Raw genomic sequence first — 230,686 nt, forward strand, 5'->3', positions numbered from 1 at the left:
ATGCCGCGTAAGCCCGCAATCAAAGGCTCCGACAAGCAGGTTTCGCTATTTCAGACGCCCGAGCCTCCCGATCTGCTGCGCAAGGCGGTCCAGGCAATTCATATCGCTCCGAAGTCCGGAAAGATCGGTCTCCAGCAGCGCAAGATGTTCAGCTCGCTGATCAAGAACGCCCTTCGTCAGGAAGCGTTCGAACCCGGCCGGACGAGCTTCTCGATCTCGATCGCGGCGCTCTCGCACGAGAGCGGGTTGAACAGCAACAACACGAAGTACGTGAAGGACACGGTCAACTCGTTGATCAGTACCGTCGTCAACTGGGACTACCTTGCCGCGGACCGCTCGACGGTGTGGAAGGCGTCGGGCCTGCTCGCCGGCGCGGAGCTCGAGCAATCGGTGCTGAAGTACAGCTTCTCCGACCAGATTCGCAGCGAGCTGCTCAATCCGGAAATCTACGCGCTCATCGATATGCGGATCGCGCGCGAGTTTCGGCGCTCGCACTCGCTCGCGCTGTGGGAGAACACGGTGCGCTACGAAGGGATCGGCATCACGGCGAAGATTCCGCTGCCGAAATTCCGCGACCTCATTCTCGGTCAGGACAAGGCATCGCAGTCGTACAAGGAGTACAAGCTCTTCAAGAGCAAGGTCCTGGTGCCGTGCATTCAGGAGGTGAACGAAGTTTCCGACCATACGCTCGAGCTGATCGAACACAAGTCGGGTCGCAGCGTGGAGGCCGTGCAGTTCAAGGTGACGCGCAAGCAGAGCGCGGATACGGTCGAAGAAGGCGATGTCAAGAACGAAGCGCTCGTCGACGAGGTCGCGAAGTTCGGCATCCCGCGTTCGGAAGCGCGCCGGTTGATCACGCAGTACGGCGTGCAGCGCATCAAGGCGGCAATCGCCTACACGCTCAATCGGACTACGAAGAAGAACGCGGCACCGATCGACAACGTGGCCGCGTATTTCCGCAAGGCGCTGACGCACGGCTATACGCTGGCTGACGGGCAGGGGACCGAAACGGCCGCCCCGGCGAAGGAATCCGCGCAGAGCAAGCAGGAACAGATTCGCGACAAATACCTGGCCGCGAAGGTCGACGAAGCGGGGGCGTATTTCCGCGAACTGGAGATCGACGACCAGACCAAGCTGATCGAGCGCTACAACGAGACGGTGGCCGGTTCGAAGGATCTCACGCTATCGCCGAAGAAGAAGGCGAGCAAGCTGGCGCAAACCAGTTTCTTCCGGTGGCTGGCGCTCGACACCTGGGGCGAACCGACCTCGGACGACTTGCTGGAATTCCTGCTGAAAAGCAGCCTCGCGACCAACTGATTGTTCGAGGCCTCGCGCCCGGCGTGCGTCGTGCGCCGGACTGCGTCGGCTACGCGGAGCCGTGCAGGTGCGAGGCCCCTGCCTGCGTCGCTTACTTTTGCGCCGCTACCGCCAGTTCGGCGACATATGCGTCGATCACGGTCTTGAGCCGGTCGGCGAGCGATTCCTGATGGGACGCATCGACGCCCTTCAGTTGCAGATCCAGGCGCCCGTCCGGATAGGTCTTCAGCTGACCGATCGCGCGCGATTCGAGCGCGAAATCGTGACGAACGCTGTAGCGCGTGCGCCCCGTCTTCTTGTTGCCGTCGCTTTGCGCGCGCAGGAAATTCTCGAGGTCGCGTACCGACTTTTTCCGGTCGATCACAGCCGTGAGCAGACGGTCGGCTGCCGGCTCGCCCAGGCGCTCGAAGATCAGCTTGAGGAAGTACGCCGCCTGCAGGCCCACCACGTCGTTCGCGCTGGCCATCCGTTCGAGCAGCGTGTTCGGTAGCGCGTTCAGCGACAGAGTCTTGCTGATCGATGCCTTGTCCTTGCCGATCTTCTCCGCGAGCGTGTTCTGGTCGGGGAAGACCTTTTCGTCGAGAAGCCGCTTCCACGCGACCGCGTCGTCGAAGATCGTCTGGCGTTCGTGGTCGTGGTTGGCGCGATACGCGATCGTATAGAGCTGCTCGGGCGTGTGGTCCGTGCGGAACGTCGCGTTGATCGTCTCGTCGCCGTTGATGCTCGTCGCACGCAAGCGGCGTTGCCCGTCGATCACGACGAGCTTGCCGGGAAATTCCGGGAGCCGTGTGACCTTGATCGGCTCGATCTGCCCTTCCCGCTTCAGCGTCAGCGCGAGCTCGTGCAGGCTCGACTCCGAATAGAACACACGCGGGTTGAACGGGTTCGGGATGCAGTCCTTCACCGCGACCCTCTGCGGCGCGCCGAGATCGTGCGCGTCTGCAGGCGTGGTGGCAGTCGGGGCCGCAGGAGTTGCGGCTTCCGCGGCGGGATTCGATGCAGGTGTCGGTTCTGGCAGGCGCGTTTCGAGCGCCGCGTTTTCCTGCGCGAGTCCGCGCAGCAGGCCGGCAGCGAGATGCAGGTTGCCGGTCGGCTTCTTGTCTTTCGATGTTTCCTTAGCCATGTGCGGCTCCCGTAGCGCGCGTCGACGCGATGTATTGGGCCATTTCGGTGACCAGTCTCTCGATTTCCGCGCGGGCTTCCTTCAGCCCCTTCAGGTATCGGTTGTGGTGATGGATCGTGGTGCCGAGGGCGAACGTCTGACGGTAAACCTCGCGCTGCGCGATCTGGCTGTCCAGCAGATGCTCCCCTATTTCTTCTGCCCTTAGAATTTTTAAAATTTCTTCACGCATTTTAGTTTTTCCATTGACGCTATTCAGCATCAGCGCGGAAGACAAATTCGGGTTTCGAACCGCACGCATCGATTCGATCATGCGAATCATCGCGACAGTGCTGTACAGGTCGGCTGGCGACGGCGACAGCGGCACGAGGCAGAAATCCGCCACTTCGAGCACGGATGCGATGCGCGGATCTTCGAGGTTGCCCGGGCAGTCGACGACGATTACATCGAAATTCGCATCCTGCTTCTTGATCTCGCCGCCGATCCCGCGCCCGGCGGGGGCCAGCGACAGCACCGTCATCGGGAGCGTATTTTCGCCGCTCGTCACCCACCGGACCGATGTGCCTTGAGGGTCGGCATCTATCAAGGCGACCTTGTTGCCGCCGGCCTCGAAGGCTGCCGCGATATTGACGGAGATGGTCGTCTTTCCAGTACCACCTTTCTGATTGCTCACGGCGATCTTGAAAGCCATTAAATTCCTCCAAGGAGTTTTGCGTAATATATGCAGTTATTGCGGAAAAGTCCAGAAAAGTGGTAGATAAAAAGATGAGTTTTACGGAGGGATGTGGTTGTTACGTGACAAGCCGGTCGAATGGCTAGGAAATTCTTGGGGGTTTGAAATGGGATGAAAAATAAAAAGTGATGAAAATGTCGTTCGAGATGGAACAACGCTAAGAGGCTCTAATGAAAATACTTGGGCTTTAGCGTCGAGTGGGCGAGGAATCGGAATAGTTCGTAGGCGCTCGGTTTCGTTCTCGGGCGGCAAGTGCTGATGCTGTTTTGCTAACGACTTGCGAGCCTAAACTGCGCCGGAATCCGGTAGTTGTCACGTGACAAGTCGATTCGGCGGACCGGGGTATTCAAATATGGACCACCGCGCGGCACGCGGATTCGACGTGCCGGAACGATTCCGGGAAATCCATTTTTCTCATTGATGCTATCTCTGCTCGCACATGGCTGTCGGTGCTGGTGCTGGTGCTGGTGCTGGTGCTGGTGCTCGTGCTCGTGCTCGTGCGACTGCGACTGCGACTGCGACTGCGACTGCGACTGCGACTGCGACTGCGACGGGGGTGTTACGTGACAACCCTCGCCACTGGCGATTGAGGGACGGACGTCTTCTGCCCGAGCGCGGCCACGGTAGGGATCGCTACCGTGAAGGAATCTGGGGAGAGACACGAAGCGATGTTGGTCGGATGTGCCCGGTCGCTGGTCCGCGTTCGATGTTTGTCACGTGACAACCGGTGCGGTTCGATCCGGAATGACCAGCGTGACAGCGGTGTGGCGCACATGCGGTCTTGAAAGAAACCGCGCTATGCGAGCTGGGGCGTACGCGTCGTATTCCGTTCCACTAGCCGGGGTGACTGGCGCCTTCCGCTGGTACCCTTCAACGGGGTGAGCTCTCGGGGTGCATGCCTGCCTGGATTCTAGTGTCAATGATACGACCCTAATAAATTGGTCGGTTCAGCGTACACGGAGCAAACGACCCCGGGCAGGGGAGGCGCAGATATTCCGAGCTTGTTGTATCAGCGAGTGATCTGATGGAGGCCCGACATCGGCATCCTGTCACGTGGCCCGCGTGACGATTCGTCTTTTGAAGGTAAATTCATATGTCCGGCGACACGAGGCGACGTGGATCCGCAGGGCCGTGAAACATTTCTAGAAAACGTGGTGTCTCCGTAAACCCTTGTCTGGCAATGGGTTGCGCCACTTTCTTCATGTTGTTTCACGCAAAATGCGCGTGATCGGCCGGCAAAATGGGGGCGCATGAATTCCGCACGGGAGATTGGCTGCGAGCAAGGATCGTTGGTGCGAAATCGTATCGTACGATACGTGTTTTGTCGTGAAAAATACGCATCGCAGACAAATGCAACCCGATCGACATACCGGCGACCCGATGCAGCGCGCCGAACAGTCGGGGGAAGAATTCAGTCGAGGCAGTTTCCTCTCAATCGCCGGTTGTCACGTGACAACGAGGGTGCAGGATCGCGAACTGACGGGATGTGGGGAGAAGCCAAAGCTCGGGGCTGGCTATGTTGACTCTACAGTGCGTCCCAAGGCGGGTCGAGCGACATTTGATTCCGTAGACAAGCCGAGGTGATCGGCGTGTCTATCGTGGCGCGGCGGGCGAATCCGGAATGTAGAGGATCTGCATCAGGGAGGCGAAGCGCGTCGGCATCGTCGGCCGACCGAATAGATCTCGGCCGACGCCGAACGTCCGCTTTTCCCGCCGACCGATCATCGTCATCGATACTCAATTGAAGAGTCGACCGCCAAGCCCCCGCCGTAACAAAAACCGCCGCAACGCTCCCTGCCAGGCCAGAAGCGCCGCGGCCAGCAAACCTACTTCGTCGTCTGCGATGCGCATAGCTGCCACCGGCGCGGCTTCGCCGCCGGTGCCTTTTCTGCGTCATCGACGGTTCGCCACCACCGTTCCCCGCGATGCGGCTCAGTCAGATCGAGTCGCTCGCCCATCCTGGGCGTTGACAGCTCGACGCCTCGCACCATTGCCAACGCCGTGACGCGCTCGAACGGTTCCTGCCAACGATGCATCGCGAGATCGAACGTGCCGTTGTGAATCGGTATCAGCGTGCGTCCGCGCAGGTCGATGTGCGCCTGCACGGTTTCTTCCGGCTGCATATGCACGTAGGGCCATTGCGGGTCGTATGCGCCGGTCTCGATCAGCGTCACATCGAAGGGCCCAAGACGTTCGCCGATTGTCCGGAAACCGTCGAAGTAACCTGTGTCGCCGCTGAAGAACACGCGCAGATCGTCGGCGACGATGACCCAGGACGCCCACAGCGTGCTGTTGCCGTCAAACAGGCTGCGCCCGGAGAAGTGCTGCGCCGGTGTTGCAGTCAGTGTCAGGCCGGCGACGTCGACGCTTTGCCACCAGTCGAGCTGGCGCACCTTCTTCGCGTCGATACCCCACTCGATCAGGCGGTCGCCCACACCCAGCGTCGTGACGAACACGCCAGTCGTGGCCGCAAGCGCGAGCACCGTGTCACGATCGAGGTGATCGTAGTGATCGTGCGACAGGATCACGCCGCGCAACGGCGGGAGATCGTCGAGCGCAATCGGCGGCGCATGGAAGCGCTTGGGGCCGACGCGTCGAAACGGCGATGCACGTTCGGCAAATACCGGATCGGTCAGCCAGAACTCACCGCGCAGCTTCAACAGCAGCGTCGAATGCCCGAGCCGATACAGGCTGCGGTCAGGGGCCGCGTCGAGTTGCTCGCGAGTCAGTGAATCGATCGGCAGGGCACCGGTCGGAACCGTGTTGCGTGGTTTGTTGAGCAGCATGTTCCATGCAATGCCGAGCGTCTTGTCGAAGCCCTCGACCGGTCGCGGCGCGACGTTACTAAAGCGTTCGCCATTGTGCTGCGGCGACTCGCCGGACAGTGTGCGGCCACGCCTGGCGGCGGCGAAACCCAGTACGCGATGAAGAAAAACGAGAGGCGAAGCCATGTCGATCCGTCAGGAAATAAAAGTACACTGAGCAGTGTAGTTTATCCCTGGGAAAAGTAAACTCAGCGGTGTAAAATTTTTGCATGGATACGAGCACTTCCCCCCAGCGCATGACCGACCGAAAGCGCGCGGCAATTCTCGCCGCGGCGATCGAGGAATTTCGCGCGGCGGGCTACGACGCGACCAGCATGGATCGCATCGCCGCGCGCGCGGACGTGTCGAAGCGCACCGTCTACAACCACTTCCCCGGCAAGGAAGCATTGTTCGCAGCGATCCTGCACCAGCTGTGGGACGCGACGCTGACCGCCGGCGCGCCGGCCTATTGCGCCGACGTGCCGCTGCGGGATCAGTTGCTCGCACTGCTGGAGCGCAAATTGCGGTTATTGAACGACGAAGCGTTTCTCGCGCTCGCTCGCGTCGCGATCGGCGCGGCCATCCACTCGCCGGAACGCGCGCGCGACATGGTCGAACGCATGGGCGAGCGCGAAGAGGACGTGACGGTATGGATTCGTGCGGCCGCGGCGGCCGGCCGGTTGGCGGCGACCGATCCCGTATTCGCCGCACATCAGCTGCACGGGCTCGTGAAAGCGTTCGCGTTCTGGCCGCAGGTGACGATGGGCCAGCCGCCGCTGGGCGCGCAGGAACAGCAGGCGGTCGCGGAAACGGCCGCCGACATGTTTCTTGCGTACTACGCGTGTCCAGATCACGATGGGGAGTGCGGTGCAGGGCAGGGCTGAACGTGTGTCATGCGACGCGTGAAGCGCAACAGGCGCGTCGATTTACTCGATGCGCGGTCCATCCGCCGCCTGGAAGAAATCGCCACGCAACGACGGGCGAGTGCAGGATCGGGCATACCCGTTGAGGTTGCCCGCTTGAGCTGCTTGAGCCGATTGCCGATTGAGCCTTTTGCGCCGTATGAGCCGTATGAGGCGTATGAGCCGCACCGACGCGTATGGCCGCCGCATATGAACCCCAACCCGAGCGAACACCGATGAAGACGCTGTTGATCGTCTATCACACGATGACCGGCGGCACGCAGCAGATGGCCGAAGCGGCCGCGGGTGCCGCGCGCGAGCAACCCGGTATCGACGTGAGGTTGCAGCGTGCGGATGCGACGAGCGCGGACGATGTGCTCGCCGCCGATGCCTATTTGTTCGCGACGCCGGAAAATCTCGCCGCGATGTCCGGGCTGATGAAGGATTTCTTCGATCGCTGCTACTACGCGGCGCTCGATCGCGTGAACGGCCGCCCGTATGCGGCGATGATCTGCGCGGGCAGTGACGGACAGAACGCGCTGCGCCAGATCGACAGGATCGCGACCGGATGGCGGCTCAGGAATGTGGCGCCGGGCCTGATCATCTGCACCCATGCGCAGACACCGGAGCGGATCCTCGCGCCGAAGACGATCGGCGCCGAGGATCTCGCGCGCTGCGCGGAGATTGGCGCAGGTCTTGCTGCGGGCCTCGCGCTCGGCGTGTTCTGATCATCGGCGATCAACCGGGTCGAAGCGGTGCCGCAGCCGCACGCAAGGACCGCAGCGCGACGCCTGCCGTGGTATCTCCAATCGCATCGAGTTCAAGCGAAGTGCGCTGTTCGCGCGACGCGGCGGCTGCGACTCGCATCGCCGTTCGCCGCAGCGGCACTATCGAATATCGATGTCCTAGTCACTTTGGGTCGACACGGTCGGCTGATGGTATTCAGGCCAGAGGCTCTTCACGAGATCACGCGAAGCGCCATACGCATAGCAGCTGTCGATCTTGAGCGGCTTTCCGTTGTCGTCGCGGTAATTCAGCGACGACGGCCGCACGCCGACCATCGTCTGATAGGCTGCGGTGGCGACCGGTCCCAGAATTTCCTTCAGATGCGTGCACGTATCGCAGGACGGCAGGCGCTTGCGGACCTCGCTGTTCCAGCCAGCGCCGATGCGCAGTCCGACGAGCGCCTGCAACGTATCGCCGCCGCCCGGACACTGCGCATAAGGATGCGACCGGATGAACGTGGATACCGCGCGCACGATCATGTCGACATCGAACACCAGCGTCACGCCGAGGTCGTGAATCGGGGCCAGCGCAGCGACCGTGCGCGTGCCACCGGGCGGGGTGAAATCGCGCGTCTTGCGGTCCGCGAGACAGGCCGTGACTTCGAACAGGCCGTCGCTGCGGCGATAGCCGCGCATGTCGATCTGCCGATGGTGAATCTCTTCGCGCGTAATGCCGTCGTGCGGGAGGTCATGTCGGGGATTCATGTAACCGCTCCGTTTCGTACAACCGGGTCTCTTTGCATTCGACAACGATGTCGTTGGCTGATCGGTGCGTCGCGAAACCACCACAGGCCGCAGACGATGTCGATCCGGTCATACTACGCATTTTCGGGTGCTCCCGTACGATCGATGATCGATGCGTACGCAACTAATTGAATACCTGCAGTGATCGACGCGAACGCCGCCACGCCGCGCGGATCGCACGCGAAAGCCAGGTCTTCGAACCACGTGAATTCGCCGGCGACGGCGTATTTGGACGTCCGTGCCATCTTTCGGCATTCCGTAGTGTGGAATGATCGACTAAAACCGAAAGTACCGAAAACGGCACTACGTAACGCGTGTCTCGCTACCGGTCGAAAACGCCGCGATAATGCGCAACGTGGCCGCGTGGATGCATTGCGCACCCTTCGGATCCGTCAAATGCGAACCGGTGAATCAGCCGACAGCCGCGCGTACCGGTATACTTCCACTCCTGCCTTTTGTCCGGCATCGTGGCCGGGTGCCTGAAAACAGCGGTTGTGGCGATGCGGCCCCGCAATGTTCCGCATCGGTGGCAGACAAGCCGCACGCAATGCGGCAAAACGCCGATGTGCGGAATGGCAGCACGAACCACACCTTATATTCCTGGTGGATTGAATTTATGGGTTTTGAACAACTTGCCGAATTGCGGGCGCAGCTCGCAGCCAAGGCCAAGCAGGAGCGCAACGCGAAGCGACCGGCTGTGCAACCGGACGCCGGCGCGAAGCCGAAGTCCGGCGACCGGCCCGCTCGTGGGGCCAAATCGGGTGCCGCGGCCAAAGCGCCGTCCGGTGCCAAGCCCGCTTCGGCGAAGCCGTCGACCCCGGTCGATCCGGTCATCGTCGCGATCGGCAAATTGCAGCGCCGATTCCCGCGCGCGTTCCCGAAGAATCCGGCACCGAAGGTGCCGCTGAAGGTCGGCATCTGGGACGATCTCGCCCGCGAGGCGCAGGCCGTCGGCCTGACTGAAGCTGAACTGCGCGAGGCGATGTCCACGTGGTGCCGCGGCAATCGTTACTGGTCGTGCCTCGTCGAAGACGCGGTGCGGGTCGATCTGCAAGGTAACGAAGCCGGGCGCGTGACGCACGACGACGCGGCGCGTGCGCGCCGGCTGAAGTCCCGTCGTCCGGGCAACAAGGGCAGCGCGCAAGCGGCAAAGGGCGCACCGCAGCAGCCGAAGGCGGAAGTGCAGGCCGCCGCCGCGCCGCAGCCGGCGACCGACGAAGCATCGGCCAACGCAGCACCGGCCAATGCAGCACCGGCCAATGCAGCACCGGCCAATGCAGCACCGCAGGCCGAGCAGCAAACGGCCGCGAGCGAGTAACGCGCCATGCGTCGCCGCGCGATCGCGCGGTGACGGCACGCCTGCACCGCGCGTGCAGCGCATCATCTGACAGACCGGCCTGTCCCCGCTCGGGGCAGGTCCGGACTGCCTCCGCTGGCGACACCGCCAGTCAGCTAGCCATCCACCCGTCAGCATCGAATAGCCCATCGAACCCGCGATGAAAGCGCGTCGGCGAACGCAGCTTGCGCAATGCATCACTCGTGTTGAATGAGCATGGCGACCGGATATCGAAACAAGGACGATGTGCATCACGAATCCGCTTACGTCGTGCCGAAATAGTTCGCTTTCCTAAAGTAATCGCAACGCGCATGAAGTGCCCGATTCGCACTCACGCCCGTATGTCTCGCATCAGCAGTTACCGGCGCGCAATGCAATCGTAGTCGCGTGACGGACGCGCGATGTCCGGACGCGCGACCACTGCAGCGGCCGTCAGCCAATCCGTTGGCGAACCGCGACACAAACGCCGATAATCTCAGCAACCGGGAACGGCGGGCCGATACACATTGCCGACCACGCATGACGCACAGATGCCTGAAAAGCCGACGCAAGCTGCCCCGCAATCCCCGAAATTGAGCGGCACCGGCAAACCGTCCGCGCTGCGGCATCATATGAAGCCTGCCAACGCCCAACACCTTGCGCCCAACACCTTACGCAAAGGCCGCCTCATGAACCCGAGACACTCCGCGATTCTCGTCGCACTCATCGCCGCCGCGCTGTTCGGCGCCGCGACGCCGCTCGCCAAGGCACTGCTCGGCGCGATGTCGCCGTTCATGGTCGCTGGCCTGTTCTATCTCGGCAGCGGCATCGGTCTCGCCATCGGGATCCTGCTTCGCGGATTGCGCAGCCGCCGCGCGCCGGTCGGGAATGCCGCGCCGCTGCAACGCGCGGACCTGCCATGGCTTGCCGGCGCGATCGCGGCCGGCGGCGTCGCGGGCCCGGCGCTGCTAATGCTCGGGTTGGCGAGCACGCCGGCCGCGACGAGTGCGCTGCTGCTCAATCTCGAAGGTGTACTGACGGCCGTCATCGCGTGGGTCGTGTTTCGCGAGAACGTGGATCTCCAGGTGTTTCTCGGCATGGTCGCAATCGTCGCCGGCGGCACGCTGCTGTCGTGGGTGCCGGGGCGCGCGGGCGTGCCGGTCGGTGCGCTGCTGATCGCCGCCGCCTGCCTGTGCTGGGCGATCGACAACAACCTGACCCGCAAGGTCGCCGCGAACGATGCAATGGTCATCGCGTGCGTGAAAGGCCTGGTCGCCGGGCCCGTGAATATCGGCATCGCGCTCGCGGCCGGCGCGGCGCTGCCCGCCGTTCCGGCCACGGCCGCCGCGATGCTGACCGGGCTCGGCGGCTACGGGATCAGTCTCGTGTTGTTCGTCGTCGCGCTGCGTCATCTCGGCAGTGCGCGCACGGGCGCGTATTTTTCCGTGGCGCCGCTGTTCGGCGTCGTGCTGTCGCTGCTGATCTGGCCGGCACTCCCGTCCGTCACGTTCTGGATCGCGGCCGCGTTGATGGCGCTCGGCATCTGGCTGCATGTGCGCGAACGGCACGAACACGAACATGCGCACGAGCGGCTCGAGCATACGCACCGGCATCGGCATGACGAACATCATCAGCACACGCACGACTTTCCGTACGATGGCGATGAACCGCATACGCATCCGCACGCGCATCTGCCGATCACGCACAGTCACGCGCATTTCCCGGACATTCACCATCGCCATCGACACTGACCGCGCGGCCCACGGACAAAGACGCGCGACGCGCGCAACGTGTTTCGCAAGGTAACCGTTTATGGGGCGTCGTTTCGCGTCCGCCGCGCCGCTTCGACACCCAACGATTCAGTCGTCCGTCTGAATCAGCCGAATCAATGAACCGTCCAGGTCGATCAGCGCGCCGCGGGTACCGCCCCATGGCTCGCGTTTCGGCCGATGCGCACGCGGCCAGCCGGTCGTCTGCTCCGGAATGCCGGCCGCGAGCACTTCATCGAAGAACGCGCCGACGTCGGCGAGCCGGAAACAGCAGCTGAACCAACTGGTGGCCGGATCGAGGCCGGGATGCGGAAAGAACTCCAGCAGCAGGTCGCCGCGCCTCAGGATCATCCAGGTGTCGTCGCGCCACGTTTCGACGAAGCCGAGATTCGCGTAGAACTGCGATGTGGCTTCGAAATCGCGCGACGGCAAATTGGGAGTGGCCAAGTCGATCAAGGTTGTTCCTTCGGTTGGCATTGAGATCGAACGAACGCGCGGGACAGCGTGCGGATGGCTGTCGCGCATGATCGGCCAAGCGCTGCGTATCGGCAACCCACGCGGGGCGTCGTCGTGACGCAGTTGCGGCGAACGATGGGGCATCATCGCAATCGGTCAGACGATCGGCGATCACTCGACCCCGACGATCACGCTCGACGCCTTGAAGATCGCCGACGCAGCCTTGCCGCGCGCGAGGCCGAGACGATCGACGCTGTCGTTGGTGACGATCGCGACGATTTCCGCGCCACCCGCCGCCTGGATCACGACTTCCGAATTGACCGCGCCCTTCGCGATCGACGACACAGTGCCCGCGATGCAGTTGCGCGCCGACACCTTGCTGCTGTCGACGTCGACCATCACGATCACCGACGATGCCTTGACGAGCGCGAACGCTTTCGTGCCGGCCGCGAGACCGAGCGAAGCGACGCTGCCGTGCGTGATCACGGCGACGATGTCGAGGCCGTCCTGGGTGCGCAGCGTGATTTCGTCGTTGACGGCACCGGGCTTGACGGCGCTGATCTGGCCGGCGAACTGATTACGGGCACTGCTTCGCATGATGACTCTCCGGAACATGGGCCGCCCGGCGGGCGGCGGGCGAATGATGGAAACCGCGGACGAGTTTACCGGCAATGCCGGTAACGCGCGCCGTCGGCATCGAGATACCGGACATGCGAGACCACGCACAGTGATGCGGGACGGCACGCGTGTCACGCACGCCGTCCCGCACTGCGCGCGCTTACCTGGCTGGGGCCGACGCAGCAGCCGGCGCACCGGCCGCCGACGTTTGCTGCGACACAGCCGGCGCCGCGTCGCCTTCCCATCCGCCACCGAGCGCGAGGAACAGCTTCACCTGGTCGGCGGCGACTTGCCCTTCGGCCGCGGCGACCTGCGCGCGCACGCTCGTCAGCGTGCGCGTTGCATCGAGATCGGAGATGAACGATTCGCGGCCGGCCACAAAGAGCCGGTGCGTCTCGTCAGCGGAATTGCGCGCCGATTCGTAGGCCGTGCGCAACGCATCGGTGCGCTGCACGTCGGCCGCGTAGGTCGCGAGACTCGACTGCGTTTCGCGCAGCGCGTTCAGCACGACGCCGTCGAAGTGCGCGAGTGCGCCGCCGGTCGCGGCTTCGGCTTCGCGCACGCGTGCGCGCTGGCCGTTGACCGGGAACGACCAGCTGATCAGTGGTCCGAACGACCAGCGGTTCGTGGTGGACGAGAACAGGTCGGCGGCGACGCCGACCGAGCCGGCCGACGCGCCGATGCTGATCGACGGATACAGCGCGGCGGTCGCGACGCCGATCCGTGCGGTCGCGGCGGCGAGCTGGCGCTCGGCTTCGCGAACGTCGGGGCGGCGTCGCAGCAGCGCGGCGCCGTCGCCGATCGGAATCGGCCGGCGCAGCTTCGGCAGGCGCTCGCATTCGGCGACCGCCTTCGGCAGGTCGGCCGGCGAGCGCGCGAGCAGCGCGGCGAGCTGGTATTGCGCGATCTTGCGGCGACCTTCGAAACGCGGGATGTCGGCGGACAGCGTGCGTACCTGCGTGACGCCGCGCGTCACGTCGCTCTGGTTGCCGCGCCCCGCATCGCGCAGCCGCTGCGACAGCTTTACGCGCTGCTGCTGCAGCGCGAGCGACTGCTTCGCGATCGCGAGCTCGTCGCCGGCGGAGCACGATTCGACGTACGCACGCACGACGTCCGCGACGACCGTGATGCGCGCGAGGTCGGCGGCCGCCTGCACGGCTTCGCTATCCGCGCGCGCGGCCTCGACGCCGCGCCGCAGCTTGCCGAACAGATCGAGTTCATACGACACGCTGATGCCGACCGTGCCTTCGTTGACGACCGGCAGCTTGTTTTCGAGCAGATACTGCTCGGCCGATTCCTGTGCGCGCTGCACGGCTGCTTCCGCGCTGCCGGAGAAGCCGCCCTGTTCGTTCGCGACTTCCAGCGCCGCACGCGAACGCGCGAGGTTGGCCGCGGCGACGCGCAGGTCGGTGTTCGATTTCAGCGCGCTGCGCACGAGCGCGTCGAGCACGGGATCGTCGTACAGCTGCCACCAGTTGCCGGGCACGGCGTTGCGCGAGACGAGCGCGCCGTTCGCGTCGTCGAGCGCATGGTTCGCGAGCGGCGCATTCACGTACGCCTGTTGCGGCAGCGTGTAATCGGGGCCGACGGACTTGCACGCGCCGAGTGCGAGCGCGAGCGGCGCGAGTGCCGCCGCGAGGCGCAGGCCGTGCCGCTTCATTGCGATGCTCCCGTCGCGCTGACGGCCGCGGGCGATGAAGTGGGCGACACGGCTGCCCCGGAAGCGCCGGCAGCCGGCTTCGCCTTGTCGTCGCGGCGCGTGTCGGTGCGCACCGCGACGGTCGCGGTGCGGCCGGCGATCATCCGGAAGTCGTCGGGCACCTCGTCGAGCACGACGCGCACCGGCACGCGCTGCGCGAGCCGCACCCAGCTGAATGCAGGGTTCACGTTCGGCAGCAGGTTCGCGCCCTGCGTGCGGTCGCGATCCTCGATCGCGGCGACGATGCTCTGCACGTGGCCGCGCAGCGGATGCGGCTCGCCCATCACGACGATGTCGACCGGCTGGCCGATGTGGATGCCGCGCAGCTTGGTTTCCTCGAAGTAGCCGTCGACGCGGAACGAATTGCGGTCGACGACCGACAGCACCGCGCGGCCGGCCGGCACGTATTCGCCGACGCGCGGCGCACGGTCGTTCAGGTAGCCGTCGACGGGGCTCACGATCGTCGTGCGCTGCAGGTTCAGCTTCGCGGTATCGAGCGACACCTGCGCATCGGCGACGGCGGCTTCGCCCTGCTCGACGCGCGTGCGGCTTTCCTCGACTTGTTCGCTGGCGACGAGATTGCCGAGCTGCAGGTTGCGCGCGTATTCGCGCTTCGCCTGGGCGAGCGTCGCGCGGCGCTGCGCGAGCGTCGCTTCGGCCAGCCGTTCCGCGAGCGCGTAGCGCGCCTGGTCGATCACGAACAGCACCTGGCCGCGCGTGACCTCCTGGTTGTCGGCGACCTGCACCGTGGTGATGAGCCCCGACACGTCGGGCGCGACCTGGATTACGTCGGCGCGCACGTGCCCGTCGCGTGTCCACGGCGAGAACATGTAGTAGTTGATGATCCGCCACAGCACGAGGCCGGCCACGACGACGACGATCAGGGTGAGCAGGATCTGCCCTGCCGAGAGCCAGGTTTTTTTCACGGTTAGCTAGCCACGAGATGGTGAGACACGATGACGACGGCGGCAAACACGAACACGTAGATGCCGAGGTCGAAGATCGAACGGTGCCAGACGAGGCGGTAAAAGCCGACGCGCTCGAGCAGCGCGCGCACGACGATGTTGATCAGGTAGGCGATCAGCATCAGCACGAGCGGAGCCGGCACGAATACGCCGAAGATGTCGATTTCGCCGATCATGGTCGCGGTCGGAAAGACAGGTTGGAAAGCGGGATCATGCGCGTGCTCCGTCCGGCGCCGCTTGCGGCGGCTGCGCGGCCGCGGCCGGGTACAGCGACAGCCGCAGGCCGACGAGCGCATGCAGCGTATCGCGCAACCGGCGGCGCGTCGCGGACGCGGCCGGCGCGGCGGGGGCCGCTGGGGCCGCGGGCGTCGTGCCGTCGTCCGCCGCTGCCGCCGGCGCGCCCGGCAGGTTGCGACCGGCCACGCGCTGCAACGCATCGTCGATCGACGCGAGCAGCGCCGGCGGCGCGGGCTGGCGCGCGTTCGCGGCCGCGCAGCGCGTGTAGTGATCGGTGACGCCGGCCAGCACGCGGTCGATCGCGTCCGGCACGTCGCCCGACAGCTTGCGACGCGAGCGGCGCAGGTCGAGCGCGTTCAGCGCGATGCGCAGGTCGCGGAAGCTCTCGATCGACGGATGACGGTGGTCGTCGGACGCGCCGAGGCGCGGCAGCAGTTGCGTGACGCGATCGAGCATGCGCGACGCATGGTTGCGCTGGTCGTCGAGCGGCTGCGTCGACGCGGAGCGCGCGACGTCCTCCCAGCCCGAGCGCAGCAGTCGCCGCACCGCGAGTTCCGCGCCGAACGGCCGCGTCGCCCGCGTCCAGACGTACGCGAACAGCAGCCCGGCGACGCCCGCGAGATTGCTGTTCAGGAACACGAAGAAGTCGGCTTCGTATGCGCTCTGGATGCTGATGAAGGTCGCGGTGTTCACCGCGACGAGCATCGTCACCATGTTGAACTGCGGGCGCGGCAGCAGCGTGCCGATCAGGATGAACGGACCGGCGAACATCAGCACGAGCATCGCGAAGTCGTGCACGTGCGGCAGCACGGCGAACAGGTACAGGCCCGCGAACACGACGCTCGCGGTGGTGGCCAGGAAGAACTTGAACACCAGCGGCGCGGGCTCGTCGAGCGCCGCGAAGAAGCTGCAGGCGACGGCGACCAGCGTGACGGCGCCGGCGCCGTCGTGCCAGCCGGACTGGATCCACAGCCAGCACGCGAACACGATCGCGCCGGCCACGGTCAGCGTCGAGAACAGCATCATCCCGCGGTCGAAGAAGCGCTCGGTGCCGCCGAGCCGCCAGTGCCGGTAACGCGGCTGCCAGACGCCCGACTCGTTCGCGATCAGCGCCCGCAGCGAGCGGCAGTCCTGCCAGATGTCGATGACCTGGCGCAACCGCCATAGCGCGTTCGACAGCAGCGCGCCGTCCCAGCTCGTCAGCGCGCTGTCGGGCGGCTGCAGCGCCGCGACGCGCGCGCGCAGGTCGTCCGCGACCGGGTCGTCGGCCATCGCGCCGTCGGTGCCGTCCTTCAAGGCCGGCAGCGGCGCGTCGAACCACTTCGCGGCGTCAGCGAGCAGCGCGTCGAGCGCGGGAGGGCGCACGTGCAGGTCGCGCATCAGCGCGATCAGCGGATCGGCGAGCGACGACATCAGCGGCAGGAACAGTTGCATCCGGCCCGCGAGCGCCTGCGTGCGGGCGAGCACGCGCGGGTGCGCATGGTCGTAGCTCAGCTGGCTCAGCAGGAATTCGAGGCCGGTGATGGTCGCGGCGAGGCGCTGCCGGCACGCGGACAGCGCCTTGCCGGCGAGGTGTCCGGACAGCGTCTCGCGGCCGTAGAACGCGGCGTCCTTGAACCACGCGTCGGTGCGCTCGATCAGCGTGGGCGCAAGCCGGTTCGGGAACACGGCGCTGCCGACCACGCTCGCGCACACGATGCCGAGCACGATTTCCTCGGTGCGCGCGATCGCGACGTCGAAGACCGTCGACGGATCGGTCACGGTGGGCAGCGCGACCAGCGGCATCGTGTAGCCGGCGAGCATGAACACGTAGCTGCGCGCGGTGCGGTCGGAGATCGCGAGGTAGAGCAGCGTGCCGCACCACGTCGCGACGATGACGCTGAACAGGAGCGGCGTCTCGACGAACGGCGGCACGAACAGGATCGCGGCGGCCGCGCCGAGCGCGGTGCCGAGCGCGCGATACAGCGCCTTCGAGCGCGTCGCGCCGACGAACGGGTTCGACACGATGTAGACGCTCGCCATCGCCCAGTACGGACGCGGCAACTGGAAATACAGGCCGAGATACAGCGCCAGCATCGACGCGGCGAACGTCTTGCCCGAGAATAGCCAGTCGCGAAGGCTCGGATAAGTCATGAAGCGGAATCGGCGGGATGGGACGGACGTGACGCCGGGTGCTGCGCATCGGCCGCGCCGAATGCGTTCAGGACGCGCAGCGTCGCTTCGAGATCGGCGCGCGTGACGCCCTTGAGCACCTGCGCGCGCAGCACGCGAAGGTCTTCTTCCATCTTCGCGGTGACCGCGCGGCCGGCGGCCGTCAGCGAAATCGTCTTCGCGCGGCGGTCGTGCGGATCCTCGTCGCGGCGTGCGAGGCCGGCCGCGCAAAGCTGGTCGAGCAGGCGCACAAGCGACGGCCCCTCGATGCCGACGTGCTCGGCGAGCGTGCCCTGGCGCACGCCTTCGCCGAGGCGGCCGGCGATAAGCAGCGGCGTCGCGCAGGCTTCGGACACGTTGTACGCGGTCAGCACGGCGTCGCTCGTGCGGCGCCACTTGCGCGCGGTGAGCACCAGCAGGCTGCTGACGGCGAGGCGAAGATCGTGCAGATTGGTCATGCGCGAGATGATAGTGGCAAAAACATTCGATAGCAAACTATCGGTTTTGTCACCGCGGTGTCATCGCCGCGCGCCGCGGCGCCAGCCTGGAACGGGTAATTCAGGCAGCGGAACCGGGGCTGCTTGGGCTGTAAACCTTTGAATTCGCGGTGGATCGAATCAGACCATGCCGGGCCGACTGCGGCAATCGAGATCGCCGCTGGGGGGCGCACGATTCGTGCGCCGTGTCGGCGCGTTGTAAGCACTACGCGGACGCGCCACCTGGACAGCCGCACCCCGGTCCCGTCGAATGAATGTAGCGCATCATGCGTTCCGGACCGTCCGGCTTGCACACGCGATTGCACTAGGACAATAATTTTCGGGTGTCTTTCTGAGCGACCATGCGAAAGCAACGACGGAGACATCGAGATGGGACGGACCGAGGTATCGGCGCGCTGGCACGACGCGATCGGCGCGGTGCACGGCATCGAGTCGAAATACAAGCGGCTCGTGAAGGCGATCGCCACCGACATCGAAAGCGGCGCGCTCGCACCGGGCGCGCGGCTCGCGCCGCAGCGCGACGTGGCGTCGAGCCTCGGCGTCAGCGTGCAGACCGTCACCAATGCCTACAAGGAACTCGAAAGGCAGGGCCTGATCCGCTGCGAAGTCGGGCGCGGCAGCTTCGTGGCCGCCCGCGTGACCGAATCGATGTCGAACTACATCCTCGATACGGCCGAGCGCGAGCTGGTCGACTTCTCGATCGCGCGCATCGTGCATACGCCGGAGCACGATGCCGCGTGGCGGAGCGTCTGCGCGGCGATGGCCGACACCGACGACCAGCCATGGATCCGCTCGTTCCGGCCGATCGCGGGCCTCGACGCGCATCGCGAGGCTGGCGCCGCGTGGCTCGGTTCGCTGAACCTGCCGGTCCATCCCGAATCGCTGCTGATCACGAACGGCGCGGCGCACGGGATCTTTCTCGCGCTCGCGTCGATCGTCGGGCCGGGCGACACCGTGCTGTGCGAGAGCCTGACCGACCACGGCGTGATCGGCTCGGCGAACGTGCTCGGGTTTACGCTGAAAGGGCTCGAGATGGACGAACATGGGATCCGTCCCGAACATTTCGAGGAAATGTGCGACGGCGAGCGCATCAGTGCGCTCGTCTGCACGCCGACCCTCAATAACCCGACGGTCTCGATGATGTCCGATTCGCGCCGCAGGTCGATTGCGCGCATCGCATCACGCTACGGCGTGTACGTGATCGAGGACGACGTGTACGGCCCGCTCCCCGCGAAGACGGCGACGCCCATCGCGAGCCTGATCCCGGAGCTCGGCTTCTACTGCACGAGCATGACGAAATCCGTGCTGACCGGGCTGCGCACCGGTTATCTCGCGATGCCGAGGCGGCTCGCGCTGCGCGTGGAGAGCGTGCTGCGCGTGAGCAGCTGGATGGCGACGTCGCCGATCGCGGAGATCGCGACGCGCTGGATCGCCGACGGCACCGCGCGCAGGCTCGTGGAGTTGCAGCGCCAGCGGCTCGCGGCGCGTCAGGAGATGGTGAAGGCCGCGCTTGGCCCCTACGTGCTGGGTGCGCATCCGAATGCATTGTCAGCGTGGCTGCGCGTGCCGGACTACTGGCAGGCCGACCGGCTCGTGCGCGAATTGCGTACCCGCAAGATCGCGGTGACGTCGCCCGACCCGTTCCTCGTCGGCGGCACGGAGCGGCCGAACGCGGTGCGCGTGTGCATCGGCGCGGAGACGACGGATGCCGCATGCAACGCCGCGCTCCAGACCATCGCGGGCGTGTTCGAGCAGTATCCGCACGTGCACGATTTTCACTGAAGCGCGGCAGGCGTCGTGCCAGCGACGCACAATGTACCAGGACATTCGAAAGCGCAATTTGGAACATTAGACTGGATCGCACCACATCAATGAGGCGCGCGTTCCATGTCCTTCCTGTCGCTGTCCGACGTCTACCGCGCGCGCCGACGCATCGCCGGGCATGCGTACGTCACGCCGCTCGTCACGTCCGCCGCGCTGTCCGCGCGGGCCGGCACCCCCGTCCATCTGAAACTCGAAACGCTGCAGCCGACCGGCAGCTTCAAGCTGCGCGGCGCGGCCAACGCGCTTGCTGAACTCGCGTCGCAGGGTGTGACGCGTGTCGTCACCGCATCGACCGGCAATCACGGACGTGCGGTTGCGCATGCGGCGCATGCGTTCGGGATCGAGGCCGCGGTCTGCATGTCGTCGCTCGTGCCGGCCAACAAGGTGGACGCGGTCGCCGCGCTCGGCGCGCGGGTCGTGATCGCGGGCGACAGCCAGGACGACGCGCAGGCCGACGCGCGGCGTCTGGTGCGGGACGAAGGCTATGCGTACGTGCCGCCGTTCGACGATCCGCGAATCATCGCCGGGCAGGCGACGATCGCCGTCGAGATTCTCGAAGCGTTGCCTGATGCGGCAACGCTCGTCGTGCCGCTGTCCGGCGGCGGGCTGTTCAGCGGCATCGCGTTCGCCGCGAAGGCAATCCGGCCGGCGATCGAGGTGATCGGCGTGTCGATGACGCGCGGCGCCGCGATGCACGCGAGCCTCGCGGCCGGGCGCCCGGTCGATGTCGACGAACAGCCGACGCTCGCCGATTCGCTCGGCGGCGGCATCGGTCTCGACAACCGTTACACGTTCGACATGACGCGCGCGCTGGCCGACGGCGTTGTGCTGCTCGACGAGCCGGCGATCGCGCGCGGCATCGCGCATGCGTACCGCGAAGAGCGTCTCGTCGTGGAAGGCGCTGGCGCGGTCGGCATCGCCGCGTTGCTGGACGAACGGATCGCGCGCCGCGATCGCGGCGGCCCGATCGTCGTGATCATCAGCGGCGCGAACATCGACATGGCCGTGCATCGCCGGCTCGTTTCGGAGAACTGACATGACCCATCCCGTCACGCTGCTCGGGCAGGCGCAATTGCGCGCGCTGGTTCCGCTCGATCTGGCCGCGATCGACCAAGTCGAGGCCGCGTTCGCGTCGCTCGCCACCGATGCGGTCGCGATGCCGCCGATCCTCAATCTCGCGCTGCCGGCACGGCACGGCGAAGTCGACGTGAAGACCGCCTACCTGCCGCGCTTCGACAGCTTCGCGATCAAGGTCAGCCCCGGCTTCTTCGACAACCCGTCGCTCGGGCTGCCGAGCCTGAACGGGCTGATGCTCGTGCTGTCCGCGCGCACCGGCCTGACCGAGGCCGTGCTGCTCGACAACGGCTACCTGACGGCCGTGCGCACCGCGGCGGCCGGTGCGGTGGCCGCGCGCCGGCTCGCGCGTGCCGATGCGCGCCGCGCAGCGATAGTCGGCGCGGGCGAACAGGCGCGGCTGCAACTCGACGCGCTGATGCTCGTGCGCGACATCACGCACGTGACGGTCTGGGCGCGCGACGCCGGGCGTGCCGCACGGTTCGCGGCCGACGTGCGCGCCGCGCACGGGATCGATGCGATCGTCGCGCGATCGGTGCATGCGGCGCTCGCCGACGCGGATATCGCGGTGACGACGACGCCGAGTCGCGAGCCGCTCGTGCACGCGGAGGATCTGCATCCGGGGCTGCACGTGACCGCGATGGGTTCCGACGCCGACTACAAGACCGAGCTCGCGCCGTCGGTGTTCGGCGCGGCGCGCTACTTCTGCGACCGGTTGCAGCAGACCCGCGTGGCCGGCGAACTCGCGCACGCGATTGCGGCCGGTGCGATCGCGGCCGACGCGGTGTTTCCCGAACTCGGCGAAGTGATCGTCGGGCAGCGCGACGGCCGCACGCATCGCGACGACATCACGATCTGCGACCTGACCGGCACCGGCGCGCAGGACACCGCCATCGCCGTGCTCGCGCTGCAGCGCGCCCGGGCGGCGGAGGTGGGCACGATTTTCCACAACGACCTCACGACCTGAGAGGAGACAGATGTCCGCAGTCATCGAAACCCACCAAGCCGTGCCACGCCTCGCGTTCGAGCGCAGCGAATACGCCGCGCGCATCGCGAAGACGCGCACGGCGATGCAGCGGGCCGGCATCGACCTGTTGATCGTCACCGACCCGACCAACATGGGCTGGCTCACCGGCTATGACGGCTGGTCGTTCTACGTACACCAGTGCGTGCTGCTGCCGATGGACGGCGAGCCCGTCTGGTACGGCCGCGGCCAGGACGCGAACGGCGCGAAGCGCACCGTGTTCATGGCGCACGAGAACATCGTCGGCTACCCGGATCACTATGTGCAGTCGACGGCCCGTCACCCGATGGACTACCTGTCGACCGACGTGATTGCCGCACGCGGCTGGAGCACGCTGCGCATCGGCGTCGAGCTCGACAACTATTACTTCAGCGCGGCGGCGTACGCGTCGCTGCAGAAGCATCTGCCGGCCGCGCGCTGGGTCGACGCGACGGCGCTCGTGAACTGGCAGCGCGCGGTGAAGTCGCCGCGCGAGATCGAGTACATGCGCGTTGCCGCACGGATCGTCGAGCGCATGCATGCGCACATCGTCGACACGATCGAGCCCGGCATGAAGAAGAGCGATCTCGTCGCGCAGATCTATGCGACCGGGATCGGCGGCGCGGACGGCTTCGGCGGCGACTATCCGGCGATCGTCCCGCTGCTGCCGACCGGCGCCGATGCGGCCGCGCCGCACCTGACGTGGGACGACACGACGTTCGCGCGCGGCGCGGGCACGTTCTTCGAGATCGCGGGCTGCTACCGCCGCTATCACTGCCCGCTGTCGCGCACCGTCTATCTCGGCAAGCCGCCCGCGCACTTCATCGAAGGCGAGCGCGCGGTGGTCGAAGGGATCGAAGCCGGGCTCGCGGCCGCGAAGCCCGGCAACGTGTGCGAGGACATCGCGAACGCGTTCTTCGCGGTGCTGCGCCGCGCGGGCATCGAGAAGGACAGCCGCTGCGGCTACCCGATCGGCGCGAGCTATCCGCCGGACTGGGGCGAGCGCACGATGAGCCTGCGCCCGGGCGACCGCACGGTGCTCGAACCCGGCATGACGTTCCATTTCATGCCGGGGCTGTGGCTCGACGACTGGGGTCTGGAGATCACTGAAAGCATCCTGATCACCGACACCGGCGTCGAGACGTTCTGCAACACGCCGCGCAAGCTGTTCGTGAAGGAGTAGGGCGATGCGGGCTTCTCCGATCACGCCGACCGTCGACTTCGACGCGGACGGCGAACAACATGGCTTTCTGAAGCTGCCTTACTCGCGCGACGATTCCGCGTGGGGGGCGATCATGATTCCGGTGACCGTCGTGAAGCGCGGCGACGGGCCGACGGTGTTGCTGACCGGCGGCAATCACGGCGACGAATACGAAGGGCCGGTCGCGCTGTCGAAGCTCGCCGGTTCGCTGAAGGCGGCCGACGTGACCGGCCGCGTGATCGTCGTGCCGTTCATGAACTACCCGGCATTCCGCGCCGGTTGCCGTACGTCGCCGATCGATTCGGGCAACCTGAACCGCAGTTTTCCGGGGCGCCCGGACGGCACCGTCACCGAGAAGATCGCCGATTACTTCCAGCGTCATCTGTTGCCGCTCGCGACGCACGTGCTCGACATCCATGCGGGCGGCCGCACGCTCGACTTCGTGCCGTTCGCGGCGATCCACGTGCTGGACGATCGCGACCAGCAGGCACGCTGCGATCGGGCGATGCGCGCATTCGGCGCGCCGTACTCGATGCGCATGCTGGAGCTCGACAGCGTGGGACTCTTCGACAGCGCAGCCGAGGCGGCCGGCAAGGTGTTCGTGTCGACCGAGCTCGGCGGCGGCGGATCGTCGACGGCGGCGAGCGTCGCGATCGCCGAGCGCGGCGTACGCGGGTTTCTCGCGCATGCGGGCGTGATCGCGAACGGCGACGGCGCACGCACCGCACCGCGCACGACCACGCTGCTCGACATGCCGGACGGCTCGTGCTTCACGACCAGCGAGCATCGCGGGCTGCTCGAGATGTGCCGCGACCTCGGCAGCGAGGTCGACGCGGGCGACGTGCTCGCACGCGTACACGACATCGACCGCACGGGCGTCGCGCCGGTCGAATACGTCGCGCGCCGGCGCGGCCTGCTCGCGGCCCGGCACTTCCCGGGCATCGTGCAGGCCGGCGACACGATCGCGGTGGTCGCCGACATCGTCGAGCGCAACATTCCGGTGGCCGCATAGGAGTGTGCACGGCGTGATCAAGCTCGACCGATACGACCTGGCGATCCTGCGCATCCTCGAACGCGACGGACGCATCACGAAGTCGAAGCTCGCGGAGGCCGTGAACCTGTCGATCTCGCCGGCGTGGGAGCGCGTGCGCAAGCTCGAGGAAAGCGGCGTGATCCGCGGCTATCGCGCGGACGTCGACTGGATCGGTACGTTTTCGGGCAGTCGCATCGTCGTCGAGGTGACGCTGTCGCGGCATACCGCGCCCGACATGCGGCGCTTCGAGGATCGCGTGAGCGCGGCGCCCGAGGTCGCGCAGTGTTTCGCGACGGGCGGCGGCGTCGACTATGTGCTGCACGTGGTCGCGCGCGACATCGATCACTACCAGCGCTTCATCGATGCGTTGCTGATGGACGACCTCGGCATCGAACGCTACTTCACGTACATCGTGACGAAGGTCGTGAAGTGCGAATCCGGCGGCGCGCCGGACTGGCACTGAAACTTCGCGCGAACGCGCGGCAATACGGAAAAAACCGCAAGAACCGGGCGCCGAAACCGAAATTTCCGCACCCGGCGGCACGACAGAATGAAGCTCGTGCCCACCCAAACGAGGAGACGCAGCATGCTGCCCGGACACCCCGTTCTGTTCAAGTCGACGTGCTATGTCGACGGTCGCTGGATCCACAGCGACAGTGCCGCGACGGTTGCCGTCGTGAACCCCGCCGACCAGGCCGTGATCGGCCATGTGCCGATGCTCGAGCGCGCGCAGATCGTCGCCGCCGTCGACGCCGCGCAGCGTGCGTTCGACACCTGGCGCTGGACGCCGCAGGCGGTGCGCAGCGCGGCGCTGCTGCGCTGGCATGCGCTGATCCTGCGGCATCTCGACGATCTCGCCGCGCTGCTGTCGCTAGAACAGGGCAAGCCGCTCGCCGAGTCGCGCGGCGAGATCCGCTATGCGGCGAGCTTCGTCGAATGGTTCGCGAACGAGGCGAAACGTGTCGCGGGCCGCACGATACCGACGCATATCGACGGCGCGCATCTCGGCACGGTGATGGAGCCGGTCGGTGTCGCGGCGCTGATTACGCCGTGGAATTTTCCGGCCGCGATGATCACGCGCAAGGCTGCCGCCGCAATCGCGGCCGGCTGCGCGGTGGTGGTGAAGCCCGCGCACGAGACGCCGTTTTCGGCGCTCGCGCTCGCGCAGCTCGCCGACGAGGCCGGCTTTCCGGCCGGCGTGTTCAACGTCGTGCTCGGCGAACCGCAGATGGCGATGGAAACGCTCGTCGGCGATGCGCGCGTGCGTGCGGTGAGCTTCACCGGATCGACGCGCGTCGGGCGGCTCGTGACCGAAACCGCCGCGAAGGCCGGCATTCGCAAGATCGCGCTCGAACTGGGCGGCAACGCGCCGTTCATCGTGACCGAGGATGCGGATCTCGACCAGGCGGTGCGGATCGCCATCGGCGCGAAGTTCCAGACTTCCGGTCAGGACTGCTGCGCGGCGAACCGGATCTTCGTCGCAAAGCCGCTCTACGAAGCATTCGTCAGCCGCTATGCGAACGCGGTGCGGGAACTGAAGACCGGCCCCGCGTTCGAGCCGGGCGTCGACGTCGGCCCGCTGATGCACCAGGCCGCGTTCGATGCGACGGCGGCGCGCGTCGACGACGCACGTGTACGCGGGGCGCGCATCGTCGCGGGCGGCCGGCCGCATGCGCTCGGCGGCTGGTTCTACGAACCGACCGTGATCGCGGATGCCGCACCAGGGATGCGCGTGGTCGACGAGGAGAACTTCGCGCCGATTTCGGCGGTGTGCGCGTTCGACACGCTCGACGAGGTGATCGAAAAAGCCAACGACACCGAGTACGGCCTCGCCGCCTACGTGTGCGCGACGCGCATCGACACGATCTTCCAGCTCGTGCGGCGGCTCGATTTCGCGATGGTGTCGGTCAACGGCGTGAAATTCACCGGTGCGCCGATCCCGTTTGGCGGGATGAAGGCGTCGGGCCTCGGGCGCGAAGGCGGCGCCGAAGGCTTTGAACCGTTCACCGAAACCAAGTACTTCTGCCTCGGCAATCTCGGCCTGCCCGTCGCGGCGACGGCCTGACTCATTCAAAGGAACCCATCATGAAACAATCGATCGACGCACTGCTGCGCGAGGACCGCGCCCACTTCATGCACCCGTCGACGCACGCGTACGACCACGAGACCGGCGCGCTGCCCGGCAAGATCGTGCGCGGCGCCGAAGGCATCCGCATCGAGGATCACCAGGGCAAGCGCTATATCGACGCGCTCGCCGGCCTCTACTGCGTGAACATCGGCTACGGCCGCACCGAGGTCGCCGAGGCGATGTACGAACAGGCGAAGCAGCTCGCGTACTACCACACGTATGTCGGCCACTCGTCGGACGCGATCATCGAGCTGTCGTCGCGCATCATCGACTGGGCGCCGGCCGGGATGAAGAAGGTCTACTACGGGATGTCGGGATCCGACGCGAACGAGACGCAGGTCAAGATCGTCTGGTACTACAACAACGTGCTCGGCCGTCCGAACAAGAAGAAGATCATCTCGCGCGAGCGCGGCTATCACGGCTCGGGCATCGTGACGGGCAGCCTCACGGGCCTGCCGAGTTTCCACCAGCATTTCGACCTGCCGATCGATCGCGTGAAGCATACGGTGTGTCCGCACTGGTATCGCAAGGCGCCCGTCGGCATGAGCGAAGCGCAGTTCGTCGCGTACTGCGTCGACGAGCTCGAGAAGCTGATCGCGCGCGAAGGCGCCGACACGATCGCGGCGTTCATCGCGGAACCGGTGATGGGCACGGGCGGCATCATCGAGCCGCCGCGCGGCTACTGGCCGGCGATCCAGGCCGTGCTGCGCAAGCACGACATCCTGCTGATCTCGGATGAAGTCGTCTGCGGATTCGGGCGCCTCGGCTCGAAGATGGGCGCGCAGCACTTCGGGATCGAGCCCGACCTGATCACTGTCGCGAAGGGGCTGACGAGCGCGTATGCGCCGCTGTCGGGCGTGATCGTGGGCGAGAAGGTGTGGGACGTGATCGCGCGCGGCTCGCAGGAGCACGGGCCGATGGGGCACGGCTGGACGTACTCGGGGCACCCGGTATGCGCGGCCGCGGCACTCGCGAACCTCGAGATTCTCGAGCGCGAGAACCTGGTCGGCAACGCCGCCGACGTGGGTGCGTATTTCGGCGCGAAGCTGCGCGATGTGTTCGGCGCGCATCCGCTCGTCGGCGAGGTGCGCAGCGTCGGGATGCTGGCCGCGCTCGAATTCATGGCCGACAAGGACGCGCGCACCCCGTTCGATCCGGCGCTGAAGATCGGCGCGCAGGTGTCGGCCGCGGCGCTGCAGCGCGGCGTGATCGCGCGCGCGATGCCGCATGGGGACATTCTCGGGTTTGCGCCGCCGCTCGTGATGACGCGCGAGGAAGCGGACGAGATCGTCGGTATCGCGAAGGACGCCGTGGACGAGGTCGCGGAGCGGAATATTTCGACCGTCGCGTGAGGGTCTTGCGGTCCTGATGTGCACGTGAGTGCGCGAGAAGACGCCGTCGCACGGAAGTGCGGCGGCGTCTTTCTATCGACCGGTGCCGATTCGGGAAACGTCGTCCGTCGTCAGCCTCGCGTCGCTCAGTAGTCCCACGTTACCGGAACGAAGCGGAAACCGTCGCCGTTCTTTGCGACATGCCCGATCGACGGAAACGCCACATGCGCCGCGGCCAGCATCGCGCCGGTTTCGGCGGCTTCGTTGAACAGCGCGATACGCACGTCGACCGCCCCTTCGGGATCGTGTTCGAAGCCGTTTTGCCAGTCGGGATTGTCGAAGTTGACTTCGAAGACGGCGTCGCCGACGAACGTCAGCTTTTCACCCTTCGACGCGATGTCCACCACGCAGTGTCCCGGCGTATGCCCGCCCGTCACGCGCGCCGACACGCCCGGCGCGACTTCCACGGTGCGGTCGAACTGCACGATGTTTTCGCCGTAGAGTTCGACGAACTTGGCCGCCGCCTTGCGCAGCGCGGGCGGAACGGTTTCCGGCATCACCGTCTTGCTGAAATCCGGATTCTTCCAGAACGCGACTTCGGCGGCCGCTACGTGAATGCGCACGTCCGGGCTCAGCCGGGCCTTGACGCCGTCGGTGTTCAGCCCGCCGACGTGATCCATGTGCATGTGCGTGATCACGATATCGGTGATCGCAGCGAGGTCGATGCCGGCCGATTCGAGGCGCATAACCGAGCGCCCGGCGCGCGTGAAGTATTCGAAACCGTCGCCCACGCCCGAGTCGATCAGGATCAGGCGCTCGCCGCTGCGCACGAGCGCGATATTCAGCGCCCAGTCGAACATGTCGCGTTGCAGGAAGCGGCCGTCGAACCATTCGTTACGGTCCGCTTCGCTCACGTTGGTCGACATGGTGGAGGTCGGCAGCGGCAGAACGCCGTCGCTGATCAGCACGACATCGACGTCGCCGATGCGCACCGCGTAGCGGGAAGAGACGAGTTCGCCCGCATCTTCGTTGCCGAGGCGGGCGGTAACCGGCTGTACATTGCGGATGGATTTGTTCATGGTCGATCGTCCTGTTGATCATGTGGGGTAAGCCGCACTGCGCAGCGCGGTTCGCGAGCACGACCGTGCAGGTCGCGTCCTTCGCTTCGCTCGCATGTCGATCGAGCGTGTGAGCGATTGTAGGAAAGGGCGGTGGATGCCAGTAGCACCGCGCATGCGCACATGATGTTGTCCGGGCGACAACAATCGGGCGCCCGTCGGGGCGCCGAGCAGACCGACAGCGCTACCCTGCCAACCTCGTGATCGCGGCCTGGCTGCCCGCTTGCTCCCGAAGACGGAACTTCTGGATCTTGCCGGTGGCGGTCTTGGGCAACTCGCCGAAAATCACACGACGCGGGCATTTGAAATGCGCCAGTCGCTCGCGGCAGAACAGGATCACATCCTGCTCGGTGATGGGGGAGGCACCCGGTTTCAGTTCGATGAACGCACAAGGCGTTTCGCCCCATTTGTCATCCGGCTGAGCGACCACGGCCGCGTTGAGCACGCCGGACATGCGATAAATGACCTCCTCCACTTCCACGGACGAAATGTTTTCTCCACCCGAGATGATGACGTCCTTCGAGCGGTCGGTGATCTGGATATAGCCGTCGGGATGCATGACCGCAAGATCGCCGGTATGAAACCAGCCGCCTGCGAACGCTTTTTCCGTTGCGTCGGCATTCTTGAAGTACCCCATCATGACCGTATTCCCGCGGACCAGCACTTCGCCGCAAGACGTGCTATCGGCGGGGACGGGTTCGAGCGTCGCGAGATCGGCGACCGACATGTTCTCGAACGCTGCCGCGCGTACGCCTTGTCGCGCTTTCATTTTCCCTTGCTGGTCCGGCGGCAACGTATCCCACTCGTCGTGCCATGCACAGCTGATCGGCGTGCCGGCGATTTCGGTAATGCCATAGACGTGGTCGACGTCGAAACCCATCGCGCCGACGGCCTCGAGCACCGCTGCCGGCGCCGGCGAGCCGGCGGTCAGGACCCGCACACGACGAGGCAACGGCTGCAGCTCCGACGGCGGCACGCTCGCAATACCGGCGAGGACAATGGGTGCCGCACAAAAATGATCGACGCCGTGCTTGGCGATGGCAGAGAGAATATTCGCGGCATTCACCTTGCGCAAACAGACATGCGTGCCCGCCGCTGCCGTAATCGCCCACGTGAAGCACCAGCCGTTCGCGTGGAACATGGGAAGCGTCCACAGGTAGATCGGCGCACGCGGGAGCGGCCAGTTCGTCATTTGCAACAGGCTCATTACATAGGTGCCACGATGGCTCGGCACGACGCCTTTCGGATCCCCCGTGGTGCCCGACGTGTAGTTCAACGCGATTGGTGTCCACTCGTCGGCCGGGCGGCGGCCTGCAAATTCCGGATCGCCGCTCGCCAGCAGCGACTCATAATCGGTTTCGCCGATGGCCGGGCCGTCGGGTGCCTCGTGGTCGTTGATGTCGATCACGCGCGGCGGGTTGGGAACCGACTGCAACGCTTTCTTGACCAGAGGCGCCAGTTCGCGATCCACGAGCAGCAGCTTGCATTCGCCGTGGCGCAGGATGAATGCGATGCCGTCGGCATCGAGGCGGCAATTGATCGCATTGAGAACGGCGCCCGACAGCGGAACGCCGAAGTGGGCCTCGAGCATGGCCGGGGTGTTCGGCGCGATGATCGACACCGTGTCGCCCGGCTCGATCCCCAACCGAACGAGCGCCGACGCGAAGCGATAGCAACGCTCGCGCGTTTTCGCCCATGTTTGCCGGAAGTCGCCATGAATGATCGCGGTTCGATTCGGAAAGACGTCGGCGGTTCGATCGAGAAAGGTCAGGGGCGTCAATGGAACGTGGTTTGCCGCGTTCTTCTTAAGACCTCGAGAATAGGCCGTTGCACTCATGACGTTGTCTCCATTCATTCATTATAAAAAGTGGTGAAATCGCGTACCGGACTGCGCTCCGTGACCAGCGTGTTCTCGATGCAGCCGTGATCCGCATAACCGAGGCTCATGCCGCACACCAACATCTGGTTGTCGGGGATGGACAGTTCGTTGGCGATGACGCGGTGGAACTTGTTGAAAGCCGCCTGCGGGCAAGTGTCGAGGCCGCGCGCCCGGGCGGCGATCATCACGCTTTGCAGGAACATCCCCGTGTCGAGCAGACTGCCTTCACGCATGACCCGGTCAACCGTGAAGAACAGGCCCACCGGTGCGTCGAAGAAGCTGTAGTTGCGACCGTGCTGGACATGCATGCGCTCCTTGTCACCCTTCTCGATGCCCAGCAAGCCATACAGGTTCCAGCCAACCGCGCGCCGGCGATCCACATACGGTGCGATCCATTCGCGCGGGTAGTAGTCGTAGGGCTCGTCCAGGTCGGAGCTGCGGTCGGGATCGTCATTGATCTCGTTGATCGCGGCAGACAGGCGGGACTTCGTCGCGCCTGTCACGACATGCACATGCCACGGCTGGATGTTGACGCCGGTTGCGCTGAAGCGAGCCACGTCGAGGATGGCCTCGATGTGCTCGCGAGGAACCGGCGTGGACAGGAAAGCACGGACGCTGCGCCGCGTGACGAGCGCCCAATCGACGGCGCGGGTCACGTCGGCGAACGAGTCCAGCGGAGGAGGAGAGAGACGGTCCATTTCGATACCGACATTGAAAGGTGCTTTGCACTTAGCCATACGGTGTTTGCTGAGGTAGAGCTCATACGAGCCGTGTTGTTCGCAAGGATGTCGGCGATCGAGTTGCGATGGCAGAAGCGTCAGGGGCCCGCGCTACCCTGAACCGCAACAACTGGCGCACTGTTCGAGCGATGCGAGTCGGCACGTGTCTGGTTGATCAGCGTCACCGCCGCCGCGCCGATGAGCCCAGCCAGGCCGATTGCCATGAAATTCTGTTCGAGCGGCAGCTTCAAGGACACGAGCCAACCAATGAGCACCGGCGCCACGATCGCACCGATCCGGCCCACGCCGGAAGCAAAGCCGACACCCGTAGACCGGATCGCATGGGGATAGAAGTCACCGGCATAAGCGTATGCAAGCAATTGCGTACCGAGCGTCGATGCGCCGACCACGAATACGACGACAAACAACGATACGGTCGACTTCGTGTAGCCCATCAGTGACAGCGCAACCGCGCCGACGATGTAAAACGCAATCAGCACCCGCTTGATGTTGACCTTGTCGCTGAGCCAGCCGCCGAAGATCGCACCGGCGATGGCGCCGACGTTGAAGACAATCACGAAGTTCAAGGCCGAGCCCAGGCTATATCCGGCCATGGCCATCAGCTTGGTCAACCACGAACTGAGTGCGTAGACCATGAAGAGACCCGTCATGAACGCGACCCAGATCATCGAGGTACTGAAGCCGCGCCCGTCCTGGAAGAGGCGTCGCACCGACGCGTCGTGGGCTTTGTCTGACGAACCGCCCGCAAACTGTTCATGACCGCTCGACGGATAGTCGGGCACCAACCGCTTCAGCACCGCGCGCAGGTTGTCGTGCCGGCCGCGTTTGATCAGGAAGACCATCGAATGCGGCATCGTCTTGATGATGAACGGGATCAGCAGGACAGGCAGGCCCGCGGCGAAAAAGACCGATTGCCAGCCGTAGCTGCCGATAAGCTGCTTTGCGGTCAGCGCCACCAGAATTCCGCCAATCGAATAGCCCGCGAACACCAGCGTGACCAATCGGGTACGCAACGCATTGGGCGAAAACTCCGCCATCTGCGCGGTGACGATCGGCAACACGCCGCCAATGCCCAGACCGGCGATGAAGCGCGTGACGCTGAAACCGACGGGGTCGCTCGTCAGCCCGGCGGCCGCGGTGAACAGACTGAACAGCGCCACGCAAACGCACATCATCGTTGGTCGTCCGAAACGATCCGCCAGCGTGCCGAGGAAAATGGCCCCGAGCATGACGCCGAACAGCGTCGAGCCGGCCATGATGCCGGCGCTGGTCGCGTCGATGCGCATGTCCTTCATGATCGACGGCAGCGCCGCGCCGACGACGGCAAGATCGTAGCCGTCGAGTATCAGCATGAGGACACACCAGAACAGCACAAGGGCATGAAAGCCATTGAATCTGGCCCGACCGGCGAGTGAGTACACGTCTATCTGGTTCATGTCGTCTCCTTGGATTTAATGTCGTGCTGGGAATGCGCGCGGGTTGCAACCAGTGTCAGACGGGCGCGATCGGCAGTCCATGTCCGTGAACCTCAACCTGAATGAGGTCACCGGACACCGATGTTTGCGGCGTTACGGCACTGGCGGCAGCCAGTTGGAGAAAGCGCGTCTCGTGACGATGGATTGCCGCGGTCCCCCAGACAAACCGTGCCCCGTGCGACGGTCCGCATCGCACGGGGCTATTCGTCTATTCGTTTGAGTACCCGCGTAACGCGGGTAGTGATTTGCATCGGGCTGAAACGTGCGAACCCGCTTGCGTCAGCGCGGACAATTCCGGGCGGAAGCCAACCGTCCGGTACAGCCGATTGCCGTGCACGACGAGCCGGACTAATTCGAGCACGAGAAGCTCGTCGCCAGATTCTGGTCGCCCCCGATGTATTTCGGCCACTGCGGGTATTCGCACAGCGGCCGGGTGCGTCCGGCTGTTGCCGGAGTCAGGTCGGTGATGGTCAGATCCTTGGGCGCGATTCCTTTCGTCACCCAGTTGTCCAATGCTGTCAGACCGTCATATGAACCATTGAATTGTCCGCCGAAGCTGTGGGCCGCACCCGGAACCAGGTAGAACTTCAGAAATTGACCCAGTGGCCCTTGCCCGAATCGGGATACCAGCCTGTTGTAGTAATCGATCGACAATTGCGCGGGGATGAACTGGTCTGACTGTCCGTGCTGGAGAATGATCTTCCCGCCGCGGCTCTGGAATTGACTCAAGTCGGTGCCGGTGCTGTCCATGAGCGCGCTGACTGCCTGGACGCGCGAGGTCAGTGAGCCCGGGTTCGCAGGATTGAAATTCAGAATGCTCGAGGCGGCGTCGCGAGCGACCGCGAACCGGAGCATGTCATTTGGAAACGCGTAAAAAAATGCGGTCCTGCCGACCACCCCTGGCTCGACCGTCGCATCGGCGGCGGAACTGCCCCACGCCAGCGGAGTCGACCAAAAGTCCGCTCCGGAGAACGCGTTATATCCCGGAAAGGTGTGAATTCCGTTTGCCAGATCGAAGCTGAAGTCGAGCGGTGTGCCGGCGGTGGTCATCGTATTGATTTGCGCGTCCGACAAGCAACTGTCGCCAGTGTCGCCGCCGCCCGAGCAGCGAATCGCCGCTGGATCGAACACGCACGCAGCAGGGTTGCTGATAATGCCGTCGGTCACGCCGTCCAGCGCGTCGCATTGCTTCATGACCGCTGCGAGCACGACCTTGCCTTTCGCGGGCGTGACGTATCCGCCGGGCGCCAGCAGAGATCGCGAGATCCTGCCCATCTGCAGCCAGAGTCCCGTGATTCCCGACGCGGGAAAGGTCGAAATGATGCCGTCATAGTCGTGCGGGAATCGTTGCGCCGCGATCAAGCCTTGTCGTCCGCCGCTCGAGCCGCCAATGAAATAACTGTGCACGAAGTCCGAGCCATATCGTGCCTTTGCGAGGTAGGCTGCGAAATCATGCGTCTTCTTGATGTGGTCGCCTGCGTAGTTGGCGAGTGCCTCGTCGTTTGCCGCAAACGAGCCGTCCAGCGCGTTTCCCTCATGCCCGCTGTCGCTCCCCATCGTTACGTAACCTCTGCGCAGCGGCGTGCTGACGCCCGCGGGCTCTGCCCCCGCCAGGAACCCGTCGGCGGGCGAACCCTCGGTATCGGCAATGGTGCCGTCAAATCCGCCGCCGCCAAAGTGGACCGCTTTTCCGTTGAAGTTGGTCGGAAGATCCACCTCCGCCCGAATATCGGGCGCATTGAAATCGACCGGATGAATGGTGCCGAGAACTTTGCAGTACTCACCATTGCGGTTACCGGAAGCGGTATCGGCGACGAGCGTCGCGGACACGACAGTAGCACCGGTTGTGGGCAACCCGATCGAGCTGGCAGGAACGGTCGTGCCAGCCAACGCACTGCACTTCGCGGCTGCCGTCACGGCCGCGGCGTTTGCCGGTGCCGCGTCATCGCCGCCGCAGCCGGATACGGTAACGGCTGATGCTGCGAATAGCGCACTCAAAATAGCCGAGCTTCGGCGGGTGCTGAACCGGGTTCTCATTCTCGTCTCCATATATTTTTTGCTGCCGCAATGCGCTGCTCGTCGAGGGCAATTCTTCTCTTCTCGCCGCTGATTTGGCAGCGGTTGAAAGGAAAACTGCGGCCCGCGTAAGCGAGTGCTTGTCTTGCGGCGTTTATCAAGTGCGGGGCTTTCGCGGAGCCAAATCCGGTTACGCCGCGCAATCGGGCGCGAGGCTTGTTCTGGTTTGCCGAACGCGGTTGCAGTGTCAGCCTGGTCGGGACACCAATCCATGCCCGCCGACCTCAGTTTGCGTGAGGTCTGTGGACACGCCGGGTTTTCACGGTGCTACGTGCGTTGGCTGCCCATCACCACGAGAGTTCGAGGGAACATGAGCGGAATGCGGCATCGGCGCTGCCCGCCCGCGCGCGATTCATCGGGTGCACGGTTTGGCCTGCGTTGCCTCGGCAGCCATGCTTTTGCACGATGTTCGTTTGGGAACGAGGCTCGGGCCTTTCGGCCGCCGGACGTACGATCAGGCGTTCGTCTTGCCGTGGCGGTACATTCCCGGGCTGGCGCCGGTCCACTTCCTGAAGGCCCTGTGAAAAGCACTGGCTTCCTGAAATCCGGTTCGTGCCGCGACTTCGGCGACCGTCAGAGAGGTGTTGGAGAACAACTCGATCGCGATGTCACGACGCAATTCGTCTTTCAATTGCCGGTAGTTCGTGCCTTCGGCCAGCAGGCGGCGTTGCAGCGTGGCCGCGGATAGATTCAGCAACCGCGAGAGCGCGTCGAGGTCCGGCCAGTCGTCGGGGGCCTGGTTTCTGAGTCGACGCCTGACCTGGGCCGTCGTGCTCGATTCATTGCGATACTTGACCAGGATATTGGCCGGTGCATTCTCGAGGAATGCACGCAGGCTCGCCTCCGTGCCGGACAGTTTGAGATCGAGGAAACTGCGATCGAACCGGATCAGGGTCTCCTCCGCGGAGAACGTCACGTCCTCGCAGAAGCGCATCCGGTAGTCGCTGTCATCGCTTGGCGCCGACGCGCGAAACCTCATCTCGATCAGCGGAATCCGTCTGCGTGCGAGCCAGCATGCAAAACCGTGCACGAGGATGAACCACGTGCCGTAGGCGAAGAGCCGGCGTGTGCGCCCATCGTCATGCAGGACGATCACCGCATGCTCGCCTTCGCAGCGCAGCTCCCCGTGAATGTCGTCGAGCACGGCGCGCAGGAACTTCAGCATGCGGCGCAGCGCGTGTTCCAGATTGTCCGAATGCAGCACCGCGTGACACATCAGCGCGTAACTGCCCCGGCGCAGCGGGTGACTGTCGAGACCGAAGAACTCGTCGTCCATCAAGTCGGCCAGCGCCGCCCACAGGCGCGAAAAGGCCAACGCCGGCACACGGGCTCTCGGCACATCCAACAGTTCTGCCGCGATTCCAGCGTGCTGGAGGACGGCCGACACATCGAGATTCCGCTGTGTCGCCACGAGAATGGCCTCACGTACCAGGCTGATCGAGGTTGTGCCCTTGTCTTGAGCATCGTTCATGGTCAGGCTCATCCACGGAAAGTGCAGTGATGTTAATCGCTGCCGGGCGCAAGCGAAACCTGCTGCCCGTGATGGCCGTGCGCGCGGTGCCGATGGGCGGTGCCGGACTCGAGTGACCGTATCCGTGGATCAGCCGAAACGACCTCACGCCGCGCGGCAAGCGGATGTACCGCTGAAATGCGCATCGCCCGCCGTCCGTTGCCGGAAGGCGGGCGATGCGAAGGATGCCGTTTATGGGAAGCCGGAGCCGAAGCCGATCAGTCGCGTATCAGCCCGGTCGCCCCGGCACCGTGTCCCCGCGCAGCGAACACCCGCGCGTCTCGATCACGCCCGCCAGCGCAACCAGCCCGACCGCACAGGCCGCCATCATGTAGTACGCGGGAATCATCGTATTGCCGGTCTTGCCGATCAGCCAGTCGTTGACGATCGGCGCGGTGCCGCCGAACAGCGACGTCGACACGTTGTATGCGATCGCCATGCCCGCATACCGCACATGGGTCGGGAACATCGCCGGGAACATCGCGGAAATGGTCGCGAGCTGCGGCACGTACAGCAGGCCGAGCACCGCGAAGCCGATGAATGCGCCGAGCACGCCGTGCGTCATCAGCGTGAACATCGGCACGGCCGCGACGAACAGCCCGACGAGCGAGATCCACCACATCGCCTTGCGGCCGACGCGATCCGACAGCCAGCCGGCGAACGGCAGCAGCACCATCATCGCGAGCATGCCGATCAGCGGAATCAGCAGCGACATGTTCTCGCTGACGCCGAGCTCCTTGTGCATGTAGGTCGGCATGTACGCGAGCAGCACGTAGTTGACGACGTTCAGCGCGACGACGAGCCCGCCGAGCAGCAGCAACGGCCGCGCATAGCGGACCAGCAGCTGACCGACCGGCAGCGCGGTGGCGGCGGTGCTCTGCTCGCGCCGCTGCGCCTGCTCCTCGAGTTCGCGGAACACCGGCGTTTCCTCGAGGCGCGAACGGAGGTAGAAGCCGATCAGCCCGAGCGGGGCCGCGACGAGGAACGGCAGGCGCCAGCCCCATGCGTGCATCGACGAGTCGCCGAGCAGCAGCGCGAAGCCGAGCATCAGCAGCGCGCCGAGCGAGAATCCGGCAATCGTCGCGAATTCGAGGAAGCTGCCGCACAGGCCGCGTCGCGAATCCGGTGCGTATTCGGCGATGAAGGTCGCCGCGCCGCCGTATTCGCCGCCGGTCGAGAAGCCCTGCACCATGCGCAGCACGATGAGTGCCGCCGGCGCGAGCCAGCCGGCCGTCGCGTAGGTCGGCAGCACGCCGACCAGAAGGGTTGCACCTGACATCGTCAGCACGGTCAGCGCGAGCACCCGCTTGCGGCCGAGGCGGTCGCCGAGCGGGCCCCAGAACAGGCCGCCGAGCGGGCGGATCAGGAACGAGATGGCGAAGGTGCCGAGCGCGAACAACGTCGCACTGGCCGTGTTGCCGGGAAACAGCGCGGCGGAGATGTAGGCGAGCCCGTACGCGTAAATGCCGTAATCGAACCATTCGGTCGCGTTGCCGAGGGCGGCGGCCGCGATCGCGACCCGCGGCAGGCAGTGCGGCTCGTCGCCGCGGGAAGCCGTCTCGTCCGGGACGGACGCGGCGGGGGAAACGGAAGTCCACGATGGCACGTATCGCATGAGGGATCCTCGTTATCAGCATGCGCCCGGGCGGGCGCCGACGAGGATCAAAGTAATCCCGCCAATTAGCGAGGCCGGATGTCATAGGACGATATTGGGGATCGGGGTTTTCCCCCGTGCCGTGGACGAGGATGCGGCGATGCGGCGGCGCGGTGGCCCGGCAGACCGGCCCGGCAGGCCGGCGCATCGCCCGAATCGGCGCCTAGCGAATATGTGGCAGCAACGCGCGCAACCAGCACGCGACCGCCACCGCACCGCCATCCGGCGTGCCGATCGCGCGTTCGCCGAGATAGCTCGCCCGCCCCGCGCGCGGCGTCATGCCGGCCGTTTGCCGCGCACCGTGTTCCGCGGCTTCCACTGCGGCCGCCCATGCGCTCGCGGGGTCGCGATCGTGGTCGAGTGCGCGGTCGAACGCAGCGACGGCCGGCACCAGTGCGTCGAGCATCGTCCGGTCGCCGGCGCGGGCGCCGCCCAGTTCGCCGATCGCATCCACCGCGCCGCGGAACGCCGCGGCCCAGTCGCGCGCCGACGGCTCGGCGATGGCGTCGGCATCGTCGGTGGCGGCGAGGCGGCGCGACGCGCGCACCAGCGCGGTCGCATAAAACGGTCCCGAACTCCCCGCGATCGCACGGCGCAACGCGGCGCCCAGCGCCGCGAGCGTACCGGCCGGCGTGCCGAACGCGGCTTCCGGCAACGCGAGGATCGCCTGCGCGGCGCGATGCATGCTTGCGCCGAGATCGCCGTCGCCCGCGGCCGTATCGAGTTCCGTCAGTGTCGCTTCGTTGTCGATCAACGCCTGCGCGACCGCATGCAGCGCCGGCTGCAGCCGCGCGGCCCACGCGCGACCGGCCGCGTCGAGCGGCGGCAGCGGCTCGTCGTGCGCGGCCGCCGCGGCCACATGAATCTGCGCATTGACCGCGCCGCCGCCGGGCCACGCGCGCGCCTGCGTCGGCGCGTCGAGCAGCGCGGCGCGTTCGTCGTTCAAGCGCAGCAGCGAGATCGAGCAGCCGGGCATGTTCAGCGCGGACAGGAACGTGCCGGCCCACGCGCGCGCGACCGTGATGCCGCGCCGGCTCAGGTTGTCGTACGCGGCGCGCAGCACGATCGCCAGCTCCATGTCGGGCGTCGCGCCGAGACCGTTGACGAACAGCGCGACGCGTTCGCCGCGATCGAGCACGAGATCGGCGACGATGCTCGACAGCAGCGTGTCGACGAGCGCGTCGGCCGGCAGCGGCACGGTGCGTTCGACGCCTTTCTCGCCGTGGATGCCGAGGCCGAGCTCGATCTCGTGATCGGCGAGACTGAACCCCGATTTCCCGGCGCCGGGGATCGTGCAGCCGCCACCGCGTACTCCGGCTGATGCAGAGCGAGGGCTTGCGCGCCGAGGTTGGCTATGGCAGCAAACCACGCTATCGCGGTGGTCCGGTCGGCGTTGTGGCCAACGTCCTGAATCGAGACCTCGCGCCCGATGCGCCGAACAGGGCCTGGGTAACGGATATCACTTATATCCGGACCTACGAGGGTTGGCTGTATCTGGCGGCAGTCATGGATCTGTATTCCCGGCAAATCGTTGGTTGGGTCACACGCGCCACCATGACCAGTGACCTGATTTTGCAGGCGCAGCTGGCTGCCGTTTGGAAGCGCAAACCTGAACCGGGCGTCATGATTCATTCGGATCAAGGCGGCCAGTTCACCGGCGATGACTGGCAATCGTTTCTGAAGTCTCACCACATGGTGCCAAGCATGAGCCGTCGTGGTAACTGCCACGATAATGCCGTGGCGGAAAGCTTCTTCAGTGCGCTGAAAAAGGAACGAATCAAACGGAGAATCTATCCGACGCGAGCGATGGCGACCACGGACGTGTTCGATTACATTGAAATGTTCTACAACCCCGTTCGTCGACATGGTTTCGCTGACGACCTGTCATCCGTTGAGTTTGAACGGCGCTATGTGCTAAACGGCTCGTGAGTGTCTATGAAACTCTGGCCGGTCCACGTACGCATTGCATGGGCTGTCATGCGAAGCGGCGCGGAGTTTAACCTGCACTATCACACCTGACGCATACCAGACGGATCGCTACCCTCGCCGTTCAGTGCCACCCGGTCCGAAGCCGGCCGGCGGCCTGGATATTTCTTGCGTCGCCGCTTTGGCGGCGGCAGCAAAGGTTCAATCAATGCCTGCAGTTCGCCCTCAATGATCGGCGTGCTCCCAAAGCCCCCTCGTCAGATGGTCCTCACCAGCTATATGCGATAGACCTTTCAGACACAGAAGTCGTCAAGGACACGAAGATTACGTCGACCATTCAATTTTGTTTCCTCGAGTTTATACACGACTTCTTGGACGGCAAGATTTCAGGGGAAGCTCAGTGGGAGAGGCTCGAATGGCCGGGCTCACATGATCGCGCTGATTTGCCACGGTACGAATTCGTTTTGTCCATAACCGTGCCGCTCACTGCGGGAACGGGTTCCCGAGGCGACATCTAGCAGCATGTCGAAAAGCACTTGACCCAGTTGCTCAATCGTCGCGCGTCCTTCCAGCACTTCTCCGCAGTTCAAGTCAATATCGTCGAACTGCCGTTGCCAAAGTGCTGTGTTCGTCGCAAGTTTGACCGACGGGGCGGGCGCGCAGCCGTATGCTGAACCACGACCCGTCGTGAAACAGATTAGATTCGCACCGCCGGCTACCTGGCCGGTAGCCGACACCGGGTCGTAGCCAGGCGTGTCCATAAAAACAAGTCCGCACGCTGTGATTGGCTGGGCATATTCGTACACTGCGACCAAATTGGTAGACCCGGCTTTCGCAATACCTCCCAGCGATTTTTCAAGGACGGTTGTCAAGCCACCTGCCTTGTTGCCCGCAGACGGATTGTTATTGATTTGCGCCCCTTGCCGCTGCGCATAGGCCTCCCACCACTTGATGCGATCAATCAGCTTCTGACCGACCTCGGGCGTTTCGGCGCGGCGCGTTAGTAAGTGCTCCGCGCCATAGATTTCGGGCGTCTCCGAGAGAATCGCGGTGCCGCCGTGCTGCACCAGCAAATCAACGGCTGCGCCCAGCACTGGATTGGCGGTGATGCCTGAGTACCCGTCCGAGCCTCCGCATTGAAGGCCGACGGTAAGATGACTTGCGCTGACCGGTTCCCGCCTCACGTTGTTTGCTTCGGGCAACATGCGGCGAACAAGTTCAATACCCTTTGCAATCGTCAGTGTGGTCCCACCGCTGTCCTGAATCGTGAACGTTCGCAAGCGGTCGTCTTCCCGGAGTCCCTGCGTCTCGAGAAGTCGCGGAATTTGATTTGTTTCACAGCCGAGACCGATGACCAGCACGCTTGCGAAGTTTGGGTGGCAGGCATAGCCGCCAAGCGTGCGCTGCAAGATCGCCAGACCATCGCCTTCAGAGTCGATCGCGCAACCCGAACCGTGTGTGAGCGCCACGACGCCATCGACGTTCGGGAACGCGGCCAATTCATCTGGATGAATGTCGCGGCGAAAATGATCGGCAATGGCTCGCGCAACCGTAGCCGAGCAATTTACCGAGGTGAGGATCCCGATGTAGTTGCGTGTGGCAACTCGGCCGTCTGCGCGAACAATGCCCTGGAATGTCGCGGGCCCGTTCGAGCGCACGGTCTGACGCGCGGCCTGACCGAACGCGTAGTCACGCGCAAAGTCGCCCATGGCGAGGTTGTGGGTGTGTACATGCTGCCCTGCGCGAATCGGCCGACTCGCAAAGCCGATTACCTGGCCGTAGCGGTGCACCGCCTCACCCTGACCGATGTCACGTGTCGCCACTTTGTGCCCGGGCGGAATCAGTCCCGAGACCGTCACTGCTTCCTTGTCGAGCACGGTGCCGGACACAAGCTGTTCGAGCGCGATAACGACATCGTCGGCAGGATTGAGTCTTATGACACGAGCCGACATTGACGCGGTGGTTCGGACGGACGTGTCGGCGAGATTCAACGACATGGCACTACTCCTATGTTTCTCAGGGTGAACGCCGGCCGCGCGTGGCCATATGGGATTCGCGCGGCGGGGCGTCAAGCGGTGATCGGATGACGCTTAACCGATTAGCCAGCGCTCCAAGGCGTTTTGCAGCGCGTGTACTCAAGTTGATAGAGGGTCGTTTCCGGTGCTGTCGCGCTCGCTTCGGGCAACGCCGCAAGTCCTGAAGCAAGACGGTCCGCCGCTGAACGGACACGATCTGCCCGGGACCCTTCGACTAACACGATCCATGTCGGTACCTGGGTGCCTTCCGAACGCGCCTTCTTCTCCGCCGTCTCCACCTTGCTGATCGCTTCGTCGGCAAGGCACAGGTGCACGCCCGTGATCCCCGGCAGATCCACGAGGGGCGGCAGCACGCGCTGACGCAGACCCTTCACGACGTCGGCACGTGCGTCCGCAGGCACGTCGAAGCGCACAGTCATGAGATAGGCGCCTTGTCCAACGCCGTCCGAATAGGCGACGTGACAGATTGAGCGCGCGACGCTCCGGAAAGAGGCGACAACCTGCTTGGTCCAAGGCGTCGGCGTATTCAGCCGAGAAAGGTAGTCTTGCGCGCCAAGTACCTCGACTGTATCGGCTTCGTACAGATTGAAGTACTCGGGGCCTGCATCCAGCGCTATGAAGCGCCGACCGCGCCTGAACCCGGGAATGCCGGCGCGTTCGGGCATGTGCTCGCGGTTGTGCCACTCGTAAAATTCATCCTTCGCTTCCGGCAGCAGGTCATGCCAGATTGCGACTACGCCCGTTCCAGCAAGGCTCATATCTGCTCCTTTCCAAATCGAATAGTCTTAAAGTGCCAACGGATAGTCGCCGCGGCCCCATGCCGCGCCAAGCGTGTCCGAGTACTGCACGACCTTTTGTGTCTGCGCGCCGAGTCCGCTGCCGCCGAGCGTCATCGTGTCGCCTGCTTTCAGGAAGACAGGCGGCTTCTGACCGAGGCCTACGCCAGGAGGCGTGCCCGTAATAATCACGTCGCCCGCCATTAAAGGCATGAAGCGGCTGAGATACGCCACGATGTGCGCGACGTTGAAAATCATCGTGCGTGTGTTGCCCGTCTGACGGCGCGTACCGTTCACGTCCAGCCAAAGGTCGAGCACCTGCGGATCGGGAACTTCGTCGCGCGTCAGCAGCCACGGACCAAGCGGAGCGAACGAGAATCCACTTTTGCCTTTGGTCCACTGGCCTTCGCGTTCGAGCTGATACGCACGTTCCGAAACATCATTTGCAAGACAGTAACCCGCCACATGGTCCAGCGCGTCGGCTTCGTCGATCTGCCAGGCGGGCTTGCCGATCACCACGCCGAGTTCCACCTCCCAATCGAGCTTTTGCGCGTCTGTAGGCAAGACGACCGGGTCGTTCGGGCCGCTGATGGAACCCGTATGCTTGTTGAACACCACCGGTTCCCGCGGGATCGGCGTGTCGGTTTCAGCGGCATGATCGGAATAGTTCAGGCCAATGCATACGAGATTACGGACATTGCCGATGCAGGCGCCGAGACGCGTGCCCGCTTCAACGACGGGCAGACGGTCGAGATCGAGTTCGCTCAGCTTGGAAAGGGCGGCTGGCGTGATGGTCGTTCCATCAATGTCGTTCACGACGCCGGTCAGATCGCGGATCGCGCCGCTCGAATCGATAATGCCGGGGTGCTCATGGCCAGGCTGGCCGAAACGGACGAGACGCATGTAGTACTCCTATCAAGACAAAAATGTAATCGGCAATGTGCCGAGCTTGCCGAAGCCGATACGCAAGTCGCGATCGACCGGCAACTCCAGAACGCCCGCGTAAGACCCGGTGATCACAGCTTGGCCCGCGCACAGTCCGAGGCCGCGGACGCGAAGGAAATTGGCGAGCCACACAATCGGTGCGAGCAAGCCCCGATCGGGGTGGCGTCCCTTGAACGTGACTGGTTCTTCCCCGACGCGAGTCAGGCTAAGATCGAATTCCAAAGGGAGATCAGCCGGCGTGGCTCCGTCGCGTAAACAAACGCGGGGGCCAATGACAAGTCCGGCATTGAAGAGGCCGTCCGCCAGCAGCTCGGGGAACGTCAGTGCTTCGGGATGGGCATAGCGACTGCCTAGCAATTCGAGCGCGAGATGCGCGTATCCAAGCGCATCGAGCACTTCAGCTTCGCTATAGGCTTCGCGCCGTGGTGGCAAGTCGCGATTCAACAGGCAGGCCAGTTCCGGCTCCGCCCTTACAGGGACACGCGAAGACCCACTCAAGCGACAGACATCGCCTCGATGAATATCGGCGTCGTAGATCGGCGCAGCGATGACTTTGCCCGGCGGCGGGAGCGCGCATTTCCATGCACCGATCTGCCGGCCTAGCTGATGGCTGACCGCTTGCTGGATTGCGAAACCGTCGTCCGGATTCGCAGGCAGCAGTTCAACGGGTAGCCGTTCGAGGAGCGCGCCATTTTGGCGCGCTGTCACAAGAAGGCGTGCTGCCTGCTCACGCGGACTGGCGATAGCCTCGGCGGCGCGTATTGCGGCTGTCATGTTCAAGCCGCCTCACTTGCATGAGCCCCAACGCTCTGACGCGGCCATACCGCGCCCAGCTTCGAAGCCGCTTCTTTCAATAGTGCGTAGAAGTCGTCATAACGCTCGGGCCGAACTCGCATCACGGGTCCGGCGATGCTCATCGTGCCGACCACCGTGCCGTCGGCCAGCGACCGCACCGGCACAGCCACAGCGGCAACGCCGGGTTCGGCCTCTTCTACGACAAGCCCGTAGCCACGCTGTCTGGTCAGCTCCAATTCGGCTATCAACTGTTCGATGCTGGTGATTGCTTTAGGCCCGTATGCGCTGACGTCAGCTTTTCCGAGTCCACCACGCAATGCACATTCGACCGCCCGGTCGTTTGACATCGACGCCAGCCACACTTTCCCGTTCGCCGTTGCATGCAAGGTAATAGGGCTATCCATGGACGGCGAATACATAAGGCCCGGTGCCGCGCCTTGGGAGGACGCCAGCCACGCGAGCGTCCCCTCACTTGCGACGGTTAGCCGAACCAGCTCGCGGCAGTGCGCCGCCACGTCATCGAGGATCGGCTGCACCAGGCCAGGCAAGCCAAGTCCATGCAAGTACCGCTGACCCAACAACGAAAGCTTCAGGGTCAGGCGGTATTGAGAAGTGTTTTCGTCCTGTTCAGCCCAGCCCTGCTCGCACAACTGCGCGAGCACACGGTGGGCAGGGCCTTTTTCCAGCTCGAGTTCAGCGGCGATGTCGGACATACGCATCCAGCGCGCCTCACGTGCGAGCAACTCGATCGCTTGGAGCGACCGGTCAACTGCTCCCTTGACAACTCTCATAATTTGAGTAACATCCTTCCTATTGGAACGGTGTTACAACAATAGACGAGCGGCACCGGAAAGTCAATTACCATGGAGACAGGCATGAACGCAGAAGCACCGGCGAAGCCCCACGGCAAGCGCCAGTCGAAGATCGCAGCAGCCAGTGGTTGGATCGGCTCGGCGCTCGAGTATTACGACTTTTTCATCTACGCGACCGCAGCGTCATTGTTGTTCCCCCAAATCTTTTTCCCGTCCGACAATCCAACGGTAGGCATCGTCGCGTCGCTGGCCACCTTCGGCGTCGGCTACGTGGCCCGTCCGATAGGGGCGATGGTGCTCGGGCACGTCGGCGACCGCCACGGCCGCAAGACAGTGCTGATCTTCTGCATGCTCCTGATGGGCGTCGCAACGATGTGTGTGGGCCTCCTGCCCACCTACAAGCAGATCGGCATCTGGGCGCCGGTGCTGCTCGTCATCCTGCGGCTCGTTCAGGGATTCGCGGTCGCGGGAGAGATGTCCGGCGCCAGCTCGATGATTCTCGAACATGCGCCGTTCGGACGGCGTGGATACTTTGCGAGCTTTACCCTCCAAGGCGTGCAGGCAGGGCAACTGCTCGCGGCAGGTGTCTTCTTGCCGCTCGCCCACTTCATGCCGAAGGATCAGTTCGTGTCCTGGGGTTGGCGTATTCCGTTCCTGCTGAGCATCGTCGTGATCATCGCGGGTTACATCATTCGCCGCCAAGTCGACGAGACCCCTGCCTTTTCTGCAGAACAGGCGCACGGAGAAATTCCTTCCTCTCCGGTCATCGAAGTCCTGCGCGAGAGCTGGAGCGACGTCTTGCGCGTGGTCGGCATGGCACTTGCCGCGGTCACCGCGCTCCTGGCGAGTGTGTTCGGCGCGACCTATGCAGTCCAGCCGGCGTACGGTATTGGTTTTCCTGCCGCCGTTTTTCTGTGGGTGCCGGTCCTCGGCAACCTTTGCTCCGTCATACTGATCCCGCTCGTCGGCAACCTTTCGGACAAGATCGGTCGCCGGCCCCCCGTCATCGTCGGAGTTGTCAGCTCCGGGATTTTCGCTTTCGGCTACCTGTACGCGATCAGCATCCACAGTATCTGGCTTTCACTGGTCTTCTCGTTGCTCATGTGGGGCGTCGCTTACCAGGGGTTCAACGGCGTGTTCCCGAGTCTCTTTCCAGAACTGTTCCGCACGCGCGTGCGTGTGACCGGCATGGCGATCGGACAAAACGTAGGGACGACTTTGTGTGCGTTGCTGCCGTCGCTTTTCGTCGCAGTCGCGCCCCCAGGGTCCACCAACATTCCGTTGAAGATCGGCTTTCTCACTTTTGGAATTTGTCTGGTTGCCGCGTTTGCCGCGTTCACCACTCGGGAAACGTACCGTATCCGCCTTGACGATCTTGGCGACCGCAACGCGACTCCTGTACCCAAAGCGGAATATGAACGCCTGCGCAATGAAGCGATGGCCGGCACCATGAAGGATGCCGATGCACGGGAGCTTGCTAATGAACTCCGACCTTAGCCCCCTGCGTCGTAGTACTCCGCGTGAGCGCCGTGTGGCGCCAGTCACGCTGGGGCGATGTGCTCATCAACTAGCCGCCTCAGCGATTTGAAGCACATGAAGCAATGGAGGAAATAGGCACATGCATAACAAAGGCACGCCGCGTTACGACGGCCCGCGACAACTCGCGCAGTCCCTAAGTGCGTTTGCGCGGACCAGCGCGTCGGACACACCCTGGAACAAGGACGGGCTGCGCGCAGACTCTGAATATCGCGACCTTGGGCTCGCCACTGCAACCAACGGTCGCATCGGAGCGAAGCATATTCGCGCGCTTAAGCCGTTCACGGAGCCCACCGGCTGGCACTGGCATGACATGACCGGACACTACCTGTATGTGCTGCGCGGATCGGTCACATTCCGATTCGCCGGGGTCGAGGGAGACGTCACGCTCAGTGCCGGTGACGGTCTGTCTCAGCCCGCCGGCGTTCCGCACAACGTGATGTGGCGCTCGGACGACCTCGAAGTAATCGAGATCAACGAGCCGGCCGTCTTCGGCACGTGGGATCTCGCTGAGCCGCCGGAACCGTGGAAGTAACGGACGTCGGTCTCGACGTAATGGTCGTTGGCCGCCAATGAGCTCATCTGCTTGCCGGGTACGCTGTGTTTTTGGTACCGCAGGCAGAACATGGCAAGCATACGGACTTCGGCGCTGTGCGCCGTCGCGGACATGCTGGAATTGACTTCGTTTTCACACTTGACGTAAGGCCGCAATGCAATCACATATCTCGGGCACAACGCGACTCTATGGACTAGTAGGCGACCCACTGAGCGCGGCGAAGTCGCCACAACTGCTGAACCGGCTGTTTATCGAGCAGTGCGCCGACGCGGCTTGCGTTCCTTTCTGGGTCAAGGCAGACAACCTGCCGGCCTTCGTCACCGGTGCACGTGCGATGAGCAATCTGTCTGGTCTGCTGGTCACGATGCCTCACAAGCAACGGATGCTCGCGCATGTCGACGAGCTGGATTCGACTGCGCGCCAGGTCGGCGCGGTGAACGTCATCCGCTGCGAAGCAGATGGACGCTGGGTCGGCGCAATATCTGATGGCGTCGGCTGCGTTCTTGGGATGCAGTGGGAAGGCAACCATCCGGCGAATAAGTCAGTGCTTCTTGTCGGCGCCGGGGGGGCAGGAAGAGCTATCGCATTTGCAATCGCATCCGCAGGCGCTAGCAGACTGATCATATCGGATGTCGATGAGGACCGGTCCGACGAACTGGCGGCATCTGTTGCTGCTGAAACGGGCTGCAATACACGCCCGGGGCCACCCGATCCGCACGGGTTTGAGGTCGTAATTAACGCCACGCCGCTTGGCATGAAAGCGAACGATCCGATGCCCGTTGATCCGGAGCGGCTCGCGCCCGGCGCCATCGTCGTCGACATTGTGAATGCGGTGGAGCCGACGCCGCTTCGTCGGGCGGCGCACGCGCGCGGGTGCCGTACTCAGGACGGCGGTCCGATGCATCAAGGGCAGGCGCTGTACGCACTGCGCTTTCTTGGATTCGACTACCGCCCTGATGGCCGCCCAGCGCCGGGAGACGGCATGCGATGAGCGCTGAGTACGGCGACAGCGCGCGACCGCCGTGCTACACATTGCCGAAAGCGTCACCAGCAATGTTCATCGTCAGCTGGTTGTTGGGTCGAACAGAGTCGGAACCATTTCAAAGGAGAATATATATGCGAGTAGCCTTGCTGGAGGCCAGCCATTGGCATATCCCGCTCTACCTTGATGCGCTTGAAGCGCCAGGAATCAAGGTCGTTGCCGTGTCGGATGCGGAACATGTGAAAGGCGAAGCGATCGCCACCCGATTCGGGAGCAAGTTGTACTCGTCGTCCTATGAGTTGCTGGAGCGCGAGCAGGTCGATTTCGCTTTTGTATTCGGTCGGCATTCTGAAATGCCGGCGCTCGCTGAGGCGGTGATCGCGCGGAACATTCCGTTCGCACTGGAAAAGCCGTGCGGCGTGAATATGGCGCAAGTTACCCGACTTCGCACACTGACCGAGAAAGCCAATCTTTATTGCGCGGTGCCGTTGATCTTCCGAATGAGCGAATTGCTTCGCTCGCTCGAAGACGCCGAGGGGCGCATTCCATCGGACTTCAACTACATGTCGTTCCGCTTCATTGTGGGCCCGCCCAGTCGCTATGAAGCCGCAGGTTCCGGCTGGGCACTCGATCCCCTGTATTCCGGCGGTGGATGCACGATCAATGTGGCTACTCACTTCATCGACCTGTTCCGATTGCTCACCGGCAAAGAAATCGCCCGTGTCTCCGCCGTCATGAATTCAAGAACGCATCGAGGTGCCGTTGAGGACTACTCTATTTTGACCATGCAGACCGACGACGGCGTGATCGGCTCAATAGAGACTGGATACAGTTTTCCCAGCACCGCCGACGAGCAGCGCGAATTCTCCTTTACTCTTGCTTCGGACCGCATGTACGCGAAATCTGGCTTGGACCGAATTGAGATCCGAGACAGGGCAAATCTATCTATCGGCACGCGAAGCCGTCGCCTCCAGCTTGAGACTGACGTCTACTACCCGTTATTTGTCAAGCGAGTGCTCGCTGAAAGCCAGACTGGCGCAAAGCCGATTGCATCGTTGCGCGATGCGGAGCTGATGATGCAAGTCATGGACGCGGCATACGCCTCGGCTCGACAGGGGGGAGTACCCCTTGATCTGGAAGCCGCTTCCTAGTCAGAAAGCTGCAATGCAAAAAGGACGAGACAGCCGAGCTCCACGCGCCGATGGACCGTTTCCGATCGGCACACCATGGGGAGCTGATCCTGCAATCAATCTATCGAATTAAGTAGGGAAATCTGCAGTTCGAGTTGTTCGATTTCAGTTGGACGTGTCGCTTTTCGGTGTTGCATTAGTACTCCAAATGTAAAGCGAAGAGCCAGTAGACGAATTCGATTTCTTGCAACCGCGAAGACGCGACGCTCCATATGAGCGCACCTATCTTCCACGGCTTCTAGCTCAGAGTTTTATCCCAGTTTCGACTACGGTCGCCAGAACTTTCAATGCACATTGGATTCTTCCATGACCTCATATTCCAGCCATCTTCCTGACGATCTCGACGATGCCCTGCTCGTTGGCCGCGTGTGGCGTCAAACGAAAAACGGCGCGGGCCCGTGCGTCGTTGCCGTTAGCGGCGGGGAAGTATTCGATATCTCCCGCATCGCACCGACCGTGTCCGACCTTTTCGAACGCGAGGATCTGGTCGAATGCGTCCGGCAGGGTTCCAGCGAACCTCTGGGTCATGTCGGCAATCTGATCGAAGCCACAGTCGACGCACAGCGAAAAGCGGATCAACCCTACCTCCTGGCTCCCTGCGATCTGCAAGCCATCAAAGCCTGTGGCGTGACGTTTGCCGTGAGCCTTCTTGAACGCGTCATTGAAGAGCAGGCAGGCGGCGACCCTGCGAAGGCTGAGGAAGTGCGCGCTGCGATCACGCGCCTGATCGGCACCGATCTTTCGAAGATCAGGCCAGGCTCCGAAGCTGCCGTGACGCTGAAGGAAGAACTGCAGCGACGCGGTGCATGGTCGCAGTACATGGAAGTCGGGATCGGCCCCGACGCCGAGGTATTTTCGAAGTCGCAGCCCATGTCTTCGGTTGGACTCGGCGCCGATATCGGCTTGCTGGCAGCTTCGAAGTGGAATAACCCCGAGCCGGAGATCGTCCTGGCAGTCAACAGCAAAGGCGAGGTGGTGGGCGCCACACTGGGTAACGACGTCAATCTGCGCGACATCGAGGGCCGGTCCGCGCTGCTGCTAGGCAAATGCAAGGACAACAACGGCTCATGCGCGATCGGTCCGTTTATCCGCCTGTTCGACGAACGGTTCACGCTGGACACGATTCGAGAAACGAGTGTTTCGCTGCGCGTCGAAGGTACCGACGACGGCTTCCTGCTCGAGGGCATCAGCCATATGCGGGAGATCAGCCGTGACCCTCTTGACCTGGTGAATCAGACCTGGGGCAAGCATCATCAGTATCCCGATGGTTTCATGTTGTTCCTCGGCACGATGTTCTCTCCGGTCGAGGATCGCGATGCGCCGGGTGGCGGCTTCACGCATCACCTCGGGGACCGCGTCACGATCAGCGCTCCTTCGCTTGGCGCTCTCGTCAACACCGTGCGGCTGTCGACCGAAATCGCTCCATGGACATTCGGCGTGCGTGCGCTGTACGCCAACCTCGCCAAGCGCTCGCTGCTGAACCCGGGCTGATCAAACACGTACTTACTCATTGACGGATTTACGATGACGCAATTCAAGAACTTCATTGGCGGCGAATGGGTCGATGGCAACGACTCCGCTCCTAATGTGAACCCTTCGGACACGAGCGACGTGATCGGCCATTTCGCACGGGCCAGCGCAGATCAGACACAGAAAGCAATCGCGTCTGCGCGCTCGGCCTTTCGCACGTGGTCGCTCAGCACCCCGCAACAGCGCTTTGACTTGCTCGACCAGGTGGGCAGCATCATCCTTGCGCGCAAAAACGAGCTCGGCAAGCTGCTGGCACGCGAAGAAGGGAAAACGCTCGCCGAAGCAGTCGGCGAAGTGGGGCGCGCCGGACAGATTTTCAAATTCTTCGCGGGCGAGGCATTGCGGGTCGGCGGCGAGATTGTGCCGTCCGTTCGCCCGGGACTAACCGTAGAAGTCACACGCGAACCGCTGGGCGTCATCGGCCTGATTACGCCGTGGAACTTCCCGATCGCTATTCCCGCGTGGAAGATCGCGCCGGCGCTCGCTTATGGAAACTGCGTGGTCATCAAGCCGGCGGAACTCGTGCCGGGCAGCGTATGGGAGCTCGTCAAGATCATCGCCGAAGCCGGCGCCCCGGCCGGAGTCATCAATCTGGTCATGGGTAAGGGTTCGATCGTCGGCGAAACACTCGTCAAGTCAGCCGACGTGGATGCCATCAGCTTCACCGGCTCGGTTGGGACCGGCCAAGCGATCGCCGCGAAATGCGTCGCCAACGGAAAGAAATTCCAGCTCGAAATGGGTGGCAAGAACCCAATGGTCGTGCTCGACGATGCCGATCTGGAGGTCGCGGTCGAGGCATGCATCAACGGCGCCTTCTTCTCCACCGGCCAGCGTTGTACCGCATCTAGCCGCCTGATCGTGACAAGCGGCATCTACGACCGTTTTGTCGGGGCCATGCAGGCACGCATGCGCAGTCTCAAGATTGGAAACGCGCTGGATGCGTCGACGCAGATCGGTCCCGTTGTCGATGCCAAACAGCTGGAACAGGACGAACGTTATATCGAACTCGCACGCGCCGAAGGCGGTTCGGTGTTTGGTGGCGGACGAGTTACCTCGGTAACCGAAGGATTTTTCCTGGCACCGGCTCTGGTGACCAACACGACCTCGGCAATGACGATTAACAGGGAGGAAGTGTTCGGTCCCGTCGCTTCCGTCATCCGAGTCGCGGACTACAACGAAGCGCTTGCCGTAGCCAACGACTCGCCATTCGGCCTTTCCGCCGGCATCTGCACCACGTCGCTGGCACATGCGAGCCACTTCAAGCGCCACGTGCAGGCCGGCATGGTGATGGTCAACACCGCGACGGCCGGGGTCGATTATCACGTTCCATTCGGTGGTCGCAAAGGTTCGAGCCATGGTCCGCGGGAACAGGGAACCTATGCGCGCGAGTTTTATACGACCGTGAAAACCACATACGTCGCGTCTGGGAACGTTTGAGCGAGCAATGAAATGGCGAGAACCGGCAGTAACGAATGAAGCACTCGAGTTCTCGCTGCATTTAACACGGAACCTGCCCAGACTCGCGACGCAACGCGTGCCCACCCCAGTGCTCATCCGACACTCCGATCGCTGCTCATGACCGCATCGCGTCGGCGCGACATCGTTCGGTTCGCTGACCGCCGCTCGCCGTGGCGGCTTCGCGTGTGCCGCCTCGCTTGCGTCGGTCGACGACGCAGGAGGGATCGTGTCGGGCTCGACGAGAGCACTACCCGCATCGCGAAAGCGCGGCACTGCGGGTCGCCGCGCGCTTCCTCTTACTTGGTCGCCGCGATCACCTTCGCGCGAATCAGCCGCGCACGCAGCACATTGCGGCTGATGCCGAGCAGTCGCGCGGCCTGGATCTGGTTGCGGTGGCTGAAGTCGAACGCCACGCGCATCACGGTGTCCTCGATACGCTCGAACAGGTTCTCGTGCGCGTCGTCGAACAGCGCGCACAGCGCCAGTTCGAGCGCTTCCTGAGCAGGCGCATGGCTCGCCGCTTCCCGCGCGCCCGTGGCTGGTGCGCACGCCGACGACAGGTTCAGGTCGGTGTCCTGCAACGCATCGTGGCGGCTCACCAGCACCGCATGATGCATCACGTTCTCCAGTTCGCGGATATTGCCGGGCCACGGATGCGCTTCGAGCCGGCGCGCCGCGCGCGGATCGATGCTGCGCGGCCCGTGGCCGAGGCGGGCTCGGTATGTGTCGAGGAAGTGGCGCGCAAGCGGCAGGATGTCGCCGGGACGTTCGCGCAACGTCGGTACGTCGAGTCGCACGACGTTGAGCCGGTAGAACAGGTCGCCGCGAAACCGTCCGGCCGCCACCGCCTGCTCCAGGTCGACGTTGGTCGCGGCCACCACGCGCACGTCGATCGGTATGCTCGTGCGAGAGCCGAGCCGCACGACCTCGCGCTCCTGCAGCACGCGCAGCAGCTTGACCTGCATCGACAGCGGCAGGTCGCCGATCTCGTCGAGAAACAGCGTGCCGCCGTTCGCGGCTTCGAACCAGCCGGGCTTCGCGCCGACCGCGCCCGTGAATGCGCCTTTCTCGTGACCGAACAGTTCGCTGTCGACGAGCGTGTCGGATAGCGCGCCGCAGTTCACCGCGACGAACGGCCCGTTGCCGCGAGGGCTGACGTCGTGCACGCGGCGTGCGATCAGTTCCTTGCCGGTGCCGGTCTCGCCGGCGATCAGCACGTTCGCGTCGCTCGGCGCGACGCGCCGCACGCGTTCGAGCAGCGCGAGCGAACGCGGATCGACGAACACGTGCGCACGGGCGCGATCCGCCGCGTGATGTGCCGGGCCGGTGAGAACGGGCGCGCCGCGCGAGCGCGTGCGCGATTCGTCCGGCCGAGCGGTGACGATACGAAGATTGACCGGACGCGGCGTGGCAAACAGGGAGGTCATGGCGATGAAGGCGTGAGTCGTTCGAACGGGCGAACCCGCGCCGACGGGCGCCGCGGTCCGGTTGCTGCGTGGTCAGCAGAGTGTTCCGTGTTTTGCGCCGCGCGGGAAGCATCGATTTCTGATAACGAAAGCAGCATTGCTGCGCAGGATGCAACGACGCGCGAGCGCGCTGCCGCGACAGCGGATTCGACGTCATCGTGTTCGATGCGACGGTGCGTGACCGTCGCGATCGGACCAGTGCCGCACGCAAAACTGCTGATTGAGCAGCAGCGCGTCAGCAACGCTGTTTCCGCCGGTTCATCTCGCTGTGGAATATCGATGTGAGGCGTTTCCTGGAACGCTTGCCACGGCCGCCCAATTGGCCGCGGAACCCATACCCGGCGGGCGATCGAAGAAAGTTTCGTGACGCAGATGATCGGACGATCGCGTAGCCGTCGACAATGGCACGCTCCTTGCGACCCTGGCACCGTATCGGCGCGACCACGCGCAGCTCGACAACGGGAACGCATGGCATGAGCAACACCCTCAACGTAGTCGCCCTGTCGGGCGGGCTGCAACGGCCGTCACGCACGCTGGCCCTGACGAACGCGATCGTTGCCGCGCTCGGCGACGCGTTGCCGATCGACACGCGGCTGATCGAACTCGGCGAGATCGGCAACCGGCTGGCCGGCGCGCTGACGCGCGCGCAGGTGCCACCCGATCTCGACGCACTGATCCGCGCGATCGAGACGGCCGATGCGCTCATCGTCGCGAGCCCCGTGTATCGCGCGTCGTACACCGGCCTCTTCAAGCACCTGTTCGACCTCGTGCATCACGAATCGCTGATCGATGTGCCGGTGCTGCTCGCGGCGACCGGCGGCAGCGAGCGCCACGCGCTGGTGATCGATCACCAGCTGCGGCCGCTGTTCAGCTTCTTCCAGGCGCGCACGCTGCCGATCGGCGTGTACGCGGCCGAAAGCGATTTCGACGGCTACGAGATCGCGAACCCCGCGCTGCGCGCCCGTATCGCGCTCGCAGTGGACCGTGCGGTGCCGCAACTGCGGCCGCGCGCACTGGCCGCCGTGGCTGCGTAAGCCGTTTTCCCCTTCCATCAGGACCTTTCATGAGCATTCACGAACCCTCGGCAGACGGCGTCAAATTCGCGTACTGGGTGCCGAACGTCAGCGGCGGCCTCGTCGTCAGCACGATCGAGCAGCGTACCGACTGGAGTCTCGAATACAACCAGAAGCTCGCGCGCACGGCCGAGGCGGCCGGCTTCGACTACGCGCTGAGCCAGATCCGCTTCACGGCCGGCTACGGCGCCGAATACCAGCACGAATCGGTCTCGTTCAGCCAGGCGCTGCTGCATGCGACGACGAAGCTCAAGGTGCTCGCCGCGATCCTGCCGGGGCCGTGGCATCCGGCCGTGGTCGCGAAACAGCTCGCGACGATCGACCACATCTCGAACGGACGCATCGCGATCAACGTCGTCAGCGGCTGGTTCAAGGGTGAATTCACCGCGATCGGCGAGCCGTGGCTCGAGCATGACGAACGCTATCGGCGCTCGAAGGAGTTCATCCAGGCGCTGAAGGGCATCTGGACGCAGGACAACTTCACGTTCAAGGGCGACTTCTACCGCTTCAACGACTACACGCTGAGCCCGAAACCCGTGCAGAAGCCGCATCCGGAAATTTTCCAGGGCGGCAGCTCGCGCGCGGCGCGCGACAATGCGGCGAGCGTGTCGGACTGGTACTTCACGAACGGCAATACGCCGGAGAACCTGAAGGCGCAGATCGACGACATTCGCGCAAAGGCAGCCGCGAACAACCATCGCGTGCGGATCGGCGTCAATGCGTTCGTGATCGCGCGCGACACCGAGGAAGAGGCGCGGGCCGTGCTCGACGACATCGTCCGGCACGCGCACGTCGAGGCCGTGCACGCGTTCGGCGATGCGGTGAAACAGGCCGGCAGCGCATCGCCGGAAGGCGAGGGCAACTGGGCGAAGTCGACGTTCGAGGATCTCGTGCAGTACAACGACGGCTTCCGCACGAACCTGATCGGCACGCCGCGGCAGATCGCCGAGCGGATCGTCGCGCTGAAGGCGATCGGCGTCGATCTCGTGCTCGCCGGGTTCCTGCATTTCATCGAGGAAGTCGAGTACTTCGGTCAGCGCGTGCTGCCGCTCGTGCGCGAACTCGAGGCGCGGCGGCAGGCGGTGGCCGCGTGATGCGCGCGGATGTGCGGCAGAGGGTTGCGATCGCCCGAGACTGCCCGATCGAGTGAATGCGATGGCCGGCGATGCGTGTCGCGGCCATTGATGAGCGCTGCCGCACGAAGGGCGGCGCGTGCGGGCCGGCGCTTCACCCGGTCCGCGACCCGCCCAGCGCGTTACGCGACATCCGCCATTCTCGACGCGTCGACGAGCATCTGCACGCCGAGACCGCCGAGGATAAGGCCCATCGCCCAGCGCTGCGCAAGCAGCAGCGCCGGACGCCCGCGCAGGAACGTCGCGATGCTGCTCGAGCAGATCGCGACCAGCCCGTTCGCGGAAGCGAACACCGCGATCAACAACGAACCGAGAAACAGCGACTGGCCGAACACGCTGCCCTGCCGGTAGTCGATGAACTGCGGCAGCAGCGACACGAACAGCATCGCGAGTTTCGGATTCAGCACGCTGGTGGTCGCGCCCATCGCGAGCAGTCGCAGCGGCTGCTCGTTCGGCAGCGTCCGCACCTCGAACGGCGAGCGGCCGCCGGGCCGCACGGCCTGCCATGCGAGGTAGAGCAGATAGGCGGCGCCCACCACGCCGAGCATGGTGCCCGCATAGGGCACGCTCATGAACAGCGTCGTGATGCCGAACGCCGCGCCGAACATGTAGAACAGGTAGCCGATCATCACGCCGGCGAGCGAAATGAGCCCGGCCGCACGCCCCTGTGCGATCGAGCGCGACATCACGTAGACCATGTTCGGCCCCGGCGTGACCGCGAGCATGCCGCCGATGACGAGAAACCCGTAGAGCGATCCGGACGTATGCATGTTGTTCGCTTCCTGCATCGAATGAGTGCTGACGGAATTCATTGTCCGATCATGGAGGGAGACAGTAAAACGGGATAAACTGAATCGATTGATCAGTTTTTCTGAATCGACATGAAAAAGCTCGACCTCGATGTACTCGCGATGGTGGTGGCCGTCGCGGAATCCGGATCGTTCGCGCAGGGCGCGCAGGCCGTGCACCGGTCGCCGTCGGCGGTGAGCATGCAGATCAAGGCGCTGGAGGATGCGCTCGGCAAGCCGCTGTTCATCCGCGACACGCGCAACGTCACGGCCACCGACGACGGCCGCACGCTCGCCGACTACGGCCGTCGGATGCTGGCGATGCGCGACGAGGCGTGGGCATCGGTCGTGCGGCCGGAGATCCGCGGTCGCGTGACGATCGGCGTGCCCGACGACTACATCTCGTCGCTGCTGCCGCAGGTGCTCGGCAAGTTCGCGGCGATGCATCCACGCGTCGAAGTGCGTGTGATCGGCCAGCCGAGCAGCGCGCTCGTGCCGATGCTGAAGGACAACACGGTCGACCTCGCGTGCCTCACGCGCATCAAGGGCGTGACCGGCGAGCTGATCCGGATGGAGCCGCTCGTCTGGGTCGGCTCACCCAAGCGGAACGTGTGGGAGGAGCGGCCGCTGCCGGTGGCGTTCTTCACGCACGGCGGCAGCATGGCGCGCGATCACGCGGTCAAGGCGCTGAACCGGCGGAAGATCCCGTACCGGATGTCATACGAAAGCCCGAGCCACCTCGGGCTGCTGAGCATGGTCGAGGCCGGTCTCGCCGTTGCGCCGCTCGCGCGCTGCTGCATTCCCGATCATCTCGTGCAGCTGTCGGAAAGCCACGGGCTGCCGCCGCTCGGCGAACTCGAGGTCGTGCTGGCGCGCAGCGCCAAGTCCGCTCGGCCGCCTTGCGACTACCTGGCGGAGCAGATTCTCGATGAGTGGCGCACGTGATCGCGCGGTTCGTCTGCCGACGCGTCAGCACGATTTCAGCAACCACTCCCGAAACGCCACCAGCGACGGCAGCGTGTCGTTTTCCGGCGGGTACACGAGGTAGTAGCTGCGCTGGCTGGTGATCGCGTCGCCGATCGACACGAGCTCGTTGCGGCTCAGTTCGTCTTCGACCAGCACCTTCGGCACGAGGCCGATCCCCATGCCGGCCCGCACGGCCTGGATCAGATGCGACGTCAGCTCGAAGCTCGGGCCGATCCGCATCTCGCGATGATCGAGGCCGAAGTGCGAGAACCATTCCGCCCACGCGTGCTGATTGCTCGTCACGCCGAGCAGCGTCTGCCCGACCGCCCATGCCGGCGTGCGCTGGCCGGCCTTGCGGCGCCCGGCCGCGTCGGGGCTCGCGATCGCGATCAGGAACTCGTTGTACAGCCGGTGCGCGTGCAGGCCGGGCCAGTCGCCCGCGCCGACGGTGATGGCCGCGTCGAGATCGTCGGTATGGAAGTCGATGCCGCCGATCCGCGAATGCAGGTGCACGGTCACGCCCGGATGCGCGGCATAGAAGTCGTGCAGGTGCGGCAGCAGCCATTTCGAGCCGAAGGTCGGCAGCGTCGCGAGCCGCAGCGTGCCGGCGCCGGCCTGGTGCGACATCGCCTGCAGCGTCGCGCCGCGGATGCGCCCGAGCGCGCCGCTCAGCTCGACGAAGTAGCGCCGCCCGACTTCCGTCAGCTTCACGGAGCGGCCCTCACGCCGGAACAGCGTCACGCCGAGCTGATCCTCGAGCGTTTGCACCTGCCGGCTGATCGCGCTCTGGCTTAGCGACAGCTCGTCGGCCGCGCGCGTGTAGCTTTCGTGGCGCGCGGCGGCCTCGAACACCAGCAACAGCGACATGGACGGGGTCAGGCGGCGGTAATTCATGAGTTTTATGCAAGTTTTGCCGGGGGAGAATTCGTTTGTTTCTCGCGATGATTCGCAAGATACTGGATTTCCGCGTGGCGTGGAACCTTGCTCAAAACTCATGTTTCTGATCGAGACCGCGCGCCGGCCTCATCCATCTCGCGCTTTCATCCCATGTCGATCGCTCCGTTGCCCCGTCCCGTCAGCCCGCCCGAGGGCCGTTACCGCGACTTTCTCGCCGCCCTCCAGGCCGCCGGATTCGCCGGCGAAATCCGTGCGGACCATGCGAACCGGACCGTGCAGGCGACCGACAACTCGATCTATCAGCGTCTGCCGCAGGCGGTGATCTGTCCCGCGCATGCGGAGGACGTGCGGCTCGTCGCGCGGCTGCTGGCCGACCCGGCGCACCGCGACGTCGCAGTGGCGGCGCGCGGCGGCGGCACCGGCACCAACGGGCAGTCGCTGACCGACGGCGTGGTCGTGGACCTGTCGCGCAACATGAACCGGATCCTCGAAATCAATGCCGACGAGCGCTGGGTGCGCGTGCAGGCAGGCGTCGTCAAGGACCAGCTCAATGCCGCGCTGAAGCCGCATGGCCTCTTTTTCGCGCCGGAGCTGTCGACGTCGAACCGCGCGACGGTCGGCGGGATGATCAACACCGATGCGAGCGGGCAAGGCAGCTGCACGTACGGCAAGACGCGCGACCACGTGCTCGCGCTCGACTTCGTGCTGATGGGCGGCGAGCAGCTGCACAGCGACGCGCTCGCGGACGACGAGCTGGAACGCCGCTGCGCGCGGCAGGACCGGGTCGGCAAGGTCTATCGCACCGCACGCCGCATCAGCGACGAAAAAGCCGCGCTGATCGACGCGAAATTTCCGAAGCTCAATCGCTGCCTGACCGGCTACGATCTCGCGCACCTGCGGGAACCGGACGGCCGCTTCAACCTGAACAGCGTGCTGTGCGGCGCCGAAGGCTCGCTCGGCTTCGTCGTCGAGGCGAAGCTGAACGTGCTGCCGATCCCGAAGGTGTCGGTGCTGGTGAACGTGCGCTACGCCGGCTTCATGGACGCGCTGCGCGATGCGCGCGCGCTGCTCGCGCTCAAGCCGCTGTCGATCGAGACGGTCGACTCGAAGGTGCTGATGCTCGCGATGAAGGATTTCGTGTGGAGCAGCGTGGCCGAGTATTTCCCGCAGGACGAAGCGCGTCCGACGCTCGGCATCAACCTGATCGAATTCAGCGGCGACGATGCGCAGGACGTCGATGCGCGCGTGCGTGCGTTCGTCGAGCATCTGCGCACCGATACGAGCGTCGAACGCCTGGGCCACACGCTCGCGACCGGTGAAGAGGCGGTCAAGCGCGTGTACGCGATGCGCAAGCGCGCGGTCGGCCTGCTCGGCAACGTGCAGGGCGAGGCGCGCCCGCAGCCGTTCGTCGAGGACACCGCGGTGCCGCCCGAGAACCTGGCCGCGTACATCGCCGAATTCCGCGCGTTGCTCGACGGCCACGGGCTGCAGTACGGGATGTTCGGCCACGTCGACGCGGGCGTGCTGCACGTGCGCCCGGCGCTCGACATGAAGGACCCGAAGCAGGCCGCGCTGGTGCGGCCTGTGTCGGACGCGGTGGCCGAACTCACGCAGCGGCATGGTGGCCTGTTATGGGGAGAGCATGGCAAGGGCGTGCGCTCCGAATATGCACCGGCGTTCTTCGGCGAGCTGTATCCGTCGCTGCAGCAACTGAAGGCCGCGTTCGATCCGCACAACCAGTTCAACCCGGGCAAGATCGCGACGCCGCCGGACCACACGCTGCGGCTGCTGAAGATCGACGAGGTGCCCACGCGCGGCGACCACGACCGGCAGATCGACGAGCGCGTATGGCAGAGCTACGGCACCGCGATGCACTGCAACGGCAACGGTGCGTGCTACAACTTCGATCCGGACGACGCGATGTGCCCGTCGTGGAAGGCGACGCGCGAACGGGTGCAGTCGCCGAAGGGGCGCGCGTCGCTGATGCGCGAATGGTTGCGCCTGCAAGGACAGGCCGGCATCGACGTCGTCGCGGCGGCGCGTGCGCGGCAGCCGTTCCTGCGCGGTCTCGCGGTGCGCTGGCGCAACAGCCGCGCCGCGCGCAACGGTGACGCCGACTTCTCGCACGAGGTGTATGACGCGATGGCCGGCTGCCTCGCGTGCAAATCGTGCGCGGGACAGTGTCCGGTCAAGGTCAACGTGCCCGAGTTCCGCTCGCGCTTTCTCGAGCTGTATCACCAGCGCTACCTGCGGCCGGTGCGCGACTACCTGATCGGCTCGCTCGAATTCACGATGCCGTGGATGGCGCGCGTGCCGGCGCTGTACAACGGGCTGATGCGCGCCGGCTGGGTGCGCACGCTGCTCGAGCGGCACGTCGGCATGGTCGACAGCCCGCTCCTGAGCCGCTTCGATCTCGCGGCCGTGATCCGGCAGTGGAACGTGCGGCCTGCCGATCCGCACGCGCTCGCCGGGCTGAACGACGCGCAGCGCGCGCGCAGCGTCGTCATCGTGCAGGACACGTTCACGCGCTATTTCGATACCGAGCAGCTGGCGACGCTGATCGAGCTGGCCGCGCGCATCGGCTTCCAGGTGTGGCTCGCGCCGCTCGCGCCGAACGGCAAGGCGCTGCATGTGCAGGGCTTTCTCCGCGCGTTCGAGAAGGCGGCGATTCGCAACGCGACGCAACTGGCCGCGCTCGCGCGCTCGGGTGTCGCGCTCGTCGGCCTCGATCCGGCGATGACGCTCACCTATCGGCAGGAATACCTGAAGGTGACGGGGCTGGCCGACGTGCCGAAGGTCGCGCTGCCGCAGGAGTGGCTGCTGCACGCGCTGCCGGAAGCCAGCGCGGGCGCCGCCGACCCTTCGGCCGCGTACCGGTTGCTGCCGCATTGCACGGAGAAGACCAACGCGCCGGACAGTGGCAAGCAGTGGGCGCAGGTATTCGCGCGCCGCGGGTTGCGCCTGGCGGTTCAAGCGACCGGATGCTGCGGGATGTCGGGAACTTACGGGCACGAGGCGCGCAACCTGCACACATCGAAGACAATCTATGCACAATCGTGGGCCGCGCATGTCGATGCGCCGCAAGCGCAGGGCGAAGCGCTGGCGACCGGCTATTCGTGTCGCAGCCAGGTGAAGCGCATGTCCGCGCGGCAAGTGCGTCATCCGCTGCAGGCGCTGCTCGATCACGTGCGTGATGGACTGTGACGGCTGGTCGAATCGTCGATGCGGAGCACGGCGCGCAAGCGTTCGGCATGGCCGGCGCCGGCATGACGCCGGACACCGGGGCGGCGGACGGGTTCCGCATGCGGCTGGACCTGCGGCGTGCATGCACGCGCTTCAGGCACGTATGCCGTTGTGCCGGCAACCGATACGGGAAGCCGATTCGCGCCGCCTGTAATTAGTAGATGATGCCGAGCAACACGGCCTTGACGATCGCTTGTGTCTTGTTGACCGAGTTGAGTTTCTCCATGATGTTCTGCATGTGGAAGGTGATGGTTCGCTCCGAGATGGAAAGAATGGAAGCGATTTCCAGCGCGGTCTTCCCGTCAGCGGCCCATTTCAGCACTTCCTTTTCGCGCGTGGTGAACGGGCCCATTTGCATCGCGGCCGCGGGCGCGTCGACCAGGCGCGAATTCACCGCGTGAGCGGCGTGCGCCAGATAGATCAGCCGGCTTTCCGTGGCGGCAAGTTCGAGATCCGAAATCGGGTCCGCGCTGCGCGCGACGCTCCACATCGCGATGCGCCCGTGCTTGTCGCGAATGGGCTGCGACCAGCCGTGCGCAACCCCATGCGCCTTCGCTTCCTCCCAGAATGATTCGTCGGCGCATGCGTCGACGGGCCATACAAGCGGTGACGTATAGATCAGCCCGTAACGGACGACGGGGTCGCGTGCGAAATAGTTTCCCTCGATGTAGCGCTGTTGCCAGGATTCCGGATAGGTATTGCGTGTACGGAACGTGGGCCGCGTCACGGGTAGCGGGTCGCGTGCGCCATAGGCGCACATTTCAAAATCGAGCGCGCGTGCCTGTGCGGCAACGATTTCGAATACATCGTCGAAGCTCAGCGCGCGCGACAACGTCGTCATGACGTCTTCTCTCCATGCATCCACAACAATCTCCAAATAGCGTGTAGTGTCAAACGCACGCGGTCGATGACCAGGCCGCGTGCGCGGACGACATGTTCGCTGCGCATGGAGCCGGGAAGCTCGAGCCCTCGCGCAACACAGTGATCCAGGAGGTTTCCGCGGCGTGTCGATATCGACTGGCTGAATCAGTCGGGGAAGAAGCGTGAAGCCCTTCGAGTGCCACCGACGTGATGCACCCGGTTCCGGCCGGATGCTGTTGTGTGTGTTGTTCTGGAAAGCGCGCTGACCCCGGCGCCTGAAGTGCTGCACGAATGCTTTCGCCGGGTGCACGCACGGATGCTTCGCACGTGCGTGATGCAGACCCGGTTGTGTCGTCGATGCATGGCGGCGACCCGCCGGCGTCCGGCCGGCAGATAGCCCGTCAAGCGTCGAGTCGAATCTTCAGCGAAGCGCTCGACCGTGGTGTAGTCGAGCGTTGTCGACGGCGTGGTACGACGAACCGCCGTTTGTTCTTGTCGGCTACGCGCATCTCGTGTGCTGCGCGCACGTTGCCTCTTTCATGCGGTACGGCATGCCTGCACGATCAGTCGAGCCAGATCGGCACGATCGACAGCGCGAGCAGGAGCCCCAGCGTAACGTTTGCGATGCGCCAATGACGGTCGGTCCGCAGCGTGCGGCCGAGCAGCACGCCGGCCGTACACCACAGCACGAGGGAAAAGATCGCCGCGATGCCGAATGCGATACCGAGTATCACGGCGAGGTGCATCGGGTCGGGCGTCAGCGCCGCGAACGACGCGGCCGCGCCGAGCGCCATCGTCCATCCTTTCGGATTGAGCCACAGCAGCAGCGCGCCACCGAGGAAGCTGGTCGGCGTTTGCGAGGCATTCACGTGACTTTTGGGCGCGCCGCTCGACGCGATTTTCCATGCGAGCCACAGAAGGTAGGCGGAGCCCAGCACTTTCATGATCAGTTGCAGCGCCGGCACCGCGTGCAGCAGCCCGGCGAGCCCGGCCGCCGAGATTGCCGCGAGCGATGCAAGGCCGAGCGCGATGCCGCCGAGCAGCGGCACGCTGCGCCTGAACCCGAACTGCGTGCCCGACGCCGTCGCGAGCGTGGTCGCGCCGCCCGGCGTGATGGTGGCGACGATGACGAACACGATCAGGGAGAACAGCGTCTGGGACATGGTTGGACAACCTCGTATGAAGAGCGGTGCGGCTTTGGAATCCGTCTTGGCTCGAATGGGATCGGGTGCCTGACAAACTCTAAAAGTCTTTCGCAAGCTAGGGTATGGAATGTTTATAATGAGCCTATTAGCGTTGCTAATACTCTATTTTTTCCCCATGCCCCGCAATCTCGATACGAGTCTGTTGCGCACCTTTGTCACCGTTTCGCGTCGTTCGACCATGACGGCGGCGGCGCACGCGCTGCACCTGACCCAGGGCGCGATCAGCCAGCAGATCAAGCGGCTCGAGGAGTGCTTTGGCCAGCGGCTGTTCGATCGCTCGCAGGGGCGCCTGAAACTCACTGCCGCGGGTGAACGTCTGCTCGAGCGGGCGGAGCAGCTCGTGCGGCTCAACGACCGCATCTGGGACGACATGAGCGAGCCGGTATTTGCCGGCGTGCTGCGCGTCGGCGCGCCGTCCGATCTGGTCGGCACCTATCTCGCCGGCATTTTCAAGGCGTTTGCTCACCACTATCCGCACGTCGAGATCGTGCTCGTCAATCTTGCGTCGGTCGAACTGTCGGCCGCGCTGCTCGATGGGAGAGTCGATATCGCGGTGATCGAGCAGCCGGCGAGCGAGCCGGGCGGGGAACGCCTGCGCATCGAGCCGCTCGCGTGGGTCGGCGCGGTCGGCGGCAACGCGCACCTGAAGCGGCCGCTCGCGGTGTCGATCGTCAGCGACGCGTGCGTGTTTCGCCCGGCATTGTTCGACGCGTTGACGCAGCACGAGATCGCGTGGCGGACGGTGTTCGAAAACGGCGACATCGAGGCGACCAAGGCGACCGTCCGAATGGACATGGCGGTGACCGCATGGCTCGCGTCGACGGTCCCCTCTGATCTGCAGACGCTGCGACCGGCGCAGGGCTTGCCCACGTTGCCGGATTTCGCCGTGACCTTGCATCTGCCGCCGTCCGGCACGACGCCGCTGGTCGAGGAAATGGCGAACTTCATTCGCAACGGCTTTCTCCACGCGCCGTCCGTTGGCGATGGCAGGTTGTCCGGTGCGGCCGATCGCGCGGCTTGAGGGCGTGCTTCACATGCGGCCGTCGCCGCACGCCGGCCGCCTGTAGGTCCTTCCAGTATCGCCACGCTTAGCCGCGCTATAGGATCGATGCCGAGATTCGGTTGACGGCATCGCGAAGTGTGCGTACGTACTGCACGCGTTGCGATGGGCGTTCGACCACACTTCGGCTTTGCGCCGCTTCCCCGTTTCCGCCAGTCGATTTTTCCCGAGGCATTCCATGACTATCTGGTTGCTGCAACTCATGCTCGTGATCGCGTGCTGCAACGTGTGCGGCCGTGTTGCCGAGCGGCTAGGCCAATGCGCGGTCGTCGGCGAGATCGCGGCCGGGCTCCTGCTCGGCCCTTCGCTGTTCGGCGCGATCGCACCGGATTTCTACGACGTGCTGTTCGGCCCGCGCGCGCCGTCGGCGATGGCGCAGGTCGGTGAGATCGGGCTGGTGTTGCTGATGTTCCAGCTCGGGCTGCACATGGAATTCGGCGTCACGTTGCGCGGCGGCCGGTGGCGCGTGCCCGTCGCCGTCGCGATCGGCGGCTTGTGCATACCGGCCGCGATCGGCATGGGTATCGCGATCGTGTCGAAGGACACGCTCGCGGCCGATGCACCGTGGCTGCCATACGTGCTCTTCTGCGGTGTCGCGCTCGCGGTGTCGGCGGTGCCGGTCATGGCGCGCATCGTCGACGATCTGCGGCTCGGCGCGATGAGCGGCGCGCGGCACGCGATGTCGGCGGCAATGCTGACGGATGCGCTCGGCTGGATGTTGCTGGCGACGATCGCGTCGCTCTCGAACGGGCCCGGCTGGGCCTTCGCGCGCATGCTCGCCAGCTTGCTCGTGTTTTTTGCGCTCAGTGCGTTGCTTGCGCGCTTCGTCGTTCGCCCGCTACTCATGCGGCTGGCGCAAACGGCGCACGCGACGCGCGACCGGCTGGCGGTGTTGTTCTGCTTCGTGCTGGCGTCGGCGGTCGCAACGTCGCTGATCGGTTTCCATAGCGCATTCGGGGCGCTGTCGGCAGCGCTGTTCCTGCGTCGCGTGCCTGGGTTGGACGTGGAATGGCGCGAGAATGTGGAAGGCTTCGTGAAGCTCGTGCTGATGCCGGTGTTCTTCGCGTATGCCGGGTTGCACGCGTCGATCGGGGTGATCGACGATGCGTCTTCATGGGTGTGGTTCGGCGTGTTTCTCGCCGGCGGGTTCGCGGGCAAGTTCGGCGGCAGCTACGTCGGTGCGCGCGTGACGGGGCTTGCGCCGCGCGATGCGATGCTGGTCGGCTCGTTGATGAATACGCGCGGATTGATGGAACTGATCGTGCTGTCGATCGGGCTGCAGATGCAGATACTTCCGACCCGCGTCTATACGATCCTAGTCATATTCGCGCTGGTGACGACGGCGCTGACCGCGCCGCTCGTGCGGCTCACGCTGCGCGCGCATTCGCGCTCGGCCCCGGCGATGCAGATCGTCGGCAAGTGACGGGGCGGCGCGCACGGGGAAGCGTATCCGGATGCGCGCCGCGCCACGTCACGACAGCGTCGACTTCGTCAATCGCGTACGACGGTGTCCCACGCACGCTTCAATCGCCGAGCGGCCTCTTCGGCACTCTGTTCTCCGAGCATCGAGTACGACACGCGCAGCGTGTCGCGTTCCGGATCGGATGCATAGAAGGCGTTGCCCGGCACGAACACGACCTTTTCGCGGACGGCCGCTTCGAGCACCTTTTCCGCCGGAACTTGCCGCGCGAAGCGGCACCACAGGAACATCCCGCCTTCGGGTTCGTTGAACGACAGGTCGTTGCCGAATGCGTCGCGCAATGCCTTCGTCAGCGCATCGCGTCGCCTGCGATAGGCGGTGCGCAGCACGTCGATGCGGGACGCCAGGCGGCCCGACGCGAGATAACGCGCGACGATGTCCTGCGTCAGCGTCGACGTGTGCAGATCGAATGCCTGCTTCGCGACGGCCATCGGCGGCCGCAGCGCCGCGGGCGGCACGATCCACCCGACGCGCACGCCGGGCGAGAAGATCTTCGACAAGGTGGACAGGTAGCACACGGTGCGGTTGCCGCCCGGCTGCTGCGAAGCGATCGACAGCAGGCTCGGAATCGCTGCGCCGCTGAAGCGCAACTGGCCGTACGGGTCGTCCTCGATGATCGCGCAGCCGTGACGCTGCGCGAGTTCGACCAGGCGGATACGCTGCGCGAGCGGCATCGTATAGCCGGTCGGATTCGCGAAATTCGGCGTCAGGTAGATCGCCTTGACGCCGCCGCGCTTCAGTTCGCGTTCGACCTGGTCGAGATCGAGCCCGTCCGGGCCGCCGTTGATGCCGTCGATCCGGGCGCCGATGAACTGGAATACCTGCAGCGCGGCGACATAGGTCGGCCGCTCGACGAGAACGCGATCGCCCTGATCGAACAGCACGCGCGCAACGAGATCGAGCCCCTGCTGCGATCCGGACGTGATCAGCATGGATTCCGGCGAAGCCGGTATGCCGAGCGTGCCGGCCCAGTTGCTGATCTGCTGGCGCAAGCCCGCTTCGCCTTCGGTGAGGCCATACTGGAAGAGGTCGCGGTGCTCGTCGCGCAGGATGGCGCCGAGTGTGTCGTCGATGCCGTCCATGTCGAACAGGTCGGAAGCGGGAATGCCGCCGGCCAGCGAGATCACGTCGGGGTTCTTGCTGAATTCCAGCAGCTCGCGCACTGCGGAGGACTTGATGCCACGCGCGCGCATGGCCAGCACGATGTCGTTCATGGAGGTGTGCCTGTTGTCGAAGATGCCGGCGCCCACGGCCGCCGGAAGTGAAAAAGGCCGGCAGGTTCGTCGAACCGGCCGGCGGATGGGAAGCGTATCGAGCGAATCGCGCACGAAGCACGATTGCCGTCGCTCAATCGAACATGCGCCAGCCGTCTTCCTGGTGGATCAGGAACAGGCCCATCGTGCGTCGCGTCGACGTACAGCGCTCGATCGCATGCAGGTTCTTGCTCTGGAACAGCGTCAATTGACCGGGCTGTGGCTTCAGCATGATCTTCGCGGCCCCTTCGAGCGCGGCGATCGCACCGGTTTCACGATATTCGGCATGCATCTCATCGAGTGCGGCGCGGGATTCCGGTCGGTTGTCCCACATCACCATGCCCGCGTCGTTGTCGGCGCCCTGAATGGTCAGGAACCCGCCGAGCTGCCGTGGAAACGATTGCTTCAACGGCCAGTTCGCGGTGTCGCGCCCGTAGCTCACGTCGTCGCAGTGCGGCGCGAAGTTGAACGGCGCCTCGAAGGGTTCGTAGACGCGGCGCGTCGCCAGCAGGAACTCGACTTCGTAGTCGTGTCCGATCGTCAGCGGCCTCGCGTCCAGCGCATCCGAAAACAGGCGAACGAATCGGGTCGTACGCAGGCCATCGTTGACGCGACAGGCAATCCCGAAGTATTCCGCCGCCTTCGAAACGAGCTTGTCCCCCTGTTCGCGCTGGAGCTGGCCGAGCGTCACCGACGTGGCGACGATACCCGCGTGGTGGGCGTTTTTCGTAAACGGCGAGCTCGAGAAGCCCTCGTCGTCCCACCACGCGTCGCGCTCGCCGTCGGGCACGATGTCCATGACGATGGCGTCGGCTTCGTCCGCATCGAGCGCTTGAACCGCCGCGGCGATGGTCATGCGCTCGGCGCGCGCCGCGGTGCCGAAGCGCATCAGTTGAGCTGGGTAAGTGTGCTGCATGATGCCTCCACGTATGCGGAATGATTAGGATTGCGGCATAAGGCAGTCGCCCTTGCCCAGTTCGGACAATGCCGGTTGCCTCAATAGACGGTAAAGCTCCGCGGGCTTCGGCTCGGATTCGGATCGCCGGTATTTCGGAAACAGCAACAGGCCGCTCGTGCCGGCGACGAGCGGCGCGCCGTCCCGCGTGCCGAGACGATCGCCGGCCCGGATCGGCTGGAAATTCCGCAAGCCTGCGTCGAGCCTGACCTCGCCGTCCGGATAGGGCACGATGTGCGCCCACGTATAGATCGGATTCACGCACGCATCGACGGGCGGCAGCGAAGCGCCGTGGACGACCGCGCTGACGGTGGTGATCGCGTCCAGGCACACGCGCACGCCCGCCGCGATCTGATAGAGGCCGAAGCCCTTCTGGCCCAGCTCGATGCTCAGCGCAACGCCGTCGCCCTGCTGGATGAATTCGTCCGACGTGCAGCCGCCTGCGGACGCGCTGGAAAACGGCCTGCCCCAATGCGTGACGACGGGCGTGTCCGGTGCGATCGCGTGCGCCAGTTGCAGGCTGGTCGGGTGGTAGTTGAAGACGAAGAACGGCGCTTCCGACGGTTCGATCGTCTGATGCAGGTCGACGCAGAAGCGCGCGCGCCTCATCACCGGCTCCATCTCGCGAGCCCGTCGGTCGTCGGCCGTGTCGCGCCCCGTGCGGCCGAACGTGCGGTTCAAGTCGCGTTCGACGAAGCGCGTGCCGCGCCGCGCGGCGTCGACGTTTCCCAGCAGAAAGCCGATCGACACCGACGGTGCCAGCACGCCGGCCTCCACGTAGCGGCAAAGCGCATTGAGCACGGGGAGCCCCGCGTATTCGTTGCCGTGCGTCAGCGCGATGAACAACAGGTCGAATCGCGGCTCGTGCGCCGTGTTCGCGTGGGGCGGATGAATCACGAAGCCGAAACGCTCGACCCGCTCGACGCGCGCGCGACCGATCGTGCTCGATGCGGCGAACCGTTCGAACGCAGCGATCTCGGCCTCGAGCCGACTGCGCGCGGCGTCGTTACCCACCGTTGAAGCGATGGCCGTCATCAGTGAAACATCCGCCATTGACCGTCGTGCCAGACCAGGAACGATCCGAGCGTGCGGCGCACGGTTGTGCATTGCTCGACCGCGTGCATGACGCGCGTATTGAGAATGTTCAGTTGTCCTGGCCGCCCGTTGATGGTGACGCTGCGCACGCGGTCCAGCCGATCGATGCGGCGGGTTTGCGCGAATTCGCTCATCAGTTCGTCGAGCTCGGCGCGCGTCGCGGGCCGGTAGTCCCACATGACGAGGCCCGCGCTGTTTTCCGCGTCCTGGACCGACAGGAAGAGCGAGATCTGATCGTAGCCTTCGTCGTAACCGTCCTTGATCGGCCAGTTCAGCGGTTCGCGCCCGAAGTGGATCGCGTCGCAATGCGGCGGGACGCTGTAGAGCCCGTTGGGCACGGGCTGGTATTCCCGTTTGGACACGAGCGGGAGTTCGCCCCAGTCGCCGACCCGAACCGAACCGGCGCCGAGTTCGCGGACACACAGTTTGACGAATTCCGTGTCGCGCAGCGCCGCATTCGTGCGGCCTGCATAGGAGAAGTAGTCGATCAGACCGGGGATCAGCTGCTCTTTCACGAGCCGCTGGGTCGGCCCGATCGCGAGCCCCGACTTGCCGGCGCCGGCGAAGCTCTGGTGCTGCGTGACCGGCGGGAAGGCCGGATCGTCCCACCATCGGTCGAGCGCGCTCGGATCGACCAGATCGACAAGGACCGCGGCGGCCTTGCGATCGCGAATCAGCAATGCGGCATCGGCGAGCGTGAGATCCGCGCGCTCGACCTGCTTGTCGAAATCGTAGATTTCGGCGCGATAGTGCTTGTTCAAAGCGAATTCCTCCGAGGAGAAGGCGATTCAGGACAGTGATCCCGGGACTACCGTGCGGCCACGCTCATGGATTCGAGCAGTTTTTCGCTGAAGACGCGAAGACACGGATATTCGAACAGCAGGCGCACCGGCACGTCGTGGCCGAGCTGCCGCTCGAGCTGGGTGCTCACCAGCGCGGCGGAAATCGACGAGCCGCCGATCGTGAAGAAGTCGTCGTCGGGCGTCACGGCGTCGCGGCCGAGGACGCTCGCCACGACGGACGCGACGACGTGGTCGACGCGCCGGACATGAGGTATCTCGATAGGCTGGATCATGGGTTGGCACCGGTCGAATGACGAACGGCGCATCGCGCCGTTCGCCGGTTTCATGGCCGCGGGTGCGGTCGGTCAGGCGTAGGACGGTTGCTGCGCGAAGCTGACGCCGCGGGCGTTGCGCTCGACGCGGCGGTTGTGCCCGAATCGATCCTCGCCGGAGACGAGCACGACGCCGAACTTGTCGAGCGAAATCTTGCTGCCGTATTCGTCGACGGTGTCGGTGTCCGGATAGACCTTGACCGCGGCCGGCACGTAGCGGCTCGCGTAGCCGAGCCGGGTCTGGTCGACCGTCGAGTTCGGAAACGACGAGTGCATCAGCGTCGACCAGAAGATCACGAACTGGCCGGGCTTCATCACGATCGACACGGCCTTGCTCTCATCCGGCTTCCAGTCCGGATCCTTCTGCAGGCTGCGATAGTCGTAGCCGAAGAAGCCGCGCTTGATGCCGTCCTTCTCGAGGGCATTGATGTTGGACGGATCGAACTGCATCTTCCGCGACTCGTCGTAGAACATCTCTTCATGTGTGCCCGGCACGAAGCGCAGACAGCCGTTTTGCTCGGTCGCGTCGGTCAGCGCCGTCCATACCGTGATCGCGCCGCCGAAACGCTGGTCGCCCGGCCACACGATCTGCGGCTGGCCCGACGCATGCGCGAACGTGTCGGCCTGGTGCCAGTCGGTCCCTTCGTCGCCCGGATATTTCGGGAACATCTCCGAACGCCAGCAGATGACGTCGGGCCCGAGAATCGAGTTCAGCCGCTGGACGATTTCCTGCCGGCCGATATGCTCGCTCAGCAGATTGACGTCGAGGTGGCGATCGTAATTGGCGATCGGGCTCGTCGGCGGCAGGTCGTACACCGCGTATTCACGATCGAACAGCTGCGCGCGGATCGTCCTGTAGCGCTCGCGCGCTTCCTCGGGCGAATACAGCGTGAACGGGCCGATGTAGCCTTGCGCGCGAAAAGTGGCGATTTCCTCGGGCGTCAGTCGAAAGTTCTGCATGGAGGTGCTCCTGGTCGAATCGATTAAATGCATCCGCTTCGAAGGGACGAAGCGGTGTTCGGGAAATGACGCACGCGCTTACGCGAGTTCGGCGGCCGCTGCTTCGTAGATGCCGGCCCAGCCGTCGATCGTGGGCGCAGCCATCAGCTTGCTGGTCGGCACCCGCACCTGCAGCTGGTTTTCGACCTGAATCTGCAGTTCGACGATCGTCAGCGAGCTGGCGCCCCGGTCGAAGAAATCCTCGTCGCCGCGCAGGTCGGCAAAGCCGAGCGTGTCCCGGCAGGTCGAGGCGATCATGTCGGGGATGGCAACAGTTTTTTCAGTCATTACGTTCTCCGGATGTTCAGATGGGACTTGCGAGTCGAACCCGATCGACCTTGCCGTTCGCGTTGACCGGTAGTTCGGCGCACACGGCGATGGCGTCGGGAATCATGAAACCAGGCACCAGCTTGCGCAGTTCGGCGCGAATGAACGCAGGCATGTTGTCGTGCTGTTCGTTGGCCTGGACCGTGGCGACCAGCAACTTTTCGCCGTTCGGGTCTTCGCGAACCTGCACGACGCATTCCTCCACGCACGGCAAGCGCGCGACGAGTTGCTGCACCTCGTCGAGGCTCACGCGGTAGCCGCGGATCTTCGTGAGCCGATCGCGCCGACCGACGAATTCGAGCGTGCCGTCCGCACGGCGCCGGACGATGTCGCCGGTGCGGTAGAGCCTGCCGGGCCCGGACGGATCCGGCACGAAGGCCGCGCGGGTCGCGTCGGGTTGGTTCAGATAGCCGAGCGCGACGCCGTCGCCGCCGGTGTAGAGCTCGCCTTCCTGCCCGTCCGGAACGGACGCGAGATCGCCGTCGCCGCGCACGACATGCACCGACGTGCCGGTCACGGGCGTGCCGATCGGTACGATGCCGTCAGGCCGGTTGTCGCGCGTCATCACGTGGCAGCACGTAAACGTCGTGTTTTCGGTCGGGCCGTATCCGTTGACGACGGTGATGCCGGGGAAGGCATCGAGCGTGGCATTGACCGCGTCCGCATGCAGCACGTCGCCGCCCGCCAGCAGCACACGCACGCCGGTCAGCATGGCCGGATAGCGGCGCACGACGAGATGAAACAGCGCGGCGGTCAGCCACATCACGCTCACGCGCTGTTCGCGAATCAGCTGCGAAACGGCATTGGGATCGAAGATGGCGCCGTCGTATACCACGAGGCGCGCGCCGTTCAGCAACGCGCCCCAGATCTCGAACGTCGACGCATCGAAGGTGATCGGGGACAGCAGCAGGAATGCATCGTCCGGCTGGATCGCGATGTAGTTCGGCCGATCGACGAGCCGCACGACGCCGCGATGCGGCACCACGACGCCTTTCGGCTTGCCGGTGCTTCCCGACGTAAACATCACGTAGGCCGGCGCGTCGGCTCCGTGCGACGCGGCGGGTGGCGGAGCGTCGGCGTCTTCGGCATCGTCGGCCGATCCGTCGTTCGCGAGATCGGCGACGTGGATGACCGACAGTCCCGACTCGCGCAGCGTGTCGTCGCCGGCGGCCGCGATCGCGTGCCGCGCCGCACTGTCACGTGCGTACGCGTGCTTGACCGCAGTGGGGTAGTTCGGATCGATCGGGACGAAGGTCGCGCCGAGCTTGACGATCGCCAGCATCGCGATCACGGCGTTCGAGCAGCGCGGCAGCATCAGCAGCACGGGCGCGCCCTGCGTCACGCCATGCCGCGCAAGCACCGCGGCAAGCCGGTTCGCGCACCGGTCGAGTTCGCGGTAGGTGAGCGGCGCCGCGTGCGCCGTTCCCTCCAGTGCGATGCGCTCCGGCGTGCGGCGCACCTGCTCGGCAAAGCGGCCGTCGAGGGTCGAGTGGTTCATTGAACGGGCTCCGATCGGTTGGCTTGCGTTCCGAAGAATTGCAGCAGCGTGTCGGTCATGGCCGGCTGCGCGCGGCACAGCTCGTAGTGGTCGCCGTCGAATTCGTGCACGCCGCTCGCGTCCGGCAGGTGCGCCACGATGATGCGTGCGCTTTCCGGGAGCACCTGTCGATCGCTTCGCGTCGCGATCACGAGCGTCGGCTGCGTGACGGTGCCGGCTTCGCCGAGGAAGTCGGTGCGCCGGTATGCGACGTAGTTCAGTCCGTAGCGGTGCAGGTGTGCCGCGCTCGAGAACGGCACCGAGATGAACGAATGAAATTCGGATTGCGGCGCGCTGCGGCCGGACGAGATCTTGTCGAACAGCATGCCGGCCATTTCCTTGCTCGTCGCCGCGACCGGCAGGAGCACGTCCACTTCGCGCTGGAAGCTGCTCGGCGGACAGACCGACGGCTTCAGCATGAATTCGCCGCACACCAGCGCGAGCCGGCGGACGCTGTCGGGGTAGCGCGCGGCGGCCAGCAGGCCGACGCCGGCGCCCGAGCAATAGCCGATCACATCGATCGGGCCGTCGTGACCCACGCAGTCGTTCGCATGCGAGGCGACCGTCACGAGATCGCGCACGTGGTATTCGACGTCGAATGCATCGTCGGTCGCATCGTCCTGCAGGTCGAGCACGAACCGCGATTCCCACGTGATCACATTGAAGTGCGGCTCGAGCGCGTTGCACAGTCGTTCGACCATCGCGTGACGCACGCCGAACGGCAAAACGAGCATCAGGTTGCGTCGGCCGGTCGAGCGTTCCGAATGAAACACTCGCAGGGGCCGACCGTCGAAGGCCGGAATGGTCTCTCGCTGCATGGGACGAATATCGTAGGGAAGGAAGGGCGTCGCCGCGTCGCGCGGGACGGCATGCGTTGGGACCGCGGCCGGCCCGATTTCAGCTCGGGGTCGGCGTGCGCGAACATTCGATGCCGAGCGACGCGCAAGTGATTTCATCGATCTCGATCCAGCACGCGAACACCGGCTTTCCGTCGATGATCTGCGGGGGCGCGGCACGGTGCGCGTGAACGTTCAGGCGCATCAGCAGCCGTTCGACGCCGAGCGGCGACACCGTGATGAGCCGTCGAACGCCGTTCGAGCGCGCGAATTCCACGACGTCCGCCAGCAATCTGCGCGTGTTCGCATGCGCGCGCTTGAGGCCGCCGGAATCGGCGCCGAGGATGTAGGACGAAAAGCGCGAGAGTTCCCAGATATCCGGCGCATTCGGCACCGGTGCCGCGCCCATCAGCCCGGGAAAAACCTCGCTCAACAGGTACGGCCGGGTCGTCGGCAGCAGTCGGGCGCACGAGCAGATCGCGCCGCTTTCCTCGCGACCGAAGATATGGATCGTGTCCGGCCGATCGAATTGATCGAACTCCTGCTGATTGACTACCGGAAGCTGCCAGCCCAGCTTCTCGATGAAGATTGCGTGTCGATACGACGCGAGTGCCGCAAGGTTCGACGCGGACAGTTGCGACGCGTTTCCGATAGTGGTTTGGTGCATGTGCGAACTCCAATGGACGTACGCATTAAATGCGAAATGGAGGACGCGTCGAAACTGCAACTTTTTACAGGACCGGCAGTGCGAGATGCGCGCGGACACTAACCGTCCACGGCAGCGTATTGATCCAGTCCGCGAGCAGCGAGCGGGTGTGGTCGGGCCCGACGTCGTAGCCTCTTGCGCAGACGATCATCACGTTGGAAGTCACGCTGTTCGGAAACATTCGGCAAGTGCGATCGCGATCCGTCAACCAGGCCCAGCCGAAGGTCATCGGCGGGCGCCAGTTGGTATCGATCCATTCGCAATGGCCGGCATGGCACGCGGGAAGGCCGAGATCCCATGCGTCGCTCAGTACGCGTTCGTCACGCGCTGCATAGAGCAGGGCGAGCGTGATCGATGCGAGCTGCGTAGCGGACACGCGCACGTACCCGTCGTGCGAACACGTGTCGAAGTAAGCCGGCACCGCATGTCCGTCCGGTTTCAGATCCAAGAGCAACCTCCTTGTTTGGCGTGCGTCCCGGCCGCTGCGCGCATCGCGCGCGAATGACGACCGTTACCTTCAAACATGGGCGGACGACTGGCCGCGCGGCGTCGCCACGGCAGGCCGGAAGCGGAACAACATCGATGCGGAACGGATCGGATCGCGCGGCGGGAAGTAGCCGTTGGCGCGACGATATGCGGTGTGATGCCGGAGGTGATCCGGCTGAATCGCGGTGATCCGGACGGGATTGGTTCGGATACCAAAAAGGCCATGAAGCCACGCCATCCGCTGTGATTCAAAGTGCGGACTCGATGCCATGAATGGCCGGATTTCGAAAACATTCTGCGACTAACCGTGGCGACGCGCAATTCCTTTGATCCTGCAAAAAACTACAGCTGACGGTCGGTGCCGGATATCTGCATCATCGCGACAGACGGATTGGCCGGCCGCTTCACGGCATGGCCCGACGCGGGCACGCAAGGCCTGGTCGACCGCGGCGAAGCGACAAAGGGAGCGTGGCGTGATCGACGTAGCGGATATTGAGGTACGAGATTTTGACAGCACCGACATCGACGGCTTCATCGCGTACTGGTACGACAGCGGCGACAGCCATCTGATCGAGATGGGCGTCGATCCGGCGCGGCTGCCCGGCCGCCGTCAGATGCGCGACATGCTCGCGCTCAACATCGAGCGGGGCACGCGCGCCGACATGCCGCGCAACGCGATCCTGAGCGTCGCGCTGAACGGACAGACCGTCGGCGTGCACGAACTCACGCATCTCGAGCCGCGCGTCGGAGCGGCGCCGGGACAGTACGTGAGCGGCGTCATGCACGCGCATATCTGGAGCCCGGAACATCGGCGGCTCGGCATCGGCATCGTGTCGTACGTGAAGGCGATGGCGGCATTCTTCGCGCGCTTCTCGCTCGATTCGATCCGGTTCGAGTCGCCGGCCGACAACGTGGGCGCCAATCGGGTCAAGACGCGGCTCGGCATCGAGGCGCAAGGAGAGGGTGTGTTCGATTTGCCGATCCTGCGCATGCCGCTGCGTACGGTCAGGTATTGCGTGACGCGCGATCAGCTTCCGGCCATTACCGCGCGCATGGAAGCGCTGTGGGAAGCCCGCCGGCACACCGGCTCGCCTGCGTGACGTACGCGTCCGGCGCGTGCTCGACCGATGAACCCGACCTCCCGACCCCGACTCTCATGACCCCGACCGCAGCGTTGAAAGTTTTCATGCCGGTCCGCGCGCCGCGTATCCGGCTCGTGTGCTGCTCGTACGCCGGTGGCAATGCTTCCGCGTACGCGCATTGGCATGCCGGGTTGCCGGACGACGTCGAAGTGTGCGCGGTCGAACTGCCAGGGCGCGGCGCGCGCTTCCGCGAGCCGCCGTTGCGCACGATGGGCGCGCTCGCCGACCATGTCATGGCAAGCGTGCTGCCACTCGTCGACGCGCGCCTCGTGCTGTTCGGACACAGCATGGGCGGCGCGCTGGCGCTCGAGCTGGCGAGCCGGCTCGTCGACGTCGGCATGCCGCCGTCGGCCCTTGCCGTATCCGGATGCGCGGCGCCGCATCTGCCGTCGCGACGCCGGCGCCGGCTGCATGATCTGCCCCGCGACGAACTGGTGCAGGAACTGAATCTGCTGGAAGGGCTGCCCGCGGGGATGCTGGATGCGGATGCGTTCATCGATCTGTTCCTGCCGACGATCCGTGCGGACCTCGAGTGCCGGGAAACCTGGCGTGCGCCGATTCGCGCGGTGCCGGTCCCGATCCATGTGCTCGCCGGTGCCGACGATGCGCTGGTCGCACTCGATGATCTGGGCGAATGGCAACGGTATTCGTCGTTGCCGGTCGGCGTGCGGGTGTTCGGCGGCGAGCATTTTTTCATCGACTCGCATCGCGCGGAGGTGCTTGCGCATCTGCGCGAAATCCTCGGCGAGCCCCCGGCGTCGGCCAGCGGCGGTGCGGTGACGCGGGCATCGACATCCACCGCCGAACGGATCGCCTAGAAGACAACCCAGGAGACCACACGTGGAGACGATGCAAGCGGCATCTCCGGTAATCGGAAAAAATGCAGTGAGGACACCGGAGGATTTCCGAAACATGCCCGACGAATACCGGGCGCTCGCCACGCATCTGATGATGGTGCATACGGAAGGGGAGCTGACCGGCGCGGACGACTACACGCAGGTGTTCTACAACCTTGCGCCGAATGCATACGAGAAATTCGTTTGCTGCGAGCGTGCGGCCGAGGAGGTGCGGCATTACGAACTGAGCGCCGAGGTGCTGGCGGACCTGAACGTCGATACGAGCGCGATGCTGACGCAGCATTTCCAGGCGCGTCCGTATTACGCGAACGAACTGGTGCGCGGCGTACGGAACTGGATGGAACGGGGCATCTTTTCGTTCCTGGGCGAGGCGGTCGTGCTCGAGCATCTGCTCGAGTTTCAGGAGTCGAGCTACGCGCCGTTCAGCGAGATTTTCGTGAAGCAGATCATCAAGGACGAGCACGTTCATGTCGCGCACGGGTTTCGCATCATTCGCGACGCATGCGCATCCGACGCGGGACGGCAGCAGGCCCAACAGGCGCTCGACCGTCTGTGGCCGCATATCCTCGGGCTGTTCGGGCGGGACGAATCGAAGCGCTCCGCGTTGTACGTCAAGTGGGGGCTGCGAAAGACGACGAACGGCGAGCTGCGACGCCATTTCGTCCGCAAGATCCTGCCGAAACTGGGCGCGCTCGGGCTCGTGGTGCCGGAGATGTCTACCCGCGACGGGGCGCTGTCATGATCGACGCACGCGACATCAAGGCGCGGCGCAAGGAGCTGATTGCCGAACGGCTGCCGGCGCTGCTCGAACAGGATCCGGCGCTGGCCGCACGATTCAACGAGGTCCGGCGATTTTCGTCGCTGGTCCGCGCATCGGAGTATCACCTGACAAATGCATGCAATATCCGGTGCAAGGGTTGTTGGTTCTTCGAGTTCGGTCATGACCAGCAGTCGCACGAAGTGAAGTCGATCGGGCAGTGGCGAGCATTCGTCGCCGCCGAACGCAAGCGGCGCGTGAACTGCGTGCTGTTGATCGGCGGAGAGCCGACGCTGTTTCGCGACCGGATCGCGGCTTTCGTCGACGAAATGCGCTACGTGTCGATCTCGACGAACGGCTTGAATCCGCTGCCGAACATTGCACCGTTCGAGCGCGTGACGGTGTTCATCTCGCTGTTCGGCGGCGGCCCGCTCGATGACGCGCTTCGCGCGATCCGGCCGGGCGGCAGCCGATTCGAAGGCTTGTTCGAAACCGCGCTCGACAACTATCGGGCCGATCCGCGCGCCACGTTCGTATTCGCGGTGACGGAAGACGGCATCGGCCATATCGAACCGACGGTGCGGCGCATTCGCGACAACGGCAACGTCGTCACGTTCAACTTCTACAGCAAGTACGATACGGGCCACCCGTTGCGGATGGAAAACGGTCGGCGCCTGCTGGCCGAAATGTTGCGCGTCGCACGCGCCTATCCGGACACCGTGCTGAACCATCCCGCGCATATCGAGGCAATCGTCACCGGCCGCGCATGGTGCGGCGAGTTCGGCTACGACGTGTGCCCGAGCGTGAGTCAGGACCATCCGGGCAATGTCGAACGATTGACGAACGGCCACGCGGCGCTGCCGATGTTCAACACGTGGAAACCGGATCTGCAGACCGTCGAGTTGTGCTGCACGTCGGGCCATTGCGGCGATTGCCGCGACAGCCAGGCCGTCTACAGCTGGCTGATGGTGAGCCTCGACAAGTCGCTCGACGGTATCGAGTCGCTGCGGAACTGGGTCGGCGTGGCGGAGTGTTACTGGAAGCAGTTCATCTGGTCGCCGTTTCGCGACGCGCCGCGAGCCGATGTTCCGGACGATGCCGTGCCGCTAGCCGTAATGCCGGCCCGGCAGCCCGAGGCAGTGCGATGACGGCGTCCCATGCCGGCTGGGCCGCCGAGGCGCTCGACATTCCCGGGCCGGCCGACGCGCGCGCGCAATGGCAGGCGTGCCTCGGCGCGATGCCGATCATCGACCACCTGGGCGCGTCGCTCGACCTGTCGGACCCGCGGATCGTTCGGCTGGCGCTGGTGACGCGTACGCAAGCGCACGAGGGCGGACTCGGCACGGACGCGCTCAACGGCGCGATCATCGCGGGCCTGCTCGATTGCGCGATGTCGGTGACCGGCGTGCTGCACATGCGGGGCCGCACCTGCGGCACCGTCCAGATGTCGATCCAGTTCATGAAGCCGGTCCGAACGGCCTACCCGGTCGTCGAATGCGTGGCGATGCGTCGCTCGCCCAGCGTCGTGTTCGTCGAGGCGCGGCTGATCGAAGGGCGGGGCCGCTGCAGCGTGCTGGCCACCGGCGTGGTCGGGGCGGCTACGCTGGCGCAGCGCGCGTCCGGACGCGACGGTCGCAGCAACTGGTCGGAACGGGCAGCGCTGGCTGCGCTGCTCGAGAAGGATCAGACCGCTGCGTGACGGGTGCGCATTGCGATGCGGCCCGCGCGCGGTGCGCAAACATGGAGCGCCGTTCACTTGCTCCAGGCGGCGCAGGATGTCGCGGCGTCGATCGAGCGCGCCGCTGTCAGGCGTGGCCGATCACGACGCGTCGCGATTCTTTTTCCCGGCCGGCGTGCTGCCCGCCGCCGGAAACGCGCCGACGCCGCGCGGGCGTTTCGGTTCGATCGCCGTGTTGCCGATCACGTGCCGGAAATCGATCTCGTGCGCGGCGAGCGCGCCGATGAGGGTCGCGATGACCGCGAGGTGGGAGGGGACGGTGCCCTTGCTCGAATAGTTCGTGATGGAACTTTCGTTCATCCGGATCAGACGGGCGAATTCCCGCGCCGTCAACTGCGCCTTCTTCAACTCCTGTTGAAATTCCGCATACGCCATTGCACACATGTCGCTTCATCTCCGCAAAACGCGAATCGACCCGGGCGGCGCCGGCGCCGACGGGTGGCGTGCCCGTCGTGCCGGCGTCGCCGCGGGTTACATCTTCACCTGGTCGAGGAAGGTCTTCTTGCCGCTCTTGTAGCCGTAGATCGAGATGATCCCGTGCGTCAGGTCGCCCTTCGCGTCGAACGTCGTCGTGCCGATCACGCCTTCGTACTTCGTCGACGGCATCGCGGCGAGCACCTTCGCCGGGTCGGTCGAATTCGCCCGCTTCATCGCGTCGACCGCGATGTAGACCGCGTCGTACGCGAACGGCGCATCGAACTTGATGCCCTGGTTGAAGCGCTTCTGGTACTTCGCGAGGAACGCCGCGCCGCCCGGCATTTTCTCGAGCGCGGCGCCCGCCTGCGAGCACAGCACGTTGTCGGCCGCCGGGCCGGCCAGCTCGGCCAGCGAGTCGGTGCATACGCCGTCGCCGGACAGGATCTTCGCGCGCAGGCCGAGCTGCCTTGCCTGCTTCGCGAGCGGGCCGCCAGTGGCATCCATGCCGCCGTACATGATCGCGTCCGGGTTCTCGCCCTTGACCTTCGTGAGAATCGCGCGGAAGTCGACGGCCTTGTCGTTGGTCGCGTCGTGCGACAGCACCTTCAGGCCGAGCGCCTTGGCCTTCTTCTCGAATTCGTTCGCGAGGCCCTGGCCGTACGCGGTCGAATCGTCGATCACCGCGACGCTCTTCACACCCTTCGACTGCGCGTAGCTCGCGAGTGCCGGACCTTGCTGCGCGTCGGTCGCGACCACGCGGTAGGTCGTCTTGAAGCCCTGCTGCGTGTAGGTCGGATTCGTGGCCGACGGCGAGATCTGCACGATGCCCGCGTCGCTGTAGATCTTCGACGCCGGGATCGACGTGCCCGAGTTCAGGTGGCCGATGACGGCGACGACCTTGTCGTCGACGAGCTTCTGCGCGACCTGCGTCGCCTGCCGCGGGTCGGCCGCGTCATCCTGCGCGTCGAGCTGCAGCGTGATCTTCTTGCCGCCGATCGTCAGGCCCTTCGCATTGATTTCCTCGACCGCGAGGCGCGCGCCGTTCTCGTTGTCCTTGCCCAGGTGCGAAATGCCGCCCGTCGTCGGTTCGACGCTGCCGATCTTCACGACCTGGTCGGCCATCGCGCCCGACGCGGCCGCGAATGCGGCGGCTGCGAGTGCGACGGTGATCAGGGGTTTGCAGCGCATGCCGACAGTGCTTCGTTCCATCTGCCATCTCCGTTGATTGATATTTCTAGTGCCGTCCGGCCGCTTGCGCGCCCTTGTGAGGCGATCGGCGTGGAGGACGAATTTCCATGACCCGTGAGGGGGCCGGCTTGCATGCCGCCGGGCGCTCGACGTCGACGGAAAACGCCGGCGTCGAGCGGTTCCCGAGCGAGCGGGATGCTTTCGTCAGACGACACGCAATTGGTATGAATATATCCGAACGCGTATGCGCCCGCTTCGCCGAATTGCGTAGCCTTGCGCAAATGTGAGGCGATTCGCGTGATTGTTGCGCCGGCTCGTCGTGCAGGTTGGTGGCCGTTTCGCGCCGCTGTCGATTGCTCCGATTATTCGACCGGGCCGATGCCGATGGCCATGGACAGTGCGATGCAATCAATCGAGAACTGTTCGGTCGGTTTGTCTGCACACTTTCATCGCCCTCTGCTTGATGCAACTAACGGTCAAGCCGGGCCGCGTCGGCGAATTGGCGCGGGTCGATATGAGCGGCGTATACGTTCTGCCTTGCAGATAAGCGGGCCCGACATGACCGACCCGTGCCGGATCGTCCCTCAGATCGGTCGCGTGCTGTTCGACGAATCCGCGACCCTACGCCCGTCCGCGCAACGCGACGACTATCACGCCGGCAATAGCAAGCAGCCCGCCGCACACCGTCTCGATGCCGGGCCGCTCGCCGGTCAGCATCATCGACAATGCGGTCGCGACCGCCGGCGTCAGGTAGAGAAAATTGGCGGCGCGCGCCGCGCCGAAGTAGCCGAGTGCGACAGTCCACGTTGCGTAACCCAGCGCGGCGGGAAAGACGCCGAGCACCAGCACCGCCAGCATCGTGTCGTGCGACGCACCGCCGAGCGACACGAGCGCGCCGGGCAACCATGGCGTGAGCAGGAGCGCGCCGGCCAGCAGCGTATACGCTGCGCAGGGCAGCGCGCCGTACACGGGAATCAACCGCCGCTGCAGCACGAAATAGCTGGCCGAACACAGCGCCGCGCCGAGGATCAGCGTGCTCCCCGAGCCGAGCACGAGCCCGCCGGGTTGTCCGTGCGCGATCACCGCGATGCCGGCCAGGCTGAGCAGCGAACCGGCCCATCCCCAGCGATTGAAGCGTTCGTGCAGAAACACCGCGGCCAGCAGCGCCGTGAAGATCGGCAGCGTGTTCACGATGAAGCTCGCCGCGCCGGCCGACACGGTTTGCTCGCCGGTATTGAGCAGCGCGTTGTAGAGTGCGATGCCGAGAAAGCCGCAGACGAGAAAGCGCAACGCATCGCGTGTCGACGGCTTCGCGGGTCGCCGCCACGCCAGCCATGCGATCACGAGCATGGCCGCGGTCGCGAAGCGCGCGGCCGCGAGTTGCAGCGGCGCCAGCCCGTGCAGGCCGATCCGGATGAACGGGAAAGCGGAGGCCCACGAGACGATCGTGAACGCCACCGCGCCGGCCGCGACGAGCGGCTGTCGCGCGTTGCGCGACGAGGAGGAAAGGGTATTCATGCGACAATGGTGCGGGCTGGCGAGATGTTAAGCTAGCGCACAGATCAACATCCGAATATGAATATGGCTCACAGCTCGGTGCGGCGCCGGGCCGACGGCTCGGCGCGCACGTCTCGGCGTGTGGCGGACGCGCTGCCGGCCGTCACGCCGGCACCCGGCTCGCGGCCGCCGCTGGCGAGCCTGGAGACTGTCTGCATGGTGGCGCGCCACGGTTCGTTTCTGGCGGCCGCCGACGTGTCCGGCGTCACGCACGGCGCGATCAGCCGGCGCGTGGCCGCCGTCGAGAACTGGCTGGGCATGGCGTTGTTCGAACGCCATGCGCGCGGCGTGCGCCTCACGCCGGACGGCCAGCGCTTCGTCGGCCGGATCGAACAGGCGTTCACGATCATCGACGGCGCGGCCGACCAGTGGCGCTCGCCGCGTGCGCCGCGGCTTGTCAAGCTGAGCGTGGTGCCGGCATTCGCGCAGCTCTGGCTGTTCGAGCGGCAGCATGCACTCGAGAGCGAAGCGCCCGCGTTGCGCATCGAGCTCGGCATCGAAGTGCGCAACGTGGATATCGCCGCCGGCGAGGCGGATCTGTCGATTCGCTACGGGCGCGGCAACTGGCGTCAGCTCGAAACCCGTGAGTTCATGCCGGAGACGCTCCATCCGGTCGCGCATCCGCGGCTCGCCGCGCAGCTGGCCGCGCTGCGCCGTCGAAGCGGCGATGCCGCGCTGCTCGAGATGCCGCTGCTGCACGATTCCGACGTGACCGGCTGGCGTACCTGGTTCGACGCGCTCGGCATTGCGTTCAAGCCGCGCGCGCAGGATCGCCGCTTCGAGGATTACAACCTCGTGCTCGCGGCGGCCGAAGCGGGGCTCGGCGTGGCGCTCGCGCGGATGCCGCTCGCGGATGCGTATCTCGAGCGCAGCGCGCTCGTCCGCGTGAGCCGGCACGAGGTCGAGTCGCCGCTCAGGTATCACTTCGTGCATGCGAAGGGCGAGAATCGTCCGGAGGTGCTCGCGCTGATGGAGCGGATGCGGGCGGCGCTGGGGCAGGCGGTACAAGCGCCGGCGCGTGCGTCGAAGGGCGCCTGACATCGCAGCGGCTCGACCCGGGATGCCGGATGATTGACAATGCGATCGCGGAAAAACGCGAAATCCGATAATGAATGAGAATCGACAGTTTCTGCAGACGTACGGATGCAGAGGGAGAGAGTGAGTAATGAACAGACCAGACAAGTCGTCGAAAGCGCGCGCGGCGCTCGACCAGCTGTTTTCGGGCATGGCGCCCGCGGACGCGCAGCAGCGCGCGTCGCGTCCGGGCAACCCGTTCGAAGCGGCAGGCGACCCCGCCGGCCCCGACGGCCGGGTCGAAGTCACGTTGTCGACGCGGATCCAGCTGCGCGGCTATCCGGGCGCGGACGCGTTCATGAAGCGCATGGCCGAAGCCTGGGGCCTCACGTGGGGCGCGTACGACGTGGTTCGCGCGACGGCGACGCTGCCGGCCGGCTGGCGCTCGCGCCGGCTTCCGGACGTCACGCAGATCGTCGACGAGCGCGACGTGCTGCGCGCGGAAAGCAGCCTGCAGGGCGGCGAGATGTCGTATCTGAAAGTGCATCCGCGCTACTACATCGATGCGCGCAAGGGGTTCGGCTGGGGCAAGTCGTCGAAGTCGTCCGACGATCCGGATGGCGACGGCCCGGACTGGAACTGCTACGTGATGGATCGGGAAAAGTCCGTCGAAGTGCACGAGCTGACGACGTCGTCGTCGAAGGCTGACATGGACAACGCGCGTGCGGCGTTGCTGAAATGGCTCGACGAGCACTATCCGAAGCATCGCGATCCGTTCGCGTACTGGACGGACTGCGAACGTCCGTTGTAGGCCCTGCCTTGGGGCGAGTGGCGATCGTGGAGGGCGCTTGAAGCGGAACGGTCCGGTGCCGATTCTGTGGGCCGCGTTCGGCGCGGCGGTCGGCTCGACCGTCATCGAGCTGATGCTCTGGCCGATCGCCGGCGAAGATGCGATTCACAACCTGCTCCGCGATGCGCGCCTGACGGCCGCGATCGTGATGGGGCGAGCCGTGCTCGGCACGTCGTCGGGGTTCGATCCGCTGATCATGGGCGTCGCGACGCTGGTGCATGCCGCGCTGTCGCTTGCCTATGCGGCCGTGCTGGCGAAGCTGGTCCGCAACCTGTCGCCCGGCGCGGCGCTGCTCGCGGGCGGCTTGTTCGGACTCGTTCTCTATGGCGTCAACCTGCACGCGTTCACCGCGATCTTTCCGTGGTTCGTTCCCGTGCGCGGCGCGATCACGCTGGTCGCCCATCTGGCCTTCGGCGTGACCGCCGCGGGCGTCTACTGCATCGTGCGGCGCTCGCCGCGCGCCTGATCGACGGCGGTTGCCGCGTCGCGCTTTCGCATCACGACCCCTGGAATAATCTGCCGTGCCCGGTCGTTCAATCGGTGGGTGACCCTATACGAAGCCGGCGCCGTGCGTGACGCCAAGGGTCGAATGGTCGGGGGCAACAATGCAGGAGCCGATCATGTGCAACTTGTTTCGGTTCGGGATGGGCGTCGTCTGTCTCGGGTGTTCGGTGTGCGTCCTTGCGCAAACCTACGACGATGACTCGCCGGACGAAGGCACCCGTTGTCGCGCGGTCGTCGCGCAGGCGGAAATCGACGGCACGGAGCAGCAGATCGTCGGGCGTGCGTGCCGGCAAAGCGACGGCACCTGGCAGATGGTGCAAAGCCCGGACGGCAGCATCGTGTGGTACCCGGACACCGCCTATCCGTATACCGACCCGTGGTACTGGGGGCCGGCGGTTTTCGTCGGCACGGGCGTGAGTTTCGTCTTCATCGACCGCTTCCATCATCACCATCACTTCGACCACTTCGGTCACTTCAGTCACTTCGACGGAGTCGGGCACGGCCACGTCGGCGTTCCGATGGGCGCGGGCTTTCACCATGGCCCGGCCTTCGTGGGCGGCGGCCACGGATTCGGCGGGATGCGACGGCATTAGACCTGGGCAACACGGCGCGCGGCGGACGCACATCGCAACGTGCGCCGCCGGCTCGACGCGAGGCGACGTGCGCCGTCAGAACTTGTGGCGAACGCCGACGATCGCGAGTTCCTGCGTATCGGTGCCGGCGTTCACGCCATACGAGCCGACCGATGCCGCGGCCTTCACGATCGCGCCGCTCGCGTTCAGCGTATTGCCGCTCGCCTTCTGGTAGCCGAACAGCGCATACAGGTCGGTGCGCTTCGACAGCGCGTAGTCCGCGCCGAGGTTCACCTGGTTGTAGTGCGCGGAGGCCGGGCCCGTCAGCGACGTGTAGTTGTAGCCGACACCCGCGCGTAGCGCCGGCGAGAACTGCCAGTTGAAGAACGCCGAGCCGTTGTTGAACTTCGCGTTCTGCGTGAAGGCCGACAGCGTGTCCGCGCCGTACTGCGTGTTCGAATACGCGAGGCCGAAGGTCGCCGGCCCAGCCACGTACTGGCCGGCCACGCGCACGATCTGGATCGACTTCGCGCTCGAGAAGCCCTGGTTGATCACGGTATTGAACAGCGTGTCCGAACTGCTCGACCACGTGCGCACGCCGCTCGCGACCGTCGAGCCGCCGTTCGCGAAGAAGTAGCCGGCGCCGAGCGACAGCGGGCCGTTCGCGTAGCTCAGGCCGAAGCTGTAGGTGCGGCCGCTGCCGGTCGCGCCCGCGACGCCGCCGAAGCCGTACAGCGCGGCGAACTGGAAGCCGGAGATCAACGGGCTCGTGTATTTCACCGCGTTGCCGACGCGCAGGCTGTTGTCGTAGTTGTCGAGGTCGCCCGGCGTCGCGAATACGCCGCCGAAGTAGTTGTCCTCGGTGAGGCCCTGCACGAGATCGACGACCGGATCGTACTGGCGGCCGAGCGTCACGGTGCCGTAGGTGGTGTTCGCGAGGCCGACGACGGCCTTGCGGCCGAATTCGCGCCCGCCCTGGCCGAGCGCGCCGGTGCCGAGGTTGAAGCCGTTCTCGAGCTGGAACAGCGCGGACAGCCCGCCGCCGAGATCCTCGATGCCGCGCAGCCCCCAGCGGCTGCCGGACAGATTGCCGCTGCTGAACCTGACGAGGTTCGACGCGTTGCTGCCGTTCGCGTTGCGCACGTTGTGCACGTACGCGATACCCGCATCGGCGATGCCATACAGCGTGACGCTGCTTTGCGCGTGCGCGCCGGCCGCATGGAGCGAGGCGGGCAGGGCGAGCAGCGCGAATGTCCGGATTCGTTTCATGATTGGATTCCCCCGTTGGTCGATAGGTCTGACGAGTCGGTGAACGATACGGACGGCGCATCGTCGAGGGAACCAACAAATTGTCGGATCGTTATGAGGCGGGGCGGCGTATCGCGGTATCGTTGCGTGTGCAACGAGTGTGGCGGGAAGCGGCTTCCGGCATCTGCGCTCGCCGCCCGTGCGGTCCAGCAACATGCGTTCGCAGTGAACGGCGATGCGGCGTGAAATATCTGCGTTGACTATCATGCTTGGATCGTGCGCCGCGATGGCGGGTCCAGCTGAGCGGAACCGGTCACCGCTGCGCGTTGGATGCGGGCGTCGCGTTACGATCGCGCGTATCGTCCACGCCGGCGTCGTTCACAGCCGGCTCATCGGCCGCGCGGCTGCACGGTCGCGCGGCCACGTTCGGGAGAAGCGGTTCATGCTGCAGGCGTTCGCGGTCTTGCTGACCTTCCAGTGTCTCGGGGAAGGTGTGTCCTATCTGTTCGGCCTGCCGGTGCCGGGCCCCGTGATCGGCATGCTGCTGCTGTTCGGCTTCGTGATGCTGCGCCCGCGGGTGGCCGACGCGATCGAGCCGACCGCGCTCGAGCTGCTGCGCCATCTGTCGCTGCTGTTCGTGCCGGCCGGCGTCGGCATCATGGTGTCGGCCGACCGCGTGCGCGGCGATGCGCTCGCGGTCATCGTCGCGCTCGCGGTGAGCACGTCGCTCGCGATCGCCGTGACGGCGCTCGTCACGCGCGCGCTGCTGCGCCGCCAGCGGCGCGGGCACGGCGCGGCGGAGAGCACGCCATGACTGCCTTCCCGAAACTCGGCGCGATCTGGGTCTACCTCGCCGCGACCCCGCTGCTCGGCCTGACGATCACGCTGATCGCCTACCTGATTGCACAGGCCGTCTATGCACGCGCACGCTTCAACCCGCTCGCGAACCCGGTGCTGATCGCGGTCGCGCTGATCGTCGTGCTGCTGACGATCACGAACACGCCGTATCCGACGTATTTCGAGGGCGCGCAGTTCGTCCACTTCCTGCTCGGCCCGGCGACCGTCGCGCTGGCGCTGCCGCTGTACCGCCAGTGGTCGAAGCTGCGGCGCGCCGCGGTGCCGCTGCTCGTCGGGCTGCTGGCGGGCTCGCTGACCGCGATCGTGTCGGCGGTCGGCATCGCCGCGCTATTCGGTGCGTCGCACCAGACGATCGCGTCGCTCGCGCCGAAATCCGCGACCACGCCGATCGCGATGGCCGTCGCGCAGGCGATCGGCGGGATTCCGTCGCTGACCGCGGTGCTGGTGATCTCGACCGGGATTTTCGGCGCCGTGTGCGCACGCGGAATCCTGAACGCGCTGCGTATCGAGGAGCCGGCCGTGCGCGGTTTCGCGCTCGGCGTCGCGTCGCACGGGATCGGCACCGCGCGCGCGTTCCAGGTCAGCGAGGAGGCCGGCGCGTTCGCCGGGCTCGGGATGGGCCTGAACGGCGTGCTGACCGCGTTCGTCGTGCCGATCCTGCTGCCGGTGCTGTCGCGCTGGATCTGAGCGGCGGCACGCGTCGGCCGCGCGTCGAAGCTATCGGTTTCCCTGATGGCCGCGTGCGCCGCGCCGGCCGGCCGGGCGGCTGCCGCGCACGTATCGCTGCCGTTATCAGGAGAATTCAGGAACCGGCACGGACATTCGTGCGACGATCGGCTAACGTTGCATCGGCGCCGTCGTCGCACGCCGACACCCGTCGCGTGCGTGCCGGCGTTCGACCCACATCCAACAATCGACAAGGAGAACCGGCGATGACGAAGTTTCGCGTGGTTTCGGTGGCAGTGGCAGTAACGGCGTCGTTCGGTCTGCTGTTGACCGCGGCGCCGGCGGCATACGCGCAGGATCCGGCGTCCGCGCCGACGCAAAAGCAGCTCGACAAGGCGCAGAAGAAGGCCGCCCGCAAGGCAGCCCGCGCGCGCCATGCGAAGGACCTGAACGCGATCGGCACGGGCAGCGGCTACCGGCTGACCAACGACCAGAGCAACTACCCGCAGAACGCGGTGGAAAAGGCGCCCGCGACGAAAGCGGCGCCGGCTCCCGCTCCGGCTCCTGCCGCGCCCGCATCGGGCCAGTAACGGCCGGCGTTCGCGGCCGGTGTTCGCGCAATGACGAACGGCGCCGGTTCGACCGGCGCCGTTCGTTCGTGTGCGCGCCGCGGACCCGGGCTTGCCGAGGCCGGCGGCGCCCGCGTTACGACGCGAGCTTCACGGCCAGTTCCGCGACGTGCTTGCCCTGGTAGCGCGCGATGTCGAGCTCGTTCGCGCTCGGCTGACGGCTGCCGTCCGCACCGGCGAGCGTGGTCGCGCCGTACGGCGTGCCGCCCGTGATCTCGCTCATGTTGACGAGCCCGCTGCATGCGTAGGGCACGCCCACGATCACCATCCCCTGGTGCAGCAGCGTCGTGTGGAACGACGTGATGGTCGTTTCCTGGCCGCCGTGCTGCGTGCCGGTCGACGCGAACACGCTGCCGATCTTGCCGACGAGCGCGCCCTTCATCCAGAGGCCGCCGGTCTGGTCGAGGAACGTGCGCATCTGGCCGGCCATGTTGCCGAAGCGGGTCGGCGTGCCGAAGATGATCGCGTCGTAGTTCGGGAGCTCGTCCACGGTGGCGACGGGCGCGGCCTGGTCGACCTTCACGCCGATGGCCTTCGCCTGGTCGGCGGGGATGGTTTCCGGCACGCGCTTGAGCGTGACCTCGACGCCGGGCACCGATTTCGCGCCTTCCGCGACGTGCTGCGCCATCGTTTCGACGTGCCCGTAGGACGAGTAGTAAAGAACGAGTACCTTGGCCATGATGCGAATCTCCGATTGATAAGGCAAGGCCCCGCGGTCAGCGGGGCCTGGTTTTCCGAACGGGCGTCACGCCCACTCGGCCGTCACTTCGACCGGGCGCAGGTCGAATACCAGCACCTCGGCATCCTTGCCGTCGGCGAACGTCAGCGCCTGTTCGTCGCGGATACGTGCGCCGTCACCTTCGCCGAGCGTCACGCCGTTGACCGTCACGCTGCCACGTGCGACATGCACGTAGGCGAAGCGGCCCGGTGCCAGTTCGAGCGTGGCGCGCTCGTCGCCGTCGAACAGGCCCGCGTAGATCCGCGTGTCCTGGCGGATCTTCAGCGAACCGCCGTTACCGTCGGGCGACACGATCGGCGTGAGCTTGCCGCGCTTGTCGGCCTCCGCGACATTCGTCTGCTGATAGCGCGGCTCGGCACCCTTCTCGGACGGTCCGACCCAGATCTGCAGGAAGTGGACAGGCGTTTCGTGCGAGTGGTTGAACTCGCTGTGACGCACGCCGGTACCCGCGCTCATCAACTGGACGTCGCCCGGCACGATTACCGACCCGGTGCCCATCGAATCCTTGTGCTCCAGCGCACCGTCCAGCACGTACGACAGGATTTCCATGTCGCGGTGCGGGTGCGTGCCGAAGCCGCGGCCCGGTGCGACGCGGTCGTCGTTGATCACCAGCAGGTCGGAGAAGCCGACTTGCTTCGGATCGTAGTAGTTCGCGAACGAAAACGTGTGACGGGAGCTGAGCCAGCCGTGTTCGGCATGGCCACGTTGGTTTGCTGCACGAGTCTCGATCATGATTTTGTCCTGGAAGTCGCCGGACCTCGAAAGTGGGCCCGGCCGTTCGTTGAGATGAATCTTAGGTCAATCGATTTGACAAATAAATGGTTGTAGAGATAATGACTGTCACTTTCAGGTGGACAATATGGAACTCAACGACCTCCGGATCTTCGTGTCGACCGTCGATGCGGGCAGCTTTACGGCGGCGGCCGATCAACTGATGCTGTCCAAGCAATTCGTGAGCCGGCGCACGATGGCGCTGGAGGCGTCGCTCGGCGTGCGCCTCCTGCATCGCAATACGCGCAATCTCGCGGTCACGGAATCGGGGCAGGAGTTCTATGCGCGCGCGCAGCGGATCCTCGCCGAGGTCGCCGACGCCGAGCAGGCGATGTCGGTGCGCAGCACCGAACTGCATGGCTCGCTGAAGATCAGTGCGCCGCTGTCGTTCGGGATCACGCACGTGTCGCCGCTGATCGCCGAATTCCTGGCCGCGCATCCGGCCGTGCGGCTGAACCTCGACCTGACCGACCGGCGCGTCGATCTCATCGGCGAGGGCTTCGACCTTGTGCTGCGGATCGGCGCGCTCGAGGATTCGACGCTGATCGCCCGCCCGCTCGGTGCGTGGAAGATGATCGCGTGCGCGAGCCCCGCTTACCTGAAGCGGCAGGGCACGCCCGACACGCCGGCCGATCTCGCCGCGCACACGTGCCTGCTGTACGGCCGCGAGCGGCGCGTCGGCTGGGAATTCCGGATCGACGGGGCGGCGCGCACGTTCGACGTGCAGGGGCCGCTCGTCGCGAACAACGGCGAAGTGGTGCGCGACGCGGCGATCGCGGGGCTCGGCATCGCGCTGCTGCCGCATTTCATCGTCGGCGCGGCGCTCGACAGCGGCGCGCTCGTGCCGGTGCTCGACGCGTACGCGCCTTCCCCGATCACGCTGAACGCGGTGTTTCCGCAGCATCGGGAAGGGTTCGTCACGCTGCGCACATTCATCGGATTTCTGGCGGAGCGGCTGGGTATGCGGAGGTAGAGGGCGGGGGGCGGGCGCGATTGATCGGCGGCGCGCATTCGCGTTAGGCTTCGACGGGGCCGACGGTCCACAGGGCATGCCGGGCCGGGCGTTTTTACCTCGCATCGCATTGAGCACGTAGCTTCTACTCGCTGCGATCCACGACGAGTCCAATGACAATGAAAAACCAACCGAATGCTCGCGCCGGCGAGCGAGGGCAAACCGTGATGCACGGCCGGGATGCGCGGCGCGCGAACCTGCGATCCGCGATGATATTGGCAGTCCTGATGATCGCGCCGATGGCCGCGCACGCGGCCGGCTTCGACTGCACGAAAGCTGCTTCGCCGACCGAGAAGGCGATCTGCGCGGATCCCGCGCTGTCGTCGCTCGACGGCCAGCTGGCCGCGGCGTGGAAGAAGGCGCTTGCGAAAGGCGGCGATACGGCCGCGCTGAAGGCGGCCCAGCTTCAATGGCTGAAGCAGCGCGACCGCTGCGGCGCCGGCGTGTTGTGCGTCGGCGATCGCTATCGCGAGCGGCTCGCGAGCCTGAACGGTGCGCCGCTGGCAGCCGACCGGTGGCAGCAGACGTGGTATCGCGACAGCGACACCCCGTCGTTCGGCGGCGTGCTGACGTTCACCGGCACGGCGCCGCGCCTGCACTTCGAACTGAGCGGCAACAACGGTGCGAATACCGGCGGACTCAGCGGCGATATCGAACTGCACGGCGACCGCGGCACGTTTCGCCAGGATCAATGCCGGCTCGATTTCAGCCACAAGGGTGGGCGAATGCAGGTCGCGCAGCAGGGCAGCGATGTCGATTGCGGCGCCGGTTCCGGCGTCACGTATTCAGGTGACTACGTGACGGCATCGAAGGCGCAGGCGCGTCCGCCGGCGGATCTCGTTACCCTGAAGGTGCTGACCGACGCGCGGCAGAACGCGGTCGCGCACAAGCTGCTCGGCGCCGACTATCAGACGCTCGTCGACATGATCAACGTCAGCGCGGACGAGAAGGATCTCGACGGCCTGAACGCCAGCGTGACGTCGTACTGGGTGCGCGGCATCGCGACGACGAACGCCGCGATCGTGATGCAACGGGGTACCGACCTGTGGATCGGGCTGCTCGTGTTCGATGCGCATGACCAGGTGCGGATGCGCTACTACTCGAACGTGCCGACGTGGAAAAAGACGGTGCCGAAGACCATTCGCGCGTGGCACGACAAGCTCGACAAGACGCTTCCGATCGACCTCATGTGATCGGGCGGGACGGCGGGGCCGATACGCGTGTCGGCCGGCTGTTGGTAAATCGAGCTTTTTTATGGCTTTCTTGCCATTCGGTTTTTTCCGAGTGGCAATTGAATTTGTCCCGCGAAACATGTCGTCGGCACCCGCAGAGGCATCCTGATCGGACGACGATGAATGGTGGGCGGCAATATGACGGTGCGTCCGAAATCGTCATACTATTGCGCTCGAAATCCTTCTCCGGAGCTTTCTGCAATGTCATCGCCCATCGACGTTCACTTCTTCCGCGTCCTTGCGGACAGCTACCAGCGACTGCTCGACAAGCCGCTCGTTCCCGCCGGGATGGGCACGTCCGAAGCCGCGAGATGGCTGTACGAGGAAGCGCTTTTCGGGATTCTCGCGCACGATGTAGCGGTGGACCCCGTGTTCGTCTACGGCAACAAGCGCGCGCAGGCCATTTTCGGATATGACTGGGACGAACTGACGGCACTGCCTTCACGGTTCTCCGCGGAGCCGATGGAGCGAAGCGAACGCCAGTCGTTTCTCGAGCAAGTGGCGCGAGACGGCTTCGTGTCGGGATATCGCGGGATACGCATCACGAAGTCGGGCACACGCTTCTGGATCGATCACGCAACGGTGTGGCAACTCACCGATTCCGCCGGGAATCACTGCGGTCAGGCAGCGATGATTCCGGAGGTGCGCGCCATTGGATAGTTTCGCGACGCTGGCGCGAGTGCCGAACCTGGGCCGGTGCGGTGCGTGGATCGACATCGTGGGCTGCTTCGCTGTGCTTCAACGTCACGATCCGTACGCAGATTGCCATTGCAGCGTGCTCCGGTCAGTGAGCGGCAACCACTCGCAACAAAACACCCAAATGGTTTTTTACGTACTCTCGATTGGTAGAGTAGAATGAGACATGATCATCACTCATTTGGGAGAACAAGATGGCTGCCTCCTCCTCTATTAGTCGCCATCCTATCGGGCATCCCGGCGGGCGGCGCGCGGCAAAGCACGCCGCAACTCCAGCACGCTTCGGTGCGAACCAAGGCGATTTCGCTGCTTTCCTGCATATGGCACCGATGTCACAGCGGCGCATAATTGCCGATGGCTTCGACGCGACGATCGTCGAACGCGTTGCGCGTGACCTGCTCGGAGTGTCCGTCCAATCACTGTTGACTTCATTGAGCCTGCCGAGCTCGACGATCCTGCGGAAAATTGCGAAAGAGGATCGCCTCTCGCAAAGCGAGTCCGATCGGCTCGCGCGCGTCCTCTATGTACACCAGCTCGCGACAGAAGTGTTCGAGGACGACACCCGTGCAGCAGAATGGATGAATCGTGGGAACGTCGAACTCGACGGTCATAAGCCGATCGAGGTTCTCGACGTGCAGCCTGGCTACGATCGCGTGCGCGATATCCTGAACCGAGCGCAGTTCGGGGTCGCCGCGTGAAGCTGTATCGACTCGCAAAAGAACGAAAGGGCCACTACCTGGCCGACGATTTGAGCGGGAACGGCGCGGCAATCGCAGGTGGGCGCTGGAATCCGCGCGGGATGCGTGTGCTGTACACCTGCTGTCATGCGTCGACGTCGCTGCTCGAGGCGCTGGTCCATATGTCCGGCATTCTCCCTGCAGGGGGGCTATTCCTTGTGACCATCGAGGTACCGGACTCGGTCTACGAAGGCGCCTTCGAGCCTGAACTTCCCGATGACTGGGCGACACTGTCGGAAGACCCGGTGTCGACGGCGCAGGTCGGGCGGGGATGGCTCGAGAAGGCCGACCAACTCGCAATGCGGGTACCCTCCATCGTCTGTCCGACCGATTTCAATCTCCTATTGAATCCCTTGCATGACGACTTTGCTGCAAGTGTGAGGGTGGTCAGCAAGGAGCTATTCAAGCTCGATCCCCGGCTCTTCGGATAACCAAGGGGCACACCGGTCGCATAGCAGGTGCGCCGGTAGACACGCTTCAAGCGCATTACGAATTTTCTTTTGCAGTGGCTTCGTTTGCGCTGCCCCAGCGGCCGCATATCACGCGTTTGTTACGTGACAATTGTCCACTCAATCGAGACAACGAATCTTGTTTCGACGGATTGATGATTTTCGGTGAGACAGTAGACTGCACCCGTGCTTCGCCAGAACCGATCCGCACCGCGCCACGACGGCGCGACCGGATGGGTTCTTCGGCAGCGGGCCGACCGGCCCGCGGTTTGATCGTGCGAGGCGGGTTCGTTGTCGATCTTTGGGTTCGCCGTTGTGGCGGACGTCGGCACCGAATGCGTCAAACCATCCATTCAAGGTGATTGCTATGCGTTACGTTTCGCTGGATTCGAAGAAGGACGAGCTGCTGTTGGCGGGCCGCGTGCTAATGATGATTCTGTTCGTGCTGTTCGGCTGGCAGAAGCTGAACGGTTTCTCGGGCACGGTCGCGTACATGGCGTCGACGGGGGCGCCGTCGCCCGAGCTGTCGGCGGTGATCGCGGTGGCGGTCGAGCTGGTCGGCGGCGCGCTGATCGCGGTCGGGTTCTATACGCGTCCGCTCGCGCTGGTGTTCGCGGTCTATACGCTCGCGACCGCGTTGATCGGGCATCGCTACTGGGCGCTGCAGGGCATGGACCAGTACCTCGCGATGATCAACTTCTACAAGAACATCAGCATCATCGGCGGGCTGCTGTTGCTCGCGGTCAGCGGGCCGGGGCGGTATTCGTTCGACCGGAAGTAAGCGGGCGCGCGACTTCGCGCCACAGAAAGGGCCCGGTGCGCGCAGCCGCGAACCGGGCCTCGTTTCATTACGCGCACGTCGTCGACGTGCGACCGAAATCGACATCGGTGCCGGTTCTCGTATAGATTGGGGCCCCTGATCCCTTTCGTCGTTGGCTACCGTGTCGCATCCGACCATCCTTCTCATCGGCGCGTCCGGCCTGCTCGGCCGTGCGGTTGCCGCTTCGCTGTCCCGCGAATCGTCGCTGACGCAGGTCGCCACCATCCGGAACCCGGACACCGCGGGCGCACGCCGCCTCGCGTTGCCGCCGGACAACCTCGCGCGGCTCGACGTCCTCGATCAGCCGGCGCTCGAACACCTCTTCGACACCCGGCGACCGGCCGCGGTGATCATCTGCGCCGCCGAGCGGCGCCCGGACGTCTGCGAACGCGACCCTGCGGCCGCACGCGCGATCAACGTCGACGCGCCGGCCCGCATCGGCGCGCTCGCCGCGCGCTACGGCGCGTGGACGCTCGGCATTTCCACCGACTACGTGTTCGATGGCACGGCCGCGCCGTACCGCGAAGACGCCGCGCCGAACCCGCTGAACATCTACGGCCGCACCAAGCTGGAAGGCGAGGCCGCGTTGCTCGCCGCGTCGCCGCTTGCCTGCGTGCTGCGCCTGCCGTTGCTCTACGGCCCGATCGTCGACTGGCGCGAGTCGGCCGTCACGAGCCTCGTGCCGGCGATCGTCGCGTCCGCACGACCGGGCGCGGACGCGGTCGGCATGGACGCGTGGGCGATCCGCTATCCGACCTACACGCCCGACGTCGCCGAGGTCATCCGCGACCTGACGCTGCGCCATCTCGCGGGTTCGACCGTCACCGGCATCCGGCATTGGTCGGCCGAGGAACCGATGACGAAGTACGACATCGCGCAGCGGATCGCGGCCGCGCTCGGCATCGACGCAGCGCTCGCGCGGATCGACACGCCGGCCGATGCGACGCCGCGTCCGTACGATTGCCATCTGGATGCGGCGCGCGTGCGCGCACTCGGGATCGAGCATGCGACGCCGTTCGCGACCGGGCTGCAGGCCGTGTTGCGCGACGCGCCGCCGCTGCCGTAAGTCCGAAGCGCCCGGCTCGCCGATACGCTGACGCATTCGAACAACGCACGAGAGAAAGAGAGCAAGAGAGCAAGAGCGGACCCATGCCGACACGTCTTCGTACCGGACTCGATCGCGCACGCGACCTGCGCGACGATGCTGAACGACATGGGCGGGCGTCCGCGTGTCGCCGATACCGTTCGGCGAGCTTTTCGCGCGACGGGCATGAGCGCCGGCAGCAACTGGCTGGCGTGGTCGTCAATCGCCATCCGAATCTGGCGCGCGACGAGTGCGAGCCATCCTGACCAACTGCATCCGCCACGGACCGGCGTCGCAGAATCGTGCCGCGCACCCGGATTTCCGCGCATACCTGGCCGGACGCGTCGCCCATGCGCGCGCGCTGAACGCCGCGCGCGGCGCGAAGCTGCATGCGCTGTTCGCCCGGATCGCGTGGGACGGGTGCGGCTTCGGCGCGTAAATCGCCGCGCAGGCGTCGATGCGCGCGGGCCGGCAAAGCCCCGGGTGCGCCGGACCGCAAAAGTCCTCAAACACGAGGGATCGGCACTGCTATCATTCGCGCCATGCTGCCGCGCCCGTGCAAGGGGGCGGCGCCCGGTGGCGAGGAGGTCGCCACCAAGGCGGCGCGCCGCGCGTTCGAACGCGACGCGCCCCGTGTTGCGTGCCGACGCCATGCGGCTTTCGACGATCGCATTGCCTGCGGCATACTGCGAAAGCCTTGCAGGTCCGGGCGAATTCACACATCGCAACACAGATTGGCGGAACTTCGTGATAGGTTCGGCCATCGGAGGTTTTTTGAATAAAAACATACCCAAAGAGGATGAATACATGACCCAGGCCCTGCAGGAACTCGAAGCACAACTTCGGGACCTGAACATCAAGTTGTCGGATGCCAAGCAGAAGGAGAAGCAAGCCGCACTCGCGGCATTCAAGGAGCAGGTCGAGTTGTTGGGCATCACGCAGCAGGAAGTGCTGAGCGCCCTCGGCTACATCGTCCAGCGAAAACGCAAGGCGCCTGCCAAGTATTACGATCCGACGACCGGCCGCTCATGGTCCGGCCGCGGCCCGCGACCCAAATGGCTCGAAGGCAAGGATCTCGACACGCTGCTCGTCGACCGCGAGGCCCGAACCTGGTGGCCCGGGGACGACCAGGGCTGATGCAGCACCGGCACCGCCGCGGTGCCGTTCGACCCGCGCCGGCGGCGACGCCGGCCGCGCCACACCCGCTTCATCCCGTTCTTCGGTGTCCCGCCTGATGGCGGAATCGCCGGCTCCCACACCTTTCAAATTCATTACCGCCGCTGCCCGTTTCCGTTCCCGGAAGCGGGCGCGCGCGGCGCTTTCTGCGTGCGCAATGTTCGTCAACGGGATGGTCGGCGGCTACGGGGCGCTGATGTCCAACGGCTATCCGACCGCCGCGCGCGCGACCGCGCAGAACGTGCTGGGGAATATCGGCCGCGCGGTCGGCGGCTTCGGGCCGGTGGCGGTCGGCGCGCTGGCCGCGCGCTACTCGTTCCACACGGCGATCGCGCTGCTCGCCGGCCTCTGCGTGCTCGACATGGTCGCGACGCTTGATCCCCGAGCTCACGGGCGTCGAACTCGAGTGACGATGCGGGGCGCGCGGCCGGGTGCGCGGGCATCGTTACGCGCTCCGGCGCTTTGGATTCCCGATCATTCTCGCGGCCGGGTCATACGCAGCGGATAGAGGCATGTGCATCCGCTCGAGCGGACGGTCGCCCCGACCTGACGCTGAACGCGCCGACGCCCGCGCTGACCGACGTACCTTCCCCATCGCGCATGGGCACGAATATCATGATCAATCTCGTCGACGGCGCATGGCACCAGAGTTCGGTGCAGACCAATACGCTGTCGTTCGCGCAGCGTGTGTTGCCGCGCGGCGTCGAGGTGCGGCATGGCGGCCCGCCGAGCCAGCTGCTCGACGGGCTGGGTGTGTCCACCGTCGTGCGGTTCGACGTGGTCCAGGATGCGCAGCTCGTGCTGAACCGGCCGACGCCATTGAAGGTGTCCGATGAGCGCGGCTGCCGTTAGCCACCCCTTTCAGAGGAAGCGTCGATGACCCAGCCGACCCATGATCTCGATCTCGTCGTATTCGGCGCCACCAGCTTCGTCGGGCAGATCCTGACGCGCTATTTGTCCGAATACCTGTCGGGCAGCGGCGAAACGCTACGCTGGGCAATCGCCGGCCGCTCCGAGGCGAAGCTCCGGCATGTCAGGGAGGCACTCGGCGCCGCTGGTCAGACGCTGCCGATCATCGTCGCCGATGCGGCCGACGACACGCAATTGCAGGCGTTGTGCGCGCGCACGCGCGTCGTCGTGTCGACCGTCGGGCCGTACGCGCTGTATGGCGAACCGCTGGTCCGGATCTGCGCGCAAACCGGTACGGACTACTGCGATCTCACCGGCGAGACGCAGTGGATCAAGCGAATGATCGAACGGTACGAGCCGACTGCCCGGCAATCGGGCGCGCGCATCGTGCATTGCTGCGGTTTCGATTCGGTGCCGTCGGATATCGGCGTGCTGTTCCTGCAGCAGCACGCACGGCGGCAGTGGGGCGCGCCGGCCACGCACGTGAAGATGCGCGTGAAGACATTGAAGGGCGGCGCGTCGGGCGGAACGGTCGCGAGCGTGATCAATGTCGTGCGCGAAGCCGCGGCCGATCCCGCGTTGCGCCGCGAACTGCTCGATCCGTATGCGCTGTGTCCGGCGGATCATCGCTTCACGGTGCGGCAGCACGCGGTCCGCTCGGCGGAATTCGATCGCGACAGCGGCACGTGGATCGCGCCGTTCGTGATGGCGGCCGTCAACGAGCGCGTCGTGCATCGCTCGAACGCGCTCGCGAACGACGCATACGGCAGCCGTTTCGCCTATGACGAGGCGGTCATCACGGGCACGGGCCTGAAGGGCCGCCTCGCCGCGCTGACGATGGTGGCCGGCCTCGGCGCGTTCATGGCGGGCGTGCTCATCCCGCCGGTGCGCGGCCTGATGGAGCGCTTCCTGCTGCCAAAGCCCGGCGAGGGGCCGAGCGTCGCAGCGCAACTGGCCGGCCGCTACGATCTGCGCTTCTTCGGGCGCGCCGACGACGGGCGGATGCTGCGCGTGAAAGTCACCGGCGATCGCGATCCCGGTTATGGCTCGACCGGCAAGATGCTCGGGCAGGCCGCCCTCAGCCTCGCGCTCGATTGCAGCCGAGACGGCGTGAAGACCGGGCGCGGCGGCGGGTTCTGGACGCCCGCGACGATGTTCGACGCGCGCTTCGTCGAACGTCTCGAGCGGCATGCCGGGTTGCGTTTCGAACTGCTGCCGCCGGATGCGTGAGCCGAGCGCGTGTCGGACGCGCGGCGTGTGCATCGCGATCGATGCAGAACGCATCCGTGCTTGGGCGGATTGTCCGCGGCTGGCGCAAAACGCCGGTTTCGCGCTTTAGTGCATGATGCGATGGCATCGACCCGTCGAGCAGCAGGGTCGTGCGATTCCTTGCGTCCGCAACCGATCCGGAGAACCGTCCGTCATGCATTTGAATCCTTTTCGCCTTCGTCGCGCCCGTCTGCTCGCCGCGCTGACGCTTGCCACCACCGCCGTCGCCGCGCACGCGACCGACTGGATCGTGTCCGGCAACGACGGCAAGTACCAGCGCGTCGAAGGCCGCGACACCTTTCTTGCATCGCCGCCTGCCGACACACTGACGCTGCTCGATGCCAGCGTGTTCCCTCCGAAGGTCGCGCTGCAGGTCGACGTCGAGAACGGCATCCAGGGGCCGCCGCAGGCCGTCGCGATCACGCCCGACGCGAAACTCGCGCTGGTCGGCGCGCCGACGCGTTACGACCCGGGTGCGAAGCAGCTCGTGTACGACACGTTCCTGCAGGTCGTGACTCTCGATGCGTCGCCGGCGGCGATCACGCGCATCGAACTCGGCACGCACCCGCAGGGGATCGCGATCGACCGGTCCGGTCGCGTCGCGCTGGTGGCGAACGTCGACGGCAGCGTGTCGATCCTGCGGATCGACGGCACGCAGGCGACGCTCGACGGCAACCTGAAGATCGGCAAGAAGCGGCTCGCCGGGATCAGCTTCACGCACGACGGCAAGCATGCACTCGTGTCGCTGCGCGATGAGCAGGGCGTCGCGGTGCTGAACGTCGACGACGGCAAGGTGACCGACAGCGGCACGCGGTTGAGCACGGGCGTTGCGCCTTACACGATCGACGTGTCGAGCGACAACCGCTGGGCCGTCGTCAGCAACGTCGGGCTCGCGGGGCTGCCGGGCTATACGGGCACGCTCGCGGGCGATGCCGATTCGGTCGCGCTGATCGACGTGTCGCGCACGCCGTTCCGCACGGTCCAGTACCTGAACGTGCCGTCGTTGCCGGAAGGCGTCGCGATCTCGCCGAACGGCAAGTGGATCGCCGTGCAGGCGATGGACGGCTCGAACCTCACGCCGGACAACCCAGGCCGCCACAAGCTCGGCAAGGTCGTGCTGTTCGAGATCCGCAACGGCCGCGCGGTGCAGACGAGTGAAGTGCCGGGCGGCGAAGCCGCGCAGGGCATCGTATTCACCGCCGACAGCCGGCACGTGATCGTGCAGTTCAACGTCGAGCGGCAGCTTGCGCTGTATGCGGTGGAAGGCGGCCAGCTGCGCGATACGGGCAAGCGCATTGCGCTGTCGGGCGGGCCGTCGTCGTTGCGGACGTTGCCGCGCTGATGTGTGGCGCGGGTGGGTTGGCTGTGGGTTCGCTGTTGGCGATGCGGATGGGGCTGACGTGCGGCGAGGCGGGGGCCGCGCCTGCGATGAACCGGCGCTCCGTTACGGGCGCAGCAGATCGAACCCGCCGAACACGACCACGCCGCTGAGCGCAATCATCGCGACCGAATGCTGGCCGAAATAGAGAATCGCGGCCGCGAGCCACGTGGTCAGGCAGAAGGCGCCGATGCGGGCCATCGTGAATTCCTCGAAATGCGTGATGAATGGGATACGCGCCGAAGCCGTCGCGTCGCTGCGGGCGCGGGGCACGCGCTGCGACGGCGCCGGACGGCGTCGCGTGTCGCGCCCGATCGGGCGGGCGCCGGTGCGGGGGCAGCCCGCAAGTCTTGCCGAAAGCAGCCGGCGATTTTACCAGCGTGAACGGCCGGTCATTCTGGCCCCTTCGCGACAATCGGCAGCGTTGCCACGACATGGCGTGCGGTAGGGGCTGCGCGGCCGCATCGAAGGCGGGACTAAAGTTTTGTCCGACAAATACCGTAAACCGGTTGCAAGGATTCCCCTGTTCAACCGACACGAGTCGCACACACTCATTACGGACCGACACGATGCAGATCGATCTCTCTTCCGCCACGCAGACCCCGCTTACCACCAGCACCGCGGCCGCCAACACGTCCGGCGCGGGTGCCGCGGCCACGGCCACCGCGGCTGCGTCGTCGCCCACGGCCGGCGCAACGAAGACGTCGGCAAGCGGCGCCGCGCCGTCAGGCGACACGGGCGAGACGCTGGGCGCATCGGGATCCTCGGCCGACGATCCCGCGGTTGCGCAGCTCAAACAGCTCATCGAGCGCTTGCAGAAGCAACTCGCGCAACTGCAGCAGCAAATGGCGGCCGCCGCGCAGCGCGCGAAGGATGATCCGGCCGCGGCAGTGGAGCAGCAGACGCTGAGCGCGGAAGCGAGCACGATCTCGGCTGCGCTGTCGACGGCGATCGCGCAGCTCGCGCAGGCCCTCGAGAAGTCGGGCGGCTCGACGTCGGGCGGGCTCGTATCGACGCAGGCCTGACGGGACGGCACGCCGCCGCATAGCAGCAGCACAGCACGCCGACGCGTCGCGACACCTAACGCCGCGCATTACAATCGCAAGCTCGTCTCCCTCGAAAGGACGGCAGAACGATGAATGCGGAATTCGCCGACGACGACCTCGTCCGCTTCGACGCGCAAGGCGGCACGCCGCTGCCCGCGGCCGATGCCGAAGGATGGCTTGACCACGACGGCGCGCGCATCTGGCACGCGTCGTTCGGCGACGGCCCGCCAGTCGTGCTGCTGCACGGCGGCCTCGGGCACAGCGGCAACTGGGGTAACCAGGTGCCGGCGCTGCTCGCGGCCGGCTATCGCGCGATCGTGATCGACAGCCGCGGCCACGGCCGCAGCACGCGCGACGATCGCCCCTATTCGTACGAACGCATGGCCTCCGACGTGCTCGCGGTACTCGATGCGCTGCACATCGGGCGCGCGCTTCGTCGGCTGGAGCGACGGCGCGTGCGTGTCGCTCGTGCTGGCCGCCCGCGCGCCGCAGCGCGCGGCGGGCGTGTTCTTCTTCGCGTGCAACATGGATCCGGGCGGCACGAAGGAGATGGTGCCGAGCCCGCTGATCGACCGCTGCTTCGCGCGGCACCGCAAGGACTACGCGCGACTGTCCGCGACGCCCGACCAGTTCGACGCGTTCGTCGCGGCCGTCAGCGAAATGATGCGCACGCAACCGGATTACAGCGCGGCCGACCTCGCGGCGATCGCGGTGCCGGTCGCGATCGTGCAGGGCGAGCACGACGAGTTCATCCGCCCCGAGCATGCGGCCTATCTCGCGCGCACGATTCCGGGCGCGACGCTGACGATCCTGCCCGGCGTGAGCCACTTCGCGCCGCTGCAGCGGCCGGCGCGTTTCAACGCCGCGATGCTGGCCTTTCTCGACCGGTTGCCTGACTGACATCGGCATGGCCGGTGCATGCGTTGCATAAGATTTTCTTTAGGCTCGCGCAAAATATCCTCGATTGTTGAACGGCGGCCGGCGGCGGATAGTCCTGCTTCGACCGGCCGGCTGCAGTAGTCTCCGCGCAGCGCGGCCGGACCCGTTGTTCACACAACCATCAGAAAATCGAAGGAACCGCAACCATGCGATTCAACGCGATACGCATCGCCGCGACCCTGTTCGTCGCCGCGTGCACCGCCGTCACGGCCGGCCGCGCGGCGGCCGCCACGCCCGACGAGATTCACGACACCGTGACCCGCAACGTCGCGCCGCTGATGAAGCAGTTCGCCATTCCCGGCATGGCGATCGGCATCGTCGCCGACGGCAAGCCCTACGTGTTCGACTACGGCGTGATGTCGACGCAGACCGGCAAGCCGGTAACCGGCGACACGTTGTTCGAGATCGGCTCCGTCAGCAAGACGCTGACCGGGACGCTCGCGTCCGATGCGCAGGAGGGCGGCGAGCTGTCGCTGTCGGATCCAGTGGCCAAGTACCTGCCCGCGCTGCAGGGCAAGGCGTTCGGCGGCGTGACGCTGCTCGAGCTCGGCACGTACACGCCGGGCGGGATGCCGCTGCAGGTGCCCGACAGCATCCGCGACGACGCGGCCCTGATGCGCTATCTCGATGCGTGGCGGCCCGCGTACGCGCCGGGCACGCGCCGCACGTATTCGAACGTCGCGCTCGGGATGCTCGGGCAACTCACCGCGAAGGCGATGAACCGCGACTTCGCGGCATTGATGGAACAGCGGCTGTTCCCCGCGCTCGGGATGACGCATACCTATATCAACGTGCCCGCCGCACGCCGGGGCGACTATGCGCAAGGCTATACGCAGGACGGCAAGCCGATCCGGATGACCGGCGGCATGCTGTGGCAGCCGGCGTACGGCGTGAAGACGACGGCGGCCGACCTGTTGCGCTTCGTGCAGGCGAACATGGGGCTCGTCGACACGGCGCCGCGTCTGCAGCGCGCGCTCGAGCGCACGCACACCGGCTATTTCCGTGCGGGGCCGTTCACGCAGGACCTGATCTGGGAACAGTATCCGTATCCGGTCGCGCTGCCGACGCTGCTCGAAGGCAACGGGCCGGCGATGCTCCACGGCGCGACGCCCGCGACCGAACTCAAGCCGCCGCTCGCGCCGCGCCCGGACACGTGGATCAACAAGACCGGCTCGACCAACGGCTTCAGCACCTATGTCGCGTTCGTCCCTGCGAAGCGGATGGCAATCGTGATGCTCGCGAACCGCAGCTTCCCGATCGAGGATCGCGTGAAAGCCGCGTACCGGATCGTCGAGTCGCTGAACGGCAAGCCGTAACGCGCGTCGTGCGCGTGCCGGCGCTCAGGCGAGCGCCGCGTCCGCGCCCGTGGACGCGGGCACCGCGTGCACGCCGGCCGACGACACGCCGCCAGCCAGCCGCCGATAGCGCGCAAGCGCCCACAGCGGGAAGTACGCGGTATAGCCGTGATACTTCAGGTAGAAGATGCGCGGAAAGCCCGGCGCGTTGTGCGACCGGTGCCACCAGAAGCCGTCGTCCTGCTGCACGGATTGCAGATACGCGATGCCGCGCCTGACCGATTCCGATTCGCAGTCGCCGAACGCCATCTGCGCGAGCAGCGCCCACGCGGTGCAGTTCGACGTGCTTTCGCCCGCATTGGTGCCGGCGAGCGTAGGGTCGATGTAGCTGTCGTTCGTCTCGCCCCAGCCGCCGTCCGCGTGCTGGCGGGCGCGCAGCCACGCGAGCGCGCGGGCGATGTACGGCTGCGAGGGGTCCTCGCCCGCAAGCGCGAGCCCGGCCAGCACGCTCCACGTGCCGTACAGGTAGTTCGTGCCCCAGCGGCCCCACCAGCTGCCGTCGGGCTGCTGCGTGCGCTTCACGTAGTCGATCGCGCGCGCGAGCGACGCGCGGTCGTCCGCGCGCTTCGTGACGCCGAAGCACAGCAGCACGCGGCCCGACACGTCCTCGGTCGGCGGATCGAGCAGCGCGCCGTGATCGGCGAACGGAATCGCGTTCAGGTACATGCGGTCGCAGTCGGCGTCGAAGGCCGCGAACCCGCCGTTGCGCGATTGCAGACCGCGCATCCAGTCGAGCGCGCGCGCGACGCGCGCCGCATACGGATGCGAGCCGTCCGCGTTGCGATGCGTGCGGCCGCGGCGGTCGAGCATCGCGGTGACGACCGCGCTGTCGTCGATGTCGGGGTAGTACGGGTTCGCGTACTGGAACGCCCAGCCGCCCGGTTGCGTGTCGGCGGGCGCGTTCTCGATCCAGTCGCCGCGCAGGTCGTTCACCTGGCGCTCGGCCAGCCAGTCGTACGCGCGCGCGATGCGTGCGTCGAGTTCGTCCAGTGCGCTGGCGGGCGCGCCGGCTTCCGGCACGGCCACGCCGCGCGCCTGCTCGAGCGCCATCGTGCTCCACGCGGTGTCCCATACCGGCGACAGGCACGGCTGGCAGTACATGCTGCCGTCGGGCCGCGTGACCAGCAGCTTCTCCAGCGCGTTCTCGCAGTCGCGGCGCAGCGGATGATCGTCCGGGTAGCCGAGCACGTCCATCATCTGGTAGCTGTAGACGATCGGCGGAAAGATCCCGCCGAGGCCGTCCTCGCCGTTCATGCGCTCGGCGCACCACGCTTGCGCATGCAGGATCGCGCGCTGCCGCAGGCGTTTCGGCAGCAGCGGCTCGACATGGCGCACCACGCGATCGAGCACGAGGAACGCGCGGCGCATCCCGCGCGCGGGCGGGAAGTACTGGCGCTCCTGCTCGGGCGGCGTGACGAACAGCTCGGGGATCGCGATGTTGCGCGGGTTGCGCGCACGCGCTTTCAGCGAGCACAGCACGAGCAGCGGCACCATCGTCGTGCGGGCCCAGTACGCGACCTTGTACATCGAGATCGGCACCCACTTCGGAAACAGCACGAATTCGATCGGCATGAACGGCGCCGCGCGCCACGGCACCTGGCCGAACGTCGCGAGCAGGATGCGCGTGAACACGTTCGAGCGTGCCGCGCCGCCGAGCGCGAGGATCGCGTCGCGCGCGCGGACCATGTGCGGCGCATGCTCGCTGTCGCCGGCGGCCTTCAGCGCGAAGTACGCCTTCACGCTGCACGACACGTCCGGGTCGCCATCGACGTACAGATCCCACCCGCCGTGCGTGTCGAGCCGCTGGATCGCACGCAGGTAGCGCGCCATCTTCTCCTGGCGCACGTCGTCGATCTTGTCCATGAAATGCATCATCAGGATGTATTCCGCGGTGATCGTCGCGTCGGATTCGAGTTCGAAACACCAGCTGCCGTCAAGCTGCTGAAGGTGCATCAGCGCGTCGCGTCCGCGGGCGATCGCGGCGTCGAGCGCGGACCAGGGGGAGGGGGCGGGTTTGTTCATGCGGCGGATCATACCATCCAGACGGAATGTTTATATCGAGACCGCGGGTGCTAACATCGCCCCCATGAAAAAACGCCTCGAACCCGCTTCGCGCGATACCGCCGCGCCTGTCGACACGGCCGGACCGGCCGACGCCCGGAGCGCGGCCGCGCCCACGCCCGTCGCAGGCGTGCGGCGGAAAAAGGCGCCGGAGCAGGTGCGCGCGCAGCTGCTGGAAGCCGCGTCGGACATCGCGACCGGTCAGGGCGTGGCCGCGCTGACGCTCGACGCGGTCGCCGAGCGCGCGGGCGTGACCAAAGGTGCGCTGCAGTATCACTTCGCGAACAAGCAGGGCCTGCTCGATGCGCTGTTCGGGCAGGCGACCGAACGCTTCGCGACGCAGATGGCCGCGCGTCGGGCGGCCGATTCGCATGGGGACGGCGCGGCGGCGCGGGCGTATCTGCATGCGGTGCTCGACACCGCGCAGCCGGCCGCGAGCACCGACGTGCTGCGCGTGCTGGTCGCGTCGATGATCACCGAGCAGGAGACGCGTGCTCGCTGGTCGGTGCCGATGCGCGAGTGGACGCGGCCGGACCCGGTGCCGCTCGAGCGCGCGGCGACGCTGATGATCTGCCGGCTGGCCGCCGACGGGCTGTGGATCTCGGAGCTACTCGACAGCGTGGAGATTTCGGCCGAGCTGCGCGCGGAGATCGTCCGGCAGTTGGACCGGATGAGCGCGGGCGAGCCGCCGGCGGGCACGGGCAAGCGTACGAGCGCGCGCGGCAGGCGCGGCTGAACGCGTTCAGTCGCCCAACTTCCCGACGAACTCGGCGATTCCGCCTGCCCGCCCGTCTTCGCCAGGGACGTGGCATGGGCTGCGCAGCACGACATAGATACGACGATGAGAACCCTCGCGCGTGCCGGCGATTTCCTGACACACGACGCGCGTACCGTGACGGGAAACGACGGCGTGTCGAGCGAAAAGCCCATGCGACGACACGCCGACGACGCCAGGCCGGATGCCGTGTTGCGGGGGAGTGTCGATCACATGCTGACAAGAGACTACGTGGAGCGCGAGCTGTCTCATATCGAGAGAATGGTCGCGCTGCTCGAAAGCGATGCGAATACCGGCGCTGCGGCGATGCCGTACGCGATGCGCGTGAGTCGTCCGGGCTACTGGCGCGCACGGATCGAGGTGCTGCTCGCGATTCCCGGCATGCCGCGCCACGTGATGAAACTCGGCAACGTGCTGCTCGCGAAGCTCGACGCGATCGAGTCGCGGCGGGGGACGGTGAAGCCCTGACTGCGCAGGCGCGCGCAGCGCATGTCGCGAGGGGTTCGGCTGGCGTTTCGGCGATGTGTTCAGCTTGCTTGCGGTGCCGGCGCTCGCCGCGGCCAGTGCGTTGCATGCGATCGGCCATGGCCGCACGAAGATTACTTACGGAACACCAGCGCGCGAGCGGAGCGGCCGTGCAGCGAGATTGACTCCGCAGGCGCCTGTCGAGTGTGCGCGGATAAAGGAAAAGCCACGGATCGCTCCGTGGCTTTTGCCTTTCTCATGCACGCGGCCGTGTCACGACCGCGTATCGCACGGCTTACGCGATGGTCTTCGACCAGTTCGCGTACCAGTTGCGGAACAGCGTGTACTGCGCTTCCGCGTAGTTGCGTTGCGCGTCGCTCAGTGCATCGGTTTCGTTGAAGTGCAGCGTGTATTCCTTGTCGCCGTTCAGCACCATCAGGTGCTTGTAGAACAGCACGAGGTCGCAGCCTTCGTCGAACGACGACAGCACGGCCAGCGCCGCTTCCAGTTCCTTCGCACGCACGCGCGCCACCGCATCGCCTTGCGCGGCCTTCTTGCACAGGTCGACCAGTTGCAGCACTTCACGCGGCAGCGCGTTGCCGATGCCGGTGATCGCGCCTGCCGCGCCGCAATTCACGAAGCCGTGGAACACCTGCGTGTCGACGCCTGCCATCAGCGTCACGCTGTCGTCCTGCGACGTGATGTTTTCGGCCGCATAGCGCATATCGGCCGCGCCGCCGAATTCCTTGAAGCCGATCAGGTTCGGGTGCTGGCGACGCAGTTCGAAGAACAGATCGGCGCGGGTCGCGAAGCCGTAGTACGGGCTGTTGTAGATCACGGCCGGCAGGTTCGGCGCTGCGTTCAGGATCGCGGCGAAGTGGGCCTTCTGTGCGGCCGGCGACGCGCCGCGCGACAGCACGCGCGGGATCACCATCAGCCCGTGCGCGCCGACCTTCGCCGCATGCGCGGCGTGCGACACGGCTTCCTTCGAGTTCACCGCGCCGGTGCCGACGATCGTCGGCACGCCAGCTTCGACCAGGCGCGCGACGCCTTCCTGGCGCTGCGCTTCGGTCAGCAGCGGCCAGTCGCCCATCGAGCCGCAGTACACCACCGCGCGCATGCCGAGTGCCACCAGCTCCTTGCCCTTCTTTACCAGCGCGTCGAAATCCGGCTGACGATCAGCGGTGCACGGAGTCATCAAGGCCGGAATGGTGCCGGTAAAAATGTTGTCGCTCATCTCGTTTCCTCACATTCAGATAGGGTCAATTGCCAGTGCTGGCAATTTGGGCCGTACGCGCGCTCGCCGTCTCGCGGGCGCTTCACGTCACCCGGACGGCGGCTGGCCGCCTCTTGTTTGCCTCGGTGCCGAAACGTTGCCTCCGGTTTCGACCGAGAGTCAGCCATCGACGAGTGCATTCTAGCCAGTCCGCATATTTTATACAATATAAAATAAAAAGGGCGTGACGTGGGGCGTCTTTTTCAAGGGGTCGGGGAGGGTTGAGAAGCCCGTCGCGGCGGCGTTCGGCGGCGATCGCGGAAACCCGGCGACGCCGGCCCGATGCGCGTTCCGACTTCGCCTGACGGCTGAGGAGATCGGACGGGCGCCCCCACGCAAGGAGATCGCCGCTGTACTTTCCTCGGACCAAATGCATTCATCTCGTGGGCTTTCATCCCTCTCGGCATATCGCATTTCTGCCGACAGCATTTTTGAGATTGCATGGATTGTGTATTGGATATTGTATAAAATCTTTCGGCGCGCTTACTCGCGAGCCGCCCCGTCAAGGGAAATGGAAGACAACGAGAGGAGATACGGAGATGACAGGTCAGGTCGGCGAGGCAGTCTCGCCCGGTAGTGCAGCAGCCGTGCAGGACACGGCGTCGAAACGGGAATTGAAGCGGGTCGTCGCGGCGTCGATGGTCGGGTCGGTGGCGGAGTGGTACGAGTTCTTCCTGTATGGAACGGCGTCGGCGCTGGTGTTCGGCACGCATTTCTTCAAGAAGACCGGCAACCCGATCGACGGCCTGCTCGCCGCGTTCGCGCTGTATGCGGTGGGGTTCGCCGCGCGGCCGATCGGCGGGCTGGTGTTCGGCTACTACGGCGACAAGTTCGGCCGCAAGTACCTGCTGCAGGTCAGCCTGATCGTGGTCGGCATCACGACCTTCCTGATGGGCTGCCTGCCGACCTTCGATGCGATCGGCTACTGGGCGCCGGTGCTGCTGGTGTCGCTGCGGCTGATTCAGGGCTTCGCGTTCGGCGGCGAGTGGGGCGGCGCGATCCTGCTGGTCAGCGAACACAGCCCGGACAACCGTCGCGGCTACTGGGCCAGCTGGCCGCAAGCCGGCGTGCCGGCCGGCAACCTCGTCGCGACCATCATCCTGCTGGTGCTGTCGAGTTCGCTGTCCGAGGCCGACTTTTTGGCATGGGGCTGGCGCGCGGCGTTCTGGTTCTCGGCGGTGGTCGTGCTGATCGGCTTCTGGATTCGCCGCAAGGTCGACGATGCGCCGATCTTCAAGGAAGCGCAGGCGCGCCGCGCACAGAAGCAGGAAAAGCAGCTTGGCGTGGTTCACGTGCTGAAGTATCACTGGCAGCAGGTGCTGATCGGCATTGGCGCGCGGTTCGCCGAGAACATCCTGTACTACATGGTCGTCACGTTTTCGTTGACCTACCTGAAGCTGGTGGTCGGCGCCGACACCACGCGGATCCTGAAGCTGATGTTCGCGGCCAACGCGATCCACTTCTTCTTCATTCCGCTGATGGGGCTGCTATCGGACTTCGTCGGCCGCAAGCCCGTGTACCTGACGGGCGCGGTGCTGACCGCCGGCTGGGGCTTCGTCGCGTTCCCGATGATGGATACCGGCAACGACTGGATCATCATGGCCGCGATCGTGCTCGGTCTGTTCATCGAATCGATGACGTACTCGCCGTACTCGGCGCTGATGACCGAGATGTTCCCGACCAACGTGCGCTATACCGCGCTGTCGCTGTGCTACCAGGTCGCGCCGCTGATGGCCGGCTCGCTCGCGCCGCTGATCGGGCTGTCGCTGCTCGAGCGCTATCACTCGTCGACGCCGATCGCGCTGTACCTGGTCGCCGCGGCCGTGATCTCGATCGTGTGCGTGGGTGTCGCGAAGGAAACGCGCGGCAAGTCGCTGCGCGATGTGGATGCGGAGGCGAGCCGGCGTACGCATGCGTGATGCGGGGGTGACGCCGGCGTGATCGCTGATGGGAAGCCACTGGGAGGGTGGCTTTTTTGTGGGGTATCGCTGGTTGGGGCGCGGGGAGGAATGGCGGCGTTCGTCATTCATTCACCGTCACCCTCCGCTGGTTCGGCCGACCGAACCGGTTCGCGATGTACGGGTTGCCCTCACGCAAGAACCTCACCAGTTGCGGACAATGCAGGGCGAGGGTGTACTTTATCGGGACGGTCATCGCTTTCGGCAGCCATGAAGCTGCACAAGCAGATACGATTTGCGTTTTCCAGCGCCCTGCGAAACGTTTCTGGCTAGCGATGCAGGCAGTGCAAAGGATCCGGGGATTCTTACGGAACGTGGTGCTGAAGGTCGTCAACGCTTTACCAATCCGAATACGGCGGAATCGCCGCTACCGGCCGGGCCATCCGAGCTTCTGTGCCCGGTCGAGCGAGGCTCGGACGACGAGGCGATGAAAAGGCGCGATAAGGGCAAGACATTGATCCGGCGGCTGCGCGTCTGCGAACGGACATTCGCGAAAGACCGACGCTCTTCACAGGATGCTCGGCGGTCATTTCGTCGAACCGAGAACACTGGACCGGATTACCTTTCGGGATCAGCGCACTTTTGGACACTCACCAGCGCCAGCGCCTCGAATATAGCGGGCGTGCGTTCCAGGCGGGCAATCGTCCGCGCGCCTTCGAGCGCGGCTACCAATGCAGCGGCGGTGGAGGAAGCACGCGGGGGAGCGAAACCGCACTCTCTAAAGTGCTCCGCAATAATTTCGGTCGACTCAACAAATCCGCGCGCTACCCGTTGGGTGAGCTCGGCGTCGAGCGCGGGCAGCTCATTCGCCAGATTCTGCATCAGACATCCATACTGGAAATCAGAGGCGACCATTTCAGCCGCGAATGTCCTGAAAATCTGATGAACAAAATTCAGGGCGTCACCCGTCGTACTCGCCGAGATGTCTCGCAATACAGCGATTCGATCCGCAATGTAACTATCGATTGCTTCTTCTGCGAGTTGTGCCTTGCCGCGCGGAAAGTGGAAGTAGAACGATCCTTTAGGCGCACCGCTTTCTTCAAGGATCTGGGTCAATCCCGTCGCAGTGTAGCCCTGGATGCGAAACAGTCGTTGGGCCGTGGCAATCGCGCGAGCGCGGGCGTCAGTCTTACGTGGCATGCCGAGAACATAGCACGTTTCGCTTGATGGTTCTATGGCGATTGGCATACTATGGTGATCACCATATACGGAGCCCCGGCGATGCCTCCCGACCCAATCGCAAGTCAAGAAGGTTCGCCCAGTTGTGCGCAGCCTGCCGAGATCGCGGCACGAATAACCGAAACCCGCCGGCCGAATCGTTCGTCGCGTGCGTCTTCGCTGACGCTGGAGGCGGCGCTCCCACGGGGACGGGGCGTTCCATCATGAGCCGTCCACTTCGCTTCCGGCCATCGGCGTCCAGACGAGCCTTCCTGGCGATGGGCGCGGTCAGCCTGTTTGTCCCCTTGATTCGACCCGCCCACGCCACCCCCATAGGAGGAGTTGACTTGTCCACATCAACATATGGCAACGGAACGCTTCCGAAGAGGGTCCGCTCGCGCATGATCCACGGGGTCAACGGCCTCGATGTCCATATTCTCGAGGCCGGTTACGAGAACCCCGGCCGGCCGCTCGCACTGCTTCTGCACGGTTTTCCCGACTTGGCTTACGGATGGCGACACCTGATCCCGATTCTCGCCGACGCCGGCTACCACGTCGTGGCGCCCGACCAGCGGGGTGTTGGCCGCACCACCGGTTGGCTGAACGACTATGACGCACCGCTGGCACCCTTCAGCCTTTTGAATATGACGCGTGACGCTCTCGGATTGGTTTTGGCGTTGGGGTATCGGCGTACGGCAATGCTCGTCGGGCACGACCTCGGCTCGCCCGTCGCGGCCTATTGTGCGCTAGCCCGACCTGACGTCTTTCCCTCGGTGGTGCTGATGAGCGCACCGTTCCCCGGTCCGCCGACGCTTCCGTTCAACATTGCGGAAAGCGAGATATCGTCGGTTCAACCGAACACTGGCAATCAAAAGTTGGCGGCCGCGCTGGCGGCGCGCGACCCGCCGAGAAAGTATTACCAGCAATACCTGAGCACACGTGAGGCGAACCATGACATGTGGCAACCCCCACAAGGCTTACACGCGTTTCTTCGTGCATTTTTCTACGTCAAGAGCGCCGACTGGCCGGGCAACAAGCCGCATCCGTTGAAGGCGCCAACCGCCGCCGAACTTGCGCAAATGCCCACCTATTACGTCATGGAACTCGGCAAGACGATGCCCGAGACCGTCGCTCCATTCCAACCTTCCTCCGCCGAGGTCCTGGCCGGCAAATGGCTCACCGAGCCGGAACTTGGGGTGTACACGGAAGAGTACGGCCGCACGGGGTTTCAAGGCGCCCTGCAGGCTTATCGTGTCCTTTCCGATCCTGGCCTGAACGCCGAGTTGCGCCTGTTTTCGGGCAAGACGATCGATGTCCCGTCGCTCTTCATTGGCGGCAAGAGCGATTGGGGCACGTATTCGGCGCCGGGCGCGCTCGACCTGATGAGGACGAAGGCGACGACGAGAATGGCGGGAATCGAGCTGATCGACGGCGCTGGTCACTGGATCCAACAGGAGCAGCCGGGTCGGCTCGGCGAACTCCTGCTCGCCTTCGCCAAGGAGGCGGGTGGGGCGGATCACACTCGCAGTTAAGTTGAGGAATGGCTATCGTTGCGCTTGAAAATATCGCCCGGCTTCCAGACCACCGTCCCGTCCCGTCCGTCACGCTTTAGTGAAGCGTCTCGGGTTGGATGGTTCGAGGTCTATCATAGCCTCTGGCTCCTCCGCCCTCGATCGGGGAGTAACGCTTGCTTCTCGACGTTGAACGACGTCTCGGTGCTGGATGTACTTGACGACTGAAAGACGTCCCTACGCCGGACACCTACTTCGCGTCGGCCCGAAGGACCGCATCGGGTCGATAACTGCCGATCCAGAAAACCGTAAGCGTAGGGCGGCATGGACCTGCAAGCCGTGGCCGCTCAGGTAGGCTACATCGACGGGGCGACGTTGGGTGCGCTCCTGCGCCAGAGGACCGGGCGCGGTGTGCGCGACCTTCGTGCCGATCTGCGCTGATGGTTTGGGTTTGCCAAAAGATCGGTGCAGCTTTACCCCACCAAGCCGGCGTTCGTTGACGCCTGCGAAGAAGGCTCGTTCAAATGAACAACATTGCTCTCGCATGCGTGGTGGTTCTAGGGCTGCTCCTGTTCGGCCTCGGATTGTCGATCTCGGCGATGCGTTTCCGTGAAGGCACCGCGTCGGGCTGCAAGCCGGACCCCGCAAACCTGCTACACAAGCTCGTCCGGGCTCATGCCAACACGGCCGAATACGCGCCGTTCCTCGCGTTGCTGTTTCTCTATCTTGGCGCGCGATCGCCTTCGACGGCGACAGTGTCGCTGATGGTCGCGGCAACCGTGTGCCGCTGCTTGCTCGTCGTCGGACTGATCGCGTGGCCGACGATGGCAAGGTTCAACCCTTTGCGGTTCGTCGGCGCACTGGGCACCTACCTGACCGGTGTGGCGCTATGTGTGTCGCTGCTGCTTTGAGATGCGACTGACGACGAGATCGCGTGTGCTTAGCGCGTGCCGACGCGCTCGTTCTTGCCCATCAGCTCAACAACGAAGTCGAGAAAAGCCCGCGTCTTTGCCGGCAGGTGATGCCGGGACGGGTAGTACGCGTATAACGGAAATCGCTCGTCTGCCCATTCGGGAAACAGATTGATCAATTGGCCGCTCGCGATCAGGGGCTCGGCACCGAGCAGCAACATCTGCGCAATTCCGGAACCGGCGAGGCATGCGTTGAGCAGGGCGCCCGGATCGTTGACCGTGAGGCGTCCCTGGGTGTCGACCACAATGCGCTTTCGCCGGCGATGGAATTCCCACGCGAACGGCTTGCCTGTCTCCGGGTTGCGAAATTCAATGCATCGGTGGCTTCGGCTTTCCAGGTCCTCGGGTTTTGTCGGTCGTCCCCAGCGAGCGATATACGCAGGCGACGCGACCGTAACAATGCCGGTATCGAGCAACTTTCTCGCGATCAGCGTAGAGGCGCGGGGCTCGCCGAATCGCACGGCGATGTCGAAGCCGTCCATGACGAGGTCGCCAAGACTGTCTCGTGCGATGAGCTCGATTTCGAGTTCCGGGTGCGCGTCCATGAACGCATCGAGTTGCGGCCCAACAATGGTCCTGTAGACGACAGGATCCAGATTGACTCTCAGCTTTCCGCGCACCGCGGAGGCGCTACCTGCCGCGGCCGCGGCTGCTTCCTCCAGCCCGGCGAGATGGGGCATGACCTGCTCGTAAAAGCGGCGGCCCTCTTCAGTGAGCGAGACGGAGCGTGTCGTTCGGTTGAAGAGCCGGATGTTGAGCTTTTTTTCCAGTCGCGCGATTGCGCGACTGACGCCCGGTGGTGTCATTCCTATGACTTCCGATGCGGCCGCGAACGTCCTCATGTCCACCACGGCGGCGAACACGCTGATGCTGCCGGACAGCTTCTCGCTACTGGATCTCATGGTTGCTCGAGTGAATGCGGGTGGTGGATCGCGACCGACTAACCGAAGGCCAACGCGCCAAAGCTGCGCCGTGCAGCGGCGCAGGATAACTCCGTCGATCATGCCGCATTGATGACTCGTTGTCACTTATCTGATGCCATCCATGTCATTTTGTTTCGGTCGGCGTTTGTCCAGAATGCGTGTCACCGAGACACCCGATGTATCCACACATGGAGAACGAGCAATGTATGCAATAACAGGAATCACCGGCCAGGTCGGCGGCGCACTGGCCCGCGAGCTGCTGGCCACGGGTCAGCCGGTGCGCGCGGTCGTGCGCGATGCGACGCGGGCAGGATCATGGGCAGAGCGAGGTTGCGAGATCGCGACGGCGTTCATGGAGGACGCTTCGTCGCTGGCCGCCGCCTTTGAAGGCGCGACCGGCGTTTTCATTCTGCCGCCTTCGGAGTTCGATCCGGCGCCCGGGTTTCCCGAAGCGCGGAAGGTGATCGAGGCTGTATCCGCAGCGCTCCTGAAGGCGCGGCCCGAAAAAGTCGTTTGCCTGTCGACGATCGGCGCACAGGCCGACGAGATCAATCTGCTCACGCAACGCACGCTGATGGAGCAGGCACTGCGCGAGATGCCGATGCCGGTGACGTTCCTGCGGCCTGGCTGGTTCATGGAAAACGCCACGTGGGATGTCGCGTCCGCGCGCGACGAGGGCGTCATTGCCAGTTACCTGCAACCGCTCGACAAGCCCGTGCCGATGGTGGCTACCGCGGACGTAGGCCGCGTTGCGGCCGAACTACTTCAGCAGACGTGGCGCGGTGTGCGCGTGGTCGAGCTCGAGGGCCCGCGCCGGGTGAGCCCCAATGATCTCGCATTGGCCTTCGCGCACGTGCTGGGTGCGCCGGTACGCGCGGAAGTTGTCGACAGGCAGACGTGGGAATCGCTGTTCCGCGGGCAGGGCATGAAGCATCCTCTGCCCCGGATGCGCATGCTGGACGGCTTCAACGAAGGCTGGATCGATTTCGAAAGCAATCCTGATGAAATCGTGCGTGGCCGCGTCGAACTGGAGACGGTTCTGCGCGAGCTTGTGTCGCGGGCAGTCTGAGCCGAGCCTCGATCCGTCGGTTTGACCGATCGCCAAGTCCTGTACGGAGCGATCGGCAACTTGGAACTATACTGGGGCAACCTGGAGGGTTCCATGACTGATCACGACAGACTGCATCCGCTACGTCCGTTCCTGAAAAATTGGGTTTGGGAGCATGGCCGAATCGGGACTCGCTATCTGGACTGCGTCGACTGCGAAATCAAGTTTGATGAAGGCAAGAAGTCGCATTTCGCAGCCGAGAAATATATCTACGTGCCGCTTGGCAACGGGGCTGACGACGATGCGTCTGTGGACGGGCCGGCGATTCAGGAGGCTGGACTTGCCCGGTTTTTGCGGGCTGCGCAGTTGGGTAAGCCGGAAGAAGCCGGTTCTGTAGCGGAGGTGCAGCGTGCAGTGCAGGACTGCGTGGAGATTGGCCTGTTCAGTGCGTATCAAGGGGAGGCTCGCAACGCATTTGCCCGATACGCGCAGGAGCCTATGTTCGACGACGAGATCCGCGCGGCGGTCGTCGACGACATCCGGCGGGTTTATGTCGGCATGCGCGAGCAACTTGGGCTGTACGATTTCAGTGTGCTCTATGGCTTGCCCCAGCCACTGCTTATCGGCGACGCGCCCTTCATCGACTGGCGCGTATCCGCGAGTCCGGCACTTCCGTTCGTGTCGCTGCCGCTGGGACCTTACTGCCTGCTGGTAGGCGCGCCATCGGGCAGGAAAAGCCGTATCGGCCCGGTGGTCTGGAAGGCCGCTGCCACGATGGGTCCGTTGAAAGACCACAACCGCCGGATCGAGGAGCAGGCACGTCTGTGGCTGGTGGCGACTACGGATGACCAACTCGTTGCTGTGCAAAGTCGCATGGTTGCGGCTAGGGGGGCCAGGGAAGGGGAGGGAAGCCCTGAGTGATGTCGACGGAAGGCAGGGCGTCGGTGGGGGCTGAATGGTGAGCGGTAGTTCGATGAGCGGTAGTCCATTGATGCGTCAGGCGGGACGCGTCATGGCGCCTATGTAATCCCCTTGACCGAGCGCGGAATGGAACTCAGACAATTACGCTATTTTCTCAGCGTCGTCGAACACGGAAGCATGGGCAAGGCAGCGCTGGAGCTCGGCGTGGTGACCTCGGCATTGAGTCAGCAGATCAGCCGTCTGGAAGGCGAACTATCGACGCGTCTGCTCCAACGCACCTCGGGCGGCGTCGTTCCGACTGACGCGGGTTTGGCGTTCTGGCGTCAGGCGCAACTCGCGCTGCGTCATATCGACGATGCAGCGCTCGCGGCCCGCTCCGCACGTCTGTCAGGCCACGTCAGCGTCGGCATGGCGCCCAGCACGGCGAGCGTGCTGGGTGTCGCATTCATGCAGGCCATGCGTTCACGCTATCCCGACGTGCGGCTGCACATGGTCGAAAGCCTGTCCGGCTATCTCGCGTCCATGCTGAGCGCGCGTCAGATCGATCTCGCCGTGCTGTTCCGCGAGGAACCCGCGCAACGCTGGAGCGTGCTGCCGCTGCTGGACGAGCGGCTGTTTCTGATCGGCGCGAGCGATCTGGATGGCATGCCGACCAGCACATCCGTCCGCCTAAAAAATCTCGGCAAGCTTCCGCTCATTCTTCCCAGCGGCACGCACGGGCTGCGTTCGCAGCTGTTATCAGCGTTCAAGCGCGCCGAATATCAGCCGAACATCGTCGCCGAAGTCGACGGCCTGGCGCTTCTGATGGACTTCGTCCGCACGGGCATCGGCGCGACGATACAGCCGGGCGCTGCGCTGGCAAGGCCCGAGAACGTAATACTAAAGAGCGTTCCCGTCGCGGAGAAATACGCCACGCGGCCAAACATGCTCGCCAGCATCTCCGACGACGAACTGTCTCCCGCCGGTCTTGCTGCGCGCGTGGTGCTCGTCGATGTCGCCCGTCAACTCGTGCAGGAAGGGCGCTGGCCAGGTGCGCGATTGCGGGACCATGGTCTTCACAAAAGATGAAGACCCGTTGACGGCCGGCTGATAGCGAAGCGGGCACTCGATCTTTACGATGCGTCTGAAAGGAGACAAGTCTAATGGTCGATGTGCTCGTAATCGGAGGAGGCAATGCCGCGCTGTGCGCCGCATTGATGGCGCGAGAAGCTGGCGCCTCCGTCCTGCTTCTCGAATCCGCGCCGCGCGAATGGCGCGGCGGCAACTCGCAACACACCCGCAATCTGCGCTGCATGCACGATGTGCCGCAGGACGTTCTCGTCGATGCCTATCCGGAAGAGGAATTCTGGCAGGACCTGCTGAAAGTCACCGGCGGCATCACGAACGAGCATCTCGCGCGGTTGACGATCCGCGCGTCGTCGTCGTGCCGGCCGTGGATGCAGAAGCACGGCGTGCGCTTCCAGCCGCCGCTCTCGGGGGCGCTGCACGTAGCGCGCACCAATGCGTTCTTCATGGGCGGCGGCAAGGCGCTCGTCAACGCGTACTACCGCAGCGCCGAAGCGCTCGGCGTCGATATCCGCTACGAAACACCAATCGATTCGCTCGAACTCGACGGCAGCCGCTTCATCGCGGCGCGCAGCGGCAGCCGGTGCTTCGAGGCACGCGCCTGCGTGCTGGCAGCGGGCGGCTTTGAATCGAATCGCGAATGGCTGCGCGAAGCGTGGGGGCAAAACGCACGCGGCGAATGGCCTGCCGACAACTTCCTGATTCGCGGCACGCGCTTCAACAAGGGCGTGCTCATCAAGCATATGACCGACGCCGGTGCGGACATGATCGGCGATCCGTCGCAGTCGCACTGCGTCGCCATCGATGCGCGCGCGCCGCTGTATGACGGCGGCATCTGTACGCGCATCGACTGCGTGTCGCTGGGCGTCGTGGTGAATCGTGACGCCGAGCGTTTCTACGACGAAGGCGAGGATTTCTGGCCGAAGCGCTATGCAATTTGGGGACGGCTCGTCGCGCACCAGCCGGGACAGATCGGCTATTCGATCATCGACTCAAAAGCAAGTGGCCGCTTCATGCCACCGGTGTTTCCCGGCGAAAAGGCCGACACGCTGCCGGAACTCGCGCGCAAGCTCGGGCTGCCGGAAGCGCGCTTCATGGAAACGCTCACACGCTATAACGATTCGTGTCGCGACGGCACTTTCGACCACACCGCGCTCGACGACTGCCACACCGAAGGCCTCGTGCCGCCCAAGACGCACTGGGCGCGGCGCCTCGATACGGCGCCGTTCTACGGTTATGCGCTGCGGCCGGGCATCACGTTCACGTATCTAGGTCTCAAAACCAACGATCGCGCGCAGGTCCACTTCGGCGGGAAAGCCAGCGAGAACCTGTTCGTGGCTGGCGAAATGATGGCTGGCAACGTGCTCGGCAAGGGCTATACGGCGGGCGTCGGCATGTCGATCGGCACGGCCTTCGGGCGCATTGCCGGGACGCAGGCCGCGCGTGCGGCACTCAAAACTATGGAGACAACCAGTGCAACAGTCTGACGCGCTCGCACCCGAACGCACACGCACGACGTTATCGCGCGATACGACAGAGGCTTCGCACGGCGGCACGGCGCGCGTGATCCCGATTTTGCCGATGAGCGCCGGAGAAACCGAAGTGGCGCGGCAGATGCAGATCTGCAATGCGTGCCGCTACTGCGAAGGATTCTGCGCCGTATTCCCGGCAATGACGCGTCGCCTCGAGTTCGGCAAGGCCGACGTCAACTACTTGGCGAATCTCTGCCACAACTGCGGCGCGTGTTATCACGCGTGCCAATACGCGCCGCCGCACGAATTCGGCGTGAACGTGCCGAAAGCGATGGCTGAGGTCCGGCTCGAGACTTACACCGAGTATGCGTTTCCTGCATCGTTCGGCGCGCTGTACAAGCGCAACGGCCTGACTTTGTCGGTTGCGCTGGCGGCCGGACTCGCGCTGTTCCTGCTGCTCGGCACGTCATTGCGCGGCAGCATGTCGGGCGATGTCGCGCGAGCGAACTTCTACGTGATCTTCCCGCACAACTTGCTCGCGGCGATGTTCGGCATCGTTTTCCTGTTCGCCAGTCTCGCGCTCGGACTGGGCGTCACGCGTTTCTGGCGCGACGTGTCGGCAGGAACGGCGAGGGCGAGCGCGCCAGCCGTCGCGGAAGCGGCCAAGCACGCGCTGACGCTCAAGTACCTGGACGGTGGCCACGGCGACGGCTGCAATGAAAAGAACGATGCCTTCACGCTGGCGCGGCGCCGTTTCCATCACCTGACGTTCTACGGCTTCATGCTGTGCTTTGCGGCAACCGCGGTCGCGACGCTCTATCACTACGCATTCGGTCTGGAAGCGCCGTATCCGTTTCTGAGCGTGCCGGTGCTGCTGGGAACGGGGGGCGGCATCGGACTGATTGCGGGGCCGGCGGGACTGCTTTGGCTGAACCTGAAACGCGTTCCGGAGCGGGGCGATGCTCGTCAGCGCCCGATGGACCGCGGCTTCATCGCGCTCCTGCTGCTGACGAGCGCATCCGGTCTCGCGTTGCTCGCGCTCCGCACGACTTCGGCAATGCCGTCGCTGCTTGCGATTCATCTCGGCATCGTGATGGCGTTGTTCGCCACGCTGCCTTACGGCAAATTCGCGCACGGCATCTTCCGTTCTGCAGCGCTGCTCAAGTCGTCGATCGAGAAGCGGCAACGCAACACATTGAACCTCGGTTCGGATTAGCAGTCACCAGGGCGCCTTGGGTGCGCATCACCATGGATAACAAGCAGGAGACACAATGAACCGTATCGAACCGATCGCCGCTTCGTCCGGCGTTTCGCCCATGACAAGGGCCGCCGCCGTGTTGCGCGTGACCAGTGGCAACTTCATCGAACAGTTCGATTTCTTTCTGTTCGGTTTCTACGCGACATCGATCTCGAGGATCTTTTTCCCTTCCACCAGCGAATTCGCGTCGCTGATGCTCACTTTCGCCGTGTTCGGCGCTGGTTTTCTCATGCGTCCGCTCGGTGCGGTCTTTCTCGGCGCGTATATCGACAAGGTCGGACGGCGCACCGGGCTGATCGTTACGCTGTCCATCATGGCGAGCGGCACCATTCTGATTGCCTGCGTGCCGGGGTACGCGACCATCGGCCTGCTCGCCCCCGCGCTCGTACTGCTCGGGCGTCTGTTGCAGGGCTTCTCGGCGGGAGCCGAACTCGGCGGCGTGTCCGTCTATCTCGCGGAAATGGCGACGCCCGGCAACAAGGGCTTTTACACGAGTTGGCAGTCGGCGAGCCAGCAGGTCGCCATCGTCATGGCGGCGGCCATCGGTTACGCTCTGAACGAGTGGCTGTCCGCACAGCAGATCGCCGCATGGGGCTGGCGCGTGCCGTTTTTTATCGGCTGCGCGATCGTGCCGTTCCTGTTCGTGTTGCGCCGTTCGCTACAGGAGACCGCGGCGTTCGAAGCGCGGCGGCATCATCCGCAGACGCGCGACATTTTTGCGATGCTGCTCGGCAACTGGCGCATCGTCGTCGGCGGCATGCTGCTGACGGCAATGACCACCACCACCTTCTATCTCATCACGGTCTATACGCCGACTTTCGGCAAGTCGGTGCTGAAGCTGTCCACCTCCGACAGCTTGATGGTGACGCTGCTCGCGGCTGCATCGAATTTCGTCTGGCTGCCGATCGGCGGCATGATCTCCGATCGCATCGGCCGCAAGCCGCTGCTGCTCGCCATTTCGGTGCTGGCGATCTTCACTGCTTATCCGGCGCTGTCCTGGCTCGCCGATGCACCGAGCTTCGCGCGGATGCTGATCGTGCTGCTGTGGTTCTCGTTCTTCTTCGGCATGTATAACGGCGCGATGGTCGCCGCGCTCACCGAAGTGATGCCGGTCGAAGTGCGCGTCGCGGGCTTCTCGCTGGCGTTCAGTCTCGCGACGGCGCTGTTCGGTGGCTTTACGCCAGCGGTATCGACGTATCTGATTCAGGTCCTGCATGACAAGGCCGCACCCGGCTACTGGCTGAGCTTCGCTGCGTTCTGCGGTTTGTGCGCGACGCTCGGACTGTACCGCCGCCGTGCGGGTAGCAACCCGTCGGTGGCATCGTCGGCCCGATAGCGATCATCCGCTGGCCACGCTCGACGAGGCCACGCTCGAAGCGGCGAACGATTGTCTGTTGGTCGGCTATTTCCCGCGCCACTCATACGAGGCGTTGCTCTCGCTTGCAGGGGCGAGTCTGGAGCGGCCTTTGAGTGTGCGCATCGAAGTATCGAACGATGAAGTCCGTTGGCATCTGATCCGCGAGGAGGGGGGCATCGGCGCGATGCCCAAGCCGATCGTGGCTTTCTACCTTTCTTGGTATGGACTGTAGGCCCAAAGCTACCATTGATGGTGCCGACTCTCGAATGACTGGTGGAGGGGCGGCAAGCGACATCCGCCGAAATCCGCCGAGAACCCCTACTGTTGTCTGATCGAACGGCACGGCGGCGTGACAATAGGCATCCTCCGCCCTTCCCCCGCAAGACCGCTCTGCTAATATTGTAGAAAATATGCAATATCCGCCGCCGCACCGGCGCTTGCTTGCCCGCCTTCCCCCAGTCCGAACCGCAACATGAACGAGAAACGCCCTGCTCTTGTCTACGCCACGCGCGCCGAAGCCGCAGCGAACGAATTGCGCCGCCGTATCCTGACAGGGGAGTATGTCGACGGCTACCAGCTTCGCCAGGATGCGCTCGCGACCGAACTCGGCATCAGCCGCATCCCGCTGCGCGAAGCGCTCGTGCAGCTCGAGAGCGAAGGGCTCGTGAAGATCCTGCCCCACAAGGGCGCGATTGTCTCGGAGCTGTCCCCGGAGGACATCACCGAACTGTTCGAATTGCGCGCGCTGCTGGAACCCGTGCTGCTGAAGAAATCGATTCCGAAGCTCACCGCCGAGGATTTCGCGCGGCTCGATGCGATTCTCGCGGAGTACAGCGAAGTGCTGCATGCGAGCCAGTCCGGACGCTGGGGCGAACTGAACACCGAACTGCATCAGCTGCTGCTGTCGCGCGCCGACCAGCCGAAGACCACGGCGATCGTCGCGTCGCTGCTGCAACAGACCGACCGTTACACGCGCGTGCAACTGTCTCTATCCGAGGCCGCGCGCGACGTGGCCGAATCCGAACACGCCGAACTCGTCTCCTTGTGTCGCAACGGCGATGCGCGCGCGGCGGCGTCACTGCTCAAGCGGCACATCGAGCATGCGGGCGGTGAGTTGAATGCGTTCCTGCGTGACCGCCGGCTGGGGCGTTGAGGTCATCCGGGCGCCAGGGCTGACATGCAGCACTAGCCTCCGGCGCAGTGAAGCGGGGTCGCATGCGATGCGCAGGCTGTCCGTGCATCGCCGGATCCCGCTTGCATCCATCATCACGCTCTCTTACCCGCCGCCGATTCCCTGCAATACCTTGCCGGTTCCGCCGCATACCGCGCATTTCTGCCCTTCGACCATGCCGGTGCCGCGGCATACTCCGCACAGATCCTCGCCGACCCCGGGCGCATCGGGCGGTCCTTCGTCGCCCGGATTCAACGGCGGGTCTTGATTCTGCCCCGCCGGCGTTCTGGTCGTCTGCATCGCACACCTCCTTTGGCGTTTCCGACGTCGCTGCGAACACGCATCGTGCGTGCCCGCTGCGACGACACGCGCCATCTCCGGCCCGCGTGCCCGAAGCGCATGACAGGCGCACCGCCCGATGACGCGACGCTCCGCATGACTATCGGAGAATCGACGTCATCGCATCGTCATTACAACGACGGCGCCCATGTCGAGCCGAACGGGTTCGACTGGTCGATGCCGGGGAAGTCGACGAACGCCTTGCTGCAGTCGAGCACGTTGCCCGGACGCGCGTTGCGGGTGGCCTCGCCGTTCACCACGACGCGGTTCGCAGTGGACGCGAACACTGGCAGGTTCACGTTGTGCAGGGTGAGGTTCGCGGCGGATGCGATCGTCGAGATCCCGTCGGGCGCGGCGGCGGTCGCGACGAGCGCTGCGAACAGGGCGAGCACGCGCGGGCGGGCGCTCGACCCGGAAAGTCGGGATCTCATGACGGATGTCTGCTGGTGAGGCAGCGTGCGCGGACGCTGCCGGGTTGGTATCGCGTCAGTCGGGCGGGCGACGGCGGCGGCCGTAGCCGCTTTGTGATCAGTCATCCTATAACGCAAGGCAAGAAACGAAAGACGGCGCTCAATACCCGGAAAACGCCACAACCCCGCGTCGATTCAAATACACGCCCCGTTCCGGAAAACGTTTCGCAAGCATCCTGCCAAACAGAGAAAGCTTTTCCCTTTATCCGGCCGTGAACTCGCTGCAGAGGTGCTTATAGGGGTATGCACCAAGTGAGTTAAACGATTAACCGACGTACATTCGCTCCCACACGTCATACAACGTATGACTGCGGCTCCTCGAAGGCCTGAGCCAGACGTATGCGCAAGCCACCCGAATCGCCGCCAAATGGCGAGCTACAACCAACAAGGAGACTGACGATGACGCACCGATTCCCCCGCTCCCGTACCGCACTGGCCATCGCGCTGATGGCCGGCTTCGCGATGTCCGCGCAGGCCCGCGTATTCCGCTCGGCGGACGTGCACGGCGACAGCTTCCCGACCAACATGGCGGTCAAGTTCATGGGTGACGAGCTGTCGAAGCTCACGGGCGGCAAGGACTCGATCAAGGTGTTCGGCAACAGCGCGCTCGGCTCCGAGAAGGACACGGTCGATCAGGTGCGGATCGGCGCGATCGACATGGCGCGCGTGAACGGCGCGTCGTTCAACGAGATCGTGCCGGAGTCGCTGATCCCGTCGTTCCCGTTCCTGTTCCGCGACGTCGACCATTTCCGCAAGGCGATGTACGGCCCGGCCGGCCAGAAGATCCTCGACGCGTTCGCGGCGAAGGGAATGATCGCGCTGACGTTCTACGAGAGCGGCGCGCGCTCGATCTACGCGAAGCGTCCGGTGCGCACGCCGGCGGACATGAAAGGGCTGAAGGTGCGCGTGCAACCATCGGACCTGATGGTCGACGAGATCCGGGCGATGGGCGGCACGCCGACGCCGATGCCGTTCGCCGAGGTGTACACGGGCCTGAAGACGGGCCTGGTCGACGCGGCGGAAAACAATCTGCCGTCGTACGAGGAAACCAAGCACTTCGAGGTGGCGCCCGACTACTCGGAGACGCAGCACGCGATGACGCCGGAAGTGCTGGTGTTCTCGAAGAAGATCTGGGACACGCTGTCGCCGCAGGAGCAGGCCGCGATCAGGAAGGCCGCGGCCGATTCGGTGCCGTACTACCAGAAGCTGTGGACCGCGCGTGAGGCGTCGGCGCAGCAGGCGGTGACGAAGGGCGGCGCGAAGATCCTGCCGGCCGCGCAGGTCGACCGCGCGGCCTTCGTGAAGGCGATGCAGCCGCTGTGGACGAAGTACGAGAAGACGCCGCAGATGAAGCAGATCGTCGACGAGATCGAGGCAACCAAGTGACCCGTCGCACTTCCCTCAACGGCGCGGCGGCCGTGGGCTCGCCGGACGCGGCGGCCGCGGACGGTGCGGCGCCGGGCCGGCCGCGCGCGGCCGCGCCGCTGTTGCGCTGCGCGAACGACCTGCTGTTCCGCGCGCTGGCCGTGATCGCGTCGCTGTGTCTCGCGGCGCTCACGCTGCTGGTGTTCTATGCGGTGGTGATGCGCTACGTGTTCGAGAACGCGCCGGATTTCGTCGAGCCGATCGCGCTGCTGCTGGTGATCGTGATCGCGATGTTCGGCGCGGCGATGAAGGTGCGCGACGGCGGCCATATCGGCCTCGACTCGCTGGTGCGGCGCCTGTCGCCGGGCCCGCGCACCGTCGTGATCGCGATCCAGCATCTGAGCCTGATCGCATTCGCGATCGCGATCATGGTCGGCTGCGGCAGCATGGCCGCCGAGACGATGGCCGACCGCATCCCGATCATCGGGCTGCCCGAAGGCGTGCGCTACCTGATCACGATTCCCGCGGCAATCGCGATCGTCCTCTTCTCGCTCGAGCACCTGCTCGCGCTTCGTCGTTCTTCGTCGGGACAATAACGCCATGGAACTCGCGATCCTGTCCGTCAGTTTTCTGATTTTCCTCGTGCTTGGCGTGCCCGTCTCGTTCGCGCTCGGCATTGCCTGCGTGCTGACCTATATGGTCGAAGGGCTGCCGATCGCGACCGCGATGCAGTCGATGATCTCGGGGATGAACGCGTTCTCGTTCCTCGCGGTGCCGTTCTTCATCTTCTCCGGCGAGCTGATGCTGCATGGCGGCATCGCGGACCGGATCCTGCGCTTCGCGCAGGCGACCGTCGGCCATTTCCGCGGCGGCCTCGGGATGGCCAACGTGGTCGCCTGCACGCTGTTCGGCGGCGTGTCGGGCTCGCCGACCGCCGATACGTCGGCGATGGGCGGCGTGGTGATTCCGCTGATGAAGCGCGAAGGCTACAGCGCGGCTTACGCGGTCAACGTGACGACGCACGCGTCGCTCGCCGGCGCGCTGATGCCGACCTCGACCAACATGATCATCTACGCGTTCGCCGCGCAGGGGATCACCGGGATGCTGCACGGCCAGCAGGTGAGCGGCGTGTCGATCGGCGACCTGCTGTTCTCCGGGCTGCTGCCGGTGTTGTGGGTGATGGGCTTCGTGCTCGTCGCCGCGTACTGGCAAGCGGTGCGTCACGGCTATCCGCGCCGTGACGACGGCTCGTCCGCGCTGCCGTCGTTCCCGGGCTGGTATGCGGTGCTGCGCAGCTTCGTCGGCGCGGTGCCGGGCCTGATGGTGATCGCGATCATCCTCGTATGTGTGGCGAAGGGGATTGCCACCGCGACCGAAGCGGCCGCGATCGCCGTCGTCTATTCGCTCGTGCTGACCGCGATCGTGTACCGCACGCTGACCGTCGCGAAGCTGCGCCGTGCGCTGTCGCATGCGGCGCGCACGACGGGCGTCGTGCTGCTGCTGATCGCCGTGTCGAACATGCTGCGCTTCCAGATGTCGTACCTGGAGATTCCGGATGCGATCGAGGGGCTGCTGAAGCAGTCGACCGCCGCGCCGTGGCTGATGCTGCTGTACATCAACATCATCCAGGTGTTCCTCGGCACGTTCGTCGACATGGCCGCGCACATCCTGATCACGACGCCGCTGTTCCTGCCGATCGCGATGGCGTGCGGCGTCGGGCCGGTGCAGTTCGGGATCATGCTGCTGCTGAACTGCTCGCTCGGCCTCGTGCACCCGCCGATCGGCTCGGTGCAGTTCGTCGGCTGCGCGATCGGCAATGTGTCGATCGGCGAGACGACGAAGATGGCGTGGCCGTACTACCTCGCGATCTTCAGTGCGATCAACATCGTCACGTATATGCCGTTCTTCTCGACCTGGCTGCCGAGCCTGATCAGCGGCCATGCGGTGTTCTGACCGTGCGCTCTCCCTCGCGCGGCGCCGGACGACCGTGGTGGTCCGGCGCCGTCATCACGTCAACGGTTTTTTTCACGTATCGCGTATCACGTATAGCGTATCCCCATGAACCACAAGACAGCATGGCGCGCCGTCGCGGCCGCCGCATTCGCGCTGGCCGCATCGCTCGCGCATGCCGCGACGTATGCATACGTATCGAACGGTGACAGCCGCGACATCTCGGTGTTCGGCGTCGACATGTCGAGCGGCGCGCTTCGCGCGATCGAAACCGTGCCGGTCGACGGCACCGTGATGCCGATGGCGTTGTCGCCCGATCATCATCGGCTGTACGCGGCGCTGCGCTCGACGCCGTATCGCGTCGTCAGCTTCGCGATCAATCCGCTCGACGGGCGGCTGATCGAGCTGGGCCGTGCGCCGCTCGCGGACAGCATGGCGTATGTGTCGACCGATGCGTCGGGCCGCTACCTGTTCTCCGCGTCGTACGGCGGCAACCTGCTCGCGGTCAACCGGATCGGCGAGAACGGCGTGGCCGGCGACGTGCAGCAGACGGTGAAGACGGGGCCGATGGCGCATGCGATCCGCCAGTCGCCGGACGGCCGCTACGCGTTCGCGTCGGTGCTCGGCGCCGACGCATGGCTGCGCCTGCCGTTCGATGCGTCGACCGGCAAGCTGACCGACACGGCCGAGCCAGCTTACCGGCTGCCTGAGAAGTCGGGGCCGCGCCATTTCGTGTTTTCGTCGAACGGGCGGTTCGCATACCTGATCGACGAGCTCGACGGCAAGCTGCACGTGCTGGCGCTGTCGCATGGCGGCGCCGATGCGCGGCCTATCCAGACCGTGTCGATCCTGCCGCCGGATTTTCATGGCGACAAGCCGTGGGGCGCGGACCTGCACCTGACGCCGGACGGCAAATTCCTCTACGCGTCGGAGCGCACGTCGAGCACGCTCGCGGCGTACCGGGTCGATGCGGCGTCGGGCAAGCTCGCGCGGATCGGCACGTTCGCGACCGAGCGGCAGCCGCGCGGCTTCGCGATCGATCCGTCGGGCACGTATCTGCTCGCGGCCGGCCAACTGTCGCCGACGCTCGCGGTGTATCGCATCGACCGGCACACCGGCCACCTCGACGCGATCGGCAAGTATCCGGTCGGCAAGGGCGCGAACTGGGTCGAGATCGTCACGTACGACGGGACGAACTGATCCGCGCGACGAAGCGCAATCGACTCAAGTTGAACCAGCCGCGGTCGTTAACCGACTAGGGATAACTTCGAGAGTCGATTCACCATGCGCGATCTGAAGGTAAAAAACAGTTTGCTCGCCGTGCTGGCCACGTTTGCAGCGATGATCATCGTCGGCGGCATCGTCGGGGTCGTTGCGCTCGGCAGCGCGAACACGAATGCGAAGCGCCTGCACGCAATCGCAACGCAGACGTCGCTCGTCAACGATGCGTACAAGGACAGCACGCGTACCCGCTCGGCGCTCGTACGTGCGTATTCGGCACTGAAGGAACACAACGACCCGGCGCAGCGCGACTCGGCCTTGCAAAGCGCGCAGCGCACGTTCGATCTGTCGGCGAAGGAAACGCAGGCGTTCAAGGACACCACGCCGATCGGCAGCCTCGGTGCCGACCTGAAGCAGGCGCTGGTCGAATCGTCGACGCATCTCGCGAGCGTCCTCGCCCGCGCGAGCGACGCGCTGCGCAACGGCGATACCGCCGCGTATGCGGAGATCAACGACAAGGAAATCACGCTCGCCGGCCAGGTGTATTCGGCGAACGTCGAGAAATTCCAGCGCACGGCCAACCAGCTGGCGGAAGACACGATCGACGACGACAATGCCGCGTACACGCGCATCGTCGCGATGGTCGGCATCGGTGTCGCGCTGGCGCTCGCGCTGATCGCCGCGACGCACTTCGCGTTGCGCGCGATCGTGTCGCGGCCGCTCGCGAACGCGGCCGCGCTGCTCGACCGGATCGCGTCGAACGACCTGACCGTGAACGTGCCCGATGCCGGCCGCAACGAAATCGGCCAGTTGTTCGCGGCGATGAAGCGGATGCAGACCGGCCTCGCGACGACGGTCACCGGCATGCGCGACAGCAGCGACGCGATCCACACGGCCGCGCGCGAGATCGCCGCGGGCAACCTCGACCTGTCGAGCCGCACTGAACAGCAGTCGGCATCGCTCGAGGAGACGGCCGCGAGCATGGAGCAGCTGACGTCGACGGTACGTCAGAACGCGGACAACGCGCAGCAGGCGAGCACGCTCGCCGCGAGCGCGGCGGACCTCGCCCAGCAGGGCGGCGAACTGGTCGGCCGCGCGGTCGACATGATGGGCGTGATCAACACGAGCTCGCAGAAGATCGCGGAGATCACCGCGATGATCGACGGCATCGCGTTCCAGACCAACATCCTCGCGCTCAACGCGGCGGTCGAATCGGCACGCGCGGGCGAGCACGGGCGCGGCTTCGCGGTGGTCGCGGGCGAGGTGCGCACGCTGGCCCAGCGCAGCGCGGGCGCCGCGCGCGAGATCCGGCAGCTGATCGGCGCGTCGATCGACGACGTGCGCGACGGCAATGCGCTCGTGTCGCAGGCCGGGCGCGCGATGGACGAGATCGTGTCGTCGGTGCGGCGCGTGGCGACGATCATGACCGAGATCACGACGGCCACCGTCGAGCAGAGCGCGGGTATCGATCAGGTCGGCCAGGCGGTCACGCAGATGGACCAGATGACGCAGCAGAACGCGGCGCTCGTCGAACAGGCGAGTGCCGCCGCGAGCGCGCTCGAGCAGCAGGCCGGTTCGATGCAGGCCGCGATGTCGGTGTTCCGGATTGCGCGGGCGTGCTGAACGGGAAGCAACCGGGCGGTGACGACGCGCACGGCTGCGTCGCCTCGCGAACCGGACGGCGATCGGTCGTGCGCATCGTCACCTACCTGTGCGATGATGCGCGGCGCCGCGTTTCCTGAAACGCGCCACCGACCCAGCGCCCGTTTGCGGGCGACTGCCGAATCATCGTCATATCCGGAGGCCCGATGCCCACTCGAATCGTTCACGGCAACACGCTGCATTACCAGGATCACGGCACCGGCTTTCCGGTGCTGCTGGGGCACAGCTATCTGTGGGACGCGGCGATGTGGGCGCCGCAGATCGACGCGTTGTCCACCCGCTATCGCGTGATCGTGCCGGACCTGTGGGGGCATGGCGCGTCGGGTCCGTTGCCCGCCGGAACGCAGACGCTCGACGATCTCGCCGCACACGCGAGCGCATTGCTCGATGCGCTGGAGATCGAGCAATGCGCGGTCGTCGGGCTCAGCGTCGGCGGGATGTGGGGCGCGCGGCTCGCGTTGCGCGAACCGCGGCGCGTGCGCTCGCTCGTGCTGATGGATGCGTCGCTCGAGGCCGAGCCCGACGCGACGCGGCTGCGCTACTTCGCGATGCTCGATGCGATCGAGGCCGCCGGCAGCATCGTGCCGCCGCTGCTCGACGCGATCGTGCCGCTGTTCTTCCGGCCGGACGTGAACCTCGCCGACCCGGTGCCGAGCGCGTTTCGCGCGGCGCTCGCGAAGCTGCCGGCCGACCGGCTGCGGGAATCGATCGGCCCGCTCGGCCGGCTGATCTTCGGGCGACCGGATACGCTGGCCGCGCTCGCCGACCTGGACGGCGAACGCACGCTGCTGATGTGCGGCGCGGGCGACATGGCGCGCCCGCCGTCCGAGACGGTGAAGATGGCGAGCGTGATCGGCTGCCGCCACACGCTGGTGCCGGACGCCGGCCATATCTCGAACCTGGAGAATCCCGCGTTCGTCACGCGGATGCTGCTCGACTGGTTCGACGAACAGCTGCTCGCGGCGGGCTGACCGTCATGCGCGCGACGCCGGCGGCGGATGCCGCGCGGCGTCGTGTGATGCGGGCCTGCGTGTTGTGTGTTGCGCGTGTTACGCGCGTTCACCGATCGGCGTGAACTTGCGGTCGCGCACGCGGCCTTCGTCGGCGCCGCGGCGAATCAGGTCCTGCGCTTCCGCACGGCTCGCGACGCATGGCGCGGAACCGGGCAGCGGCCGCCGCGCGGTTTCGCGCACCGCGAGCACCGACACGATGCCGATGAACGACGCACCCATCAGGTAGTAGGCCGGCATCATCAGGTCGCCAGTGCGATCGACGAGCCATGCGGTGACGAGCGGCGTCGTGCCGCCGAACAGCGACACCGATACGTTGAAGCCGATCGCGAGCGCGCCGTAGCGGATCCGCGTCGGGAACAGCGCGGGCAGCGCGGACGGCATCACTCCGGTGAAAGTCGACAGCAGCGTGCCGTAGATCAGCATCCCGCCGAACACGGGCAGCATCCCGCCCGTGCGGATCAGCAGCAGCGCCGGCACCGACAGCACGAGCAGGCCGACGCAGCCGGCCATCATCACCGGCTTGCGGCCGACGCGGTCCGACAGATGGCCCGCGTAGAGCGTCATCGGCATCATCAGCACCATCACGATCAGCACCATGAAGAGGCCGTGCGTCTCGTTGAAGTGCAGCGTCGCCGACAGGTAGTTCGGCAGGTACGACAGCGCCATGTAGTCGGTCACGTTGAAGATCAGCACCAGGCCGACGCACTGGAGCAGCGGCTTCCACTGTTCGACGAGCAGCGTGCCGAACGACTGCTTCGGGCGCGAGCGCTCGTCCGCTTCGCGCGATTCGGCTTCCTTCTTGAACGCGGGCGTTTCCTCGAGCTTGAGCCGCACGTACAGGCCGACGAGGCCGAGCGGCCCGGCGATGAAGAACGGCACGCGCCAGCCCCACGACAGCAGCGCATCCTGCGACAGCGTGGCCGTGAGCACCGCGACGGTGGCCGCGCCGAGCGTGTAGCCGATCAGCGTACCGAACTCGAGGAAGCTGCCCATGAAGCCGCGGCGCTTGTCGGTCGCGAACTCGGCGATGAAGGTGGCGGCGCCGCCGTATTCGCCGCCGGTCGAGAAGCCCTGCACGAGGCGGGCGACGAGCAGCAGCACGGGCGCCATGATACCGATCGACGCGTAGCTGGGGATCAGGCCGATCGCGAAGGTGCCGACGGCCATCATGATCATCGTCGCGGCGAGTACGCGCTGGCGGCCGATGCGGTCGCCCAGCGGGCCGAACACCATGCCGCCGAGCGGGCGCACGAGGAACGCGGCCGCGAACGTGCCGAAGGTCGCGAGCAGCTGCGCGGACGGGCTGCTCGACGGGAAGAACACCTTGCCGAGCGTGACGGCGATATAGCTGTAGACGCCGAAGTCGAACCATTCCATCGCGTTGCCGAACGCCATGGCCCCGACCGCGCGTTTCAGGACGGCCGGGTCGACGATCGTGATGTCGTCCAGCTTCAGGGCCTTGCGCGAAGACCGGGCTTTCGCGGGGTGCGCTTGCGATGAACTCAAGGAACGCTCCTGGAAGGAGCCTTCGCGGCCGGCCGAGCGGGCGCACGGGGGGCGGGCGCGGACCCGTCGGGGACGAAGGCGGTTGTCTCTGGATCGCCGTGATGTCGAGGGCGCGGCGCGCGCCACGCGACACCCGGCAAGGGTGTGTTGGTGTAAAGCAGTGTAGAGAAACGGGGAAAGCGGACTATCGGTCATGCGCCCGGAAACCGGTCGTAAACGACACGGATGGCGCAGGCGGGCAACTCGTCGTGCCGGCTCCCGGCAAGGTCCGGCGGTCCGGGCAGCGTCGATGGTGGTCTATACCGGAGCCGCGACACGAGGGGCGTGGCACGTCGCGTAATCGTGCGGGCTGGACGCGGCCGATACGTCATGCACGGATGCGCACGCGCGATGGAAGCCGCGCCGAATCCGGACGCGCGGTCGCGCCATCGCACGCCGAACGCGGCGCAAGATGCTTCGGACTGCGAATGCAGCAAGGCGGCAGTTCGACGAAGGCAACCGCCGCCCGCGCACATCAGAACAGGTGACGAATCCCGAGGTTCGCGCCGACGGTCGTCCCGGTGACCGCGTAAAGCGCGTTGTTGATCCCGAGCCCGGTATTCATCGCGCCGTGGTTGTTGACCATCGCGACCTGCGCGTACAGCGCGGTGGCCTTCGACAGGCTGTAGGTCGTGCCAACGGCCGCGAGCAGCGAGTGATTGGCCGTGTCGTTGCGATCGCTGGTGAACCAGACGCCGCCGTTCAGGTCGACGGCCGGCGTCGCCTGGTAGTCGAGGCCGCCGCCGTACACGTTGTTGCTGAACGATCCGCCGACCTTGTAGCTCGCGAACGACGCCTTCGCGGTGACCGGGCCGAACCGGTACGCGGCGCCGATCGTGCGTCCGACGAACGCGACGGTGCTCGGCGTCGGCGTCGGGTTGGTGCCGTCGTTGCCGTCGTAGAACGCGGCGTTGATCATGAAGCCGTCGTGCTCGTATTTGACGCTCGCCGAATACTGGCGTCCGGCCTGGAAGTCGCCGGCCTTGCCGCCGAACGCGAACATCGCGCTGCCGGTGAGGCCGGCGATCGTCGGGCTCGTATACGACACGGCGTTCGGGTTGAACAGGCCCGTCACGAGCACGTTGTCGACGTAGTTGATCAGCCCGCTGCCGAAGTGCGAGAAGTTGCGCGGATCCGAATCGAAAATCGCGAGCAGGAACGGCGAGTACTGCACGCCGGCCTTGAGCGTGCCGAAGCCGCCATCGAGCCCGACCCACGCCTGGCGGCCGAAGAAGTTGCCGTTCGAATGGGCGAACGCGCCGTTGGTGACGGCAAAGCCGCTTTCGAGCTGGAATTTCGCCTTGAGGCCGCCGCCGAGATCCTCGGTGCCGGTCATCCCGAAGGTCGTCGGCGTCATGCCGGTGTCGGTCATCGCGAACTGATGGCCTGCGTTCGCGCCGGTGGCGGCATCGAGCGTCTTGCTCGTGTACAGCAATGCGGCGTCGAGGTTGCCGTACAGCGTCACGCTGCTTTGCGCGAAGGCGCCGGTGCTGGCCATTGCGCCCGCCAGCGCGGCGCAACCGATCACGATTCTGTTTTTCATTGGGATGTCTCCAGTGTTGTTGTACGTCCATGCATCGAACAGGGATGTGACGGACGCCGCGCATGGCGGGGGCCGTCGTGCAGGCCGCGCACGCAGGGTGGGGCGCGGCGGGACGCACGTGCGCGGCCGGGTGTCGGCCGCGCGCGACGCGTTCATGCCCCGGATGGGCGCCGGAACGCGCGTGCGTCGAGGAAGTCGGGGAGGCCGGCCGGTGCCGGCCTCGTGATTCAGAGCGACTGGCCGAGCTGGTCGAGGATCGCCGGGTTCTCGAGCGTGGACGTGTCCTGCGTGATCGCCTCGCCCTTCGCGAGCGAGCGCAGCAGGCGCCGCATGATCTTGCCCGAGCGCGTCTTCGGCAGGTTGTCGCCGAAGCGGATGTCCTTCGGCTTCGCGATCGGCCCGATCTGCTTGCCGACCCAGTCGCGCAAAGTCTTCGCGAGCGCCGCCGCTTCCTCGCCTTCCGGACGCGAACGCTTCAGCACCACGAACGCGACCACCGCCTCGCCCGTCGTGTCGTCCGGACGGCCGACCACCGCCGCTTCCGCCACCAGCTCATGCGAGACCAGCGCCGACTCGATCTCCATCGTGCCGAGCCGGTGGCCCGACACGTTCAGCACGTCGTCGATGCGGCCCATGATCGTGAAGTAGCCGGTGTCCTTGTCGCGCACCGTGCCGTCGCCGGCCAGATACAGCCGGCCGCCGAGTTCCTCCGGGTAATAGCTCTTCTTGAACCGCTCCGGGTCGCCCCAGATCGTGCGGATCATCGCCGGCCACGGCCGCTTGACGACCAGGATCCCGCCTTGCCCGTTCGGCACGTCCTGGCCGGTCTCGTCGACCACCGCGGCCATGATGCCCGGCAGCGGCAGCGTGCACGAACCCGGCACCGTCGGCGTCGCGCCCGGCAGCGGCGTGATCATGTGGCCGCCGGTTTCGGTCTGCCACCACGTATCGACGATCGGGCAGCGCTCCTGGCCCACATGCTTGTGGTACCACATCCACGCTTCCGGATTGATCGGCTCGCCGACGGTGCCGATGATGCGCAGGCTCGACAGGTCGTAGCTCTTCGGGTGGACCTTGTCGTCGGCTTCGGCGGCCTTGATCAGCGAGCGGATCGCGGTCGGCGCGGTATAGAACACGGTGACCTTGTGATCGGCGATCATCTTCCAGAAGCGCCCGGCGTCCGGATAGGTCGGCACGCCCTCGAACACGACCTGCGTGCCGCCGCACGCGAGCGGCCCGTACGTGATGTACGTGTGGCCCGTGACCCAGCCGATGTCGGCCGTGCACCAGAACACGTCGGTCGGCTTCCAGTCGAAGGTCCACTTCATCGTCTGCGCGGCCCACAGCAGGTAGCCGCCGGTGCTGTGCTGCACGCCCTTCGGCTTGCCGGTCGAGCCCGACGTATACAGGATGAACAGCGGATGCTCGGCGCCGACCCATTCCGGCGCGCACGTGTCGGACTCGGCGTGGGCGAGTTCGTGCATCCACAGATCGCGCCCGGCGTGCCAGTCGACCTTGCCGCCGGTGCGGCGATAGACGATCACGCTCTTCACCGCGTCGCAGCCGCCCATCGCGATCGCTTCATCGGCGATGCTCTTGAGCGGCAGCGTCTTGCCGCCGCGCGCCTGTTCGTCGGCGGTGATCAGCGCGACCGCGCCGACGTCGACGAGCCGCTCGTTCAGCGATTTCGCGGAGAAGCCGCCGAACACGACCGAGTGGGTCGCGCCGATGCGCGCGCAGGCCTGCACCGCGACGATGCCCTCGATCGACATCGGCATGTAGATGACGACGCGATCGCCCTTCGCGATCCCGCGTTTCTTCAGCGCATTCGCGAAGCGCGACACGCGTGCGAGGAGATCGGCGTAGGTGACGCGCGTGACGGTGCCGTCGTCGGCCTCGAAGATCACCGCGACGCGCTCGCCGTTGCCGGCTTCGACGTGACGGTCGAGGCAGTTGTACGACGCGTTGAGTTCGCCGTCGTCGAACCACTTGTAGAACGGCGCGTCGCTCTCGTCGAGCACCTTCGTGAACGGCTTGTGCCACGAAAGGCCTTCGCGGGCGAGACGCGCCCAGAAGCCCTCGTAATCGCGCTCGGCTTCGGCGGCGAGTGCCTCGTAGGCCGGCATGCCGGAAATGGTTGCGCGCTCGCGCGTGTCGGCCGTCGGTTCGAAGATCCGGCGTTCCTGAAGGATCGATACGATGGCGGTCAAGGTGTTCTCCATGGAAATCGTAGTGTGTGGCCTGACGGTTGAAACGCAACTTGCATGCCAATCGCACGGATATTCGAACGGAGCGGCGTGTGTGCTTACTGTCGTGCTATTCCCGGCGATCGATCTGCACTGCAAAGCAATTAAAAAGAGGACGGTCGGTGTATCTGTCCGCTTGCCGCTTGCGTCGAAATGCAGCAGACGTGTTGCAGGCTTCAACACGGCGTGCGATTAGCGATGAGCACCGCCCGTGGGCCGTTCGCGTACTACGCGATGAACGACCGGAGCAGACCGAGCGTGTCGGACGCGCGAAGTCGGGCGAGCGCCGAGGCCTCGATCTGCCGCACGCGTTCGGCGGACAGGTTCAGCTGGCGGCCAATGTCGCGCAGCGAGCAGCCTTCGTCCGCGTGCAATCCGTAGCGCAGCTTGAGGACCATCGCCTCGCGCGGCGGCAGCCGGTCGATCACGGCGGCGATCGTGCGGCGTAACTGCGTGGCGCCGGCCGCGTCTTCGGGAGAAGGCGTCGACGTGTCCGGCGCGACGTCGGCGAACGTCATGTCGCCTTCCGGCGAGACCGGCACGTCGGCGGAGACCGGTTCCTTCACGATGGCCATCAGGTCGCGCACCTTGTCGACCGGCTCGCCCATGTGGACGGCCAGTTCGGCCGGCGTCGCCGCGGTGCCCGCGCGCTGCCGATGCTCGCGCGCGAGTCGCGACAGCTTGTTCAGCGCGTCGACCGTATGCGTCGGCACGCGGATCGTGCGACCGAGGTCGGCGAGCGCATGCGTGATCGCCTGCCGGATCCACCAGGTCGCGTAAGTCGAGAACCGGAAACCGCGCCGGTAGTCGTAGCGCTCGATCGCCTTCAACAGTCCGATATTGCCTTCCTGGATCAGGTCGGCGAACGGCAGGCCGCGATCCGGATAGCGCTTCGCGATCGACACGACGAGCCGCAGGTTCGCATCGAACAAACCCGTCCTCGCCGGCTGCATCGCGTGTTCGATCGCGCCGAGCCGTGCATCGAGCGACGCGGTCGCGCCGGGCGGCAGTTCCGATGCGGGGGCCGCGCGCACGATCGCGTCGCGTGCATCGATGAACTCGGCCGCCCGTCTTTTCAGCGTCGGCGCGCAGGCCGGGTGCGCGGCGATGCATGATGCCAGCCAGCCGGCGTGATCGTCGTCGGCCGCGTGCGCGAACGACCGCGGGACGCCGACGTCGGCCAGCATCCGCTCCAGCCGGGCCCGCAACGCACGGTGCCGGCGCGCGCGGGCGCGCAACGGCTCGCTCATCCGTTCGAGCGCGCGGGCGGACAGGCCCAATGTGCGGAGCAGTGCAGCGGCGTCGCGTACGTGCGTGCGATACGCGGCGCAAGCGCTGCCGCCGGACGCCAGCGCGGCGCGCATGCCGTGCGCGAGTTCATCGATGCGTGCGAGCCGCGCCACTACCGCGCCGCGCCAGGCCGAATCCTCGGTCTGCGTATCGGCCTCCGTATCGTCGTCGCGCGCGGGTTCGCCGGCAGGGGTGGCCGACGTGCGCACCTCGGCGTGATCGACCGTCATGTCGTCGCGCGGGCCGTCGTCGAGAAAGATCACATAGGTCGACGCGGCGGTCCGGCATTGCGCGATCTCGACGCGAATCGACACGAGCGCGTCGAGTGCATCGGGGTCGCCGCACAGCACCGCGGCCGACGCGGCGCGGCCGCGCTCGATCCGTCGCGCGTACGCGAATTCCTCGTCGCGCGTGAGGAGTGGCGTCGTGCCCATCTCGCGCAGGTACAGCCGGACCGGATCGGTCGTGCGCGGCGCGAGCAGGTCGGCCGCGGCGAGCGTGCCGGCGCCGTCGGCCCATGCGCGCGCGGGCGGCGCGGGCCGGAAGTAGCGCTCGAGCGTCCAGCCGCTCGCGGTATCGGCGCTGTCGCACACCGCGATGCCGAGTTCGCCGAGCACCGCCGCCACCGTATCGACGCCGCTGTCATTCGCATCATCGTCGGGCAGCCCGTCGATGATGTCGCCGCGCGTGACGAAGCCGCGCGACAGGCCGGTCGCGATCAGCGCGTGGAGGTGCGCGACGGCGTACGGCGCTGCGCCGTCGTCGCGGCCGGCCGTGGGCACCGCCGCGTGCCGCGCCGGCATCCCGTCGCGCGACGCGTCACGCGCGCTTCGCATACACGTTGCACCAGCCGTCCGCCGCGACCGACTTGCCGACGAACATCGGGCACGTGCCGCTCGCATCGGCCGCCTCGCCCTTGTAGAAGCGGCAGTTCGAGCAGCGCTGGCCGGCCTGGTATTTCGGGAACTGCGCGGCGTCGACGCTGGACGCATGCGTGCGATAGCCGAGCGTCTTCGCGGCGGCGTCGTTCTCGTCGACGAGCGGCGGCGCCGCATAGGCGGTGCGCCCGGCGGCGAGCGCGGCGCACAGGCCGATAGTGTTGACGATGAAGGTTCTGCGGGAGGTGGAGTGCGTCACGGTCGTGTCCTGATCGAGATGAAATCATGGGGAAGGGCGCGGCCCGCATCGCGTGGCGAAGCCGCTTGCCCGGTGTTACTGGCTCGCGTTTGCGTCCTTATGTGCGGCGGGGCCGGCGATGAGCGGCGCCGTCGACGCGCGTGCGGCATCGGCCGTCAGCTTGTTCTTGCTGGCGATATAGCCGTTCGACGCGAGCAGGAAGGCCATCAGGTCCGCGTATTCCTCGTCCTTGAGCTTGCCGGGCTGGTCGGCCGGCATGTTGGTCGCCATGTAGCCGAACACGCCGCCGATCGTCAGGTGCGAATGCGACAGCGGTGCGAACGACGTGCCGCTCAACGCGGGTGCGGTATTGCCTTCGAGGTCGGCGCCGTGGCACTTCGCACACGCATTGCCGTAGAGTTCCTTGCCGTGCGCGGCCTGGGTGGCGTCGAACGCGGGTGCAGGGTCGCCGGTGCCCGCGGCGACGCGGATGAAGCCGCCGCCGGCAGTCGCGTTGCGCGCCCGCAGGAGGCCGCCCGGTTGACGGCCGCCGGCTGCGGTCGCGCTGTCGAGGAAGCGCGCCGGCGTGCGCGACTCGTGCGCTTCGAGCGCGCTGCCGGGCAGCGCCCACTTGCGGGTGAGTGCGGCGAGCCGGCCGTTGTTCTTCATCTGCGTGAGGGCCGCGTCGATGCGCTGCTGCAGCGCGGCCGAGCGCGGTGCGAACGCGAACGTGAGCTGCCACTCGGCATACGGCGACGACGTCGCGCCGATGCGGAACGCCTGCTTCGGATGGGCGGCCTGATACGCGACGACCGCCGGATACCAGACGATCGCGCGATGCGCGCGGCCGCGGGCGACCGCATCGACGGTTTGCTCGGACGTGTTCTCGAGATCGAAGCGCGCGTCCTTCTGCTGGACCGCGATCAACTGCGCGGGGCTCGCGTAGGTGGCCGCGACGATTTCGCGGCCGGCCGTCGGCGTGCCGGCGTCGCGGCGCGTGACGCTCACGTAGCCCGAGCGCAGGTAGCCCTGCGAGAACAGCAGCTTCGTATCGGATGCGTCAGCGATCGCCGAGCGCGGGAAGCCGGCGAGCACGTCGCAATCGCGTTCGAGGATGCCGGCGAGCTCGTGCGCGGACACGCCGTCGTCGTCGCTGCCGCCCGCGTCGTGCGCGGAGAAGGTGGCGACGATGCCGGCCGTGCGGAATACGTCACGGGCGATGGCCTTGTCGAGCGCGGCCGTCGGCGTGCCGGGCAGCGAGCAGACGCGCACCGGCGTCGCGGCCGTGGACGGCACCGGGAGCAGCGCCGTGCTTGCCGCGAGCGCGCAGGCCACGGCGAGGCGGGAAAGTGGAAGGTTCATGATCGTCGCTCGGTTGGAAACGGGGGAGGCACCCGCGCCGTCGGCGCGGGCGCAATACGGTTGGCCGGGATCAGCCGCGGTCGAGGGCGAACACGTACAGCGTGCCGCCGCGCGGCACGTCGTCCGCCGCCTTGGCCATCGGGCCGCCCCAGATCGGGTTCGCGCCGCCGTAGCCGGCGAGTACCGCTACGTACTCCTTGCCATCGACTTCAAACACCGACGGCTGCGCGATGATCCCGCTCGCAAGCTTCGGGCTTTCCCACAGCACCTTGCCGGTCGACACGTCGAATGCGTACAGGTGGCCGTCGAGCGAGCCGCTGAACGCGAGGCCGCTCGCGGTCGTCGCGACGCCGCCGTTCCACGGCAGCTTGCTCCAGTGGCTCCATACCTTCTTGCCGGTGTTCACGTCGATCGCCTGGAGTTCGCCGTAGCCTTCGCTGCCCGGCTCGGGCTTGATCTCGAAGCCTTCGCCGAGATACGGCAGCCCTTCCATGTAGTTGACCGACTTGCCCGACAGGCTCATGCACGCATGCAGCGCCGGCACGATCGCGAGGTGGCGTTGCGGGTCGTACGACACCGACCACCAGTTCTTGCCGCCGAGGAAGCTCGGGCATGTGTCGATCGTCGTGCCGACCTTCGGATACTTCGCGGGATCCTGGATCGGCGCGCCGTCTTCCGTGTAGCCGGTGACCGACGTCGCCTTCACGAACGGTTCCGCATAGATCAGCTTGCCGGTGTCGCGATCGATCGCGTGGAAGTAGCCGTTGCGGTCCGCGTGGATGATCGCGTCGTGCTCCTTGCCCTTGTACTTGATCGTCGCGAGCACCGGCGTGTTGACGCCGTCGTAGTCCCAGGTGTCGTGCTTCGTGTACTGGTAGTGCCACTTGAGGTCGCCGTTCTTCGGGTCCAGCGCGAGCAGCGAATCGGAGTACAGGTTGTCGCCGGGGCGCAGGTCCGCGAGCCACGGCCCCGGGTTGCCGACGCCCCAGTACAGCGTGCGCGTCGCCGCGTCGTAGGTGCCGGTCAGCCAGGCCGGTGCGCCGCCGTGCGCCTGCATGCCGTCGGGCCAGGTATCGGCGTGCTTCTCGCCCTGGCCGGGGATCGTGTAGCGCTTCCACAGCAGCGCGCCGTCGTTCGGGCTCAACGCGGCGATGAAGCCGCGCGCGCCGTACTCGCCGCCCGAGCTGCCGACCACGATCGCGCCGTCGATCGCGAGCGGCGCGAGCGAGAACGCGTAGCCGAGCCCTGGCTCGAACATCTGCTTCTTCCACACGAGCGCGCCGGTCTGCGCATCGAGTGCGGCCACTTCGCCGCTCAGCATCGCGACGTAGACGTTCTTGCCGTACAGCGCGACACCGCGGTTCACGACGTCGCAGCAGGCCGTCTTGAACGATTCCGCGCCGAGCTTCGGCTCGTATTTCCACAGCTGCGCGCCGGTGGCCGCGTCGAACGCGTACACGTTGTCCTTCGGCGTGGTCACGAACAGGTAGCGCCCGTTGACGATCGGCGTGGCTTCGAAACCCTGCTTCAACTCGGCCGGAAACTTGTAGCTCCACGCCTGCGTGAGCTGCTTCACGTTCGACGGGTCGATCTGCTTGAGCGGCGAATGCGACTGGCCGTTGTACGTGCGGTAGTAGGTGAGCCAGCCGGGATCGCGCTGCGCGTCCGTGAGGCGCTGGTACGTGACGGCCGGATAATCGGCGGCGGCGTCCACGAGGCCGGGATTCAAGGCGATGGCGACGGCTGCCGCGATTCCGATCGTTGCCAGTCGGCGCGTCGAAGCCGAGAGTTTTTTCATGGTTGTCTCCTGAGTCATTGTGGTCGCACCGCGGCCAACTCATGGCCGGGCCGGCAAGGGTGGGGATCCGGGTCCAGTGCGCAGCCAGTCACGCAAATCGCATGCCATTGCGGCGGAAGCATTGCCGCGCAAGGAGGAGCGGCCGATTGCGCGCGCGGTGGTGTCGCATGCGGCGCAGCGCGCGTGACCCGCAGGTGTTGCGTTCGGGGACAGCCGCGGGCGGAGTGTTGCGAAACATGACAGTGGGTTGATGGTGGCGCGGGGCGCATCGCGTGCGACGGAGCGTGTTCGTTCGGTGAGGTCTTTGGAGGCGTGAATGCGCGGCGCAAGCTCGCGATCGCCATCGACGGAGCGCAGGGGTCGCGCACGGTGTCGTGCCGGCGACGATGCCCACGCTACCGGCAGCTCTGGGCCGTGCACGCGAGGCGTGCGTGGCGACCGGGTTGCCGCATCACTGATCCAGATCGACACAGGTGCGACTGCGGTGACACGGATTGCAATAGGGACGCTCCGCGCGCCGTCGCGTGGCAGCGGCCGCATGCCGCCGGCTAGCCGGTGCATGTGTCGGTATGCTTCTTGCCGCTGTCGACCTCAAACGATCGCGTGCGGTGACACAGCGCGATGATCGTTCCGATGCCCTTCGACGCTCCGGCCAATCAACGCAGCGTCGATTGCCGTCTACGAATCGTTACGGATAACGACATAAATAAATGGCGGAAGGAGACATGGAGATGAAGGAAACCGAAGCATCGAAGCGTCGCTTCGTCGCGCGCTATGCGTGGGACTGAGCGGGCGATTCGGCATGCGGTGCTGCGTCCGCGACGGCGGTCAACATCTCACGCACCGCCCGCGCGACGCCATACGCGAGCGCAGCGTCGCTCGCAAGATGCCCGGCCCGCACGCGTTCGACGATGGCGGCCGGCACCGCGCGCGAGAGACGGTCGACGTTGTCGACCGGGCATACGCGGTCGCGCGTGCCGTGCACGGCATGCAACGGCACGCCGGCGTCTGCGGCCTGTCGTGCCAGCGCGAGCAGCCGGCGCTCGCCGAGCCAGCATGCACGTTGCAGGTAATGCGCCTGGATCCGGTATTTTTCGATCAGCCGGTCGACGGTGCGCTGGGTCGGGCGCGCCCCGCGTGCCGGGCGCCCGGTCAGGATCGCGTCTTCATATGCGCTCCACGCGAGCGCGACCGCGCGTTGCCGCACCGCGCCGGCACCCGGCTGCAGACGCCGCGCGCAGCAGCCGATCAGGCGATCGGCCCGCGTCGTGCCGGCGGCGGCGGTCAGGCGCTGCCATGCCCGCGGTGCCCGCGCGCGTGCGCCGATGAACAGGCCGCGCACTTCGCGCGTCGACGTGAGGAACAACCCGCGCAGCACGACGCGGGTCACGCGCGACGGATACCGTCCCGCGTACGCGAGCGCGAGCGCCGCCCCCCACGATCCACCGACGACACCCCAGCGCACGATGCCGAGCTGCGCGCGCAGCGCGTCGAGGTCGCCGATCAGCCGCATCGTATTGTTGTGACGCAGGCCGCCGCGCGGCGTCGACGCGCCCGCGCCGCGCTGATCGACCAGCACGACGCGCGTCCGCGTCAAATCGAACAAATGCAGCACCGCTGCCGGTCGGCTGCCGCTGCCGGGGCCGCCGTGCAGCACGACGACGGGCTGGCCGAGCGGATTGCCGGCTTCGGTCCACGCGATCCGGCATGCGTCGCGGGACAGCGCGGGCGGGGAGGCGGAAGTAGCGCGGCGCGGTCGGTGTGGTCGGTGCGTCATGTCGTCGAAGGCGTCGGAGTCAGGGTAATCGCCGATGCGGCAGGGAGCACGAACCGGCCGTGGCTTGACCGACATCAAAGCCAGAATCGCGCCAGCGACGACGATCGGAATCATCCGGTAACGGCGACGGGTGCATTCGCATTCGCAATGCATCTCACCTCGGCAGTCGTCGCGAGCGTCCGGCGCTTGCTTGCATCTTGCTTTCATTGGGCATCGAGGCAGCGATACACGACGCGCGGTTGAAGCAGCATAGCCACCGTGGCCCGAAGTTTGCTTGATTCAGGACAAACAGTCCGGCACCGACCGGAAGGATCCCCGGAGGAGACAATGCGCGATGACGTTCATCCGACGGCCAACGCACGTGCCACGCATGCGCCCGGCTGGCCGACGCCGACGATCCAGAAGTCCCATGAGCGGTCCGAGACGTTCGGCCTGCAGGCGTCGGCACGTCCCGACTACGACCTGCTGTCCGGCGCCGCGCTGGCGCTCAAGCGCGAGCAGAACCGCGTGCTGTGCGTGCATGCGATGCCGGTGATGGAGACGCTGCACGAGCAGATCGTCAATACCCAAAGCATGATCGTGCTGACCGATGCGGAAGGGTTGATCCTGCATTCGATCGGCGACGACGATTTCCTGCGGCGCGCGGAACGCGTCGCGCTGCGCCCCGGCGCGAACTGGGCGGAGAACCGGCAGGGCACCAACGCGATCGGCACCGCGCTCGCGGAGCTGTGCCCGATGGTCGTGCACGGCGACCAGCACTTCCTGGCCGCGAATCATTTCCTGACCTGCTCGAGCGTGCCGATCCTCGATCCGTACGGCGACGCGATCGGCGTGCTCGACGTGACGGGCGACCACCGCAGCTATCACCAGCACACGATGGCGCTCGCGAAGATGTCGGTGCAGATGATCGAGAACCACCTGTTCACGACGACCTTCCAGGAGACGCTGCAGGTGTCGTTCCACGGCCGCCCCGAATTCCTCGGCACCTTGATGGAAGGGATCGTCGCGTTCACCGCGGACGGCCGCTTCCTGTCCGCCAACCGCAGCGCGCAGTTCCAGCTCGGGATGCCGCTCGCCGCGCTGCGCGCGCATACGCTCGCGTCGCTGTTCGACGTGACGAGCGCGCAGCTGATCGACCGGATGCGCGCAAGCACCGAGCCGCACGTGTCGCTGAACCTCGGCAACGGCGCGGTGGTCTGCGCGCGCGTGCAGTTCCGCCGCGCGATGCGGGCCGAGGGCAGTCGGCCCGCCGAAGTGCACGACGGCGCCGCGCCGGCCGCGCGGCCGCCGGCTGCGCAAGGCGCGGCGAACCTGTCGCGGCTCAGCTATCTCGACACCGGCGATCCGCAGGTGGCGGCGGTGATCGCGAAGGTCCGCAAGGTGATCGGCAAGGACATTCCGGTGCTGATCACCGGCGAGACCGGCACCGGCAAGGAACTGCTCGCGCAGGCGATCCACAACGACTCGCCGCGCCGCGACGGGCCGTTCGTTGCCGTCAACTGCGCGTCGATTCCGGAGACGCTGATCGAATCCGAGCTGTTCGGCTACGAGGAGGGGGCGTTTACCGGCGCGCGCCGCAAGGGCGCGACCGGCAAGCTGCTGCAGGCGAACGGCGGCACGCTGTTTCTCGACGAAATCGGCGACATGCCGTATCCGCTGCAGGTGCGGCTGCTGCGCGTGCTGCAGGAGCGCATCGTCAACCCGCTCGGCTCGACGAAGGCGATCGGTGTCGACATCGCGATCATCTGCGCGACGCACCGCGACCTGCGCGACATGATTGCGCAGAACCGCTTTCGCGAGGACCTGTATTACCGGCTCAACGGCCTCGTCGTGCGCCTGCCGCCGCTGCGCGACCGGACGGACCTCGCGGTGGTCGTCCAGAAGATGTTGCAACGGGAAACGCTGTCGGGGCCCGGGCGCCGGCCGTTGAGCGTCGCGCCCGACGTGATGGCGCTGTTCGAGCGCTGCGCGTGGCCGGGCAATTTCCGGCAGCTCGCGAACCTGCTGCGTACGGCGGCCGCGATGGTCGACGACGACTGCGAGATCCGCTGCGAGCATTTGCCGGACGACTTCTTCGACGACGTACGGCGCGACGACGGGCCGGCGGCATCGGGCGCCTGCGCGCCGCCGCCGCTCGCCGCGCCAGCGCCAGCAGCCGCGTTCGCGGCCTGCGATGCGCGGTTGCAGGACGTGGCCGCATCCGCGATCGCGGCCGCGCTCGCGCGCCATGGCGGCAACGTGTCGGCCGCCGCACGCGCGCTAGGCGTGTCGCGCAACACGATCTACCGCAAGATGCCGGCCGCCGGGCCCGAGGCGCTGGAGCCCGACGAGCGCTGACGGTGGCGCGACTGTCACACGGGTGTGTCAGGTTGCAACACCCGGTGTTCAAGGACTCAACACCTGCTCAACCGGACGCGCATGCTGCAAACCGTCAGCGAAAGGTTGACGAAATTACGGTGTATGGAAATAGAAAGAATGTCGGTGGCGTGACCACCCGGCGGCTGCCGCATGTCCTCGCGCGCCGCCTCGCGACGCAGATCGCGCCCCGGCACGCTCCTTGCTGAATAGGTATCGGCCGCTCGATCGATGCGGTTGTTATCGACTCACCAACTCAACAAGGAGACTCATCATGCAGTGGACCACGCCGGCTTATACCGACCTGCGTTTCGGCTTCGAAATCACGATGTACATCGCCAACCGCTGATCGACGCGCGCAGCGCCGCCCGCATCGACGGACACGATGCGGGCGGCACCGGGAGCATACGCAGATGAAGATCAAGATACTCGGCTCGGGCGCCGGCGGCGGATTGCCGCAATGGAACTGTAACTGCGGCAACTGCCGTCGCGCTCGGGCCGGCACCGACGGCATCGTGCCGCGCACCCAATCGTCGATCGCGGTCAGCGGCGACGGTGTGGACTGGGTGCTGGTGAACGCGTCGCCGGACATCCTCGCGCAACTGCGTGCCGATCCCGACCTGCAGCCGGCCCGTGCGATCCGCGACAGTGCGATCGTCGCCGTCGTGCTGTGCGACGCACAGATCGATCACGTGACGGGCTTGCTGATGCTGCGCGAGCGCACGTCGCCGCTGCCGCTGTACGCGAGCGCGCCCGTGCTCGACGATTTGTCGACGGGGCTGCCGCTCGTGCCGCTGCTCGGCCACTACTGCGGCGTCGACGTACACCCGATCGCGCCGGGCGAACCGTTCGCGATTCCCGGCGCCGGCGGCATCCGCTTCACCGCCGTGCCCGTCGACAGCAAGCCGCCGCCTTATTCGCCGCGGCGTGCGGCGGCCGTTCCCGGAGACAACATCGCACTCCTGATCGAAGATACGGCCACGGGCCGCCAGGCATTCTACGCACCGGGGCTCGCCGACGTCGACGACGACGTGCGCGCCGCGATGCGCGACGCCGATCTCGTGCTGGTGGACGGCACGTTCTGGACCGGCACGGAAATGATCGACCTCGGCCTGTCGTCGAAGCACGCGGCCGAGATGGGCCATCTCGCGCAGTGCGGCGACGCGGCGCAGCCGGGGATGATCGATCGGCTTCGGCCATTGCCCGCGCATACGCGCAAGGTGCTCACGCACATCAACAACACGAATCCGATTCTCGACCCCGGTTCCGCGCAGCGTGCACAGTTGCGCGAGCACGGGATCGAGGTCGCCCACGACGGCATGCAATTCGAGATCTGACGATGAACGCACCGATTCCCGCCGCGGCGCTGCACGCGACGCCCTGGAGTGCGCAGGAGTTCGAGGCGCGTCTGCGCGCGCTCGAATCGCGCTACCACATCCATCACCCGTTCAACCGGCGCCTGAATACCGGCGCGTGCTCGCCCGAGCAGATCCGCGGCTGGGTCGCGAACCGCTTCTACTACCAGATCAGCATTCCGCTGAAGGACGCGGCGATCCTGTCCAATTGCCCGGACCGCGATACGCGCCGACTGTGGGTCGAGCGGATTCTCGATCACGATGGTCACGGCGGGCAGGAAGGCGGGATCGAGGCATGGGCGCGCCTCGGCGAAGCGGTCGGCATCGAGCGTGCGGAACTGTGGTCGCTCGTGCACGTGCTGCCCGGCGTGCGGTTCGCGGTCGACGCGTACGTGAATTTCGCGCGGCATGCGCCGTGGCAGGAAGCCGTGTGCTCGTCGCTGACCGAGATGTTCGCGCCGCAGATCCATCTCGACCGGCTCGCGGGCTGGCCGTCCCACTATCCGTGGATCGAGGCCGACGGGCTGCAGTATTTCCGCAGCCGCGTGCCGCTCGCGCAGCGCGACGTCGAGCACGGGCTCGCGGTCACGCTGAACCATTTCACGACACCGGACGCGCAACGGCGCGCGCTCGACATCCTGTCGTTCAAGCTGGATGTGCTGTGGTCGATTCTCGACGCGATTGAAAAGGCCTACCCCGCATGAACTCCAACGACGTCGTCAGCGGCGTGCCGCTGCGCCCCTCGCTGAGGGGCATGTACCGCCTGCAGTGGGAGGCGGCCCAGGATGCATACGTGCTCCTGTATCCGGAAGGCATGGTCCGGCTCAATCCGAGCGCGGGCGAGATCCTCGCGCGCTGCGACGGCACGCGCGAACTCGACGACATCATCGACGAACTCGAGCGACTGTTCAGCACGTCGGACCTCGCGTCGGACGTCTACCGCTTCCTCGATCATGCGCGACTGCGCGGCTGGCTCGACTGACATGGACACGACACCCGCACCGACCCGGCCGTCCACGCCATTGTGGCTGCTGGCCGAACTCACGTACCGCTGTCCGCTGCACTGCGCGTTCTGCTACAACCCGGTCGATTTCGCGACGCACGGCGCCGAACTCGATACCGACGCATGGCGCACGGTGATCAGCGATGCGCGCGCGCTCGGCGCCGCGCAGATCGGCTTTTCCGGCGGCGAGCCGCTGCAGCGCGACGACCTTGAGGTGCTGGTCCAGCATGCGCGATCGCTGGGTTTCTATACCAACCTGATCACGTCGGGCGTGGGCCTGAACGCCACGCGCATCGACCGGCTCAAGGCGGCCGGGCTCGATCATATCCAGCTGTCGCTGCAGGATTCGACGCGCGAGCTGAACGATTTCCTGACCAGCACGCGCACCTTCGACCTCAAGCGCGACGTCGGACGGCTGATCAAGGCGCACGGCTATCCGATGGTGCTGAACTGCGTGCTGCACCGATACAACTTGCCGCACGTCGGCCAGATCATCGAGATGGCGCTCGACCTCGGCGCGGATTTTCTCGAACTCGCGAATACGCAGTACTACGGCTGGGCGATGCTGAATCGCGACCAGCTGATGCCGACCGCCGAACAGCTGCGCGAAGCCGAGGAAACGGTCAACCGCTACCGCAAGCTCGTCGGCGAACGATGCAAGATCCTGTTCGTCGTGCCCGACTACTTCGAGCAGCGACCGAAGGCCTGCATGAACGGCTGGGGCTCGGTATTCCTCGGCGTCGCACCGGACGGCACCGCGCTGCCGTGCCACGCCGCGCGCGGGTTACCTGGCCTCGTGCTGCCGAACGTGCGCGACCGGTCGCTGAAGGAGATCTGGTACGACAGCGACGCGTTCAACGCGTTTCGCGGCGACGGCTGGATGCGCGACCCGTGCCGCACCTGCGACGAGCGCCATACGGATCATGGCGGGTGCCGGTGCCAGGCGTACCTGCTGGCGGGCGATCCGGCGGAGGCCGACCCGGTGTGCGCGAAGTCCGCACATCACGGCCAAGTCGAGCAGGCCGTGCAATTCGCGCGGCGGGCGGGGCGGCAGGATGAGCGTCCGCTGATCTTTCGCAGTGTGGCCAATTCGGTCGGGCGCTGAGCGCTTCTTTCCGTCGGGTCGACGCAAGTCATTCAGACGCGCATTTGGTATGGGCGCGGCGCATCCGTGTGCCGTGCCGCGCGTGCCTTCCCAGTCCGATTTCCCCATTCGACCGCCGCACGACGGTCATGAAAACGATTCGATCCGGATGCGATTCCGCTCGAGTCCGTGCCGGACAAAATCTCATGCGACGAATGTGTGCCGCCAAATCCCACCAATGACAAGGATTCGCGTGGCGCCCGGGTCTCGAGTAATCCAGAGTAATTCCGCGTAATTACATGTATTGGTTACGGGTAAATCCTTTTCAGCGACAACGTTTGCGCGGTACCTATCCGGGAAGATTCGACGATGACACAGGTATTTCATTGTCGAAACGACGCGACACATTCGCGTAATGTCCATTCGCATTCGATGAAAATTACCGCATCGGACACTTGTCGAAATTGAAGCGTGTACGATGCAAGCGCGGCATCGCCGATCCGCATTCAGCGATTCCCCCGGCCGAACTCGTTCAATTCCGTCGACTGCGGCCCGTGTGACGTTTAAAGCTGGTACCTCCGGCTTCGATGTCAATATTTCCTTGCAATACACGATCGATTGGAGTGGTAGCCCGGATCAGGCCTCGGCGACACGTCAGCGCGTGTGGTCGCGTACTCCATTTGCCGGCCGGCTTCACTCAACACCCTGAGCGGTACCCGACCATGCACGATTGAAACGAGCCCCGGCAGTGGACGCGCATTGACGTCGCGATACTGTCCCTCGTCCATTTCGGCAGTGCCAGCCGGAATGGTTGACGCATTGAACCGATATCGGCTTCTCATCATTCATCTGAGGAGAGCCGGCTTCCTTATCCCGATTCAAATCGCGGAGGGTTGATGCACGTCAATTATTCGCGAATCTACATGAAGATATTTATCCCCGGCGTGATGAAACTCAATAAATAGTGCCACACCATAGGCTTGATTGATTCCGACAACAACACGGCGAAAACAGACACTGGGAAATCGGCGGGTGAGGGTCGCCCCTATGATGCGGCGCAGAAAACAAGAAAATGTAAGAAATTGTTAAAGGGCCGAAATGATGCACACAGTGTCGAATCATTCATCGACGGGGTTAAGCGTGAATCGTGGTAGAGGCGCCAGCAACGGGCATCAACGAGCAAGCGTAATCGTACTGTTGCTCGAAGGTTTCTCGATCATGCAGATGGGCAAGCTGGCCGCCGTTTTCGAACTAGCGAATCAACTTGGACGCGCCGAAGGCGCTTTCACCGACCGTTACGAGTTGCGCTTGTATTCCGTGCATGGCGGGCCGGTTCGTTCGTCCTCGGGCGTGGGCATCTGGACGGAAGCGGCACGCACGCTCGGAGCCAGCACGGTCCATGCGATGTTCGTGTTGAGCGGTCAAGACGGGATCGACGCGCTCGACGAGCAGTTGATCGCGTGGCTCAGGCATGCGCACCAACGCGCGCGCGTCGTTCGTGGCAGCCACGGCGGCCGCAAGTTGCTCACGCAGATTCATCTGTCGCAGAAAGAGGTCGAGAAGGCCGGGCCGGGCGCGGACGGCAGCGGCGCGTCGTCCGCCGGACGCGGTGACGATGAACCGGCCGGTGACGAAGACGACGGGCCGTTCTCCGATGCGTTGTCGCTCGTCCGCGTGGACATGGGCTACGAGATCGCGCAGGAAATCGTGATGTGCATGGTGTCCGGCGCGAACCGCAAGCTGACCGACGTGCTGTTCGGCGCACGTGTTGCGCGCGCGAGCACGTTGATCCGGATGGCAGCGCATCACTTGCGCGTGAACAGCGAGAACCGGATCTCCATCGCCGATGCCGCGCAGGCCGCCGCGATGAGCGAGCGTAATTTCCTGCGACGCTTCAAGAACGAAATCGGCGTCACGCCCACCGAGTTCGTGCTGAGGATCCGCCTCGAAAAGGCGTGCCGCATGCTGATCGAAACCGATCTTCCGGCGGACAAGGTCGCGCGACGCACAGGCCTCGGCAGCGGCGACCGGATGGCGAAGCTGTTTCGCCAGCACTTGCAGACTTCGCCAACCGAATATCGGGCGGCCGCCCGAAAAGGTGGCGACGCGTCGACCGACATGCTGTACGCATCGGACCTCGGCGACTGGATGAACGGCGCACCATCCTAGACGAACGATTGCAATTCGCCGTACGCTTCCATTCGGTGGAATGGCATTGCGCGAATTCAATTCGACATTCGAATATTGATGTTTCGTCAGAATGACGGTGACGTTATTCGGGCGTGGAAAATGACGGATATAAGTCCGAATCCATGCGACGAAGGCGGATTCGGCCACAATCGTGGCGCGGTCCGACACCGGTCGATCCAAACCATTTTCCGCTGATTAAATTATCGACTGGCCTTTCGAGGAGGCGGCACCCGGGCACTCCTCGGAATTTTGCCTGCCGTGTCGCCGTGAGCGCACCGTGCAGGCCTTTTTATTCGTTGAGCGAGCATCCGGCAGATCGATCGAGCCGGTGCTCGCTTGCAGGTCGCGGCAGCGCGAGGCGATGCGTGCGCTGTTCGCCGCGCCGGTAATGGCCGGCGCGATGAATTGCAAATCGACATGTAAAGACGTGTCGTCATTGTGATCGAAATTCGAGCATGAATCGTTGTGCGCGCACGTTATTCGTGCGCGGCGGATGCATTACCTGATTGGGGAAATACATCGAATAATTCGCGCGCGGAATTGCCCTTGATTTGTTCCGCCATCAACAAGGCGGATTCGGACGCAAGCGACAAAAGCGCGAGTCGCCACGAATATGATGCACTGCGGAAACGTCGAGGCGACGGATTGCAACGAGCGCCGCGGGGAGTATGCATCGCAACCAGCCAGATCGTGATGCGTCGGAGTCGCGGCAAGCCGCCGCGGCGAGATCGAGGGGACGCCTGGCGCGACACGCGTGGCAGACATGACATGCCGCTGCACCGCGAACGGATGTTGGATCATGAATTAGGAGTTCATATCAATGAATTCGTTGATCAATCGAGCGACCGATATCGGACTGATCGTGCTGGGCGCGTTCATTCCCGCGTTGATCGGCGCGACCGGCGGTGCGCGCGGCACCCTGTTCGATGGTGCGCTTGTCGCCTTTGCCGCCGCGCTGGCGTTGTCGGTATTTCCCGCTTGCGGCATCTATGAGGCGGCGCGCAGGCGCTCGGCGCTGCACGTGCTGGGCCGCACGGTGCTGGCCTGGATCGTCGTGCAGGGCATGAGCACAGCGCTGCTGTACGTGCTGCATCGTGCGCACGTGCTGTCGAGCGAGTGGTTCGTGTACTGGACGCTCGCGAGCGGGATTGGCCTGATCGCATTCCGCGCGTTGACGCTCGCGATCTTCGGGATGATCGAGCGTGCGGGCGACCAGGTGCGTGCGGCAGCCATCGCGCATGCGGACCTGCGCGGCCAGCGCGAGATTGGTCATCGGACTATCGGGCGCATCAAGCGGATGGTCAAGCGCAGCTTCGACCTGGTCGGCGCGTCGACGCTGCTCGTCGTGCTCGCACCGGTATTGCTCGGTATCGCATGGACCGTGCGGCGCGACGGCGGCCCGGCGATCTTCGGACACGAGCGGGTCGGCCGCAACGGCCGGCGGTTCAAGTGCCTGAAATTCCGCTCGATGGTGACGAACGCCGATGCGGTGCTCAAGGCCTTGCTGGAGCGCGACGCCGACGCCCGCGCGGAATGGGATCGCGAATTCAAGCTGAAGAACGATGTCCGCATCACGCCGATCGGCCGCTTGCTGCGCAAGACGAGTCTCGACGAACTGCCGCAGTTGCTGAACGTGCTGAAGGGCGACATGAGCCTGGTCGGGCCGCGCCCGATCGTCGAGGCCGAACTCGAACGCTACGGCGCCGACGTGCGCTACTACCTGATGGCGAAGCCCGGCATGACCGGCCTGTGGCAGGTCAGCGGGCGCAACGACACCGACTATTCGACGCGCGTGTCGCTCGACGTGTCCTATGTGCGCGAGTGGTCGCTGCGCCGCGACATCGGCATCCTGTTTCGGACGATCAACGTGGTGGTGCGCGGTTCTGGTGCGTATTAGCCGCCGGCACTCGCACCGATGTCGCGAAGTATGCGCGGCGGTGGCGCGTGACGGCGGCAGGCACGGCGGTGTCCAGCAGCAAGCAGTGGCAGCAAGCATGTCCGGTCTCGACAGGGGTGCTGTACTCGCGGTCCACACGACGCGGGGCGACCGGCGCAATTTCAAATTAAAAAAGTGCGAGGTTGTAATGCAGAGGTTGCGTCAAATGGAGTCGGCGCGTGCGTGCGCGCCGCGCCGAGCGTCGCGTGTCGGTCCGCTCGTGATGATCCTGCCGCTATGCACATTGCTGGGCGCGTGCGGCATCGCGCCGGGCATGCGCATGCAGCAGCCGGCGTCGATTCCGCTGCAAAGCGGTACCACGCCGGCCGACAGTGCCGCGTTGCCGGTTCCGGTCACGAACATCGACCTGACGTTGATCCGGCGCATGCGCGATACCGAACGCGGTACGCGCGGCGAAGCCCGCGATGTCGTATCGTCGCCGGACGCGTACACCATCGGCCGCGGCGACGTGTTGCAGATCACCGTATGGGACCACCCCGAGCTCGCGGCGGCGCTCGGTGCGCCGGCGCAGGCCGCGCCGCGCGCGGCGGATGCGCCGCCGGGTTTCGTCGTCGACCAGGACGGCACGCTGCAGTTTCCCTATGCGGGCCGGCTGGCGGTCGCCGGACTGACGGCCGAGCAGGTGCAGACACAGCTCACGCGCCGTCTCGACAAGACGTTCAGGAATCCGCAGGTCACCGTGCGTATCGCGTCGTTCCGCGCGAAGCAGGTGTATATCGAGGGCGAGGTGCATACACCGGGCTCGCAAGCCTTGAATGACATCCCGATGACGCTGTATGACGCGATCGGGCGGGCCGGCGGCTTTTCGGCGGCGGCCGACCAGAGCCGCATCGTGCTGGTGCGCGACGGCGTCGAGCGCCGGATCGACCTGACCGAGATGGCCGAGCAGGGCCGCAATCCGTCGAAGATGGTGCTGCGCAACGGCGACCTCGTGCGTGTGCTGCCGCGCGACGAGAGCGGCGTGTTCGTGATGGGCGAGGTCAACAAGCCCGTGACGGCGTTGCCGATGCGTAATGGCCGGCTGACGCTGAGCGACGCGATCGCGCAGGCCGGCAGCCTGAACGCGAACACGGCCGATGCCGCGCAGCTCTACGTGGTGCGCGGGATGCAGGACGAGCAGCCGCAGGTCTATCACCTCGATGCGCGCTCGCCGGTCGCGATGGTGCTGGCGAATCAGTTCCAGCTGAAGCCGAAGGACATCGTCTATGTCGACGGCAACGGGCTCGTCCGCTTCAGCCGCGTGCTCAGCCTGTTGCTGCCGGCCATCAACGCCGGCCTGACCGCCGCGATCGCGACCAAATGATGGAATCCATCCTGATCGTCTGCGAGGGCAACATCTGCCGCAGCCCGATGGCAGAAGCGATGCTGCGTCAGGCCATGCCCGGGCGGCGCGTGGCATCCGCCGGACTGAACGCGCTGGTCGGCATGCCGGCCGCGCCATACGCGCAGGAGGTGATGCGCATGCGCGGGTTCGACGTGTCGACACATCGCGCGCAGCAGATCGGCCGCTCCCTGTGCACCGACGCCGATCTGATCCTCGTGATGGACCGTCGCCAGCGCGCGTCGCTCGAGAACCAGTTCCCGTTCGTGCGGGGGCGCGTGTTCCGTCTCGGCGAGTACACGGATTTCGACGTGCACGACCCTTACCGCCAGCCCAGATTCGTGTTCGAACGCTGCGCGCGCCTGCTCGAACTCGGTGTGTCCGAGTGGTCGAAGCGCCTGCGTATCGTCTGAAGCGGCCGTCGGTCGATGCCCCACTGGAACCCAATACGCCTCATATCGTTGCCATGACCCAACCCTCCGCCCCGCCGCAGCAAACCGCCGAAGACGGCAGCGAGACCGATTTCGTCGCGGTGCTCGACATCCTGCTGGAAAGCCGCTGGCTGATCGCGGCCATCACGTGCGTGGTGCTGGCCGCCGGCCTCGCATATGCGATTCTCGGCAAGCCCGTGTTCGAAGCAAACATCATGGTCCAGGTCGAGGACAGCCCCGACACGTCGGCCGCCAAGTCGTTGCTGGGCGATGTGTCGTCGCTGTTCGACGTGAAGTCGTCGGCCGCCGCCGAACAGCAGATCCTCGCGTCGCGACTGGTCGTCGAACGCGCGGTCGACAAGCTCAACCTGTTCATCGATGCGTCGCCGAAGCGTTTTCCGTTGATCGGCGACTGGATCGCGCGCCATCGCGACGGCCTGTCCGATCCCGGCTTGGCCGGCTTTGGCGGCTATGCCTGGGGCCGCGAGCACATCGACGTGCCGCGGTTCGACGTGCCGCGCAAGAACGAAGGCGACGCGTTCACGCTGACGAGCCTCGGCGGCAAGCGCTATCGGCTCGAAGGCGGTGATCTCGACGCCGCGGTCGAGGGCATGGTCGGCATGCTCGAAACGTTCCGCTCGCCGCGCGGCCCGATCACGCTGCAGGTCGCGTCGATCGCCGCGAAGCCCGGCGCTGCCTTCGTGCTGGTGCGCAACTCGCGGCTGAAGACGATCGAGGACATCCGCGACCGCCTCAACGTGCAGGAGCGCGTGAAGCAATCGGACGTCGTCGTCGCCAGCCTTCAGGATACCGATCCGAAATGGGTCAGCGACACGATGAACGAGATCGGTCGCCAGTACGTGCGGCAGAACATCGAGCGGAAATCGGCGGAGGCCGCGCAGTCGCTCGAATTCCTGACCGCGCAGCTGCCGCAGCTCAAGCAGCAGCTGACCGATTCCGAAGCGCGCCTGACGAAGCTGCGCAACGAGCACGGCACGGTCGATCTCACCGAGGAAGCAAAACTCGCGCTGGCGCAGACCGCCGACGCGAAGACGCGCCTGCTCGAGCTGCAGCAGAAGCGGCAGGAGCTGATGTCGCGCTTCACCGAACGGCACCCGAGCGTGGCCGTGATCGACGAGCAGATCGCCGCGCTGAACGGTTATCGCAGCACCGCCGAGCTGCAGATCCGGCGCCTGCCCGACCTGCAGCAGGAAACCGTTCGGATGATGCTCGACGTGAAGGTCAACACGGACCTCTACACGGCGCTGCTCAACAACATGCAGCAGCTGCAGCTCGTGCAGGCCGGCAAGGTCGGCAACGTGCGTCTCGTCGATACGGCGGCGGTGCCGGAAGTGGCGGTGCGGCCGAAGAAGGTGCTCGTCGCGCTGGCGTCGCTGCTGCTCGGGCTGCTCGCCGGATGCGGCACCGCGATCGTCCGCTCGATGCTGTTCCACGGGATCTCCGATCACAACGAGATCGAGCGCCGTCTCGGCCTCGCGGTGTACGCGACGGTCCCGATCAGCGACCATCAGCGCGACCTGGCCGAGGAGGCCGCGCGCAAGAGCGGCCACAGGTCGATCCTGTCAATCGACTTCCCGAACGAGCCGGCCGTCGAGTGCCTGCGCAGCCTGCGCACCGCGCTGCAGTTCGCGATGCTCGAGGCGAAGAACAACGTCGTGCTGATCGCAGGTCCGGCGCCGGGTGTCGGCAAGACCTTCCTCTCGTCGAACCTCGCCGTCGTGATGGCGAGCGCAGGCAAGCGCGTGCTGCTGATCGACGGCGACATTCGCAAGGGCCGGCTGCACGACTATCTCGGCTTTCCGCGCGGCCGCGGCTTCACCGAGCTGGTCGCCGGCGGCGCGCGCGTGGAGGACGTGATTCACCGCGAGGTGGTCGACGGTCTCGACTTCATCTCGACCGGCACGATGCCGAAGAATCCCGCCGAACTGTTGCTGAACCGCAATCTCGCGACGCTGGTCGGCGAGCTGTCGTCGCGCTACGACATCGTCGTGATCGACTCGGCGCCGGTGCTCGCGGTGCCCGATACCGGCATTCTCGGCGCGGTCGCCGGCACCGCGCTGCTCGTCACGATGGCAGGAAAGACGAAGCTCGGCGAGATCAGCGAATCCGCAAAGCGCTTCGCGCAGAACGGCGTCCGCCTGAACGGCGTGATCTTCAACGGTGTCAATCCGCGGCTCGGGCAGTACGGGTACGGGTCGAAATATGGCGGTTACCGCTATGTCGCCTACGAATACGGGGCGCAAGATGCGTGATGCGCGCCGCGTCACCGCCGGCGGCCCGGCCGACGCATCCGGTCGCGCGCGGCGCACGGAGGCGAGATGATCAATCCGCGGGATTCGATCGTGTCGCTCGCCGGCGTCGTGGTCGGCCAGATCGCGCTGTTCGTCTGCATCTTCGTGATCGGACGGCGCTTCGGGCCGGCGTCGCTCGGCCACTTCAACTATCTGCTCGCGCTGGCGACCTTCGCGGGCACGCTGCTCGCGTTGCGCTACGAACTCGCGTGCGTCGATGACGCGCCGGGTGAGTCGTTCAACGCGTTCGTCAACGTGACGGCGCTGAGCCTGGTCGTCGTCGCGGTATTCGGCATCCCAATCGCCGTCGCCGGCCGCACGGATCTTTATCTGGTCGCCGTCTATGCGCTGGCATCGTTCGTGCAACTGGCCGCCGGATCGTATCTGAACAGTCTCAGGCGCTACGGATGGATTGCGCTGTCGCGCGTGGTGGTCAACGGCGCATTTCTCGCCGGCCTCGTGCTGTCGCTCGCATGCCCCGCGTGCGGCCAGGTCGACGTGTTCGCGCTGTACGCATGGGTGAGCGCCGCGGTCTCGATCGTGATGGCCGCAGCGATCCTGTTCTCTGGCTATCGGGCCGGGTATTCGTTCATGCTGTCCCGCGGATTCTTCGTCAGGAATCGCGGTTTCGCGCTGTATATCCTGCCGTCGACGCTGTGCGCGTCGGTGCTGACCTACGCGCTATCGATCGCGATTCCGCACTGGTTCGACGCGCAGAGCGCCGGCTACTTCGCCGCGGCTTACCGGCTCGGGTTCTTTCCGGTTTCGCTGATCGCGCAGAGCGTCGGCGGCGTGTTTCGCCGCGACGCGATCGGCGCGATGGCGCGACCGGATGCGGGCACGACGGTGCGGCGCGTGTACCGAGCCTACGCGCGCGCACTCGCGGGCCTTGCTGCCATGTACATGGCCGGCGGGTTGCTGCTGTTCGCGCCGCTCGTCAACCTGTTCTTCGGGGAAAGCTGGCGCGGCTCGGTCGGGTTCTATCACAGCCTGATGCCGCTGTTCGCGCTGCAGCTGGTTTACGTGCCGCTGTCGCAGATCTTCCTCGCGACCCGCGCACAACGCATCGATTTCCTGTTTCAGCTGACCTGTGGCGTCTGTCTTGCCGGTGCGCTGGGCATCGCGCGACTGATGAACCTGTCGGCTCCGACGAGCGTGCAGGTCTTTTCGCTGACCGGCGCCGCGCTGATGGCGGCCGGCATCGCGCTGACGTACCGGGTCCTCGACACGAATGTGTCCCGATCCGGGGCGCTGGCGTGAGAACGCCGATACGACGAAGGTGCACACCATGATCCTGATAGTCATCGATTCCCTCGAGCGCTACTACTTCGCGAACCGCCTGGTGAACGCGGTCCGGCACGAGTACGAATTCGCGTTTCTGACGAGCGAGCCGGTCGCGCATCTCGGCCTGCTGCTGAGCGGCTACCGGTCGGTGTACCTGAACCGGCTGATGCCGATCGACGTGTCCGAGGGCCAGCCGGTCGACCGCACGCCGTACCAGCTGTCGATCGAGGTGCTGAACGGGCAGATGACCGAGGCCCGGGCGGAGCGCGAGTCGGCGGCGATCTTCCGGATCGCGTCGGAAGTCCTGCGCGGGCTGGGGGTCGAGCAGTGCGTGATGTGGAACGGGCAGCAGCTGGTGTGCCGCGCGGTGCGGCAGGCCTGCGCGGTGCACGGCGTGGCGACCCGCTTCATCGAGATCTCGAACCTGCCGGGCAAGCTGTTCGTCGATTCGCTCGGCGTCAATGCGCTGTCGACGATCAGCCGCCACCCCGAGGTCATCGATCAGCTGCCACTGCCCGACGAGGACACGCATGCGCGCTGGCTGTCGGCCTACGAACGCTACAAGCAGATGCCGCTGCCGCAAGCCAGCACGTCGTTCGCGCGCAAGGCGACGTCTGCAACCAACTATCTGCTGAAGGCGGTCAGCGGCGGCGTCGCCCGCCGGCGCCTGGCGAGCGTGCGCGCACGCAATGGAATGCCCGCGCCACGACAGGCCACCTGCATGTCGGCCGATACGCTGGCGACCTGCCGCTATGTGTTCCTGCCGCTGCAGGTGTCCGGCGATACGCAGATCAAGCTGCATTCGGACATCGGCAATCTGGACGCGATCCGCCATGCGTTCGAGTTCGCGGCGAACGAGAGCGCCGACCTGTTCGTAAAGCTGCATCCGGCCGAGACCGATGCGGCCGAGATCGACGCGATCGTGCGCCTGCAGGAGACCTATCACTTCGAGATCGTCACGTCGCCGACCACGGAGCTGCTCCGGCACGCGTATGCGGTCGTCACGATCAATTCGACGGTCGGGCTCGAGGCGATGCTGTACGGCAAGCGCGTGGTGTCGCTCGGTCGTTGCTTCTACAAGGAATTCGACCGAGAGCGGATGCTGAAGTACATCCATTCGTTCCTGGTCGACGGCATCGACTATTTCGGCGCCGCGCGCATTTCCGCCGATGCGGCCCGTCGTGTGTTCGCGAGGCGTCACTGACATGGCCGTCACGTTGCGACAAACCGCCGAGGCGATCGCCGAAGACTGCCGCCGCAATGCGTTCGTGAAGACGCGCGGTGTGGTGATCTTCTATCGCGTCGTGCATTACCTCGCCTGCCGGAGCCGGTTCACGCTGCTGGCTGGCGCGCCGCTCATCGTGCTCTACATCGTGCTGTGCGACTGGCTGATGGGCATCGAGATTCCGGTGAAGACGAAGATCGGCAAGGGGCTCGCGATTTATCACGGCACGGGCCTCGTGATCAACGGCTACGCGGAGATCGGCGATTACTGCACGCTGCGGCACGGCGTAACCATCGGCAACACCATCCGGAAGGACGGCACGATCGGCGGCGTGCCGACGATCGGCGACCACGTCGAGTTCGGCGTGCACAGCGTGGTGCTCGGCGCGGTTCGCATCGGCGACCGCGCACGCATCGGCGCCGGGGCGGTGGTGCTGCGCGACGTGCCCGACGGCCGCGTGGCCGTCGGCATTCCGGCGCGCATTCTCGACAACGGACAGGAGCCGACATGAAAGTGTTCATTCTGCATCCCGGCAAGGCGAACTATCCCGAGATCGCCGCCTACGGCCGCCGGCTGAGAACGCACGGGTTCGAGGTGTTCGACGGCGATCTCGATGCGTATGCGCGGTTTCCCGATCGGGATTTCTGCATCCTGTGGTGCATCATGGGTTTCTATCGCGCACTGCCGCCCGCGCGGTTCGTGATTCACGACTATCGGTCGCTGTCGGTCGGCCGGCTCGCGGCCGTGAAGGACCGCGTGAAGCGCGTGCTGAACGTCCGGCCCGATTTGCGGATCTTCCAGAACGAGCGGATGCGCGACGCGATGGCGTTCCGCGATGGCGTGCGCGCGTTGCTGCTGCCGATGGGCGTGCCGGACTGGATCTTCGAGGCGGCCGACGCGAACGCCGATGGCGCCGCGCGCAGCGGCGTCCATGCCGGCGCGCACGCCGGTGCCGCGCAGACGCCGTCCGCACGATTCTGCTATATCGGCGAGATGAGCCGCGAACGCGGCTTTCACAAGGTGCTGGCCGCCTACCGCGACGCGCGGCGCGACGAAACGGACACGCTCGTGCTCGTCGGCAACCCGGAGCCCGGGATTCGCGCGGCGTTCGTCGATACGCCGGGCATCCGCTTCGTCGGCCGCGTGCCGCAGCCCGAAGCGCTGCGGATCGTCCGCGACAGCGAATACGCGGTGTGCTTCTTCCCGTATCACCGGCCGCATTGCTTCCAGACGCCCACGAAGCTGCTCGAATACGCGTCGCTCGGCAAGAAGATCGTGTGCAACGACGCGCCGTCGAACGTGCGCACCGCGCACGAACTCGGCATCCAGTGCCACGTCACCGGTGCGACGATTTTCGACGAACTGTTTCCGCTGTCGCGGATTCGCGCGACGCGTCCCGACCCGGCAGCGATGAAGTCCCTCGAATGGGGGCGCGTGATCGAGCGCTCGGGCGTGCTCGCGTATATCGATGCGGTCGCGGGGCGCGGGCCCCGTGTCTGACGACGTCATTCGCCGTCGGTGCGCGACGGCTCATTCCTCCTGGAACGGATCCCGATGAAGATCATCCACATAGTTGAATCCAGCGCGACGGGCACATTGTCGATGGTGTGCCTGATCGCGAACCGCCTGGCGCGCGAAGGCCACGACGTCCATGTCATCTACTCGGTGCGGCCGGATACACCGCCCGGTCTTTCCGCGATGTTCGACACGCGCGTATCGCTGCGCCACGTCCAGATGAAAGGCGCGGGCCTGTTGCGAATAGCGGGCCGGTTGCGCGCGACGCTCAATGAAATTGGCCCGGACGTCGTGCATCTGCATTCGTCGTTCGCCGGCTTTCTCGGGCGGTTGTCGACACTATTCGCGTTGCCGAAGGCGGCATTCTTCTATAGCCCGCACTGCATTTCGTTCATGCGTCGCGATATCTCGGGTGTGAAGCGCATGGCGTTCGTCGGCCTCGAGTGGATCGCGTGCGTCCGGAAATGCCTTTACGTCGCATGCTCGGAAAGCGAAGGCCACGCGATTCGCGCATGGCTTCGCCAGCCGGTGGTGGTGGTCGAGAATGCGGTGAGCGACACCCGGTCGCCCCAGCGTTCGGGCGACGCCGAGCGACCGGCGGACGGCCCACCATGCGTGGTGACCGTCGGTGGTATCCGCGCGCAAAAGAACCCCGAGCTGTTCGCGCGGATCGCGCATGGCATGCGCGCGCGCGGCACCCGCTTCGTGTGGATCGGCGACGGCGACGCCGCAGAAAAGGCGCGGCTGGCCGAGGCCGGCGTCGAAGTCACCGGATGGCTGCCGCGCGACGAGGTCGCGCGGCAGCTTGAGCGCGCGGACGTGTACCTGTCGACGTCGTCGTGGGAAGGCATGCCGGTGTCGGTCATCGAGGCGATGCTGGCCCGCCGGCCCGTGATCGTGTCCGACTGCGCCGGCAACGTGGACGTCGTTCGCCATCTGCAGACCGGCCTGATCTATACGACGGCGTCCGACGCGATCGCGTGGCTCGAGCGCCTTGCCGGCGACGACGCACTGCGCCGGGAACTGGCGCAGCGGGCGAGCCGCGAGGCGCGGCAGCGCTTCGGCGAGGAGCGCTTGTTCGGAGAGCTCGCGCCGCTCTATGCTGCATCGGTAGCCCGCTGACGACAGCATCCGGCTGCGACCGACCGGCGCGATCGCGCGGCATCTGCCGCGCGCGGATTACGCACCCCCGGCCCCAATTTGGAGGAGAACTGTATGAATGTAACCATCACGCCGGACGTCACCGTCGGCAACGACTTGCCGTTCGTCCTGTTCGGCGGCCTCAACGTGCTCGAGAGTCTCGACTTCACGCTCGACGTTTGCAATACGTTCGTCGAGGTCACGCGCCGTCTCGGCATACCGCTGGTGTTCAAGGCCTCGTTCGACAAGGCCAATCGTTCGTCGATCCACTCGTATCGCGGCGTGGGATTCGACGAAGGGCTTCGGATCTTCGACGAGGTCAAACGCCGGTTCGGCATGCCCGTGATCACCGACGTGCATGAAGTGTGGCAGGCCGAACCGGTCTCGAAGGTCGTCGACGTGCTGCAGGTGCCGGCGTTCCTGGCGCGCCAGACGGATCTCGTGGTCGCGATCGCGCAGACCGGCAACGCGGTCAACATCAAGAAGCCGCAGTTCATGAGTCCGACGCAGATCGAGCACGTCGTGTCGAAGTGCCGCGAGGCCGGCAACGACAAGGTGATCCTGTGCGAGCGCGGCTCGTCGTTCGGTTATGACAATCTCGTCGTCGACATGCTGGGCTTTGGCCAGATGCGCGACGCGACGGGCGACTGCCCGGTGATCTTCGACGTCACGCACAGCCTGCAGATGCGCGATCCGCACGGCGCCGCGTCCGGCGGCCGGCGGCGCCAGGTGCTCGATCTCGCGCGCGCCGGCATGGCGGTCGGGCTGGCCGGGCTGTTCCTCGAAGCGCACCCGGATCCCGACCGCGCGCGCTGCGATGGCCCGAGCGCGTTGCCGCTCGCGCTGCTCGACCCGTTCCTGCAGCAGGTGAAGGCGGTGGACGACCTGGTCAAGCGGCTCGATCCGCTCGATATCCGGTGAGCGCGGTGAGCGGCGCGATGTATCGCGGGCCCGTGCGGCTGGTGCTGTTCGACGTCGACGGCGTGCTGACCGACGGCTTGCTGCATGTGACGGCGGACGGCGAGTTCATGAAAAGCTTTCACGCGCACGATGGCGTCGCGGTCGCGCTGCTGCGCGCGCATGGCATCCGCGCCGGCATCCTGTCGGGCAAGCACAGTGGCGCGCTCGCGTGGCGGGCGAAGCAGCTCGGCATCGACGTGCTCGTGACCGGCTGCGACGACAAGGGCGCCGGCTATGCGAACATCAAGGCGCGACAACAGGTCGACGATCACGAGATCGCGTATGTCGGCGACGACGTGAACGATTTGGCCGTCATCGAACGCGTCGGCGTGTCGTATGCGCCGGCCGATGCGCATCGGCTCGTCCGCGCGCGCGTCGACCATGTCGCGCGCACGGCCGGCGGCCGCGGCGTAGCCCGCGAGGTGGCCGAGCATCTGCTGACCGAGGCCGGGCTGTCGCTCGACGACGCATACCGGCCGTTGCTCGAACGATGGAGCGGTCATGACGTCGTTCAATGACGGGCGGACGGTGCACGTCGTGATTCCGGCCCGGTACGGATCGACCCGACTGCCGGGCAAGCCGCTCGTCGATCTGGAGGGCGAGCCGATGATCGTCCGCGTGCATGCGCGCGTGCGCCGCGCGCTGCCGGAGGCCGACATCGTCGTCGCGATCGACGATGCGCGCATTGCCGAGGTGCTCGATGCGCGCGGGATCCGCTTCGCGATGACCGATACCGGTCATGCGTCCGGCACCGATCGCGCGGCGGAAGTCGCGCGCGTGTCCGGCTGGCCAGACACCGACGCGGTGCTCAACGTGCAGGGCGACGAACCGCTCGTGCCGACGGCGCTGCTGCAGGCATTCGCCGGCTTTTGCGGCGCGACGCCGGACCTCGGTGTAGCGACGGTCGCCTGTCCGATCGGCGAAGTCGCGCTGCTTGACGAGCCGGCCATCGTCAAGGTCGTCGTCGATCACCGTGGACGTGCGCTGTACTTCTCGCGCGCGGCGATTCCGTTCTGCCGCGACGGACGACCGGCGGACTCAGCCGGTTCGAACGGCCTGTTCCTGCGGCACATCGGTCTCTACGGCTACGCGAACGCGACCTTGCAGGCGCTGGCACGCGCGGCGCCGTGCGAACTCGAGCAGCTGGAGAAGCTCGAGCAGTTGCGCGCGCTCTGGCTCGGCATGCCGATCGACGTGATGCGCTGGCCCGATGCGCCGCCTGCCGGCATCGATACGCCGGACGACGTCGCCCGTGTCGTCTCCCTTCTCAAACGACAAACCCATGATGCGACAGAACCATATTGAATCCGCCCGGCAGGTCTTCGAGATCGAGTCGCGGGCATTGGCCGGCGTGGCCGCACGGCTCGACGCGAATTTCGAGGAAGCGGTGGAGATCGTCCTCGCGTCGAACGGCCGCGTCGTCGTGTGCGGCATGGGCAAGTCCGGCATCGTCGGCAGGAAGATCGCCGCGACTTTGTCGAGCACGGGCACGCCCGCCTTCTTCATGCATCCGGGCGAGGCCTATCACGGCGATCTCGGCATGGTGACGCCGGACGACGCGTTTCTCGCGATTTCGAATTCCGGAGAAACGGACGAGGTGATCAAGTTGATTCCGTTCCTGCGCAGCAACGGCAACGACCTGATCGCGCTGACCGGCAATCCTGCATCGACGCTCGCGCACGCCGCGCGGGTTCATCTCGACATCGGCGTCGAACGCGAGGCGTGCCCGCTGCAACTCGCGCCGACCGCGTCGACGACGGCGACGCTCGCGATGGGCGATGCGCTGGCGGTCACACTGATGCGGGCGCGCGGCTTCCAGCCGGAACACTTCGCGCGCTTCCATCCGGGCGGCTCGCTCGGCCGCCGGCTGCTGTCCACGGTAGACGACGAAATGGCGCGCCGGAACCTGCCGTTCGTGACGGAGGACACGTCGACGCTCGACGTGCTCGACGCGATGACGCGCGGGCGGCTCGGGCTCGCGATCGTGAAGCGCCACGCCGGCTGGGGCATCGTGACCGACGGCGACATCCGCCGCGCGATCGAGCGGCATGGCGACGGCGTATTGCGGCGCACGGCGGCCGACATGATGTCGATCGAGCCGTCGACGGTGCGGCCCGGCACCCGGGTCGAGGATGCGTTGCTGCTGATGCAGCAGCAGCGGATCGGCGCGTTGCTGGTGGTCGACGGCGGTGACGTCGTCGGCGTGTTCAAGAAGTAAGGTGTCCGCTCTCCCGCCGCGCCGCTCGACGCGCGTGAGGCGCGGCCGATACCGGCGCGCGCTATTGCAGGCTTTGTGTCAGTGCACTGGACGAGGCGTCCTGGCGAAACCGGCGCACGCGCAGGAATGTGATGAAATTCGAGTCGTGCTGGTTTGCCGCCCCGCCTTCCGGGTCATCGAACGCGACGCGCAGCACCGCGACGAGGTCGCTGCCGTCGAATTGCCAGTCGACGTACTGGAAGCCGTGCCGTTTCGTGTCGGCGTGTTGCAGCAGGACGCGCCGTGCGGCCCACTGCCGCAGATCGGGCGATGACAGCAGCACCAGCGTATTGCGCACGCGCTCGAGGTTCATCCGTCCGATGCCTTTCGGCACCGCGTTGGTGATCGTCCAGTATTGATTCGACTGCGGGTCGAAGCGAATCGTGAACTTCTTGCCGGCGCCAGGCAGGTCGACGAAGTCGCGCGCCGGGTCGAACGACAGCGTGCGGCCGTCGTCGCTCGTCGTCACCAGCGCCGCTTTCTCGGGGCCGTTCGCGGTGTTCACGCGCAGCATGACGGCGGGCGCTGCGCCTGGTTTGGCGACCACGTTGCCTTCTTCCCAGGACTGGAAATTGCCTTCGAGCCAGCGTTTGTCCGACGGCAGAGGCGTGGACACGCGCCAGTTGCGTGCGTCGAGCAGGTCGCGATCGACGGGCGCGGACATCACCAGCGCGCGCAGGTCGTCACCCTCGACGCTTTCATATGCGCGCCACACGCGTCCGCGATCGACGAGGACTGGCACCGGCCCGGTGATGAAGCGCCCCGGATAGGGCAACTGCCCGGTGGCCGCATCGACCGGCGTGGTCCACGACGCGCCGCCGTCGTCGGACCGGCGAATCGACGGCGTGCCCATCGAGCGGTTGGTGCCCATCAGGTACAGCGCGCCGTTCAGCACGAACAGCGACGACCAGTACTGATCGGGCACGTCGCCGAGCCTGGACCATGTCGCGCCCTTGTCGTGCGATGTGAACACGAACACCCGGTTCTGCGCCGACGCGGCGCCGAACGTGTCGAAGCTCGCGACGTAGTCGCCGTTCGGCAGCACGGCGAGCGACGGCGAGCCGAGGTACACGCGCGTGGCGGCCGGGCTGTGCGCAATCACTGCGCCGGGCGGCGCGGGGACGGCTTCCGCGTGGGCGGCCATCGGCGCGCAGGCCATGCATAGCGCTGCGATGAGCGACCGTTTCAGCGCGCGTAACGTCGGCGCATGTCGGTGTGATGTCATGTCAGGTGTGCGAGCGGCTTGCCGCCGGCCGTGTTGGGGAGGGGACGAGCGACCGTGCGCCGGTACGGCGCGTCCTGGTCGGCCAGCACGACGAACAGCAGGATGGTGAGCCAGAGCATGCCATAGAGCACGTGATACTTGAACAGCAGGATCGGCAGCAGATAGAGCAGATACTTGCGCCGGCCCTTGCGGCGGAACAGCATGGCGAGCGTACCGAAAAACACGACGAAACCGGCCACGCCCGCGGCGAACACGAGATAGATGTAGAACGAGCTGTCCCGCACCTGATAGCCGCGCAGGTGCGTTTTCCCGACGTTGTTGCGCTCATCCCAGAACAGCCCGCCACCGAACACGCCGGCGACGACGTCGCGTTCGGATAATTCCGTCAGCACGAGCGTGCGGCTGCCGACCGCATCGTAGTCGACCGACTGGTTCACGCGCTGGTCGTACACGCCGTAGAGCCACGGCAGGCAGGCGAGCGCGACGACGATGACGCCGATCCGGGTCCGCAGCCGCCCGCGCCCGGTGAGCACGTGCAGCCCGCACAGAGCCGCGCACACCGCCATCGACGCGACCGAGAAACTGAGCAGCGCGGTGGCGAACCCGACGACGGGCGCGAGCGTGATGCGCCGCTGAGACAGCAGCAGGGCCACGGCGCTCGGGACAACCGTCATCGCATAGAACGACGGCTCGGAATACAGGCCCAGCGCGCGGATCGAGATCAGGCTGTCGGACAGCGCCTTGGTCGCGTACAGCGCTTCGGAGTCGGCTTCGCGCACGTAGCTGTCGAAGTCGACGAAGGTGCCGGTCCCGAGGTAATAGACGAGCTGGAACGTGAAGAACGCGGCGTGGACGTAGATGAGCGTCTTGCACGCAGTGTCGAGCGATTCGCGTGTGAGCACGCCGCCGGCAAACATCCAGTAGCACAGCGCGATATACGTCTGGATCAGCACGAACTTGATGAAGAAGTTTACGTAGAAATCACCGAACGCGGAAAGGATGAACGCGAGGCAGGTGCTGATCAGCCAGTACGTGCACACCGGGAACAGGTGCCGCTGCCGGTTCATCAGCGTCGGCGCGCGCAGAAAGGCGAGCGCGCACAGCAGGAAGTACGCGGCGAAGGTCGCACGCACGCTGAACGCGTTGAGCGAGAAGAACAGTACGCTGGCTGAAAAGAGCAAGGTCGACATGCGTGCGCCCGATCGGAGATTCCGGATTCGCCGCGTGCGGGCCGTTCCGGCGTCGCGCGGCGAGATGCCGTGCGGCACGCTGGGCAAGCCGCCTGTCGGGCAGGGCCGGCTTGCGCGGCGGTTCGCACGCGGAACACGCGGCCGTCATGCGGGACGGCCGCGATTCCGGCGATCAAGCATAGAGGGTTGGGCGGCCGGGCGAGCAGGGTTGTCCGATTGGCGCGGGATTCTGTCTTTTTTCGACGGGGTCGGCGCAGTCACGGCTGCAGCGCGAACCGCCCGCACAAAAACGGCGAATACATCTCGATCGCCCCCTGAATCGGCGCATGACGGCCATACGCCACTGCCGACACGGCCAGCAGCGAGCCGGCGACGAGCGCACGATACCGCGCGTCGACGCGCGGCGCGCCATGCCGCCACACGAACGCCAGCGCGACCGCCGAGCCGACGAGCCAGCCGATGATGACTTCCGACGGCGTGTGCGCGTCGTCGAACACGCGTGCGATGCCGATCAGCGCGCCGAGCGCGAGCCCGAGCCCGAGCAGCAGCGACGTGCGCGCCCGCAACTGGACGCCGCAGCCCAGCGCAAGCACGCATGCCATCGGCCAGACCGCCGACGCGAGCATCGTGTGCCCGCTGATCACGCGGAAATCGATCGCACGGATCTGGATCCCGCAGCCGGCATACAGCATCTTGGTGGCGCCGACGAGCGCCATGCCGGCCGCGAGCATCAGCGCCCATGACGTCGCGAGATGCCGCCCGGCCGTCGAGAGCGTGAGCCAGACGATGCACATGACGGCCAGCGGCAACGTCAGCGCCGCGTCGCCGAGATCGCTGACGGCAGTCCACATGACCGGGTTCGTGACGGCCGCCCGGTCAGGCGACCAGCAGCGCGGACATGCGCGTGGCGAGATAGCTTTCGAAATCCGCGGCCACTTCCGGATGCCGCAGCGCGAACTCGACCGTCGCCTTCAAATACCCGAGCTTGCTGCCGCAATCGAAGCGCGTGCCTTCGTAGCGATGGGCGAGCACCTGCTCGTCAGCGAGCAGCGACTGGATCGCGTCCGTCAACTGCAACTCGCCGCCGGCGCCGGGCCGCAGCGCGCGCAGATGCTCGAACACCTTCGGCTTCAGCACGTAACGGCCCACCACGCCGAAATTCGACGGCGCCTTCGCCGGCTCCGGCTTCTCGACGATTCCCGACAACTTGAACAAATTGTCCTCCCAGCGCTTGCCGGCGATCACACCGTACGACTTCGATGCCTCGGGCGCGATTTCCTCCACGCCGATCACCGACGCGTGATAGTGATCGAACACGTCGATCATCTGGCGCAACACGGGCGTCGGACCGTCGAGCAGGTCGTCGGCGAGGATCACCGCGAACGGCTGGTTACCGACCAGCTTCTCCGCGCACAGCACGGCATGGCCGAGCCCCAGTGCTTCGGCCTGGCGTACGTAGAAGCAGTCGACATGGCTCGGCTTGATGCTGCGAACCAGCGACAGCAGCTTCTCCTTGCCGCGTGCTTCGAGCTCCGCTTCGATCTCGTAGGACTTGTCGAAGTGATCCTCGATCGCGCGCTTGCTGCGGCCGGTCACGAAAATCATTTCGGTGATGCCGGCGTCGATCGCCTCCTCGACCGCATATTGAATCAGCGGCTTGTCCACGACCGGCAGCATTTCTTTCGGGCTGGCTTTGGTCGCGGGCAGAAATCGTGTGCCGAGACCGGCAACCGGAAATACGGCTTTCGTCACTTTCAACATGGTTGTGAGATTCCATCCGTTCAGGATCTGGCATCAACGATGCCGAGGGAAGGTGGCGACGCGTACCTGCAATCCTCGTTCGCCGGTGCCGTATCGTTCGCGCAAGTGAATTCGCGCGTCGTCCGAAAATCGTATGGGCGTTCCCGTTTCGGAAGGTGACCGAATCTAGGCTGAATCCGACAGCGACGAATTGTGACTGGCGAATTGCACGCGCCGATTTCAAGAATGTCGGATGCCATCTAGGAATTGTCGGCATGACGCCGATCGCATGACATAGATTCAGGCATCTATTACTGGACGGCCGGTCACGGCGCCGCACGCGCGGCACGCACCAACCGCCGTCGGCTCGGGAGCGGTCATGACGGAACAGGGCGATATCTTTGATGCAATCGCGGAATTCAATCGCGCGTATCTCGTGCTGGCGCAGCGCATGCTGCGTATCGACTACGAGCAGGGCAAGCGGCAATTGGGCATTTCGGATGAAATTGCCGCATCGATCGATGCGTTGACGCTGGATCAGATCGATGAACTCGCGGCTGGCGGCGAACTGGTGTGTGAATTCCGCCCCGAAAACGCGCCGGGCCGCGCGTGATCCATCTTCACGGTTTTCCCGAATGGGCGTTCGTCTCACGGCCTTCAAGCGGATTGCCTCGCGGCAATCCCGCGCTCATTCGGTCTTTTATAACGTCATATCAAGATGGAGGAATCGCATGTCCGGTTATCGCGAATTGAAGGCGCAAGCCGATGAATTGATGAGGCGCGTCGAGGAAGCGCGGCTCGCCGAACTCGACGCCGTCATCGACGAGATTCGCAGCCGAGTCGCCGAATACGGCCTGACCGCCGGACAGATCTTCGGCCGCCATGGCGGCACCGCAAAAGCGACGCCGCGCCCGAGCGGATCAGCGCCCAGGTATCGTGATCCGAAGACCGGTGCGACGTGGAGCGGACGCGGTCGCGAGCCGCGCTGGATCAAAGGCGGCCGTCGCGAGCGGTTCCTGATCGAGCGCAATGCCGGTTGATGTGAGCGGGTAACGGCGTACTTATCGACTCGTACGTCGTCGATCGCGGCGCGCCGCCTGCTCGAGCAACGCCGCGAACGCCGCCTCATCCGCACGCAGCCCCCTCGGCGTGCGGCGCACCTCCAGCGTCGCGAGCAACCCGGCCTCGAACGTATCGAGCACCACCGGGTGGATGTAGCAGCGCCGGCACACGGCCGGCGTGTTGCGTAATGTGTCGGCGACGGTCCGCACCGTCTCGACGATCTGCTTGCGCGCATGCGTGACGCCCTGATGCGGGATGCGCCTCAACAGCGCAAGCGCCTGCACGCTGCCCGCCCACGTCCGGTAATCCTTCGCGGTGAACTCCGCTCCCGCGGCGTCGCGCAGATAGTCGTTCACGTCGGACGAGCCGACGGAATGGCGCACGCCGTCGTCGTCCAGATACTGGAACAACTCGTGCCCCGGCAGTTCCGCGCAGCGCCGCACGATGCGGCCGATGCGCGGATCCTCGACGGTCACGTCGTGCTCGATGCCGCTCTTGCCCGTGAAGCGCAGGCGCACCTGTCCCGGCCGGATCGTCACGTGGCGCTTGCGCAGCGTCGTCAGCCCGTACGACGCGTTCTCGCGCGCATATTCGGCGTTGCCGATCCGCGCGAGCGTCGTGTCGAGCAGTCGCACGATCGTCGCGACGATCTTGTCGCGCGGCATCCCCGGTAGCGCGAGATCGCGGTCGACACGCGCACGGATGCGCGGCAGCGCGCGGGCGAAGGCCGCCATCCGCGCGTACTTGTTCGCGTCGCGCGTCTCGCGCCACAGCGGGTGATAGCGGTATTGCTTGCGTCCGCGCGCATCGCGGCCGGTCGCCTGCAAATGACCGTTGGGGTCCGTGCAGATCCACACGTCGGTGTACGCGGGCGGAATCGCGAGCGCGTTGATGCGGGAGATTTCGTCGGCGTCGCGGATCCGTTCACCGTCCTTCGTGTAGTACGCGAAACCGTTGCGCAGCCGCCGCCGCGTGTAGCCGGGGCGGCGGTCGTCGACGTGGCGCAGCCGCACGGTCGAACTCGCGACGGCGGCTGCAAGGGCTTCGGCGGCACCGCGGGGCGTGGGCTTCTTCATGCTGCGATGCGGCAATCGACCGGAACATCCACGCGCAGCGTGCTGCGTTCATGCATGGCGGGCATTGTTGTTCTCCTTGTTGCAGGCGGGCCGCCGCGATGCGCGCGCGGGCCTGCCAGCGCGGCAGCAAGATTCGTGCGCCGTCGGCGGATTTGCCGGCGAGCCGCCTTCGCGCATCCCGCGCTGCCTGCCCGATGGCCGCTGCCGCGACCGCCCACACGCGGGCTGACGCCATTCCCGCCCACCCCCGCTAGCGGCACACCACCCGCTTAGGTGTTTATACGTATGCCGATACGGATATCGCTTCAATCCAAGATTTCATTGGAAGGTTATCGGACTTGTTCCTAGACTGATCCGGGGCATGCATACCGGGTTGGCGCGCAAGCGCAGGCCGGGCAGCCCGCACCGCATCCGCGCCACGCAGAATCAGAACAGCACAGCACCGCGCAAGGCCGGCGCAGCGGCATACAACGACACCATCGGAGACGGACCATGACATTCATCAGGAAGCTGGCGGCCGGCGCAATCGTCGTCGCGGCGACGGTGCTGGCCACCGGCGCGCACGCGCAGCAAAAACCTATCACGCTCGGGTTCTCGCAGGTCGGCGCGGAGAGCGCATGGCGCACGGCGAACACCGTGTCGGTGAAGAGCGCGGCGAAGGACGCCGGCATCAACCTGAAATTCTCGGACGCGCAGCAGAAGCAGGAGAACCAGATCCGCGCGATCCGCTCGTTCATCGCGCAGAAGGTCGACGTGATCGCGTTCTCGCCGGTCGTCGAGTCGGGCTGGGAGCCGGTGCTGACCGAAGCGAAGGCCGCGCATATCCCGGTGATCCTGACCGATCGCGGCGTCGACGTGAAGGATCCGTCGCTGTACGTGACGATGATCGGCTCCGACTTCCTCGAGGAAGGGCGGCGCGCCGGCCACTGGATGGAAGAGCGCTACAAGAACGACGCGGGCCCGATCAACATCGTCGAGTTGCAGGGCACGGTCGGCTCCGCGCCGGCCAACGATCGCCGCGCGGGCCTGCTGGAAGTGATCAAGAGCAATCCGAAGTTCAAGGTGATCGCGTCGCAAAGCGGCGACTTCACGCTCGCCGGCGGCAAGCAGGTGATGGAAGCGTTCGCGAAGACCTACGGCAAGCAGATCAACGTCGTCTACGCGCACAACGACGACATGGCGCTCGGCGCGATCCAGGCGATGGAAGAAGCAGGCATCAAGCCCGGCAAGGACGTGAGCGTGGTGTCGTTCGATGCGACCAAGGGCGGCTTCCAGGCGATGGTCGCGGGCAAGATCAACGTCGACGTCGAATGCAGCCCGCTGCTCGGCCCGCAGCTGATGACGGCGGTGAAGGACGTGGTCGCCGGCAAGCAGCTGCCGAAGCGCATCGTCACGAACGAGACGGTGTTCCCGATGAACGTCGCGGCGCAGGTGCTGCCGACCCGCAAGTACTGACTCCCGGACGAGGGCGGCGGCGCACGCTGCCGCCGTTCGGCAACCGCTTCGAAGCGAGGGCGTTTCATGACGAATCCGCCGGTGGTCGAGATGATCGGCATCGACAAGGCGTTTCCCGGTGTCCACGCGCTGCAGCGCGTGAATTTCCGGCTGTTTCCGGGCGAGATCCATGCGCTGATGGGCCAGAACGGCGCGGGCAAGTCGACGCTGATCAACGTGCTGACCGGCGTGCATGCGCACGACGCGGGCGAGATTCACGTCGGCGGCGCCCCGGTGCGCTTCGCCGCGCCGCGCGAGGCCGAGGCGGCCGGCATCCAGACGCTGTACCAGGAAGTGAACCTGTGCGCGAACCTGTCGGTCGCCGAGAACATCTTCGCGGGCCGGCAGCCGATGCGGCGCGGCGCGATCGACTGGAAGACGATCCATGCGCGGGCGCGCGCGGCGCTCGCCGAGCTCGACCTGTCGCTCGACGTCACGCGCTCGCTCGACGCGTATCCGATCGCGGTGCAGCAGATGGTCGCGATCGCGCGGGCCGTGTCGGTGGACGCGCGCGTGCTGATTCTCGACGAGCCGACGTCGAGCCTCGACGACGGCGAGGTCGCGCGGCTCTTCGACGTACTGCGCCGGCTGAAGGCGTCGGGCATCGCGATCCTGTTCGTCACGCATTTTCTCGAACAGACCTATGCGGTGTCCGACCGGATCACGGTAATGCGCAACGGCGAGCGTGAAGGCGAGTATCTCGCGCGCGACCTGCCGGTGGACAGCCTGGTCGCGAAGATGACCGGCCGCGCGCCGATGTCCGGCACGCTGCAGGCGGGAGCGGCGGCCGTGCAGCGCGATGCCGGCGCCGCCGCGCCGTTCCTGTCGATGCAGCAGGTCGGCCGGCGCGGGATGATGAGCCCGCTCGATCTCGACGTGCGGCCCGGCGAAATCGTCGGGCTGGCCGGACTGCTCGGCTCGGGGCGCACGGAAACCGCGCGGCTGGCATTTGCCGCGGAGCGCACCGACACCGGCGCGATCGAGATCGACGGCGCGCGCAAGCGGCTCGCGTCGCCGCACGACGCGGTGCGCAACGGGATCGCGTATTGCCCGGAGGATCGCAAGAAGGAGGGGATCGTCGCCGCGCTGTCGATCCGCGAGAACATCGTGCTCGCGCTGCAGGCGCGGCGCGGCTGGTGGCGGCTGATCAGCCGCGCGCGCCAGCGCGAGCTCGCCGATACCTACATCGCGCGGCTCGGCATCAAGGCGCGCGACGCGGAGCAGCCGATCGGGCTGCTGTCGGGCGGCAACCAGCAGAAGGTGCTGCTCGCGCGCTGGCTCGCGACGGAACCGAAGCTGCTGATTCTCGACGAGCCGACGCGCGGCATCGACGTCGCCGCGAAATTCGACATCATGGAGCGCGTGCTCGCGCTGTGCGCGCAGGGGCTCGCCATCCTGTTCATCTCGTCGGAGATCAGCGAAGTCGTGCGCGTGAGCCACCGGATCGCGGTGCTGCGCGACCGGCGCAAGGTCGCCGAACTGAGCGGCGCCGACGCATCGGAGGAACACGTGTACCAACTGATCGCGGGAGGCCGGTCATGATGCGGCTACGCACGTTGCTTCGCCATCCGCTCGTATGGCCGCTGTTGACGCTCGCGCTGCTGCTGGCGCTCGACGTCGCGCATCGGCCGGGCTTCCTGTCGGTCTCGCTGCTCGACGGCCACCTGTTCGGCGCGCCGATCGACATCCTCAACCGCGCGGCGCCGCTCGTGATCGTGTCGCTCGGGATGACGCTCGTGATCGCGACGCGCGGGATCGACATCTCGGTCGGCGCGATCGTCGCGATCGCCGGCGCGGCCGCGGCGATCGTGCTCGACGGCGATCCGTCTCGGCTCGGTATGGCGCTGGCCGCCGCGCTCGGCGTCGGCGTGCTCGCCGGTGCGTGGAACGGCGTGCTCGTCGCGTTCGTCGGGATGCAGCCGATCATCGCGACGCTGATTCTGATGGTCGCCGGACGCGGCATCGCGCAGTTGCTGACCGGCGGGCAGATCATCCCGATCGGCGCGCCCGGCTATCTGGAGATCGGCGGCGGCTATCTCGCGGCCGTGCCGTGCTCGGTGTGGATCGCGATCGCGACGATCGCGGCGACCGCGCTGCTGGTGAACCGCACCGCGCTCGGCCTGTTCATCCGCGCGATCGGCGTGAATCCGGTCGCGACGCGGCTCGTGGGGCTGCGCGCCGGCGCGGTCGTGTTCGGCGTGTATCTGTGTTCCGGCGTGATGTCGGCGCTCGCGGGCATCCTCGCCAGCTCGAACGTGCGCAGCGCCGACGGCAACAACGCGGGGCTGCTGCTCGAGCTCGACGCGATCCTCGCGGTGACGCTCGGCGGCACGTCGCTGCTCGGCGGCCGTTTCAGCCTCGCCGGCTCGGTGCTCGGCGCGCTGATCATCCAGACGCTCACCTACACGACCTATTCGATCGGCGTGCCGCCGGAGGCGACGCTCGTCGTGAAGGCGATCGTCGTGATCGTCGTGACGCTGATCCAGTCGGACGCGGCGCGCGCGCTGGTGCTCCGGCACGCGTCGCGGCTGCTGCCTTCCGCGCGTTCGCGCGCCACCACCGGAGCCACGCCCCGATGAACCGATTCCTCGCCCGCCTCGCCGATCCGCGCACGCTGCCGATCGTCGTGACGATCGTGCTGTTCGCCGCGCTGTTCGGCTTCGGATCCGTGATGTACACCGGCTTCTTCTCGATGCAGGTGTTGACCGGGCTGCTCGTCGACAACGCGTTCCTGCTGATCGTCGCGATCGGGATGACGTTCGTGATCGTGTCGGGCGGCATCGACCTGTCGGTCGGCTCGGTCGTTGCGTTGACAACGATCTTCTGCGCGGTCGGCGCCGAGCGGCTGCACTGGCCCGTGTGGGCGATCGTGCCGCTCGTGCTCGTGTTCGGCGCGCTGTACGGCGCGGCGATGGGCGCACTGATCCATTACTTCCGGCTGCAGCCGTTCATCGTCACGCTGGCCGGGATGTTTCTCGCGCGCGGCGCGTGCTTCCTGATCACGACGCAGTCGATCACGATCAACGAGCCGACGTTCCATGCGCTCGCGGGCATCAGCGTGCCGATCGGCGGGGGCACGCTGAGCGCGGGCGCGCTGATCGCGCTCGCGACGCTGGCCGCGGCAATCTACGTCGCGCATTTCACACGCTTCGGCCGCAACGTCTATGCGATCGGCGGCAACGAGCGCTCGGCGCTGCTGATGGGGCTGCCGGTCGCGCGCGCCAAGGTCGGCGTGTATGCGCTGAGCGGCTTCTGTTCGGCGCTCGGCGGCGTGGTGTTCACGCTGTACGTGCTGTCCGGCTACGGGCTGCAGGCGCAGGGGATGGAGCTCGACGCGATCGCCGCGACGGTGATCGGCGGCACGCTGCTCACGGGCGGCGTGGGCTACGTGATCGGGTCGGTGTTCGGCGTCGGCATCCTCGGCACGATCCAGGTGCTGATCACGTTCGACGGCACGCTGAGTTCGTGGTGGACGCGGATCGTGATCGGCGCGCTGCTGTGTGTGTTCTGCCTGCTGCAGCGGGTGATCGAGCGGCATGCGGCGCGGCGGCGTACCGGCGGCACCGGGCTCGATCCGAAACGCCGCAAGCGCGAGGCCGCGCAAGTCAGGCCCGCGGCGGCGGGCGACGATGCGGCGCTGGTGTCGACGATGCGGCGGTTGTAACGACTGTCGCGTCGGTGCGATCGTCGGCGCACCTGCGAGGGAGTGCGCGGCCCGCTGTTACTTGCTTCATGAGCGACGCGGCGATCACGCCGACCTTGCCATGTCCGGCTCCGCATCGAACGACGCATCGACGATGCCCATGCGTTTCAGCGACTCGGCGAGCCGTTCGATCGCGTGCAGATCGAGCGCGTCGAGACGCTCGCGCATCGCCTGCACGAACGCGGCATGGCGCGGCGCATGCGCATGCTGGCCGAGCCATTCCTCGATATCGGTGAGGCGGCCTTCGCTGGCGAGCACGGCCAGCTCGTCGAGCGCATCCGGCGACGGGCAGCGCATCGCATGCGCGTCGCTCAGCGATTCGTCGGGTTCGACCGGCTCGGGCGGCCGCATCAGCGCCGACGCCGGGATCAGCGCATGCCCGATCGCCGGGGCGACGATCTGGAACGTGAACGACGTGCCGACGCCCGGCTGGCTCGTCACGGAGAGCTCGCCGTTCATCGCGCCGACGATCCGCTGCGCGATGAACAGCCCGAGCCCGGTTCCGCCATTCACCGCCTGAACCTGCTGGTAGGCGCGGAAGATATCGCTCGTCTTGCCGATGTCGATCCCGATCCCGGTATCGGCGACCTCGAACACGATGCGCCACGCATCCCCCTGCGGATACGCGCCGACCGACAGCGTGACCGTGCCGTCGCGCGTGAACTTCGACGCATTCGACAGCAGGTTGAGCAGCACCTGCTGCAGCCGGATGCCGTCGATCGACAGCTTGCGCGGCAGCGGCGTCAGCGGCCGGTAGTCGAACCGGTTGTCCTGCTGCGAGCACAGCGCGAGCGCATAGTCGCCGATGTCGTTCAGCAGGCCGGGCAGGTCGGTCGCGTCCGGCGAAATGCCGAGCGGCTGCAGCTCGGACTTCGTGTATTGCAGCAACTCGTCGATCAGCGTGAGCTGGTAGCGGATGCTGCGGTCGATCGAGCGGATCAGCCGCGCCTGGCTGCGGGTCGCGCTTTGCAGCAGCAGCTTCGCGTAGCCGTTGATCGTCGATAGCGGCGCGCGCAGGTCGTGGCTCACGTAGCCGAGCGTCTCGATCTTCTGCTGCATGTGCGTCCTCGCCTGCTGCAGCGCGTCGTTGAGCGCGAACGTGCGTTTCGCGACCTCGTCGCGCAGGCGATCCTGTTCGGTGAGCTGCCACTGCTCGAGCCGCTTGCGCGCCTCGGTGCGTTGCCGCCCGACGTGGTGGATCCACGCGGCCAGCACCAGCAGGTGCGTGGCGAGCCCGATGATCGCGACCACGGGATTCGGATGGATGTCGGATTTCAGCCAGAGGAGCCACGCCGGTATCGCATCGCGTCCGTCGAGCACGCGCACCAGCATGTTGAAGCTCGCGAACCCGACGGCGATCAGCATCACGCGGGCGCTCGGCGTGCGCCGGATCGCGAAGGTCAGCGCGAGGCCGATGTTCACGACCGCCATCACGGTGTTCAACCGCAGGCAGAACCACGTGAAGGTGAGCAGGTCACCGTATGCCGCGCCGGCCATGCCGATGCATTCGAGCCCGAAGAACGCCATGTAGACGGCACGCATCGGCATGCTGGCCTTCTCGCGGTGCGCGACCATCAGGATGAATGCGATGAAGCAGGCGACCGACAGATAGACGAAGACCATTTCGGCGCGTGCCGACCATTCGTACGCGCCGGGCCACAGATACATCACGGTATAGCCGCGGTACGTCGCCTCGAACAGCGTCGTGCTCAGCGCCAGCACGGCCAGCACGACGAACATGCCGCTGCGTGAAAAGAATCCGATCAGCAGCGCGCACCAGACGAGTGCGAGCAGGCCGCCGAAGAAGCCGAAGTTCCACATCGCGGCGCGCAGTTCGTACGCGTGCCATGCAGTGGGCGTGAACACGGACGGCGCGAGCCGCATTTCCTTGCGCGACGTGATGCGGATCAGCACGGGCATCCGTTCACCCGGGCGCAGCGTCGTGTCGAGCGTCGGATATCGGGAAGCGGGATGGTCCGCGTCGCGGAGGCCGGCCGGGAAGCGTCCGGCGAGTGTCCATGCGCCGCTGCGCTCGACATAAAAGTCCGCGTGGTCGAGACGTGCGTCGCGAATTGCCAGCACCAGCGGGCGCTCGACGCTGTCGTGATTGACCAGCGTCGCGGCGACCCACCATGCCGAGCGGGAAAACTCGATATTGAACGACGGGCGCGCCGCGGACGCGGACGTGCCGGTTGGCGCAGCCGCGAGCCGCGCGGCGACCTGATCGGCGGACATCGTCGCGCCCGGATCCTCGACGATCGACACGGCGTCCAGTTGTGCGGCGTTTTCCGTCGCTTCGGCGCGGTGGGTCGCGCACGCGATCAGCGCCACCGCGAGCAGCAGGAAGGTGTGCCAGCCCGACGCGCGGCGCCTAGGCATCGCGCGGCTGATCATGCGTCGCGGGCAGTGCGTCGACCGCCGGACGCTGGCGCCGCCAGTCGGACGGCGTGATGCCGAACCGTTCGCGAAACGCCGTCGCGAAATTGCCCGGCGTCGAGAAGCCGATTTCCTCGGCGATGTCGCCGATCCCCATCGACGTCTCCGCGAGAAAGTGCTTCGCGGCGCGCAGCCGTGTGTCGCGCAGGTATTCGAACACGGTCTGGCCGAGATGATCGCGAAACACGCGCGACAGCCGCTTTTCGTGCGTGCCGACTTGCCGCGCGAGTTCCTCGAGCGTCGGCGGATTGCGCAATTCGCGCAGCAGCACGTCGCTCGCCGCGCGCACCAGCGCGGCGTCCGGATGGTCGGGCAACTCGGGGAGATGCGCGAACGGCTGGCTGCGCCGCGCGCGCTTCAGATGATTGCGGATCCGCGCAATGACCTCGACCGGTTCGAACGGCTTCACGATGTAGTCGAGCGCACCGGTTTCGAGCCCCGCGATGCGATCGTCGAGATCGGCAGCGGCGGTCAGGATGATGACGGGTATGTTCTGCGTCGACGGCGTCGATGCCAGCAGGCGGCACGCGGCGAAGCCGTCCATGCGCGGCATCCGGACATCCATCAGGATCAGGTCGGGCGCGACGGCTTGCGCGCGGTGATAGGCCTGCAGCCCGTCGAACGCGACACTGATCCGGCATCGCGCCGAACGCAGGATCTCCGTCAGTAGCCGCAGGTCGTTCGGTCGGTCGTCTACGACAAGAATGTGTGCGCCAACGAGATCCGGCGTGGCGCGCAGCGACGCCGGACTGGACGAGCGGGATGACATGGTTGCGAACGCGTTGGGGAGGTAGGCCGGGGTCGGACTCGATGCATCTATGCGCACGATTGTTGCAAAAAATTATATGACGACAATAGCGCCCGCGGTGGGGTTTCCGTGCGCCGCGTGTGGGCATGTTTGACAGTGCGCGCAACCTTCCTGGCGGCGCGCCCGCACCGCGAAAACGGGCTGGGAAAAAGTGCCGGGCCGGATATTAAATGCCGGTCGTTATTGCCGATTTGAATCGGCGTAAATGGAATTGGCCCGAATGATGGAACGAGTTGAAATGTATCGCGCAGGTAGCCGGTTTCGACGCGGATCGCGGTCATCAATTTCGTGTCTCCCTGATTAAGTTTTTATGGATCGCCGGTTAAAAATGCTTTCGCGTTTAAGTCGATCTGGATGCCGGAATGTATGAATGTAAATATCGTCCGGCCGGGAAAACAATTTGTCCGCTCGGGAAAAGGTTCGAGCACCGGAGTCCCGGCACACTAGGCCCGAAGTGGCGGGATCGGTTGTTCGGCAGAACGGCGTTCCACACGAATTTCATTTGTCGCGGCGGCATGTTTGAGTGCGCAATATTCAATGTGACATCGAGTGCTGACAATCTCAAATTCCGGGATTCCGGTGCTGCGACGAGGGTCGGCACGAGGGCAGTGCAAGCTTCCCACCCTTCGAATTGGCTTGATATAAGAGATGAAGGGAATGGGGTAGAAGCTGATGAGAGTGTGACATACAAGGCAACAAGAAATAGTTAAAGAAAGTCAGTCGATTAATTCGATGCAGGGGTCGTCCGGCCTATCGTCGTTTTTTTCCGGAAATCCGGAATCTCCGGCGCGCGCCTGGACGGAAAGGGGTGGGTGGGTTCGCGTCGGCCGCCGGGCAGTTCGGTCCTTCAGGCGGCGGTCGCGCGGGCGCGCTCTCGAATCAGGCGGCACGAAAAACATGAATATGAAAGGCACGGCAGATCACAGCACCGGTTCGCCCGAACCGGCGGCGGCTGTCAGCGTCCGCGGTCCGGCGGCGCATGCTTCATCCACCGGGGCCGCGCGACGTCATCCTCCCCCTGAATGACCCAGGACGGGCCGCCCGGCGTATTCGGCGCGGCTTTTGTCCACCGACGCTTCCTCATGAAATTCGAGTTCGCCGCCCACGGGCCGGCGCAACGGCGTGCGCACGCGTTTTTTGGCGCTGCGCCGCCCCGCACGCCGCCGCCTGATCGTCGAGCTCGACTTCCATGATTCGATAACCCGCGGTCGTCGCCGTGCATCGTGTCGTCCGACACGGGCGGCGTGCGGTCGTGTGATCGCGACGTGTGTCGCGCGTGTCGTGCAGAGCCGTTCAGCAGTTCAGTTAGGTATACGAAGCAAGTAGCGTGGCGTCGCGAGACGGGAGACAACGAAGATGGAGACGGTCAGCTCCCGGCCGCGTTCGCTGTTGCGTCATCCAGCACATGTGAACCGAGGGAAAACAAGATGAACAAGTCGTTCAAGTCGATCTGGAACGAAGCACTGGGGGCGTGGGTTGCGGCGTCCGAGCTCGATCGCGCGCGCGGCAAGCGGGTTGCGTCGTCGCGAAGCGCGTCCGCGCATGCGGCAGACGCGTGCGCCGTCGCGTGCATCGCGACGAAGCCGGCGCTCTCGCCCAGGCGGCTCGTCGTGATGACGGCGGCCGCGTATCTCGGGCTGTTTCAGGCCGGTGCGCATGCGCAATATTCGGCAGGTGGTGGCTCCGCGACCGGCGGCGCCAGTTCGACCGCGATCGGCAACGGGTCCGTAGCGTCGCAAGTGAATGCTACCTCCTACGGCAACCTGTCGACGGCGGCGGGCCAGTCGTCCACGGCGATTGGCCCCGGCGCGCGTGCGATGGCCGATGGTGGGACGGCCATCGGCATCAACTCGCAGGCGACCGGCCTCAACAGCGCGGCGCTGGGCGTGCAGGCGATCAGCAGCGGCGCTTTCTCGGTTGCCATCGGCAATCTGTCGAACGCGACGCAAAGCGGTGCGGTGGCGATTGGTAGCGGTGCGACCGCGAACGGCCTCGCCGCGATCGGACTCGGCAACAACGCGACCGCATCGGGCCAGTACGGGGCAGCGCTCGGCCTGGGTTCGGTCGCCGCGGGCGCGCAAAGCTTGTCGCTCGGCTTCATGTCCAATGCGACGAACACGGGCGCCGTTGCGGTCGGCAACCAGTCGACGGGTTCGGGCTCGGCCGCCGTTGCCGTGGGCAGCGGCGCGCTCGCTTCCGGAAACTCGGCGGTCGCGATGGGCGTCAACAGCGGGGCGAAGGGTACGTCGTCGATCGCCATCGGCTGGGGCGGCATCGCGGGCGTGCCGGGCTCGGGCACGCAGTCTCTCGGCACCAGTTCGATTGCGATGGGCTCGGGGACGACGGCCGGCGCCAACAACGCGGCCGCATTCGGCCTGAACGCCAATGCATCGGGCCTCAGTTCGATCGCGATGGGCGTGCAGTCGACCGCGACGCAGCAGTATGCCGTTGCGCTCGGCAATCTCGCGCTCGCGACCGGTATCTCGGCAAGTGCGCTGGGGCCGGGCGCGACGGCGTCGGCATTGAATTCGACGGCGGTCGGCATCAACAGCGTCGCGGCGGCGACGTCGACCGTCGCGATCGGCGACAGCAACTCGGTCGCCGCGGGCGCAGGTGCCGGCTCGATCGCCGGCGGCAACTTGTCGAAGGTCCTGGGCGGCACCGGCGCCGTCGCGCTCGGCTTTGGCCAGACCGTCAGCGGCAACGGCGCGGTCGCCATCGGCGACCCGAGCACCGCTATCGGCACCGGCGCGGTCACGGCCGGTTCGAACAACACCGCGAACGGCGACGGCGCGGTGGCGATCGGCAATTCGAACATTGCGCAAGGCATCGGGTCCGTCGCGCTCGGCAATACGTCGACGGCGGCAGCGGCGGGTGCGGTGGCGTTCGGTGCGTCCGCCGTGGCGAACAATGCAAACGACGTCGCGCTCGGCTCCGGATCGGTGACGGCCGCGCCGAATCCGACCGCCTCGGCCACCATCGGCGGTGTCACGTATACGTTCAACGGTGTCAATCCGGTCAGCGTCGTGAGCGTCGGCGGAGTGGGCACCGAGCGCCAGATCACCAACGTCGCGGCCGGGCGCATCAGTTCGACGAGCACGGATGCGATCAACGGCTCGCAGCTCGATGCGACGAACCAGGCGGTGACTTCGCTGTCGACGTCGACGTTGTCCAGCATCACGTCGTTGTCGACTTCGACGTCGACCGGGATCGGTTCGTTGTCCACGGGCCTCAGCTCGACCAATAGTTCGGTGACGTCGCTGTCGACGTCCACGTCGACGGGGCTGTCGTCGGCCAACAGCGCGATCACGTCATTGTCCACGTCGACGTCGACCGGCATCGGTTCGCTGTCCACCGGCTTGAGCTCGACCAACAGCGCGGTGACGTCGCTGTCGACGTCGACCTCGACCGGCCTCAGCTCGCTGTCCACCGGCCTGAGCTCGACGAACAGCACGGTCACGTCGCTGTCGACTTCGACGTCCACCGGCATCGGCTCGCTGTCCACCGGCCTGAGCGCGACGAACAGCAACCTCACCTCGCTGTCGACCGCCACGTCGACGGGCATCGGTTCGCTGTCGACGAGCCTCAGCTCGATCGTGAACAACAACACCAATCTCGGCAACAGCACGGCCGGCGCGATCGGCGGCGGCTCGACCTACGACCCGACGACCGGCACGATTTCGGCGCCGTCGTACGTGACGTACAACAGCGACGGCTCGACCACGATCAACAACAACGTCGGTTCCGTGGTCGACAACATCAACGCGCACGGCATCAAGTATTTCCACGCGAACTCGACCGCGCCGGACAGCCAGGCGATCGGCGTCGACAGCGTCGCAATCGGCCCGAACGCGATCTCGCTCGTGAACGGCAGCATCGCGCTCGGTTCCGGTTCGGTCGCCGATCGGCCGACGGCGCCGTCGTCGGGCATCATCCGTAACGGCACCGCGGCGATTCCGTTCAACACGACGGATCAGACGCTGCTCGGCGCGGTGTCGGTGGGCGACACGACGAACCGCACGTATCGCCAGATCACCAACGTCGCGGACGGCACCGGGCAGCAGGACGCTGTGACGGTACGGCAGCTGACCGGTGCATTGCAGTCGTTCGCGGTCACGGGCCAGAAGTACTTCCACGCGAATTCGACGGCCGGCGACTCGCTCGCGGTCGGCGCGGAATCGGTCGCGGTCGGGCCGACGACGGTGGTGAACGGCGACAACGGCGTGGGCATCGGCAACGGCGCGATCGTCGACCAGACCGCACCCGGCGGCGTCGCGATCGGGCAGGCCGCGAGTTCCGCGCAGGCCGATGCGATCGCACTCGGCAGCGGTGCGTCGGCCCTCGGCGCGCAGTCGGTCGCGCAGGGTGCCAATGCGTCGGCGGTCAGCGTGGGCAGCGTCGCGCTCGGCTCGGGTGCGCACAGCACCGCCACCGATGCGCTCGCGCTCGGCGCCGGTGCGTCGGCGACGCTCGCGAACAGCGTCGCGCTGGGCGCCGGTTCGCTGACCACGGTCGGCGCGCTGACGAACTACGTCGCGTACGGCCTGAGCAGCCCGCAGTCGTCGGCCGGTGAAATCAATATCGGCAACCGGCAGATCACGGGCCTCGCCGCCGGCAAGAACGGCACGGACGCGGTGAACGTGTCGCAGCTCGACTCGGTCGCGAACCAGTTGACGACGCTGATTACGCAACGCACGACCAATCTCGGCGGGCAGTACACGACGAACCCGCCGGGCGGCAACGTGCCGCCGGGGGCGAGCGGTTCGAATTCGTCGGCGGGCGGTTCGGGGGCGGTCGCATCGGGCTCGAACAGCACGGCGGTCGGCAACAGTTCGACGGCGTCCGGCAACGGCTCGACGGCGATCGGCGTCGGCTCGATCGCATCGGGCAACAACTCGACGGCGGTCGGCGCGGGCAGCAACGACGGCGGCCGCTCGAACGTCGTCGCGGTCGGCTCGGCGGATTCGCCGCGACAGGTCGTCAACGTCGCGGCGGGCACGCAGGGCACCGATGCGGTGAACGTGAACCAGCTGAATGCGGTCTCGAACCAGTTCACGCAGTCGCTGAACACGGTCAACAACCAGATCTCGCAGATGCAGCAGCAGATCCAGCAGACCGATTCGATGGCGCGTGAGGGGATTGCCGCGACGGCCGCGTTGGCGTCGATTCCGCACATGGACCGCGACTCGAACTTCGCGATGGGCGTCGGTACCGCGACGTTCCAGGGTCAGAAGGCCATGGCCGTCGGCGTGCAGGCGCGTCTCACGGAGAACCTGAAGGCGACGCTGAACGGCGGCTTCGCAGGCAGCCAGCGCGTCGTCGGCGCGGGCGTGCTGTATCAGTGGAAGTAATCGCGCGCGGCGGTCCGTTCCGGCACGCGCTGCCGGAGCGGACCACGTCGAACGCAACCGCACGCGGATGCGGCCGCGCCATCGCGCCGCACGCGCTGCGCCCATCGCATTTTCGGAGTAATCAAGTGAAAAACATCCAACTTGCCCTGCTGGCGTCCGTCGTTTCCCTCGCTGCCTGTTCGAGCGCGTCGGGGCCGACCTACAACGCATACGAATTGCAGTCCCGTGACGGCATCCGCACCTTCCGCGTCGACTGTCACGGCATCCTGTCGAGCGCGAAGACCTGCATGAAGGTCGCGACGCGCATGTGCGGCAACGACGCCGTGCGCGTGGTCGATACCACGACGCCGTACCGCGACGGCGCCGATCCGCACTCGATGGTGTTCCAGTGCGGCGCGGCACCCGCGCCGGTCGCCGCGGCCGCAGCGCCCGCGCCCGCTGCGGTCGAGAAGGTGAGCCTCACCGGCGATGCCTATTTCGCGACCGACTCGGCCGTGCTGACGTCGGCGGCCACCGCCGCGCTCGACAAGCTGCTGAACCAGCAAGGCGACCGGCATTTCGCGCGCGTGGAAGTGGACGGTTATACCGACGCGACCGGCTCGGATGCGCACAATCAAGCGCTGTCGAAGCGTCGGGCCGATGCGGTTGCGGCGTATCTGCGTGGACACGGCCTGAAGGCGGATGCGTTTGCCGCGACCGGGCATGGAGAAGCCAATCCGGCGGCATCGAACGATACCGTCGAAGGGCGGGCGCGCAATCGCCGGGTGGAAATCTCGCTGCAGAAGTAAGACATGGCGACGGGGTCGCCGCACGCGTGGCCGTCGTAACCGGACGGTTCGCGCGCGGCGGCCGTGCCGTGCGCCGCGCCGCCGGATACGCGACGGCGACGAAGGCAATGCGTCACGCGGTGCATGCGCGGCGTCGCCGTCGTCGTCGCAGGGACGACGCTGCCGCCGGGCGACTTGCGTCCGGCACGCAAGCGATCAACCACACCGGGCAGCCGATCAGTGCCGGATCACGCAGACGGCCACGATTTCGTATCCGGGGTCGGCATGCGTATTTGCCGCTTTTTCGGCTTCCTCATACGAACCGAAGGACGTCGCATCTTCAATCGCCGGTGCCATGCCGATATCGCCGTCCTCGGCAGTGCAGAGGAATTGCTCGCCGGTCTTCACGACGTACACGGACATCATGATTCCCTCCAGGGTTTGCAGGGGGAAATACCAGTCTAGCAGCCAGACGTGCACAATACCGGCATGCGAACCCCCGACCTTGAATGCCTTGTCACCGTTACCATGCCCTTCGGAAAATACAAGGGCCGACTCCTGGCCGACCTGCCCGGGCCTTACCTCAACTGGCTGGCGCGCGAAGGATTCCCGCGCGGCGAACTCGGCCGACAGCTCGCGCTGATGCACGAGATCGACCATAACGGTCTGAGGGAACTGCTGGCGCCCCTGCGCAAACCCGGCTATCCACCCGCCGATGCTGACATAAAATAACAAAAGGCTCTGTCGCGGATAAACCGCTGGCAAAAGAGGGGTGCCAACATGAGACGCCTTTATTTTCTCGTACCCGATACGCAGATGGCGAAGGCGATCGTCGATGACTTGCTGCGCGCCCGCATCATCTGGCGCCATATCCACGTTCTCGCCGATCACAGCGTCACGCTTGATGAGTTGCCCGAAGCATCTCTGCTGCAAAGCAGCGATGTCGTGCACGCGCTCGAGCGCGGCGTCGCACTCGGCGGCGCGACAGGCGCGCTCATCGGTCTCGTCGCGCTGGTATTCCCTCCCGCGCAGCTCGTGATCGCGGGCGGCGCCGTCGTCGGATTGACGGTGGCGGGCGCGGGTTTCGGCGCGTGGACGGCCGCGATGATCGGCATTGCCGAACCCAATGGGCGACTCGCGCGCTTTCGCGAGGCCATCCGGGAAGGCCAGATCCTGATCATGGCCGACGTGCCGCCGCTGCGAGAGGAGGAAATTTCGCAGATGGTCGCGCAGCATTTTCCCCAGGCGGACATGGAAGGCGGCGAGCCCACGACGCCGATCTTCCCCTGACACGCCAAAACCGGCACACGCGAACACCCGCGCTCATCGACGCGATTCGTCGGACGCATGTTCGCGTTGCCGCGACCGTGGGCGGCATTGCGTTGCGTTTCGGCGCGGCCGCCCGTGGCGTTGCCGAATCGCGGGGCGAACGTGTTGCGATGCGCTGCGCCGGCTCGGGCCCGGCGATTCCGAGTCGCATACGGCACAAATTTTTCGACGCGAACGGCGCGTTCTGAACCTGAGTGCTGAAGCTGAACCGTCAGCAAGGAGGTCATATGGAACTGCACATGCAATCGCACCATTGGGAACGGCGCACGCCGGACTGGGTCTCCGCTGCCGTGGCCGGCCTCGCGGGCGGTGCGCTGGTGATCGCGCTGGAATTCTTCTGGTCGACGCTGGTGCTCCATGAAAGCCCGTGGCGGCCGACCCACAAGATCGCCGCGATGGTGATGGGCCGCGGTGCGCTCAGCCAGTTGTCGCAATTCAACCTCGAAATCGTCGCGATGGCGCTGCTGCTGCACTACGTGCTCGGCGCGCTCATGGGGATGATGCTCGCCGCGATCATGGCGCCTTTCCGGTTCGATTCGAGCGTGGGTATGGAGGCGGTGATCGGGCTGGCGTTCGGGCTCGTCGCGTACCTGTGGAACTTTTATGTGATGACGGCCGTGTTCCCATGGTTCATCTCGGAGCGCGGTTCCGGCCCCTTGCTGGCGAACCTGCTGTTCGGCGTGGTTGCAGCCGTCGCCTATGGCCAGCTGGAGCGATGGCGCAGGCCGAGCAGGATGGAGTGACGCGCCGGCGCTGAACCTCCATCGGCCCCGCTAGACGGCCGCGTCGGCAATCCTGCCGGAGGCGGCCGCTTTTGCATCGCATCACCGCATGCGAAGCCGCCGTTCGCGCGTTTCGTGCGCGACATGCGCGGCGTGCGTCTGCGCGTTTCGCCGCCTTGCACGATGCAGGGCAGAGGACTACCTTTTCTTAAGAGCCGTCGTGGGCAGCGCGTCGCGAAGCGGCGCCGGCACAGGTGCCGGCGCGGACGATACGACGAATGCGAAATGCGCCGACGCGGCGCGACGACGCCAGCAGCGTCGTGTCGACGGCTCGGGTGCGTGACACGCAGCGAGGCGGCCTATGGCCCTTGCGATTGCTCTGGTCCTGATCATCGCAGTGGCGGTGGGGTTTCACTTTGCCAGCCCGTGGTGGATCACGCCGATCGCGTCGAACTGGGTGCGCATGGACGACATGCTGACGATCACGCTCGTCATCACCGGCGCGTTCTTCATCGCGATCAACCTGTTCATCGTGCTCGCACTGCTGCGCTACCGCCATCGCAGCGGCCGTCGCGCCGCGTACGAGCCGCACAACAGGCGGCTCGAATGGTGGCTGATCGGCCTGACCTCGATCGGCGTGGCCGCATTGCTGGCGCCGGGGCTCTTCGTTTATGCGGACTACGTACGACCGCCGCCCAAGGTGCTGCAGATGGAAGTGCTCGGCCAGCAATGGCAATGGCGTTTCCGCTTCGCCGGCCCCGCCGGCAAGCTGGGCACGACGAACGTGCGCTACATCAGCGACGCCAACCCGTTCGGCCTGAACCCCGGCGACCCCAACGGCCGCGACAACTACCTGATCGATTCATCCGAAGTGCACTTGCCGCTCAATCGGCCGGTCCAGGTGCTGGCACGGTCGCGCGACGTGCTGCACGACTTCTACGTGCCGCCGTTCCGCGCGCGGATGAACATGGTGCCCGGCATGGTGACCACCTTCTGGTTCACGCCGACCAAGGCCGGGCGTTACGACATCCTGTGCGCGCAGCTCTGCGGCATCGGGCACTCGAACATGCGCGGCGTGGTGGTGGTGGAAGACGAAGCATCGTTCTCGCGCTGGCTCGCGCGGCAGCCCACGTTCGCGCAGCGGCAGCAGGCGAACGTGCAGGCCGCGCCGGCCGCCGCGGGCGGCAGCGCCCAGGCGCTGGCCGACCAGGGCAAGGCGCTCGCGGCGGCCAAGGGCTGCATCGCCTGCCATACCGTGGACGGCACGCCGCGCGTCGGCCCCACGTGGAAGGGTTTGTACGGCAAGACCGAAACGATGGCCGACGGCAGCACCGCGAAAGTGGATGACGCGTATCTGCGCGCGTTCATCACCAACCCGACTGCCCGCGTGGTGAAGGGTTTCTCGCCGATCATGCCGCATTTCGACCTGAGCGATCAGGAACTGGCCGCGCTGGTGGCCTATATCAAGGCGCAAGGCGGGCCGGACGCCAGCAGCGCGGCGCAGCGCTAGCGGAGCACACCCCATGACTTACGCGCATTCCGATCACGCCCCGCAGAGCTTCTGGACACGCTACGTGTGGAGCCAGGACCACAAGGTCATCGCCGTGCAGTACGCGCTGACGGCCATCGCCATCGGTCTCGTCGGCCTGGTGCTGTCGAACCTGATGCGGCTGCAGCTCGGCTTCCCGGGCAAGTTCGCGTTCATCGACGCGAACCACTACTACCAGTTCGTCACGATGCACGGGATGATCATGGTGATCTACCTGCTGACGGCGCTGTTCCTCGGCGGCTTCGGCAACTACCTGATCCCGCTGATGCTGGGCGCGCGCGACATGGTGTTCCCGTTCCTCAACATGCTGAGCTACTGGGTCTATCTGCTGGCCGTGCTGGTGCTGACCGCAAGCTTCTTCGTGCCGGGCGGGCCGACCGGCGCGGGCTGGACGCTGTATCCGCCGCAGGCCATCCTGCCAGGCACGCCGGGCGTCGAATGGGGCATCGTGCTGATGCTGGTGTCGCTCGCGATCTTCATCGTCGCGGCAACGATGGGCGGCCTGAACTACGTCACCACCACGCTGCAGGCGCGCACGCGCGGCATGACGCTGATGCGCATGCCGCTCACGGTGTGGGGCATCTTCACCGCAACGATCATGGCGCTGCTGGCGTTTCCGGCGCTGTTCGTGTCGGCGGTGATGATGCTGTTCGACAAGACGCTCGGCACCAGCTTCTTCGTGCCGGCCGTGGTGTCGATGGGGCAGACGCTCAACCATGCCGGCGGCAGCCCGCTGCTGTTCCAGCACCTGTTCTGGTTCTTCGGGCATCCGGAGGTCTACATCGTCGCGCTGCCGGCGTTCGGCATCGCGTCGGACCTCATCAGCACGCACGCGCGCAAGAGCATCTTCGGCTACCGGATGATGGTGTGGGCGATCGTCATGATCGGCGCGCTGAGCTTCGTGGTCTGGGCTCACCACATGTTCATCGCCGGCATGAATCCGTACTTCGGCTTCTTCTTCGCCACCACGACGCTGATCATCGCCGTGCCAACGGCGCTGAAGGTCTACAACTGGGTGCTGACGCTATGGCGCGGCGATATCCACCTGACCGTGCCGATGCTGTTCGCGATCGGCTTCATCAGCACCTTCGTGCTCGGCGGGTTGACGGGGCTGTTCCTCGGCAACGTGAGCGTGGACATTCCGCTGTCGAACACGTACTTCGTGGTCGCGCACTTCCATATGGTGATGGCCGTGTCGCCGATCCTGGTGGTGTTCGGCGGCCTCTACCACTGGTATCCGCTGGTGACGGGCCGCATGTTGAACGACACGCTCGGGCGCCTGCACTTCTGGTTCACCTTCGTCGGCACCTATGCGATCTACTTCCCGATGCACTATCTCGGCGTCCTCGGCATGCCGCGACGCTATTACGCGTATGAAGGCTACAGCTTTATTCCGCACTCGGCGCAGACGCTCAATGCGTTCATCACCGTCGTTGCGCTGATCGTCGGCGTGGCGCAGCTGCTGTTCCTGTTCAACCTCGCGTGGAGCCTCAAGCACGGCAAGCGTGCCGACGGCAACCCGTGGCGGGCCACCACGCTCGAATGGCAGACGCCGCAATCGCCACCGGCGCACGGCAACTGGGGCGCGGCGCTGCCGGTCGTCTATCGCTGGGCATACGAATACAGTCCCGCAGGGCAGGCGGAAGATTTCGTCCCGCAGAACCGGCCGCCCGCGACGGCGCCCGAGCCCGCGCCCGCGCCGGCCCGGCCGACGCTTCACTCCGGCGAGGCACACGAATGACCACGCTGCCGCGCCCCTTCGGTCCCGACGCGCAACCGGCCTTGCCGAATGCGGGCCGCACGGGCCTGATCGTCTTCATGGCGGTGGCCACGACGTTGTTTTCGCTGCTGCTGCTCGCTTATGGGATGCGCATGCGCGAGCCCGACTGGCAACCGATTCCGCATCCGGCGCTGCTGTGGTGGAACACCGGTGCGCTGGTGCTGGCCAGCATCGCGATGCAGTGCGCCCGACGGATGACCTTGCACCGCGCGGTGTGGCTGGTATCCGGCGGCGTGCTGGCGGCGCTGTTCGTGATCGGGCAACTGACTGCGTGGCGCATGCTGTCCGCCGCCGGGCAGACCGTCAACGTCAATCCTTCCAACAGCTTCCTGTACCTGCTCACCGGCCTGCACGGGCTGCATGTGCTGGGCGGGCTGGTGGCCTGGGTCGTCACGATCGCGCTTGTGCGGCGCGCGGACCCGTTCCGGGCCCAGCGCGCCATTGCGCTGTGCGCGACCTACTGGCATTTCCTGCTGGCTGTCTGGCTCGTGCTGCTGGCGGCGATGTGGTGGATGACCCCCGCGATCGTCGCCGCCATCTGCGGGCCGCTGTATGGAGCCGCGCCATGACCGTGCCCACGCTCCCCACCGAGTCTTCCGTCGGCGAATCTGCCGACATCGCCCCCGCCGACGCCGTGCCTGACGGCTGGCGCGGCATCGTCACCGACTGGGCGGGCGACCGCGAAGCCTTCAAGGTGCCGTGGGGCAAGGCGATGATGTGGATCTTCCTGCTGTCGGACACCTTCGTCTTCAGCAGCTTCCTGATCGGCTACATGTCGGTGCGCATCTCGACCACGGCGCCGTGGCCCGATACGTCCAAGGTATTCGGGCTCACGGTGGGCGGCGTGGATGTGCCGTTGCTGCTGATCGCGATCATGACGTTCATCCTGATCAGCAGCAGCGGCACGATGGCGATGGCCGTCAACTTCGGCTACCGGCGCAACGCCAAACGCGCCGCCGTGCTGTTGCTGGCGACCGCGCTGCTGGGCGCGGCCTTCGTGTCGATGCAGGCGCTCGAATGGACGAAGCTGATCGTCCATGAAGGTATCCGGCCATGGGGCAACCCGCTGGGCGCGGCGCAGTTCGGCGCGTGCTTCTTCACGATCACCGGGTTCCACGGCTTTCACGTGACCTGCGGCGTGATCTACCTGCTGCTGATCGCACGCAAGGTGCTGCAGCCGGGGTTCACCGAGCACGGCAACTTCCAGATCGTCGAGATTGCCGGGCTGTACTGGCACTTCGTCGACCTGGTGTGGGTGTTCATCTTCGCGTTGTTCTACTTGTGGTGAGGCAGGCCATGGACCACACCGATTCCGCCGATCGACCCGACGCCGCGCACGGCCAGCAGCATCCGATCGGCGTCTACCTGAAGATCTGGGGCCTGCTGTTCGTTCTGAGCACGTTGTCGTATCTGGTCGACTACTTCCACGTGCAGGGCGTGCTGCGCTGGGTGCTGATCGTCGTGCTGATGATCGCGAAGGCCGGGCTGATCGTGTCGATCTTCATGCACATGATGTGGGAGCGGCTGGCGCTGGTGTACGCGATCCTGGTGCCGCCGCTGTGCCTGCTGGTCCTCATGGTGCTGATGGCCGCCGAAGCGCATCACACGTTCGGCATGCGGTCACTCTTCTTTCACTAATTCCCGGGCATCCGTTCAAGGGAGACGCTCATGAAATTTTCACGCCGACGTTTCATTACGGCGACCACCGTGCTGGCTTCCGCGCTGGCCGTGGGCCGTCGCGCGGCGGCGGCGGATGCCGTTGTCGTGCAGGAATCCGATGCAAACGCGCAGGCGCTCGGCTACAAGGCCGACGCCAGCCGGGTCGACCGTAAGAAGTTCCCGAAATTTCAGCCGGGCGAGGCCTGTGCGAATTGCCAGTTCTACCAGGGCAAGGCCGATGCCGCGATGGCGCCGTGCGCCATTTTCGGCGGCAAGCAGGTCAATGCGAAAGGCTGGTGCAGCGCCTATGCGAAAAAGGCGTAGCGCGCAGGGCGGCGTGATGGGCTGCCCGCGCGGCGCACCGGGGCGAGCACATACAATGTGAGCGTCCGTCGGCCTGCGCTTCGCCATGACCTGGGTGACGCGCGGGCCGCTCCGCCCGCGACCCGCCAAGGCAATCATGGAAATCAAATGGATCGAGGACTTCCTCGCGCTCGCTCAATATCAAAGCTTTTCCCGTGCGGCTGAATTTCGCAACGTCACGCAGTCGGGCTTCAGCCGCCGCATCCAGTCGCTCGAGCAGTGGATCGGCGCGGAGCTGATCGACCGCAGCAGCTTTCCGCCGGTGCTGACGCCGGCGGGCCGGCTGTTTCGCGAGACGGCCGAAGACGTGCTCAGCCGCCTGTTCGACACGCGGGCCATCATCCGCACCGAGCAACGGATTGCCGGCAAGAGCCTGCAGATCGCCGCGGGCCACACGATCGCGTTGAGTTTCCTGCCGGGCTGGCTCAAGGCGCTCGCCCCGCATTTCGGCGAAGTGCGGGCGCGCGTGATTCCGACCAACGTCCATGACTCGATCCTGATGCTCGTCAACGGCAACTGCGAGCTGATGTTTGCCTATCACCATCCCGAGCTGCCGCTCCATCTCGACCCCGCGAAGTATGCGCACCTGACGGTCGGCCTCGACACGTTGATGCCGGCATGCCGGCCGAACCGGCGCTCGGCGCCCGCGTTTCGCCTGCCCGGAACGAAGCAGAGCCCGCTGCCGCTGATCTCCTATACGGAAACCAGCTACTTCGGCCGCTGTCTCGCGCTGCTGCTCGGCCGCGCCCCCGATACGCCCGCGCTGCAACTGCACTACGAGTCGGACATGGCCGAGGTGCTGAAGAAACTCGTGATGGAAGGCGAGGGCGTCGCGTGGCTGCCACGCAGCGCGATTGCGGCCGAGCTGGCAGCCGGCGAACTCGTCCCGGCGGGGCCCGCGGCGTGGAATCTGGACGTCGAGCTGCGCGTGTATCGCGACGTGTCCAACCGCAGTGAATTCCTCGACACGCTCTGGCAGCACCTGCGCGAGGCACCTTCCCGGCTCGGCTGAGTCGGGGTTTTCCCGCCTTATGCGGGGCTCGCATACCGCCATGTTGCACCGGCATCACGGTTTTCTCGACCGTCCCTACCATTCGTTCCAACGGCAATCGTGACGCGTGACCGGCGTCGCGCGGCCTTCTTCGCAGCGCCCGTCCGCCGCCGGCGGCAGGGCGCCACCCAAGGACGGATGGACATGAAAAATCGCCTTACCTTCAGCATTGCAGTCGGCATGATCCTCGGTGTCGTCGCCGGTTATGCATGTCACACGCACATCACGGACCCGGCCACGCTCAAAACCGTCGCGGGCTATTTCTCGATCGTCACCGACATCTTCCTGCGCCTGATCAAGATGATCATCGCGCCGCTGGTGTTCGTCACGCTCGTGTCCGGCCTGGCCGGCATGGACAGCGGCGAGGACGTCGGCCGCATCGGCCTGCGCTCGATCGGGTGGTTCGTCTGCGCGTCGCTGGTTTCGTTGAGCCTCGGCCTCATCATGGCCAATGCGCTGCAGCCGGGCGCCGGCCTGAACCTCGCGGCATCCGGCGGCGAAGTCGGCACCGGCCTGAATACCGGCGCGCTGAACGCGCGGGACGTGATCACGCATGCATTCCCGACCAGCCTGCTCGACGCGATGGCGCGCAACGACATCCTGCAGATCCTGGTGTTCTCGGTCTTTCTCGGCATCGGGCTGAGCGCGCTGAAGCACGACAAGCGGGTCGGCGTCGTGATCCAGTCGATCGACGGCATGGTGCCGGTGATGCTGCGACTGACCAACTACGTGATGCGCGCGGCGCCGCTCGGCGTATTCGGTGCGATCGCCGCGTCGGTCACGCTGCGCGGGCTCGACGTGATCTATACGTACGGCAAGCTGATCGGCGCGTTCTACCTCGGCTTGCTCGTCCTCTGGACGCTGCTGATCGGCGCCGGCTACGTGTTTCTCGGGCGGCGCGTCGGCAGCCTGCTGAAGGCCGTGCGCGAACCCGCGCTGATCGCTTTCTCAACGGCGAGCAGCGAGGCCGCCTATCCGCGCCTGACCGAGCAGCTCGAGCGGTTCGGCGTGGACAAGAAGGTGGTGGGCTTCACGCTGCCGCTCGGTTACGCGTTCAACCTCGACGGCTCGATGATGTATCAGGCGTTTGCCGCGATCTTCATCGCGCAGGCCTTCGGCGTGCACATGCCGGTGTCGGAGCAGGTGTTCATGTTGCTGGTGCTGATGTTGAGCAGCAAGGGGATGGCGAGCGTGCCGCGCGGCTCGGTGGTCGTGGTCGCGGCGGTCGCGCCGATGTTCCATCTGCCGGTGGCCGGCGTCGCGATGATTCTCGCGATCGACCAGATTCTCGATATGGGCCGCACGATGACGAACGTGATCGGCAACAGCGTGGCGACGGCGGTGATCGCGCAGTGGGAGAGCCGGCGCACGGCGAAGTCGCAAGCCGCCGCCGTATTCGATCAGCCGGAGAGCGCATGATGCACACGGATGGCGTGAATGCCCGGCGCAAGTTCGGCGTGGTCGGCGGCCTCGGGCCGCTGGGCAGTGCCGACGTATTCTTCAAGATGGTGAAGGCGACGCCTGCGTTGTCCGACGACGAGCACGTCGAGATGATTTTCGAGCAATACCCGTTCAAGGGCTCGCGGTCGGGCAGTGCGGCGACTATCGAACGCAAGCTGTACGTGTTCGACATGATCCGCGCGTTCGAGAAGCGTGGCGTGACGACGGTCGTGCTGCCGTGCTTCCTGAGCCACACGTTCATCGACGAGCTGAAGGCGAACACGCGCCTGCCGATCGTGGATATCGTCGAAGCGGTGCGCAGCCATGTGGGGCGCAAGTACCCGGACGCGACGCGCATCGGCGTGCTGGCTTCCGATTACGTGCGGGACAAGCGACTCTTCGAAGCGTATTTCCCGACGCCGCAGTTCGACATCGTCCATCCGCGGTCGCCCGACGGGATCGACCTCGTGACCGAAGCGATCTACGGCCGCGACGGCATCAAGCACGGCAATCTTCGCGGCCGCCCGGTCGAGCTGCTGCGCCGCGCATGCGAGGACCTCGCCGATCAGGGCGTGCAGGTGATCGTCCCGGGGCTGACCGAGATCGCGCTGGTCGTCGATGAAATCGGCCCGCAGCGCGTGCCGCTCGTGGATTCGAACCTCGCGTATGCGCAGTACGCGGTGACCGGGCAACCGGGTTCGCGCGCGGCGACGTTCAAGATCGGCGTGGTCGGCGGCGTCGGCCCGGCCGCGACCGTCGATTTTCTGGACAAGATCGTGCGCAACACGCCGGCGTCGCGCGATCAGGATCATATCAAGCTGCTGGTCGAACAGAATCCGCAGATTCCCGATCGAACCGAGAACCTGGTGGGCGCCGGCGCGGATCCGACGATCTCCCTGTACGCGACCTGCAAGAAACTCGAGGACGGCGATGCCGACGTCATCGCGATTCCGTGCAACACCGCGCATGCGTTCGTCGAGCGGATTCAGCCTTGGCTCGGCATTCCGATCGTCAACATGCTGAGCGTCACGGTCGCTCACCTGCGCGACACGTATCCGGCGCTGCGGGAGGTCGGTGTGCTGGCCACGTCCGGCACGGTCGAAAGCGGGGTCTACCGGAAGGCGCTGGAATCGCAGGGGCTGCGGCAAGTGGCGCCGGCGCCGGCGTTGCAGGCACGCGTGATGGAAGCGATCTACGGCCCGCAGGGTGTCAAGGCCGGCTTCACGACCGGACGGTGCGAGGAAGATATCGGCGCGGCCATCGACGCGTTGATGGACGAAGGCGTGAGCGTGATCGTGCTCGGATGCACGGAACTGCCGATCCTGCTGCCGGGCGGCGAATATGTCGCGCGGAACGGGCGCCGCGCGACGCTCGTCGATCCGACCGACGTGCTTGCGCGCACGTGCATTGGCTATGCGATGGCGGCCGGTGGCCGAGTCGGCTCCTGATCCGGCCCGTTTTCGCCCCTTTGCGTCGCTCGTGGAAAACTGTATGAATATACAGTATAGTATCCGTCGAACTCGAGCGGCGCGGGCATGACCCGTGCGGCACGTGCGCCGCGTCTGCGGGCATCCGCCGCAGCGTTCCGGCACCGTGATTCCGGCTAACTCATTCAGACGGGCAGGCAAATTGTCATCCAGCAATCTGATCCGCATTCGCGGAGCACGTCAGCACAACCTCAAGAACCTCGATCTCGATCTGCGCACCGGTGAAATGACGGTCGTCACCGGCCCGTCGGGCTCCGGCAAGTCGAGCCTCGTATTCGACACGCTGTACGCGGAAGGCCAGCGGCGCTACGTCGAGACCTTCAGCGCATATGCGCGGCAGTTCCTCGACCGGATGGACCGCCCGCAGGTCGAGCGCGTCGACGGCGTGCCGCCCGCGATCGCGATCGACCAGACCAACCCGGTCCGCAGTTCGCGCTCGACGGTCGGCACGATGACCGAGCTCAACGATCACCTGAAGCTGCTGTACGCGCGGGCGGCCGAGCTGTTCGACCGCCAGACCGCGCGGCAGGTGCGGCATGACACGCCCGAGACCATCTACGCGGAACTCGTCGAGCGCACGCGCGCCCACGATCCGCGCGTCGTCGTCACGTTCCCGGTCGAGCTGCCGGAAAGTGCGTCCGAGGACGAAGTCGCGCAGTGGCTGTCCGCGAGCGGCTACACGCGCGTGCAGGCGCAACGCGAAGTCGCGTCGCCCACCGGCCCGCGCAAGCTGCTCGACGTGGTGGCCGACCGCTTCCGCGTGCAGCAGGCCGACAAGGTGCGCGTGGTGGAGGCGATCGAGGCGTCGCTGAAGCGCGGCGGCGGTCGCGTGAACGTCTACGTGCTGGCGCCGGACGCGGACACCGCGCTCGCCGCGACCGTCGAGCCGCAGGTGTGGCGCTTCTCCACCGGGCTGCACGATCCGGATAGCGACCTGCGCTACGCGGAGCCGCAGGCGGCGCTGTTCTCGTTCAACTCGGCCTACGGCGCGTGCGAGACCTGCCGCGGCTTCGGCCGCGTGATCGGCGTCGATCTCGGCCTCGTGATCCCCGACGCGCGCAAGACGCTGCGCGGCGGCGCGATCAAGCCGATGCAGACGCCCGCGTGGAAGGAATGCCAGGACGACCTGATGCGCTACGCGGCGAAAGCCGGCATCCCGCGCGACACGCCGTGGTCCGACCTGACGGACGCCGAGCGCGCATGGGTGATCGACGGCTCGCCGGACTGGAACGGCAAGTGGCAGAGCCAGTGGTACGGCGTCAAACGCTTCTTCGGCTATCTCGAGTCGAAGGCGTACAAGATGCATATCCGCGTGCTGCTGTCGAAGTACCGCAGCTACACGCCGTGCGACGTGTGCGGCGGCGCGCGCCTGAAGACGGAATCACTGCAGTGGCGGCTCGGCTCGAAGGCGAACGCCGACGCGGTGCTCGCGCCCGCCGATCGCTTCCTGCCGCGCGGCGTCGACTGGACGCGCGCGCAGCTGGAGGCGCTGCCGGGCCTGACGGTGCACGATCTGATGCTGCTGCCGATCGAGCGCATCCGCCGCTTCTTCGACGACGTGAGCCTGCCGAGCGCGCTGCTCGACGACGCGCTGAAGCTGCTGCTCGCCGAGGTGCGCACGCGCCTGAAATACCTGTGCGACGTCGGGCTCGGCTACCTGACGCTCGACCGGCAGAGCCGCACGCTGTCCGGCGGCGAGGTCCAGCGGATCAACCTGACCACGGCGCTCGGCACGTCGCTCACGAAAACGCTGTTCGTGCTCGACGAGCCGAGCATCGGGCTGCATCCGCGCGACCTCACGCGTATCGTCGAGGCGATGCAGCGGCTGCGCGACGCGGGCAATACGCTGGTCGTCGTCGAGCACGATCCGTCGGTGATGCTCGCGGCCGACCGGCTGATCGACATGGGCCCGGGGCCCGGCGAGCGCGGCGGCACGATCGTCTACGACGGCACGCCGGGCGACATCCGTTCCGCGCACACGCTGACGGGCGAGTATCTCGGCGGCCGCAAGCACGTCGCGCATGCGTCGAACTGGGCGCGCCGTCCGGTGGACGCGAACACGCCGCGCATCGTGCTCGAAGGCGCGACCGAGCACAACCTGCGCGACGTGACGGTCGAGATTCCGCTGCAGCGGCTCGTGTGCGTGACGGGCGTATCGGGTTCCGGCAAGTCGACGCTGCTGCAGGACGTGCTCTATCCGGCGATGGCGCGCCACCACGGCAAGGCGACCGAGTCGCCGGGCGCGTTCCGCGAACTCACGGGCGCCGATCAGGTCGGCGACGTCGTGTTCGTCGATCAGTCGCCGATCGGCAAGACCACGCGGTCGAACCCGGCCAGCTATGTCGGCGCGTTCGACGAGATCCGCAAGCTGTTCGCGAAGGCGCCGCTCGCGCTGCAACGCGGCTACGGCGCGGGCACGTTCAGCTTCAACTCGGGCGACGGCCGTTGCCCGACGTGCGGCGGCTCGGGCTTCGAGCACATCGAGATGCAGTTCCTGAGCGACGTCTACCTGCGTTGCCCGGACTGCGACGGCAGCCGCTACCGCGCCGAGATTCTCGAGGTGCGCATCGAGCGCGACGGCCGTGCGCTGAACATTGCCGACGTGCTCGACCTGACCGTCAGCGAGGCAACTGCGTTCTTCGCGACCGACGCCGAGGTGCTGCGCGTGCTGCAGCCGATCGTCGACGTCGGTCTCGAATACGTGAAGCTCGGCCAGCCGGTGCCGACGTTGTCCGGCGGCGAGGCGCAGCGGCTGAAGCTGGCCGGCTTCCTCGCCGAATCGGCCGCGGCGGCCGGCGGGCGCCGCGTCGCCAGCGAGGAGGCGCGCGTCGCGCGGGCGAAGCTGTTCATGTTCGACGAGCCGACCACCGGGCTGCACTTCGACGACATCGCGAAGCTGATGCAGGCGTTCGGCAAGCTGCTCGCGGCCGGCCATTCGCTGATCGTGATCGAGCACAACCTCGACGTGATCCGCGCGGCCGACTGGCTGATCGACCTCGGCCCGGAAGGCGGCGACGGCGGCGGCCGCGTGCTGTGCGCGGGCACGCCCGACGACGTCAAGGCCTGCGCGGAATCGCATACCGGCGTCGCGCTGCTGCAGTACGACCGCGCGATGGACGGCGAAACGGCGCTGGCCGACGAAGGCGTGCCGCTGCAGTCCGTGCTGAACGCCGCACGCGAGCGGCGCGCGATCGAGGGCGAGGACGTCGTGCGGATCGTCAACGCGCGCGAGCACAACCTGAAGGCGCTCGACGTCGATATCCCGCACGGCAAGTTCAACGTGATCACTGGCGTGTCGGGTTCCGGCAAGTCGACGCTCGCGTTCGACATCCTGTTCCACGAAGGCCAGCGTCGCTACCTCGAATCGCTGAACGCGTATGCGCGCTCGATCGTGCAGCCGGCCGGGCGGCCGGAAGTCGACGCGGTGTACGGCATTCCGCCGACGGTCGCGATCGAGCAGCGCCTGTCGCGCGGCGGTCGCAAGAGCACGGTCGCGACCACGTCCGAAGTCTGGCACTTCCTGCGGCTGCTGTATGTGAAGCTCGGCCTCCAGCATTGCATCCACGACGGCACACCGGTCACGTCGCAAACCGTCGAGTCGATCGCCGCACAGCTGCTGCGCGACCATCGCGGCGAGCACGTCGGGCTGCTCGCGCCGCTCGTCGTCAACCGCAAGGGCGTGTATACCGATCTCGCGAAATGGGCGAAGGCGCGCGGCAGCACGCATCTGCGCGTGGACGGCGAATTCGTGCCGGTCGATCCGTGGCCGAAACTCGATCGCTTCCGCGAGCATACGATCGAGCTGCCGGTGGCCGATATCGTCGTGTCGCCGGACGACGAAGCCGGATTGCGGCGGGTGCTCGACGAGACGCTCGAGCTCGGCAAGGGCGTGATGCACCTGCTCGCGCCGCTCGACGGGCTGCAACACGCGATGCAGAACGATCATTCGACCGCGCGCGTCGGCGAGGTCAAGGTGCTGTCGGTCAAGCGCGCGTGCCCGGTATGCGGCACCAGCTATCCGGAACTCGATCCGCGGATGTTCTCGTACAACAGCAAGCATGGCTGGTGCACGACCTGCGTCGGCACGGGCGTCACGCTCACGCGCGAACAGCGCGCGGCGTACGACGACACCGTGCGCGCCGGGGACGATCGCGGCCGCGAGCAGACGCTGCCGTCGGACGAGCAGGAACCGGAAGGCGTCGGCAACGAGCCGTGCCCCGATTGCGGCGGCACGCGCCTGAACCCGTCCGCGCGCGCGGTCACATTCGACGCGCATCCGATCGTCGAGGTTGCGCAGTGGACGGTGTCCGATACGCGCAGCTGGATCGACGCGCTGGAACTGACCGGCCGCGACGCGCAGATCGCGCGCGACATCGTCAGCGAGATCGGCAGCCGCCTCGCGTTTCTCGAGGAGGTCGGGCTCGGCTACCTGAGCCTCGATCGCGCGGCGCCGAGCCTGTCGGGCGGCGAAGCGCAGCGCATCCGGCTCGCCGCGCAGCTCGGCAGCAACCTGCAGGGCGTGTGCTACGTGCTCGACGAGCCGACGATCGGCCTGCATCCGCGCGACAACCGGATCCTGCTGGACGCGCTGCGCAAGCTCGGCGACAAGGGCAACACGCTCGTCGTCGTCGAGCATGACGAGGACACGATTCGCCGCGCCGATCACATCATCGACGTCGGCCCGGGCGCCGGCAAGCGCGGCGGCACGCTGGTCGCCGAGGGCGCGGTCGCCGATCTGGCCGCGCAGCCGGATTCGGTGACGGGGCGCCTGCTCGCGCAGCCGATGACACACCCGCTGCAACCGCGCCGCGCGGTGAGCCTGGCGGGCAAGAAGGGCGCACCGGCGGTGCCGGAGGCCTGGCTGACCGTGCATGGCGCGACGCTGCACAACCTGCGCGACGTCACCGTCGGCATTCCGCTCGCGCGGCTCGTCGCGGTGACGGGCGTGAGCGGCTCCGGCAAGTCGACGCTCGCGCGCGACGTGCTGATGTCGAACCTGCTCGACGCGGTCGGCCGCTCGGTGCTGTCGTCGCCGGCCACGCGGCGCGCGCGCAAGGCCGCGCAGCAGGACGCGCCGGCCACCAACCGCCGCTCGAGCGTGCTCGCGCGCAGCGCGCCACGGCCGTCATTGAACGTCACGCATGCGTGGCAGGGCTGCGCGTCGCTGAGCGGCTGGGAGCGGATCGACCGCGTGCTCGAGGTCGACCAGACGCCGATCGGCAAGACGCCGCGCTCGTGTCCGGCCACCTACATCGGCGTGTGGGACACGATCCGCAAGCTGTTCGCCGATACGCTGGAAGCGCGTGCGCGCGGCTACACGGCGTCGCGTTTCTCGTTCAACACCGGCGACGGGCGCTGCCCGGCCTGCGAAGGGCAGGGCGTGCGCACGATCGGGATGAGCTTCCTGCCCGACGTGAAGGTGCCGTGCGACGTATGCCACGGGCAGCGCTTCAATCCGGAGACGCTCGCGGTCACGTGGCGCGGCCGGAACATCGGCGACGTGCTGACGATGGAGATCGACGAAGCGGTGGAGTTCTTCGCACCGATTTCGAACATCGCGCATCCGCTGCAGCTGATGAAGGACGTCGGCCTCGGCTATCTGACGCTCGGCCAGCCGTCGCCAACATTGTCGGGCGGCGAGGCGCAGCGCATCAAGCTCGTCACCGAGCTCACGAAGGTGCGCGACGACATCACGCGACGCGGCCAGAAGGCGCCGCACACGCTGTACGTGCTCGACGAGCCGACGGTCGGGCTGCACATGGCCGACGTCGCGAAGCTGATCCGCGTGCTGCACCGGCTGGTCGACGGCGGGCATAGCGTCGTCGTGATCGAGCACGATCTCGACGTGATCGCGGAAGCCGACTGGATCATCGATCTCGGTCCGGAAGGCGGCGTGGGCGGTGGCACGATCGTCGCGGCGGCGCCGCCGGAAGGGCTCGTGCAGGTGAGCGCGAGCCACACGGGGCAGGCGTTGAAGCCGGTGCTGGCGCGAACGGCCGCGGATGGCGGTGAAGCCGAGCGGCAGGACGAAGCGCGGGTCGGTTAAGCGCGGTGCTTGCGGTGAACGGCCCAGGTGTCCGGCAAGACACCGGGGCCGTTGTCATTTCGTCATTCGAGCCGCCGCATTCATCAGAATTTGCTCCGAGAAACCCCGCCATTTCCCCCAAGGGGACTTCCTTCGGGGCGGATGGCGGGAAGGAAAGGAGTGCTGTTGACAGGCAGCTTCTTCCACGGGTTAGGATCACCTGCATGATTCTTGTCTACCGCTACCGGGTGAAGTCGCTCAACGGACTGCTCAACAAGCAGAGCCGTGCGGTGAACTACGTCTGGAACTTCTGCAACGACACGCAGAAGCACGCGCTCAAGTGGAGCAAGAAATGGCCGACGGGATTCGATCTGAACGTGCTGACGACGGGGAGCAGCAAGGAACTCGGCATCCACTCCGGCACGATCAACGCGACGTGCGAGCAATATGCGAAGTCGCGCAGCCAGCACCGGCGACGTTACTTGCGCTATCGCGGCAGGAAATCGCTCGGTTGGGTGCCATTGAAGGGGCGCGACCTGAAGCGCGAGGGCGACGCGTTCCGTTTCGCCGGCAACACGTTTCGCGTGTTCAACAGCCGACTGCTTCCCGAAGGCAAGATCAAGGACGGGACCAACTTTGCGCAGGATGCGCGGGGCAACTGGTTTCTCAACATCGCGATTGAGATGCCCGATGTTCAAGTCCGCCCGATCCGTTCCGGTGTCGGCATCGATCTCGGCCTGAAAGACTTCGCCACACTTTCGACCGGCGAGAAGCTGCCCAATGACCAGTTCGGTCGACGAGCGGCGGAAAAGCTTGCGAAAGCGCAACGGGCGCGAAAGCACAAGCGGCATATCGCGAAGTTGCACGCCAAGGTCGCGAATGCCCGTGCCGATTTTCAGCACAAGCTCGCGCTCGATCTGGTGCGGCGCTTCGATTACCTCGCGGTCGGCAACGTGTCGGCCGTCAAACTTGCCAGAACCAGGATGGCGAAGAGCGTCTACGACGCGTCCTGGTCGTCCTTCCGAAACAAGCTCCGTTACAAAGCGATCGCGCACGGGGCCACGTTCGAGGAAGTGGACGAAAGCGGTTCTACCCAGTCCTGTTCGGCGTGCGGGTCGAAAGACAGCACGACGCGGCCGAAAGGTATCGCGGGACTGCGAATGAGAGAGTGGGCCTGCAGTGGATGTGGTGTCGTGCATGATCGAGATACCAACGCTGCGCTGAACATTCTCCGATGCGGACGTGCATCGCCAGGTGTGGGAATCACCTGCCTTTAGGCGGGTGAGGACGTCAATCGCTCTTGACGCCGATCGCGTCGATGATGGTCTTCAGTTGCTGGCTCATCGGCAGGTTCAGGCTCACGCCCGACGGAAGCGGACGCAGGAACCAGCGCTTGTACTGACGCGTGATCTCGCCGTCGACGGCCAGTTCCTCGAATGTGCTCTTCACGACCTGCGCGAGCTGCGGATCGTCCTTGCGGAACATGATGCCGTACGGGTCGTATGACAGGTAATCGCCCACCACGTCGTACTGGCCGCCCTTGCCCGCATTCTCGGCAATCAGCCCGTACAGCAGCACGTCGTCCGTCGCGAACGCATCGGCGCGGCCGTTCGCGACCAGCGCGAAGCCCTGCGCATGATCCGGCACCACCTGCAACTGGATCCCGAGCTTGAACCGTGCGTCCAGGTCGCGCAGCGCCTTCTCGTTGGTCGTGCCGGCCGTTACCGCGACCTTCTTGCCCGCCAGATCGCGGAACGAGCGGATCGGCGAGCCTCGCTTCACCATCACCTTCGTGCCGGCCACGAAGATGATCGGCGAGAACGCCACGCGCTGCTGGCGCTCCAGGTTGCTCGTCGTGGAGCCGCACTCCAGATCGACGTTGCCGCTGACCACCGCGTCGATGCGGTTGTCGGACGTGACCGGCACCCAGCGGATCGTCAGGCTCTTGTTGACCGCGTCCTCGATCGACGACACGAGCGCCTTGCAGAGCTCGATCGAATAACCGATCGGCTGGTTGCGCGCGTTCAGGTACGAGAACGGTATCGACGCGTCGCGATAGCCGAGCGCGATCGTGCCGCTGCTGCGTACCTTCGCGAGCGTGCCGGTCAGTTGGGCCGGCGCGAGCGGCTCGACGCGCGGCGGCGGGGCGGGCGCATCGTCCGCGCGCGCGGTTGCGCCCGCGGCAAGCAGGCCTGCGAGCGCGAGCGCGCGCCAGAATCGCTGCATCTTCATCGCCAGGCCTCCGTCAGACATCCGCCGGATGCGCGATCGTGCCTTCCTGCTCCGCCTCGATGCGCGCCAGGTTGGCCTCGGCTTCCGCCTCCGACATGAGCTGGCCTTCCCATTTCGCGACCACCGCGCTGGCGATCGAATTGCCCACTGCATTGGTGGCCGAGCGCCCCATGTCGAGGAACGTGTCGACGCCGAGGATCAGCAGCAGCCCCGCTTCCGGAATGTCGAACTGGTGCAGCGTCGCCGCGATCACGACGAGCGATGCGCGCGGCACGCCGGCCATCCCCTTCGACGTGAGCATCAGCACCAGCAGCATCGTGATCTGCGTGCCGAGCGACAGATGGATGTTGTACGCCTGCGCGATGAACAGCGACGCGAACGTGCAGTACATCATCGAGCCGTCGAGGTTGAACGAATAGCCCATCGGCATCACGAAGCTCGAGATCTTGCGCCGCACGCCGAACCGGTCGAGCGCGTCGAGGATCTTCGGATACGCGGCTTCGGAGCTCGCGGTCGCGAACGACAGCATGAACGCTTCCTTGATCAGCGCCAGCAGCTTGAACACGCGCCGCCCGAGGAACGCCATCCCGGCACAGACGAGCAGCGCCCACAGCAGGAACAGGCTGAGGTAGAAGTCGCCCATGAAGACCGCGAACTTCAGCAACACCGACAGGCCGTTGACCGCGACGGTCGCGGCCATCGCGGCCAGCACCGCGAGCGGCGCGAGCTTCATCACGTAGCCGGTGATCTTGAGCATCACGTGCGACAGCTGGTCGATCGCGGCGACGAGGATCTTGCCGCGCTCGCCGATCGCGGCGAGCGCCACGCCGAAGAACATCGAGAACACGACGATCTGCAGGATTTCGTTGTTGCTCATCGCCTCGGCGAACGACTTCGGCACCATGTGGCCGACGAAATCCTTCAGCGTGAACTTGGAGGTCGCGAGGTTCGCCGAGGCGCCGATGTCCGGCAGCGGCAAGCCGAGGTTGTCGCCGGGGCGAAGCAGGTTCGCCATGAACAGGCCGAGCAGCAGCGAGATCAGCGACGCGGTGACGAACCAGCCGAACGCCTTCACGAACACGCGCCCGACCGATGCCGCGTCGCCCATGTGCGCGATGCCGACGACCAGCGTGGAGAACACGAGCGGGCCGATCACCATCTTGATCAGGCGCAGGAACACGTCGGACACGAGCGAGATGTAACCGGCGATTTCGGTGGTGGCTTTCTTGTCGGGAAAGCTCGTATAGATCATGTAGCCGATCACGATGCCCGCCACCATCGCGATCAGGATCCAGACGGCTGCAGCATTCTTTTTCTGCATCGTGAGCCTCCCATGCACCGGTTCGGCAACCGGGGATGGAAGGACAATACAGGACACAAAAGGCGATGAACAGTGCAACCGGGGTCGGGGTTTGCGCTAGCGCGGGGTCGCGACGGAGGGCGCGGCAGGGATTGCGCCGGTGGCGCCCCCGGTGCCTGGGGGCGGTGCAACCCGATGCCCGATTTGTGCGGCGCAGTGCGGTGGTTGTTTTGACCGCGTCGTCATCGCCGTGGTACGCGTGAGCGGAGGCCGGCGCCTCCCAATGAGGGCGCGGGTCACGCAGGCATGCATCGCGTGATGGCCCGCGGCGGGACGTCGTGCCTTAGTCATGCGCGCCCGGGTCCAGCAGGCTCGTGCTGAAATCGCACGCCTGCGCCGCGAGCCGAACGATGTCCGCGGTCAGCGAATGCGCGCGCTCGGCCCGGTGCAGCGCGACATAGCGAACCGCGGGCAGCGCCGGCCGCGTGCGCACGATGTCCAGCGCTTCGCAGGCGACCAGGTGCGCGACGCACGCCTTCGGCAGATAGCTGACACCGAGCCCCGACAGCGTCAGTCCGATCTGAGCGATCAGGCTATTGCTCGTCAGTACACGCTGCATCGCGACGCCATGTTCCTGCAGAAAGCGCGTGTACAGATGCCCCGTGCCCGACAGCGTGCCCTGCAGGATCAGCGGAAACCGCGCGACGTCCGTCAACGAAATGGCCGTCTTGCGCTTCGGCATGAACCCGGGCGCGCACATCCACGCATTGTCGACCTCACCGACCACCGTCGCCGCGAACGATTCCGCCGCATGAATCTGCGGGACGACGATCAGGTCGATCGTGTCGGCCGCCAGACGCTCGCGCAACGTGGCGGTGAGGTCCACCTCGGCCTCGACGTGCACCCGCGGATATGCGGCCTGGATCGCCGCGATCAGGCGCGGCAGCCAGGTCAGTGCGGTCAGTTCGGTCACGCCGATCCGGACATGCCGCACCAGCGCTTCCTTCGAACTCATCCGCTCGACGACGCGGTCGCGTTGCTCAAGCAATTCCTTCGCGTGGTCGAACAGTTCGGCACCCTTGTCGGTGAGCCGGGCGCTGCGATGCGCGCGGTCGAACACGGTCAGGTCGAACGCACGTTCGAGCTCCTGGATCCGTTTCGAGACGGCCGACTGCGTCGTGTTGAGGCGCGTGGCCGCCGCGTCGAAGGAGCCGAGCTGCACGATCCAGTACAGCGCTTCCATCTGTTTGAACGTGAGCATCGCGTCGCACTCGATAGGTGAGAAAAAGCGATATTTTCTCATATCAAAAAATCGCTTTTTTTACATATATCGGCTGTTTAAGGTTCAGCCATTGCGTTGCTTGCCGAGTGCGTTCGCCAGAAAGCACGTCGCATCGCCGCCAGCGTTCAATCGACCCCTTTACTTGGAGACAGCATGGACACCGTCATCGAATCCCCGCCCGCGGGCGACGCGGCGCGCAAGCCGCGCATCGGCCTCGCATGGCAGATCGTCATCGGGCTCGTCATCGGCATCGCGACCGGGTTCGTGTTGAACCGGTTCCCGTCATTGCGCGACACAGCCGTGTCCGGGTTGCTGCAGCCGGCCGGTGACATCTTCATCAAGCTGGTGCGGATGATTGTCGTGCCGATCGTATTCACGAGCATGGTGATCGGCATCGCCGGCGTGGGCGACGGCAAGTCGCTCGGCCGAATCGGCATCAAGACGCTCCTCTATTTCGAGGTGGTCACGACCATCGCGATCATCCTCGGGCTCGTGATCGGCAACGTGCTGCAGCCGGGCGTCGGCACCGACATGTCGCAACTCGGGCACACGGACATCTCCCGCTACCAGCAAGCGACACAACAGGTGCAGCAGGCGCACCACGGGCTGATGGCGCTGGTGCTCGGCATTATCCCGGACAACATCGTCGCATCGATGGCGAAGGGCGACCTGCTGCCGGTGATCTTCTTCTCGCTGCTGTTCGGGCTCGGGTTGCAATCGGTGCCGGACGAACATCGCAAGCCGGTGATTGCGATGCTCAAGGGCGTTGCCGACACCATGTTCAAGGTGACGAACATGGTGATGCGCTATGCGCCCGTCGGCGTGTGCGCGCTGATCGCGGTGACGGTCGCGAGCTTCGGCTTCGGGTCGCTGTTGCCGTTGCTGAAGCTGGTCGCGGTGACTTACTTCGCGATCCTGCTGTTTGCGATCGCCGTGCTCGGTGTGACCGCGCGGCTGTTCGGGTTCCGCATCCTGACGCTGCTGCGCGTGATCAAAGACGAGCTGATCATCGCGTTTTCGACGTGCAGTTCGGCGACCGTGCTGCCGCAACTGATGAAGAAGATGGAGGACTACGGCGTGCCGAAGAGCATCACGACGTTCGTGGTGCCGACCGGCTACACGTTCAACCTGGACGGCGCGTCGATCTATCTCGGTATCGGCACGCTGTTCGTCGCGCAGCTCTACGGCGTGCATCTCGACTGGCAGCAGCAGATCCTGCTGACGCTGACCATGGTCGTCACGTCGAAGGGAGCCGCGGGCGTGCCGGGCTTCATGTTCGTGATCATGCTCGCGACGCTCGCGAGCGCCGGGCTGCCGCTCGAAGGGCTGGCCTTCATCGCCGGTGTCGACCGAATCATGGACATGGGCCGCACCGCGCTTAACGTCGTCGGCAACGCGCTCGCGCCGCTCGTCATCGCGAAATGGGAAGGCCAGTACGACGCCGGCAAGGGCCGCGCGTACCTGGAATCGCTGCGCGGATGAACGCCGCCATGCCTGGATCGCACAACATTCCGAAGCAAACAGGAGCATCGAAGATGAGCAGTACCCGTGGAGCACTTTTTCCCGACGCATTGATGCAGCAGGTCAAGGCGCGCTTTCATCACGTCGATCACGATCTCGACGGTCGCGCGCGGTTGTTCTTCGACAATGCGGGCGGATCGTTCCGGCTCAAGGCCGCGGTCGACGCGTATGCGCGGATCGATGCGCTGCCCGATTGTCCGGAGCGCATCCATGAGCGTGCGCTCGACCTTCAATCGAGCCAGTCGCGCGGCGAGGACGACGTTCGAACGATCCTCAACGCGCAGGGCGGCACGGTATACGCATCGCTGACGGCATCGGGCGCGATGTTCGACATGGTGCGCGCGATCATGGAGAACGTGCCGGGCACCAATGCGGTGACGACCGTTCTCGAGCATCCGTCGTCCTACGACGCGATGACATACTACGCGGAACGTACCGGCAAGACGCTGCGCATCGCGCCGAGCAATCCGGAGACCGGCGGCGTGGACGTCGACGCGATCGTGTCGCTGATCGACGCCGATACTGCGCTGCTCAGCGTGATGTTCGCGTCGAATATCTCGGGCGCGAAATTCGACATCGAGGCGATCGTCGCGCGTGCGCGGGAGAAGAAGCCCGGCCTGTTCATCGTCGTCGACGCGGTTCAGCATGCGCCGCACGGCATCATCGACCTGCAGCGTACGCCGGTCGACGGGATCAATTTCGCGCCGTACAAGTTCTTCGGGTGCCGCGGCTCGGGCATTTCGTGGCTGTCACCGCGTGCGGCCGCGTTGCCGCATCACCGGCTCGCCGCGAAGGAGAGCGGCGTTTGGGAACTGGGCAGCCCGGCGCCCGCGCAGTTCGCGGTCGTGACGTCGATCGTCGATTACGTCACGTGGATCGGCAGGTATTTCGTCGATTCGGACGATCGGCGCACGCTGTTCGTCGAGGGCATGCACAGGATCGAACTGCATGAGCGCGCGCTGCTGGCCGCGTTGCTCGACGGGTGCGGCGGCCGTCGCGGGCTGCGCTCGATCGACGGCGTCGAGGTCTACTGGGATCACGACGACCTGACGAAGCGCGACCTGATCGTCGGGATCGGCTTCGCGCATCTCGAACCGACGCAAGCGGTGCGGGAATACGAGAAGCACGGGGTGATCGTCTATGAACGCGTCGCGTCGAGCCTGTATTCGGGCCGGATGTTGAAATCGTTCCGGCTCGGCGGCGCGGTGCGGATCTCACCGCTCCATTGTCATGCGCTGGACGATATCGAGCGATTCCTGGCGATCACCGGGACGCTGGCGGCGAACCGCTGATCGACGACACGGCCCGGCGCTTCCGGGCCGTGTCGCATCCAGCGCCGGAAAACGGCCGTGCAATAGGTTCGGGCTATGACCGGCAGAGCGAATCGATAGTTGTGGCCGTCCGGGATTGCGCGTGTAATGGCTCGCGATACCGGATGACGCCAATGACCCGATGGAGGAGCAGCGCGTGAAGATCGTAGTAACGGTGAAACGGGTAGTCGATTACAACGTGAAGGTCCGCGCGAAGTCGGACAACACGGGCGTCGACATCGCGAACGTGAAGATGCCGATCAACAAGGATTCCGAAGCGTCTATCTTCAGCGTGGCCGACTACGGGCTCGTCGGCGCTCCGTTCGAGCAGATGCGGGAGGTGGTCGATGCCGTCTGATGCCGCGACGCGCGCGAGCGTCGGGCGCTCGGCGCCTGCCCAGTCATACCTGTTCGTGCCGGGCAACAAGCCCGAGCGGTTCCGCAAGGCGCTCGCAAGCGGCGCCGACGCGGTCATCATCGATCTAGAAGATGCCGTCGAACCGGACGCGAAAACCGCTGCGCGCGATGCGATCGCGCAGTGGGTTTCGCCCGAGCATCCAGTGCTCGTGCGGATCAATGCGCGGAACACGCCGTGGTTCGAGGCCGACGCCGCACTTGGCGCGTTGAAGGGCGTCGCGGGTATCGTGTTGCCGAAGGCCGCGCGGGCGGACGATGTGTGCGCGGCCATTGCGCTTGCGCGCCGGCGTGTGCCCATCTATCCGTTGATCGAAAGCGCGCACGGCATGTGGAACGCGCTCGACGTCGCGAAAGCGCCGTACGTCGAGCGGCTGATGTTCGGCACGCTCGATTTCATCGCGGACATGGGCATGTCGGACGATGGCGTTTCGCTCAATCACTTTCGGTCGCAACTGACGTTGATTTCGCGGGTGGCCGGAATCGAGTCGCCGGTCGACGGTGTGACGCCGGACATCCACGACGGGGAACGCATCGCGCGCGACGCGCTCAACGGGAAGCAACTGGGATTCGGCGCGAAGCTATGCATTCACCCGAAACAGATCGCATTCGTGCACAAGTGCTTTCGGCCGAGCGACGATGAGGTGCGCTGGGCGCGGCGGGTGCTCGATGCGATGCGTGAGTCGAATGGCGGCGTGGTGACGGTCGACGGGAAGATGGTCGATCGACCCGTGTTGCTGCGTGCGACGCGAATCGACGAGCTGGCCTCATCCGCCGGCGCGGCAGCGGAAGGGGTGGCTCGCGCATGATGCGACGCGGATGCCGCCGCCATCCGCACGAAGGGCGCGGGCGCGCATGACGCACGTAACGTGCTCATTGCGGTTCCACGGGAGCATGCGCGTTCATCAGCTCGACGACCCAGTCGATGAACGCACGCAGTTTGGCACTGACGTGGCGGTTCGGCGGATATGCGATGTATAGCGGCATCGGATCGAGCTGCCAGTCGTCGAACAGCGTGACGAGTTCGCCGCGCTCCAGATGCGCTTTCGCCATATAGTGCGGCAGCCACATGATGCCGAGGCCGGCCACGCCGGCCGCGAGGTAGGCATTGCCGTCATCGACGGCGAGCGCGTAACGGCCTTGCACCGCGACGGTCTCGTCGCCGCGATGCATGACGAGCGGATAGAGTTTGCCCGTGCGTCCCCATGAGAACCCGACGATGCGGTGATGCGAGTTTTCGAGTTCCGCGGGATGCGAAGGCGTGCCCGCGAGCGCAAGATAGCCGGGCGACGCAACGATGCCGAGCGACAGGTCCGCCACGCGCCGGGCGACCATCGACTGATCGTTCGGCTCGCCGCCGCGCACGACGCAATCCACGTTCTCGCCGATGATGTCGACGGTGCGGTCGCTCACGCCCATGTCGAGCTGAATGTCCGGATAGCGGGTGAGGAAGGCCGGCAGCGCGGGGATCAGGATCAGGCGCGCGAACGGACTCGGCACGTCCACCCGCAGCCGGCCTCGTGGCACCGCCGATGCGCTCGACAGGCTCGTTTCGGCGTCGTCCATATCGGCGAGCAGCCGCGTCACGCGCTCGTAGTACGCGATGCCGTCCGGCGTGACGTTGATCCTGCGCGTCGTCCGGTTCAGCAGCCGGACCCGCAAGCGCGCCTCGAGCTGCTGGACCAGCTGCGTGACCGTGGTCTTGCTCATATGCAGCGTCTCGGCGGCCTTCGTGAAGCTGCCCGCCTCGACGACCCGGACGAAAGCGCGCATCGCATCGAAGCGATCCATGAGTGTGTGCCTCGCATTTGAATTGTTTGCATTTTACAAACGGTCATGAACACGGATGGTCGTTTATCGCGCGGGTGTCGGTCGGTACAGTGTGCCGATCGAAACCAGTGATCCATGGAGGTGAAGGTGGGCAAGCGCGATGTGGTGTTTGCGCCGGGACGTCGGGCGCTGTACGAGCGCAACCGGTACTCGCCGGCCGTACGGGCGGGCGGGTTGCTGTTCGTCTCCGGTCAGGTCGGCAGTCGCGAGGACGGCACGCCCGAGCCGGATCTGCAGCAACAAGTGCGGCTCGCGTTTCGAAACCTGAACGCGATCCTGCACGCGGCCGGCTGCACGTTCGATGATGTGATCGACGTCACGGTGTTCATGGTCGATCCGCAATCGACCTTCGAGCGCGTCTGGCAGGTCGTGCCGGAGTTCTGGGGCGACGCGCCGCATCCGGCGCTCACCGCGGTCGGCGTAACCTGGCTTTACGGCTTCGACTTCGAGATCAAGGTCGTGGCGAAGCTTCCGGTCGCCGAATGACGCAATTCGAGGGTTCCCGGTAAAATAGGCCTCTCCTGGGTTTGCGGTAACCGCTCGTCATGCATCGAATCGGATTCTTCGTTTGCCGTGGCTACGATGCGCTTGATCTGGGCGGCCCACTGGCGGCCTTCAATCAGGTGGCCACGGCCGCGGGCCATACGCCGTACGATCTTCATGTCATCTCGCAATCCGGCGGCCCGGTGCACGGCAATACGGGCCTGTCGATCGACACGAAGCCCGCCGCAAGGCGCACGTTCGACACCGTCGTGTTCGTGGGCGGCACTATCGATCCGATGCAGACGCCGGAGAATATCGCCGCCGCCAGAAAATTGGCGGCCAGGGCATCGCGGGTCGCGAGCGTCTGTACGGGCGCGTTTCTGCTCGCGGAAACGGGCTTGCTGGATGGCTTGAGAGCCGCGACGCACTGGCGATACGCGGCGCTATTGCAGGCGCGCTTTCCTCGCACCCGGGTCGACGGTGACAGCATCTACGTGGTGGACGGGCGCGTATGGACGTCGGCGGGCATCGCGTCCGGAATAGACCTGGCGCTCGGCATGATTGAACGAGACATGAGCGCGGAGACCGCGCGCGCTGTCTCGAGGCTGTTGGTCGTTCCGTATCGTCGACCGGGAGGGCAGTCGCAATTCTCCGCCATGTCGCAGATGGAGCCGGAATCGGATCGCATCCGCATCGCGCTGAATTTTGCCAGGGAGCATCTGGCTGAAGCGTTGCCTGTCGAACGGCTTGCCGATGCCGCGAGATTGAGTGTGCGACAGTTCGGCCGCGCCTTTCGCCGGGAAACCGGAGAAACACCGGCCAAGGCCGTCGAGCGTTTGCGCGTCGAAGCCGCGAGGCTGCGCCTGCAGAGCGGCAGCGAACCGATCGAACAGATCGCGTTGGCGGTGGGATTCACCGATCCGGAGCGGATGCGACGGGCCTTCATCAAGCTGCACGGGCATCCACCGCAAGCGATTCGACGCGAGAGCAGATCGAACGGCGCGCGCTGATCGACTGTCGGCCGATTAGCGCGCTGAGTGGTCAACGTTCACCGAAGGGCGATTTCGCCGGCCGCTTAATGGTCGGCGGTTTTGACCGGAGGGTAGTCGTTCCACATGTCGCGATGCAGCTTCCACTCGCCGGCCTGCTTCACAAACACGAGGATCTGCTTGGCGCGGATCTTGAGCTTTCCATCGTGATCGCGCACCTCCGCATCCGACACCTCCGTCACCATCCGGTCGTCACCGTAGAACTCGTAATGGCTGAACGATACGGTGCCCGGTTTCGTTCCGGCATAGCCCTTGGTGAAGTACTCGGCGATCGCGCGGCTCCCGATGACTTTGTCGCCACCGGGCGGCAAGAGCGTGCCGTCGTCGGTGTAGAGACGGCCGATCTCCTCATAGTCTCCGCGCGCAAAAGCATTCGCCCATCGGGCGTTTTCGGCCTTGATGGCCGCTTCGGGCGGACGTTGCGCACCGCCGGCGGTGGCCGGCGCGGTGAATGTGAAAAAGGAGACGCAGGCTGCAAGAGCAGCGGTACAAAGACGGATCTGTTGCATCGTGTGATTCCCGAACGGGCTTGAATAGAAAGGGCGGCACCAAAATGGGCCGGTGGAGCGGGCAGGTGGCCGCGGCCTTCATCGAGCACGGCCGTGGCCTGCACCTGTTGCAGACAAGCGTTTCAGCGAACGCCGGGGATGCGTGCGAGCCCCCTGGATGCACCGGGCAGTTTCTTGTCGACCATCGCGATGACTTCCGGCCGTGCGTCCCGAGGATGACCGGAGTGAAACGGCGGAGCGGGATCGTATTCGATCGCGAGCTGCGTGAATTCGGCGGCCTGTCGACCGCGCAGTTTCGCTGCCACGCGAAGTGCGAAGTCGATACCCGCCGTCACGCCGCCGCCGCTCATGAACCGGCCGTTGTCGTCTTCGACGAAGCGCTCGGGAACGGGAATCGCGCCATATTCGGACAGCTTGTTGACGAAGGCCCAATGACAGGCGCTTCGCTTGCCATTGAGTACGCCGGTTGCGGCGAGCACGAGCGATCCGTTGCATACCGACGTAACGTGCTTGGCGCTCTCCGCCAGACGCCGGATCTGCGCCTGATACGCCGGCCGCATCGGCACCGACAAATCGGACCCGCCGGGGACGAGGATCACGTCGGTCTGCTCGATATCGGCCAGTCGTTCGGTGTTGCCATACACGACGCCGAATTCGAGCGTTACGTTGCCTCCGTCGAGGCTCGCGTAGCGAACGTTCGTGTTGGGTAGCCGGTGGAAAATCTCGCTGGGGCCGGCGAAGTCGAGAAGCGTACCGCCGTCGTAGTTGACGATCAGAATGTTGAGCGGGGCATTCGGGGGAAGTAGCCCCTCGCTGTTTGCCTGTGCGCCAACCGGTGTGGCGTGCGCGAGCAACGCGCCGCCGCCCAGGACGGCGCCGAGCGTGGCGGCGCTTCCAAGCTTGAGCACATCGCGGCGCGAGCGACCTGCCCGGGTGAGTGGTTTTACGGAAGCGTTGTTATCGCTACTGTCGGTCAAGATGATTTCTCCTTGCACTTCGGCCCCTCGGCGCGTGCCGCCGGACTGGGCCGGATTGAATAAGCGCCACGACGAACCGCGTGGCGGATGTGAACCGCAGGCTCAAAGCTGCGACGCACCGCCATCGACGACCAGTTCGGTGCCGACGACGTAGGAGGATTCGTCGCTGGCCAGATATAGGGCCGCGTAGGCAATGTCCTCGGCCTTGCCCAGGTGGCCCACCGGAATCGTCGCGGCGAACTCGGCCCGACGGTCGCGAACCCATTCGTCGGACATGCCCCACCTGGTGATCAACGGCGTGTTCATCACGCCGGGCGCGATCGCGTTGAAGCGGATTTTCCGGTCGAGAAACTCGTAGGACCAGCTGCGGGCAAGCGATCGCACGGCGGCCTTCGCCGCGGCAGTCAACGAGATGCCGTGCTTGCCGGTCTGCGCGACGAACGACGTGTTGAGGATCACTGAGGAACCTTCCCGCAAGTACGGCAGTGCCGCTTGAAGCGTGAACACCACGCCCTTGACGTTGACGTCCATGATCTCGCCGTAGAGTTTGTCGTCGATGTCGTCGACCGCGGACGGGAGCGCCCAGCCGGCGTTGGCGAACACGACATCCAGCCCGCCGAATTGCGCGTTTACGTCGGCGGCGATCGCTCGCATGTCCTGGATCGAACGCACGTCGCCCTTGAGTACGAGCGCATGCTCGCCAAGTTCGGCCTTCACGTGCTCGAATACGGAATCGTCGCGACCGGTGACCGCTACTCGCGCGCCTTCCGCAATGAACAGCTTCGCGGTGGCAAGACCGATGCCGCTGGTTCCGCCCGTGATCAACGCGGACTTGTTCTTGAGCCTCATCTTCCATTCCTTTCCATGTCGTGATTGATCCGGGCGAACGCTCGAAACGCAATCGCGTTCGTGCGCCTTTCCCGGCGTGATCTTTCGATGTGAAGTATGGAATGTGAGACGGATGGCGCAAAGGTCGTATAACCCTCAAAAAGCGCCATGTAAGCCGCCCATCAGCGGGAAGCACGAGCCGTCACGCCCGACCGTGACAGACCGTCGGTACCTGCCAACCTCGACAGGTTGTTCCGCCGTACCGCGTGCGCCATGATTTGCGTGCTCATTGCGAGCCTGCCCCGCTTGCGTTCCGTGCAATCCAGTCCCAGTCCGACCCGCATCGGCGCAAGAGGGGGTGATCGGCTGGTTCGCAATGACTCCCTTCCGCAGCGCGACGACGAGGCGAACCATGACATCCAGCAGACTCGAGCAAATGCAGGCCAATCTCACGTTGGCCTATGTTCTTAACAACGCAGCAGTCGACGGAGCCGGGAGGGAACTCAAGCATCCGACTGCGTCGCAGGTCAAAAAGATCATCGTGGACCGCCTGAACCGATCGACGATGACCCGGGACGATCGATTCGAAATTGCGTGGGGGCCGGCGATCGTATTGGATCCGAATGGCGAAGCTGCCAATGTCACCGTCGTCTTGCAATTGGCCGGTAGCGGCGAATATACAGTGGTGACGAGCGGCACCAATTTCACGTCCCCGCTTGATGTTCTGAGCGATTTTTCCTATGACACACTCGAGCCATTCAGCGCGTATGTGCCGAACTGTCCGTCGGACGCACGCATATCGGCGGGTACGAACGGAGCGCTGTACCACGTCCTGAAGACGCCCGATGAAAGTCATCAGACGCTCGTCCAATTCCTGAGCACCGTGCCACCGTCCTCGGTGGTCAACGTTGTCGGGCATAGCCTTGGAGGCGCGTTGGCGTCCGCGATCGTGTTGTACCTGAAGAATCAGAGCGGCTTGCAGTCTCTGACGTACCACTGCCAGACGTTTGCCGCGCCGACGGCAGGCAACGATGCGTTCGCCGGCTATTTCGACGAGCAGATGCGAGGCAATGCGGTACGCATATTCACGACGCGGGATATCGTGCCGATGGCATGGAATGCGGACACCCTCCAGAAGGTGAAACACGTCTACAGCGACGTTCCTCACCATGACACTCCTGATAACGTGAAGGTTGCTGTCGATCTGCTCAGCGTTGCTACAGCGTCGCTGAAGTACACCCAATGGGGAACGTCCGAACCATCAGGGCCCGTGGCGACGGCGATGGAGTACCCGCTGAAGGCGGACGTCAATGTAGCCATTCTGGATTTCCAGGCGCAGGTTGGCTTTCAGCATATCGACGGATACATTGCCTGCCTTGGTATGGCCCGCAGCGACATTGATCTCCCCCCGCTGCCACAGGTCAACCCCAAGGTCGGTAAAACGCCCGTGTGAAGCAGTACGAAGCAAAACCCATAAGAACACTGGCCCGCAGTGTGAAAACCCGCTTCGGCGGGTTTTTTCATGGCCGGTTTCTGCCGGGCCGCAATGGCCTGAGTCGCCGCCGTCGATATGTCGTGGGATCGACGCTTGGCAAAGATCAGGCGCACGTCGCGGCTTTGCATTGTTCACTCTGGAAGTAACAGAACGTTCAATCGGCCGTCATTTATCAGCCGGCTGCGACTCAGTAGAGTGCTTTCCCATGTCGGCGCCCGGCGACAAACTGAATGAAAGGAAGCCCGGCATGACGCAACACACTTTGTCGCCCGGGCATCTCGAGACGGCACGCCGGTATGGCGCACGTGTCGCAACGAGTGCCGGCCCATTTCGGGCAGCACACGCTCGAATCCGCTGAAATCCAGGTGTGCGGTGCGTGCCGGACCGCACACCGCCGCATTCTTTCCAGCCGATCCACAAGGAAACGCTCATGCAATACAAGCAATTGGGCCGCACCGGCCTGTATGTCTCCGAGCTGTGTCTCGGCACGATGACGCTGGGCGGCAATGCCGATGCCGGGATGTGGGCGGCGATCGGCGCTGTCGGTCAGGACGACGCGACCCGATTGATCTCCCGCGCACTGGCCGCCGGAATCAACTTCATCGATACCGCCGATATTTACTCCTTTGGCCACGCCGAACGCCTCGTCGGACAAGCGCTCCGGGACCTCGGCGTCCCGCGCGGCGAGATCGTGCTGGCGACCAAAACGGCCGGCGTGATGGGCCCGAAGCCCAACGATCAGGGCGCGTCGCGCGGCCACATCATGGATTCGGTGCAGCGAAGCCTGGAACGGCTGCAGGTCGACCATATCGACCTTTACCAGATCCACGCGAACGATTCCGTCACGCCGATCGAAGAGACGCTGCGGGCGCTCGACGATCTGACGCGCCAGGGGCTGGTGCGCTATGTCGGCGTCTCGAACTGGCGCGCAGGAAAGATCGGCAAGGCGCTCGGGCTCAGCGAAGCGCTGCGCGCGACGCGCTTCGAGACACTCCAGGCCTACTATTCGATCGCCGGACGTGACGTGGAGCGCGAACTGGTGCCGCTCGCGATCGAGGAGCGGATGGGGCTGCTCGTCTGGTCGCCGCTCGCCGGCGGTTTGCTGTCGGGGAAGTTTGGTCCGGGGGCGCCAACGGAAGAAGGTTCGCGGCGCAGCCATTTCGATTTTCCGCCGGTCGATCTTGACCGGGCGTGGCCGTGCGTCGCGGCGATGCGCGCCATCGCCGATGCGCGAGGTGTGTCGGTCGCCCGGATCGCGCTCGCGTGGTTACTCGCCAAGCCGCATGTCACGAGCGTCATCATTGGTGCCAAACGGGTCGAACAGCTCGAAGACAATCTCGGCGCGGTCGATGTCGTCCTGACCGACGACGAGCTTGCGCGTCTCGACGCCGTGAGTGCTTTGCCTCCGTGTTACCCGGGCTGGATGATCGATCGTCAGGAGTCGGGCAGGCGGCCCAAGCCGTTCGCGCGCGTCGTGTCGAACTAGGGTTCGGCGACGCCAGCTCCATCCGCTCGCGTTAAAGCGACGCGCCACCACACATGACGATCTGCTGCCCCGTGATCGCGCTCGCGTCCGCGCTCAACAGGAAGCCGGTCAGCGCGGCGACTTCCTCGGGCGTGATGAATCGCCCGATCGGCGGCAGCTTCGGAGGCGTTGCCGCCCGCGCCGGATCGCGCAGGAACGGCGTGTCCGTCGCGCCGGGCGCGACGACGTTGACGGTGATGCCCTGCGGTGCGAGTTCCGCGGCCCAGGACCGCGCCAGGCCGACCAGCGCGGATTTGGTCGCCGCATACTGGCTGCGCGTGGCCGCGCCGTTGGCGGTCCGGCTGCCCAGCAGCACGATGCGTCCGCCGGCGGGCATCCGGGGCACCAGACGATCGGCGAGAAAGGTTGCGGACTCAACATGGAGGCGCCACATTGCCGCGCCGTCCTCGTGTGAAAGCTGACCGAGCGGCGCGGTACGCATGAAGCCGGCCGCATGCACCAGCGCGTCCACCGCACCCAGTGCATCGCACACGGGCCCGAGTGCCGCGAAGTCGGTGACGTCGACCGGCACGATGGTCAGGGACCCATCGGTCGTTTCAATGCGCGAGCGGCACAGTCCCGTGACGCGCCAGCCGTCGGCGAGCAGACGGTCGACGATCGCTCGTCCAATTCCCGACGACGCGCCCGTCACGACCGCATGGCGCGAACCCGAACCCGACTGCTCCCATTGACCCACGATCGCTCCTGCTACGTTTGAACCTGCGATGAACCGCCGGATGGCGCCGCAGTCTTCGTGCTGACCGCGTGAACGGTGATCCGCGCTTGCGAATGAAACCGCTCGAGCTGCTCGGGCAGGGCCGCATCATCCGTCACGAGCGTCCAGTCACGCTCGAGCGGCGTCCAGTGCTGCTGACTCGCGCGTCCGAGCTTGTCCGCGGTCACGAGCACGAAGACCTCGGCTGCCTGCCGCATCACGCATTCCTTCAGATACGACTGTTCGCTGCTCGCCTCGCACAAGCCGAGTTCGGCGACCACGCCATCCGCGCCGAGGAACGCCTTGTCGACGCTCAGGCGGCTCAGCGCGATCTGTGCGAGCGGCCCGAGCGTGCTCATGCTGGACGACCGGACGTCGCCGCCGATCACCGTCACCCGCACGCCCGACGCGGCGAGCGGGCTGACGACCAGCAGATTGTTGGTGACGACGTGAACGGCTGTCCGGCCGGCAAGCAGGCGCGCCAGCGCCGCGGTCGTGGTGCCGCCGTCGAGGAATACGGTGTCGCCGTCCTCGACGAACGCGCTTGCCGTGTGCGCGATCGCTTCCTTCTGTTCCTGCGAACTGACGCGCCGCTCCTCGAGCGAGGGCTCCGGCTCATGGCCGCCCACCGCGGCGGCACCGCCGTAGGTGCGCAGAATGCGACGGTCGCTCGCGAGCGCACGCAGATCCCGGCGAACGGTTGCTTCCGACATCCCGAAGTGCTCGCACAACGTCGCAACGTCCGTCATGCCCCCGAGTACGGCCTGCAGCATCGCCTCCCGGCGCCTGGTCACTTTCATGTTCGTGATTTCCTGGTCTGATCGCATTGGCGCGCAAGTCTGCGCATCCCGACCGACAAGTTTATCGAATTGCCGCAGTGACCGGCCAGTTGCGCCATCGGGTGTCATCGACCGCGGACCCACGCTTCGTCGACGCGCACGTATTTGATCTTCTGCCGGAACCACGTGAATGCGATGTGCAATGCACCGTCTTGCGACTGCACGATGGACGGATAGGAATACTCCCGGTTGCGCCGGTCCGCGGAATTGTTCGTCATGCAGTACCCGTCGCCGATTTCCAGGTTGCGGCGGCGCCGCCATGTCCTGCCGCCGTCCTCGGAGATGGCCAGCGACATCGGCGCGCGCGGAGCGCCCCAGAACGCGGTGCCGCGCGCGGACGCTTTCTGGTCGCGCAGCGCGCCGCTGTCCTCCGAGTCTTCGATGTCGTCATACAGGGACGCGCGACGCGCGTTGGCGTGCGACGCGTCGCTCTCGTTGAACACGAGTGCGAGGTGACCGTTCCGCAACACCGTGAACTGGATCGACGAGTTGTTGTTCGGCACATCGGTCGGCTCGGGCGCGCTCCACGTGCGGCCATCCGTCGAGCGGCTCGCGTAGACGAAGTCCGCCCAGCGGCTGCGGTAAAGCGCAAGCAGCGAGCCATCGTGCAGCACGTGAACGTTCATGTGCACGCACCCGACGCTGTCCGGCACCTCGTGCAGCGACCACGACGCGCCCTGGTCGTCGGAGACCATGACCGCGCTGACGTCGTCGTTACCGACCCAGCGCTCACCGGGCGCTGTGCGGCACAGGAATACCGGGCAGAGCCACGTGCCGTTGTCGAGCGCGATGATCGGCTGGCGAACGAATGTGCCGGGGCGATCGAACAGGGTCTCGACGGGACCCCAGGTGACGCCGCCGTCCGTCGACACGCGGCGGCGAACGATCGCGGTGTTCTGATGGCCGGACAGTTGCGCGGTGTAGATCAGCCACAGGCGGCCGTCCGGTGCGGTGAACAGCACAGGGTTCTGTTCCGAGCGGGTCGGGTCGTCCGACAGCTTTTGCGGTGACGACCACGCGTTCGTCCCGGCCGCGAGACGCGACAGGTAGATGGAGACGTCGGGAATGCCTTCCTGGGTGCCTCCGAACCACACGCACAGCAGGTCGCCGTTTGCGAGGCAATGCAGGTTGGCCGCATGGTTCTGCACGCCGGCGGTGGGCAGAAACGCTTCCTGCCGTTCCGCGTCGGCATACGCGGTGCGAACGCAGTGATCCGACGCGGCGCTCGCCGCTTCAACGAGGTTCGTGCTCATGAAATGTTTGTCGAGTTACGAGGTTAGTGCGATTCGCGATGCGTGAGCGGCTTGTCGCGAAGATTCGAGCCCTCGCCATGAAACAACAGCTTGCCGATGACCAGCACGATGGCGGGCGTCACCAGCGCGACGTACATGTTGTCGATGCCGAACGGGTTGCCGAGCAGGTACCAGACCGTCGTGGCGATCGTCGCGATGATCAGGGCCGACACGGCGCCGCGCTTGCCGCTGAAGAACGGCAGGTAGATGCCGATCAGCGCAACGACCGACACGGACAGACGCAGCGCACGGCTGAAGAACGACAGCGCGAGGATCTGCGGGACGAACAGCACGAAGATCAGCGGGAGGAAGCCGACGACCAGCGAGATCCAGCGCGTCATTCTCAGTTCGACGTCGGGCGTCGGCTTGAAACGCGGCACGTAGAAGTCCTTGACGATCAGCGAAGCGATCGCCAGCGCGACGGTGCAGACGCTCACGAAGATGGACGCGACGAGCGACGTCGTGACGATGCCGGCCAGGATCGGGTTCATGTGCTGGAGGAACACCGGCAGCGCGTACAGGCTCTTGATGTTCGGATACAGGTACTTGGCCGTCACGCCGATGAAGCCGAGCGCGAGCCCGATCGGCACGCACAGAAGCGCGGCGATCAGCGACGACGCGCGCGCACCTTCGGGACTGCGGGTGGCGGAGATGGCCTGGATGATGAACTGCGTCGAGAAGATCGCGCCGGCCGTGCCGATGATCCATGCGCCGATCGTGCCGCCCGACAGCGCGCCCGTCCAGGTGAAATAGTGCGCGGGCATGTTCTGCGCCATCGGCTGGATGCCGCCTGACAGCTTCCACGCGACACCGACCAGGATGGCGATGCCGAGCAGCTTCACGGCGCTGTGAACGACCGTCAGGTACGCGACGCTCTTGAGGCCGCCCCACACGAAGTAGACGGTGCTGACGATGGCGGTGATGATGGCGGCCGTGGGCAGGTTGATCCGCATGACCGTCGAGATGGCCGCCGCGCCGCTCACGTAGTTGCCGACGTTCACCACGAACAGCGCGTAGATCATGATCGCGGACACGGCGAGCTTCGCGCCATGGCCATAGCGTTGCGCGATGAAGCCGGAGATCGTGAACTCGCCCGACGCATACAGGCGCTTGGCCATGAACAGGCCGAACAACAGAAAGCCGATGGCCGCCGCCAGCACCGACCACGACGCGGCGATGCCGGCCGAGAACGCTTCCTGCGAGGTCCCGACCGTCGATTTCGCGCCGATGAATTCCGACATCAGCAGGATGGCGACCACCAGCGCGGGCATCGAGCGCCCGGCCACCATGAACTGTTCGGAATTACGGCTGCGCAGGCGAATGCTGATGACGCTCGTAATCACAATGTAGACGACAACCATGCCGATGATGGTGGCTGTGTCCCAATAACTGAAGGTGGCCATCGCTTGTCTCCACGTTACCTTCGGTTGATATGCGTTCGGGTATGTCGGGCGATCCGGCATGTGCCTGCCGGTAGCGCCTCTTGGTGATGCGGGTTTTGCGTGTCGTTGCCGATGCGGCTTACGCGGCGACTGGCGCCGGCTCGTTGCGTCGCGTGGCAAGTTCCACGGCCTGGCGGAAAGCCTCCAGCAGGCTGCGTTCGTCGGCGATGCCCTTGCCGGCGATGTCGAACGCGGTGCCGTGGTCCACCGACGTGCGGATGACCGGCAGGCCGACCGTCACGTTCACGCCGGCTTCGAGGCCCATCACCTTCACGGGCCCGTGCCCCTGGTCGTGATACATCGCGACGACCACGTCGAAATCGCCGCGGCCCGCACGGAAGAACAGCGTGTCCGCCGGCAGCGGGCCTTCCACGTCCCATCCGCGCGCCTGGAGGATCTGGACCGCCGGAACGATCTTCTCTTCCTCTTCGCCGTAGCCGAACAGGCCGTTCTCGCCGGCATGGGGATTGATCCCGCATACGCCGATGCGGGGATTCGCGATGCCGGCGCGAACCAGCGTGTCGTGTGCGCGCTCGATCGTGCGTTGCACGAGGCCCGGCTCGATCTTGCGAATCGCGTCGAGCAGGCCGATGTGCGTCGTCACGTGGATCACGCGAAGGTTGGGCGCGACCAGCATCATCGACACTTCGTCGATGCCCGTCAGATGCGCGAGCATTTCCGTGTGTCCGGGGAAAATATGGCCGCCGGCATGCAGCGCTTCCTTGTTGAGCGGCGCGGTGCAGATCGCGTCGAGCTCGCCTTTCGACGTCAGCTCGACGGTGCGCGCGATGTATTGATACGCGGCGTCTCCGGCGACGGCGGACAGCTTGCCGTAGGGCAGGTCGGCCGGAATGAGCGCCATGTCGATGCAATCGACGACGCCCACGCGGAACGCGCCGTCGGCCGGCCGGCTGACGGCACGCACGTCGAGATCGACGCCCGCCCTGCGGCCGGCGTCCCGCAGGCGCGCGGCGTCGCCGATGACCACGGGACGGCACTGCTCATACACGGACGCATGGGCAAGGCTCTTCATGATGATTTCCGGTCCGACGCCGGCCGCGTCGCCCATGGTGATGCCGATGATGGGGCGGTTGTCCATGTCAGTTCCCTTCACAAATTGGTTTGAGCGGTATTGGCCGTCTTGCCTTCATTCGCAAGCCGGCGCCACGCGTGATGGATCGACCCGGGCTGGCCGAAGCCGCCGGCCTTGGTCACGACGGGGAGGGTCTTTCCCTGCAGCCGGCATTCGAGCAGCGGCATACCGTCCTCGATTTCGTCGACGACGCGCAATGCGCTCGCGCCGGCCGCGATAAGCAGCGCGCGCGCCGTTTCACCGCCGGTCGCGATGATCGCGCCTGCGTGGCGCGCGGCAGGCGCAAGCAACGCCGCAAGACGATTGCAGAACAGCAGGCCGTCGTTCACGTCGCCGCGCTGCGTCTGGCTCATCGAGACCACCACGTGCCGGCCGTGGCGTAGCGCGTTGCATACGGCCGTCGTGACGTCGCTGCGCGGATCATCCAGCGCGGAGACGGCGACCTCGAGCGCAACGAGACTGGCACCGGCGTTGGCCTTGAGGTACTCCACCTGTGCATGCGAGATGCTCGACATGCTGCCGACGACCGTGAGCACCGGTCCTTGCGGATCGTCACCGGCGGCCGCCGGTTCGGCGATGCCGCGGCGCGGCTCCAGCGCTTCGATGACCGCGGGGGCAAGGCCGGCCGAGCCGACCCAGAACACGTTGTCGAGCGTCGCGGATGCGCGCGCAATGCGGTGCAGATCATCGTCGGATTCCGCATCGCACACGACGGCCTGCGCGCCCTCGGATTGCATTTCCCGCAGGCACGCCGCGAGCGCGCCCGGTTCGGCGCGCACCGTGCCGATTGCCGCGTAGGCGACGCGCAGGTGTTCGGCGCAGAGCAGCGCAACCAGGTCCGCCTTGCCCCGGATGTTCTCGTTGCGCCAGTATTCGCTGGCTTCGACCGGCACGCCGCGCACCCATTGCCGCCCGTCGCGGGTGGTGCGGCCGGATGCCGGGTAGGCCGGGCACACGATCGCCATGCCAAGATGCGACGCCAGCGCGGCCACCTCCGTCGCGACATTGCCTCGCAGCGTCGAGTCCACCTTCTTGTAGATGCGCGTGTCGGAATGCGACAGCGACTCGACGGCAGCGACGTTGCGTCGGGCGGCCTCGTCCTTCGATGCGCGGCGCGAGTCCACGTCGACCGACAGGATGTCCACGCCATTCGTCGGCGCCGGCGCGTGCTCGGTGTCGAGCAGGACCATCGCCGTCAAGCCGTGATGCAGCCCGGCCACCGCGCAATCGGCCGCGCCCGACAGGTCGTCGGCGACGATCAGCAGCCGTGCCGCGTGCTGTGCGACCGCGTTCGCGTTCATGGCAGCAGGCGGCTGTAGATGGATTTCATGTCGTCGAGCGTCAGCGCCTTCGGATTGTTGCCGAGCAGGCGCTTGACCTTCGATGCCGCGACCGCCAACGCGTCGAGATGTGCTTCGGACACGCCGAACTTGCGCAGGTCCTGAGGAATGTCCACGGCCGCCGTCCATTCCTCCATCTTGTCGATCAGCTTGCGCGCCGCGACCGGGTCCGCGTCCGTTTTCGATGCCAGATCGAGTGCGCGCGCAACGTTCGACAGCCGGCCTTCGATCGCATCGAGGTTGAAGGCCATCACGTGCGGCAGGAGCATCGCGTTCGCGACGCCGTGCGTGACGTTGAACATCCCGCCGAGCGGGTAGGCGAGCGCATGCACCGCTGCCGTGCCGGCGGCGGTGAGTGCAAGGCCTCCGTACATCGAGCCGAGCATCATCGCTTCGCGTGCTTTCAGCGACCGGCCGTTTTCATACGCTTCGACGATGTTCGCGCCGATCAGGCGCATCGACTCCATCGCGTACATGTCGCTGATCGGGTTCGCCTTCGTCGAGATGTACGATTCGAGCGCATGCACGAATGCGTCCATGCCGGTCGCGGCCGTGATCGGCTTCGGCAAGCCGAGTGTCAGCTCCGCATCGAGAATCACGATTTGCGGCAGCAGGTGACGGCTGACGATCCCCACCTTCAGTGCTTCGTCCGGCAGCGTCACGATCGCGTTGGGTGTGACTTCGGAGC

At 65.7% G+C, this 230,686-nt stretch carries 200 protein-coding genes and 11 pseudogenes (1 of these 211 cut by a window edge); 124 read left to right on the forward strand and 87 right to left on the reverse strand.

What is annotated here, in order from left to right; translation table 11 throughout:
* On the forward strand, positions 1-1,317 hold the full coding sequence (locus tag FFI87_RS29430) for a replication initiation protein (protein ID WP_006759641.1): 1,317 nt from the start codon (positions 1-3) through the stop codon (positions 1,315-1,317).
* 91 nt (positions 1,318-1,408) lie between these two features.
* Here the strand turns inward: FFI87_RS29430 and FFI87_RS29435 are convergent, their stop codons facing one another.
* The 3 genes from FFI87_RS29435 to FFI87_RS29450 all read right to left on the reverse strand — a co-directional run bounded on the left by FFI87_RS29435 (position 1,409) and on the right by FFI87_RS29450 (position 6,121).
* Positions 1,409-2,440: a ParB/RepB/Spo0J family partition protein gene (locus tag FFI87_RS29435; protein ID WP_012372122.1), complete on the reverse strand. Its 1,032-nt coding sequence runs from the start codon at positions 2,438-2,440 to the stop codon at positions 1,409-1,411.
* Positions 2,433-3,128: a ParA family protein gene (locus FFI87_RS29440; protein WP_006759638.1), complete on the reverse strand. Its 696-nt coding sequence runs from the start codon at positions 3,126-3,128 to the stop codon at positions 2,433-2,435. Before FFI87_RS29440 ends, FFI87_RS29435 begins: the two co-directional genes overlap by 8 nt.
* 1,868 nt (positions 3,129-4,996) lie before the next feature.
* Positions 4,997-6,121, reverse strand: coding sequence for an MBL fold metallo-hydrolase (locus FFI87_RS29450; RefSeq protein ID WP_138850745.1), 1,125 nt, complete (start codon positions 6,119-6,121; stop codon positions 4,997-4,999).
* 83 nt (positions 6,122-6,204) lie between these two features.
* On the opposite strand from FFI87_RS29450, the gene FFI87_RS29455 reads away from it, so the two are divergent.
* Positions 6,205-6,858: a TetR/AcrR family transcriptional regulator gene (locus FFI87_RS29455; protein WP_138850746.1), complete on the forward strand. Its 654-nt coding sequence runs from the start codon at positions 6,205-6,207 to the stop codon at positions 6,856-6,858.
* A 254-nt stretch (positions 6,859-7,112) separates the two neighbouring features.
* Complete coding sequence (locus FFI87_RS29460) at positions 7,113-7,604, forward strand: flavodoxin family protein (RefSeq protein ID WP_012372125.1); 492 nt, start codon at positions 7,113-7,115, stop codon at positions 7,602-7,604.
* A gap of 177 nt (positions 7,605-7,781) precedes the next feature.
* Here the strand turns inward: FFI87_RS29460 and FFI87_RS29465 are convergent, their stop codons facing one another.
* Both FFI87_RS29465 and FFI87_RS34630 read right to left on the reverse strand, forming a co-directional pair.
* Positions 7,782-8,366 (reverse strand): DUF2889 domain-containing protein, encoded by a 585-nt coding sequence (locus FFI87_RS29465; protein WP_012372126.1) that lies wholly within the window; start codon positions 8,364-8,366, stop codon positions 7,782-7,784.
* A gap of 113 nt (positions 8,367-8,479) precedes the next feature.
* Positions 8,480-8,650 (reverse strand): hypothetical protein, encoded by a 171-nt coding sequence (locus FFI87_RS34630; protein WP_186381771.1) that lies wholly within the window; start codon positions 8,648-8,650, stop codon positions 8,480-8,482.
* A 371-nt stretch (positions 8,651-9,021) separates the two neighbouring features.
* Between FFI87_RS34630 and FFI87_RS29470 the strand changes: the two genes are divergently transcribed.
* Both FFI87_RS29470 and FFI87_RS29475 read left to right on the forward strand, forming a co-directional pair.
* Positions 9,022-9,723, forward strand: coding sequence for a ProQ/FinO family protein (locus FFI87_RS29470; protein ID WP_138850895.1), 702 nt, complete (start codon positions 9,022-9,024; stop codon positions 9,721-9,723).
* Between the two features lie 686 nt (positions 9,724-10,409).
* Positions 10,410-11,471, forward strand: a complete 1,062-nt coding sequence (locus FFI87_RS29475; protein WP_138850747.1) for a DMT family transporter — start codon at positions 10,410-10,412, stop codon at positions 11,469-11,471.
* A gap of 108 nt (positions 11,472-11,579) precedes the next feature.
* Here the strand turns inward: FFI87_RS29475 and FFI87_RS29480 are convergent, their stop codons facing one another.
* The 7 genes from FFI87_RS29480 to FFI87_RS29510 form a co-directional block, all read right to left on the reverse strand.
* On the reverse strand, positions 11,580-11,945 hold the full coding sequence (locus tag FFI87_RS29480; RefSeq protein ID WP_012372130.1) for a bleomycin resistance protein: 366 nt from the start codon (positions 11,943-11,945) through the stop codon (positions 11,580-11,582).
* 171 nt (positions 11,946-12,116) lie between these two features.
* Complete coding sequence (locus FFI87_RS29485; RefSeq protein WP_012372131.1) at positions 12,117-12,542, reverse strand: molybdopterin-binding protein; 426 nt, start codon at positions 12,540-12,542, stop codon at positions 12,117-12,119.
* A gap of 181 nt (positions 12,543-12,723) precedes the next feature.
* A complete protein-coding gene (locus tag FFI87_RS29490; RefSeq protein WP_138850748.1) occupies positions 12,724-14,223 on the reverse strand; it encodes an efflux transporter outer membrane subunit in 1,500 nt (499 codons plus the stop codon).
* Entirely contained in the window at positions 14,220-15,188 is a 969-nt protein-coding gene (locus tag FFI87_RS29495; RefSeq protein WP_012372133.1) for an HlyD family secretion protein, read from the reverse strand. Before FFI87_RS29495 ends, FFI87_RS29490 begins: the two co-directional genes overlap by 4 nt.
* A 2-nt stretch (positions 15,189-15,190) precedes the next feature.
* On the reverse strand, positions 15,191-15,403 hold the full coding sequence (locus tag FFI87_RS29500) for a DUF1656 domain-containing protein (RefSeq protein WP_006755496.1): 213 nt from the start codon (positions 15,401-15,403) through the stop codon (positions 15,191-15,193).
* Between the two features lie 34 nt (positions 15,404-15,437).
* Positions 15,438-17,597 carry an FUSC family protein gene (locus FFI87_RS29505; RefSeq protein ID WP_138850749.1) on the reverse strand — a complete coding sequence of 720 codons (2,160 nt, stop codon included), beginning with the start codon at positions 17,595-17,597 and terminating at the stop codon, positions 15,438-15,440.
* A complete protein-coding gene (locus FFI87_RS29510) occupies positions 17,594-18,073 on the reverse strand; it encodes a MarR family winged helix-turn-helix transcriptional regulator (protein WP_006755464.1) in 480 nt (159 codons plus the stop codon). The genes FFI87_RS29505 and FFI87_RS29510 overlap by 4 nt, the downstream gene beginning before the upstream one ends.
* A 408-nt stretch (positions 18,074-18,481) precedes the next feature.
* On the opposite strand from FFI87_RS29510, the gene FFI87_RS29515 reads away from it, so the two are divergent.
* From FFI87_RS29515 to FFI87_RS29550, 8 genes are all read left to right on the forward strand, one after another.
* Positions 18,482-19,894, forward strand: coding sequence for a PLP-dependent aminotransferase family protein (locus FFI87_RS29515; protein ID WP_138850750.1), 1,413 nt, complete (start codon positions 18,482-18,484; stop codon positions 19,892-19,894).
* Between the two features lie 105 nt (positions 19,895-19,999).
* A complete protein-coding gene (gene eutB / locus FFI87_RS29520; protein ID WP_138850751.1) occupies positions 20,000-20,971 on the forward strand; it encodes a hydroxyectoine utilization dehydratase EutB in 972 nt (323 codons plus the stop codon).
* A 1-nt stretch (position 20,972) separates the two neighbouring features.
* Positions 20,973-21,977, forward strand: a complete 1,005-nt coding sequence (locus FFI87_RS29525; protein ID WP_012372137.1) for a cyclodeaminase — start codon at positions 20,973-20,975, stop codon at positions 21,975-21,977.
* A gap of 10 nt (positions 21,978-21,987) precedes the next feature.
* The gene (gene doeA, locus FFI87_RS29530; RefSeq protein WP_011660902.1) at positions 21,988-23,196 is read left to right on the forward strand and encodes an ectoine hydrolase DoeA; all 1,209 of its coding nucleotides are present in this window, start codon (positions 21,988-21,990) and stop codon (positions 23,194-23,196) included.
* Positions 23,197-23,200: 4 nt separating this feature from the next.
* Positions 23,201-24,226: a N(2)-acetyl-L-2,4-diaminobutanoate deacetylase DoeB gene (gene doeB / locus FFI87_RS29535; RefSeq protein WP_138850752.1), complete on the forward strand. Its 1,026-nt coding sequence runs from the start codon at positions 23,201-23,203 to the stop codon at positions 24,224-24,226.
* A 13-nt stretch (positions 24,227-24,239) separates the two neighbouring features.
* Positions 24,240-24,710: an Lrp/AsnC family transcriptional regulator gene (locus tag FFI87_RS29540; protein ID WP_012372138.1), complete on the forward strand. Its 471-nt coding sequence runs from the start codon at positions 24,240-24,242 to the stop codon at positions 24,708-24,710.
* A gap of 123 nt (positions 24,711-24,833) precedes the next feature.
* Positions 24,834-26,312: an NAD-dependent succinate-semialdehyde dehydrogenase gene (locus FFI87_RS29545; protein WP_138850753.1), complete on the forward strand. Its 1,479-nt coding sequence runs from the start codon at positions 24,834-24,836 to the stop codon at positions 26,310-26,312.
* 20 nt (positions 26,313-26,332) lie between these two features.
* Positions 26,333-27,727, forward strand: coding sequence for an aspartate aminotransferase family protein (locus FFI87_RS29550; protein WP_138850754.1), 1,395 nt, complete (start codon positions 26,333-26,335; stop codon positions 27,725-27,727).
* 125 nt (positions 27,728-27,852) lie between these two features.
* Here FFI87_RS29550 and FFI87_RS29555 read toward each other — a convergent pair whose 3' ends face one another.
* From FFI87_RS29555 to FFI87_RS29590, 8 genes and pseudogenes are all read right to left on the reverse strand, one after another.
* A complete protein-coding gene (locus tag FFI87_RS29555; RefSeq protein WP_138850755.1) occupies positions 27,853-28,785 on the reverse strand; it encodes an MBL fold metallo-hydrolase in 933 nt (310 codons plus the stop codon).
* Between the two features lie 223 nt (positions 28,786-29,008).
* On the reverse strand, positions 29,009-30,661 hold the full coding sequence (locus tag FFI87_RS29560) for an AMP-binding protein (protein ID WP_138850756.1): 1,653 nt from the start codon (positions 30,659-30,661) through the stop codon (positions 29,009-29,011).
* A gap of 14 nt (positions 30,662-30,675) precedes the next feature.
* Positions 30,676-31,440 carry a nitroreductase gene (locus FFI87_RS29565; protein WP_138850757.1) on the reverse strand — a complete coding sequence of 255 codons (765 nt, stop codon included), beginning with the start codon at positions 31,438-31,440 and terminating at the stop codon, positions 30,676-30,678.
* Positions 31,441-31,520: 80 nt separating this feature from the next.
* Positions 31,521-32,879: an MFS transporter gene (locus FFI87_RS29570; protein WP_138850758.1), complete on the reverse strand. Its 1,359-nt coding sequence runs from the start codon at positions 32,877-32,879 to the stop codon at positions 31,521-31,523.
* Between the two features lie 387 nt (positions 32,880-33,266).
* Positions 33,267-34,955 (reverse strand): tannase/feruloyl esterase family alpha/beta hydrolase, encoded by a 1,689-nt coding sequence (locus tag FFI87_RS29575; RefSeq protein WP_138850759.1) that lies wholly within the window; start codon positions 34,953-34,955, stop codon positions 33,267-33,269.
* 493 nt (positions 34,956-35,448) lie between these two features.
* Positions 35,449-36,465 (reverse strand): AraC family transcriptional regulator, encoded by a 1,017-nt coding sequence (locus FFI87_RS29580; RefSeq protein ID WP_138850760.1) that lies wholly within the window; start codon positions 36,463-36,465, stop codon positions 35,449-35,451.
* A gap of 268 nt (positions 36,466-36,733) precedes the next feature.
* A complete protein-coding gene (locus FFI87_RS29585) occupies positions 36,734-38,119 on the reverse strand; it encodes an MFS transporter (protein ID WP_012372147.1) in 1,386 nt (461 codons plus the stop codon).
* A 202-nt stretch (positions 38,120-38,321) separates the two neighbouring features.
* Positions 38,322-39,473, reverse strand: a pseudogene (locus tag FFI87_RS29590) (DAK2 domain-containing protein); the annotation flags it as partial.
* Between FFI87_RS29590 and FFI87_RS29595 the strand changes: the two are divergent.
* Positions 39,449-40,087 (forward strand): annotated as a pseudogene (locus tag FFI87_RS29595) (IS3 family transposase); the annotation flags it as partial. The pseudogenes FFI87_RS29590 and FFI87_RS29595 overlap by 25 nt on opposite strands.
* A 116-nt stretch (positions 40,088-40,203) precedes the next feature.
* On the opposite strand, the pseudogene FFI87_RS29600 reads toward FFI87_RS29595, so the two are convergent.
* From FFI87_RS29600 to FFI87_RS29625, 6 genes and pseudogenes are all read right to left on the reverse strand, one after another.
* Positions 40,204-40,317, reverse strand: a pseudogene (locus FFI87_RS29600) (IS5/IS1182 family transposase); the annotation flags it as partial.
* 192 nt (positions 40,318-40,509) lie between these two features.
* Complete coding sequence (locus tag FFI87_RS29605) at positions 40,510-42,081, reverse strand: UxaA family hydrolase (protein WP_138850761.1); 1,572 nt, start codon at positions 42,079-42,081, stop codon at positions 40,510-40,512.
* Between the two features lie 101 nt (positions 42,082-42,182).
* Positions 42,183-42,878, reverse strand: coding sequence for a hypothetical protein (locus FFI87_RS29610; RefSeq protein WP_012372151.1), 696 nt, complete (start codon positions 42,876-42,878; stop codon positions 42,183-42,185).
* Positions 42,879-42,905: 27 nt separating this feature from the next.
* Positions 42,906-43,799, reverse strand: coding sequence for a fumarylacetoacetate hydrolase family protein (locus FFI87_RS29615; protein WP_138850762.1), 894 nt, complete (start codon positions 43,797-43,799; stop codon positions 42,906-42,908).
* A 12-nt stretch (positions 43,800-43,811) separates the two neighbouring features.
* The gene (locus tag FFI87_RS29620) at positions 43,812-44,615 is read right to left on the reverse strand and encodes a 2-keto-4-pentenoate hydratase (RefSeq protein WP_138850763.1); all 804 of its coding nucleotides are present in this window, start codon (positions 44,613-44,615) and stop codon (positions 43,812-43,814) included.
* Positions 44,616-44,617: 2 nt separating this feature from the next.
* Positions 44,618-45,427: an IclR family transcriptional regulator gene (locus tag FFI87_RS29625; protein WP_138850764.1), complete on the reverse strand. Its 810-nt coding sequence runs from the start codon at positions 45,425-45,427 to the stop codon at positions 44,618-44,620.
* A gap of 84 nt (positions 45,428-45,511) precedes the next feature.
* On the opposite strand from FFI87_RS29625, the gene FFI87_RS29630 reads away from it, so the two are divergent.
* The 6 genes from FFI87_RS29630 (at position 45,512) to FFI87_RS29655 (ending at position 52,679) form a co-directional block, all read left to right on the forward strand.
* On the forward strand, positions 45,512-46,945 hold the full coding sequence (locus FFI87_RS29630; RefSeq protein ID WP_012372155.1) for an MFS transporter: 1,434 nt from the start codon (positions 45,512-45,514) through the stop codon (positions 46,943-46,945).
* 121 nt (positions 46,946-47,066) lie between these two features.
* Entirely contained in the window at positions 47,067-47,519 is a 453-nt protein-coding gene (locus tag FFI87_RS29635; RefSeq protein WP_012372156.1) for a cupin domain-containing protein, read from the forward strand.
* Between the two features lie 175 nt (positions 47,520-47,694).
* Positions 47,695-48,531, forward strand: coding sequence for a shikimate dehydrogenase family protein (locus FFI87_RS29640; protein ID WP_138850765.1), 837 nt, complete (start codon positions 47,695-47,697; stop codon positions 48,529-48,531).
* Between the two features lie 125 nt (positions 48,532-48,656).
* Positions 48,657-49,673, forward strand: coding sequence for a Gfo/Idh/MocA family protein (locus tag FFI87_RS29645; RefSeq protein WP_138850766.1), 1,017 nt, complete (start codon positions 48,657-48,659; stop codon positions 49,671-49,673).
* A gap of 345 nt (positions 49,674-50,018) precedes the next feature.
* Complete coding sequence (locus FFI87_RS29650; protein ID WP_138850767.1) at positions 50,019-51,203, forward strand: fumarylacetoacetate hydrolase family protein; 1,185 nt, start codon at positions 50,019-50,021, stop codon at positions 51,201-51,203.
* 33 nt (positions 51,204-51,236) lie between these two features.
* Positions 51,237-52,679, forward strand: coding sequence for an aldehyde dehydrogenase family protein (locus tag FFI87_RS29655; protein ID WP_012372160.1), 1,443 nt, complete (start codon positions 51,237-51,239; stop codon positions 52,677-52,679).
* A gap of 317 nt (positions 52,680-52,996) precedes the next feature.
* Here FFI87_RS29655 and FFI87_RS29660 read toward each other — a convergent pair whose 3' ends face one another.
* On the reverse strand, positions 52,997-54,127 hold the full coding sequence (locus FFI87_RS29660) for a sigma-54 interaction domain-containing protein (RefSeq protein WP_138850768.1): 1,131 nt from the start codon (positions 54,125-54,127) through the stop codon (positions 52,997-52,999).
* A 512-nt stretch (positions 54,128-54,639) separates the two neighbouring features.
* Here FFI87_RS29660 and msuE point away from each other — a divergent pair.
* Positions 54,640-55,200 carry an FMN reductase gene (msuE, locus tag FFI87_RS29670; protein ID WP_138850769.1) on the forward strand — a complete coding sequence of 187 codons (561 nt, stop codon included), beginning with the start codon at positions 54,640-54,642 and terminating at the stop codon, positions 55,198-55,200.
* Positions 55,201-55,229: 29 nt separating this feature from the next.
* The gene (sfnG, locus tag FFI87_RS29675) at positions 55,230-56,333 is read left to right on the forward strand and encodes a dimethylsulfone monooxygenase SfnG (RefSeq protein WP_012372163.1); all 1,104 of its coding nucleotides are present in this window, start codon (positions 55,230-55,232) and stop codon (positions 56,331-56,333) included.
* A gap of 161 nt (positions 56,334-56,494) precedes the next feature.
* On the opposite strand, the gene FFI87_RS29680 is transcribed toward sfnG, so the two are convergent.
* The gene (locus FFI87_RS29680) at positions 56,495-57,142 is read right to left on the reverse strand and encodes a LysE family translocator (protein WP_138850896.1); all 648 of its coding nucleotides are present in this window, start codon (positions 57,140-57,142) and stop codon (positions 56,495-56,497) included.
* Positions 57,143-57,253: 111 nt separating this feature from the next.
* Here FFI87_RS29680 and FFI87_RS29685 point away from each other — a divergent pair, with 111 nt between their 5' ends.
* Positions 57,254-58,105 (forward strand): LysR substrate-binding domain-containing protein, encoded by an 852-nt coding sequence (locus tag FFI87_RS29685; RefSeq protein ID WP_012372165.1) that lies wholly within the window; start codon positions 57,254-57,256, stop codon positions 58,103-58,105.
* A 24-nt stretch (positions 58,106-58,129) separates the two neighbouring features.
* On the opposite strand, the gene FFI87_RS29690 is transcribed toward FFI87_RS29685, so the two are convergent.
* Positions 58,130-59,020: a LysR substrate-binding domain-containing protein gene (locus FFI87_RS29690; RefSeq protein WP_138850770.1), complete on the reverse strand. Its 891-nt coding sequence runs from the start codon at positions 59,018-59,020 to the stop codon at positions 58,130-58,132.
* 153 nt (positions 59,021-59,173) lie between these two features.
* Here FFI87_RS29690 and FFI87_RS29695 point away from each other — a divergent pair, with 153 nt between their 5' ends.
* Complete coding sequence (locus FFI87_RS29695) at positions 59,174-62,227, forward strand: FAD-binding and (Fe-S)-binding domain-containing protein (RefSeq protein WP_138850771.1); 3,054 nt, start codon at positions 59,174-59,176, stop codon at positions 62,225-62,227.
* Between the two features lie 193 nt (positions 62,228-62,420).
* On the opposite strand, the gene FFI87_RS29700 is transcribed toward FFI87_RS29695, so the two are convergent.
* Complete coding sequence (locus tag FFI87_RS29700; RefSeq protein WP_229203061.1) at positions 62,421-63,416, reverse strand: autoinducer binding domain-containing protein; 996 nt, start codon at positions 63,414-63,416, stop codon at positions 62,421-62,423.
* A 274-nt stretch (positions 63,417-63,690) separates the two neighbouring features.
* Positions 63,691-64,290: a LysE family translocator gene (locus FFI87_RS29705; protein ID WP_011660923.1), complete on the reverse strand. Its 600-nt coding sequence runs from the start codon at positions 64,288-64,290 to the stop codon at positions 63,691-63,693.
* 157 nt (positions 64,291-64,447) lie between these two features.
* Between FFI87_RS29705 and FFI87_RS29710 the strand changes: the two genes are divergently transcribed.
* Together FFI87_RS29710 and FFI87_RS29715 are read left to right on the forward strand one after the other, a co-directional pair.
* The gene (locus tag FFI87_RS29710) at positions 64,448-65,353 is read left to right on the forward strand and encodes a LysR family transcriptional regulator (protein ID WP_138850897.1); all 906 of its coding nucleotides are present in this window, start codon (positions 64,448-64,450) and stop codon (positions 65,351-65,353) included.
* 217 nt (positions 65,354-65,570) lie between these two features.
* Positions 65,571-66,815, forward strand: coding sequence for a cation:proton antiporter (locus FFI87_RS29715; RefSeq protein ID WP_138850772.1), 1,245 nt, complete (start codon positions 65,571-65,573; stop codon positions 66,813-66,815).
* Positions 66,816-66,883: 68 nt separating this feature from the next.
* Here FFI87_RS29715 and FFI87_RS29720 read toward each other — a convergent pair whose 3' ends face one another.
* The 12 genes from FFI87_RS29720 to FFI87_RS29775 all read right to left on the reverse strand — a co-directional run bounded on the left by FFI87_RS29720 (position 66,884) and on the right by FFI87_RS29775 (position 76,451).
* Positions 66,884-68,086, reverse strand: coding sequence for a PLP-dependent aminotransferase family protein (locus FFI87_RS29720; RefSeq protein WP_138850773.1), 1,203 nt, complete (start codon positions 68,084-68,086; stop codon positions 66,884-66,886).
* 133 nt (positions 68,087-68,219) lie between these two features.
* Positions 68,220-69,041, reverse strand: a complete 822-nt coding sequence (locus tag FFI87_RS29725) for a hypothetical protein (RefSeq protein WP_138850774.1) — start codon at positions 69,039-69,041, stop codon at positions 68,220-68,222.
* Between the two features lie 24 nt (positions 69,042-69,065).
* Complete coding sequence (locus FFI87_RS29730; RefSeq protein ID WP_138850775.1) at positions 69,066-70,115, reverse strand: succinylglutamate desuccinylase/aspartoacylase family protein; 1,050 nt, start codon at positions 70,113-70,115, stop codon at positions 69,066-69,068.
* Positions 70,115-70,936 (reverse strand): hypothetical protein, encoded by an 822-nt coding sequence (locus FFI87_RS29735; protein WP_012372173.1) that lies wholly within the window; start codon positions 70,934-70,936, stop codon positions 70,115-70,117. The genes FFI87_RS29730 and FFI87_RS29735 overlap by 1 nt, the downstream gene beginning before the upstream one ends.
* A gap of 47 nt (positions 70,937-70,983) precedes the next feature.
* Complete coding sequence (locus FFI87_RS29740) at positions 70,984-71,250, reverse strand: phosphopantetheine-binding protein (RefSeq protein WP_006749752.1); 267 nt, start codon at positions 71,248-71,250, stop codon at positions 70,984-70,986.
* A gap of 72 nt (positions 71,251-71,322) precedes the next feature.
* The gene (locus FFI87_RS29745) at positions 71,323-72,249 is read right to left on the reverse strand and encodes a chlorinating enzyme (RefSeq protein ID WP_006749751.1); all 927 of its coding nucleotides are present in this window, start codon (positions 72,247-72,249) and stop codon (positions 71,323-71,325) included.
* A 78-nt stretch (positions 72,250-72,327) separates the two neighbouring features.
* Positions 72,328-72,576, reverse strand: coding sequence for an acyl carrier protein (locus FFI87_RS29750; RefSeq protein ID WP_012372174.1), 249 nt, complete (start codon positions 72,574-72,576; stop codon positions 72,328-72,330).
* Positions 72,577-72,592: 16 nt separating this feature from the next.
* Positions 72,593-74,113 (reverse strand): amino acid adenylation domain-containing protein, encoded by a 1,521-nt coding sequence (locus FFI87_RS29755; RefSeq protein WP_138850776.1) that lies wholly within the window; start codon positions 74,111-74,113, stop codon positions 72,593-72,595.
* Positions 74,110-74,970 (reverse strand): alpha/beta fold hydrolase, encoded by an 861-nt coding sequence (locus tag FFI87_RS29760; protein WP_012372176.1) that lies wholly within the window; start codon positions 74,968-74,970, stop codon positions 74,110-74,112. Before FFI87_RS29760 ends, FFI87_RS29755 begins: the two co-directional genes overlap by 4 nt.
* Positions 74,971-75,049: 79 nt before the next feature.
* The gene (locus FFI87_RS29765) at positions 75,050-75,655 is read right to left on the reverse strand and encodes an acyl-homoserine-lactone synthase (protein WP_138850777.1); all 606 of its coding nucleotides are present in this window, start codon (positions 75,653-75,655) and stop codon (positions 75,050-75,052) included.
* Between the two features lie 64 nt (positions 75,656-75,719).
* Positions 75,720-76,142 (reverse strand): DUF4902 domain-containing protein, encoded by a 423-nt coding sequence (locus tag FFI87_RS29770; RefSeq protein ID WP_138850778.1) that lies wholly within the window; start codon positions 76,140-76,142, stop codon positions 75,720-75,722.
* Between the two features lie 69 nt (positions 76,143-76,211).
* Positions 76,212-76,451: a hypothetical protein gene (locus FFI87_RS29775; protein WP_138850779.1), complete on the reverse strand. Its 240-nt coding sequence runs from the start codon at positions 76,449-76,451 to the stop codon at positions 76,212-76,214.
* A 55-nt stretch (positions 76,452-76,506) separates the two neighbouring features.
* On the opposite strand from FFI87_RS29775, the gene FFI87_RS29780 reads away from it, so the two are divergent.
* The 5 genes from FFI87_RS29780 to FFI87_RS29800 all read left to right on the forward strand — a co-directional run bounded on the left by FFI87_RS29780 (position 76,507) and on the right by FFI87_RS29800 (position 80,635).
* Entirely contained in the window at positions 76,507-77,280 is a 774-nt protein-coding gene (locus tag FFI87_RS29780) for a hypothetical protein (RefSeq protein ID WP_249185718.1), read from the forward strand.
* A gap of 86 nt (positions 77,281-77,366) precedes the next feature.
* Positions 77,367-78,140, forward strand: a complete 774-nt coding sequence (locus FFI87_RS29785) for a thioesterase II family protein (protein WP_261378675.1) — start codon at positions 77,367-77,369, stop codon at positions 78,138-78,140.
* A gap of 94 nt (positions 78,141-78,234) precedes the next feature.
* On the forward strand, positions 78,235-78,921 hold the full coding sequence (locus FFI87_RS29790) for a Phenylacetic acid catabolic protein (RefSeq protein ID WP_012372181.1): 687 nt from the start codon (positions 78,235-78,237) through the stop codon (positions 78,919-78,921).
* Complete coding sequence (locus FFI87_RS29795; RefSeq protein ID WP_138850782.1) at positions 78,918-80,084, forward strand: radical SAM protein; 1,167 nt, start codon at positions 78,918-78,920, stop codon at positions 80,082-80,084. Before FFI87_RS29790 ends, FFI87_RS29795 begins: the two co-directional genes overlap by 4 nt.
* Positions 80,081-80,635: a PaaI family thioesterase gene (locus FFI87_RS29800; RefSeq protein ID WP_138850783.1), complete on the forward strand. Its 555-nt coding sequence runs from the start codon at positions 80,081-80,083 to the stop codon at positions 80,633-80,635. The genes FFI87_RS29795 and FFI87_RS29800 overlap by 4 nt, the downstream gene beginning before the upstream one ends.
* A 120-nt stretch (positions 80,636-80,755) precedes the next feature.
* On the opposite strand, the gene FFI87_RS29805 is transcribed toward FFI87_RS29800, so the two are convergent.
* From FFI87_RS29805 to FFI87_RS29815, 3 genes are all read right to left on the reverse strand, one after another.
* Positions 80,756-81,058: an XRE family transcriptional regulator gene (locus FFI87_RS29805; protein ID WP_138850784.1), complete on the reverse strand. Its 303-nt coding sequence runs from the start codon at positions 81,056-81,058 to the stop codon at positions 80,756-80,758.
* Between the two features lie 87 nt (positions 81,059-81,145).
* The gene (locus tag FFI87_RS29810) at positions 81,146-82,300 is read right to left on the reverse strand and encodes a branched-chain amino acid ABC transporter substrate-binding protein (RefSeq protein ID WP_006756574.1); all 1,155 of its coding nucleotides are present in this window, start codon (positions 82,298-82,300) and stop codon (positions 81,146-81,148) included.
* 600 nt (positions 82,301-82,900) lie between these two features.
* The gene (locus FFI87_RS29815; RefSeq protein ID WP_138850785.1) at positions 82,901-83,797 is read right to left on the reverse strand and encodes a DMT family transporter; all 897 of its coding nucleotides are present in this window, start codon (positions 83,795-83,797) and stop codon (positions 82,901-82,903) included.
* Between the two features lie 57 nt (positions 83,798-83,854).
* Between FFI87_RS29815 and FFI87_RS29820 the strand changes: the two genes are divergently transcribed.
* The 4 genes from FFI87_RS29820 to FFI87_RS29835 all read left to right on the forward strand — a co-directional run bounded on the left by FFI87_RS29820 (position 83,855) and on the right by FFI87_RS29835 (position 86,797).
* Positions 83,855-84,874, forward strand: coding sequence for a LysR substrate-binding domain-containing protein (locus FFI87_RS29820; RefSeq protein ID WP_138850786.1), 1,020 nt, complete (start codon positions 83,855-83,857; stop codon positions 84,872-84,874).
* A 127-nt stretch (positions 84,875-85,001) separates the two neighbouring features.
* A complete protein-coding gene (locus FFI87_RS29825; RefSeq protein WP_138850787.1) occupies positions 85,002-85,661 on the forward strand; it encodes a nitroreductase in 660 nt (219 codons plus the stop codon).
* 37 nt (positions 85,662-85,698) lie between these two features.
* Positions 85,699-86,166, forward strand: a complete 468-nt coding sequence (locus tag FFI87_RS29830) for a hypothetical protein (protein WP_012372187.1) — start codon at positions 85,699-85,701, stop codon at positions 86,164-86,166.
* A gap of 154 nt (positions 86,167-86,320) precedes the next feature.
* On the forward strand, positions 86,321-86,797 hold the full coding sequence (locus FFI87_RS29835) for a hypothetical protein (RefSeq protein ID WP_138850788.1): 477 nt from the start codon (positions 86,321-86,323) through the stop codon (positions 86,795-86,797).
* A gap of 75 nt (positions 86,798-86,872) precedes the next feature.
* Here the strand turns inward: FFI87_RS29835 and FFI87_RS29840 are convergent, their stop codons facing one another.
* The gene (locus FFI87_RS29840; RefSeq protein ID WP_138850789.1) at positions 86,873-88,045 is read right to left on the reverse strand and encodes a porin; all 1,173 of its coding nucleotides are present in this window, start codon (positions 88,043-88,045) and stop codon (positions 86,873-86,875) included.
* A gap of 421 nt (positions 88,046-88,466) precedes the next feature.
* Between FFI87_RS29840 and FFI87_RS29845 the strand changes: the two genes are divergently transcribed.
* From FFI87_RS29845 to FFI87_RS29855, 3 genes are all read left to right on the forward strand, one after another.
* On the forward strand, positions 88,467-88,838 hold the full coding sequence (locus FFI87_RS29845) for a CidA/LrgA family protein (protein WP_012372190.1): 372 nt from the start codon (positions 88,467-88,469) through the stop codon (positions 88,836-88,838).
* Entirely contained in the window at positions 88,835-89,569 is a 735-nt protein-coding gene (locus tag FFI87_RS29850; protein WP_138850790.1) for an LrgB family protein, read from the forward strand. Before FFI87_RS29845 ends, FFI87_RS29850 begins: the two co-directional genes overlap by 4 nt.
* Before the next feature lie 245 nt (positions 89,570-89,814).
* The gene (locus FFI87_RS29855) at positions 89,815-90,138 is read left to right on the forward strand and encodes a hypothetical protein (RefSeq protein ID WP_011660954.1); all 324 of its coding nucleotides are present in this window, start codon (positions 89,815-89,817) and stop codon (positions 90,136-90,138) included.
* Between the two features lie 115 nt (positions 90,139-90,253).
* Here FFI87_RS29855 and wrbA read toward each other — a convergent pair whose 3' ends face one another.
* Together wrbA and FFI87_RS29865 are read right to left on the reverse strand one after the other, a co-directional pair.
* Positions 90,254-90,856, reverse strand: a complete 603-nt coding sequence (gene wrbA, locus FFI87_RS29860; RefSeq protein ID WP_006750590.1) for an NAD(P)H:quinone oxidoreductase — start codon at positions 90,854-90,856, stop codon at positions 90,254-90,256.
* Positions 90,857-90,922: 66 nt separating this feature from the next.
* Positions 90,923-91,648, reverse strand: a complete 726-nt coding sequence (locus FFI87_RS29865; protein WP_012372193.1) for a pirin family protein — start codon at positions 91,646-91,648, stop codon at positions 90,923-90,925.
* A gap of 127 nt (positions 91,649-91,775) precedes the next feature.
* Here FFI87_RS29865 and FFI87_RS29870 point away from each other — a divergent pair, with 127 nt between their 5' ends.
* The 13 genes and pseudogenes from FFI87_RS29870 to FFI87_RS29930 all read left to right on the forward strand — a co-directional run bounded on the left by FFI87_RS29870 (position 91,776) and on the right by FFI87_RS29930 (position 102,413).
* The gene (locus tag FFI87_RS29870; RefSeq protein WP_011660956.1) at positions 91,776-92,660 is read left to right on the forward strand and encodes a LysR family transcriptional regulator; all 885 of its coding nucleotides are present in this window, start codon (positions 91,776-91,778) and stop codon (positions 92,658-92,660) included.
* A 206-nt stretch (positions 92,661-92,866) separates the two neighbouring features.
* Positions 92,867-93,892: a lysozyme inhibitor LprI family protein gene (locus FFI87_RS29875; RefSeq protein WP_138850898.1), complete on the forward strand. Its 1,026-nt coding sequence runs from the start codon at positions 92,867-92,869 to the stop codon at positions 93,890-93,892.
* A 240-nt stretch (positions 93,893-94,132) separates the two neighbouring features.
* Positions 94,133-94,591: an MEKHLA domain-containing protein gene (locus tag FFI87_RS29880; RefSeq protein WP_138850899.1), complete on the forward strand. Its 459-nt coding sequence runs from the start codon at positions 94,133-94,135 to the stop codon at positions 94,589-94,591.
* 230 nt (positions 94,592-94,821) lie between these two features.
* Positions 94,822-95,325 (forward strand): antitoxin Xre/MbcA/ParS toxin-binding domain-containing protein, encoded by a 504-nt coding sequence (locus FFI87_RS29885; RefSeq protein WP_012372197.1) that lies wholly within the window; start codon positions 94,822-94,824, stop codon positions 95,323-95,325.
* Positions 95,322-95,795: an RES family NAD+ phosphorylase gene (locus FFI87_RS29890; RefSeq protein ID WP_012372198.1), complete on the forward strand. Its 474-nt coding sequence runs from the start codon at positions 95,322-95,324 to the stop codon at positions 95,793-95,795. Before FFI87_RS29885 ends, FFI87_RS29890 begins: the two co-directional genes overlap by 4 nt.
* A gap of 385 nt (positions 95,796-96,180) precedes the next feature.
* Positions 96,181-96,594: a DoxX family protein gene (locus FFI87_RS29895; protein ID WP_012372199.1), complete on the forward strand. Its 414-nt coding sequence runs from the start codon at positions 96,181-96,183 to the stop codon at positions 96,592-96,594.
* Between the two features lie 160 nt (positions 96,595-96,754).
* Positions 96,755-97,699, forward strand: coding sequence for a dTDP-4-dehydrorhamnose reductase family protein (locus FFI87_RS29900; protein WP_138850791.1), 945 nt, complete (start codon positions 96,755-96,757; stop codon positions 97,697-97,699).
* A 212-nt stretch (positions 97,700-97,911) separates the two neighbouring features.
* Positions 97,912-98,156: pseudogene (locus FFI87_RS29905) on the forward strand (RNA-directed DNA polymerase); the annotation flags it as partial.
* Between the two features lie 368 nt (positions 98,157-98,524).
* Positions 98,525-98,854, forward strand: coding sequence for an H-NS family nucleoid-associated regulatory protein (locus FFI87_RS29910; protein WP_006750598.1), 330 nt, complete (start codon positions 98,525-98,527; stop codon positions 98,852-98,854).
* A 196-nt stretch (positions 98,855-99,050) separates the two neighbouring features.
* Positions 99,051-99,303: pseudogene (locus FFI87_RS29915) on the forward strand (MFS transporter); the annotation flags it as partial.
* A gap of 121 nt (positions 99,304-99,424) precedes the next feature.
* Positions 99,425-99,745 (forward strand): annotated as a pseudogene (locus tag FFI87_RS29920) (acetoacetate decarboxylase); the annotation flags it as partial.
* Positions 99,746-99,769: 24 nt separating this feature from the next.
* Positions 99,770-101,032 carry a saccharopine dehydrogenase family protein gene (locus tag FFI87_RS29925; protein ID WP_138850792.1) on the forward strand — a complete coding sequence of 421 codons (1,263 nt, stop codon included), beginning with the start codon at positions 99,770-99,772 and terminating at the stop codon, positions 101,030-101,032.
* Positions 101,033-101,225: 193 nt separating this feature from the next.
* Positions 101,226-102,413: a beta-propeller fold lactonase family protein gene (locus FFI87_RS29930; RefSeq protein WP_138850793.1), complete on the forward strand. Its 1,188-nt coding sequence runs from the start codon at positions 101,226-101,228 to the stop codon at positions 102,411-102,413.
* Between the two features lie 102 nt (positions 102,414-102,515).
* Here the strand turns inward: FFI87_RS29930 and FFI87_RS35075 are convergent, their stop codons facing one another.
* Positions 102,516-102,650 (reverse strand): hypothetical protein, encoded by a 135-nt coding sequence (locus tag FFI87_RS35075; RefSeq protein ID WP_006750603.1) that lies wholly within the window; start codon positions 102,648-102,650, stop codon positions 102,516-102,518.
* A 368-nt stretch (positions 102,651-103,018) separates the two neighbouring features.
* Here FFI87_RS35075 and FFI87_RS29940 point away from each other — a divergent pair, with 368 nt between their 5' ends.
* The 3 genes and pseudogenes from FFI87_RS29940 to ampC all read left to right on the forward strand — a co-directional run bounded on the left by FFI87_RS29940 (position 103,019) and on the right by ampC (position 105,750).
* Positions 103,019-103,474: a hypothetical protein gene (locus FFI87_RS29940; RefSeq protein WP_138850794.1), complete on the forward strand. Its 456-nt coding sequence runs from the start codon at positions 103,019-103,021 to the stop codon at positions 103,472-103,474.
* 110 nt (positions 103,475-103,584) lie between these two features.
* Positions 103,585-104,395: pseudogene (locus FFI87_RS29945) on the forward strand (alpha/beta fold hydrolase).
* Between the two features lie 185 nt (positions 104,396-104,580).
* Positions 104,581-105,750 carry a class C beta-lactamase gene (gene ampC / locus FFI87_RS29955; protein ID WP_138850796.1) on the forward strand — a complete coding sequence of 390 codons (1,170 nt, stop codon included), beginning with the start codon at positions 104,581-104,583 and terminating at the stop codon, positions 105,748-105,750.
* Positions 105,751-105,774: 24 nt separating this feature from the next.
* On the opposite strand, the gene shc is transcribed toward ampC, so the two are convergent.
* Positions 105,775-107,823 (reverse strand): squalene--hopene cyclase, encoded by a 2,049-nt coding sequence (shc, locus tag FFI87_RS29960; RefSeq protein ID WP_138850797.1) that lies wholly within the window; start codon positions 107,821-107,823, stop codon positions 105,775-105,777.
* A 52-nt stretch (positions 107,824-107,875) separates the two neighbouring features.
* On the opposite strand from shc, the gene FFI87_RS29965 reads away from it, so the two are divergent.
* Entirely contained in the window at positions 107,876-108,586 is a 711-nt protein-coding gene (locus tag FFI87_RS29965) for a TetR/AcrR family transcriptional regulator (RefSeq protein ID WP_138850798.1), read from the forward strand.
* A 252-nt stretch (positions 108,587-108,838) separates the two neighbouring features.
* Positions 108,839-109,093 carry a hypothetical protein gene (locus FFI87_RS29970; protein ID WP_138850799.1) on the forward strand — a complete coding sequence of 85 codons (255 nt, stop codon included), beginning with the start codon at positions 108,839-108,841 and terminating at the stop codon, positions 109,091-109,093.
* A gap of 292 nt (positions 109,094-109,385) precedes the next feature.
* On the opposite strand, the gene FFI87_RS29980 is transcribed toward FFI87_RS29970, so the two are convergent.
* Positions 109,386-110,327, reverse strand: coding sequence for a dihydrodipicolinate synthase family protein (locus FFI87_RS29980; RefSeq protein WP_012372215.1), 942 nt, complete (start codon positions 110,325-110,327; stop codon positions 109,386-109,388).
* 578 nt (positions 110,328-110,905) lie between these two features.
* Here FFI87_RS29980 and abaF point away from each other — a divergent pair.
* Complete coding sequence (abaF, locus tag FFI87_RS29985; protein WP_012372216.1) at positions 110,906-112,285, forward strand: fosfomycin efflux MFS transporter AbaF; 1,380 nt, start codon at positions 110,906-110,908, stop codon at positions 112,283-112,285.
* A gap of 215 nt (positions 112,286-112,500) precedes the next feature.
* Here abaF and FFI87_RS35080 read toward each other — a convergent pair.
* Together FFI87_RS35080 and FFI87_RS30000 are read right to left on the reverse strand one after the other, a co-directional pair.
* Positions 112,501-112,629 (reverse strand): annotated as a pseudogene (locus tag FFI87_RS35080) (TetR/AcrR family transcriptional regulator); the annotation flags it as partial.
* 253 nt (positions 112,630-112,882) lie between these two features.
* Positions 112,883-113,512 carry a TetR/AcrR family transcriptional regulator gene (locus FFI87_RS30000; protein ID WP_138850800.1) on the reverse strand — a complete coding sequence of 210 codons (630 nt, stop codon included), beginning with the start codon at positions 113,510-113,512 and terminating at the stop codon, positions 112,883-112,885.
* A gap of 371 nt (positions 113,513-113,883) precedes the next feature.
* Between FFI87_RS30000 and FFI87_RS30005 the strand changes: the two genes are divergently transcribed.
* From FFI87_RS30005 to FFI87_RS30015, 3 genes and pseudogenes are all read left to right on the forward strand, one after another.
* Positions 113,884-115,014 (forward strand): alpha/beta fold hydrolase, encoded by a 1,131-nt coding sequence (locus FFI87_RS30005; protein ID WP_138850900.1) that lies wholly within the window; start codon positions 113,884-113,886, stop codon positions 115,012-115,014.
* Positions 115,015-115,314: 300 nt separating this feature from the next.
* A pseudogene (locus FFI87_RS35085) lies at positions 115,315-115,434 on the forward strand (AraC family transcriptional regulator); the annotation flags it as partial.
* An 83-nt stretch (positions 115,435-115,517) separates the two neighbouring features.
* The gene (locus tag FFI87_RS30015; protein WP_138850801.1) at positions 115,518-115,904 is read left to right on the forward strand and encodes an MAPEG family protein; all 387 of its coding nucleotides are present in this window, start codon (positions 115,518-115,520) and stop codon (positions 115,902-115,904) included.
* Between the two features lie 29 nt (positions 115,905-115,933).
* On the opposite strand, the gene FFI87_RS30020 is transcribed toward FFI87_RS30015, so the two are convergent.
* Entirely contained in the window at positions 115,934-116,866 is a 933-nt protein-coding gene (locus FFI87_RS30020; RefSeq protein ID WP_138850802.1) for a LysR family transcriptional regulator, read from the reverse strand.
* Between the two features lie 223 nt (positions 116,867-117,089).
* On the opposite strand from FFI87_RS30020, the gene FFI87_RS30025 reads away from it, so the two are divergent.
* The 8 genes from FFI87_RS30025 (at position 117,090) to FFI87_RS30060 (ending at position 125,161) form a co-directional block, all read left to right on the forward strand.
* On the forward strand, positions 117,090-117,956 hold the full coding sequence (locus FFI87_RS30025; RefSeq protein ID WP_138850803.1) for an NmrA family NAD(P)-binding protein: 867 nt from the start codon (positions 117,090-117,092) through the stop codon (positions 117,954-117,956).
* A 93-nt stretch (positions 117,957-118,049) separates the two neighbouring features.
* A complete protein-coding gene (locus tag FFI87_RS30030; RefSeq protein ID WP_138850804.1) occupies positions 118,050-118,856 on the forward strand; it encodes a hypothetical protein in 807 nt (268 codons plus the stop codon).
* Between the two features lie 126 nt (positions 118,857-118,982).
* Complete coding sequence (locus FFI87_RS30035; RefSeq protein WP_012372223.1) at positions 118,983-119,924, forward strand: LysR family transcriptional regulator; 942 nt, start codon at positions 118,983-118,985, stop codon at positions 119,922-119,924.
* Between the two features lie 74 nt (positions 119,925-119,998).
* Positions 119,999-121,408, forward strand: coding sequence for an FAD-dependent tricarballylate dehydrogenase TcuA (tcuA, locus tag FFI87_RS30040; RefSeq protein WP_012372224.1), 1,410 nt, complete (start codon positions 119,999-120,001; stop codon positions 121,406-121,408).
* Positions 121,395-122,609, forward strand: coding sequence for a tricarballylate utilization 4Fe-4S protein TcuB (gene tcuB, locus FFI87_RS30045; protein WP_138850805.1), 1,215 nt, complete (start codon positions 121,395-121,397; stop codon positions 122,607-122,609). Before tcuA ends, tcuB begins: the two co-directional genes overlap by 14 nt.
* A gap of 55 nt (positions 122,610-122,664) precedes the next feature.
* The gene (locus FFI87_RS30050) at positions 122,665-123,987 is read left to right on the forward strand and encodes an MFS transporter (RefSeq protein ID WP_138850806.1); all 1,323 of its coding nucleotides are present in this window, start codon (positions 122,665-122,667) and stop codon (positions 123,985-123,987) included.
* A 58-nt stretch (positions 123,988-124,045) separates the two neighbouring features.
* A complete protein-coding gene (locus tag FFI87_RS30055; RefSeq protein WP_138850807.1) occupies positions 124,046-124,240 on the forward strand; it encodes a hypothetical protein in 195 nt (64 codons plus the stop codon).
* 240 nt (positions 124,241-124,480) lie between these two features.
* Positions 124,481-125,161: a GntR family transcriptional regulator gene (locus tag FFI87_RS30060; protein ID WP_138850808.1), complete on the forward strand. Its 681-nt coding sequence runs from the start codon at positions 124,481-124,483 to the stop codon at positions 125,159-125,161.
* Positions 125,162-125,284: 123 nt separating this feature from the next.
* On the opposite strand, the gene FFI87_RS30065 is transcribed toward FFI87_RS30060, so the two are convergent.
* Together FFI87_RS30065 and FFI87_RS30070 are read right to left on the reverse strand one after the other, a co-directional pair.
* Positions 125,285-125,479 (reverse strand): hypothetical protein, encoded by a 195-nt coding sequence (locus FFI87_RS30065; RefSeq protein ID WP_006750620.1) that lies wholly within the window; start codon positions 125,477-125,479, stop codon positions 125,285-125,287.
* A gap of 170 nt (positions 125,480-125,649) precedes the next feature.
* A pseudogene (locus FFI87_RS30070) lies at positions 125,650-125,877 on the reverse strand (endopolygalacturonase); the annotation flags it as partial.
* A gap of 510 nt (positions 125,878-126,387) precedes the next feature.
* On the opposite strand from FFI87_RS30070, the gene FFI87_RS30075 reads away from it, so the two are divergent.
* From FFI87_RS30075 to FFI87_RS30100, 6 genes are all read left to right on the forward strand, one after another.
* Positions 126,388-127,374: a TRAP transporter substrate-binding protein gene (locus FFI87_RS30075; protein ID WP_138850809.1), complete on the forward strand. Its 987-nt coding sequence runs from the start codon at positions 126,388-126,390 to the stop codon at positions 127,372-127,374.
* Complete coding sequence (locus FFI87_RS30080) at positions 127,371-127,949, forward strand: TRAP transporter small permease (RefSeq protein WP_012372229.1); 579 nt, start codon at positions 127,371-127,373, stop codon at positions 127,947-127,949. The genes FFI87_RS30075 and FFI87_RS30080 overlap by 4 nt, the downstream gene beginning before the upstream one ends.
* 4 nt (positions 127,950-127,953) lie before the next feature.
* A complete protein-coding gene (locus FFI87_RS30085; protein WP_138850810.1) occupies positions 127,954-129,306 on the forward strand; it encodes a TRAP transporter large permease in 1,353 nt (450 codons plus the stop codon).
* 105 nt (positions 129,307-129,411) lie between these two features.
* Positions 129,412-130,503: a lactonase family protein gene (locus FFI87_RS30090; RefSeq protein WP_138850811.1), complete on the forward strand. Its 1,092-nt coding sequence runs from the start codon at positions 129,412-129,414 to the stop codon at positions 130,501-130,503.
* A gap of 84 nt (positions 130,504-130,587) precedes the next feature.
* Positions 130,588-132,147 (forward strand): methyl-accepting chemotaxis protein, encoded by a 1,560-nt coding sequence (locus FFI87_RS30095; RefSeq protein WP_138850812.1) that lies wholly within the window; start codon positions 130,588-130,590, stop codon positions 132,145-132,147.
* Positions 132,148-132,332: 185 nt separating this feature from the next.
* Positions 132,333-133,157, forward strand: a complete 825-nt coding sequence (locus FFI87_RS30100) for an alpha/beta fold hydrolase (RefSeq protein WP_138850813.1) — start codon at positions 132,333-132,335, stop codon at positions 133,155-133,157.
* 78 nt (positions 133,158-133,235) lie between these two features.
* Here the strand turns inward: FFI87_RS30100 and proP are convergent, their stop codons facing one another.
* The 8 genes from proP to FFI87_RS30140 form a co-directional block, all read right to left on the reverse strand.
* The gene (gene proP / locus FFI87_RS30105) at positions 133,236-134,705 is read right to left on the reverse strand and encodes a glycine betaine/L-proline transporter ProP (protein ID WP_138850814.1); all 1,470 of its coding nucleotides are present in this window, start codon (positions 134,703-134,705) and stop codon (positions 133,236-133,238) included.
* Between the two features lie 514 nt (positions 134,706-135,219).
* On the reverse strand, positions 135,220-136,287 hold the full coding sequence (locus tag FFI87_RS30110; RefSeq protein WP_138850815.1) for a porin: 1,068 nt from the start codon (positions 136,285-136,287) through the stop codon (positions 135,220-135,222).
* A 227-nt stretch (positions 136,288-136,514) separates the two neighbouring features.
* A complete protein-coding gene (gene acs / locus FFI87_RS30115; protein WP_186381772.1) occupies positions 136,515-138,509 on the reverse strand; it encodes an acetate--CoA ligase in 1,995 nt (664 codons plus the stop codon).
* A 251-nt stretch (positions 138,510-138,760) separates the two neighbouring features.
* Positions 138,761-140,626, reverse strand: a complete 1,866-nt coding sequence (locus tag FFI87_RS30120) for a sigma-70 family RNA polymerase sigma factor (protein WP_138850901.1) — start codon at positions 140,624-140,626, stop codon at positions 138,761-138,763.
* 16 nt (positions 140,627-140,642) lie between these two features.
* The gene (locus FFI87_RS30125; RefSeq protein ID WP_138850817.1) at positions 140,643-140,960 is read right to left on the reverse strand and encodes a high-potential iron-sulfur protein; all 318 of its coding nucleotides are present in this window, start codon (positions 140,958-140,960) and stop codon (positions 140,643-140,645) included.
* 75 nt (positions 140,961-141,035) lie between these two features.
* Complete coding sequence (locus FFI87_RS30130; protein ID WP_138850818.1) at positions 141,036-142,301, reverse strand: c-type cytochrome; 1,266 nt, start codon at positions 142,299-142,301, stop codon at positions 141,036-141,038.
* A gap of 70 nt (positions 142,302-142,371) precedes the next feature.
* Positions 142,372-144,099: a methanol/ethanol family PQQ-dependent dehydrogenase gene (locus tag FFI87_RS30135; RefSeq protein ID WP_012372240.1), complete on the reverse strand. Its 1,728-nt coding sequence runs from the start codon at positions 144,097-144,099 to the stop codon at positions 142,372-142,374.
* Between the two features lie 772 nt (positions 144,100-144,871).
* Positions 144,872-145,876, reverse strand: coding sequence for an alpha/beta fold hydrolase (locus tag FFI87_RS30140; protein WP_138850819.1), 1,005 nt, complete (start codon positions 145,874-145,876; stop codon positions 144,872-144,874).
* A gap of 327 nt (positions 145,877-146,203) precedes the next feature.
* On the opposite strand from FFI87_RS30140, the gene FFI87_RS30145 reads away from it, so the two are divergent.
* From FFI87_RS30145 to FFI87_RS30240, 20 genes are all read left to right on the forward strand, one after another.
* Positions 146,204-148,213 (forward strand): sigma-54-dependent Fis family transcriptional regulator, encoded by a 2,010-nt coding sequence (locus FFI87_RS30145; RefSeq protein ID WP_138850820.1) that lies wholly within the window; start codon positions 146,204-146,206, stop codon positions 148,211-148,213.
* Positions 148,214-148,505: 292 nt separating this feature from the next.
* Complete coding sequence (gene pqqA / locus FFI87_RS30150; RefSeq protein WP_006410019.1) at positions 148,506-148,580, forward strand: pyrroloquinoline quinone precursor peptide PqqA; 75 nt, start codon at positions 148,506-148,508, stop codon at positions 148,578-148,580.
* Between the two features lie 64 nt (positions 148,581-148,644).
* Positions 148,645-149,568: a pyrroloquinoline quinone biosynthesis protein PqqB gene (pqqB, locus tag FFI87_RS30155; protein ID WP_012372243.1), complete on the forward strand. Its 924-nt coding sequence runs from the start codon at positions 148,645-148,647 to the stop codon at positions 149,566-149,568.
* Between the two features lie 2 nt (positions 149,569-149,570).
* Entirely contained in the window at positions 149,571-150,290 is a 720-nt protein-coding gene (gene pqqC, locus FFI87_RS30160) for a pyrroloquinoline-quinone synthase PqqC (RefSeq protein ID WP_012372244.1), read from the forward strand.
* On the forward strand, positions 150,287-150,568 hold the full coding sequence (gene pqqD, locus FFI87_RS30165) for a pyrroloquinoline quinone biosynthesis peptide chaperone PqqD (RefSeq protein ID WP_012372245.1): 282 nt from the start codon (positions 150,287-150,289) through the stop codon (positions 150,566-150,568). Before pqqC ends, pqqD begins: the two co-directional genes overlap by 4 nt.
* Position 150,569: 1 nt before the next feature.
* Positions 150,570-151,694, forward strand: a complete 1,125-nt coding sequence (pqqE, locus tag FFI87_RS30170; protein ID WP_138850821.1) for a pyrroloquinoline quinone biosynthesis protein PqqE — start codon at positions 150,570-150,572, stop codon at positions 151,692-151,694.
* A 1,296-nt stretch (positions 151,695-152,990) separates the two neighbouring features.
* Complete coding sequence (locus FFI87_RS30175) at positions 152,991-153,842, forward strand: helix-turn-helix domain-containing protein (protein ID WP_409995136.1); 852 nt, start codon at positions 152,991-152,993, stop codon at positions 153,840-153,842.
* 841 nt (positions 153,843-154,683) lie between these two features.
* Positions 154,684-155,760, forward strand: coding sequence for a sugar transferase (locus FFI87_RS30180; protein ID WP_138850823.1), 1,077 nt, complete (start codon positions 154,684-154,686; stop codon positions 155,758-155,760).
* Between the two features lie 187 nt (positions 155,761-155,947).
* Complete coding sequence (locus FFI87_RS30185) at positions 155,948-157,123, forward strand: polysaccharide biosynthesis/export family protein (RefSeq protein WP_138850902.1); 1,176 nt, start codon at positions 155,948-155,950, stop codon at positions 157,121-157,123.
* Entirely contained in the window at positions 157,120-157,554 is a 435-nt protein-coding gene (locus FFI87_RS30190; RefSeq protein WP_138850824.1) for a low molecular weight protein-tyrosine-phosphatase, read from the forward strand. Before FFI87_RS30185 ends, FFI87_RS30190 begins: the two co-directional genes overlap by 4 nt.
* A gap of 53 nt (positions 157,555-157,607) precedes the next feature.
* A complete protein-coding gene (locus tag FFI87_RS30195; RefSeq protein ID WP_138850825.1) occupies positions 157,608-159,845 on the forward strand; it encodes a polysaccharide biosynthesis tyrosine autokinase in 2,238 nt (745 codons plus the stop codon).
* Between the two features lie 66 nt (positions 159,846-159,911).
* Positions 159,912-161,144 carry a lipopolysaccharide biosynthesis protein gene (locus FFI87_RS30200; protein ID WP_138850826.1) on the forward strand — a complete coding sequence of 411 codons (1,233 nt, stop codon included), beginning with the start codon at positions 159,912-159,914 and terminating at the stop codon, positions 161,142-161,144.
* A gap of 28 nt (positions 161,145-161,172) precedes the next feature.
* Positions 161,173-162,372 carry a capsular biosynthesis protein gene (locus FFI87_RS30205; protein WP_138850827.1) on the forward strand — a complete coding sequence of 400 codons (1,200 nt, stop codon included), beginning with the start codon at positions 161,173-161,175 and terminating at the stop codon, positions 162,370-162,372.
* Position 162,373: 1 nt separating this feature from the next.
* Complete coding sequence (locus tag FFI87_RS30210) at positions 162,374-162,904, forward strand: serine O-acetyltransferase (RefSeq protein ID WP_012372255.1); 531 nt, start codon at positions 162,374-162,376, stop codon at positions 162,902-162,904.
* Positions 162,901-163,893 carry a glycosyltransferase gene (locus FFI87_RS30215; protein ID WP_138850828.1) on the forward strand — a complete coding sequence of 331 codons (993 nt, stop codon included), beginning with the start codon at positions 162,901-162,903 and terminating at the stop codon, positions 163,891-163,893. Before FFI87_RS30210 ends, FFI87_RS30215 begins: the two co-directional genes overlap by 4 nt.
* Positions 163,894-163,947: 54 nt before the next feature.
* Positions 163,948-165,030, forward strand: a complete 1,083-nt coding sequence (locus FFI87_RS30220; RefSeq protein WP_138850829.1) for a glycosyltransferase — start codon at positions 163,948-163,950, stop codon at positions 165,028-165,030.
* Positions 165,031-165,123: 93 nt separating this feature from the next.
* The gene (kdsA, locus tag FFI87_RS30225) at positions 165,124-165,969 is read left to right on the forward strand and encodes a 3-deoxy-8-phosphooctulonate synthase (RefSeq protein WP_138850830.1); all 846 of its coding nucleotides are present in this window, start codon (positions 165,124-165,126) and stop codon (positions 165,967-165,969) included.
* 5 nt (positions 165,970-165,974) lie between these two features.
* Positions 165,975-166,526: a KdsC family phosphatase gene (locus FFI87_RS30230; protein ID WP_409995137.1), complete on the forward strand. Its 552-nt coding sequence runs from the start codon at positions 165,975-165,977 to the stop codon at positions 166,524-166,526.
* Complete coding sequence (gene kdsB, locus FFI87_RS30235) at positions 166,510-167,313, forward strand: 3-deoxy-manno-octulosonate cytidylyltransferase (protein WP_138850831.1); 804 nt, start codon at positions 166,510-166,512, stop codon at positions 167,311-167,313. The genes FFI87_RS30230 and kdsB overlap by 17 nt, the downstream gene beginning before the upstream one ends.
* The gene (locus FFI87_RS30240; RefSeq protein WP_105830885.1) at positions 167,291-168,226 is read left to right on the forward strand and encodes an SIS domain-containing protein; all 936 of its coding nucleotides are present in this window, start codon (positions 167,291-167,293) and stop codon (positions 168,224-168,226) included. Before kdsB ends, FFI87_RS30240 begins: the two co-directional genes overlap by 23 nt.
* Positions 168,227-168,287: 61 nt before the next feature.
* Here the strand turns inward: FFI87_RS30240 and FFI87_RS30245 are convergent, their stop codons facing one another.
* The 4 genes from FFI87_RS30245 to galU form a co-directional block, all read right to left on the reverse strand.
* Positions 168,288-169,424, reverse strand: a complete 1,137-nt coding sequence (locus FFI87_RS30245; protein ID WP_012372262.1) for a sialidase family protein — start codon at positions 169,422-169,424, stop codon at positions 168,288-168,290.
* 62 nt (positions 169,425-169,486) lie between these two features.
* A complete protein-coding gene (locus tag FFI87_RS30250) occupies positions 169,487-170,680 on the reverse strand; it encodes a hypothetical protein (RefSeq protein WP_138850832.1) in 1,194 nt (397 codons plus the stop codon).
* A 257-nt stretch (positions 170,681-170,937) separates the two neighbouring features.
* Complete coding sequence (locus FFI87_RS30255; protein WP_138850833.1) at positions 170,938-171,594, reverse strand: phosphatase PAP2 family protein; 657 nt, start codon at positions 171,592-171,594, stop codon at positions 170,938-170,940.
* Entirely contained in the window at positions 171,557-172,441 is an 885-nt protein-coding gene (gene galU, locus FFI87_RS30260; protein WP_138850834.1) for a UTP--glucose-1-phosphate uridylyltransferase GalU, read from the reverse strand. Before galU ends, FFI87_RS30255 begins: the two co-directional genes overlap by 38 nt.
* A gap of 358 nt (positions 172,442-172,799) precedes the next feature.
* Between galU and FFI87_RS30265 the strand changes: the two genes are divergently transcribed.
* Both FFI87_RS30265 and FFI87_RS30270 read left to right on the forward strand, forming a co-directional pair.
* Entirely contained in the window at positions 172,800-173,033 is a 234-nt protein-coding gene (locus tag FFI87_RS30265; protein WP_012372266.1) for a flagellar transcriptional regulator FlhD, read from the forward strand.
* A gap of 118 nt (positions 173,034-173,151) precedes the next feature.
* Positions 173,152-173,460: an H-NS histone family protein gene (locus FFI87_RS30270; protein WP_012372267.1), complete on the forward strand. Its 309-nt coding sequence runs from the start codon at positions 173,152-173,154 to the stop codon at positions 173,458-173,460.
* A gap of 21 nt (positions 173,461-173,481) precedes the next feature.
* Here the strand turns inward: FFI87_RS30270 and FFI87_RS30275 are convergent, their stop codons facing one another.
* A complete protein-coding gene (locus FFI87_RS30275; RefSeq protein ID WP_012372268.1) occupies positions 173,482-174,558 on the reverse strand; it encodes a DNA topoisomerase IB in 1,077 nt (358 codons plus the stop codon).
* A 492-nt stretch (positions 174,559-175,050) separates the two neighbouring features.
* On the opposite strand from FFI87_RS30275, the gene FFI87_RS30280 reads away from it, so the two are divergent.
* From FFI87_RS30280 to yjfF, 4 genes are all read left to right on the forward strand, one after another.
* A complete protein-coding gene (locus FFI87_RS30280) occupies positions 175,051-176,013 on the forward strand; it encodes an ABC transporter substrate-binding protein (RefSeq protein ID WP_138850835.1) in 963 nt (320 codons plus the stop codon).
* 66 nt (positions 176,014-176,079) lie between these two features.
* Complete coding sequence (locus FFI87_RS30285) at positions 176,080-177,594, forward strand: sugar ABC transporter ATP-binding protein (RefSeq protein WP_138850836.1); 1,515 nt, start codon at positions 176,080-176,082, stop codon at positions 177,592-177,594.
* The gene (locus FFI87_RS30290) at positions 177,591-178,631 is read left to right on the forward strand and encodes an ABC transporter permease (protein WP_012372271.1); all 1,041 of its coding nucleotides are present in this window, start codon (positions 177,591-177,593) and stop codon (positions 178,629-178,631) included. Before FFI87_RS30285 ends, FFI87_RS30290 begins: the two co-directional genes overlap by 4 nt.
* Positions 178,628-179,716: a galactofuranose ABC transporter, permease protein YjfF gene (gene yjfF / locus FFI87_RS30295; protein WP_138850837.1), complete on the forward strand. Its 1,089-nt coding sequence runs from the start codon at positions 178,628-178,630 to the stop codon at positions 179,714-179,716. Before FFI87_RS30290 ends, yjfF begins: the two co-directional genes overlap by 4 nt.
* A gap of 84 nt (positions 179,717-179,800) precedes the next feature.
* Here the strand turns inward: yjfF and FFI87_RS30300 are convergent, their stop codons facing one another.
* Both FFI87_RS30300 and FFI87_RS30305 read right to left on the reverse strand, forming a co-directional pair.
* Complete coding sequence (locus FFI87_RS30300; protein ID WP_012372273.1) at positions 179,801-182,134, reverse strand: sensor histidine kinase; 2,334 nt, start codon at positions 182,132-182,134, stop codon at positions 179,801-179,803.
* Positions 182,127-182,960, reverse strand: a complete 834-nt coding sequence (locus tag FFI87_RS30305) for a response regulator (RefSeq protein WP_138850838.1) — start codon at positions 182,958-182,960, stop codon at positions 182,127-182,129. The genes FFI87_RS30300 and FFI87_RS30305 overlap by 8 nt, the downstream gene beginning before the upstream one ends.
* Positions 182,961-184,426: 1,466 nt before the next feature.
* Between FFI87_RS30305 and FFI87_RS30310 the strand changes: the two genes are divergently transcribed.
* Entirely contained in the window at positions 184,427-188,350 is a 3,924-nt protein-coding gene (locus FFI87_RS30310) for a YadA-like family protein (protein ID WP_138850839.1), read from the forward strand.
* Positions 188,351-188,475: 125 nt separating this feature from the next.
* On the forward strand, positions 188,476-189,138 hold the full coding sequence (locus FFI87_RS30315) for an OmpA family protein (protein ID WP_138850840.1): 663 nt from the start codon (positions 188,476-188,478) through the stop codon (positions 189,136-189,138).
* Positions 189,139-189,354: 216 nt separating this feature from the next.
* On the opposite strand, the gene FFI87_RS30320 is transcribed toward FFI87_RS30315, so the two are convergent.
* Positions 189,355-189,543 (reverse strand): hypothetical protein, encoded by a 189-nt coding sequence (locus tag FFI87_RS30320; protein WP_012372277.1) that lies wholly within the window; start codon positions 189,541-189,543, stop codon positions 189,355-189,357.
* A 63-nt stretch (positions 189,544-189,606) separates the two neighbouring features.
* Here FFI87_RS30320 and FFI87_RS30325 point away from each other — a divergent pair, with 63 nt between their 5' ends.
* From FFI87_RS30325 to FFI87_RS30390, 14 genes are all read left to right on the forward strand, one after another.
* Positions 189,607-189,849, forward strand: coding sequence for a DUF3820 family protein (locus tag FFI87_RS30325; RefSeq protein WP_011661079.1), 243 nt, complete (start codon positions 189,607-189,609; stop codon positions 189,847-189,849).
* Positions 189,850-189,897: 48 nt separating this feature from the next.
* Entirely contained in the window at positions 189,898-190,407 is a 510-nt protein-coding gene (locus FFI87_RS30330) for a hypothetical protein (RefSeq protein WP_011661081.1), read from the forward strand.
* A 266-nt stretch (positions 190,408-190,673) separates the two neighbouring features.
* Positions 190,674-191,189 (forward strand): hypothetical protein, encoded by a 516-nt coding sequence (locus FFI87_RS30335; RefSeq protein ID WP_012372279.1) that lies wholly within the window; start codon positions 190,674-190,676, stop codon positions 191,187-191,189.
* Positions 191,190-191,529: 340 nt separating this feature from the next.
* Positions 191,530-192,678 (forward strand): c-type cytochrome, encoded by a 1,149-nt coding sequence (locus tag FFI87_RS30340; protein WP_138850841.1) that lies wholly within the window; start codon positions 191,530-191,532, stop codon positions 192,676-192,678.
* A 13-nt stretch (positions 192,679-192,691) separates the two neighbouring features.
* On the forward strand, positions 192,692-194,458 hold the full coding sequence (gene ctaD / locus FFI87_RS30345) for a cytochrome c oxidase subunit I (protein ID WP_138850842.1): 1,767 nt from the start codon (positions 192,692-192,694) through the stop codon (positions 194,456-194,458).
* Positions 194,455-195,066 carry a cytochrome c oxidase subunit 3 gene (locus FFI87_RS30350; protein ID WP_138850843.1) on the forward strand — a complete coding sequence of 204 codons (612 nt, stop codon included), beginning with the start codon at positions 194,455-194,457 and terminating at the stop codon, positions 195,064-195,066. The genes ctaD and FFI87_RS30350 overlap by 4 nt, the downstream gene beginning before the upstream one ends.
* Positions 195,063-195,785, forward strand: coding sequence for a heme-copper oxidase subunit III family protein (locus FFI87_RS30355; RefSeq protein ID WP_138850844.1), 723 nt, complete (start codon positions 195,063-195,065; stop codon positions 195,783-195,785). Before FFI87_RS30350 ends, FFI87_RS30355 begins: the two co-directional genes overlap by 4 nt.
* Positions 195,786-195,793: 8 nt before the next feature.
* Entirely contained in the window at positions 195,794-196,135 is a 342-nt protein-coding gene (locus FFI87_RS30360) for a cytochrome C oxidase subunit IV family protein (RefSeq protein WP_138850845.1), read from the forward strand.
* Positions 196,136-196,165: 30 nt separating this feature from the next.
* On the forward strand, positions 196,166-196,480 hold the full coding sequence (locus FFI87_RS30365; protein WP_138850846.1) for a high-potential iron-sulfur protein: 315 nt from the start codon (positions 196,166-196,168) through the stop codon (positions 196,478-196,480).
* Between the two features lie 136 nt (positions 196,481-196,616).
* A complete protein-coding gene (locus FFI87_RS30370; RefSeq protein WP_012372285.1) occupies positions 196,617-197,531 on the forward strand; it encodes a LysR substrate-binding domain-containing protein in 915 nt (304 codons plus the stop codon).
* A gap of 183 nt (positions 197,532-197,714) precedes the next feature.
* Positions 197,715-198,989 carry a dicarboxylate/amino acid:cation symporter gene (locus FFI87_RS30375; protein ID WP_138850847.1) on the forward strand — a complete coding sequence of 425 codons (1,275 nt, stop codon included), beginning with the start codon at positions 197,715-197,717 and terminating at the stop codon, positions 198,987-198,989.
* A complete protein-coding gene (locus FFI87_RS30380; protein ID WP_186381773.1) occupies positions 198,986-200,458 on the forward strand; it encodes an amino acid racemase in 1,473 nt (490 codons plus the stop codon). Before FFI87_RS30375 ends, FFI87_RS30380 begins: the two co-directional genes overlap by 4 nt.
* 181 nt (positions 200,459-200,639) lie before the next feature.
* Positions 200,640-206,543, forward strand: a complete 5,904-nt coding sequence (gene uvrA, locus FFI87_RS30385) for an excinuclease ABC subunit UvrA (RefSeq protein ID WP_138850848.1) — start codon at positions 200,640-200,642, stop codon at positions 206,541-206,543.
* 203 nt (positions 206,544-206,746) lie between these two features.
* Positions 206,747-207,799: an RNA-guided endonuclease InsQ/TnpB family protein gene (locus tag FFI87_RS30390; protein ID WP_138850849.1), complete on the forward strand. Its 1,053-nt coding sequence runs from the start codon at positions 206,747-206,749 to the stop codon at positions 207,797-207,799.
* A gap of 13 nt (positions 207,800-207,812) precedes the next feature.
* On the opposite strand, the gene FFI87_RS30395 is transcribed toward FFI87_RS30390, so the two are convergent.
* The 3 genes from FFI87_RS30395 to FFI87_RS30405 form a co-directional block, all read right to left on the reverse strand.
* Entirely contained in the window at positions 207,813-208,754 is a 942-nt protein-coding gene (locus FFI87_RS30395; protein WP_138850281.1) for an amino acid ABC transporter substrate-binding protein, read from the reverse strand.
* 13 nt (positions 208,755-208,767) lie between these two features.
* A complete protein-coding gene (locus FFI87_RS30400) occupies positions 208,768-210,075 on the reverse strand; it encodes a dicarboxylate/amino acid:cation symporter (protein ID WP_138850282.1) in 1,308 nt (435 codons plus the stop codon).
* Positions 210,076-210,397: 322 nt separating this feature from the next.
* Positions 210,398-211,315: a LysR family transcriptional regulator gene (locus tag FFI87_RS30405; protein WP_138850283.1), complete on the reverse strand. Its 918-nt coding sequence runs from the start codon at positions 211,313-211,315 to the stop codon at positions 210,398-210,400.
* Positions 211,316-211,489: 174 nt separating this feature from the next.
* On the opposite strand from FFI87_RS30405, the gene gltP reads away from it, so the two are divergent.
* The 4 genes and pseudogenes from gltP to FFI87_RS30425 all read left to right on the forward strand — a co-directional run bounded on the left by gltP (position 211,490) and on the right by FFI87_RS30425 (position 215,390).
* On the forward strand, positions 211,490-212,818 hold the full coding sequence (gene gltP, locus FFI87_RS30410; RefSeq protein ID WP_138850284.1) for a glutamate/aspartate:proton symporter GltP: 1,329 nt from the start codon (positions 211,490-211,492) through the stop codon (positions 212,816-212,818).
* A 53-nt stretch (positions 212,819-212,871) separates the two neighbouring features.
* Complete coding sequence (locus FFI87_RS30415) at positions 212,872-214,149, forward strand: aminotransferase class V-fold PLP-dependent enzyme (protein ID WP_138850285.1); 1,278 nt, start codon at positions 212,872-212,874, stop codon at positions 214,147-214,149.
* Between the two features lie 175 nt (positions 214,150-214,324).
* Positions 214,325-214,433, forward strand: a pseudogene (locus FFI87_RS35295) (electron transfer flavoprotein subunit beta/FixA family protein); the annotation flags it as partial.
* Positions 214,434-214,514: 81 nt separating this feature from the next.
* Positions 214,515-215,390: an HpcH/HpaI aldolase/citrate lyase family protein gene (locus tag FFI87_RS30425; RefSeq protein ID WP_138850286.1), complete on the forward strand. Its 876-nt coding sequence runs from the start codon at positions 214,515-214,517 to the stop codon at positions 215,388-215,390.
* Positions 215,391-215,454: 64 nt separating this feature from the next.
* Here the strand turns inward: FFI87_RS30425 and FFI87_RS30430 are convergent, their stop codons facing one another.
* A complete protein-coding gene (locus FFI87_RS30430; RefSeq protein ID WP_138850287.1) occupies positions 215,455-216,372 on the reverse strand; it encodes a LysR family transcriptional regulator in 918 nt (305 codons plus the stop codon).
* Positions 216,373-216,498: 126 nt separating this feature from the next.
* On the opposite strand from FFI87_RS30430, the gene FFI87_RS30435 reads away from it, so the two are divergent.
* Both FFI87_RS30435 and FFI87_RS30440 read left to right on the forward strand, forming a co-directional pair.
* Positions 216,499-216,897: a RidA family protein gene (locus tag FFI87_RS30435; RefSeq protein ID WP_138850850.1), complete on the forward strand. Its 399-nt coding sequence runs from the start codon at positions 216,499-216,501 to the stop codon at positions 216,895-216,897.
* Positions 216,898-216,956: 59 nt separating this feature from the next.
* Positions 216,957-217,904: a GlxA family transcriptional regulator gene (locus FFI87_RS30440; protein ID WP_138850288.1), complete on the forward strand. Its 948-nt coding sequence runs from the start codon at positions 216,957-216,959 to the stop codon at positions 217,902-217,904.
* Positions 217,905-217,969: 65 nt separating this feature from the next.
* Here the strand turns inward: FFI87_RS30440 and FFI87_RS30445 are convergent, their stop codons facing one another.
* From FFI87_RS30445 to FFI87_RS30455, 3 genes are all read right to left on the reverse strand, one after another.
* Positions 217,970-218,452: a YybH family protein gene (locus tag FFI87_RS30445; RefSeq protein WP_138850289.1), complete on the reverse strand. Its 483-nt coding sequence runs from the start codon at positions 218,450-218,452 to the stop codon at positions 217,970-217,972.
* Between the two features lie 122 nt (positions 218,453-218,574).
* On the reverse strand, positions 218,575-219,429 hold the full coding sequence (locus FFI87_RS30450; RefSeq protein WP_138850290.1) for a DJ-1/PfpI family protein: 855 nt from the start codon (positions 219,427-219,429) through the stop codon (positions 218,575-218,577).
* A 102-nt stretch (positions 219,430-219,531) separates the two neighbouring features.
* The gene (locus tag FFI87_RS30455; RefSeq protein WP_138850291.1) at positions 219,532-220,278 is read right to left on the reverse strand and encodes an SDR family oxidoreductase; all 747 of its coding nucleotides are present in this window, start codon (positions 220,276-220,278) and stop codon (positions 219,532-219,534) included.
* 391 nt (positions 220,279-220,669) lie between these two features.
* Here FFI87_RS30455 and FFI87_RS30460 point away from each other — a divergent pair, with 391 nt between their 5' ends.
* Positions 220,670-221,710 (forward strand): lipase family protein, encoded by a 1,041-nt coding sequence (locus FFI87_RS30460; RefSeq protein ID WP_138850292.1) that lies wholly within the window; start codon positions 220,670-220,672, stop codon positions 221,708-221,710.
* A 472-nt stretch (positions 221,711-222,182) separates the two neighbouring features.
* Positions 222,183-223,238, forward strand: a complete 1,056-nt coding sequence (locus FFI87_RS30470) for an aldo/keto reductase (RefSeq protein WP_138850293.1) — start codon at positions 222,183-222,185, stop codon at positions 223,236-223,238.
* A gap of 31 nt (positions 223,239-223,269) precedes the next feature.
* Here the strand turns inward: FFI87_RS30470 and FFI87_RS30475 are convergent, their stop codons facing one another.
* From FFI87_RS30475 to FFI87_RS30505, 7 genes are all read right to left on the reverse strand, one after another.
* Complete coding sequence (locus tag FFI87_RS30475; protein ID WP_138850294.1) at positions 223,270-223,974, reverse strand: SDR family NAD(P)-dependent oxidoreductase; 705 nt, start codon at positions 223,972-223,974, stop codon at positions 223,270-223,272.
* A gap of 11 nt (positions 223,975-223,985) precedes the next feature.
* Complete coding sequence (locus FFI87_RS30480; RefSeq protein ID WP_012372302.1) at positions 223,986-224,792, reverse strand: DeoR/GlpR family DNA-binding transcription regulator; 807 nt, start codon at positions 224,790-224,792, stop codon at positions 223,986-223,988.
* Between the two features lie 104 nt (positions 224,793-224,896).
* A complete protein-coding gene (locus tag FFI87_RS30485; RefSeq protein ID WP_138850295.1) occupies positions 224,897-226,084 on the reverse strand; it encodes a sialidase family protein in 1,188 nt (395 codons plus the stop codon).
* A 23-nt stretch (positions 226,085-226,107) separates the two neighbouring features.
* Entirely contained in the window at positions 226,108-227,526 is a 1,419-nt protein-coding gene (locus FFI87_RS30490; RefSeq protein ID WP_012372304.1) for a sodium:solute symporter family protein, read from the reverse strand.
* 118 nt (positions 227,527-227,644) lie between these two features.
* On the reverse strand, positions 227,645-228,664 hold the full coding sequence (gene pdxA / locus FFI87_RS30495; protein ID WP_138850296.1) for a 4-hydroxythreonine-4-phosphate dehydrogenase PdxA: 1,020 nt from the start codon (positions 228,662-228,664) through the stop codon (positions 227,645-227,647).
* An 11-nt stretch (positions 228,665-228,675) separates the two neighbouring features.
* Entirely contained in the window at positions 228,676-229,959 is a 1,284-nt protein-coding gene (locus tag FFI87_RS30500) for a four-carbon acid sugar kinase family protein (protein WP_138850297.1), read from the reverse strand.
* Positions 229,956-230,686, reverse strand: partial view of an iron-containing alcohol dehydrogenase gene (locus FFI87_RS30505; RefSeq protein ID WP_138850298.1) — the 3' portion only. 436 nt of this gene lie beyond the right edge of the window; 731 of the gene's 1,167 nt are visible here — the last part of the coding sequence; its start codon lies off the right edge, out of view; the stop codon is at positions 229,956-229,958. Before FFI87_RS30505 ends, FFI87_RS30500 begins: the two co-directional genes overlap by 4 nt.

Source organism: Burkholderia sp. KBS0801 (assembly GCF_005937855.2).
GTDB lineage: Bacteria > Pseudomonadota > Gammaproteobacteria > Burkholderiales > Burkholderiaceae > Burkholderia > Burkholderia ambifaria.

Coding starts and splice junctions, on each gene's coding strand:
- FFI87_RS29430 (WP_006759641.1), top strand. CDS start 1: ATGCCGCGTAAGCCCGCAATCAAAGGCTCCGACAAGCAGGTTTCGCTA.
- FFI87_RS29435 (WP_012372122.1), bottom strand. CDS start 2,440: ATGGCTAAGGAAACATCGAAAGACAAGAAGCCGACCGGCAACCTGCAT.
- FFI87_RS29440 (WP_006759638.1), bottom strand. CDS start 3,128: ATGGCTTTCAAGATCGCCGTGAGCAATCAGAAAGGTGGTACTGGAAAG.
- FFI87_RS29450 (WP_138850745.1), bottom strand. CDS start 6,121: ATGGCTTCGCCTCTCGTTTTTCTTCATCGCGTACTGGGTTTCGCCGCC.
- FFI87_RS29455 (WP_138850746.1), top strand. CDS start 6,205: ATGGATACGAGCACTTCCCCCCAGCGCATGACCGACCGAAAGCGCGCG.
- FFI87_RS29460 (WP_012372125.1), top strand. CDS start 7,113: ATGAAGACGCTGTTGATCGTCTATCACACGATGACCGGCGGCACGCAG.
- FFI87_RS29465 (WP_012372126.1), bottom strand. CDS start 8,366: ATGAATCCCCGACATGACCTCCCGCACGACGGCATTACGCGCGAAGAG.
- FFI87_RS34630 (WP_186381771.1), bottom strand. CDS start 8,650: ATGGCACGGACGTCCAAATACGCCGTCGCCGGCGAATTCACGTGGTTC.
- FFI87_RS29470 (WP_138850895.1), top strand. CDS start 9,022: ATGGGTTTTGAACAACTTGCCGAATTGCGGGCGCAGCTCGCAGCCAAG.
- FFI87_RS29475 (WP_138850747.1), top strand. CDS start 10,410: ATGAACCCGAGACACTCCGCGATTCTCGTCGCACTCATCGCCGCCGCG.
- FFI87_RS29485 (WP_012372131.1), bottom strand. CDS start 12,542: ATGCGAAGCAGTGCCCGTAATCAGTTCGCCGGCCAGATCAGCGCCGTC.
- FFI87_RS29490 (WP_138850748.1), bottom strand. CDS start 14,223: ATGAAGCGGCACGGCCTGCGCCTCGCGGCGGCACTCGCGCCGCTCGCG.
- FFI87_RS29500 (WP_006755496.1), bottom strand. CDS start 15,403: ATGATCGGCGAAATCGACATCTTCGGCGTATTCGTGCCGGCTCCGCTC.
- FFI87_RS29505 (WP_138850749.1), bottom strand. CDS start 17,597: ATGACTTATCCGAGCCTTCGCGACTGGCTATTCTCGGGCAAGACGTTC.
- FFI87_RS29510 (WP_006755464.1), bottom strand. CDS start 18,073: ATGACCAATCTGCACGATCTTCGCCTCGCCGTCAGCAGCCTGCTGGTG.
- FFI87_RS29515 (WP_138850750.1), top strand. CDS start 18,482: ATGGGACGGACCGAGGTATCGGCGCGCTGGCACGACGCGATCGGCGCG.
- eutB (WP_138850751.1), top strand. CDS start 20,000: ATGTCCTTCCTGTCGCTGTCCGACGTCTACCGCGCGCGCCGACGCATC.
- FFI87_RS29525 (WP_012372137.1), top strand. CDS start 20,973: ATGACCCATCCCGTCACGCTGCTCGGGCAGGCGCAATTGCGCGCGCTG.
- doeA (WP_011660902.1), top strand. CDS start 21,988: ATGTCCGCAGTCATCGAAACCCACCAAGCCGTGCCACGCCTCGCGTTC.
- doeB (WP_138850752.1), top strand. CDS start 23,201: ATGCGGGCTTCTCCGATCACGCCGACCGTCGACTTCGACGCGGACGGC.
- FFI87_RS29545 (WP_138850753.1), top strand. CDS start 24,834: ATGCTGCCCGGACACCCCGTTCTGTTCAAGTCGACGTGCTATGTCGAC.
- FFI87_RS29550 (WP_138850754.1), top strand. CDS start 26,333: ATGAAACAATCGATCGACGCACTGCTGCGCGAGGACCGCGCCCACTTC.
- FFI87_RS29555 (WP_138850755.1), bottom strand. CDS start 28,785: ATGAACAAATCCATCCGCAATGTACAGCCGGTTACCGCCCGCCTCGGC.
- FFI87_RS29560 (WP_138850756.1), bottom strand. CDS start 30,661: ATGAGTGCAACGGCCTATTCTCGAGGTCTTAAGAAGAACGCGGCAAAC.
- FFI87_RS29565 (WP_138850757.1), bottom strand. CDS start 31,440: ATGGCTAAGTGCAAAGCACCTTTCAATGTCGGTATCGAAATGGACCGT.
- FFI87_RS29570 (WP_138850758.1), bottom strand. CDS start 32,879: ATGAACCAGATAGACGTGTACTCACTCGCCGGTCGGGCCAGATTCAAT.
- FFI87_RS29575 (WP_138850759.1), bottom strand. CDS start 34,955: ATGAGAACCCGGTTCAGCACCCGCCGAAGCTCGGCTATTTTGAGTGCG.
- FFI87_RS29580 (WP_138850760.1), bottom strand. CDS start 36,465: ATGAACGATGCTCAAGACAAGGGCACAACCTCGATCAGCCTGGTACGT.
- FFI87_RS29585 (WP_012372147.1), bottom strand. CDS start 38,119: ATGCGATACGTGCCATCGTGGACTTCCGTTTCCCCCGCCGCGTCCGTC.
- FFI87_RS29605 (WP_138850761.1), bottom strand. CDS start 42,081: ATGTCGTTGAATCTCGCCGACACGTCCGTCCGAACCACCGCGTCAATG.
- FFI87_RS29610 (WP_012372151.1), bottom strand. CDS start 42,878: ATGAGCCTTGCTGGAACGGGCGTAGTCGCAATCTGGCATGACCTGCTG.
- FFI87_RS29615 (WP_138850762.1), bottom strand. CDS start 43,799: ATGCGTCTCGTCCGTTTCGGCCAGCCTGGCCATGAGCACCCCGGCATT.
- FFI87_RS29620 (WP_138850763.1), bottom strand. CDS start 44,615: ATGACAGCCGCAATACGCGCCGCCGAGGCTATCGCCAGTCCGCGTGAG.
- FFI87_RS29625 (WP_138850764.1), bottom strand. CDS start 45,427: ATGAGAGTTGTCAAGGGAGCAGTTGACCGGTCGCTCCAAGCGATCGAG.
- FFI87_RS29630 (WP_012372155.1), top strand. CDS start 45,512: ATGAACGCAGAAGCACCGGCGAAGCCCCACGGCAAGCGCCAGTCGAAG.
- FFI87_RS29635 (WP_012372156.1), top strand. CDS start 47,067: ATGCATAACAAAGGCACGCCGCGTTACGACGGCCCGCGACAACTCGCG.
- FFI87_RS29640 (WP_138850765.1), top strand. CDS start 47,695: ATGCAATCACATATCTCGGGCACAACGCGACTCTATGGACTAGTAGGC.
- FFI87_RS29645 (WP_138850766.1), top strand. CDS start 48,657: ATGCGAGTAGCCTTGCTGGAGGCCAGCCATTGGCATATCCCGCTCTAC.
- FFI87_RS29650 (WP_138850767.1), top strand. CDS start 50,019: ATGACCTCATATTCCAGCCATCTTCCTGACGATCTCGACGATGCCCTG.
- FFI87_RS29655 (WP_012372160.1), top strand. CDS start 51,237: ATGACGCAATTCAAGAACTTCATTGGCGGCGAATGGGTCGATGGCAAC.
- FFI87_RS29660 (WP_138850768.1), bottom strand. CDS start 54,127: ATGACCTCCCTGTTTGCCACGCCGCGTCCGGTCAATCTTCGTATCGTC.
- msuE (WP_138850769.1), top strand. CDS start 54,640: ATGAGCAACACCCTCAACGTAGTCGCCCTGTCGGGCGGGCTGCAACGG.
- sfnG (WP_012372163.1), top strand. CDS start 55,230: ATGAGCATTCACGAACCCTCGGCAGACGGCGTCAAATTCGCGTACTGG.
- FFI87_RS29680 (WP_138850896.1), bottom strand. CDS start 57,142: ATGCATACGTCCGGATCGCTCTACGGGTTTCTCGTCATCGGCGGCATG.
- FFI87_RS29685 (WP_012372165.1), top strand. CDS start 57,254: ATGAAAAAGCTCGACCTCGATGTACTCGCGATGGTGGTGGCCGTCGCG.
- FFI87_RS29690 (WP_138850770.1), bottom strand. CDS start 59,020: ATGAATTACCGCCGCCTGACCCCGTCCATGTCGCTGTTGCTGGTGTTC.
- FFI87_RS29695 (WP_138850771.1), top strand. CDS start 59,174: ATGTCGATCGCTCCGTTGCCCCGTCCCGTCAGCCCGCCCGAGGGCCGT.
- FFI87_RS29705 (WP_011660923.1), bottom strand. CDS start 64,290: ATGTCCCAGACGCTGTTCTCCCTGATCGTGTTCGTCATCGTCGCCACC.
- FFI87_RS29710 (WP_138850897.1), top strand. CDS start 64,448: ATGCCCCGCAATCTCGATACGAGTCTGTTGCGCACCTTTGTCACCGTT.
- FFI87_RS29715 (WP_138850772.1), top strand. CDS start 65,571: ATGACTATCTGGTTGCTGCAACTCATGCTCGTGATCGCGTGCTGCAAC.
- FFI87_RS29720 (WP_138850773.1), bottom strand. CDS start 68,086: ATGAACGACATCGTGCTGGCCATGCGCGCGCGTGGCATCAAGTCCTCC.
- FFI87_RS29725 (WP_138850774.1), bottom strand. CDS start 69,041: ATGCAGCACACTTACCCAGCTCAACTGATGCGCTTCGGCACCGCGGCG.
- FFI87_RS29730 (WP_138850775.1), bottom strand. CDS start 70,115: ATGACGGCCATCGCTTCAACGGTGGGTAACGACGCCGCGCGCAGTCGG.
- FFI87_RS29740 (WP_006749752.1), bottom strand. CDS start 71,250: ATGATCCAGCCTATCGAGATACCTCATGTCCGGCGCGTCGACCACGTC.
- FFI87_RS29745 (WP_006749751.1), bottom strand. CDS start 72,249: ATGCAGAACTTTCGACTGACGCCCGAGGAAATCGCCACTTTTCGCGCG.
- FFI87_RS29750 (WP_012372174.1), bottom strand. CDS start 72,576: ATGACTGAAAAAACTGTTGCCATCCCCGACATGATCGCCTCGACCTGC.
- FFI87_RS29755 (WP_138850776.1), bottom strand. CDS start 74,113: ATGAACCACTCGACCCTCGACGGCCGCTTTGCCGAGCAGGTGCGCCGC.
- FFI87_RS29760 (WP_012372176.1), bottom strand. CDS start 74,970: ATGCAGCGAGAGACCATTCCGGCCTTCGACGGTCGGCCCCTGCGAGTG.
- FFI87_RS29765 (WP_138850777.1), bottom strand. CDS start 75,655: ATGCACCAAACCACTATCGGAAACGCGTCGCAACTGTCCGCGTCGAAC.
- FFI87_RS29775 (WP_138850779.1), bottom strand. CDS start 76,451: ATGGCATCGAGTCCGCACTTTGAATCACAGCGGATGGCGTGGCTTCAT.
- FFI87_RS29785 (WP_261378675.1), top strand. CDS start 77,367: ATGCCGGTCCGCGCGCCGCGTATCCGGCTCGTGTGCTGCTCGTACGCC.
- FFI87_RS29790 (WP_012372181.1), top strand. CDS start 78,235: ATGCCCGACGAATACCGGGCGCTCGCCACGCATCTGATGATGGTGCAT.
- FFI87_RS29795 (WP_138850782.1), top strand. CDS start 78,918: ATGATCGACGCACGCGACATCAAGGCGCGGCGCAAGGAGCTGATTGCC.
- FFI87_RS29800 (WP_138850783.1), top strand. CDS start 80,081: ATGACGGCGTCCCATGCCGGCTGGGCCGCCGAGGCGCTCGACATTCCC.
- FFI87_RS29805 (WP_138850784.1), bottom strand. CDS start 81,058: ATGTGTGCAATGGCGTATGCGGAATTTCAACAGGAGTTGAAGAAGGCG.
- FFI87_RS29810 (WP_006756574.1), bottom strand. CDS start 82,300: ATGGAACGAAGCACTGTCGGCATGCGCTGCAAACCCCTGATCACCGTC.
- FFI87_RS29815 (WP_138850785.1), bottom strand. CDS start 83,797: ATGAATACCCTTTCCTCCTCGTCGCGCAACGCGCGACAGCCGCTCGTC.
- FFI87_RS29820 (WP_138850786.1), top strand. CDS start 83,855: ATGAATATGGCTCACAGCTCGGTGCGGCGCCGGGCCGACGGCTCGGCG.
- FFI87_RS29825 (WP_138850787.1), top strand. CDS start 85,002: ATGAACAGACCAGACAAGTCGTCGAAAGCGCGCGCGGCGCTCGACCAG.
- FFI87_RS29835 (WP_138850788.1), top strand. CDS start 86,321: ATGTGCAACTTGTTTCGGTTCGGGATGGGCGTCGTCTGTCTCGGGTGT.
- FFI87_RS29840 (WP_138850789.1), bottom strand. CDS start 88,045: ATGAAACGAATCCGGACATTCGCGCTGCTCGCCCTGCCCGCCTCGCTC.
- FFI87_RS29845 (WP_012372190.1), top strand. CDS start 88,467: ATGCTGCAGGCGTTCGCGGTCTTGCTGACCTTCCAGTGTCTCGGGGAA.
- FFI87_RS29850 (WP_138850790.1), top strand. CDS start 88,835: ATGACTGCCTTCCCGAAACTCGGCGCGATCTGGGTCTACCTCGCCGCG.
- FFI87_RS29855 (WP_011660954.1), top strand. CDS start 89,815: ATGACGAAGTTTCGCGTGGTTTCGGTGGCAGTGGCAGTAACGGCGTCG.
- wrbA (WP_006750590.1), bottom strand. CDS start 90,856: ATGGCCAAGGTACTCGTTCTTTACTACTCGTCCTACGGGCACGTCGAA.
- FFI87_RS29865 (WP_012372193.1), bottom strand. CDS start 91,648: ATGATCGAGACTCGTGCAGCAAACCAACGTGGCCATGCCGAACACGGC.
- FFI87_RS29870 (WP_011660956.1), top strand. CDS start 91,776: ATGGAACTCAACGACCTCCGGATCTTCGTGTCGACCGTCGATGCGGGC.
- FFI87_RS29875 (WP_138850898.1), top strand. CDS start 92,867: ATGCACGGCCGGGATGCGCGGCGCGCGAACCTGCGATCCGCGATGATA.
- FFI87_RS29880 (WP_138850899.1), top strand. CDS start 94,133: ATGTCATCGCCCATCGACGTTCACTTCTTCCGCGTCCTTGCGGACAGC.
- FFI87_RS29885 (WP_012372197.1), top strand. CDS start 94,822: ATGGCTGCCTCCTCCTCTATTAGTCGCCATCCTATCGGGCATCCCGGC.
- FFI87_RS29895 (WP_012372199.1), top strand. CDS start 96,181: ATGCGTTACGTTTCGCTGGATTCGAAGAAGGACGAGCTGCTGTTGGCG.
- FFI87_RS29910 (WP_006750598.1), top strand. CDS start 98,525: ATGACCCAGGCCCTGCAGGAACTCGAAGCACAACTTCGGGACCTGAAC.
- FFI87_RS29925 (WP_138850792.1), top strand. CDS start 99,770: ATGACCCAGCCGACCCATGATCTCGATCTCGTCGTATTCGGCGCCACC.
- FFI87_RS29930 (WP_138850793.1), top strand. CDS start 101,226: ATGCATTTGAATCCTTTTCGCCTTCGTCGCGCCCGTCTGCTCGCCGCG.
- FFI87_RS35075 (WP_006750603.1), bottom strand. CDS start 102,650: ATGGCCCGCATCGGCGCCTTCTGCCTGACCACGTGGCTCGCGGCCGCG.
- FFI87_RS29940 (WP_138850794.1), top strand. CDS start 103,019: ATGCAGATCGATCTCTCTTCCGCCACGCAGACCCCGCTTACCACCAGC.
- ampC (WP_138850796.1), top strand. CDS start 104,581: ATGCGATTCAACGCGATACGCATCGCCGCGACCCTGTTCGTCGCCGCG.
- shc (WP_138850797.1), bottom strand. CDS start 107,823: ATGATCCGCCGCATGAACAAACCCGCCCCCTCCCCCTGGTCCGCGCTC.
- FFI87_RS29965 (WP_138850798.1), top strand. CDS start 107,876: ATGAAAAAACGCCTCGAACCCGCTTCGCGCGATACCGCCGCGCCTGTC.
- FFI87_RS29970 (WP_138850799.1), top strand. CDS start 108,839: ATGCTGACAAGAGACTACGTGGAGCGCGAGCTGTCTCATATCGAGAGA.
- FFI87_RS29980 (WP_012372215.1), bottom strand. CDS start 110,327: ATGAGCGACAACATTTTTACCGGCACCATTCCGGCCTTGATGACTCCG.
- abaF (WP_012372216.1), top strand. CDS start 110,906: ATGACAGGTCAGGTCGGCGAGGCAGTCTCGCCCGGTAGTGCAGCAGCC.
- FFI87_RS30000 (WP_138850800.1), bottom strand. CDS start 113,512: ATGCCAATCGCCATAGAACCATCAAGCGAAACGTGCTATGTTCTCGGC.
- FFI87_RS30005 (WP_138850900.1), top strand. CDS start 113,884: ATGATCCACGGGGTCAACGGCCTCGATGTCCATATTCTCGAGGCCGGT.
- FFI87_RS30015 (WP_138850801.1), top strand. CDS start 115,518: ATGAACAACATTGCTCTCGCATGCGTGGTGGTTCTAGGGCTGCTCCTG.
- FFI87_RS30020 (WP_138850802.1), bottom strand. CDS start 116,866: ATGAGATCCAGTAGCGAGAAGCTGTCCGGCAGCATCAGCGTGTTCGCC.
- FFI87_RS30025 (WP_138850803.1), top strand. CDS start 117,090: ATGTATGCAATAACAGGAATCACCGGCCAGGTCGGCGGCGCACTGGCC.
- FFI87_RS30030 (WP_138850804.1), top strand. CDS start 118,050: ATGACTGATCACGACAGACTGCATCCGCTACGTCCGTTCCTGAAAAAT.
- FFI87_RS30035 (WP_012372223.1), top strand. CDS start 118,983: ATGGAACTCAGACAATTACGCTATTTTCTCAGCGTCGTCGAACACGGA.
- tcuA (WP_012372224.1), top strand. CDS start 119,999: ATGGTCGATGTGCTCGTAATCGGAGGAGGCAATGCCGCGCTGTGCGCC.
- FFI87_RS30050 (WP_138850806.1), top strand. CDS start 122,665: ATGAACCGTATCGAACCGATCGCCGCTTCGTCCGGCGTTTCGCCCATG.
- FFI87_RS30060 (WP_138850808.1), top strand. CDS start 124,481: ATGAACGAGAAACGCCCTGCTCTTGTCTACGCCACGCGCGCCGAAGCC.
- FFI87_RS30065 (WP_006750620.1), bottom strand. CDS start 125,479: ATGCAGACGACCAGAACGCCGGCGGGGCAGAATCAAGACCCGCCGTTG.
- FFI87_RS30075 (WP_138850809.1), top strand. CDS start 126,388: ATGACGCACCGATTCCCCCGCTCCCGTACCGCACTGGCCATCGCGCTG.
- FFI87_RS30085 (WP_138850810.1), top strand. CDS start 127,954: ATGGAACTCGCGATCCTGTCCGTCAGTTTTCTGATTTTCCTCGTGCTT.
- FFI87_RS30090 (WP_138850811.1), top strand. CDS start 129,412: ATGAACCACAAGACAGCATGGCGCGCCGTCGCGGCCGCCGCATTCGCG.
- FFI87_RS30095 (WP_138850812.1), top strand. CDS start 130,588: ATGCGCGATCTGAAGGTAAAAAACAGTTTGCTCGCCGTGCTGGCCACG.
- FFI87_RS30100 (WP_138850813.1), top strand. CDS start 132,333: ATGCCCACTCGAATCGTTCACGGCAACACGCTGCATTACCAGGATCAC.
- FFI87_RS30110 (WP_138850815.1), bottom strand. CDS start 136,287: ATGAAAAACAGAATCGTGATCGGTTGCGCCGCGCTGGCGGGCGCAATG.
- acs (WP_186381772.1), bottom strand. CDS start 138,509: ATGGAGAACACCTTGACCGCCATCGTATCGATCCTTCAGGAACGCCGG.
- FFI87_RS30120 (WP_138850901.1), bottom strand. CDS start 140,626: ATGCCGGCGCGGCACGCGGCGGTGCCCACGGCCGGCCGCGACGACGGC.
- FFI87_RS30130 (WP_138850818.1), bottom strand. CDS start 142,301: ATGAACCTTCCACTTTCCCGCCTCGCCGTGGCCTGCGCGCTCGCGGCA.
- FFI87_RS30135 (WP_012372240.1), bottom strand. CDS start 144,099: ATGAAAAAACTCTCGGCTTCGACGCGCCGACTGGCAACGATCGGAATC.
- FFI87_RS30140 (WP_138850819.1), bottom strand. CDS start 145,876: ATGACGCACCGACCACACCGACCGCGCCGCGCTACTTCCGCCTCCCCG.
- FFI87_RS30145 (WP_138850820.1), top strand. CDS start 146,204: ATGCGCGATGACGTTCATCCGACGGCCAACGCACGTGCCACGCATGCG.
- pqqB (WP_012372243.1), top strand. CDS start 148,645: ATGAAGATCAAGATACTCGGCTCGGGCGCCGGCGGCGGATTGCCGCAA.
- pqqC (WP_012372244.1), top strand. CDS start 149,571: ATGAACGCACCGATTCCCGCCGCGGCGCTGCACGCGACGCCCTGGAGT.
- pqqD (WP_012372245.1), top strand. CDS start 150,287: ATGAACTCCAACGACGTCGTCAGCGGCGTGCCGCTGCGCCCCTCGCTG.
- pqqE (WP_138850821.1), top strand. CDS start 150,570: ATGGACACGACACCCGCACCGACCCGGCCGTCCACGCCATTGTGGCTG.
- FFI87_RS30180 (WP_138850823.1), top strand. CDS start 154,684: ATGAATTCGTTGATCAATCGAGCGACCGATATCGGACTGATCGTGCTG.
- FFI87_RS30185 (WP_138850902.1), top strand. CDS start 155,948: ATGCAGAGGTTGCGTCAAATGGAGTCGGCGCGTGCGTGCGCGCCGCGC.
- FFI87_RS30190 (WP_138850824.1), top strand. CDS start 157,120: ATGATGGAATCCATCCTGATCGTCTGCGAGGGCAACATCTGCCGCAGC.
- FFI87_RS30195 (WP_138850825.1), top strand. CDS start 157,608: ATGACCCAACCCTCCGCCCCGCCGCAGCAAACCGCCGAAGACGGCAGC.
- FFI87_RS30200 (WP_138850826.1), top strand. CDS start 159,912: ATGATCAATCCGCGGGATTCGATCGTGTCGCTCGCCGGCGTCGTGGTC.
- FFI87_RS30205 (WP_138850827.1), top strand. CDS start 161,173: ATGATCCTGATAGTCATCGATTCCCTCGAGCGCTACTACTTCGCGAAC.
- FFI87_RS30210 (WP_012372255.1), top strand. CDS start 162,374: ATGGCCGTCACGTTGCGACAAACCGCCGAGGCGATCGCCGAAGACTGC.
- FFI87_RS30215 (WP_138850828.1), top strand. CDS start 162,901: ATGAAAGTGTTCATTCTGCATCCCGGCAAGGCGAACTATCCCGAGATC.
- FFI87_RS30220 (WP_138850829.1), top strand. CDS start 163,948: ATGAAGATCATCCACATAGTTGAATCCAGCGCGACGGGCACATTGTCG.
- kdsA (WP_138850830.1), top strand. CDS start 165,124: ATGAATGTAACCATCACGCCGGACGTCACCGTCGGCAACGACTTGCCG.
- kdsB (WP_138850831.1), top strand. CDS start 166,510: ATGACGTCGTTCAATGACGGGCGGACGGTGCACGTCGTGATTCCGGCC.
- FFI87_RS30240 (WP_105830885.1), top strand. CDS start 167,291: ATGATGCGACAGAACCATATTGAATCCGCCCGGCAGGTCTTCGAGATC.
- FFI87_RS30245 (WP_012372262.1), bottom strand. CDS start 169,424: ATGGCCTGCGCGCCGATGGCCGCCCACGCGGAAGCCGTCCCCGCGCCG.
- FFI87_RS30250 (WP_138850832.1), bottom strand. CDS start 170,680: ATGTCGACCTTGCTCTTTTCAGCCAGCGTACTGTTCTTCTCGCTCAAC.
- galU (WP_138850834.1), bottom strand. CDS start 172,441: ATGTTGAAAGTGACGAAAGCCGTATTTCCGGTTGCCGGTCTCGGCACA.
- FFI87_RS30265 (WP_012372266.1), top strand. CDS start 172,800: ATGACGGAACAGGGCGATATCTTTGATGCAATCGCGGAATTCAATCGC.
- FFI87_RS30270 (WP_012372267.1), top strand. CDS start 173,152: ATGTCCGGTTATCGCGAATTGAAGGCGCAAGCCGATGAATTGATGAGG.
- FFI87_RS30275 (WP_012372268.1), bottom strand. CDS start 174,558: ATGAAGAAGCCCACGCCCCGCGGTGCCGCCGAAGCCCTTGCAGCCGCC.
- FFI87_RS30280 (WP_138850835.1), top strand. CDS start 175,051: ATGACATTCATCAGGAAGCTGGCGGCCGGCGCAATCGTCGTCGCGGCG.
- FFI87_RS30285 (WP_138850836.1), top strand. CDS start 176,080: ATGACGAATCCGCCGGTGGTCGAGATGATCGGCATCGACAAGGCGTTT.
- FFI87_RS30290 (WP_012372271.1), top strand. CDS start 177,591: ATGATGCGGCTACGCACGTTGCTTCGCCATCCGCTCGTATGGCCGCTG.
- yjfF (WP_138850837.1), top strand. CDS start 178,628: ATGAACCGATTCCTCGCCCGCCTCGCCGATCCGCGCACGCTGCCGATC.
- FFI87_RS30300 (WP_012372273.1), bottom strand. CDS start 182,134: ATGCCTAGGCGCCGCGCGTCGGGCTGGCACACCTTCCTGCTGCTCGCG.
- FFI87_RS30305 (WP_138850838.1), bottom strand. CDS start 182,960: ATGTCATCCCGCTCGTCCAGTCCGGCGTCGCTGCGCGCCACGCCGGAT.
- FFI87_RS30310 (WP_138850839.1), top strand. CDS start 184,427: ATGAACAAGTCGTTCAAGTCGATCTGGAACGAAGCACTGGGGGCGTGG.
- FFI87_RS30320 (WP_012372277.1), bottom strand. CDS start 189,543: ATGATGTCCGTGTACGTCGTGAAGACCGGCGAGCAATTCCTCTGCACT.
- FFI87_RS30325 (WP_011661079.1), top strand. CDS start 189,607: ATGCGAACCCCCGACCTTGAATGCCTTGTCACCGTTACCATGCCCTTC.
- FFI87_RS30330 (WP_011661081.1), top strand. CDS start 189,898: ATGAGACGCCTTTATTTTCTCGTACCCGATACGCAGATGGCGAAGGCG.
- FFI87_RS30335 (WP_012372279.1), top strand. CDS start 190,674: ATGGAACTGCACATGCAATCGCACCATTGGGAACGGCGCACGCCGGAC.
- FFI87_RS30340 (WP_138850841.1), top strand. CDS start 191,530: ATGGCCCTTGCGATTGCTCTGGTCCTGATCATCGCAGTGGCGGTGGGG.
- ctaD (WP_138850842.1), top strand. CDS start 192,692: ATGACTTACGCGCATTCCGATCACGCCCCGCAGAGCTTCTGGACACGC.
- FFI87_RS30350 (WP_138850843.1), top strand. CDS start 194,455: ATGACCACGCTGCCGCGCCCCTTCGGTCCCGACGCGCAACCGGCCTTG.
- FFI87_RS30355 (WP_138850844.1), top strand. CDS start 195,063: ATGACCGTGCCCACGCTCCCCACCGAGTCTTCCGTCGGCGAATCTGCC.
- FFI87_RS30360 (WP_138850845.1), top strand. CDS start 195,794: ATGGACCACACCGATTCCGCCGATCGACCCGACGCCGCGCACGGCCAG.
- FFI87_RS30365 (WP_138850846.1), top strand. CDS start 196,166: ATGAAATTTTCACGCCGACGTTTCATTACGGCGACCACCGTGCTGGCT.
- FFI87_RS30370 (WP_012372285.1), top strand. CDS start 196,617: ATGGAAATCAAATGGATCGAGGACTTCCTCGCGCTCGCTCAATATCAA.
- FFI87_RS30375 (WP_138850847.1), top strand. CDS start 197,715: ATGAAAAATCGCCTTACCTTCAGCATTGCAGTCGGCATGATCCTCGGT.
- FFI87_RS30380 (WP_186381773.1), top strand. CDS start 198,986: ATGATGCACACGGATGGCGTGAATGCCCGGCGCAAGTTCGGCGTGGTC.
- FFI87_RS30390 (WP_138850849.1), top strand. CDS start 206,747: ATGATTCTTGTCTACCGCTACCGGGTGAAGTCGCTCAACGGACTGCTC.
- FFI87_RS30395 (WP_138850281.1), bottom strand. CDS start 208,754: ATGAAGATGCAGCGATTCTGGCGCGCGCTCGCGCTCGCAGGCCTGCTT.
- FFI87_RS30400 (WP_138850282.1), bottom strand. CDS start 210,075: ATGCAGAAAAAGAATGCTGCAGCCGTCTGGATCCTGATCGCGATGGTG.
- FFI87_RS30405 (WP_138850283.1), bottom strand. CDS start 211,315: ATGCTCACGTTCAAACAGATGGAAGCGCTGTACTGGATCGTGCAGCTC.
- gltP (WP_138850284.1), top strand. CDS start 211,490: ATGGACACCGTCATCGAATCCCCGCCCGCGGGCGACGCGGCGCGCAAG.
- FFI87_RS30415 (WP_138850285.1), top strand. CDS start 212,872: ATGAGCAGTACCCGTGGAGCACTTTTTCCCGACGCATTGATGCAGCAG.
- FFI87_RS30425 (WP_138850286.1), top strand. CDS start 214,515: ATGCCGTCTGATGCCGCGACGCGCGCGAGCGTCGGGCGCTCGGCGCCT.
- FFI87_RS30430 (WP_138850287.1), bottom strand. CDS start 216,372: ATGGATCGCTTCGATGCGATGCGCGCTTTCGTCCGGGTCGTCGAGGCG.
- FFI87_RS30440 (WP_138850288.1), top strand. CDS start 216,957: ATGCATCGAATCGGATTCTTCGTTTGCCGTGGCTACGATGCGCTTGAT.
- FFI87_RS30445 (WP_138850289.1), bottom strand. CDS start 218,452: ATGCAACAGATCCGTCTTTGTACCGCTGCTCTTGCAGCCTGCGTCTCC.
- FFI87_RS30455 (WP_138850291.1), bottom strand. CDS start 220,278: ATGAGGCTCAAGAACAAGTCCGCGTTGATCACGGGCGGAACCAGCGGC.
- FFI87_RS30460 (WP_138850292.1), top strand. CDS start 220,670: ATGACATCCAGCAGACTCGAGCAAATGCAGGCCAATCTCACGTTGGCC.
- FFI87_RS30470 (WP_138850293.1), top strand. CDS start 222,183: ATGCAATACAAGCAATTGGGCCGCACCGGCCTGTATGTCTCCGAGCTG.
- FFI87_RS30480 (WP_012372302.1), bottom strand. CDS start 224,792: ATGAAAGTGACCAGGCGCCGGGAGGCGATGCTGCAGGCCGTACTCGGG.
- FFI87_RS30485 (WP_138850295.1), bottom strand. CDS start 226,084: ATGAGCACGAACCTCGTTGAAGCGGCGAGCGCCGCGTCGGATCACTGC.
- FFI87_RS30490 (WP_012372304.1), bottom strand. CDS start 227,526: ATGGCCACCTTCAGTTATTGGGACACAGCCACCATCATCGGCATGGTT.
- pdxA (WP_138850296.1), bottom strand. CDS start 228,664: ATGGACAACCGCCCCATCATCGGCATCACCATGGGCGACGCGGCCGGC.
- FFI87_RS30500 (WP_138850297.1), bottom strand. CDS start 229,959: ATGAACGCGAACGCGGTCGCACAGCACGCGGCACGGCTGCTGATCGTC.